This window comes from Ochrobactrum sp. WV_118_8, from assembly GCF_039631535.1.
In the GTDB taxonomy this organism is placed as follows: Bacteria; Pseudomonadota; Alphaproteobacteria; order Rhizobiales; family Rhizobiaceae; genus Brucella; species Brucella anthropi.
In genome coordinates, this window is sequence record NZ_JBDIUZ010000001.1 from 455,791 (window position 1) to 686,476 (window position 230,686).

Below are 230,686 nucleotides of genomic sequence, written 5' to 3' on the forward strand. Positions count from 1 at the left end.
ATTGCTGCGTCTCTTCACGCCGCCTTTCGACAGGACCATTCAGGAGCCGGGCTACATCAAGGGGTATCCACCGGGCGTTCGTGAGAATGGCGGCCAGTACACCCACGGTGCGACCTGGGCCATTCTGGCGCTTGCCCGCATGGGCAAGACGGCTGAAGCATGGCGTCTGTTCTCGCTCATCAGCCCGGTCAGCCATGGTCGCAACCCGGATATCTACCGCGTCGAGCCTTATGTGATTGCAGCCGACATCTATTCTGTCGAGCCGCGTCGCGGGCAGGGTGGCTGGACCTGGTACACCGGCTCCGCCGGCTGGTTCTACCGCGTTGCGACGGAGGGTATCCTTGGCGTCACAAAACGCGGCGACCGCCTGCATCTCGACCCGGCCTTGCCGCCGGAATGGGATGGCTATGAAGCCGAGCTCCGCTTTGGCGAAGCGCTCTACCGCGTGAAGGTCGTGGTAGGTGCCCCCAGTGCCAAGGACAAGGTGGTGAAGCTCAACGGTCGCAAGGTCGGCAAGCCGGAAGAGGGTGTGCCGATCAAGCCGGACGGAGAACACGAAATCGTCGTAGAGCTTCCCAAACAGAAGTGAACCGATTAAAAAGGCGGGTGAAAACCCGCCTTTTGCACGACTCGGCCAAGTAAAACCGGATGTTTGTGCTATCGGAAACATGCTTTTTCTGGAGGCCGTCATGGCCAAGACTGATATTGCGCGCCGCGTCTACAATCACGCATGGAAGCTCGATCCCATCGTCCGCAGCCTTCTGGATACGGACTTCTACAAGCTTCTGATGCTGCAGATGATATGGGGTCTTTACCCCAAGGTGGATGCAACCTTCTCGCTCATCAATCGCACGACTTCTGTGCGCCTTGCCGACGAAATCGATGAGGGCGAATTGCGTGCGCAGCTCGACCATGCCCGCACGCTGCGTTTCTCCAAGAAGGAAATGATCTGGCTGGCGGGTAACAGTTTCTATGGCCGCAAGCAGATTTTCCAGCCCGAGTTCCTGAACTGGCTGCACGATTTCCAGCTTCCGGAATATGATCTGCGCCGCAAGGACGGCCAGTACGAGCTGCATTTCCATGGACCGTGGTCGCACACGACCATGTGGGAAATTCCCGCACTTGCCATCATCAACGAGCTGCGTTCGCGCGCGGCGATGAAGAACCTCGGACCGTTTTCGCTCGACGTGCTTTATGCGCGCGCCAAGGCGAAGATGTGGAGCAAGGTTGAACGCCTGCGCCAGCTGCCGGGGCTGAAGATTTCCGACTTCGGCACGCGCCGCCGCCATTCCTTCCTGTGGCAGCGCTGGTGCGTCGAAGCGCTGAAGGAAGGCATTGGCGATGCCTTCACCGGCACCAGCAATGTGCTTCTGGCTATGGATACCGACGTGGAAGCGCTCGGCACCAATGCGCATGAATTGCCGATGGTGCTGGCAGCTCTTGCCAAGAATGACGAGGAACTGCGCTCAGCCCCCTATCGCGTGCTGCAGGACTGGAACCGCTACTATGGCGGCAATCTTCTGATCGTTCTGCCCGATGCTTTCGGCACGGCTGCCTTCCTGCGTAATGCGCCGGACTGGGTTGCCGACTGGACCGGCTTCCGCCCCGACAGTGCCCCGCCCATCGAAGGCGGCGAGCGCATCATCGAATGGTGGAAGTCACGCGGCAAGGACCCGCGCGAAAAGCTGCTGATCTTTTCCGATGCGCTCGATGTGGATACGATCGAGGAGACTTACCGTCACTTCGAAGGGCGTGTGCGTATGAGCTTCGGCTGGGGCACCAACCTCACCAATGATTTTGCAGGTTGCGCTCCGAAGGAAATCGAAGGGCTGAATGCCATCTCGCTGGTCTGCAAGGTGACGGATGCCAACGGCCATCCGGCGGTCAAGCTTTCCGACAATCCGCAAAAGGCGACCGGCGATCCCAAGGAAGTGGCTCGTTATCTCAAGTTCTTCGGAAATGAGGAGCGGGTGGAGCAGCTCGTCCGCGTGTGACGAGCTGCAACGAGCGATTAAAGCGCGTTTCGATCTGACTGGATCAGATCGGCGCCCTAATCTTTTGTTTTGACGCGCATCTTATCCGAAAACCGTTTCACACTTTTCGGGATGCGCTCTATTCCATCAACCGTGCGGTGCCGGAAACGCGGATAGAGCCGCCGCGCTCATTGCCGATCTGGGCGCGCAGATGTGACGGACTGCCCATATCCTCGCCCTGAAAGACTTCGATCTCGCCGCCATGCGGCCAGCCGCTATCACGCAGATAGGCGGCAAAGGCCGCCGTGGCCGCGCCAGTCGCCGGGTCTTCATAAACTCCGCCGGAGGCAAACGGGTTGCGGCTGTGGAAGCGCTTCGGCGTCTCGGAATAGATGAGCAGGATCGTCGTCCAGCCTTGCCGCTTCATCAGGATGCGCCCGCGCGTCATGTCGTAATGCATCGAAGCCAGCTTTTCGCGTGAACGAAGCGGAAGCACGATATGGTCCGCCCCGGCATGGATCAGGGCCGGTGCCAGACCGGGTGCCAGATCATCCTGTTCGAAACTGAACAGTGCCAGCGCCTGTTCCACTTCCGCATCGTTGGCGGCACGCTGGCGCGTCGGTGGCGATTGCAGGCTGGCCGCAAACAGCTCGCCTTCCTTGCGGCCTTCGACGCTGATATCGCCATTGTTGAGCTTGAGTGCGAAACGTCCATCGCCCATGCGCATGGCCAACGCAGCGCCGAGAGCAATGGTAGCGTGACCGCAGAACGGCACTTCCATTTCCGGCGCAAAATAGCGAACGCGCCAGCTATCGTCCTCCGGCGCAGCAAAGGCGGTTTCGGAAAAGCCCACATCCTTTGCGATTTTCTGCATATCTTGCGGGGAGGGGAGGCGATCGGCGATCAACACTCCAGCGGGATTGCCGCCCTGATTGCCTTGCGAAAAGGCAGCAATGCGCAACACGTCCATGGTTTCTCCTCGCCAGTCTGATTCGTGTCCCGCCCACCCCTATAAAAGGCGTGAAATGTGGCTGGTCAAGCAGTCTGTCGGCTAGCGGAAACTATCAACAGCATAGGTCGTTCCATCTCCTCCGACAGTGCTGGCCATGCCGCGATCTGCTCTGGCGACGGATGCCATTCCTCCAGCCGGTTGATGGCAAATCCGGCCTCAATCAGCGCATTAACGGTCGTGCTGAGGCGGCGGTGATATTTGATGACACCCTCTGCCAGCCAATCGGTCCGCCTCTCACCTTCCACTGCATAATGATAGACCGGCCAGCGCTTCTGGCCGTTGCCTTCCTCGATCCAGCCCGGCGTAAGCGGCGCCATGAAGATCGGATGCTCAATCGTGAAAACAAAGCGACCTTCTGGCCGCAAAGCTGCATGGATCGCTTTCAAAAGACGCGGGAAGTCGCGGATATAGTGAAAGGCCAAAGAACTGTAGACGAGATCGAAGCTTGCTTCTGGAAGTTCCAGCCTTTCCATGTCGGCCTGAATGTAGCGAATGGCGTCATCCTGTGTGTCACGGCGTGCGCGTTCGAGCATGTTTTCTGAAAGGTCGTAGCCGGTGAGGGAGGCAGCTCCCTGTTCGCGAGCAAAGCGGCAAAACCAGCCGAAACCGCAACCGAGATCGGCAACGTCACGGCCGGTCAGATCGGGCAAAAGTGAACGGACAAGTGGCCATTCAGGCGCGCCTTCCAGCCCATGCACGGAACGTGGCAACTGGCTGTAAGCGGCGAAGAAGTCGTCGCGATCATAAATATTCTGGGCCATGGTCTATCGTTCGGTCAGTGCGAGTTTTGCCCCGAGCGCGACGAAGGCGGCAGCAAAGCTGCGGCGCATCCATGCAAGCACAGCGGGGCGCGAGATGATCTGGTTACGGACGGCGGCTGCGAACACACCGTAGAACGCAAACACCACGAATGTCATCGCCATGAAGACGAGAGACAGTTCCACCATACGGGCAACCGTCCCGCCCTGCTGCGTATTTACGAACTGCGGCAGGAAGGCAAAGAAGAATATCGACAGTTTGGGGTTCAGCAGATTGACGAGGATCGCCGACCAGATGACCTCACGGTCCGAACGCGGCGCGTCGTTGGTTTCGATCTTCAGTGTGCCATGCTCCTTGAGCGTCATCCACGCCATATAGAGCAGATAGGCAACGCCTGCATATTTGATGACCTCGAAAGCAAGTGCGCTGGTATGGAGCAGAGCCGCCAGCCCTGTCACGGCAGCCAGCATATGCGGCACGATGCCGAGCGTGCAGCCGAGCGCGGCAATGACTGAGGCCCGTGCGCCACGGGACAGCCCTGCCGCAAGCGTTACCAGCACGCCAGTACCAGGCGATGCAACGATGATGAAGGATGTCAGCAGAAATTCGATGCTCATGATGTTCTGGACTCCTGTTCGGACCTTGTCGGAAAAGGTCGACGCAGGCCGGACGCATCATGTCACGGCTTTGCCTTGCGTCAATCCTTCATCTCATGCGCCCATGGCGGGTTTGCACCTGCACGCGAGACGGTGACGGCAGCAGCCCGGACCCCGAGCGCGACGGCGGAATGAATCTGGTCTTCAGTCAGTCCGGCAAGCGCGTCCTTGTCGAGAAGGCCCTGATTGTGAAGGCTGGCGAGAATGCCCGCATTGACCGTGTCGCCCGCGCCAACGGTGTCAATCACGTCCACTTTCACACCCGGCACGCGCACGGTTGCCTTGGTCGTATAGGCGTCAGCGCCATGCGCGCCCTTGGTGATGACCACCAGTTTCGGTCCGAGCTTCAGCCATTCGGCTGCGATTTCGTCGTGGCTGCCCTTTTCGCCAAACCAGGCGAGATCTTCATCGGAGAGCTTCACGATATCGGCGAGCGCGATCATGCGCTTCATGCGCGCCAGATGTTTTTCGCGGTCGGTGATGAAGCCAGCACGGATATTCGGGTCGAGGAACATGACCCGCCTTGGTGCCTCACGCGTCATCAGCGCTTCATAGACGCTGCCGCACGGTTCGGAAATCAGGCTGATGCAGCCGAACAGCATGGCGTCGATGGCATCATCGACATAGGGCATGTCGCTCTCGGCCAGCATGCGGCCAGCAGTATTTTCATCATAGAAGGCGTAACGCGCCTGCCCATCGACCAGACGCACGAAAGCCAGTGTCGTCGGGCGGTCCGAGATTGCGGCAAAAGAATAATCGACATTGGATCGCGCCAGATTATCGCGCAGCACCTCGCCGAAAAAATCGGAGGAAATGCCTGAAAAGAAACCGGTTGGGACCTCAAGGCGTCCAAGTGCGATGGCCGTGTTGAAGACGGAGCCACCCGCGAAAGGCTGGAATGCGGTCTCTCCCGCTGCGGTTTCGCGTGGCAGCATGTCGATCAGGGATTCACCGCAGCAAAGGATCATGAAGGCACAACTCTGTTGTTAAATCGATTGAAACAGACATAAGCACAAAAGCGCGAAGAATTTCAATCTCCGCGCTTTGTTAAGATGTCAGACGTGCTGGCCGCCATTGATATGAATTTCCGAACCCGTCACATAGGATGAGGCCTCGGAGCAGAGGAAGTAGATGGTTTCCGCCACTTCCGATGTCTTGCCGAGGCGGCGCATCGGAAGCTGTTCCACCAGCTTGTCGGTTCCCGGTGAAAGGATCGCCGTATCGATTTCTCCCGGTGCAATGGCATTGACGCGGATACCGTAAGGGCCGAAGTCGGAGGCCATTTCGCGGGTCAGGGCAGCAAGTGCGGCCTTCGATGTAGCATAGGCGGTTCCGGCAAATGGGTGCACGCGGCTACCCGCGATCGAGGTCACATTGACGACCGAGCCATGTGCAGCCTCGAGTTCCTTGAACAGGCCACGTGCCAGCATGATCGAGGCAAGGAAGTTGACCTGAAATACATCGCGCCAGACCGCCATGGGCGTTTCGATGGAATTCATGCGGCGTCCGCCCTCCGCCTTCGGCGAAATGCCTGCATTGTTGACTAGTGCATGAAGCTTGCTGCCATCGGCTTCGAGACGGCGGCGGATTTCGGCGATTGCCTTGCCGACATCTTCCTGATCGGCGAGGTCGACCTTGATGTGATCTTCCGGACCGGCAGGCCAGGGGCAATTGTCGGAAAAATCCTGTCGCGAGCAGGTGATGACGCGCCACCCGGCCCGCGAAAAACGCTTCACCGTCGCATGGCCGATGCCACGGCTGGCACCGGTCAGGACCAGAGTTTTACGTTCGGTATCCGCCTTGGGAGTATCGGAACCGGCAACGTCTGTTTTGGTGACTTGGGACATGGAAACCTCGCTCTCCAATCTTGAATAGACCAAGCCGCTCAAGATTTCGAGGGGAATTAAAGCGCATCACGAAAAGTGTGAAACGGTTTTCGGAAACTGTGCGTGTTAGCGGAAATAGTGAGAGCGTTGATCTGACTTAATCAGATCGAAACGCGCTCGAACAAGCTTGTATTGAAGCTGCTTCACTTGATCGCGAGTAAAGGCCGCCACTGGCGGCCTCTATTGATGTTACTGTGAATTACCCATGATGATATCGAGCAATGTCGTTGATTTTCCTGGCTGCTGCGGCTGCCCGCCGCCCACGTCGCCTGGCGGCATCGGGCGGTAATTGTCATTGGCATTGGCCGGGTAAGTCGCAGCGCCGGGCTGTTCGGCGAGTGGGCGGCCCGTCTCATTCGACTGCTGGATACCGCTGCGGGCAGCGGAATCCGGAGCAGGTGGCCAGTAGCCGTCATCACCATTAGCCGCCATCGGCTGATTGCCATAGGAATCCTGCGGCATCATGCCGGGATCGTAAGGCGCATTCGGATCGATGCCGTCGCTGCCACCGGGAACGACGTTCTGGATATCGTAATGGCCGGGAAGCTCGGCAATCGGCACGCCCTTATGTGCTTCCTTCATGAAGTTTTTCCAGGCGGCGACCGGTAGGGTCGAACCGAACACGCGCTTCATGCCCTTGCCGTCATCATTGCCGAACCATACACCGGTTGTGAGGTTGGCCGTATAGCCGACAAACCACGCATCGCGGAAATTCTGGCTGGTGCCGGTCTTGCCTGCTGCGGGCCAGCCGAAGGCGGCGCGCTTTGCCGTCCCGTCTTCCACCGTGCGCCGCAGCATGGCGTTCATCATGCCGACATTGCGTTCGTCGATGACACGCGGGCCAACGCCATCTTCCTTCTGATAAAGAACCTTGCCGTCGGAATCCGTCACCTTGGTGATGAAATAGACCGGCGCGCGATAGCCGCCATTGGCAAAGGGCACATAGGCATCGGTCAGTTCCAACAGGGTCACTTCCGACGTGCCGAGTGCCAGCGAGGCATTGGCTTCGAGTTTGGACTGAACGCCAAGCCGATGGGCCGTGTCGATCACGGTCTGCGGGCCGACTTCCATCACGAGCTGCGCCGCAACGGAGTTCAGTGAATGAGAAAGGGCGGTAGCCAGCGTCACCTGTCCCATATATTTGCCGTTATCGTTGCTCGGCGTCCATTTGCCGATACGAACCGGAGCATCGTTGCGTACCGAGTCCGGTGTCCGCCCCTGTTCGAGCGCTGTCAGATAGACGAAGGGCTTGAAGGATGATGCAGGTTGGCGGTGAGCATCGGTGACACGGTCGAACTGGCTTGTGGCATAATCGACGCCGCCGACCATGGCGCGAACTGCGCCGGTACTGTCAATGGAAACGAGCGCGCCCTGACTGGCGTTCATCTTTGTACCGCTCTGGGAAATCTGGTCCTTGATCGCCTCTTCGCCTGCGCGCTGCAGGTTCAGATCGATGGTGGTCTGGACGGTGATGTCTTCCTTCGCTTCACCGATCAGCTCGGGTAGTTCCGCCACAACCTTGTCAGCAACATAGTTTTCCGAGCCCTGCCAGTAGGATGGCGCACGCGTCATCGGTTCGCTTTCGGCGATGGCCATCTGGCTGTCGTCGATCATGCCTTCCTCGCGCATGGCACCCAGCACCAGCTTGGCACGTGCAGCGGCGGCTTCCGGATCACGGGCAGGTGACAGACGAGACGGTGCCTTCAGAAGACCGGCAAGGGTTGCCGCTTCCATCAGGTTCACATCCTTGGCGGGCTTGCTGAAATAACGCCGGGAGGCCGCATCAACACCGAAAGCACCGGAACCGAGATAGACCCGGTTCAGATACATCTCAAGAATCTGGTCCTTGGTGTATTTGTGCTCAAGCCAGAGCGCGAGCATGACTTCCTGCACTTTACGCTCAAGCGTGCGGTCGGGAGAAAGAAACAGGTTCTTGGCAAGCTGCTGGGTCAGCGTTGATCCGCCCTGAACGGCGCGGCCCGAAACAACGTTGGTTACTACCGCGCGGGCAAGGCCGATGGGGTCAATGCCGAAATGCGAATAGAAGCGGCGATCCTCGATAGCGATGACGGCCTTCGGGATAAAGGGCGACATTTCATGCAAGCCCACGGCCTCGCCGCCGGTAGTCCCGCGATTGGCGATCAGGTTTCCGTTGACGTCAACGATACGCACATTCGGTGGACGATCAGGAATGGCCCAATCCGTCGTCGGCGGCATCTTGGCTGCGAAATAGACCAGCATGCCTGCAAAGGCGATACCGCCCCAGAGGCCAAGTACGAGGCACCAGTAGATCGAGCGGCGCAGAAAGCCGAAAAAGCCACGCGGCTTCTTCTTGCCACGTCGTGAAGCGCGTGGTTCCGGTTCTTCTGATTGCCTGCGTCGGCGCTGCTGTGAGCGTGCCATGCGATCCTCCTCGTCGACGCGAAAAACCTCGTCATCTTTTTTCTCTTCGCCACCGAAGGAAGGTTCGATGCGCCGGTTTTTATCGTCACGCGATGTCATGTCAGCCTGGATCCGCCCACCCGTTTGCCGGTCCAATCGTGATGTGGACCGGTCATTCTGAATAATGTCTGCGTGCTTTACGGGATTTTGTGCCGCAAAAGCAAATAAGGGCCTAATCCGGTGCAGGGTAAATGCGGCAGTTTAAAGGGACGTAAATCGTTCACACACAAAAAAGGCTCCGCGGGGGCGGAGCCTTTTCTCAGTTATAAGCCCGATTATGTGCTTATCCCAGGGCGACGAAATGCTAACGCATCATGCCCTGAAAATGCTCAATCGCCGCACAGGCTTAACCAAAACGCGATGAGCCAAACTCATCGAGTTTGGTATTAGAACTTGTAAGCAACACCGAGGCGGATATCGTTGGTCTTGAACGAACCGCGTGTCGCGGTGTTGCCAAGGTCGAAATCCTTGTTGCCGAAATCGGTATAGCGATATTCGAGGCGCAGAAGGACATTGTCGGTCGCAGCGTAGTCAACGCCGGTACCAACAGTCCAGCCGGTCAGGGTCTTGTCGTTGTTATAGTCGCTGCCGCCGACATTGAGCGAGTTCTTCACGCCGCCGAAAGCAACGCCACCGGCGATGTAGGGCATGAAGCGGTCAACGGCATAACCAGCGCGTGCGCGAACAGCGCCCGACCACTGCAGCTTCGTTTCAGCTGAAGTCTGAACAGCGTTGCTGTTCGAAATATAGTCGTGCGACTTCTTCAGGTCGTTGTAGTCGAAGTTGCCGTCAACGCCGAGAATGACATTGTTGCCCATGTCGAAGTTATAGCCAGCATAGACGCCACCGATGAAGCCGTTCGGCTTGAACTCGTTGGACTGATCCGTGGACTTGTCGTCAAGCTTGGCGCGGCCCCAGCCCCAGCCAATTTCACCACCGATATAAGCGCCGCCCCATGAGAAGGCGGGAGCTGCCATTGGGGCAGGTTCCTGCGAAACGATTGCGTCGGCTGCATAAGCACCGGTGCTGGCGACGACTGCGAGCAGGGAAGCACCAAGTAGAATTCTGAACTTCATCGAAAACTCCTATAAAATATGTTCGATATGGATTTTTAAATAGTATTTCTACGTCATGATGTATGTAGCATTATGGCAACATAAATACAGTTTAGAGATAACTTAATATACAATTTGTTATTATTCAATTTTTGCTTTAATAAAAAGCAAACTCCGAATGTTTTTCGTTCTATGTATTTTAGTTATCAATAAATTTTATCCAAGTAAATTCAGGCCTATGCCAACGAAAAAAGGCCCCGCGATGCGGAGCCTTTTCAGATATGTTTTCAACCAGAATTAGAACTTGTATGCGACGCCGAGGCGAACTTCGTTCGTCTTGAAGTCCTGATTGACATTCAGGCCGCCAAACTCAATGTCCTTATCGCCATAGTCGGTGTAGCGATATTCGAGGCGAACGATCAGGTTGTCGGTTGCGGCATAGTCAACGCCGGCGCCTGCAGTCCAGCCGGTAAGCGTCTTGCTTTCGGAGAGGCTGCCGATACCGTCAATGCTGCCGCTGTTTTTGATGTTGCCGAATGCAACACCACCGGCGAGGTAGGGCATGAAGCGATCAACCGCATAACCGACACGTGCGCGAACGGCACCGGACCAGCGAAGCTTGGTTTCGAAATCGCCAACTGCGAGGTCGCCGCTGTAGACATCGATGTCCTTGGAAACATCATTGTAGGTCACGTCGCCGTCGATACCGAGAACGATGCTGTTGCCGAGATCGAAGTTGTAACCGGCATAGATGCCGCCGAGGAAGCCATCCGGCTTGACGTTGCCAAAGCTATAGACGTCGCCGCTGAAATCGGACTTGCCCCAGCCGTAGCCGATCTGGCCACCGATGTAAGCACCGCTCCAGGTAAAGGTTGGTGCAACCACAACCGGAACTGGTTCCTGCTCGATGACAGCGTCAGCAGCCTTTGCGCCTGTAGCGGCCACAAGGGCGACAGTCGATGCAAGAAGAAGGGCCTTGAGCTTCATGATAAACCTCCTGAAGGAAAGTCTCAGAACCAATATTTGTCCCTAATATAAGCGATTGCTGTCAAAAGTCTGTAGCAAACGAGACACATCAAGGGGAATGTCGCCAGAGCGGTACACGTTAGCGTGAGCACCCTGTGAGGAGTCTTGACGTCGTCAGGCGCAATATGGCGCAGGCACACCCAAGTTATACCGGATGTAATTCCGCCGTTGTCGCGTTATAGAAAGCGACAGAACTTGCGGGGGAAACGGAAATGCATGACACGAAGGGCATGAATGGGCGGGTCGACTGGGTCGATATTGCCAAGGGTATCTGCATCATCTTCGTGGTCATGATGCATTCGACGCTGGGCGTGGAGAAAGCAGCCGGCGCCCAGGGCTGGATGCACTATGTGGTCGCCTTTGCCAAACCCTTCCGTATGCCGGATTTCTTCATGATATCAGGCTTGTTTCTCAGTCTTGTGATCGACCGGCCATGGCGGCGTTATCTTGACCGCAAGGTCGTGCATTTTCTCTATTTCTATATTCTGTGGCTGACGATCCAGTTTGCGTTCAAGGCGCCGGGCATTGCCAGCGAAGCCGGAGTTTCCGGTGTGGTGAACGCCTATCTGATGGCTTTCATCGAACCGTTCGGAACGCTCTGGTTCATCTATATCCTGCCTGTTTTCTTCATCGCGACGCGGCTTTTGAAGCACGTGCCGGTAGGCGTGACCTTTACGGCGCTGGCATTTCTCGAAATCCTGCCGATCCATACGGGTTGGATTATGGTCGACGAATTCTGCTCCCGTTTCGTCTATTTCTATGCGGGCTATGCTTTTGCTCCCGCCATCTTCCGGGCTGCGGACTGGCTTCGACAGCGCCCGCTCATCGGTGTTGCCGGACTGCTGGTCTGGGGCTTGATCGAATACAAGCTCGTCTTCATGCCAGTGCCGGAAAGCCTTGCCGCGCTGATATCGCCCGCAAGCGACCTTCTGGATGGGCGGGGCGCAATCAGCGATCTGCCGGTCGTTTCACTTCTCCTGGGTCTGGTGGGTGCGCTGGCAATCATTTCCATATCTTCGCTCCTCAGCCTGCTGTCGGCCAGAAACTGGCTGCATCGAGGCTTGAGCTGGCTCGGTGCGCATTCGATTGTCGTCTATCTGGCTTTCTTCCTGCCGATGGCCATTGCCCGCACAGCGCTGCTGAAACTCGGCATTGGCGATATCGGTACAGTCTCGCTCCTGACGACAGCCAGCGGCGTCATAGGTCCGGTCATTCTTTATGGCTGTATCCAGTGGAGCGGTTACGGACAGTTTCTGTTCCGCCGTCCCGGCTGGGCCTATATCGATCAGGCGCCGCAAAAGAAAACGGCGGCTACCGCCGCCGTTTGATCTCATCACGAATGGGCGAAAATGTCGTCCTCGGGCCAGCCCATCAGATCGAGTTCCGAGCGCGTTGGCAGGAACTTGAAGCAGGCTTCGGCCTGTTTCGCACGGCCATCGCGTTCCAGCCGCTGTTCGAGCACGGCTTTCAGACGATGCAGATAGAGCACGTCGGAAGCCGCATATTCGAGCTGCGCAGCTGACAGTGTTTCCGCTGCCCAGTCCGATGATTGCTGCTGCTTGGAAATCGAAACGTCGAGAAGCTCGTTGCAAAGCTCTTTCAGGCCATGGCGGTCCGTATAGGTACGGCTCAGCTTCGATGCGATCTTGGTGCAGAACACAGGTTGCGGCATGGTGCCGAAAGCCTGCGCCAGCACGGCCAGATCGAAGCGGCCAAAATGAAAGATCTTGGTGATCGAGCGATCCTTCAGAAGCTTGACCAGATTGGGGGCCTTCTTCTGACCGGCTTCAATCTGAATCACGTCTGCCGTGCCGTCACCGGGCGAAATTTGCACCACGCAAAGCCGGTCGCGATGCGGGTTCAGGCCCAGCGTTTCGGTGTCGATGGCGACCGCATCGACCTGATAGTTGTCGAGGTTCGGCAGATCGTTCTTGTGAAAACGGATAGTCATTCAGTTATCCTTACTTCGCGGCGATAGCCGCCATAATACGTGCCCAAGAGCGTTGTCCCTTGTGGAAGGAGTTCAGCTCGTATTTTTCATTGGGCGAATGGATGCGGTCATCTTCGAGGCCAAAGCCCACGAGCAGCGATTCCATGCCGAGGAACTTGTCGAAGTCGCCGACAATCGGGATCGAGCCGCCCATGGCGATCAACACGGCTGGCTTCGGCCATTCGTCGGAAAGCGCATTCTTGGCCTTGGAAACCAGCGGTGAATCATAAGGTAGCTGGATGGCTGGCGAACCGCCATGCGGGTGGAACTCCACCGAACAATCGGCTGGCAGACGTTCCTTGACGAATGTGCGGAAGGCTTCGCGGATTTTGACCGGGTCCTGCTTGTGGACAAGACGGAACGAAACCTTGGCGGAAGCTTCTGCTGCAATGACAGTCTTGAAGCCTTCGCCGGTATAGCCGCCGGTGATGCCGTTGACTTCAGCGGTCGGGCGCGCCCATGTCAGTTCCAGAACGCTGCGGCCCTTTTCGCCGGATGGAATGGAAAGACCGATCGGACCGAGGAAGTTTTCAGCCGTGCGGCCAAGGCTTTCCCATGACTTCAGAATCTGCGTCGGTGTTTCTTCGACGCCCTCATAGAAATCGGGAACTGTCACGCGCCCGGTTTCGTCGTGCAGGTCGGCCAGAATTTTTGTCAGGATATGGATCGGGTTTGCCGCAGCACCGCCGAAGAAGCCGGAATGGAGATCGCGATCGGCTGCCTTGATGACGATCTCCTCGCCGACGAGGCCGCGCAAGCCCACGCTGATGGCAGGTGTTTCTGCGTCCCACATGGCCGTGTCGCAGACGAGTGCCACATCGGCCTTCAGCTCTTGCTTGTTGGCGTCGAGGAACGGCTTCAGTGATGGCGAGCCGGATTCCTCTTCACCTTCAAACAGGAGTGTCACCTTGACTGGCAGATTGCCATTGATCGCCTTGTAGGCGCGGCAGGCTTCCACAAAGGTCATGAGCTGGCCCTTGTCGTCGGACGTGCCGCGACCGGTCAGGATCTTGCGGCCATTACCCACGTCCTTGATAGCCGGATCGAAAGGATCGTTTTCCCAAAGATTTAGCGGATCGACCGGCTGCACGTCATAGTGACCATAGAACAGCACGTGCGGCGCATCCGGTGTCGCGCCTTCATGATGGGCAACCACCATCGGGTGGCCGGGCGTGTCGCGCACACTGGCATCGAAACCGATTGTCTTCAAATCTTCGACGAGCCATTCCGCAGCCTTGCGGCAATCGGCCTTGTAGGCCGGGTCGGTCGAAATCGACTTGATCCGCAAAAGATCGAACAGGCGATCGAGGCTCTGATCGAGATTGGCGTCGAGGTGGCTGAGTACTTTGTCGAGCGATTGCGCAGACGATTGCTGGGACATGGAAACTTCCTGACGAGTCGTAACGTAAACTGGCGGCACACTACAACCAGCGTCGTCAGGATGAAACCCGGTTTGGAAGAAAGAAGAGCCTCGATAAAATGAATTGGCCGTTACGGTGAGGGGGTACCGCAACGGCCATGTCACTACACTCAAAGCGGCAGCCCGGAGAGGGGAATGAGGCTACCGCTAGCATCCGGCATCCAACGGGGGACGGGTCAGAAAACCGGCGACCGACGAACTGTCGATGACTGAGATTTGGCCTTTCAACTGTGGCTATTCAAGGGCACGGAAGATTACAAATCTGTAACAAACGTGTTACCGCGACGTGATGGGTTTTCTTTCACGTGGACGGATGTTTCTCCTGACACGGGAGTGGTTTTCTTTAGGCGTCATTTCCTCTAATTCTAGCTTATGAAAAAAGGCGATCATCTCTTTCTCGTTGACGGCTCGGGCTACATTTTCCGCGCCTATCATGCCCTGCCACCGCTGACCCGCAAGACGGATGGTCTGCCGGTCGGCGCCGTCTCGGGTTTCTGCAACATGCTATGGAAGCTCTTGAAAGATGCGCGCAACACCGATGTGGGCGTGGTGCCGACCCATTTTGCGGTCATCTTCGATTATTCGTCGAAGACGTTCCGCAATGAAATCTATCCTGAATACAAGGCCAATCGCACCGCGCCGCCGGAAGATCTCATTCCCCAGTTCGGCCTCATCCGTCAGGCAACGCGCGCGTTCAATCTGCCCTGCATCGAGAAGGAAGGTTTCGAGGCTGACGACCTGATCGCGACCTATGCCCGTATTGCCGAGCAGGCTGGCGGCGATGTCACCATCGTTTCGTCCGACAAAGATCTCATGCAGCTCGTGACGCCAAGCGTATCGATGTATGACAGCATGAAGGACAAGCAGATTTCGATCCCGGAAGTGATCGAGAAATGGGGCGTTTCGCCGGAAAAGATGATCGACCTGCAATCGTTGACCGGCGACAGCACCGACAATGTTCCTGGCATTCCCGGCATCGGGCCGAAGACGGCGGCGCAATTGCTGGAAGAATTCGGCGATCTCGATACGCTTCTGGCCCGCGCTTCCGAAATCAAGCAGAACAAGCGTCGCGAGAACATTCTGGCGTTTGCCGACCAGACGAAGATTTCGCGCGAGCTGGTTACACTCAAGACCGACGTGCCGCTGGATGTCGATCTGGACAGTCTGGTGCTGGAGCCGCAGAACGGCCCGAAGCTGATCGGCTTCCTGAAAGCTATGGAATTCACTTCGCTCACTCGCCGGGTGGCCGAAGCGACTGACACCGACGCATCGGCTGTCGAGCCGTGCCATGTGGAGACAGACTGGGGCGCGGACGCCCATGGTCCCGATGTCGATGTTCCCGCCAAGGCTGATAATGCTGCGTCGCAACCGACATCCGCTGTCGCTGCCTCGGATCAGGGCTACACGCCGAACGCGCTCGCAGAAAAGCGGGCGACAGAAGCAGCCGCACAGACAATCGATACGAGCGCTTATACCTGCATTCGCGATATCGCCACGCTGAAACTCTGGCTCGCAGAGGCGGTTGAAACCGGTGTTTTGGCCTTCGATACGGAAACGACGTCGCTTGATCCGATGCAGGCGGAGCTGGTTGGTTTTTCTCTGGCCTTGGCGCCGGGCAGAGCCGCTTATATTCCGCTCCAACACAAGTCTGGCGCGGGTGATCTTCTCGGCGGCGGCATGGTCGAAGGACAAATTCCGCTGGATGAGGCGCTGGCCGCTTTGAAGATCGTGCTTGAGGATGCTTCCGTTCTCAAGATCGCGCAGAACATGAAATATGACTGGCTGGTCATGCGCCGCCATGGGATCAATACAGTCTCGTTCGACGATACGATGCTGATTTCCTATGTGCTGGATGCTGGCACGGGCAGCCATGGCATGGACCCGTTGTCCGAGCGCTGGCTCGGTCATACGCCAATTCCCTATAAGGATGTGGCGGGAAGCGGCAAGAGCGCTGTCAGCTTCGACTTGGTCGATCTCGACCGTGCTACGGCTTACGCGGCAGAAGACGCCGATGTGACCTTGCGCCTGTGGCAAGTTCTGAAACCGCGTCTTGCAGCTGAAGGGCTGATGTCGGTCTATGAACGTCTGGAACGTCCGCTGGTCGATGTTTTGGCGCGCATGGAAGAACGCGGCATTGCCGTTGACCGCCAGGTACTGTCGCGTCTTTCCGGCGATCTGGCACAGGCTGCCGCTGCCTATGAAGACGAGATTTACGAACTGGCAGGTGAAAGATTCAATATCGGTTCGCCCAAGCAGCTTGGCGACATTCTGTTTGGCAAGATGAGCTTGTCGGGCGCGTCGAAGACCAAGACCGGTCAATGGTCCACGTCTGCGCAGGTGCTGGAAGACCTTGCTGCCGAAGGTCATCCGCTGCCGCGCAAGATCGTCGACTGGCGTCAGCTCACCAAGCTCAAATCCACCTATACCGATGCGCTGCCGGGGTTCATCAACCCGGAGACAAAGCGCGTTCATACGTCCTATGCGATGGCGTCCACTTCGACCGGACGTCTTTCGTCATCCGACCCGAACCTGCAAAATATTCCGGTGCGCACCGCAGAAGGCCGCAAGATCAGGACGGCCTTCATTGCCGAGCCCGGTAACAAGCTGGTTTCTGCCGATTACAGCCAGATCGAACTGCGCGTGCTGGCCCATGTGGCCGATATCGCGCAACTGAAGCAGGCCTTTTCCGACGGCATAGACATTCACGCCATGACGGCATCCGAAATGTTCGGCGTGCCGGTGGAAGGTATGCCGTCGGAAGTGCGCCGCCGTGCCAAAGCGATCAATTTCGGCATCATCTACGGCATTTCTGCATTCGGCCTTGCCAACCAGTTGTCGATTCCGCGCGAAGAAGCAGGGCAATATATCCGCACCTATTTCGAGCGCTTCCCCGGCATCAAGGATTACATGGAGGCGACCAAAGCTTTCGCGCGCGAGAATGGCTATGTCGAAACGATTTTCGGGCGTCGTGCGCATTATCCCGATATCAGGGCATCCAACCCGCAGGTTCGTGCGTTCAATGAGCGCGCGGCCATCAATGCGCCGATACAGGGTTCCGCCGCCGACATTATCCGCCGCGCCATGATCCGCATGGAAGATGCGCTGGCGGAGCAAAACCTTGCCGCGCGCATGTTGTTGCAAGTGCACGATGAACTGATCTTCGAAGTGCCTGATAATGAAGTGGAAAAGACCATACCGGTCGTTCGTCACATTATGGAAAATGCGGCGATGCCTGCCGTCTCGCTTGCGGTGCCACTGCATGTCGATGCGCGCGCAGCGCATAACTGGGATGAGGCGCATTAGAGCGCATTCCGAAAAGTGTGAAACGGTTTTCGGGCCAAATGCGCGTCAAAATGGACCAGAGCGGCGGTACGATTCAATCGGATCGAGTTGTGCTCAGAGGTTTGGCCGGTTGACCTGAGCGGTCCAACCCTATAGGGAAGCATCAATTCTGTTGCTTCGGTGGTCGTCAGGGGAGTCGTGGACAAGTGGGTTCACGACCAATGGGTATACGGCTTGAGAAGCTTTTTTCGTGAAAGTGGTTCATGTCTTTGCCCGAAACCATCGCTCCGGCTCTGTCCGGAGCATTAGCCGCTCGCGGTTATAATACACTCACCGCCGTTCAAAACGCCGTTCTGGCGCCTGAAACGCTTGATGCCGATCTTCTCGTTTCCGCACAGACCGGATCAGGCAAGACGGTCGCTTTCGGCCTCGCAATGGCCAACACCATCCTCGAAGACGAGCTGCGTTTCAGCGATGCCGGTGCGCCGCTTGCCATGATCATCGCGCCGACGCGCGAACTGGCACTTCAGGTTCGCCGCGAGCTGGAATGGCTTTATGCCGATACCGGCGCGCGCATCGCATCCTGCGTTGGCGGCATGGATATCCGCACCGAGCGTCGCGCGCTGGAACGTGGCGCTCATATCGTTGTCGGTACGCCAGGACGTCTGCGCGATCATATTACCCGTGACGCTCTCGACATGTCGGAGCTGCGTGCTGTCGTTCTCGATGAAGCCGACGAAATGCTCGACATGGGCTTTCGCGAAGATCTCGAATTCATCCTCGGCGAAGCACCGGAAGACCGCCGCACGCTGATGTTCTCGGCAACCGTGCCGAAGCAGATTGCCCAGCTTGCCAAGCGCTTCCAGAACGATGCACTTCGCCTCACCGTCCAGAGCGAAACCAGCCAGCACGCCGATATCGACTATGTCGCCATGCCGGTGCCGCCGCATGAGCGCGACCACGCGATCATCAATACGCTGCTCTATTACGATTCACAGAACTCGATCATTTTCTGCTCGACCCGCGAAGCGGTGAAGCATATGGCAAGCCGGCTCTCCAATCGCGGCTTTGCCGTGGTTGCGCTGTCGGGCGAACTGAGCCAGGCCGAACGCAACAACGCCTTGCAGGCAATGCGCGACGGTCGTGCCCGCGTCTGCGTGGCAACCGACGTTGCCGCGCGCGGCATCGATCTGCCCAATCTCGACCTTGTCATTCATGCCGATCTTCCGAACAATCCCGAGACGATGCTGCATCGTTCGGGGCGTACGGGTCGTGCCGGTCGCAAGGGCACCTGTGTGCTGGTTGTACCGTTCTCGCGTCGCCGCACTGCAGAGCGCCTCCTGCATATGGCGAAGCTCGATGCGCAGACGGTTCCGGCACCAAGCATCGCTGCTGTTCAGGCCAAGACCAATGAGCGTATTTTGAATGCGGAAGTCTTCAACCAGCCGGTTGAAGAAGAATATCAGGATCTCCTGAAGGCGCTGACCGAGCGTTATACGCCGGAACAGATTGCCGCTGCTTTCCTCAACCGCGAAGTGGCTTCCTATCCGGCAGCGGAAGAAGTTTCCGATGCACCGGTGCATCCGGTTGGTGGCAAGAAACCCAGAGATCGTTTTGAAAAAGGCGAACGTTCTGACCGTGGCGACCGCTTCGAACGCGGCGAGCGTCGTGAGCGTGGCGAGCCGGGCGAACGTTTCGACCGCAATGCACACTTTGACGGCGTTTGGTTCTCGGTTTCTGCCGGTCGCAAGCATCGCGCTGATCCGAAGTGGCTGCTGCCGCTCATCTGCAAGGCGGGCGATGTTTCCAAGCGCGATGTCGGTTCGATCAAGATTTTCGACAATGAAACCCGCTTCGAAATCACGGCTTCGAAGGCCGATGAGTTCCGCCGTTCTGTCGAAGAACGCGGCACCGGTGAAAAGGGTCTTGTGATTCGCACTGCCGTTGCAGGTGCAGGCGGTGACGCTGCTCCGCGCGAAGGCAAGGGTGGTTTCAAACCACGCGGCGACAAGTCCAAGGAAGGCGGCTTCCGGGATGGCTACAAGAGCGACGGCTATAAAGGCGACCGCTCGAAAGGCGACAAGTGGGACAAGCCACGTGATTTCTCCCGTGGAGACGACTTCAAGAAAGATGGTTTCAAAAAGGGCGGTAAAAAGCCTGAAGGCGGCGGTTACAGCAAGAAGCGTCGCGGCGAGTAAATAACCACGATAAAAGAAAAGCCCGCTAAATAGCGGGCTTTTCTTTGGGTATTATAAAACCCCGAGAAGCTTTCCGGCTTTTCGGGGTTTGTGTTTTTTAAACGTCGAGATTGGCAACGCTCAGCGCGTTTTCCTGAATGAACTCGCGCCGCGGTTCCACGTCATCGCCCATCAAGCGCGAAAAGAGTGAATCAGCATCGGTCGCATCCGTCACCTTGACCTGCAGTAGCGAACGCACATTCGGATCGAGCGTGGTTTCCCAAAGCTGTTCGGCGTTCATTTCGCCCAAGCCTTTGTAGCGCTGCAGGGTCAGGCCCTTGCGGCCCGTCGCAAAGATTGCGTCGAGCAGGCCCATCGGGCCGGAAAGTGTCTCCACCTTGTCCTTGCGGCGCAGCACAGGTGGCTCGGCAAAGACCTCTGACAGACGCGAAGCCACGCGATCGATCTGACGGGCATCGGCAGAACCGAGCAGCGCCATGTCGAGAATGGCAATGTCCTTCACGCCGCGCACCATGCGCTCGAAGCGATAGCCGCCATCTTCCGTCACATGTGCTTCCCAACCACGTTCGGTTTCTTCCGAGATCATGTCGAGACGCTTTGCAACAGTATCGGCGGAACGCTGTGCGGTTGCATTGTCCCTTGATGCATCCGGATGCAGGAGCCCTGCGATGGCAGCCTGCTCCACCACGCGACGGTCATAGCGCGTGTGAAGACCCGCCAGAAGCTGACGCATGGTGCGTGCATCTTCCACCACCGAACGCAAGTCAGTCCCGGCGCGAACTTCGCCGCTTGCCATTTCCAGCGTGGCTTCTTCAAGACCCGTCTCAATGAGGAAGTCTTCGAAGGCGGCCTCGTTCTTGATGTATTGCGAGGACTTGCCACGCGAGACCTTATAGAGCGGCGGCTGGGCGATATAGATATGGCCGCGCTCGATCAGTTCCGGCATCTGCCGGAAGAAGAAGGTCAGCAGCAATGTACGAATATGCGCGCCGTCGACGTCAGCATCGGTCATGATGATGATCTTGTGATAGCGCAGCTTGTCCGGGTTGAAACCGTGCGTTTCATCCTTGCCGATTGATGTGCCGAGCGCAGTAATCAGCGTGCCAACCTGATCGGACGAGATCATGCGGTCGAAGCGGACGCGTTCCACATTGAGGATCTTTCCGCGCAGCGGCAGGATGGCCTGGTTCTGGCGCGAACGACCGCTCTTGGCGGAACCACCTGCCGAGTCACCCTCGACGATGAAGATTTCAGACTTGGCCGGATCGCGCTCCTGACAGTCGGCAAGCTTGCCGGGCAGGGACGTTACGCTCAGATTGCTCTTGCGGGTGATGTCGCGGGCCTTGCGGGCAGCTTCACGGGCAGCGGCTGCCTGAATGACCTTTTCAACCACGACCTTGCCACCAGCCGGATGTTCTTCCAGCCATGTCGAAAGCGCTTCGTTGACGAGGCTTTCCACAACCGGGCGAACTTCCGAGGAAACCAGCTTGTCCTTGGTCTGCGACGAGAACTTCGGATCAGGAACCTTGACCGAAAGAACGGCGGTCAGGCCTTCGCGGCAGTCATCGCCGGTCAGCGTCACCTTTTCCTTTTTGGTCATGCCCGAAGCATCGGCATAGCCCGTCACCTGACGGGTCAGCGCGCCGCGGAAACCGGCCAGATGCGTGCCGCCATCGCGCTGCGGGATGTTGTTGGTGAAGCACAGCACCTTCTCGTGGTAGGAATCGTTCCACCACATGGCGACTTCAACCGTCATGCCGTCTTTTTCACTGCGGATATAAATCGGCTCTTCCAGAAGTGATTTCTTGCTCTGGTCGATATATTTCACGAACTCCACAAGCCCGCCGTCATAGTGCAACTCATGCTCGACCACGTCCGCATGGCGGCGGTCGGTGAGCTTGATGCGAACGCCGGAATTGAGGAAGGCGAGTTCGCGCAGGCGGCGCTCCAGCGTATCGAAATCGAATTCGACCATGCTGAAGGTATCGGGCGAGGGCAGGAAGCTGACTTCCGTACCCGTCTCCGCACCGGCATCACCGGTTACCACGAGCGGGGCATCGGCCACGCCATGGGTAAAGCTCATCTCATGAATCTTGCCGGCACGACGGATCTTCAGCTTCAGCCAGATCGACAGCGCGTTCACAACCGAAACGCCAACTCCGTGCAGACCACCGGAAACCTTGTAGGAATTCTGGTCGAACTTACCACCGGCGTGAAGCTGGGTCATGATGACCTCGGCCGCTGAAACGCCTTCTTCCTTATGGATGTCGGTCGGAATGCCACGACCATTATCGGTCACGGTGCAGGAGCCGTCCGGGTTGAGGGCGACGGTGACAAGCGTGGCATGTCCTGCCAGCGCTTCGTCGATCGCATTGTCCACGACCTCGTAGACCATATGATGCAGGCCGGAGCCGTCATCCGTGTCACCGATATACATGCCGGGACGCTTGCGAACAGCATCCAGGCCTTTCAGAACACGAATGGAATCCGCGCCATACTCGGCGGGGGCTTCGGAATTCATCTCGGGCATCTCGCTCATGAAAATCTTTCGAAAAACGCGCTGCGAATGCAGCTTCAAAGATATGTCGAATCACGCGACAAACATGGCTTTAATATAGGTGCTAAAGGCTTTTTTTCCAAATTTTGGCGGTAAATTTGCCGGGGATTCCGGCAGTTGGTTCATATGAGAACAGTACCAGTGCCGCTTGGCTTCTGGAACCGCCACAATTGACGCTTATATCGGGTTTGACGGGGGCGTTCTCGACCTGTTTTATGACGAAAGGAACGCTTGATGGAAATTGCGAACGTCATGAGCGAAAGACCGGTTCCATTTGTGCCGCCCGCACCGCGCCCACGCGAAAAGCCGGTGGGGCGTTTCGAGATGATGCGGGTCGTCTACAAGAACCCGCTCGAGCTTTGGGGTGAGCCTTCCTATAACGAGCGGTGGATTTCCGTCAGCTGGTTCGGCATGAAAACCATCATCGCCAATGATCCGGGGCTGATCCGCCATGTGCTGGTCGACAATGCAGCCAATTATCCCATGTCCGCCATTCGTCAGCGCGTGCTGCGCCCCTTGTTGCGCGACGGCCTGCTGACGGCTGAAGGCCAGGTGTGGAAGCGGTCGCGAAAAGCCATGGCGCCGGTTTTCACGCCGCGTCATATCGGTGGTTTTGCCGAGGCCATGCGGGACCGGTCGCTGCAGTTCGTTGAGCGATACAAGACCCCCGGTACGATGACCGATGTCGCCCATGACATGACGCTCCTGACCTATGATATTCTGGCGGAGACGCTGTTTTCCGGTGAGATCGCAGGCGATCCAAACGATTTCGCACATCAGATCGACAAGCTGTTCGAGACCATGGGGCGGGTCGATCCGTTCGACCTTCTGGGGCTGCCCGACTGGCTGCCGCGCCTCACGCGGTTGCGCGGACAGCAATCGCTGGGTTTCTTCCGCGAGCTGGTCTCAAACACCATCGCGCTGCGTAAAACGCGCATGGACAGGCAAGAAGACGTGCCGAGCGACTTCCTTACCCTGCTGTTGCGGGCCGAAGGACCAGACGGCCTGAGCCGCTCCGAGATCGAGGACAACATCATCACCTTCATTGGCGCCGGTCACGAGACAACCGCCCGAGCGCTTGGCTGGACGCTTTATCTGCTCGCCAAGGCACCGCAAGAGCGCGAACTCATCGAATTGGAAATCGACGGCTTTTTTGCAAAAGGCGGACGTGATCTGCCGCCGCAGGAATGGCTGGCATCGCTGCCTTTCACGCGTGCGGCTTTTGAAGAGGCGATGCGGCTTTATCCGCCTGCGCCGTCGATCAATCGCGAGGCGGCGACCGACGATACTTATGACGATCTGAGAATCCCGAAGGGCGCGACCGTTCTGGTCATGCCATGGGTCATTCATCGTCATCGGCTCTACTGGAGCCAGCCGGACGCCTTCATGCCTGAACGCTTCTGGCCCGAAAACCGCGACAGGCTGGACCGTTTTCAATATCTGCCATTCGGTGCTGGCCCGCGCGTCTGTATCGGCGCAAGCTTTGCCTTGCAGGAGGCTGTGATTGCACTCGCCATCCTGCTCGACGGTCGTCGTTTCGAGGTGCTGGAAACGACGAAGCCATGGCCCGTGCAGAAGCTCACTACTCAGCCGCAAGGTGGTCTACCGATGAAAGTGATGAAGCGCTGATTAGCTCTTAAGGCGTTCAGCGTGCCATTTCAGATGATCATCCATGAAGGTCGAGATGAAGAAATATGAATGGTCATAGCCTTCACGCATATTGAGCGTGAGAGGAATGCCAGCCTTCTTGCAAGCCTCTTCCAGAAGCCACGGACGCAAGCCATCATCGAGAAAACCGTCTGCGGTACCCTGATCGACCAGAAATTCCGGGAACCGATAGCCGTCTTCGATGAGCAGCGTGGCGTCATAGGCGCGCCAAGCCCGTTCTTCCGGTCCGAGATATTTTTCCAGTGCCGGTCTGGACCAGCCTGCAGTAGAAGGTTGGACGATGGGTGCAAAGGCGGATGCTGACTTGAAGCGATCCGGGTTCTTGAGCGCAATGGTCAGCGCGCCATGTCCGCCCATGGAATGGCCGGTGATCGCCTGTCGCGACATATCGAGCGGGAACTCGCGTCCCACCAGATCGGTCAATTCCTTCGTGATATAGCTATACATCTGATAGTTTTTGGCAAATGGCTCCTGCGTGGCATCGACGTAGAAACCAGCACCTTTGCCGAACTGCCAGTTGTCCGGCTCATCCGGAATGTCATCGCCGCGCGGGCTTGTATCTGGGCAAATGACGGCAATTCCCAACTTTGCGGCCATTTGCCGATATTCGCCCTTGTCCATGACATTCTGATGCGTGCAGGTAAGGCCGGAAAGATACCAGAGTACAGGCACCGGACCGTCTTTTGCTTGCGGCGGCAGGAAGACGGCAAAGGTCATGTCGCACTGGTTCGTCTCGCTTTTGTGGCGATAGACGCCTTGCGTTCCATCAAAGCACTTTGCAGTCGAAATCGTTTCCATGAAAAAATCCCAGTTTTGTTCAGCTTCCGAGCGCCACCGCGACATTGACGGAAGCGGCAACCAGCACGGTGTTGAAGAAGAAGGAGACGATGCTGTGCAGCAGCGTGACCTTGCGCATGGCTGGCGTCGTAACACTTGTGTCGGACGTTTGTGCCGTCATGCCGATGACATAGGCGAAATAGGCAAAATCCCAACCGGAAGGTTCTGGTGTACCGGGGAATTCGAAGCCGCCGCGATAACGACTGGCATGGCTGGTGTCATCGCCAGCCGGTTCACCCGGTTGCCAATATACGTGCGCATAATGCAAGGCCGTCATCATATGAATGGTGAACCAGCCGAGTGGCACAGACGCAAGTGTCATTACGAGCGAGAACGTATCGGCCTTAGTTTCACTGTTGATGAGAATGAACAGCGAGACGATTGCGACGAGAACTGTTGCAAAGGTCACCAGAAAGATGATCCAGACAGGTTCGTCAGCGCTCGCAGCGTGCTTTTTCAGGAAGCTGGCAGTGAGCTTTGGCAAGGCGGATGCCGCCAGCCCCAGATAGAGCACGAAGAAGCAGTTTGCGCCGATGACCGGGGCAAGAGGGCTTTTGAGAAGCCAGGCGACGATAAATGCTGCGACGCCGCCAAGGGCGCCAAGATAGAACGACATATGGCGGCGCAGCAAAAACATCAGGCAACCGCTTCCCTTGGTTCCAACCTCATATCAACATGCGGAATGCCGTCTTCGAGATATTCGTCGGAAATTGCCACGAAGCCGAACGAGCCGTAGAATTTCCGTAGATGGCTCTGCCCGCCAAGTTCGACCGCCATGCCCGGAAAACGATTATGAGCGAATTCGACAGCCTCTTTCATCAGGCGCTGGCCGAGCTTGTAGCCGCGATAATCCGGCGCCACGACGACGCGCCCGATTTTCACCGGCTTGCCAGCCTGTTCAGGTGGCAGAACTCGCAGCGATGCTGCAAGTTCCTCGCCGTCGAGAATGCGCAGGTGAAACGCCTCGAAATCCTTGCCGTCGATTTCCGGGTAGGGGCATTTCTGCTCCACCACGAAAACGTCCACGCGCAGCTTCAGCATCGCATAAAGCGCGCGCGGGCTCAGATTGTCGAGTTCATCCCATTGGGAAACGAGAAGCTTTTCACTCATCAGTAGACAATCACCGAACGGATGGACTTGCCTTCATGCATCAGGTCGAAGGCCGTGTTGATTTCATCGAGCGGCATGGTGTGGGTGATCAGATCGTCGATGTTGATCTTGCCTTCCATGTACCAGTCAACGATCTTCGGCACGTCGGTGCGACCGCGTGCGCCGCCGAAGGCAGTGCCTTTCCAGACGCGGCCGGTGACCAGCTGGAACGGACGTGTGGCAATTTCCTTGCCCGCTTCCGCCACGCCGATGATGATCGATTCACCCCAGCCGCGATGGCAACATTCCAGCGCCTGACGCATGACGTCGGTATTGCCGGTAGCGTCGAACGAATAATCCGCGCCGCCGTCGGTCAGGTCCTGAATGGCCTGCACCACCTTGTCATTGCCGATTTCGCGCGGGTTGACGAAGTCGGTCATGCCGAATTTCTTTGCCATTTCCACCTTGGCCGGATTGATGTCGACCCCGATGATCTTGTCGGCGCCGACCATACGGGCACCCTGAATGACATTGAGGCCAATGCCGCCAAGACCGAACACTACGACATTGGAACCCGGACGAACCTTGGCGGTATAAATCACTGCACCGATACCCGTGGTCACGCCGCAGCCGATGTAGCAGATCTTATCGAACGGCGCGTCTTCACGCACCTTGGCAACCGCGATTTCCGGCAGAACGGTAAAGTTCGAGAAGGTCGAGCAGCCCATATAATGAAACACTTCGCCGCCATCGCAGGAAAAGCGCGTGGTCTTGTCCGGCATCAGGCCCTGGCCTTGCGTGGCGCGGATCGAGGTGCAGAGGTTCGAGCGCTGCGACAGGCAGGTTTTGCACTGGCGGCATTCCGGCGTGTAAAGCGGGATCACATGATCGCCCGGCTTGACCGAGGTCACGCCTGCGCCCACTTCGCGAACAATGCCCGCGCCTTCATGGCCAAGAATCGCCGGGAATTTGCCTTCGGAATCGAGACCCGAAAGGGTGTAGGCATCTGTATGGCAAACGCCTGTCGCCATGATTTCGACCAGCACTTCGCCAGCCCGTGGACCGCCAATCTCGACTGTTTCGATGGTGAGCGGCTTTTTCGCCTCCCACGCAACGGCTGCGCGTGATTTCATGACGATGTTTCTCCCTTTCAGTCTATCTTAGAGCAACGCACTCATTTGAGGTAGGTGCGTAGAATCCGCATGATTTCGTCGATTTGTGTATCGGGATCAGCTTTGGTTTTCTGCCCAAATGTCTCGCGAAAATGGCTTTCCAGCACTTCCGCCATCAACCCGTTGGCCGCACCGCGCAGTGCTGCAATCTGCTGCAACAAAGCGGCACATTCCGTGCCAGCCTCCACCGCACGCTCCAGCGCTTCGGCCTGTCCGCGAATGCGACGCAGGCGAGTCAAGGCACGCTTCTTGTCTTCCGGTGAATGCGGCATGGAAACTCCCGATTTCAGCGAAATCTATATACTCTAGGGGAGTATGTCAATTGTTGGTTGCCAGCCGCAGATGCAGGAGTGGATAGGGGCGTCCCTGGTCGTCTGTCTCCGAACGCCCGGTTTCGACAAACCCCATATGCCGGTAGAAGCCGACACCCTGCAGGTTTTGCTCGTTCGCATCGACTGTCAGCGGACTACCGAGCGTTTTTGCATGCGCTATCATCTGTTTGCCGATGCCTTTGCCGCGCTGATCAGGTGCGATGAACAGGCTGTCGATATGATGCTCGCTCATGCCCATGAAGCCGACCGGCTTACCAGCGTCTTCAATAAGCCAGACTTCGACGTTCGGCAGATATTGCCCGGCCACCAGCTTTTCGATTTCCAGAAAATCATCGCGGCTCAGGAAGTCATGCGTAGCGAGAACGCTGGCGCGCCAGATTTCAGTCAACGCGGGCGCATCGGCCTTGTTCGATTTTCGAATATGGATCATGTGCGTTCCCTGTGTGATAAGCACGAAAGCGGAAGCCTTATCTGACGGAAATTATTTTGACGAGCCTGCCTGATCTTCCTGTGACACGAATTCTGCCTCAGCTGGATGAGGCATTGGCGCATCATGCGAGCGCAGTCCTTGTCGCGCCGCCCGGTGCGGGCAAGACGACACTGGTGCCTATTCATATGCTGAACGCGGATTGGCGCAAGGATGGCATGATCGTGCTGCTTGAACCGCGTCGTCTGGCGGCACGTGCAGCTGCTCGCCGCATGGCGCAGCTCCTGGGCGAGGAACCGGGTGAAACGGTCGGCTACCGGATGCGCCTTGAAAGCAAGGTATCAGGGAAAACCAGGATCCTCGTCGTCACCGAGGGCGTCTTTGCGCGCATGATCCTGGACGATCCAGACCTCAAGGGTGTTGGCGCAGTCCTGTTTGATGAGTTCCATGAACGCAGTCTCGATGCGGATTTTGGACTGGCGCTGGCGCTGGATGTGCAGGCAGCCTTGCGTGACGATCTAAAAATTCTTGTCATGTCGGCAACGCTTGATGGCGCTCGCGTGGCTCAACTGTTGGGTGATGCGCCGGTGATCGAAAGTGAGGGGCGCGCTTATCCCGTCGATATTCGCTATCGCGATCGCAAGGCGGATGAACGGGTCGAGGACGCGATGGTGCGTACGATCCGTGATGCGCTTGCAGATGAAACCGGCAGCATCCTCGCCTTCCTGCCGGGGCAGGGCGAGATTGAGCGCACGGCAGGCATTCTGGAAAAATTACTGCCTGCCAATATCATTCTGGCACCGCTTTACGGTGCAATGGAAGGCCGTGATCAGGATGCGGCGATCAAGCCAACACCGGCAGGCCATCGCAAGGTGGTGCTGGCGACCTCGATTGCTGAAACCTCCATCACGATTGATGGCGTGCGCGTGGTGATTGATAGCGGGCTTGCACGTCAGCCGAAATATGAACCGGCCACCGGCCTCACCCGGCTTGAAACCGTGCGGACTTCGCGTGCGAGCGCCGATCAACGTGCCGGCCGTGCGGGTCGTACCGAGCCGGGCATTGCCATTCGCCTCTGGCATCAGGGGCAGACGGCGTCGCTCCCCGCTTTTTCACCACCGGAAATTCTCGAAGCTGATTTGTCGGGCTTTGTGCTGGATGCGGCTGCGTGGGGTGTGACCGATCCGGCAACATTATCGCTGCTCGACAAACCGCCGGTACCTGCGCTCAAAGAAGCCAAGGCGCTGCTTATGCGGCTCGGTGCGCTGGATAAAGCGGGACGCCTGACTGCAGATGGCGAGGCCATGCGTTCGCTGGCCCTTCCTGCACGTCTGGCACATATGGTGGCCGAAGCCGGCAAACGGGACGAGGCGCAGAAGGCGGCTGAACTCGCTGTGTTGCTGACCGAACGCGGTCTTGGCGGCAATGAGACCGACCTCGACACCCGCATGTCGCGGTTCCGCAATGACCGTTCGGATCGTGCGCAGCGTGCAAAAGGACTGGCGAGGCGGCTTGCAGCAAATGTCCCGAACAAGGGCGAAGCGGCAGGCTCAAGCGTAGGTCGGGTGCTCATTGATGCTTATCCGGACCGCATAGCCAAGGCTCGCGGGCAGATGGGGCAGTTTCTTCTGGCCAATGGACGTGGCGGCGAGGTCGATCCCGCTATCAGCCTCAGCAGGGCGCCATGGCTGGTGGTTGCAGATATGTCTGGAAGAGCGGGCCGTGCCCGCATTCTTTCTGCCGCGGAAGTTTCGGAAACCGAAATCCGCGCAGCCCTTGGTAACAGGATCGAAAGTGAACGACAGGTCGTCTATGACGCGGAAAAGAACGCCCTGCGGGCTCGTGAGGCTGTGCGCATCGGCGCGATTGCTCTCTCTGAAAAGCCGCTCGCTGCTCCTTCAGGCGCGATTGCCGATGAAGGTGTGATCGCTGCCGTGCGTGAGCATGGGCTTGATATTCTTCCTTGGGGCAAAGAGGCTGAAATCCTACGCCGTCGTTTGGGCTGGCTCAATCGCGGGCTTGGCGATCCATGGCCGTCGATGGATAGCGACCATCTCATCGAGAGGCTGGACGATTGGCTGCTGCCCTTCCTGACGGGCGAAGCGCAACTTGACCGCATTCCGGGGCACGTGTTGAAGAACGGTCTGATGAGCCTTGTACCCTTCGATCTGCAGCGTAGTGTCGACCAGCTTGCGCCGACGCATTTCGAAGTGCCGACCGGATCGAATATTCCGATCCGCTATGACGCCGAAGAGCCGGTGATCGCAGTTCGTGTACAGGAGCTTTTCGGTCTTGGGGTGCATCCGGCCATCGCCAATGGCAAGGTGCCGCTCTTGCTGGAACTTCTTTCTCCAGCTCATCGCCCGATCCAGATCACCCGTGATCTTCCCGGCTTCTGGAAGGGATCATGGGCGGATGTGCGCGCCGACATGCGCGGACGTTACCCGAAGCATGTCTGGCCAGAAGACCCGGCCAATGCGGAAGCGACGCGTCGCGCCAAGCCACGCGGAACCTGATTCCAACCTGCGACCGGATAACGCAGTTCCGCTTGCGTTGAGACCCGACCTTGTCTCATAAGGAGCGAGTAGAGGGACTCATGCACGCAGAATTCGAGAATCGCGCTTCCAATCTTTCGCGCCGCCCACGCCTGACCACGTTGATACGTGTGCGCTGGCTGGCCATCGCCGGGCAGACCGCCGCCGTCATGTTCGTGGCGCTCTATCTGCAATTTCCTTTTGCAGTCGGTATCTGTTTTGCTCTGATCGCCTGTTCTGCATGGCTCAACCTTTATCTGGCCTTCCGTTTTCCGACCAACCACCGGCTCAATCCGGCGGCGGCAAGCCTGGTTCTGGCGTTCGACGTTCTGCAACTGGCAGGGCTTCTTTATCTCACTGGCGGGCTGCAGAATCCTTTCATCATTTTGATGATCGTGCCCGTCATTATCTCGGCGACGTCGCTTTCGGCTCGTCATACGCTGGTACTCGCCTTGCTGGTGGTTGCCTGTACGTCGGTGCTTACCATCAGGCACGAACCGCTCCCCTGGTATCCGGGCGAAACGCTGGACCTGCCGTTTCTGTTCGTCATCGGCATCTGGTGCGCCATTATTTCGGCGCTCGGATTCACTGGCGTTTACGCCTATCGTATCGCCGAGGAAGCGCGTCAGCTGGGCGATGCATTGAGCGCTGCCGAACTTATTCTCCAGCGTGAACAGCATCTGTCGGCGCTGGATGGTTTGGCTGCCGCAGCCGCCCATGAATTGGGCACACCGCTGGCAACGATTGCACTGGTGGTAAAGGAAATGCAGCGCGCCCGCACCACCGATCCGGGCCTTGCCGAAGACATCGCCTTGCTCCATTCCCAGACCCAGCGTTGCCGTGAAATTCTTCAGCGGCTGACCAGTCTTTCCTCGGAGGGCGAGGAACACATGTCGCGCCTGCCGCTCTCCTCTCTCATCGAAGAGGTGATTGCGCCGCACCGCAACTTCGGTATCACGATTGACGTGCAGAAGACGGAAGGTCCGAAACCGGAACCCGTCACCCGGCGCAATCCCGGCCTTCTCTACGGTCTCGGCAATCTGGTGGAAAATGCCGTCGATTTTGCACGTGGTACGGTCAACGTGACCTGGGGCTGGACCGACGGTAATGTGAGCGTGACCATTCAGGATGATGGCGAGGGGTTCAAACCGGAAATCCTCGACCGTATCGGCGAGCCCTATATGACGAGTCGCGACAATACGCGGAACGGCGGCGGACTCGGCCTTGGTCTGTTCATCGCCAAGACTTTGCTGGAACGCTCAGGCGCGCATATCACCTTCCGCAATCGCAACAATCCCGGACAGGGCGCGGAAGTGAAGGTGGTGTGGCCGCGTTCAGCATTCACATCAGGCTGAAGAAGGATGCAGCATGACGATTCCGCTTGAAATCCAGAGGGCGACGGAGGAGTTCGACAAGTTTCTCCATACGGCTCGGGATGAGGCAGGGCTCGCTACACGCAATCAGGCCTATACGATGGTGGAAGCTGTGCTGCTCACCTTCCGCCACCGGTTAGAGGTCGATCAAGCGATTCGCTTTGCCACGATATTGCCACCCGTTCTTCGTGCTGTTTTTGTAGCAAACTGGGATATTGGTGAAGCGAAACAGCCATTTCTGAGCCGACAGGCATTGACCCATGAAGTGCAATCTCTGCGCAAAGATCATAATTTTGCACCGGATTCAGCTATTTACGATGTTGCCAAAGCGCTGCGTGCGCATATCGATCAAGTGGAGCTCGACAGCTTTCTGGCCGGGCTATCCGCCGAGGCCCGGCAATATTGGGCCATCTGAGCAAAGGACTGCGGCTTACGCACGATTTTGCTATCAATTCCTTGTGTCCGTTTTTAAAAATATTCTGAAAATACAATGGCTTGTATTGTTCCTGCGTATGGGCGAATGCTGAAATTGCTTCAACAATTCAATGGCTATTTGACTTTTTGACGCAGGGGTATCAATAAGGAAAGAAAAATACAGGCAGGAAGCACCCGATGGACGACTTGAAGCAGGAAGACACCGAAGCCATAGGCAACGATCCGACCCTCCTTCTGGTTGATGACGACAAACCCTTTTTGCAGCGCCTTGCCCGCGCCATGGAGAGCCGGGGTTTTCAGGTGACAACTGCGGAATCGGTTGAGGAAGGCATTGCTGCCGCCAAGGCCGCCGCCCCGGCCTATGCGGTCGTGGATATGCGGCTCGGGGATGGAAACGGCCTCGACATCATAGAAGCTATTCGCTCGCGCCGTGCCGATACGCGCGCCATCGTTCTCACCGGATACGGCAATATCGCAACTGCTGTGAACGCTGTTAAGCTCGGCGCAATCGACTATCTGTCGAAGCCTGCCGATGCGGATGAGGTCTTCGCAGCATTGACCCGCCGTCCCGGCGAAAAGGTTGCGCCGCCGGAGAATCCGATGTCTGCCGACCGGGTTCGGTGGGAACATATCCAGCGCGTCTATGAAATGTGCGAACGCAATGTCTCCGAGACCGCACGCCGTCTCAACATGCATCGCCGTACATTGCAGCGCATTCTGGCCAAACGCGCGCCTCGTTAACTTGGACAGCTAAATCAATCTATTTCTGTCTCGGGTACATCGAGACCCGCAAGTTCGGCGATTGTCAGGCGGGCGGCGCCCGCCCGCGCAAAGCGCAGCATCAACGCCTTTCGGGTTGCGCCGGGCAATTTATGTTCTGGCGCATCACGCATAATTTCCGCCCCATATCCATCAGAGAGAATGAAGCCGCATTCCTGCGGAAATATTTCGCGCGGCACCGCCGGATGAGTGGCGAAGAACAGCCGGTCGCAGTAAGCGCGATATTCGGGCCATTTGTGATCTGCCTTCCAATCCTCGATCGACGATTTGATCTCCACGATCCAGATTTCACCCTTGCGGTTGACCGCCATCAGGTCGGCGCGCCTGCCGGATGCCAGCGGCAGTTCAGGCAATGTTGCAAGCCCCATTTCCAGAAAAAGACGCTGCACGCCACGCCGCACCAGCATGGCGTTGTCCGACTGTCGGCCGTCGGAAAGAGGATGGGTCTGGTTGGGAATCACGATTGGCATGGGCGCATTTTGTGCGTGGATTCAGATCGAAACAATCGGAAAACTGGGACGAGCCGTACGAAAACCGCGCTACAAAGGCAAACATGGCCAAAAAATGTCTTATTCAAGGAATTTTCAATTTACGGTTAACGCCTGGTTAACAATACTACCGCATCTTCGACAAGAATGAGCGATTCGCTTCTATCTCCGGCCCATCGTGGTCCCATTGACGGAATGAACCAATCTGGGGGAATGCATGAATTCTCGCGTCCTTAAACTGACGACGGCTCTTTTTCTGGCAGGTGCATTGGCAGGCTGCTCGACCGTAGGCGGCACTTTCTATACTGCCTCCTATTCTTCGGTCACCGACGCTGGCTATGTCGTCCCGGCCATCCCGAGCGAAAAGATCCAGGCGCAATATCGCCGCCAGATCGTCAAATATCCAACGGACGAAGCCCCCGGCACGATCATCGTCGATACGCGGGAAAAGTTCCTCTATTTCATTATGCCGGAAGGCAAGGCCATGCGTTACGGCATTGGTGTCGGTCGTGAAGGATTTGAATGGTCCGGTACGGCGCGCGTCGCCATGAAGCGGGAATGGCCGACCTGGACGCCACCTTCCGCCATGATCAAGCGTCAACCGGAACTGGCAAAATATCGCAACGGCATGGACCCCGGCCTGCGCAACCCACTCGGTGCGCGCGCTCTATATCTCTACAACAAGGGCGGCGACACGGGCTATCGTCTGCACGGAACGCCGGAATGGTGGTCCATCGGCAAGGCAATGTCTTCTGGCTGCATCCGCCTCATGAATCAGGACATCATGGATCTTTACGACCGCACCGAACAGGGTGCCAAGGTCATCGTGAAGCAGTAGGTCCAGATGATGACAGATAAGAAAAAGGCCGCTTCAAGCGGCCTTTTTCTTTACAAGTCTCAGCAAGGTCAGATCTGTTCGACCTGCTGCACTTCCGGCACGAAATGGCGCAGGAGGTTCTGAATGCCGTGCTTCAGCGTTGCAGTCGACGACGGGCAACCAGAGCATGCACCCTTCATGTTCAGGAACACGGTGCCGTTCTCGAAACCGCGGAATGTGATGTCGCCACCATCCTGTGCAACTGCCGGACGAACGCGGGTCTCGATCAGTTCCTTGATGATCTCGACGGTTTCGGCATCGGCTTCATCGAAAAATTCTTCTTCGCCATGAGCGGCGACAGCGTCTGCATTGCTGTTGCCAGCCATTGCAGGTGCGCCCGACATGAAATGTTCCATGATCGTGCCAAGAATGGCGGGCTTCAGATGCTGCCACTCGCCGTCTTCCTTGGTGACGGTGATGAAGTCATAACCGAAGAAAACACCGGTCACGCCCGGAACCGAAAAAAGCTTGGCTGCGAGCGGCGATGTGTTGCCCGCGGTGGAGGCGTCGCGGAAATCGGCGGTACCTTCCGGCATCACGACCTTGCCGGGAAGAAACTTCAGGGTCGCCGGGTTGGGCGTGGTTTCAGTCTGGATGAACATGCCAGTTGTCCCGCTTTCAGATTTTGGAACGATTCTCGTAAGCGCAGATACTCATGGACGCAAGTGCTGTCCCGATGCTGCGTGTATCAGTTGTCATCAATATAGGGTGATTAGGTCACCGCATCAATGTCATCGTCGCTCATACCTGCCGGAATGACCGTAACCGGGATCGGGAACTGGGAGCGGCTGGCCAGCGATTGCACGAGAGGGCCGGGGCCTTCCTTGCCCGAACCGGCAGCCAGAACCAGAATGGCGATGTCCTGATCTTCTTCGATGAGGCTAATCAATTCCGAGGCGGTTTCGCCCTCACGGATGTTGATTTCCGGCTCGATGCCCTGGGCTGCACGCACAGTTGCGGCGAATTTTTCCAGCGCTGCGCGAGCACGTTCCTGCGCTTCGGAGCGCATGATTTCGCCGACGCCCAGAATTTGCTGGAAATCAGAGTCATCAATCACGAAAAGCAGGATGAGAGAGCCGCCCGTATTTTTTGCACGGCGCGCGGCATATGCAACGGCGCGCCCGCATTCGGGCGTCTCATCGATGACGGCAAGAAACTTGCGGCGGTGACCGGCTTCCCGGCTAAGTCGTTTTGATACCATGGCCGCAATTTGCCATCGGGATTGACCGTCTGCAAGCTGACATTTGGTAGGTACTTGAAGATCGGATGATGATTTTCAAGTGAAGAGCGGCGGCAGCAAAAATGTTGCCGCTCGCTTGATCATTGAGAAGTTTAGTTCTGCAGCCAGCCTACGATGTCGCGAACATGGCGCATGGTCTGTTCGGCAATCACGCCAGCCCGCTCACCACCGTCGCGCAGAACGCTGTCGATGTAAGCCGGATCAGCGACCAGACGGCGCATCTCATGAGTGATCGGCGAAAGCTTTGCCACCGCGAGATCGGCAAGTGATGCCTTGAATTCGGAGAACTGGCGTCCGCCGAATTCGTTGAGCACATCTTCCTTCGATTGAGAGGAAAGTGCTGCATAGATGCCAACCAGATTATCGGCTTCCGGACGACCGGCGAGACCGTCGAGTTCGGTGGGCAGGCCGTCCGAGTCGGTCTTTGCCTTGCGGATTTTCTTGGTGATGGTCTCTTCGTCGTCGATCAGGTTGATGCGCGACAGATCGGACGGATCGGACTTCGACATCTTCTTGGTGCCGTCGCGCAGCGACATGATGCGCATGGCAGGGCCGGAGATCATCGGTTCCGTCATCGGGAAGAAGCCGGAAACCTGCTCGTCACCAACCTGCATATCCACGCCCACGCCGAGCGAAGCGATGCGATCCGAATAATCGTTGTTGAATTTCTGCGCGATGTCGCGGGTCAATTCCAGATGCTGCTTCTGGTCCTCACCCACCGGCACTGCGGTTGCGCGATAAAGCAGGATGTCGGCGGCCATCAGACTTGGATATGCGAACAGGCCGAGCGAAGCGTTTTCGCGGTCCTTGCCTGCCTTGTCCTTGAACTGGGTCATGCGGCTCATCCAGCCGATGCGCGCGATGCAGTTAAATACCCATGCCAGCTCTGCGTGCTGCATGACGCGGCTCTGGTTGAAGACGATGCTTCTCTTCGGGTCGATACCGGCAGCAAGGAAAGCCGCGGTGACTTCACGGGTCGATTGCATCAGTTCAGCCGGATCTGGCGAAATGGTCAGCGCGTGCATGTCCACGACGCAATAGATGCATTCCTGCGTTTCCTGAACCTCGACCCACCGCTTGATCGCCCCAAGGTAATTGCCGAGGTGAAGATTTCCGGTCGGTTGGACGCCGGAGAAGACAAGCGGTTTGAACGTGCTCATGGCTTTATCCTAAAAAAGTTAGCCCCGCCGGTGGAGAGCGGGGATTTTGAATGCTGGTCTTTTCGCAGAGACGCAGCCGCCTTTCAAGCTTGAATTATTGCTCGCTTTCAGGGGCTTTCTTTGCCGCGCCGCGCTTGATGTTGCGACGGATCATTCCCGTATTGGCGCCACCCAGACCGAAGGCCAAACCGAAATAGACCACCATTGCCGCAACAACGATAGCGGTGACGGTTCCCGCCCGCAGAGCAAGCGGCGCTGCGGAGGAAAGCTCGTAGGCAAAATGGCCGATGGCATAGTGGATTCCGAACGCCATGATCGCGGCAGCGATGAGGAGACGCGGAATACGGGTGAGCAGCGGAATATCGCGTCCCCAATGGCCGCGCTTCACGAGCATGGCGAACAGCAGGATAGCGTTGACCCATCCGGCAACGATTTCAGCGGTGGCGATGCCGGTCGGACCGAAATGCGGGAAAAGCGTGATGGCGAGCGAGACGTTCACCGCCACCGAAATGGCAGCGAAGATCATCGGTGTGCGGGTGTCTTCGCGGGCAAAAAAACCGGGAATGAACGCCTTGATCAGCACGAACGCGGGCAGGCCGAGGCCGTAGATGGCCAGAATATTGGAAACGACGAGCGTGGAATCCGGGCTGAACTTGCCGCGTTCGAACAGAAGCCGGACGATAGGTTCCGACATGACCAGAAGAGCGGCAGCGGCTGGCAACGTCAGAAACAAGGTGAACTCAACCGAGCGGTTCTGAAGGTTCGACGCTTCTTTCATGTGCCCGCCACGCAGCGCGCGTGACAGTTCCGGGAGAAGCACGGTTGCGACGGCGATGCCGACGACGCCGAGCGGAAGCTGATAGATGCGGTCCGCATAGACGAGCGACGATACCGCGCCTTCCATGCCGGATGCGATATTGGTGTTGATGAGCAGGTTGATCTGCGTGATGCCGCCGGTGATCGCTGCGGGCAGTGCCAGCACGAGAAGCCGTTTGACGTTCGAGGTCAGACGTGGACGGCGGAAGCCGATCTTGATACCTGCATTGCGCACGGCGATCCACACAATGGCAAGCTGGACCAGACCTGCAGCCATCACGCCCCACGAAAGGCCATAGCCGACCGAAAGCGCGTCATAGCCACGCCACCACGCGAAAGCCAGAACCCCGATCAGGATGATGTTGAGGAATACCGGCGCAATGGCCGCTGCAAAATAGCGATGCAGCGAATTCAGCATCCCGCCCATCATCGCCGCCAGCGACATACAGGCGAGATAGGGGAACATGATAACGGCGAGACGCACCGTATTGTCGAACTTCACCGGATCGTCGGTGAAACCCGGTGCAATTATCGTCCGTACGATGAAGGGCATCGAAAGTTCCATCACGATGGTCAGGAACAGAAGCACCGTGAAGAGAACGCCGAACACTTCTTCGGAAAAACGGCGCGCGCCGTCCATGCCGTTCTTTTCGATTTCCTTGGCAAAAAGCGGCACGAAGGCTGAATTGAACGCGCCTTCGGCAAAGAGCCGGCGGAAGGTGTTCGGGAAACGGAAAGCGGCATTGAAGGCGTCGGCTACCGGACCGGTGCCGAGCGCTGCCGCCATGAACATCTCGCGCGTGAAGCCGAAAATGCGGCTCATCAGCGTTCCGGACGCGACCGTGGCGAACTTTTTGACCAAACTCATTTACTGAAAAACCTATGCTGCGGCCTGAGATGAGCGGCCGTTTGTCTTGCTGCCATTTTCGCCGCTGAGAACACCAAGCAGCTTGCGCCTGATAGTGCCCTGACGGGTGGCGTTTGAAATCTTGTGGCCCACAAGGTCAGTCACATAAAAACTGTCGATCACTTTCTCGCCGAAGGTGGTGATATGAGCCGATGCAATATCCAGCGAAAGGTCGGAAATAAGGCCAGTCAGTTCTGAAAGCAAACCGGGCCGGTCCAGACCTTCCACTTCAATGACGGTAAACTTGTTCGAAAGCGTGTTGTTGATCTCGACTCGCGGTTCCACCTTGAACGCCTTGGCGGCCCTCTTCGGCTTGGTGCGCTTGGCCAGCACGTCCGGCAGATGGGCCTTGCCGGACAAAACATCCTCAATGACCTTGCCGACGCGTTCGGCACGGCGGCGCTCGTCGTCATCAGTGTCGAACTCGCGGCTGATGAGAATGGTATCCAGTGCGCGCCCGTCGCCAGTGGTGAAAATCTGCGCGTCGACAATGTTGGCGCCAGCTGCTGCGCAGGCACCGGTGATGATCGACAACAGGCGCGGATGGTCAGGCGCCAGTACCGTGATTTCCGTAACCGCCTCGAAAGTATGCGGCTTGGCCATGGTGGCCAGCGCCCGCTCGTTGCGGTCGGCTTCGCGAATGAAATGGGCGTGCCGGACCTGATCCTCGAGGCTGACAGTCAGGAAATAGTTGGTGTAATGAAGCGCCAGGTATGCATCGCGCTTGTCCTTCGGCCAATCAGAGAGCCGGTCCGCCAGCGCCTCTCGCGCCTGATGGTCGCGGTCGGCACGGGACAATTCCGAAAAGCCACCGGTCAGGACCAGTTCGGTTTCGTAGAAGAGCGTACGCAGAAGCTGGCCCTTCCAGCCATTCCACACGCCGGGACCAACCGCCTTGATATCGCAGACGGTCAGGATCAGGAGGAGCTTCAACCGCTCCATGGTCTGCACGGTGTCGGCGAAGTCGATGATGGTCTTGCGATCGTTGAGATCACGTGACTGCGCGACCATGCTCATGGTCAGATGTTCGCGCACAAGCCATTCAACGGTTTCTGTTTCGGTAGGGGTAAGACCCAGCCGTGGTCCCAGCCTGCGGGCGATGCGTGCACCAGCAACGGAATGATCTTCCGGGCGCCCCTTGGCGATGTCGTGCAAGAGCAGCGCCACATAAAGCAGGTTGCGGTCGCGCTTGACTGTCGTGATGAGGTGGTTTGAAAGCGGATGTTCGTTTTCAAGCTCACCATGCTCGATTTCCGACAGCACGGCGATGCAGCGTAGCAGATGCTCGTCCACCGTATAATGGTGGTACATGTTGAACTGCATCATGGCGACAATCTTGCCGAAGTCAGGAATGAATTTTCCAAGCACGCCGGATTCGTTCATACGGCGCAGGATGAGTTCGGGGTTGCGCGGCGAGGTCAGGATTTCAAGGAAAAGCTTGTTCGCTTCGGGATTTTCACGCAGATCGGAATTGATGAGTTTCAGTGAGCGGGTGAGGCTCTGCATTGCTTCGGGGTGAAATTCCAGCCCGTGTTTGTCGGCCAGATGGAAGAGGCGGATGATATTGACCGGGTCTTCCTTGAAAACCTCTGGCCGTGCGATGTTGATGCGGTGATTTTCCGAAACGAAGTCGCCGTCGGCGGAAAGCTTGCGCTTGCGTCGCGAGAACGTAAGGAAAATGCGGTTGAAGCCCGGTACATGCTTGGCCTGCTGCTCCTCCAGCGCTGCGCTGATGATGCGGGTGAGATCGCCCACGTCCTTGGCCACGAGGAAGTAATGCTTCATGAAACGTTCGACATAGTTCTGGCCGGGATGCGCCGTATAGCCAAGGCGTTGGGCGATTTCCGGCTGGATGTCGAAGGAAAGGCGTTCTTCTGCCTTCAACGTCGCGAAATGCATGTGGCACCGCACCGCCCAAAGAAAATCTTCCGCCTTGTTGAACAGCTTCAGCTCGGCTCGTGACAGAACGCCGAGCTTGACCAGCTCTTCTTTCGTTTTGACACGGTAAAAATATTTGGTGATCCAGAACAGCGTATGCAGGTCGCGCTGGCCGCCCTTGCCTTCCTTGACGTTCGGCTCAACCAGATAGCGGGTTTCACCTGCCTTGCGGTGGCGCTGGTCGCGCTCGGCAAGCTTGGCCTGGATGAATTCCGGGCCGGTATCCTTGACGATTTCCTCGTCGAAGCGGGTAACAAGCGTTTTGAAGAGCTCGCGATTGCCGGTGAGAAACCGCGCATCGAGAATTGCCGTGCGGATCGTCATGTCTTCGCGCGAAAGCCGGATGCACTCATCGATGTTGCGCGTGGAATGGCCGACTTTCAGTCCCATGTCCCACAGCATGTAGAGCATGTATTCGACAACCTGCTCGCCCCAGGGGGTCTGCTTGTAGGGCAGCAGAAACAGAAGATCGATATCTGACCCCGGCGCCAGCCCGCCGCGCCCGTAACCGCCGACCGCGACGATAGCCATGTTCTCGGCCTTCGACGGGTTGATCATCGGATAGGCTTTGGTAGTGGCGAATTCGAACAGCGCCTCGATCAGCGTATCCATGAGAAAGGACAGACGTTTGGCGCAGAGCGTGCCGCCACCATCCTTCATCAGCATGCCTTCGGCATTGGCGCGACCGCGCACCAAAGCGTCCTTCAGAGCCTGAAGCACCACTTTTCGCACGGTAGGACTGGTGTAGTTTTCGTCCGTGGAATCCGCCAGTTCGTTGAGCTTGCGGCGTAGCGTCTCGGGATTGACGATCTCTTCCAGCTTAAGGTCGTGTGCGCTCATGCGGCATGTAGATCCGGTTTGCGGAGAAAAGGATAGTGGACGATGGCTATCCTATAGCCGCTTTTATGGATGATGAATATCCAAAAGCAAAGGCCGGGAAAACCCGGCCTTTGTATTACTCTTCGCTGATCTTTCAGTTCGTCGCGTTATAGGCGGTAATTGCCGCCATATTGACGATGTCGGAATCCTTCGCTCCGATGGTGACGATCTGCGCTGGCTTGTCGAGGCCGACGAGCAACGGGCCGATAATCGTTGCGCCACCCAGTTCCTGCAGCATGTCGGCGGCAATCGAGGCCGAATGATTGTCCGGTGTGACGATCACATTGGCCGGGCCCGACAGGCGGATGAACGGATATTGTTCCATCAGCTTCGGGTTCAGCGCCACATCGGCACTCATTTCGCCGTCGAATTCGAAATCGACATGACGCGTTGCGAGAATGCGGACGGCTTCCTGAATGCGCGCGGAGCGTTCACCGCCCATATGGCCGAAAGTCGAGAAGGCGGTCAGTGCAACACGTGGTACATAACCCATGCGGCGCGCCATGCCCGCAGCTTCAACCGCAATATCGGCAAGCTCCGCTGCGGTCGGCATTTCATGAACGGCGGTATCGGCGATGAACACCGTGCGTCCACGGCAAAGTGCGATGGAGACGCCAACCATGCGGTGGCCGGGCTTGGAATCGATCACGCGGCGCACGTCGTCCAGACCCGTCGCGTAATTGCGGGTCACGCCCGTTACCATACCGTCGGCATCGCCGAGCGCCACCATACAGGCCGCAAAATGATTGCGGTCATTGTTGATGAGGCGGTGGCAATCGCGCGTCAGATACCCCTTGCGCTGCAGTTTCTCGTAGAGATAGTCGGCATAGGCCGCATTGCGGCTCGAAAGGCGCGCATTGATGATTTCGATGCCGGGACGGTCGAGATCGAGACCAGCAGCTTTGGCTGTATCCCTCACCCGTTCCTCGCGGCCAACCAGAATAGCGGTACCGAGACCCTGATTGACGTAGGAAACGGCGGCACGCATCACCTGTTCTTCTTCACCTTCGGCAAAGACGATGCGCTTCGGCTGACGACGCACGCGCTCATAGATGCCGCGCAGCGTCGAGGCAATCGGATCGCGACGTGCCGACAGTTCGCGCTTGTAGCCTTCGATGTCGGCAATGGCACGCCCGGCAACGCCGGTTTCCATCGCTGCCTTGGCGACGGCAGCCGAGACGGATGCAAGCAGACGCGGATCAAACGGCACCGGAATGATGTAACTTGAGCCGAAGCGCGGACGGCTGCCCTGATAGGCGGCAACCACATCGTCCGGCACGTCCTCGCGGGCAAGTTCGGCCAATGCATTGACGGCTGCGATTTTCATCGCATCGTTGATGGTGGTTGCACGTACGTCGAGTGCGCCACGGAAGATGTAAGGAAAACCAAGGACATTGTTGACCTGGTTCGGATAATCCGAACGACCGGTGGCAACGATGGCATCGTCGCGGATGCGCGCCACTTCTTCGGGCGTTACTTCCGGGTCAGGATTGGCCATCGCGAAGATGATCGGGTTCGGCGCCATGGAACGGACCATGTCTTCCGTGAACGCGCCTTTGGCCGAAAGGCCGAACACGACATCCGCGCCGTTCATGGCATCTGCGAGGGACCGCTGGTCGGTCTTCACCGCATGGGCGGATTTCCACTGGTTCATGCCCTCTTCACGGCCCTGATAGACGACGCCCTTGGTGTCGCACAGGATGACGTTTTCCGAGGCAAAGCCCATCGCCTTGATAAGCTCGATACAGGCAATACCCGCCGAGCCCGCGCCATTGCAGACGAGCTTCGTCGTCTTCATGTCACGGCCGGTCAGATGCAGCGCATTGATGAGGCCGGCAGCGGCGATGATAGCCGTTCCATGCTGGTCGTCATGGAAAACCGGAATGTCCATCAGTTCGCGCAGGCGCTGCTCGATGATGAAGCAGTCGGGCGCCTTGATATCTTCCAGATTGATGCCGCCGAACGACGGTCCGAGATAGCGCACCGCATTGATGAAGGCATCGATATCGGTCGTATCGACCTCAAGATCGATGGAATCGACATCGGCGAAGCGCTTGAACAGCACAGCCTTGCCTTCCATCACCGGCTTGGATGCGAGCGCACCCAGATTGCCGAGCCCGAGAATGGCGGTGCCGTTCGAAATGACAGCGACGAGATTGCCCTTGGCCGTATAGTCATAGGCGCGGGCGGCGTCTTCAGCGATTGCCTTCACCGGCACGGCAACGCCCGGAGAATAGGCGAGCGACAGATCGCGCTGCGTGGTCATGGGCTTGGTGGGATTGATCTCCAGCTTGCCCGGGCGACCCTGCGCGTGAAAGTCTAGCGCTTCCTTCTCACTGGCTGTGGGTGCGCGTTCTGATGTGTTGCCCTTCGGCGTCGAGGCTGGCATGTTCCCTCCGGTTTCATCTGCGGGAGAACCTCGATAGCGCCAGTCACGCATCGTGTAAACAGTGCTTCGAGGAATAGATATTCATCCAAAAACGATGGAATACGAAATTTTATAACTTTAGCCTCGCCGGCTAAGCAATAAATGAAGGTTTTTAGATGGAAACGACGGCTAACGAACACGGCTCGGAAGCGGAAGAAAACACCGCCGAGGCAGCGCCCGTTCGCCTGACGCCCATGATGGAACAATATATTGAGATCAAGGCGGCGAATGTCGATTCGTTGCTCTTCTATCGCATGGGCGATTTTTACGAGCTGTTCTTCGATGATGCAGTGGAAGCCTCTGCGGCACTCGGCATCACGCTCACCAAGCGCGGCAAGCATCTGGGCGAGGATATTCCCATGTGCGGCGTGCCGGTCCATGCCGCCGACGATTATCTGCAGAAGCTGATCGCCAAGGGCTATCGCGTCGCGGTTTGCGAACAGGTGGAAGACCCGGCAGAGGCGAAGAAGCGCGGCTCCAAATCGGTGGTGAAGCGCGATGTGATCCGTCTCGTCACACCGGGCACGCTGACCGAAGAAAAGCTGCTGGATCCGTCCGAAGCCAATTTCCTGATGGCGATGGGGCGTACGCGCGGCGATGGTGCGCTGGCGCTCGCCTGGATCGACATTTCAACCGGAACTTTCCGTGTGGCGGAAACCACGCCGGACCGGCTTTTCGCCGATGTGATGCGGGTCGACCCGCGCGAACTGGTCGTGGCTGACAGCGCCTTCCATGATGAGGAGCTACGCCCGGTCTTCGATCTGGTCGGCAAGGCGGTAACGCCACAACCGGCGACCCTCTTTGACAGCGCGGCTGCGGAAGCGCGCATCCAACGCTATTTCAACGTCGCGACATTGGATGGTTTCGGCCAGTTCAGCCGTCCTGAACTTTCAGCTATTTCCGGGGCAATCGCCTATATCGAGAAGACGCAGATTTCCGAGCGCCCACCCTTGATGCGGCCCGAACGCGAACATGAGGGCGGCACGCTTTTTATCGACCCGGCCACACGCGCCAGTCTTGAACTTGCCCGCACCATGTCTGGCAATCGCGATGGCAGTTTGCTGAAGGCGGTTGATCGCACGGTGACGGGCGGCGGTGCACGACTCCTTGCCGAACGCCTGACTGCACCGCTGACCAATCCGAAGGAAATCGCGCTGCGGCTCGATTCCGTTTCCTGGTTCCTGAGCGAGCAGTCGCTCTGTGAAGCCATGCGTGCAGAACTGAGGGGCGTGCCGGATATGCCGCGCGGTCTTTCGCGCCTTGCCGTCGGGCGCGGTGGCCCGCGTGATCTGGGTAGCCTTGCCCGAGGCTTCGAGGCTGCGCATGTCATTGCGAGCCTGCTGGAAAGCGCTTTGCTGCCCGACGAACTGGCACATGCCCGCGATGCCGTCAGTGCCATGCCCGCCATCTTTACCGCCCATCTCGACCGGGCCTTGGCTGACGAATTGCCGCTTCTGAAACGCGATGGCGGTTTTGTGCGCGGAGGCTATAATTCCGAACTCGATGAAATGCGGGCTTTGCGTGATCAGTCACGCCGGGTGATCGCCGGTCTGCAGGCAAATTATATCGAAGAAACCGGTATCAAGTCGCTGAAGATCAAGCATAACAATGTGCTTGGCTATTTTATCGAGGTGACGGCCAACAATGCCGGGGCGATGACGGATACGGATGAAGCTAAGAGCCGTTTCATCCATCGCCAGACCATGGCCAATGCCATGCGCTTTACCACGACCGAACTGGCGGAACTGGAAAGCAAGATCGCCAATGCTGCCGACCGCGCATTGTCAATCGAGCTTGCCGTGTTCGAGGAATTGACGGCGGAAGCGGTCTCCCATGCTGATAGCATCCGTGCCGCCGCATCGGCGCTTGCTGTTTTCGACGTCTCGGCAGCGCTTGCTGTGCTGGCGGAAGAGCAGGGTTATTGCCGTCCGCAAGTCGATGACAGCCTGTCCTTCAACATTATCGCGGGTCGTCATCCGGTCGTAGAGCAGGCCCTCCGGCGTCAAGCGGCCAATCCGTTCGTCGCCAATGATTGCGATCTCTCGCCGCAAGCAGACGGCGGCAATGGCGCGATCTGGCTTCTGACCGGCCCGAACATGGGCGGTAAGTCAACCTTCCTGCGCCAGAATGCGCTGATTGCGATCATGGCACAGATGGGCTCCTTCGTGCCTGCGGGTTCTGCACAAATCGGTGTCGTGGACAGGCTGTTCAGTCGTGTCGGTGCTTCCGACGATCTGGCACGCGGGCGTTCAACCTTTATGGTTGAAATGGTGGAAACGGCTGCGATCCTCAATCAGGCAGGCGAACGCTCGCTGGTGATCCTCGATGAGATCGGGCGCGGTACAGCCACTTTCGACGGATTGTCCATTGCCTGGGCAGCGGTTGAATATCTGCATGAAAAGAACCGTTGCCGGGCTTTGTTTGCCACGCATTTCCATGAAATGACCGCACTTTCAGAAAAGCTTGAGCGGCTTTCCAACGTCACTATGCGGGTCAAGGAATGGGACAATGATGTCGTCTTCCTGCATGAGGTGGCGAAAGGGGCAGCTGACCGTTCCTATGGCGTGCAGGTGGCGCGTCTGGCGGGGCTGCCCGAAGCGGTCGTCAATCGCGCGCGCGATGTGCTGCACCAGCTTGAAGCGGGCGAAACCTCGGGCAAGGCGGACAAGCTGATCGATGATCTGCCGCTGTTCTCTGTCGTCTTGCAGCAGGAAAAGCCGAAGCAGCAGGTTCAGGGCAAAGATAGTGAACTGACCAAGGCTGTCTCTGCAATCAGTCCAGACGAACTGACTCCGCGAGAAGCGCTGGACCTGATCTACAAATTAAAGGAACTGGCAGGCAGGGCGTGAAACTAAAAAGGCGAAACAGATGTTTCGCCTTTTTGCTTAAACAAAACGGTTCGCTTCCGCGCCGTAATAGGTGATGTAGCGGCTGGAAATGCGCTCAATCGGCAGGATGATGAAGACATCGGTTGTGCCGAATGCCTCGTCGATCACTGCGCCGTCGCCGATCATTGCGCCGAGACGCAGATAACCCTTGACCAGTGGCGGCATTGAGAACAGCGCAACCTTGTTGTTGATCGCTTCCTTCGGCATCAGGTCCATGGCCTGATAGCGATTGGGCAGGGCACGAACGTCCCAGTCATCGGTGGCACGGCAGTTGTGATGGAGGAACGACAGGCCGAGCGCATGCGCTGCAGGCACAGCGCCGTGGAATGAAGCGCAGCCGAACATCACATCGATGGAATGGCGGCGGCAATAGGCCCAGGCACCTTGCCAAAGAAGCTCGACAGTGCGCTTGGAGCGGTATTCCGCCTTCACGCAGGAGCGTCCCAGTTCAAGCAGGCGGAGGTTCGGGCGTGAAAGGGCCAGACGCTGCACGTCATATTCATCGGCAGAATAAAAGCCGAGCGCCTGTTCCGCCTGATCGCTACGCATCAGACGATAGGTGCCTACAATCTGCTGATGCTCCGGCACGGGCAGGGCGGTGTCGTAAACGAGCAGATGATCGCAAATAGCGTCGAAACGGTCAGCGTCTCGAAGCTCCACGGCTTCGATGCTTTCCCTGCGTGCGCCCATTTCGTCGAAGAAGACGCGGAAACGCAATTCCTGCGCGGCTTCTACCGCCTCGCGTGAATTTGCAAGCCGTACTTCCAGCGATCCGATGCGTCCCAGAACGATGGGATCGCCGTTGGACGCGAACAGCGCCTGTTGTGCTTCTAAGCCTGACATGACCGTATCATCAATGATTTGCTGGTCCATTCCAAGCAGTACTGTCATGATGATGGCTCCTGATTTGTCTATTCACGTATTCCTGAACGGCTTTCCCACTGATATTTCAGCAAGAACAAACCACTCTTATCCTCGTTCGGTCTGATTACTTGGACAGGACGTCCAGTTCGACCGAAGCAGTACAGATTCAGTGCTACGCGACGATGACAGAAGCATGTCACCAATGTGTCAATTCGGATGGCTGGACCTTATCCTCTTCAAAAAGCTTTTAATTTTAAGAGATCAAATTATGCGAAAGGCAGAAACTGTTCAACCCGGCGGGTTAGCGGGCAGCCCGTTCGCGCCGCCAGCCGAGGAATTCCTCCAGAATTATGAGACCTGCACCGATTGTAATGAAGGTGTCGGCGAGGTTGAAAACTGCAAATGACCAGGTTGGCAGGTGAAACAGAATATAATCCACGACGTAACCGTGCATCACGCGGTCGATAAGATTGCCGATGGCGCCGCCGACGACAAGTGCAAAACCGTAACGTGCGAAGATGCGGTCCGGCGCGTTGGTCCACCACAGATAAAGTACGAACAAGATAACTGCTGCGGTGATTGCGACCAGTCCCCAATCATGCAGCCATGCCAGCATGGAAAAGGCGATGCCCTCATTGTGCGTACGAAACAAGGCAAGGAACGGTAGCAGGTCGATCTGCTGGCCGTAGCCCATCCGTGTTTCCACCAGGTGTTTGACGCCCTGATCGATCAGTATGGTGAGGACAACGACGAACAGTGAGGACCAGACTGCGTGTCGCTTCATCCGGAAACCCTTTCATCGAGCGTGAGTGCGTCGCGACGAATTTCGTAGAGCATGACGCCGGTGGCAATTGCAAGATTGAGGGAATCTGCACGGCCTGCCTGCGGAATGCGTGCGAGCTTGTCGCAAGTATCGGCCAGACTGTCCGGCAGGCCCTGCTGTTCGTTGCCCATCATCAGCACGACCGGCTTGTTGGCATAGGGAATGGTGCGATAGTCGACCGCACCTTTCAGATGGGTGCCGACGACAAGGCCGGAAATGCCCTTGCGCCAGTTGAGGAAGTCGGCTTCCGTCACTTTATAGAGCGGCATGGAAAAGACCGAGCCCATCGTGGCGCGCACGGTTTCCAGCGAATAGGGGTCGGTGGTGTCGCCGATCAAAATGATGCCCTTGGCGCCGACCGCATCGGCGGTACGGATGACAGTGCCCAGATTGCCGGGATCGCGCACGCGGTCGAGCGCGATATAAACATCGTTGTTCTTCGGCTTGAGGTTTGCGAGCGGGCGATATTGCTGTTCGAAAACACCAACCACCATTTGCGGGTTGTCGCGGCGGGTAATAGCAGCCATGATCTTTTCGGTCACTTCCAGCACCAAACCGCCCTTGGCGAAGGTGCGGGCGGCAACCTGCTCGACCATCTTGTTGCCCTTGCCGGACTTGGCGAAGACCAGCGTCTTGATGCGCCAGTCCTGTTCCAGCGCGTCGATGACAAGCTTCAGCCCTTCGGCCAGAAAAACGCCCTGCTGGTCGCGGAATTTTTTCAGCGCCAGCGAGCGGAGATCTTTCACGATAGGGTTGGTGAGGCTGGTGACTTCCTTCACCTGACCTACCTTGGAATATTCGGCACGAGAGCCGCCTTTGGAAAAATCGTCGTCACGGCTCATTTTGCTACCCAGCGGCTGAACATGGATGTGGAAAGCGCGCGTCCTCCCGACTGATCGGCGGAACGTTCGCGCAGAATAAGTTCGCCCGATTCGACCGTACCACCAAGACCGGTGAAACGGTCGCGCATCAGTTCGTGAATGGCGAAGAAGGATGCGCGGATCGAATAGGCAGTCAGGATGACGGCGAGCGGTTTTGGCGTCAGGATGGACCGGCATGTATCGACCATTGCGGGCAGATGCTCGAACAACTGCCAAACCTCGCCGCTCGGCCCGCGCCCATAGGCAGGCGGATCAAGCAGGATGATGTCATAGAAACTGCCGCGCCGTTCCTCACGCTGAACGAATTTCATCGCGTCTTCACAGATCCATCGGATTGGCTTGTCCGAAAGCCCGGCCATTTCCTGATTTTCACGCGCCCAGAGAATGGCCTTCTTGGAGGCATCCACATGGGTCACTTCCGCACCTGCACGTGCCGCTACCAGCGAGGCGACGCCCGTATAGCCGAAAAGATTGAGCACCTTAACGCTGCGTCCGGACTTTACCCCATCTCGGATAAGCCCATCCATATAGGACCAATGCGCGGCCTGCTCTGGGAACACGCCAACATGGCGGAACGAGGTGAAACGGCCATGAAAGGAAATGCCATCGTGCTGCATTGGCCATGTTTCGCCGAGCGGCACTTTCGGAAAGGCCCAGCGTCCCATGCCTTCCTCGTCGGTGTTGCCGGTGAAGACGGCATCGGCCTGGTCCCATTCCTTCTGCGGCAGGCTCGGCAACCAGATTGCCTGACCTTCCGGGCGGACGATCCGATAGGGACCATATTGCTCGAGCTTCAACCCGTTGCCGCTGTCGAGAAGCGCATAATCGGGCGAGGGTTCCGTTTCGAGGATGAGTGGCAGTTGTTCTCCCGGGCGTGCACCGGCATAAGGCTTGATTTCGCGAAGCGGAGTAGCGGGCTTGTCGTCTACGGGCTTGGGTGCGGCCTTGGCGAATTGGGGGCGCGGCTTTTTGAAAGACGAGCCTTTATTGTCAGACTTGCCATCAGATCGGCCTTCAAATTTGCTTTCTGAACGCGGCGCATCATGTCTTGCGCGCTCGAAACCACGGTCCTGTTTGCCGCCCGACGGCTTTTTGCCTTTTCCCTTTGGCGCTTTCACCCGAAACTCCAATCATCATGATTGGGGTCTAGGTAGGATAAACAGGGCCGGTGTGAAAGGGGAAAACGACGTTCAATCGCGCTTCGACCATGAAAACCCGGAAGTTTTGCCTCCGGGTTTGAGAATAGCAGGTGTTTCAGGAGTTCACGACCGGCATATTGCGCTTTTCGGCGGCGGTGCTCCGTTCAAGCAGGCGCGCAGCTTCCTGCTTGTACATGCGCTCCTTGCGGCGGTGCTTGCCTTGTGTGAGCCACGTCACCAGTGAGCCGATGACAACGCCGAGAAGAAGCGCGCCGAACAGCCACAGAAACAGAGGCGCATTATAGGACAGAGCGGGATTGCCCGGATTGAACGGATCGATCGTAAACTGCACCGATGCGCGATTGGCAACCGACAACGCAATCAGAGCCACTGCAAGCGGCACGAGAACGATGATGGCGATGATGCGTTTTGCCGCCATGATGTCTATCAGACTGCGCCGTTGAGACGGTCGCGCAGTTCCTTGCCGGTCTTGAAGAAGGGAACCCACTTTTCTTCCACGTCCACCGTTTCGCCGGTGCGCGGATTGCGACCGCTGCGAGCAGGGCGGTTCTTCACCGAAAAGGCGCCGAAGCCGCGCAGCTCAACACGATTGCCTTCGGCAAGGGCGTTTGTGATCTCGTCGAATACCGCGCCCACGATGTTTTCGACATCGCGCTGAAAGAGATGCGGATTACGGCTGGCGATAATCTGAACGAGTTCCGATTTGATCACGGCTTTAAACCCCTGTTCTTCTGTTTGTTTCATCCGGTATCTACCGGATATTGTGTAAGTTTACCTAGCTGGCGTCAATTCGCTTCAGGCGTACCGTCAACGTGCCAAACCGAGAGAAGTCCGTCAAGAAAGATGCGTTCCTTGGCGATCTGCTTCAACATGCCGTCTGCTTCCTGCGGCACGCCAAGAAGGCGTGCACCGGCATGAATGATAAGATCGCGCAGCGAGAAACCCGTTTCACTGCTGACCGGCTTCCATTCCAGACGCGGCAAATCTTTGGAAAGCCCCTTGCTCGCAAGCCAGGCGACCGCTTCCTCTTCACCGCCCAATCCGTCGATCAATTTTTTATCGAGTGCCTGTCGCCCTGTAAAAACTGCGCCATTGGCGAGGGCCAGCGCCTGTTCATGTGTGAACGAACGGCGTTTTTCGACAATGTCCACGAACCACGCATAGGAATCCATGATCATATTGCGGATCATGCCCTTGGCTTCTTCGCTGGCCGGGCTGAAATAATTGGGTTCCGCCTTGAGTGGCGAGGATTTGATGGTTTCGACCTTCACACCGATCGTATCGAGAAGCTTTGAAACATCTGGATACTGGAACAGGACACCAATCGAGCCGACGATGGATGTCTGTCGTGCCACGATGTGGTCCGAAGCGCTGGCAATCATGTAACCGGCGGAAGCTGCAAGGGTTCCTACCTGCGTGACGACCGGCTTTTTCTCGGCAATCTTGCGCACGGCTTCGAAAATCGCTTCGCCGCCCACCGTCGTTCCACCGGGCGAATCGAGAACCAGAATCACGCCTTTGACGGCGTCATCCTTGGCGATCTTGTCGAGACGCTTCAGCAATTCCTCATTCTCGAAGATGGTGCCTTCGATACGAACCTTGGCAATGTGCGGCTGGTTGAAGTTGGTGCCGCGCATGGACCATGAAGCGAAGACGGCAATCAAGGCGGCGATCAGAAGCAGGAAGGCCCCACGCCAGATCGTCAGCTTTCTGCGCAATTTCCGGCGTTCGATAATTGCTTCGGCGTCTTGAGCCATTCCCGTCCATCCGTTCGTTCAAATCGCGCGGCTTGCGCTCGACAGTTCACCTTGTGCCCCGAATGAGGGCACGCGGCAAGTATCTTCGAAAAATAGGTCTGGTTAGAGATAGTGCCTGAAATACATATTGTAATGAAGCTGTCCGAGATTCTTATGTTCGTTGCCGGATCAGCTCTGGCGGTTGCATTACGCACAGCTGTAATTTGACCGAGTTTTGTGGTATCAAAGAGTTGAATAGCATCCTGCTTAATTCGGTGGGGTGTCAATTGGGCTGAATTATCAAAGGCATAGGCCGTTCCTGCTTGCTGTTTGCGAGGCGGGTGCGGTGTTTTGCGCGGTATAAAGCTATTGAGCGACCGACTATTTCACCCCAAATAAACCTTATTGAAATGAAAAAGCGCGACACACACGCGCTGATTATCGAGTTTTACGAAAGCCGTTGAGGAATTGAACGCCACATGACCGCCGACACCACAGATAGCCATGCGCCGCAGAACGCGACTGCTCAAGGTCGCGGCACGGGTGGCATGCGTTTTGGTGCGTCGGAGAAGGCCGAGACGCTTTTTCATGCTGCACAGCGCCATTCGATCCGCGTTCGCGTTCTGAAGACAGCCCTTCCTGTCGCCGCAATCATCGTGGGAGCGGTATTCTCTTGGTATACGTTTCTTGCGACGCCGAACGCGCCCGTTAAGGTCGAAGTGAACAATGGCGGCGAAAGCGGAAAGCTTGTCATGACGAGCCCGCACCTGAATGGTTATACCAAGGATAACCGCCCCTATTCGATGACCGCTTCCAAGGCGACGCAGGATGCAAAGAACAGCGGTGCGATTTCGCTTGAAGGCATTTCCGCGGAGCTGCCGGTTGGTGACAAGGGCACGGCCAAGGTCGAGGCAACGTCCGGTGTTTACGACAATGCCAATGGGCGTTTGCAACTTGATAAGGACTTTACTGTTACGACAGACGACGGTTTACGTGCGGTGCTGCGCTCTGCGGACGTAAATCTCAAGAGCGGGCAGATCACCACTGATAAGCCCGTGGATATCCGCAGCGGCAGCACGCACATTCTGGCCGACAGCATGCAGGTCAAGGACAACGGCAAGGTTCTGATTTTCGAGAACAAGGTTCGAATGACTGTTGACGGCAGCGTTGTTTCGCCCAACAAGGCTCCCTGAAAAGGGAGCCTGATTTGAGGATAGGGGAAGCGTTCGGACCGATTCATATCTGTGCGACGCGGTTGAGTACATTCTGAAACCGGTCCTCGGATCGAAATGTGCTCGAAAACAGATTGTTAGAGCGTGATTCTGATGCAATCGGAATGGTACAGGCTCTAAGCCGCTTTTTTGATCGCATTTTGCGATGCTGAATGTTCCCATTTGGCCGCAAAGTGCTTAATGTTGCGTCTGACCGCATGTCGACCCAGGGATGGTCGAATGCTTCGGGGAGCTGAAATTATATGGAACGCGAGACGGGCAAGATGAACAAGGGTACGATGGCCCGCACTTTGCGGATGGGATTTGCAGTTCTGGCGCTCGGCATTGTCGCGGCTCCGACAGTTTCACTGGCGCAGGAAGGCGCAGCCGTGAACGGCCTGAAGCTTTCCAACAGCAAGGCGCCCGTCAAGATCGACGCTGACAAGCTGGAAATGCGCGACAAGGAAGGCATTGCCATATTCACCGGTAATGTTGCCGTTTCGCAGGGCGACGCCCTGCTGAAGGCAGGCCAGATGACAGTCTATTACAACAAGGCCAAGAAAGACGGCGAAGCACCGGCCCCGGAACCGACAAGTGCTGGCGTGGGCGGCCTCGATTCATCGAGCATCGATCACATCGACATTTCGGGGAAAGTCTATCTCAAGTCCGGGACGCAGGTCGCAACTGGTGATACCGGGCGTTATGATGCGAAAAACCAGGTTATGGTTCTTCAGGGGCAGAAAGTGGTTCTGACCGATGGCGACAATGTCGTGACCGGTTGCAAGCTGACGGCGCATCTCGATACGGGCCGCGCCAATGTCGAAAGCTGCAAGGGCCAGACCAAGGGTCGCGTATCGATTATCATGGCCCCGAAAGATCAACAGCAGGGCGGTGCTGCGCCCAAGCAGAACTGACCGGAGCAGGCGTGGGATTGTTCTGGAACAAGAAGGCCGACGGGCCGCAAGGCGCATCGCAAAATGTGAACGCACCATCCGATGTCGCGGGCGCTATGCCCGGCCAGCCGGGTAAGTCGACGCGTCTCAAAGGGACGCTGGTGGCACGCGGTCTCTGCAAGAGCTATCGCGGCCGGCAGGTCGTCAATGGCGTGTCGTTCGGTGTGCGTGCTGGCGAAGCTGTCGGTATTCTGGGGCCGAACGGCGCAGGCAAGACCACTTGCTTCTATATGGTGACAGGCCTCGTTCCGGCTGATGCCGGTTCCATCGAGATCGACGGTTTCGACGTCACGTCTATGCCGATGTATCGCCGTTCCCGTCTTGGCATCGGCTATCTGCCGCAGGAAGCATCCATTTTCCGTGGCCTTTCGGTGGAAAACAACATCAAGGCTGTGCTGGAAGTTGTGGAGAAAGATCGCTCCAAACGCGCTTCCGAGCTGGATGCGTTGTTGGAAGAATTTCACATCGCTCATCTGCGCAAAGCGCCTGCCATTTCGCTGTCCGGCGGCGAGCGCCGTCGTCTCGAAATTGCGCGTGCGCTGGCATCGCGCCCAAACTTCATGCTGCTCGATGAGCCTTTTGCTGGTGTCGATCCGATTGCCGTTTCGGATATCCAGCAACTCGTTCGTCATCTGACAAGCCGCGGCATCGGTGTTCTGATTACCGACCATAATGTGCGTGAGACGCTCGGGCTTATCGACCGCGCCTACATCATTCACGCCGGTCAGGTGCTGACACATGGTCGTCCTGCCGAAATCGTCGCCAATCCCGACGTACGCCGGCTTTATCTCGGCGACCAATTCACACTTTGATATTCGGCATTTTCATATCATCTCAGGCTCCTATGGAAATGCCTTCATTCTGATCAGCCATCGGTTTGAGCCTGTTATGTTCTGTACAAAGTTACAGAAAGTGCCGCTGAACCGCGACTATTTCCCCTTTTGTCCCCAAACCGCACATTCTGAATTGACAAGCAAGGTTCATACCAGTTTTCATTCAAATACGCTTTCAGCCTGAAACGGCTGCGAGCGCACGGCTTATTCCTCTGTATGGGCTCAGGTCCCATGTCGATGAGTGCCGTCTGAAGGCCAGATTGCTGTCAAGAATATCTCGCGCGTTGACCATGTGTTCCGCGGTTATTGACAGGGTTTAACGGGGGAGAATAACGCGTCGCATGGCTCTGTCGCCCAAGCTCGATTTCCGTCAATCGCAATCGCTGGTGATGACCCCCCAGCTGATGCAGTCGATCAAGCTGCTGCAGATGACGCATATGGAGCTGGAGCAATTTCTCGACATTGAAATCGAAAAAAATCCGCTGCTGGATCGAATTGAGGCAGCGAATGATGATTTTTCGGGCGCTGAATCAGCACGAGACGGCGCTGAAACCGGCGGAGAGGATGCGGCGTCGGATGACTTGTCGGATGGCGACTGGTTCAAAACAGGCGCTTCGGATAATGCCGAAAATCTCTCATCCACCTTTGACAGTTCACTTGAAAATATCTTTCCGGATGATCCGGGTCGCTTCGACGAGATCGGTCCCGATCTTGCCGCGCAATGGAAATCGTCCGTCGGTGACGGATATGTTTCAGGTGGCAGTTACGACATCGATCAGGTTACGGCCAGCCGGATTTCATTGAGCGAGCACGTGGCGGAACAGATCACGCTGACTTTTTCCAAAGCGGCAGACCGGTTCATTGCGACGGCGCTCGCCGATGCACTGGACGAGAGCGGCTATCTGCGTGTCGATATTGTCGGTCTGGCCCAGAATCTTGGCGTGGAAACCGTCGAGATCGAGCGCGTTCTTGGAATGATGCAAGGCTTTGATCCGGCAGGACTTTTTGCCCGTGATCTGCGGGAGTGTCTGGCGATACAGCTGCGTCTAAAGGATCGGTTCGATCCAGCTATGGAGGCGTTGATCGACAATCTCGATCTTCTTGCACGGCGGGATTTTGCGACGCTCAAGAAGCTGTGCGGTGTCGATCAGGCCGATATCCTCGATATGCTGACCGAAATCCGCATGCTCGATCCGAAGCCGGGTGCTTTGTTCGAAATCTCCGTGGCCGATGCCATCGTGCCGGACGCACTGGTTACACCGTCGCGTGACGGTGGCTGGACTATTGAACTCAACGCAGCCGCAATGCCACGTCTTATCGTCAACAATGAATATTATGCAGAGGTGAGCACCTCGGTCAAAGCCGAAGAAAAAGCATTTCTCTCGGATTGCATGCAGACCGCGAACTGGCTCGTACGCAGTCTCGACCAGCGCGCGCGCACCATTCTCAAGGTAACGCAGGAAATCGTCCGGCAGCAGGACGGCTTTCTGCGCCACGGCGTGACCCAATTGAAGCCGCTCAACCTGCGCACGGTTGCCGACGCGGTCGGTATGCATGAATCGACCATCAGCCGCGTGACGGCGAACAAATTCATGGCCACGCCGCGTGGCGTGTTTGAACTGCGCTATTTCTTTACGGCCTCCATTGCCTCATCCGAAGGCGGCGACGCTCATTCGTCGGAGAGCGTGCGCCATCGTATTCGGCAGATGATCGACGCCGAAAAGCCCGATGACGTGCTGTCCGATGATGCCATCGTGGATGCTCTGAAGAAGGACGGTGTGGATATCGCGCGAAGAACGGTCGCAAAATATCGGGAATCGATGAATATTGCTTCATCGGTTCAGCGCAGGCGTGAAAAGAAGGCAAGATTGTCAGCTTCCTGACTGCGTAGAGCATTTTGCATTCAGGTGGTATCACCTGACGTTGCATAAATGCGGTAATACAAACAGATGGAGCGGAAGCGCGAACGAATGTGAGCGCATTTCGCTCTAGCCAAAATGGTTCCACAGATTGCGCTGAGAAGGGACCGTTTTAAATTATCGATTGTACCTCTAGGGCCTTATTCCCGTATTCGAATAGGGGAGAATGCTTTAAAATTTTGGATCTGTAGCGCTGCTCTTTCAGAAAAATTCGATCTCGATTTGTGGAAAGATCAGCATTGCAAGAGGACCAACTGGCAGGAGGACCAATTGACAAGCGCCATTTCACCCAATAGAAGCCCGGCTCGCGTTGCGGCACGTGTCTGGACGCCCTCATTTCCAGGGCTTCCTGATAAGTCGTCAGCGTGAATTGGCGAGATGTCAGCAGAAGCACTTGTGTTTCTACGATCGAAAATACGCCAAATCAGAATTGAAGCATGTCTCCTCAAAGTAGAACCGGTTTGGGGATGAAGACATGGGTTGGACGTTTCCGCCGAATGCGTTTTGCAGACAACGTCCGATAATATCGCTGTAATTTCTGGAAGAAATTGCGGTTGTCCATATGTTTGAAGGAAGGGCAATGTGGCGTTCCGGGAAAATCGGGCCGGGAAAACCGGGCCGGAAAAATCCGGGCAACGGACCAGCTACTGGGGCGTTACTTAAAAGAGCAATGTGCGGCAACCATCCCGTAAAGGGGCTATTGATTGGAGCAGTCACGACTTCGACGGCTTTTCGGAAGGTGTTTCAACGCCTCATCGGAAAGCGCGCCTGGCAAGCGTGCATGCACCATGAATTTAGTTGGAAAACGCACAGGACGAAAAGCATCTTTGATGCTGGTTCGCTTTGCGCTTCGCTCGCCTTGTGATTAGACTGAGTCCTGTGGTGTAACGCAAATGAGGTGTGCCAAATGACTCTGCGTGTATCTGGAAAGCATATGGACGTCGGTGAAGCTTTCACAACCCGGATCATTGATCGGGTGAATGAAGCAGTCGGCAAATATTTCGATCATGGCTTTTCCGGACAGGTTACGGTCACCAAGTCCGGTTCGCGTTACAGTGCGGATTGCACCTTGCACCTCGATAGTGGTGCAACTCTGCAAAGCACTGGCGACGCGCAGGATCCGCAGCTGGCTTTTGAAGCGGCCGCGGACAAGATCGAAACCCGCCTTCGCCGCTATAAGCGTCGTCTGAAATCGCGCCCGGCTACGCAGCCAGATGCGATCTATGATGACGTTGCATATCGTGTTATGGCACCGCTGTCGGAGGAAGAGGAGGATCTTCCGGCGGATTACGCGCCGACAATTGTTGCGGAATCGTCCGTCGCCCTGCGCACCATGTCGGTGGCGTCGGCGGTCGTGGAACTGGATCTGATCGAGAACCCGGTTCTGGTATTCCGCAATGCCGGCAATGATGAAGTTAACATCGTCTACCGTCGCGCGGACGGCAATATCGGCTGGGTCGATCCATCGATGGTCACCCGCCAGGCCGCGCCACGCGCCTGACGGCAAACCTGAAGCGCACGCAGCAGATCGCGATTAGGCGGCCGCGTGCGCTTCCCAAAACCGGGCCGCAAAGGCCTGATTGAAGAAGGAACGGAGAGAATGGATCTTAGTGATCTGATTCAGCCTGGGGCGATTATCCCGGCGCTGAAAGCCAGCTCCAAAAAACAGCTTTTGCAGATTCTGTCTGAAAAGGCTGCGGAACTGACCGGTCTCCCTGAGCGTGAAGTTTTCGAAACAATTCTCCAGCGTGAGCGCCTCGGCTCTACCGGGGTGGGCAATGGCGTTGCCATTCCGCACGGCAAGCTGGCGAACATCAACAAAATAGCCGGAATCTTCGCTCGTCTGGAAACCCCGGTCGATTTCGAGGCGCTGGACGATCAACCCGTCGATCTTGTTTTTCTGCTTCTCGCGCCGGAGAACGCCGGCGCGGATCACCTGAAGGCACTCTCGCGTATCGCCCGTATGCTGCGCGATGCCGATACGGTTGCCAAATTGCGCGGCACACATGACGCGCAGGCGCTCTATTCATTCCTGACAGCTCAGCCTGCTTCCAACGCCGCCTGAGTTCAAATAGTTTCTCGTAGACAAAACCGCCGTTCGGCTTGAACGGCGGTTTTGTTTGTTTGCTCGCAGAAACGAATTGGCAGGGAAGGAAAAAACAGTCCGAGCAGAAGCATATTTCTTCTGCCTCAAGACGACTTGCGGCATTTGTATACGCCACGATCTTCCGTACTGATTTCATACGGAAGCGCGATACCGGCGATGGCCGGTATCGCGTCTATCCTTAGTGCAGCATTACCGTGCGCAGTTCATGGTCTTGCGCGCCTTGTAGCGCGGTGGCGCGGACATCGGAGAGCACGATTGGCTCGCCGCTGGCGCCAAAAAGCGCCCAGAGTTCAAGGCCCGGCTCTATCGGTGGGAGGGCAGGGAAGCTGCGGGCAAGGTCATCTGAACGGATCTTGCGCACATAGGCAACTTCACCTTCGCCGAGATGGGCGAATTCATTTTCGGTGAATATATGTCTGTTCATGGTCTTAGCCTCCATTTCGTCGGCATGTCATTTGCGACCATGCCGCATCAGAGCTTCACATTCTCAATATAGCGGTATTGTGCTGAACAAAAACTGAACAAGCTCAGTCTTTCACCGCTATGCTGATTCGTTTAACCAGCCGTTCGGGTTCGGGGCGGTCGAGATCGATGGCCAAAAGGCCGTTTTTCAGGTCGCAACCGAGAACCCGCATACCGTCTGCCAGGACGAAAACGCGCTGGAACTGTCGGGCAGCGATGCCACGATGCAGAAATTCCCGTTCGGTATCGTCGGTCTGGCGTCCGCGGATGACGAGCTGATTGTCTTCCGTCATGACTTCGAGGTCTTCGCTGGCAAAACCGGCCACCGCCAAAGTGATGCGCAGACGTTCGGAACCCGTCTCGCCGCGCAGGCGTTCAATATTGTAGGGCGGATAACCGTCGCCGGATTTTGCGATCCGTTCCAGCGTTTTTTCCATCGTGTCGAATCCGAGCAGCAAAGGGCTCGAAAACGGTGTCATTCTTGTCATTGCATCAGTCCTTGATGAGAAGCGACCGTTATGAAGAGAACCCTTACGGCGTGTCTCCTCGCTAACTGATATGGCTTGTGAAAAGCCTGACTTCAAGGGCCAATCCGGATTCCTTCGTTTCAACTTAAAACGAAGGAGAGGTTCAGGATACCCGGCAATATTAGGGTCAGGACCTATTAATCTGGTGAAAATGGTGTGAGGCCATCCATTCGGATACGAGGAGAAAAGGCGAAGGAAATGTGGTTCATTTTCGAGCTTTTTCGACAAAGTAGCCGGGTGGATGGACCACATCCTCTGGACACCGAAATGACTGGCGATCTGCTGCGTCGAACCGCTTGACCGGGGAAACCACCCCGTTCTTCGCGTCTCTCCTAGCAGCCCTTGTCATTTCAGGTGCCATTTCCATCAAATTAATAGGTCCTGACCCTAGGGTGTTGCTATCGTCGTGCTTCTGAAAGCGCTGCGCCGAAAGCTGTCGCAAAGCTTTCGCGATCATCCGGGGAGAGGAAGTTTCCGATCACGACACTCGCTTCACGGCTTTCGATGCTCATACCGGTAATTCCGATATCCGGCTTTCGGGCAACCTTGAATCGCGTCCAGAATGGATTGAAACGATGCGCAGTCATCTTACCGGACGCTGCATATTTGCGAATATGCAGGGCAGAGCGGGACACGGAGATTTCCTCACGCGCGCGAGCAGACCGGTAATTCCAGCGAAAAGCCAGATAGATCAGCAGTACATCGAGACCGAAAAATCCGAAGATCGGCCATGCGCCGATGGACCAGAAAAGAATACCGACGAACATCCAGCAGCTGATCAGAGCGCTCATCAATATGGTGAAGCCCGTACGTCCCAGTGAACGATAGGGGGTGAGGAGAGCTTCGAAAATGGGTTCGTCGAACCGGTCAGGTTCTGCGCCGTCTGGGTGATGCATAGCATTCAGGCCGTCTGGCAGATTGTCCCGGCCTATACTGGCCTGCGGCAAGCTGCTGATTGTTTTGTCGATCAAGAAACTATTATAGAGACGGAATGGAAAAGGCCAAAATCAAATCGCCTGTGAACGTTTCTGCCGCCACCCGCCCTCAACGTCGGGTGCGTGGTACGCTTTATACGGCCGATGAAATCCATGAGATATTTCGCCGTTTCTCCATTCAGAGACCGGAGCCGAAGGGCGAGCTTGAGCATGTGAATGCTTTTACGCTTCTTGTTGCTGTGGTTTTGTCGGCGCAGGCCACCGATGCCGGGGTCAACAAGGCGACGCGCGGGCTCTTCGCAATTGCCGATACGCCGCAGAAAATGCTGGCGCTGGGCGAAGAGAAAGTCGGCGACCACATTCGCACCATTGGTCTTTGGCGGAACAAGGCAAAGAACGTCATTCTCCTGTCCGAAGCCTTAATCCGCGATCATGGCGGAGAAGTGCCGGGGGACCGGGACGAACTGGTAAAGCTGCCGGGTGTTGGCCGCAAGACTGCCAATGTGGTGCTGAATATGGCTTTCGGCCAGCCGACAATGGCGGTGGACACGCATATCCTGCGTATCGGCAATCGGATTGGTCTTGCGCCGGGAAAAACGCCAGAGGCCGTGGAAGCCATCCTCGTTCGGGTCATCCCCGCAGAATATATGCTTCATGCGCATCACTGGCTGATCTTGCATGGGCGTTACGTGTGCAAGGCGCGCAAGCCGGAATGCGAGAAATGTGTGATTGCCGATATCTGCAAATATCCGGCGAAAACCTGCGACATTCCTGCGCCGCTTATCCCCTTGCCACCGCAGGCGTGAGCCGGGCTTCGCGTTGCGAGACAGCCTTGTGCAGATGGACCATCATCGTTGCCGCGAAAAGCGGTGTCAGCAGATTGACGATGGGGATAGCCATGAAGCCTGCAATCAGCAGCCCGGCCAGAAAGACGGTTACGCTATAATGCGACCGTAGCGCCTTGGCCTCGGCTTCGGAATGATAACGCATAGCGGCAAACTCGAAGAATTCCCGCCCGAGCAGATAGGCATTGATGACGAAGAAGGCGATCAGATTGACGCCGGGTATGAACAGCATGAACAGGGCGACGATGTTGCCGAGGATGACGATACCGAGGAATTTCAGCGAAACAACGATAGAGCGGCCGGTCGGCAAAGGCGTACCGGGTGGATCGTTCGGATAGTCTTCGCGTTCGACCACTTCGGCGACGTCATCGAGAAAGAGACCTGCCACAAGTGCAGTGACAGGTGCGATCATCAATGCGAGAACAAGCGCCAGACCAAGGCCTGCGACAATGGCTGCAACAATGCCGAGCCAGCCTGCCCATTCCGGCATGCCGGGCAGTATCTGCTCCATCCACGGCCAGGCAAAAGTAAAAAAGATTTGACGAACTGCCGCCCAAAGACCGATCAGCAGCAACAGCGTCAAACCGAGGGTCTTCCAGAAAACTGCACGCAATTCTGGCGTGGTCAGGCGTTTCAGAGCTTTCAATGCAGCATCTAAGATCATTTTCGACCCAATTCCGACTGTGGACGAAGATGGAAATAGGTATGCCTTCATCTTGGCGCAAGCTGCACTACCCACAATGCGGGAGGCTTGCAGGGTAGCCAAAGGTGTTTCAAACCGCTAAACCGGCACCCACATGACTGCCGCATATCCGGCCCAACGCATGTCGCGGAAAAATGCATAGCGACTTTTCCGATGACGATCTGTTTTGCCGGATAGGAGACTAATTAAAAGGGGAGCTTCTCGCGCTCATGGCCACATTCGACGTTCTTTGCATCGGCAATGCCATTGTCGATATTCTTTCGCGCACTGATGACTCTTTTCTGGAAACGAATGGAATCGTCAAAGGCGCGATGAACCTGATCGATGCAGAGCGTGCTGAATTGCTCTATGGCCGGATTGCGGGTCCGGCAACAGAAATGTCGGGTGGCAGTGCCGGAAATACCGCAGCAGGTGTGGCAAGCCTTGGCGGACGCTCAGCCTATTTCGGCAAGGTTGCGACCGATCACCTGGGCCGTGTTTTCGCGCATGATATCCGCGCGCAAGGCGTTGCATTCGACACCCGTCCGCTGGAAAAGGGATCGCCGACTGCTCGCTCCATGATTTTCGTGACGCCGGATGGCGAACGCTCGATGAACACCTATCTCGGTGCCTGCGTGGAACTCGGACCGGAAGATGTCGAAACCTCCAAGGTGTCCGATGCGAAGGTGACCTATTTCGAAGGCTATCTGTGGGACCCGCCGCGCGCGAAGGAAGCCATCGTCATGGCATCGAAGATCGCGCACGAAAAGAAGCGCCAGATGGCGATGACGCTTTCCGATCCGTTCTGTGTCGACCGGTATCGCGAAGAGTTTCTGGAACTCATGCGCTCGCGCACTGTCGATATCGTTTTCGCCAATGAGGATGAGGCCAAGTCGCTCTATAAGACGAAGTCGCTTGAAACGGCGATTGCCTCCATGCGCATGGACTGCGCGCTTTCGATCATCACCCGCTCGGAAAAAGGTGCGGTCGTCGTCACACCTGACCAGACCTTGACCGTCCCAGCCATTGAAATCGACGCGCTGGTCGATACGACCGGCGCAGGCGATCTCTACGCAGCTGGTTTCCTTTACGGTTATACGAACGAGCGTTCACTGGAAGATTGCGCCCGTCTTGGTTCATTGGCGGCGGGGCTTATTATCCAGCAGATGGGGCCGCGTCCGCAGCTCAGCCTGCAGGCTGCTGCAGGTCAGGCTGGCCTTGTTTAAGATTTATTCCGGCCTGATGATCCGGTCGCGCTGAAGCTCTTCTTCAGTGCGTCCGGGGCGGCTTTTATAGACGGGCAATGTCCAGCCGAAATAAAGTGCGCCGCCGCGAATGAGAAACGCGATCAGAGCCGCTGCAATCGCACATATAGCTGGCTCGACCTGCAACCAGGCAAGCAGGACATAGAGACACGCACCGGCGAGCGAAGCCGTGACATAGATTTCGCGACGCATTAGCACGGAAGGCTCGCCCGCCACCATATCGCGCAATATGCCGCCCAGAGTGGCTGTTGAAATGCCGGTCACAATGGCGACGGATGGTCCGAAACCGAGCGCCAGTCCCTTGGCTGCACCTATTACGGTATAGGCGGCCATACCAATGGCATCGAGCCAGAGCAGGACGCGATAGCGCGATTCGACCATGTGTGCGGTGAAATAGACAAAGATAGCCGCCAGCGTACCCGCCAGCAGATAAGTCGGCTCGACAACCCAGAAAACCGGTGCGCCGAGGACGAGATCGCGGAACGTTCCGCCGCCAATACCGGTGATATTGGCAAGGAACAGAAAACCGATGATGTCGAGCTGGCGTCGCGATGCTGCAAGAGCGCCGGTCGCAGCGAAAACGAAAACGCCTGCGAAGTTCAAAAACTCAGGAATCGTCACGCTGCAGGTCTCCTCCACACTTCCAGTGACAATTTTTCACCGGTTCGCGCCAATAGCAATATGCACCTTAGAGCATAATCCGACCGGAGTGAAACGAGGATCGATAAGATTATGATTAAAATAGAATAGGTTAGACCGCTGATCCGATCCAGTCAGATCGAAATGCGCTTTATCGCAAACTGGACTGCAGATATGAAAAGAGCGGCAGACAAAGCCGCCGCTCCAATACTCATCCGTTATTGCTGATATAATCAGCCATTGCCTTCGGAAGCGCCATTGTCGGCAGTCGCCTTCGGGCCGCCTTTGGACACACCGACCATGGCCGGGCGCAGAACACGGTCGCCGATGGCGTAACCATCTTGCACGACCTGCACGACGGTGTTGTTCGGCAAATCCGGATTAGGCACTTCGAACATGGCCTGATGGAAGTTCGGATCGAACTTCTCGCCTTCCGGTTCAAGTTTCTTGACGCCGTGACGCTCCAGAGCCTGCAGCATGGCGCGTTCGGTCATTTCGACGCCGTCTGCGAGCGACTTCAGGCTGGCATCGGTCGCCAGAGCATCAGCAGGAATAGCGTCGAGCGCGCGACGGAGATTGTCAGAGACCGACAGCATGTCGCGAGCGAAGTTGGTCACGGCATAGGTGCGCGCATCTTGCACATCGCGCTGGGTGCGCTTGCGAAGGTTTTCCATCTCGGCTGCAGCACGCAGGAGCTGATCCTTCAGCTCGCTGTTGTCAGCTTCGAGCATCGCGATCCGGTTTGCGGTTTCATCTACCGCCGCCTCAGCTTCATCCTCGGCAACTTCCGCACGAGCTTCAGCCTTGCGCGCTTTCAGAAAATCGTCGGCAGCTCGGTTCAGCGCCTCACGATCCCGGGGATTGTTGATGTCGCGCTGCTCAAGATCGGGGTTCTGGGATTTGTTTTTTTCGTCAGCCATAATGCTACTTCCGTCTTGAATATCTTCTGGGGCGGATATCGAGTTTCATGCCAGTAAAATCAAGGTCTATTTTCAGGGACTTGGTTTGTCCCGGCAAATCTCACAGTTACCGCAGGAGCCGGGAAACGATCTGAGCGGTGTAGTCCACCATGGGAACGATCCGCGCATAGTTGAGCCGTGTGGGCCCAATGACTCCCAGAGCACCAATAACCCTTTGCTCGCTGTCGCGATAGGGGGCGACCACCAGCGATGAGCCGGAAAGGGAGAAAAGCTTGTTCTCCGAACCAATGAAGATGCGGACACCCGAACCGGCTTCCGCGAGATCGAGAAGCTGGACCATGCCGTCCTTGGTTTCGAGATCATCGAACAGATGGCGCAGGCGCTCGATGTCTTCCTGCGCATGGATATTTTCCAGAAGATTGGCGCGTCCGCGAACAATCAGCCGTGCCGGTTGATCCGTTCCGGCACCGCTCCAGACCGCCAGCCCTTGGGCAACAAGTTCCTGCGATAGCTGATCGAGTTCCTGCCGTGTTTCTTCCGTCAGCTTTTTCAATTCGGCTTTGGCTTCGGAAAGCGTGTGGCCATGGATGTGTGCGTTGAGAAAGTTCGATGCCTCGACCAGCTGCGAATTGCTGATGCCGACGGGCAGATTGACGACGCGGTTTTCGACATCGCCGTTCTGCATGACAAGAACAGCCAGTGCCCGTGTCGGTTCGAGGCGAACGAATTCGATGTGTTTCAGCGCACCTTCCGCCTTGGTGGCAAGCACGAGGCCCGCGCCGCGCGACAGACCTGAAAGAACCTGACTTGCTTCGGTCAGAACGCTTTCGACAGAATTGTTCATACCGGCGGAACGAACCTGCGCCTCAATGGAGGAGCGTTCCTCCGGCGGCAGATCGCCCACTTCGAGAAACGCGTCGACAAAGAAGCGTAGCCCGATCTGGGTCGGCAGGCGCCCGGCTGAGACATGCGGTGCGTAGATGAGACCCAGATGCTCGAGATCGCTCATCACATTGCGGATCGTGGCAGGTGAAAGCGTGTGTGGCAGCAGTCGTGAGAGATTGCGCGAGCCAAGCGGATCGCCATCGTTCAGATAGGTTTCCACAATCAGCCGGAAAATATCGCGCGAACGCTGGTCGAGCGAGCTCAAAAGCTGGTGTTCCGGCGTTTTCATCATAATATGGTCGCGAACCCTAGTGTGGCTTTGAATCCGAAATTCGTTCACAGCGCTGTTCCCAGGTGATGCGAATTTCGGATTCGCCACACTAGAAATAGCATACGCCAAATATAAGGTCGCAAGTCAAAGCGTCAAAGCCTTTAGGCTATAGTGACAGGCCTCTCAACATCTCTGACGGTTTTTCGGGCAGAATGGCTTTCTATTTGCGACCGGGAAGCCTAAAAAGCCGCACCGGAAAAATGAATCGAGGAATTTTCTATGCGTCCATCCAAGCGTGCGGCTGACGAAATGCGTGCCGTTTCTTTCGAACGCGGCATCTCCAAACATGCCGAAGGTTCCTGCCTCGTCAAGTTTGGCGATACGCATGTGTTGTGCACCGCAAGCCTTGAGGAAAAGGTGCCGGGCTGGATGCGCAATACGGGCAAGGGCTGGGTCACGGCGGAATACGGCATGCTGCCGCGTTCGACCGGCGACCGCATGCGCCGCGAAGCCGCTGCCGGTAAGCAGGGCGGACGCACGCAGGAAATCCAGCGTCTGATCGGACGCTCCTTGCGCGCCGTCGTGGACATGCAGGCGCTTGGCGAAGTACAGATCACGGTAGATTGCGATGTCATTCAGGCCGATGGCGGCACGCGGACGGCAGCCATCACCGGCGGCTGGGTAGCGCTTCATGAATGCCTGCGCTGGATGGAAGCACGCCAGATGGTGCGCGTCGAGAAGGTTCTGAAGGATCATATCGCGGCAATTTCTTGCGGCATCTATGAGGGCGAGCCGGTGCTTGATCTCGACTATGCCGAAGACTCTGTCGCCGAGACCGACAGCAATTTCGTTATGACCGGCAAGGGCGGAATTGTTGAAATTCAGGGAACGGCGGAAGGTGCACCTTTCTCGGAAGAAGAGTTTGCCAATCTGATGAAGCTCGCTCGCGGCGGCATTGATCGCCTTGTGTCCTTGCAGAAGATGGCTGTCGCCTGATAGGAACGAGGTCTGCTCCATATATCGAGGAGACCTCTTCCATGCGCGCAGCACGCATCCTTGAAACCGCGCTCTATGTCCGCGATGTCGCGGAGGCTATAGAGTTCTATCACGGCATTATGGGTCTGGAGCCGGTTGGGAAAGTCAGCGAGCGCAACGCATTTTTCCGGTGCGGCGACGGCATATTGCTTCTCTTCAAGGCCGAAGAGACATTGAAGCCGCCATTGCCAGAGCACTTGCCCGTGCCGTCCCATGGCACAAGCGGTCCCGGCCATGTATGTTTTGCTGCAAGCCGCGAGGAGATGGAACGCTGGCGCAACCATCTGGCAAAACATGGCATAGCAATCGAGGCCGAGTTCGACTGGCCGAATGGTGCGCATTCGATCTACTTCCGTGATCCATCCGGCAATTCATTGGAGATTGCCGAACCCAAACTGTGGAACTGAAAATGAGAAAACTGGAACAGGGCAAGCTGATCGTCGCTTCGCACAATGCGGGCAAGCTGAAGGAGTTCGACGGTCTGATCGGTCCGTTCGGCTTCGAAGTCAGTTCGGTTGCCGCTCTTGGCCTGCCTGAGCCGGACGAGACCGGCACCACGTTTGAGGAAAACGCCTATATCAAGGCTCTTGCTGCGGCTGAGGCCACCGGATTGCCTGCATTGTCCGACGATTCCGGCATGATGGTCGATGCGCTCGATGGCGATCCGGGAGTCTACACGGCAAACTGGGCCGAGACTGAAGACGGCACACGCGATTTCGACATGGCGATGCAGAAGGTCGAGAACCTGCTGCAAGAAAAGGCTGCCGTTGCGCCACAGCAGCGCAAGGCGCGTTTCGTATCGGTCATCTGCCTTGCCTGGCCCGATGGGGAGGCTGAATATTTCCGTGGCGAAGTCGAGGGCGCGATTGTCTGGCCGCCACGTGGCACTACGGGTTTCGGTTTCGACCCGATTTTCCTGCCCGATGGCTATGAAAAGACTTTCGGCGAAATGACTGCCGATGAGAAGCACGGCTGGAAGCCAGGTGATGCTTCGGCCCTGTCGCACCGTGCCCGTGCTTTCAAGCTTTTCGCCGAAAAAGTGCTTAATGTGGAGCCAGCATCCGCAAAATGAACAAGCTGTTTCCCCCTTTGCAGGCAATAGATGCTGCTCGCGCAAATGCCGCCGGGTCGATCCCAATCGCGCGTGCAAATGGGGAAAATGCGTTTGGCGTTTACCTGCATTGGCCATTCTGTCTGGCCAAATGCCCTTATTGTGACTTCAACAGCCATGTTCGTCACAAGCCGGTCGATCAGGCGCGTTTTTCGGAAGCATTTCTTCGCGAGATGGAAACCTTGCGTGAGCGCACCGGCCCACGCACGATCACCAGCATATTCCTGGGCGGCGGCACGCCGTCGCTGATGCAGCCGGAAACCGTGGGTGCACTTCTCGATGGGATCGCGTCCCATTGGTCGGTAGCGCCCGATATTGAGGTGACGCTGGAGGCCAATCCGACCAGCGTGGAGGCAGACCGTTTTCGCGGCTATCGCGCGGCAGGCGTTAATCGCGTGTCGCTTGGCATTCAGGCACTCAACGATCCCGATTTGCGCCGTCTCGGACGCATGCATTCGGTCGAGGAAGCCAAGGCGGCCATTCGGTTGGCACGTGAGATTTTCCCGCGCCTGTCCTTCGATCTGATCTATGCACGCCCGAACCAGACAATCGAGGACTGGCGGGAGGAACTGAAAGAGGCCATCGGGCTTGCTGCCGATCATCTGTCGCTCTATCAGCTGACGATCGAGGAAGGCACACAGTTCTATAATCTCTGGAAGGCTGGCAAGCTGACGACGCCCGAGCCGGATCACGCCGCAGCGCTTTATGAGGAAACGCAAAGGGTCACGGCAGAGCACGGCCTTCCTGCCTATGAAATCTCCAACCATGCGGTGCCGGGGCGCGAGTCACAGCACAATCTCGTCTATTGGCGTTACGGGCAGTATGTCGGCATTGGTCCCGGCGCACATGGGCGTTTCGTGGAAAATGATATTCGTACCGTCACCATGACCGAAAAACATCCGGAAACCTGGCTGGATAAGGTCGAACGCAATGGCCACGGCATTATCGAAGAAGAATATCTCGATGGCGGACAGGAAGGCGACGAGTTCCTGATGATGGGCTTGCGTTTACGCGAAGGCATCGATCTTGCCCGCTATGAGCGACTTTCTGGCCATGCAGTTGATGAAAAGCGACTTGCGAAACTGATCGCGGAAGGCATGATCGAGCCGATGAGCGGCAGCATCATTCGCGCAACGCCAGATGGTGCGCTGGTGCTCGACGCGCTGGTTGCCGACTTGGCGGCATAAGGAACTTATAATGACGGACGAAGCAGGCGAGGGGCGACGGGAATATGTGGTTGGCGGCACGACAATGCGCGCCCGGCCACTGGAGCCTGCTCTTTATATCGTCTCGACCCCCATCGGAAATCTCGGCGATATGACGCTGCGCGGTATCGAAACGCTGGCGTCCGTCGATATTCTGGCTTGCGAAGATACGCGTGTAACCCGCGTTCTGCTCGACCGCTATGGTATAGCGCGCCGCCCCATCAGCTATCATGAGCACAATGCCGCCGAAGCCGGTGAAAAGCTGATAGCGGCGCTCTCAGCGGGCAAAAGCGTTGCGCTGGTGTCCGATGCCGGAACGCCGCTCGTCTCCGATCCCGGTTTCCGTCTGGTGGGCGAAGCGCGCGAGGCGGGCATTCGTGTCGTACCTATTCCGGGTGCTTCCGCCGTTCTGGCCGCACTTGCCGCTTCGGGCCTGCCGACCGACGCCTTCATGTTCTGCGGCTTCCTGCCCTCCAAGCATGGGCAAAAACAGTCGAAGCTTGAAAGCCTCAAGGGCATCGACGCAACGCTGGTGTTCTATGAATCGCCAAACCGGACAGCGGCAACGCTGGCGGAAATGGCCGAAGTGTTCGGGCCGGATCGTATGGGCGCGCTCTGTCGTGAACTGACCAAGGCCTACGAGACCATTCGCACTGCGCCGCTGGGCGAGCTTGCAGCCGAGTTTGACGGCGAAGATCGCATTCGCGGTGAAGTCGTTCTGCTAGTGGGGCCGCCAACGGGCAACGCCGTTCCGCAAAGCGAGGAAGACATCGACAAGATGCTGCTGTCGCTTGCCGCCGAACTGCCGCCATCCAAGGCCGCAGGCGAGGCAGCCCGCATGACCGGCGGACAGAAATCGGTTCTCTATCAGCGTCTCATGCAATTGAAATCGGATCAGCGATGACAGACCTCCGCGAGAAAAAGCGAACTGCTTTCTTTCGCGGACACAGCGCCGAACGTTTTGCTTCAGTGCTTCTTCTTCTGAAAGGTTTTCGGATCGTCGCCCGGCGCTATCGGACAAGGCTCGGCGAAATCGATCTGATCGCCCGGCGTGGCAATCTGATTTTGATTGTTGAGGTCAAGGCGCGGAGCAGTCTGGAAGCAGCACACCTCGCTGTCACGCCGCAGGCCATGCGCCGCATCGAAGCCGCAGCCGATCTCTGGCTGCAACGCCAGCCCGACCATGCCCGCCTGTCGCTGCGTTTCGATCTGATTGCCGTGCTGCCGCGACGGTGGCCCAAACATATTCCGGCATTCTTCACGAGCGGCAACTACTGATAAGTCTATGTAAATCCTATAAAAATTGTGGGGTATATTTCCGGCATTACGGGAAATTAAAATCCCGTATTCCTCTGTTTTGAGGAAAAGTGATGCTCGCCGTCATTTTCACGCGCAAGCCCATTTCTTATAAAATCACGTCGCTCAACGGATAATGGCGCCAACTTTTACAAGACGCATTTCCGCACGCGAAACTAGTATCCACTTTCGCTGGAAATGCTCCCAAGGATGGCGCCGTGTCTCTATCGCAAAAGCGTTTACTGGCTGATTTTCCTGCCTTCTTCCGGGTATCGGAAGAGGTGGTTGTCGTCGTTGGCGGCGGCGAGGAAGCTTTGAACAAGGCGCGCCTTGTGGCGCAGACTTCGGCGCGACTTCGCATCGTTGCCGAAGAAACAGAACATCATCTGGCCGAGTTCATCGCAGGCCACGGCGCGGAGCATGTGGCTGCACCTTTCGCGCCTGAGCATCTCGATGGCGCAAAGCTGGTTTTTGTCGCAACCGGCGATGAAGCGCAGGATCGCGCCATTGCTGCCGTGGTCAAGGCCGAGAAGGTTCCGGTCAATGTCGTTGACCGTCCAGCACTTTGCGATTTCCTGACGCCCGCCATCGTCAACCGTGCGCCGGTCACCATTGCTATCGGTTCGGAAGGCACGGCCCCGGTTCTGGCGCAGATGGTGCGCGCGCGGATTGATGCCGCGTTCTCGCCGCGTCTGGGCGAGCTTGCGCATTTTGCCGAAAGCTGGCGTCCGCTGGTCGAGCGCGCCTTGCCCAAGGGGCTGGCACGCCGCAGCTTCTGGCGCGGGTTCTTTTCGGGCCGTGTCGCCCATGCCATCGAGAATGGCGACCGGGAGGAAGCGCAGAAAGCCGCGAACGACCTGATCAAGCAGCGCGACAATGTCGCCGGTTATGTCTGGCTGGTCGGTGCCGGTCCGGGTGCCGAAGACCTGCTGACCCTGCGCGCCCATCGCGCCTTGATGGAAGCCGAAGTGATTGTGCATGATGCGCTGGTGCCGGAAGGTGTCATCGCCATGGGTCGCCGCGATGCGGAGCGTCTTGCCGTCGGCAAGCGCAAAGGCTGCCATTCCAAAAGTCAGGAAGAGATCAACCGCCTGCTGGTTGCGCTGGGCCGCGAAGGCAAGCGCGTTGTGCGGCTGAAATCGGGCGATCCGCTGGTGTTCGGACGTGCAGGTGAAGAAATGGCCGCACTGCGTGCCGCCGGTATCGGATTCGAAATCGTTCCCGGCATCACTTCTGCCTTTGCCGCCGCAGCCGACATGGAACTGCCGCTGACGCTGCGCGGTGTCGCCTCGTCGCTGGTGTTCACTACCGGTCATGACATGACCGGCGACGTGCTGCCGGGCTGGGCGAAGCTCGCCGTCTCCGGCGCAACCATTGCCGTCTATATGGGCTCGACCGTCGCGGCATCGGTTGCCGCGCGGCTGATGGGTGCGGGCCTGCACGAAGATACCGCCGTGGCGGTGGTGGAAAATGCGAGCCGGCAGGACAAGCGCCTGTTCCACGGTACGCTGAAGGATTTGCCGGATCTGGAAAGCCGCAAGGAGCTTTCCGGTCCGGTCATGGTGATCATTGGCGATGCGGTCGCCGGTGCCGCAATCGACAAAGCCGAAGCGCTGGCCCTCAAGCCGGTATCCGTCGCAGCCTAAACCTGCGGGATGCGCGGTTAACAAAAGTTTGGAGTTTGGAAATGGTTGTAAAAGTTCTCACTGCAAACCGGCTGATCGACGGACAGGCTGTTTGGCTCGGTGCTGACGGGTCGTGGCAGGAGACCATCGACGGCGCGCTGATCGCCCGCCATGCCGAAGCTGTCACGGCGCTTGAAGATGCGGGCAAGCTTGCAGCGAAGGCCAATCTGGTTGTCGATGTGAATGTGATCGATGTCGAGGAGCGCGAGGAGGGGCTTTACCCGATCCGCCTACGCGAACGCATCCGCCTTTCCGGCCCGACCATCGTGACCTTTGGCGATTTGCCCCTCGAAAAGCCTGAATTGAAGCGCGCCTCCTGATTGTGGATTTGGACCTAGCCTATGTATCGTTACGATGAATTCGACCGCGATTTTGTTGCGGCCCGCGTTGCCCAGTTCAAGGATCAGGTCGAGCGCCGTCTGGCCGGAGAGCTGACGGAAGACCAGTTCAAACCGCTGCGTCTGATGAACGGTCTCTATCTGCAACTGCACGCCTATATGCTGCGTGTGGCAATTCCCTATGGCACGCTGTCGAGCCGCCAGCTACGCAAGCTCGGTCACATTGCCCGCGTCTATGACCGCGGCTTTGGCCATTTCACCACGCGCCAGAATATCCAGTATAACTGGCCTGCGCTGAAGGATGTGCCGCGTATTCTGGAAGAGCTGGCGGAAGTCGAGATGCACGCCATCCAGACCTCCGGTAATTGCATTCGTAACGTGACTGCCGATCATTTCGCAGGCGCTGCCGCCGACGAAGTGGCCGATCCGCGTCCGTTTGCCGAAATTTTGCGCCAGTGGTCGTCGCTGCATCCGGAATTTTCCTATCTGCCGCGCAAGTTCAAGATTGCCATCGTCGGCTCGGACCATGACCGCGCCGCCATTCAGGTGCATGACATCGGCCTGCAGCTGAAGAAGAACGAGGCGGGCGATCTGGGGCTGGCTGTCTATATTGGCGGCGGTCAGGGCCGCACGCCGATGGTGGCGAAGAAGATTCGCGACTTCCTGCCCATCGAGGACATGCTGACCTATGTGACGGCCATCGTGCGCGTTTACAATCTGCATGGCCGTCGCGACAACAAATACAAGGCGCGCATCAAGATTCTCGTCCATGAAACGGGCGTCGAAGAGCTGACCCGCGAGATCGATGCCGAGTGGGACGAAATCCGCAATGGCGAATTGAAGCTGCCGCAGCGCGATATTGACGCCATCGAAAGTTATTTCCGCATGCCGAACCTGCCGCAACGGCCGGAAGGCTGGGAAGTGCTGGCCGTCACACAGAAGGCCGATGCGGAATTTGCAAGCTGGGTGGCGCGCAATGTCACGCCGCACAAGAACCCGGATTATGCCGTCATCACCATTTCGCTCAAGCCCATTGGTGGCATTCCGGGCGATGCGAGCGCCGAGCAGATGGAACTGGTGGCGGATATTGCCGAGACCTATTCCTTTGATGAAATCCGCGTCAGCCACGAGCAGAATCTGGTTCTGCCGCATGTGGCCAAGGCCGATCTCGCAGCCATCTACGATCTGCTGCAATCGGACGGTCTGGTGACGCCGAATGCCGGTCTCATCACCGATATCATCGCCTGCCCCGGTCTCGATTATTGCGCCCTTGCCAATGCACGCTCCATTCCGGTGGCGCAGCGCATTTCGGAGCGCTTCGGCGACCAGCAGCGCCAGCTTGAGATCGGCGATCTCAAGATCAAGATTTCCGGCTGTATCAATGCCTGCGGCCATCACCATGTCGGCCATATCGGCATTCTGGGCGTCGAGAAGAAGGGCGAAGAGCTTTATCAGATCACGCTTGGCGGTTCGGCGGACGAGCATTCGACCATCGGTGACATCACCGGTCGCGGCTTCTCGTCGGAAGAAGTGGTGGATGCCATCGAAACGGTCGTGGATACCTATCTGGGCTTGCGGGAAAGCCCGGAAGAAACCTTCCTTGCCGCCTATCGCCGCGTCGGCATGGAGCCGTTCAAACAAGCGCTTTATGGAGAAATAAGCCGTGCAGCTTGATGCGGAAGAAAGTGCTGCCGCCGAAGCCCGCCTTTTGGAGGCAAGCCACGGCGCGTCTTCCCCGCAGGATGTGATCGCGCTCATCACGCGTGAACTCTATGAGGGGCAGATCGCGGTCGTGTCTTCCTTTGGCGCGGAATCGGCTGTGCTTTTGCATATGATCTCGGAAATCGATCCGGCGACGCCGGTTCTGTTTCTCGATACGGGCAAGCATTTTCGGGCGACACTTGATTATCGTCATGATCTGGTGGACCGGCTGGGATTGACCGATGTGCAGGATATTCTGCCGCTGGAAGACAGTGTCAGGACGGAAGACCCGTTTGGCGCTTTGTCGATGACCGACAAGGATCGCTGCTGCTTCATCCGCAAGGTGGAGCCGATGGCGCGCGCCGTGGCCCCTTATCGGGCCTGGATGACGGGCCGCAAGCAGTTTCAGGCATCGACGCGCGAAAGCTTGGCCGTATTCGAATCGGTCGGTTCGCGCATTCGTATCAATCCGCTGGCGCGTTTGCAGGCAGCCGATCTCAAGGCCTATGCCGAAAAACACGACCTGCCGCCGCATCCGCTGATCGCGCAGGGCTATCGTTCCATCGGCTGCATGCCCTGCACACGGCCCGTGAGCGAGGGCGAGGATCAGCGAGCCGGACGCTGGGCCGGATCGGAAAAGACAGAATGCGGCATCCATCTGTCGGGTCTGTCCGATAGTTTGAAGAATTTGGGAGCAGGTGACCGGAAATGAGCGATATCAACGAAACCAAACTCTGGTCTGCCGAGGGCTTTCGCGAGGACGACTATGTCTTTGCCGACGATCTTGAAGCGGCGGGCGATGCCCCGGCAATCATCATTCCGCTGGCCGTCTGGCTCGGACTGGATGAGGAGCGCCGCCGCGCCTCCAATCGCCGGATCGGCGTCTCGGTTGCGCCGGGCGAAGCCATTGAACCGCTTCTGGATGATCTGGGCAGCGTGCCGCTGATCGCCTTGCAGTTTCCGGCCTTTAATGACGGGCGTTCCTATTCCAAGGCGGAGATTTTGCGCCGCGAAGGCTTTGCGGGTGAGTTGCGCGCCGTCGGCGACGTGCTGATCGATCAGGCCGCCCTGATGCTGCGGACCGGTTTCGACAGCCTTCAGGTGACCAACAAGGTGGCGCAGGGCCGTCTTGGCGAAAATCGTCTGGTCGATACGCCCGGCTATTACCAGCCGGGACGCGGTTCGGCGCCGGAAGAGGGCGGGTTTGCCTGGCGTCGGGTCAAGGCAAGTTAGGCACATCACTCAAATTTGCCATTTTTCTGCGGGCCTTGATGCGCTAGACACGCCTCACCAACTTCAGGGAGTCGCGGTGTGATCCGGCATATTGTTTTCTTCAGCGTCAAAGAAGGTCAGGATATAGAGACTGTCAAAAAGGGGCTGGAGCAACTCGGCACCATTCCTCATGCTGACCTTTTTGAAGTTCTGCCAAATTCCAGGGTCGATCCGATGTGCGACCGCATTGATCTCGTGGTCTATGCCGAGTTCAAAGATGAGGAAGCGCTTTTCGCTTTCAAAAAGCATCCGACCTATGACGCGACGACGCAACTGGTGCGTCCGATGCGCGAATTGCGCTTTTCAGCCGATATTGTGACAGACAAGCGCTAAAGCATTTCCAGCAAAAGTGCGAAGCGGTTTTGCGTTCGGAAATGCGTAAAAATAACTACCAGTCGGCCTGTGGTCTTTCCTGTAACGGCAGGCCGCCGAAAAGATCAGGCTCGCTGGACGTTCTCGCTCGTTCGATATTGAGGAGCTTGAGTTTTGTTGCCGTTCCGCCTGCTGCGGAAAAGCCGCCGACCTTGCCATTGGCACCGAGCACCCGGTGACAGGGCACAATGATTGGAAACGGGTTCTTGCCCAGTGCATAACCGACAGCCTGCGAGAGACTTACGTCACCGATCCGTCGGGCAATCGCACCATAGGTCGTTGTCTCGCCCGGTTTCAGCTCAAGGATAATTTCATAGACCTGCCGGTTGAGATCGGGCTGGGCATCCAGCGCCAGCGGTGTACCTGAAAAATCGACATCGGCGCCTGCCAGAAGCGCGCGCACACCTTGGGTTGCATTGCTGACGAAGGAGGGCTCGTTGATATCTTCGGCACCGGGGAACCGCTCGCCGAGCCGATAGCGGGTTTCCTTCTCGTCAGCATCCCCGATCTCGACGCCCACAATCTTCTGTCCGCGCCATGCAATGCCGCACGGTCCGATCTCTGTTTCGAAAATGGTGACGCCTGACGATTCCATGGAAGTCATATTAACATGGTTTTGAACGGGACAAATGCCGGTTATCGGGCAACGATAGGAACGTTCACGTGAAAAGTCGTAACAATTGCGAAAAATGGCGCAGCGAAATGGTTGAAGAACGACACGAATAATGATTGTGTGATGGCGACCGGCCAATGCCCTTAAATGGCCAAACGGATTGACGAGAGTTTCCGGCACCTGTCACGGCGGGGGCGGAACCAAGGAATTTAAATGGACGATTACGAGCGATATGCCACAGGGTTGATGATCGTTTTTGGCGCGCTGATTATCGGCGGCCTCATGGCGGCCAACCTGTACCACGGCGACAAGCCGGGCTTTTTATTCGCGCTGGGCGCTGCGGTTGTCAGCTGGTTCGCGGCTTTCGCCGTCCTGTTTGACAAGCCACGCGTTTATGGCGTGATGATTGCGGTTGCGATCGGTCTGGTTGCGGCTTCAATCGGTGCTTATGTCACCTGATTTTTGTACCGTATGATTAACAAAAAAGCCCCGGTTTTCCGGGGCTTTTTCGTTTTAGAGATATGGCGAGTAGCACTGGCGCCGTGGCCCATAATTGGGCTGGAACGTATTATCGTAGGCTCGGTAGGAACGATAACGGTTGTAGCACCACCGCACATGCGGGTTGCCGCCGCGATAGACCGGTGCCGGACGGTAGCGATAAGCAGGCGGCGGTCCCCAGTAACGGCGATCATAGCGATAGTATGGGCGGTAACGCGGACGATCATGCCGCCAGTGTCGACGATGCTCCCGCCAATAGCGGCGGTCCCCACGATAATCGTAATACTGAACGTTCTGAACATCCGGTGCTGGAGCCTGGGCGGACGGTGTCGCCATCAAAGACGGCTGCGCCGCATTCGCAGTTCCGGCAGCAGCGGATAGTCCCATGCCGAGTGACAAACATGCGGCAAACAGAGAATAAGCAAACCTTTTCATCGGTCTCTCCTCACAGCGCATACCGAAAAATGTGAAACGGTTTTCGGATAAGATGCGCGTAAAAATAAACAACGAATATCGTCCCTGCCGTTATTTTAGGCCGGACATTGTGGCGGAGCAGTGGCCCTGCGAAGTCACGATTTCTTCGTTGCGGCAACAGATGGGTGATGCTCTGATTTGGGGTAGGAATTAGTCTCCCCGAATTGACATAAAGATATGTTTATGTCATTAAGCGACTTCCGTGATGTGCGTATAAAGGGCGATTCAGGTTTATGTGTCCGAACAGACCTGCTGCCTGGTAACAGATTGAATATAGGCGGTGTTTTATGGCCTCTTCCCTCGATGGTCTTTTTGGTGCAACGGCTGCGCAGCCGGATGGCTCAGAAGTGCTCGCAGCTCTCACCAAGGCAGCGCGTGAGCGCATCCTGATCCTCGACGGCGCGATGGGAACCCAGATTCAGGGACTTGGTTTTCATGAAGAGCATTTCCGCGGCGAGCGCTTCGGCGCCTGCGACTGCCAGCTTCAGGGCAATAACGACCTTCTGACCCTGACGCAGCCCAAGGCTATCGAGGAAATCCATTATGCCTACGCCATTGCGGGCGCGGATATTCTCGAAACCAATACGTTTTCGTCCACGACAATTGCCCAGGCCGATTATGGCATGGAAGAGCAGGTCTATGAATTGAACCGCGACGGTGCGCGTCTGGCCCGTCGCGCCGCCTTGCGCGCCGAGCAGAAGGACGGTCGCCGCCGTTTCGTTGCGGGCGCTCTTGGACCGACAAACCGCACCGCTTCCCTGTCGCCGGATGTGAATTATCCTGGCTACCGCGCTGTTACCTTCGACGATCTGCGCATCGCCTATGCCGAGCAGATCCGGGGGCTGATCGACGGCGGTTCCGACATCATCCTGATTGAAACCATCTTCGATACGCTCAACGCCAAGGCTGCCGTCTTCGCCTCGGAACAAGTGTTCGAGGAAAAGGGCATCTTCCTGCCGGTAATGATTTCCGGCACGATCACCGATCTTTCCGGCCGCACCCTGTCCGGCCAGACGCCAACGGCATTCTGGCATTCGTTGCGTCACGCCAAACCATTTACCATCGGCCTCAATTGCGCGCTCGGCGCCAACGCTATGCGTGCGCATCTCGACGAATTGTCCACCATTGCCGACACCTTCATCTGCGCCTATCCGAATGCCGGTCTGCCGAACGAGTTTGGCCAGTATGACGAAACGCCGGAAGCGATGGCCGCCCAGATCGAAGGCTTTGCCCGTGACGGCATGGTCAATGTGGTCGGCGGCTGCTGCGGATCGACGCCCGAACACATCCGCGCCATTGCCGAGGCTGTTGCGAAACACCCGCCGCGCAAGCCTGCCAAGGTCGCGCCGCTGATGCGCCTTTCGGGCCTTGAGCCCTTCACGCTGACCGAGGATATTCCTTTCGTCAATGTCGGCGAACGCACCAACGTGACCGGCTCGGCACGCTTCCGCAAGCTGATCAAGGCTGGCGATTTTGCTGCTGCGCTCGACGTCGCGCGCGATCAGGTGGTCAATGGCGCCCAGATCATCGACATCAACATGGATGAAGGCCTGATCGATTCCGAAAAGGCCATGGTCGAATTCCTCAATCTGATTGCTGCCGAGCCGGATATTGCTCGCGTGCCGATCATGATTGACAGCTCCAAATGGGAAGTCATCGAGGCTGGCCTGAAATGCGTTCAGGGCAAGGCGGTGGTCAACTCCATCTCGATGAAGGAAGGCGAGGAGGCCTTTATTCATCATGCGAAGCTCGTCCGCGCCTATGGTGCGGCAGTTGTCGTGATGGCTTTCGATGAAACCGGGCAGGCCGATACCGAGGCGCGCAAGATCGAAATCTGTACCCGGGCCTACAAGATCCTGACCGAACAGGTCGGTTTCGCACCGGAAGACATCATCTTCGACCCGAACATTTTTGCGGTGGCGACCGGTATCGACGAGCACAATAATTACGGCGTCGATTTCATTGAAGCGACACGCAAGATCATGGCGACCTTGCCGCATGTCCATGTCTCGGGTGGCGTGTCGAACCTTTCCTTCTCCTTCCGCGGTAATGAGCCGGTGCGCGAGGCGATGCATGCCGTGTTTCTCTACCACGCCATTCAGGCGGGTATGGATATGGGCATCGTCAATGCCGGTCAGCTGGCGGTTTACGATGCCATCGATCCGGAACTGCGCGAGGCCTGCGAGGATGTGGTGTTGAACCGCCGCTCCGATGCGACCGAACGTTTGCTGGAAATCGCCGAACGTTTCCGCGACTCCGGCTCGAAAGAAGCCAAGGTGCAGGATCTGACCTGGCGCGAATGGCCGGTGGCAAAGCGCCTCGAACATGCGCTGGTCAACGGCATTACCGAATATATCGAAGCCGATACGGAAGAGGCGCGCCAGTCTGCCGAACGTCCGTTGCACGTCATCGAAGGCCCGCTGATGGCCGGTATGAACGTGGTTGGCGACCTGTTCGGTGCCGGCAAGATGTTCCTGCCACAGGTGGTCAAGTCGGCCCGTGTGATGAAGCAGGCCGTGGCCGTTCTCCTGCCATATATGGAAGAAGAAAAGCGCCTCAATGCTGAAAAAGGCATTGGCGGTGGTGAACGTCAGAGCGCCGGCAAGGTGCTGATGGCGACCGTGAAGGGCGACGTGCATGATATTGGCAAGAATATCGTTGGCGTTGTGCTGGCCTGCAACAATTACGAGATCATCGATCTCGGCGTCATGGTGCCATCGCAGAAGATTTTGCAGGTGGCGCGCGACGAAAAGGTGGATATCATTGGCCTTTCCGGCCTCATCACGCCTTCGCTGGATGAGATGGCGCATGTGGCAGCAGAAATGGAGCGCGAAGGTTTCGATATTCCGCTTCTGATCGGCGGCGCGACCACGAGCCGTGTCCATACGGCGGTGAAGATTCATCCGCGCTATGAACGCGGACAGGCAGTCTACGTCATCGATGCAAGCCGTGCCGTCGGTGTGGTTTCGAGCCTGCTGTCACCGGAAGGCAAGCAGGCCTATGTTGACGGTCTGCGCGGGGAATATGCCAAGGTGGCAGCCGCTCACGCGCGCAATGAAGCGGAAAAGCAGCGCCTGCCGATCGCTCGTGCCCGCGCCAATGCGCATAAGCTCGACTGGGATAATTTTGTTCCGGCAAAGCCGACATTCACCGGCACGAAGACCTTCGACGATTACGATCTGGCCGAAATCGCCCGCTATATCGACTGGACGCCGTTCTTCCAGACCTGGGAGTTGAAGGGCCGCTATCCGGCAATTCTTGAAGACGAGAAGCAGGGCGAAGCCGCCCGGCAACTCTGGGACGACGCTCAGGCGATGTTGAAAAAGATCATCGACGAAAAGTGGTTCACGCCGAAAGCTGTCGTCGGTTTCTGGCCCGCCAATGCGGTCGGCGACGATATTCGTCTTTTCACCGATGAAAGCCGGAACGAGGAACTTGCCACTTTCTTCACGCTGCGCCAGCAATTGAGCAAGCGCGATGGTCGTCCGAATGTGGCGATGTCCGACTTCGTCGCACCCGCCGAGAGCGGAAAGCAGGATTATGTCGGCGGCTTCGTCGTCACGGCAGGCATTGGCGAAGTGGCGATTGCCGAGCGTTTCGAGCGCGCCAATGACGACTATTCCGCTATTCTTGTGAAGGCGCTGGCCGACCGTTTTGCCGAAGCCTTTGCGGAACTGATGCATGAGCGCGTGCGCAAGGAATTCTGGGCCTATGCGGCGAATGAGACCTATTCGCCGGAAGAACTGATCGGTGAACCCTATCAGGGTATTCGTCCGGCTCCTGGCTATCCGGCACAGCCCGATCACACTGAAAAGACGACCCTTTTCCGCCTTCTGGACGCGACCGCGAATACGGGCGTGGAATTGACGGAAAGCTACGCCATGTGGCCGGGCTCGTCGGTTTCGGGTCTCTATATCGGCCATCCGGAAAGCTATTATTTCGGCGTGGCCAAAGTCGAACGGGATCAGGTCGAGGATTACGCGAGCCGCAAGGGAATGACGATAGAGGAAGTCGAGCGCTGGCTCGCACCGATCCTTAATTATACCCCAGGTGCAGCTCCCGAAGAGGCTGCGGCGTGACAAATGCCGCAACTCGATTAGCTTAATCTCATATACTCGTATTTCTGACAGATGTATTGGCCGCGTTTGACTGGTTTGTAGTTGCTTGTCGACTACAAACCAGCAGACGTAACTGCGTCGGCTCGGCATTCCATGTTCCAGAACCGTTGATTTATTTGGCGTTTTAGAGCTGGTCCTGCTTCATGTAATAATTAAGTATTTATTAAAGTAATTTATAATTTAGATCACTGTAATATTTAACCGGTGGAGATGTATGCATTTCTGATTAGTATATAGAGAAAAATACAGAGATGTGTTACTGATTTGTTGGCGTTTTATTTAAATGCTTCGAATTTCAATAATCATCAATAGTTATATTTTTCGTTGGGAAGTCTGCAATGAAATGGGAACAAATTTATGAATCCATGCAATCTGCTGACGATGCCGGACAGCTCCTTGAATATATAGGCACCTATGCCAGGCAGTGCGGATTTGCACATACGGCGTATGTCATGCGCGTTCCCTTGTTGAACGGCGTGGTCAAATGGCTCAGCTTTGGGTCGTTGCCGCAGGAATGGACCGATCACTATACAGCCCGAAAATATGCGGATGTTGACCCATTGGTTCGCAAGGCACTGAACAGCATAGAGCCATTGGTCTGGTCGTCGAAGCTCTTTGCGGAAGCACCACAGATATGGGCGGATGCACAGCGCTTCGGCCTCAAGGTTGGAATTTCCCAGCCGTGTTGGGCTGCTCAAGGCGTGTTCGGAATGCTGTCTTTCCTGAGAACTGGCCCGGCATTATCTTCCGGTGAGATTTCAATGTTGCGGCGCCAGATGCAGATCGCAGCCAATCTGCTGCATTTGTCCATGTACGAACATCTTGATGTTCCGACGATGAACTGCGTTTCTGAAGTGAACCTGACGATGCGCGAGCGGGAAATCCTGCGCTGGACGAGTGAGGGAAAGACTGCCGAGATCATCGGCACGATCCTCAATATTTCGACGCGCACGGTGAATTTCCATATCAGCAACGTGCTCACAAAGCTTGTTGCGGTGAATAAGGTTCAGGCCGTCGCCAAGGCCCGCACTTTCGGTCTTCTGTAAATATCTTCCAAGTCCCTCGGCGGTTTGATCCGAAGGGCATTTTTCAGCGGCTTTCCGGTTTGCGCTTTTTCTGAAACGGGCTACAAATTCATTATCTTTCCCGGAGGATCAATGAATGACTGCTCAGCCAAACTCTCTTGAAGCTCGCGATATCCGTTATCATCTCCATTCTTATACCGATGCTGTCCGCCTCGAAGCGGAAGGTCCGCTCGTCATCGAGCGTGGCGATGGCATTTACGTCGAAGATGTATCGGGCAAGCGCTATATCGAAGCGATGTCAGGACTGTGGAGTGTTGGCGTGGGCTTTTCCGAACCGCGTCTGGCCGAAGCAGCTGCACGACAGATGAAGAAGCTGCCTTTCTACCATACATTCTCCTACCGTTCGCATGGTCCTGTCATTGATCTGGCTGAAAAGCTTGTCTCAATGGCACCTGTTCCGATGAGCAAGGCCTACTTCACCAATTCAGGTTCCGAAGCCAACGATACGGTCGTCAAGCTGATCTGGTATCGCTCCAATGCGCTGGGTGAACCGGAGCGCAAGAAAATCATCTCACGCAAGCGCGGCTATCACGGTGTGACGATTGCCTCTGCCAGCTTGACCGGCTTGCCCAACAATCACCGTTCTTTCGATCTGCCGATCGATCGTATCCTGCATACGGGCTGCCCGCATTATTATCGCGAAGGACAGGCTGGCGAGACTGAAGAGCAGTTTGCAACGCGGCTCGCGGATGAGCTGGAACAGTTGATCATCGCTGAAGGGCCACACACCATTGCCGCTTTTATCGGAGAGCCGGTCATGGGTGCCGGTGGCGTGGTGGTGCCGCCCAAAACCTATTGGGAAAAAGTGCAGGCTGTTCTCAAGCGCTACGATATTCTGCTGATCGCTGACGAAGTTATTTGCGGCTTCGGACGGACAGGCAATCTGTTCGGCAGCCAGACTTTCGATATGAAACCGGACATTCTGGTGATGTCGAAGCAGCTTTCGTCATCCTATCTGCCGATTTCGGCCTTCCTCATCAACGAGCGTGTGTACGCGCCAATTGCCGAAGAAAGCCACAAGATCGGCACGCTTGGCACGGGCTTCACGGCATCCGGTCATCCGGTGGCGGCAGCGGTAGCGCTGGAAAACCTCGCCATTATTGAAGAGCGTGATCTGGTCGCCAATGCGCGCGACCGCGGCACCTATATGCAGAAGCGCCTGCGTGAGTTGCAGGATCATCCTCTGGTCGGCGAAGTGCGTGGCGTTGGTCTCATAGCCGGTGTCGAGCTTGTCACCGACAAGCAGGCCAAGACGGGCCTTGAACCAACCGGCGCTCTGGGCGCAAAGGCAAACGCCGTTCTTCAGGAGCGCGGCGTCATTTCCCGCGCAATGGGCGATACGCTTGCCTTCTGTCCGCCGCTCATCATCAACGATCAGCAGGTTGATACGATGGTGTCCGCGCTCGAGGCGACGCTGAACGATGTTCAGGCAAGCCTCACCAGGTAATAATTTGCTCTGGAGTTGTCCGAATAACGGGCAGCTCCAGAGCAAAACCCCGTTAAATATCACAAAAATTGTATGATTTTCCGTGGCTTGGCCAAAAAGCGGCTTTTCCCGGCGCGCGCAAGTTTGTTCCGGCCCCGCGTGCAAATACGGTAAGTTTTTCGCGCAAGCGAGTTGCAATACGCGATAGGTTTCTTTCACTTTTCCGCATCATTTCACGACAATGCGCGCACCGTGGCTTTTGCCACACCTGCGCCGGATGAAGGCATTCGCCATCCCTCCCGCCAGTATCGAGTCCCCATCCGGTTGCCGGGAGTAAGTAGTCGTGCATCATGCATCCCTGACCAAGAACCTGACGCATCTTCAGCGCCTTGAGGCGGAAGCTATCCATATTTTTCGCGAGGTTGCGGCAAGTTTTTCCAACCCGGTAATGCTTTATTCGGTCGGCAAGGATTCGTCGGTGATGCTGCATCTGGCGATGAAGGCATTCTATCCCGCTCCGCCGCCTTTTCCCTTTCTGCATGTTGATACGACATGGAAGTTTCGGGAGATGATTGAGTTTCGCGATGCCCAGGCGCGTGAAAAGGGTTTTGAGCTGCTCGTGCATATCAATGAGGATGGCGTGCGCGAGGGGGTTGGCCCCTTTAGCCATGGATCGAATGTCCACACTCATGTGATGAAGACGGTCGCTTTGCGGCAAGCGCTCGACAAGTACAAGTTCGATGCTGCTTTTGGTGGCGCCCGTCGCGACGAGGAGAAATCGCGCGCCAAGGAGCGCATCTTTTCCTTCCGTAACGCGCAGCATGGTTGGGACCCCAAGAACCAGCGTCCGGAAATGTGGAAGATCTACAATACGCGGGTTTCCGCAGGGGAATCGATCCGCGTCTTTCCGCTGTCGAACTGGACTGAACTCGATATCTGGCAATATATCCTGCAAGAGAATATCCCCATCGTCCCGCTTTATTTTGCAGCGCATCGTCCGGTGGTCGAACGCGACGACATGCTGATCATGCTCGACGACGACCGCATGAAGTTGCGTCCGGGCGAAACGGTGGAAAACCGGCTGGTGCGGTTCCGCACGCTTGGCTGCTATCCGTTGACCGGCGCTATTGAATCCAGTGCGGCTGACCTCTCCGATATTGTCGAAGAAATGCTGATTGCCCGTACATCCGAGCGGCAGGGCCGCGCCATCGATCGTGACGAAGCCGGATCGATGGAAAAAAAGAAGCGCGAGGGCTATTTCTGATGAATGCGATAATCAAGCCTGTTGCGACCAATGCTGCAGTCAGCGACTTCCTGGCCGATCAGGAGCGCAAGACACTCTTGCGCTTCCTTACTTGCGGATCGGTGGATGACGGCAAGTCAACGCTCATCGGACGCCTGCTCTATGACACGAAACTGATCTTCGAGGACCAGCTCGCATCGTTGAAGAACGACAGCCGCAAGTTCGGTACCACGGATGACGATTTTGATTTTGCATTGCTGGTTGACGGTCTGGAGGCCGAGAGGGAGCAGGGCATCACCATCGATGTCGCCTATCGGTTCTTTTCGACGCCACGTCGTAAATTCATTGTCGCTGATACACCCGGCCATGCGCAATATACGCGCAACATGGCGACTGGTGCCTCTACAGCCGATCTTGCTATCGTGCTCATCGATGCCCGTCAGGGTGTACTGACGCAGACACGACGCCATTCCTTCATTGCCGCGGCACTTGGTATTCGTCACATCGTTCTGGCCGTGAACAAGATTGATCTGGTTGATTTTTCGCAAGAGGCTTTCGAGGGCATCGTTGCCGATTATATGAGTTTCGCCAATGAATTAGGCTTTGCCAGCATCCAGCCGATCCCGCTTTCGGCGCGTTTCGGCGACAATGTCACCCTGCCGTCGCCACGCATGGACTGGTATGAAGGGCCGCATCTGCTCGAACATCTGGAGACCGTGCGCATCGACACGGAGGCAGCGGCCAAGCCGTTTCGTTTTCCGGTGCAATATGTGAACCGGCCGAATCTCGATTTTCGCGGCTTCTCCGGCACTGTGGCATCCGGTTCGATCAGTGCCGGTGATGCCGTGGTGGTTGCCAAATCAGGCAAAACCTCCCGCGTAAAACGCATCACCACCTATGACGGTGACCTGCCACGTGCTTCCGAAGGACAGGCTGTCACACTGGTGCTGGAGGACGAGATCGAGGTTTCGCGCGGCAATATGCTGGTCGGGACGGAGGCCCGGCCCGAAGTTGCTGATCGGTTTTCAGCCAATATAGTCTGGTTCGGCGAGGAGGCATTGCATCCCGGCCGTTCCTATATCCTGCGTACTGAGACTGATCAGACACCGGTAACGATCAATGAGATCGTATACAGAACCGATGTCGATAGCTTCACCCGTCAGGAAGCACCCCGCCTTGACCTCAACGAGATTGGACTTTGCCATCTCCAGACGGTGGATCAGATTGCGTTCGATCCTTACGCGGATAATCGCGTAACGGGCGCGTTCGTCTTGATCGACCGGCTTACCAACGCGACTGTGGGTGCTGGAATGATCGATAGCGCGCTTCGTCAGGCGACGAATGTGCATCTGCAGTCCTTCGACCTCGACAAACAGACACGCGCAGCGCAGAAATTCCAGAAACCGGCTGTGCTCTGGTTTACGGGTCTGTCCGGCTCCGGCAAATCCACCATTGCAAATCGGCTGGAACAGCGGCTCCACGCGCTTGGCAAGCACACCTACCTGCTGGACGGTGATAATGTCCGTCATGGCCTCAACAGCGATCTGGGCTTCTCCGATGAGGATAGGGCGGAGAACATCCGCCGTGTCGGCGAAGTCGCCCGGTTGATGACCGATGCGGGGCTGGTTGTGCTGGTCTCCTTCATCTCGCCATTTCAAGCTGAGCGTGATCGGATTCGCGCTCGCCTGCCTGAAGGCGAGTTTGTCGAGATTTTCGTGGATACACCGATAGAGGAATGCATCGCGCGTGACCCGAAGGGGCTCTATGCGCAGGCTTTGCGTGGCGAGATCAAGGCTTTCACCGGGATCGATTCTCCCTATGAGGCGCCAATATCACCGGAACTACGCCTGAGCACGACGGGTCGTGACGTTGACGAACTCGTCGCAGAAGTAGAAAAGTATCTTGCCGAACGTAGTATCATCGGCAGTTATGGCAGCGATTCCTGGTCAATCTGAGCAATGAAGATTTCAGCCTCCCCGAAAGCCGATCCGAACGACGAAGCAATGCTGGCCGTCCTGCAGGAAGCTGCACTCGAGGCGGGGCGCGTTATCATGAAGCACTATGCCAATGGTTGCGCGGTTCAGAGTAAGAAAGATTCTTCCCCGGTCACGGAAGCAGATCGTGACGCGGAAGCCATCATTCTTGCTGCACTCGCTTCCGTTGTTCCGGATATTCCGGTTGTGGCTGAAGAAGAAGTGGCAGCGGGACGTTTGCCTTCACATTTGGGGCGGCGATTTTTATTGGTCGACCCTCTCGACGGCACCCGTGAGTTTCTGTTGCGAAACGGCGATTTCACGGTGAATATCGGCCTGATCGAGGACGGCGCTCCGGTTCTCGGCATCGTTTATGCACCAGTTCGCAATCGCTTGTTTATTGGAAACAGCAATGGTGCTGAAGAAATAACGACGACCAAAGATCATGCAATCGGAACAAGGCGTGGGATAGCGGTGCGCGTCCATGGGCCAGAGCGGGTGGCCGTCTGCAGCCGGTCACACAAGAACCCGGAAACGGAAAAGTTCCTGAACGACAACAGGATCAACAGCTGTGTTTCCATCGGTTCGTCGCTGAAATTCTGCCTGATTGCCAGTGGAGAGGCCGATATTTATCCACGTTTCGGCCCGACGATGGAATGGGATACGGCGGCGGGCGATGCCGTGTTACGCGCCGCTGGTGGCCTCACCACGACTTTCGAGGGAACGCCGCTCTCTTATGGTCAACGCGCCAATGAAGGTGTTGCGGGTTTTGCAAATCCCAATTTCGTGGCTTTTGGCGGTGGTACGAAGCCTGTTTTTGCTATGCTTTAATAGATTTTGGAAGCAAATGGATAGCGCCGTCCTGCTCTCATATACAACTCGTCTGAAGCCATTTCCAACTTTTGGGGTTAGGCATTAAAAAAACGACAGGATGCTCTTGCAGCTTGAAATTGGGGGCGTTATAAGCCGCCTCAATGGTCAAGACCACGTGGTCACGGAGTGTAGCGCAGCCTGGTAGCGCACCTCGTTCGGGACGAGGGGGTCGGAGGTTCGAATCCTCTCACTCCGACCATTTTCCCGAAAGTTTCGACTTACTCTTGTCTCCCGAAAACCGACATGCGCATGAACTCCCCATCATATTGGGCGAGGGCGACCACGCGTTTGCGATCCAGTATCTCCACTCGGTTTGAGCGAAACAGGATCAGCCCTTCCTCGCGCAGGTCACGCAGCATCCGATTGAGATGTATCGGTGTCAGTCCAAGAGCGTCGGCAAGCTGATATTGCGTCAGCGGGCAGTAGAACGAATTCGGATCACCCATTCCGCACGATTTCACGCGGTCGGAAAGCTCCAGAAACAGATGCGCAGTTCGGACGAACGCCGCGCGGCATCCGATATTGGTGAGATGTTCGATCAACATCGACCGCTGCCGCGCCAGAAGTTCGATAAGGATCAGACTGAGACGTGGCGCGCGTTCGATAGAAGCTTCAAGTGAGGCAAGCGGAATCTCGAAAGCCGACATAGGCGTAATTGCCGCGATTGTGTTGTAGCTGTAGCCATCGGCGGTTCGGAGTCCGAGAAAATCGCTACGCATGGGAAAGTCGATGATCTGCCGCTCGCCGCTTGAAAGATCGCGATATACGCACCCCCAACCGGATCGCACGAGATGGATGCTTCTGACACGTGCCCCCTGTTCAATGAGGGTGGCATCGGCCGCATAATCGTTTTCGATAACAGTGAGAGAAGAAAGCGCATCTGTTTCCCGCGCTTCCAGCTTGGCAAGAATTGGAGGTGCCTCCAATAAACCAATAAGCGCTTCAATCGATGGGTCTGTGATCTGCTTGCCACTATGCATTTCTAACCCACTAGAGCGTATCCCGAAATTTGTGAAACAGCCTTTCGGAAAAGATGCGCGTCAACATGAACAGTTAGGGCGCTCGTTCGATTCAATCAAATCGATATGCAATTTAAAGCACTTCCACCATACCGCATGGCGGTTTTGCGCGGAAATCGAATAAACAACCAGTTGAACATTTCAGTTGGAAGTCTGAGTGCCCCTGAGCTTTGAAACGCGCAATTGCCCCCCTTTGCGCTGACGAATTCAGTAAAATCGAAAACCAACTAAACGAAAGATATAGAGGCTATATCCTACCTCTCTCCAAGTCGTTCTTATGGACGGTCATAAATTTTCTGCATTGCTAACATAAGTTAATGACACGATTATTTCCCGATAGCAATATTTACCCCAGTCAAGGCTACAGGTCTATCCAGACAAGCACCGGAAATCACTCGTCTCTGACGAAAGTAATAGTTGGATGCATAAACATAGAGCAACTTGAGTAGCGCCGGGAGTATCACATGTTGGAAACAAGAGGGGATAGCCTTTGGGCTGCTTCGGAAAGCATGGGCGACAGGGGAAACGCCGCAAGCATTGAGGCAGCACGTGGTCGGCGTTTGTTGCTCGTATGCAAGAGCAATCTTGAGCGGCAGTGCCTTTATAACGGGCTTGTGCTGAACGGACTCAAGCTTCCCGTGGAAACGCAAGCGGCGGTTGAACTCGCAGATCCAACGGACGATATTGCTGTTGTTCTGATCAATATCGGCTCAAAGCGTTTGGCCGATCCGTTTTTTCCGAAGAAGTTGCAGGCTGTGATCGAACTCTGGCGTCCGGTTCCGGTCGTTTTTCTCGCCGAACGCGAGGAGTGGTCCCAGGTTGTGCGCGCCATGGAAATCGGTGCTCGTGGCTACATTCCCACTTCAGTCGATATCAAAGTCTGTGTTGAAGCCATCCATCTTGCCACCGCTGGCGGTATGTATGTTCCGGCCTCCATGGTTTTCCAAACCGCGCCGACCGATATCGACGACGATGTTTTGGGTGAACTGCTCACGGCACGAGAGATCGAGGTCGTCCATGCCATCCGAATTGGCAAATCGAACAAGATCATCGCGTTCGAACTCGGTATGAGCGAAGGCACGGTAAAGGCACACGTGCATAACATCATGAAGAAGATCGGTGCCGCGAACCGCACGGAAGTAGCGTGCAAACTGCACAGAATGTACGGCGAGAAGTTCGATTTCGACTGACTATTTCGATTTTCGTTGATCTGGCTCAGCGCCTGTTGCCCACAAAATGTGGAGGGGCGAACTGGTGATCCGCTCCTCCATAATAAGGATGGATGTTCTTTTGTTGGGCTCTCAGTCCAGTCTCCCCTGAAATGCCAGCCTTCCAGAGCCTGATTACATACTCGATCTGCTACGCTATAACGCTACTCATTCCCCACATTCTTCGACCAAAGCTAAACAACATCATTAAACGGCTCGATGGTTTTGTTTTTTAGTTACATCGAACCGGGATAAATGCGCTATGCGAAGTTTTTACCATACCGGTAACTCTTGCTTTGCTTCAGTCTTTCATGTGCAAGAGATAACTGAAAGAATACAACTGTTCGATTTTCAGTGAATATAGATATTGGATTCTCTATTAGCGATTAGGTTTATGAGAGTTGCATCGGGCCGTTCGAAGGGGCGGTCGAGCTTTAGACATTGATCGGTGAAATATGCGTTTCGTTTGAAATGTAAACGAATGTTTATACTTGAATTTATGCTGCTTTTGTTGGCCATTGGGCGAAAGCGACAAATATCGAAAATTGCTGAAAAGCGAATGCTATTCGAAGCCATTCGAACTGAAATGGTTGCTTTCTATCGAAAAAACGCGAAATTACCCGAACGTAATCAGAATAATGCCAGATCCGGGATAAAAATGCAGCTCACTCCCCGTCACAATGCAATTCTTGAGCTCGCTCGCAAGCAAGGGCAGGTTCTGGTGGATGATCTGGCTGCGGCTTTCGAGGTAACGCCGCAGACGGTCCGCAAGGATTTGAATGATCTTTGCCGCGCCCGGATGTTGCGCCGCATCCATGGGGGTGCACTCTATCCATCCGGCGTCGAGAACATGGAGTATGAAGCACGACGCCGCATCGCCGCGCATGAAAAGGAATCGATCGGGCGCGCTGCCGCAGAAATCATTCCGGACGGTGCTTCCTTGTTCATCAATATCGGCACCACAACCGAAGCCGTCAGTCAAGCGCTGGTCGACCACAACAATCTGATGGTCATCACCAATAATATCAATGTTGCCAATACGTTGCGTGTTCACCCCTCTATAGAGGTGGTGGTGGCAGGTGGCGTCGTGCGCCCGTCTGATGGAGGGATTGTTGGCGAGGCCGCCGTTGATTTCATCCGCCAGTTCAAGGTCGATTACGCAATCATCGGCGCTTCGGCTATGGACGAAGACGGTGCTTTGCTCGATTTCGATTTCCGCGAAGTGAAGGTGGCGCAGGCCATTATCGCCAATGCCCGGCACGTAATCCTTGTGACTGACGCCACAAAGCTGGAGCGGACAGCTCCGGTGCGTATCGGCCACATATCGCAGATCAATACCTTCATTACCGACCATTGTCCGTCGAACCAGTTGCGGGAGCTGTGCCACGAAAGTGAGGTAGAGCTGATTGAAACCCTTGGAGAAAGCCGGGCGGCAGAAAAACAAGCATAGTTTCGTTTATTTTCGATTTGCTTTCGTATGAAATGATTTATATTCGCTTTGGTTTTCGGAGAGTGGTCTTCGGGGTTCGCCATGGCGCAAGAGAAACTATTTGATATTTTTGTAATCGGCGGTGGCATCAACGGCTGCGGTATCGCACGTGATGCGGTTGGTCGGGGATTTTCAGTTGGCCTTGCCGAGATGAACGATCTGGCAAGTGGCACCTCATCGCGGGCAACCAAACTCATTCATGGTGGTTTACGCTATCTGGAGCACTATGAATTTCGTCTGGTGCGCGAGGCGCTGATGGAGCGCGAGGTGTTGTGGGCCAATGCACCGCACATCATTCATCCGATGCGCTTTGTGCTGCCTTATCATAAGGGCGGAATGCGCCCTGCATGGCTGTTGAGGCTCGGGCTGTTTCTCTACGACCATCTGGGCGGGCGTAAAAAGCTCCCCGCCACGCGTACGCTTGATATGCGCTCCGACCCGGCTGCGCAGCCCTTGAAACCGCTTTTTACCAAGGCATTCGAATATTCGGACTGTTGGGTGGATGACGCGCGTTTCGTTGCCTTAACTGCCCGTGATGCAGCGGATCGCGGAGCGATAATCCAAACCCGAACCAAGGTCGTGGCGGCGCGCCGGGACAGGGAATACTGGACCATTACGCTCGAAGATACCGGTACACATGAGCGCGAGGAAGTTCGGGCTCGTCTGCTGGTCAATGCTGCTGGTCCCTGGGCCGACAAGGTTCTGCAGGGTGTCGAAGGAGATCGACAGCTTCACAATGTCCGGCTTGTTCAGGGCAGCCATATTGTGGTGCGCAAGAAGTTCTCCGATCCCCGTTCCTATTTCTTCCAGAACAATGACGGGCGTATCATATTCGCCATCCCCTACGAGGATGAGTTCACCCTGATTGGCACAACCGATCAGGACTATCAGGGTGACCCGGCCAAGGTTGCGATCACCGATGGTGAGACCGACTATCTCTGCGCGGCAGCCAGCGAATATTTCAAGGAGCCGGTCAGACGCGCGGATATCGTCTGGACCTATTCCGGTGTGCGCCCGCTTTATGATGACGGTGCAAGCAAGGCACAGGAAGCAACGCGCGATTATGTCCTGAAAGAAGATGCACCCGATGGGCTTGCACCTCTGATCAACGTTTTTGGCGGTAAGCTGACCACTGCGCGGCGACTTGCCGAACATATGCTGGAGAAGATCGAGCATAGGCTGGGGCAAAAAGGTGCGCCGTGGACCCATGCTGCTCCGTTACCCGGTGGTGATTTCGTGGATGTCGAGTTCGAGCGTGAGCTGCAGAAGGTGAAAGTTGCATATCCTTTCCTGACGCCTGCTCATGCGCGGCGCCTGTTCCGGCAATATGGAACGCGTATTCATGTTCTGCTTGGGGAAGCCACTTCACTTGCCGACCTTGGACAGCATTTCGGTGCCGATCTTTATGAAGCCGAAGTGCAGTATCTGCTTGAGAATGAATGGGCGGTGAGCGCCGAGGATATTTTGTGGCGGCGTACGAAACTTGGTCTTCGCCTGAATGCGGCGGATGTTTCCTCGCTTGAGGAATATCTGAAGCCTGCACGCGTCGCCTAAGCCCTCTCAATCTGTAGCCGCACTTGCCAGTTGTGTTTTGAGCGGTCATTATCCTCCCAGACAGCGGGTTCCAGCCTTCCTGGGAGGAAAAGATGGGCACACCGCAAGACCGAACACATGCCGATCTGATTCAATCCGCGATCATGACAGCGGGAGGGGCAGCGCGATCTGCTCTGGTCGCCTCATGGCGACGCTCGTCGGAACTGCACGGGCTTGATCCTGCCGAACTGGGGTCGGTGCGCACCCTTTCCGATGGTGAATTCAGAACCGCTCATCAACGTATCGAACGTCTTGTCAGCATAGCGCAAGCCAGTATGGATCGCCTTTATCTGGCCGTCGGTGGTGTGGGTTGTTGCGTGCTTCTGGCTGACAGTGAGGGCGTTCCCGTTGAACGTCGTGGTGCGCCGGGCGACGATGATACATTCTATCGCTGGGGGCTTTGGACCGGTGCTGTCTGGAGCGAACAGAGCGAAGGTACCAACGGTATCGGTACATGCATTGTTGAACAGCGCCCGCTGACAATTCATCGCGACCAGCATTTTCATACCCGTAATATCGGGCTTTCCTGTACGGTCGCCCCGATCCATGATCATCAAGGGCGTTTGATGGCAGCGCTTGATGTTTCCTCGTGCCGCGCCGATCTGACGGAGGCTTTTGCGCAGCTTATATCTGTCGCAGTGATCGATGCTGCACGGCGCATCGAGGCTGAAAATTTCCGTCAGGCTTTTCCCGAGGCTCGTATCATGCTGGCGCCAAGCCCCGACAGAACCGGCGGAGCACTGATCGCGGTCGACAAGGATGATCTGGTCATCGGCGCCACACGTGCGGCGCGTCTGGCAATGGGCCTTGACGATGCCGCTATTGCAGTTCCGTTGCCTGCAGCCGATCTTCTCGGCTGGCATGCTGACCCTCGTGAGGATATGGCCGAGTCAGAGCGCAGCGTTATTCTGCGCGCTCTTGCGCGCGCAGAAGGGAATATTTCGGCCGCAGCCGGCCTTTTGGGCATCAGTCGCGCCACGCTTCATCGCAAGCTCAACCGCCTGAAGATCATTCGTCCGCACTAATCGGCAATAAGCGGGCGCAACTGTCTCAATATTGCGACACATAACCTTGCGAGCTTGAATGCGCGGGATGACTCTTTCGTGCTGCCGCGCGATCCTCACTCATGAAACGCTGTAGGAGCAGCGTGGTTTTGGGAGGAATGTCATGAACAAGGTTGAATTCAGCCGGACCGTGAAGCCGGCTTTCGCAAAACGCTACGGAAACTTCATCGGGGGCAAATGGGTCGAGCCCAAGTCGGGCCGCTATTTCGAGAACACTTCACCGGTCAATGGTCAGGTGCTTTGCGAAGTAGCCCGCTCGGATGCCGCCGATGTTGAAGCGGCTCTCGACGCAGCGCATGCCGCCAAGGATGCCTGGGGCAAGACGAGCGCGGCGGAACGCGCGCTCATCCTCAATCGCATTGCTGACCGGATTGAGGAAAATCTGCCTGCGCTCGCTGCCGCCGAAACCTGGGACAACGGCAAGCCAATCCGCGAAACCACCGCTGCCGATCTTCCTCTGGCCATCGATCATTTCCGTTATTTCGCCGGTGTGATCCGCGCCCAGGAAGGCAGCATTTCCGAAATCGACCACGACACGGTCGCTTATCATTTCCATGAACCACTCGGCGTTGTCGGTCAGATCATTCCGTGGAATTTCCCGCTTCTCATGGCGACGTGGAAGCTTGCTCCGGCCCTTGCGGCGGGCAACTGCGTCGTACTGAAACCGGCTGAACAGACACCGGCATCGATCCTGGTGCTCATGGATCTGATCGGCGATCTTTTGCCCCCCGGTGTGATCAATGTCGTCAATGGTTTTGGTCTTGAGGCAGGCAAACCGCTCGCATCGAGCCCGCGTATCGCCAAGATCGCCTTCACCGGCGAAACGACGACGGGTCGATTGATCATGCAATATGCCAGCCAGAACCTCATCCCGGTTACGCTGGAACTCGGCGGCAAGTCGCCGAATATCTTCTTCAAGGATGTCGCAGCGGAAGACGACGATTTCCTCGACAAGGCCATCGAAGGCTTTGTGATGTTCGCACTCAATCAGGGCGAAGTCTGCACATGCCCAAGTCGCGCGCTCATCCATGAATCGATTTACGACAAGTTCATGGAAAAGGCGCTCAAGCGCGTGAATGCAATCGTGCAGGGCGATCCCCTCGATCCTGCCACGATGATCGGTGCACAGGCTTCCAGTGAGCAGCTGGAAAAAATCCTGAGCTATCTCGATATTGGCCGCCAAGAAGGTGCTGAAGTGCTGGCAGGTGGCGAGCGCAATATTCTGCCGGGCGATCTGGCTGGCGGTTATTACGTCAAGCCGACCGTATTCAAGGGCACTAACAAGATGCGCATTTTCCAGGAGGAAATCTTCGGACCGGTTGTGTCTGTTGCTACCTTCAAGGACGATGCGGAAGCGCTATCGATTGCCAACGATACGCTTTACGGTCTGGGTGCCGGTATATGGACGCGTGATGGCACGCGTGCCTATCGCTTCGGACGTGCCATTCAGGCCGGTCGTGTGTGGACCAATTGCTACCATGCCTATCCGGCACATGCGGCATTTGGCGGTTACAAGCAATCGGGTATCGGTCGCGAAAACCACCTCAAGATGCTGGATCACTATCAGAACACCAAGAATATGCTGGTGAGCTACAGCCCGAAGAAACTGGGTTTCTTCTAGCCGAAGCTGACCCCGGAACTGCAATACGGAGAAAACATCTTCGTATTGCGCTCAATCAAGGGATGGAACCGTTCCTCATGCCAGTATTGCGTCGAGCATAACGGTTTCCAATACCCCTCCCAAGGGGGCCTGGGCGGAAACGCCCGGGCGACCTTCTTCTAGTGCCTCCGGAAAGCATTCAGTTTTCGACATTCATTTCTTCCCTCCCCCAGGAAGCCAGCTCAGTTCGACAACGAAGGAGAAACTTCATGGCAAAGACAATGAAAGCCGCTGTGGTGCGCGCATTCGGAAAGCCACTGACAATCGACGAAGTGCCGATACCCGAGCCCGGACCGGGACAGATACAGGTTGCCATCCATGCGTCCGGCGTTTGCCATACCGATCTGCATGCAGCCGAAGGCGACTGGCCGGTAAAGCCCAACCCGCCATTCATTCCGGGGCATGAAGGCGTCGGTTATGTTTCGGCTGTCGGTAGCGGTGTCAAACACGTTAAGGAAGGCGACCGCGTCGGCGTTCCATGGCTTTATACCGCATGTGGCCACTGTCGTCATTGCCTGGGCGGCTGGGAAACACTCTGCGAAGAGCAACTTAATACAGGCTATTCGGTCAATGGTGGCTTTGCCGAATATGTCGTTGCCGATCCGAATTTTGTTGGTCACTTGCCGAAGAACATTGATTTCAACGAAATCGCGCCGGTTCTCTGTGCTGGCGTGACGGTCTACAAGGGTCTGAAGGTAACGGATACCAAACCCGGTGACTGGGTTGTGATCTCCGGTGTCGGTGGTCTCGGCCATATGGCGGTGCAATATGCCAAGGCAATGGGGCTTAACGTTGCCGCTGTCGACATCGACGACAGAAAGCTTGATCTCGCGCGGAAACTTGGCGCGACCGTTACCGTCAATGCCAAAACGCATAATGATCCGGCGGCCTATATCAAAAAAGAAACCGATGGCGGTGCGCAAGGCGTGCTGGTTACGGCTGTTTCGCCGATCGCATTCGAACAGGCCTTGGGCATGGTATCGCGTGGTGGGACTGTATCGCTGAACGGTTTGCCACCCGGTGACTTCCCGCTCTCAATATTCAACATGGTGCTGAACGGCGTCACCGTGCGCGGCTCAATCGTCGGTACGCGGCTCGATCTGCAGGAGTCGCTGGATTTTGCTGGCGACGGCAAGGTCCGCGCTACCATCCGCACGGAGAAGCTCGAAGATATCAACTCCATCTTCGATGATATGCGCCAAGGCAATATTGAAGGTCGCGTAGTCGTGGACCTGACTCAATAGGCAAGTTGGGCTAATATTAAGAGAGGGCGGTGAATTTCCGCCCTTTCGTATCATGGAGGAGGATATGGTTGAGGTAGCTCCCGGCGACGGCAAGGGTCAGGTTAGCGCCACGGCGGCAGCGCTTGACCTCATCCGTGAATTGCAGGCCGAATATGGGCCGATCATGTTCCACCAGTCGGGTGGTTGTTGTGACGGGTCATCACCGATGTGCTATCCGCAAGGAGAATTTATTGTCGGCGATACGGATGTAAAACTGGGCGAAATCGGTGACGCTCCGGTCTATATCAGCGGCCCGCAATATGAGGTCTGGAAGCATACCGAACTCATCATCGATGTCGTTCCGGGGCGCGGAGGCATGTTCTCCCTCGACAATGGGCGCGAAGTTCGGTTTCTGACGCGTTCGCGGGTCTGTTCGGTTCCCTGATTTCTCTTTTCGTTTTGTGGCGAAGCGGTTAGTTAGATCGGAGAGGGAGGGAGACGATCCAACATGGCCGCAGCAGGAAAACGAGCAACCATTCATGATGTGGCACGCCTTGCCGGTGTGTCGATCAAGACAGTTTCACGCGTCTACAATGACGAACCGAATGTGCGCGAAGCCATTCGCGAAAAAGTCAGGCAGGCGGGGAGTGAGCTCCGTTACCGTCCCAATGCTGCAGCGCGCAACCTTGTTGAACGGCGTTCTCACCTGATCGGACTTTTCTTCGAGAACCCCAGCGCCAGCTATGTCACCGAACTGCAGATGGGCGCACTGGAACGGCTGCGCGACACGCGATACCGGCTGCTGATCTTCCCCGTCGAAAATCGTGAAGACATCCGTGGTGCGCTGATCGAAACAGCCCACGCTTCCGGTCTCGACGGCATCATCGTGACGCCCCCCATGTCGGACGATCCTGAAATTCTGGCCGAACTGACGGCTTCCGCAATGCCATTTGCCCGTGTCGCAGGCGACGCGAACGTGCACCCGACCGATAGCGTCACGATCGATGACGAAGCGGCTGGCGTCGATCTGATGGAGTATCTTCTGAAACTCGGCCATCGCCGGATTGCGATCGTGATTGGCGATCCAACCCATCGCTCGGCAGAGCTGCGTCTCGCGGGCTATCGCCGCGCACTGGAAAAGGCAGGGATCAAGCGCAATCCCGATTATGAGGTGCAGGGTGGCTTCAGTTTTGCGAGCGGTCTCGCCGCCGGAAAGAAGCTGCTTTCGCTTGAGGAACCACCCACCGCTGTGTTTGCGTCAAACGACGATATGGCCGCCGCCGTCATGCAGGTCGCCTATGACCGCAACATTGCGATACCTGATCAGCTAACGGTGGTTGGCTTCGATGACAGCGCGATTGCCAGCATGGTTTCGCCGCAGATCACCACCGTCCGCCAGCCGATTTTCGAGATGACCCGCGATGCAGCGGACATGCTTCTCAACCAGATCGAAACCGGTCACCTGTCAGCCTCCCGGCGGATTGAGTATAAACTCATCATCCGCCAGTCATCGGGAAAAGCGCCGGTATAGGCCTGTCTAACTCTGTGCTGGACGCGAGGGGAAGAACCGCTCGCGGGCGAAATTGCTGCCGAAGATCATGTCATATTGCAGCATCTGATAGTCACGCAGGAGAGGAGGAAATGGCGGTCTCTGTTGCCAGCCTTCCTCGACTTTCTCCGAACGGTCGTAAACCGCATGATTGTCAACGACCTGGTAGCGCTCATGCAACTGACGCAGGAAGCCTGTGTAATAGGGATGCTGCATACCCGCCATATCCAGAATGTGCAGGGGCAGGAAGGCAGGGCTGATCGTACCGGTTCCCCGCTCGGCACCACGTTTATTCGACCAGAGAACAAGCGGCGTTTCGTGTTGCAGCATCATATCGGCGGCAGGCGCTGTGCGGCTCGCGACCCGGTTTGCCATGAACCCGGTCTCGACATAGACGGGGCCGAGTGGTGGCAGATGGTCACCGAAGAAGACGAGAATGGTTTCGCGGTCGCGCTTCGACGCCCACTCCATCAACCGTGCAAGGCTCGCATCGGCATCCATGGCGCCTTGCGAATAGGAACGGATCGACTGGCGCGTGTGCTCGCTGGCGTCAGTCTGCACCTCAAGTTTGGAATCCGGGTAACGATTGGCTTCGTAGGGGCCATGTCCCTGAAGTGAGACGGCAAAGAAGAAGAACGGCGCATCCATGGAATCTGCTTCGCGGATGATTTCGTCGGTCAAAGCAGCGTCGGAGGCCAATGAGCCGCGCTTTTCCAGCGGTGGCATGTTTTCTTCTGACATGAACTTGTCAAAGCCCATGCTTTCATAGACGGGGCCGCGGTTCCAGAACCATTGGCGATAGGGGTGGATGGCGCGCGTCGCATAACCCTGATCCTTGAAAAAGCTTGCAAGCGAGGGAAGCGGGCGACGGATATATTGCTGATAAGGGATACTGCCGGAGGGCAGGAAGGCTTTGGAAAAACCGGTCAGAGCCTCGAACTCGACATTGGCAGTCATGCCACCGAATTCTGGCGAGAAGACATGGCCGGATTGTTCCGCCCGGACTGTCGGGATCGGGTCGGCGCTGAAAGCCACGCCCGGAAGGCGGGTCGGATCCCAGAAGGATTCGCTCATCACCATAATGACGTCAGGCTTGCTGGTATCGAATGCAGCAGGGATCAACTGCGCCGGCGGTTCGATGGCGGCAATTGCTTCGGAAGAATAGCCTTCCGGAGCGAAGACGGTAGCCATTGGCACATTCAGGATGAAGGCCATGGTAAAGCCGTTATGGGCGTAGTTTTCCTTCTGGTCCCACATGATCGGCAGGATGCGCAGACGGTCGCGCGCCAGCGAAAAACTGGCATAGTCGGAAATCACTGCGAACCAGGCGAGCAAGGGCAGCGCGAAGGCAATACGCAGCATCCGACCCTTCCATGGGATTGGGTCAAAGCGCCGCCACCAGAACAGCGTCACGGTGATCATCACCGCTGCCGAAGCGATGAGAAGCAGGGCTATGCCGACCGCACTCCACGGGCGGTCACGCACCAGAAGCGGCAGAAGATCGACGATCTGACGGGCATAGAGAAAATCGCTCGGATAAAGCGGGTCACCGAGATAAAGGCTCTTTTCGCGTGCAGTTGTGGCCGCAATCAGTGCCAGCGGGGCGACAACAAAGAAGCCATAGTGAATGCGTCCGAAAATAGCGTCGCTTGCTGTCAGGACCACGACGAAGAGCGCAACGGTCGTCCATGCAGGCTTATGCGGTGTGCGGAAGAACTGCATCGTGTCGGTGAACGAGCCGCGCACGATCCATTCGACAGTGAAAACCAGCAGCGTTGAAAGTACAATGGAAGCGAGCGCAATTGCGGCGAGGCGCAGCGGCCAGGCAATACGGGCAGGCCCGAAAATCGCGGCATCGCTCCAGCGACGCGCTGCGGTATTTTCCATCACACCCGGCATGTTTTACTCACTAACTCCCGCACTTCTACAAAAAGCCTGTCACATTTCTGTCATGGAAATGTCAAGGCACGCTTGGGCCGCGAGTGATACGCACCGTGATCTGAATGGATGATGAATGGAGCATGTCTCCCGAAAGTGGGAACCGGTTTCGGGATAAAGACATGGGTAAAAACAAACAGATAGAGCATTTCGAATGTTTCAATCAAAACAGAGAATGCTCTAAAATGAAAACAGGGCCGGAACTATTCCGGCCCTGTCCATGGCATTATAGCGGATTGGATTACGAAAAGACGTCTTCCAGTCCCTTGGTCAGTTCCAGCGCCTGCCGCTCGAACAGGCGGCGATAGATGCCACCCGGCTTGCGGATAAGCGCATCATGATCGCCTTCTTCAAGGATCTTGCCCTTGTCGAAAACCAGCAACCGGTCAAGCGCACGAACCGTCGAAAGCCGGTGCGCAATGACAAGCGTCGTACGACCAACCATCAGTCGTTCCATTGCCTGCTGGATCAGCACTTCCGATTCTGAATCGAGGCTCGATGTGGCCTCATCCAGAATAAGGATTGGTGCATCTGCCAGAAACGCACGGGCAATCGCCACACGCTGACGCTCGCCACCCGAAAGCTTCACACCCCGTTCACCGACAAGCGTTGCATAGCCTTTCGGCAGGCGGCTGATGAAGTCATGTGCGCTTGCGAGGCGTGCAGCCTCTTCGATTTCCGCCTGTGTCGCACCGGGGCGGGCATAGGCGATGTTCTCGGCCAGCGTCCGGTGAAACAGGATTGGCTCCTGCTGCACGATGGCGATCTGCGATCTGAGCGATGCCTGTGTGACTTCGGCAATGTTCTGTCCGTCAATCTTGATGGCGCCGCCACTGACATCGTAGAGACGCTGGATCAGCTTGACGAACGTCGTCTTGCCCGAGCCCGAATGACCGACCAGACCAACCCGTTCGCCTGCCTCGATCTTGACTGAAAAGTCGCGATAGAGGGCTGCTTCGTGGTTGCCATAGTGGAAAGTGACGTGATCGAAGGTGATCTCGCCATTTCCAATCTTGATCGCCGGTGCACCTGGCTTGTCGGCAATGCCGTAAGGCTGTGCCTCGATGTCGACCAGTTCTTCCATGTCGTTGACCGAACGCTGCAGGTTGCGGATATGCATTCCTACGTCGCGCAGATAGCCTTGCAACATGAAGAAGGCTGTCAGAACGAAGGTGATATCACCCGCCGTTGCCTTGCCCTGGCTCCACAGATAGAGCGCAAAGGCGATGACCATGCCGCGCATCACCAGCAGGTTCGCGCCCTGAATGAATCCATTCAGCGTACCGATCAGCCATGTGCGGCGTGTGCGACCGCGCCACTTGGAAACGACCCTTGCAAGACGCGCATCTTCACGGCTTTCCGCGCCAAATGCCTTGACAACGGCGTTGCACGAAATGGCATCGGCCAAAGCGCCGCCCATGCGCGTGTCCCAGCTATTGGCAAGCGTTGCCGCAGGCGCAACAAAGCCAAGCGAAATCACGATCGTGCAGACGATGAACAGCACCGAACCGATTGCAACCAGCAACCCCATCAGCGGCCAGTACCACGATAGAAGTACCACCGAACCAACCAGCATCAGGATTGACGGCAACAGTGCCACGATCAGCGTATCGTTGAGCAGGTCGAGCGCCCACATGGCACGCGAGACCTTGCGCACGGTCGATCCGGCAAAGGCGTTGGCGTGCCAGTCTGTCGAAAACCGCTGCAGCTTACGGAACGAACTTGCTGCCATGTCGCTCATGATCTTCAAGGTGAAGTCCGTGATGACATAGAAGGTCAGCTGACGCGTAATCAACGCCAGCGCACCCAGCGCAAGCAGGATGATCAGGGCGTGGATGGCCGCATCCCATCCACTGTCGCCGCCAAGCGACAATGCGTCGACCAACCGACCGGAATAGAGTGGTGTCAGAACATCTGCGGCTGTTGCAAGCAGCATGCCGATTATCATCAGCGTCAGCCGCAAGGGCTGACTTCGCCAATGGCCGAAAGTGTAGCCGAGGACATTGCGGAAGGCAGGTCCCCGGAAATCTATGCGAAACCGAGTCATATCTATAATACCAGGCCGTGTTTAAACGGATTCTGGTTCCTTTAAAGAAGACAAAACAAGCAGCCGGTGAGGGCTGCGGCAAATTTGGAAGTTTTGGAATCTGCCCTTTTAGGGAGGGCGTTCAGGCCTCAGCCTGCAATGCGGGCCAAAGACTTAAAGCTTTGAAGCGCCCGCGCAAACACTGGGCACCATGGGGAATGGGTAATAGATACGCATCTCATACCTCTTGCCAGTGTTGCAGATAGATGCACAATAAATGAGCAAAAATTTTTGCCAAGGCGCAAAATGACGAATTTTCTATCCAATCATTTGACTGTGACAAATTTGCAAGCCTTGTTTTAAGTGCTGATCCAGCTTTCAGCCCTTTGCTGAACGGATATTTTCACTTTTTCCGTTACAGGACGGCTCCGGCCTTGCAATTCTGCCGCTCATGGGTGAAGGGTCGTTCTGAGATATATCAGAGCCGTGCGGCGCACAGGGAGAGTTCATGACAGTCCATCAAAATCTGATCGCGGGCGAATGGGTCGGCGGCGACGGGATCGCCAATATCAATCCTTCGGATACGAATGATGTCGTTGGGACCTATGCGCGGGCAACTGCCGAAGACACCAAGGCAGCCATTGCCGCCGCGAAAGCCGCTTTCCCGGCCTGGTCGCGTTCCGGCATTCTGGAACGCCACGCCATCCTGCGCAAAACTGCCGATGAAATTCTGGCGCGCAAGGACGAGCTTGGCCGTCTCCTGTCGCGCGAAGAAGGCAAGACGCTGGCTGAAGGCATCGGCGAAACCATTCGCGCCAGCCAGATTTTTGATTTCTTCGCGGGCGAAGCCCTGCGTTTGGCTGGCGAAGTTCTGCCTTCTGCACGTCCGGGTATCGGTGTGGAAATCACCCGTGAGCCGATCGGTGTCGTGGGCATCATTACCCCATGGAATTTCCCGATCGCTATTCCGGCCTGGAAGATTGCGCCGGCACTTTGCTACGGCAACACGATTGTGTTCAAACCGGCTGATCTCGTGCCGGGCTGCTCCTGGGCGATTGTCGATATCCTGCACCGTGCGGGATTGCCAAAGGGCGTTCTCAATCTCGTCATGGGCAAGGGTTCGGTTGTCGGCCAGACCATTCTGGACAGTGCGGACGTTCAGGCCGTCACCTTCACCGGCTCGACCGGTACGGGCAAGCGCGTTGCGGCGGCTTCCATCGAGCATAACCGCCGCTTCCAGCTCGAAATGGGCGGCAAGAACCCGGTTGTCGTCCTGGATGACGCCGATCTCGATGTCGCTGTCGAGTCCGTGGTCAATTCGTCCTTCTTCTCGACCGGCCAGCGCTGCACGGCATCGTCGCGTATCATCGTGACGGAAGGTATCCATGACAAGTTTGTCGCTGCTGCAATCGAAAAGCTGAAAAGCGTTGTGGTCGACAATGCCCTGAAGCAGGGCACGCATATCGGCCCGGTTGTTGATGAAAGCCAGCTTCAGCAGGACATGGATTATATCGAGATCGGTCGCAAGGAAGGCGCAAAGCTTGCTTTTGGCGGCGAACGTCTGAACCGCGAAACGCCGGGCTTCTACCTCCAACCTGCGCTTTTCACCGAAGCCACCAACCAGATGCGTATCAGCCGCGAGGAAATCTTTGGTCCGGTCGCTTCGGTCATCCGCGTCAAGAATTATGAAGAAGCGCTTGCTACCGCCAATGATACGAGCTTCGGCCTGTCGTCTGGCATCTGCACGACGAGCCTGAAATACGCCACGCATTTCAAGCGCAATTCGGAAGCGGGCATGGTGATGGTCAACCTGCCGACCGCCGGTGTCGATTTCCACGTGCCATTCGGCGGGCGCAAGGGTTCGAGCTACGGTCCGCGCGAGCAGGGCCGCTATGCCGCCGAGTTCTACACGACGGTCAAGACAGCCTATACGCTGGCCTGATAGCAATGTGAGTGGATGCAAAAACCGGCGGGAAACCGCCGGTTTTTTTATGCGGCTTTTTTAGGCCAGGCAGCAAGCTTGCGGGCGAAATGCGACACGGTGCCGTGCAGCAGCATGGTGAATGCCGCCAGCACGAACAGGCAGGCGAACATCAGATCCACCTTGGCGCGTCCATTGGCGAGCAGCATCAGATAGCCGAGACCTTTCGATGCGCCCACCCATTCGCCGACTACAGCGCCGATGGGCGCATAGACTGCGGCGAGGCTCAGACCCGACGCCAGCGAAGGAAAGGCGGATGGAATGCGGATGCGAAACAGGATCGCCATGCGTCCGGCACCGAGAATTTCCGCTGCGTCGATAAGGCTACTGTCGGTACGCCGCATGCCGTCGAAGAATGTCGAAACGACGGGAAAGAAGATCATCAGCACTGTGACTGCAATCTTCGATGCGGGACCGTAGCCAAGCCACAAAGTCAAAATGGGGGCGAGCGCGAAGATTGGGATCGCCTGACTGAACACCATGGCGGGCATGACGAGCCGCTGCGCCAGCGGTGACATCATCAGGCAGATGGCGGTGGCAATGCCGACCGCGCAGCCAAGCGCCAGACCGCCTAAAACTTCGCCGATAGTGGCGGCAGCGTTTTCGGCAATCAGCCCGGCATTGCCGATCAGTGACTGCACCACATCCAGCGGGCCGGGCAGAATGAAGCGCGGCATCTGGCCGATGCTCACCACCGCCTGCCAGATGGCAAGCGCTATGGCTGCCGACAGTAAACCGTCGGCAGCACGCTTTTTTCGACTTCGGTTCGGGAGTGCTTCGTCCACTATCCGGCCTTCAAGCCCATAGACCAGAAATCGGCTTCGAGCCTGCTTGCCGTCGCGAAAATCTGGCAGAGCCTTGGCCAGCGCGGGCTTTTCTCAAAGTCGTCGCCGATGCGGTCCTTTGCAGCCTGATCGAACAGCTTGCCGACCGTGTGGCACATGTCCTGATAGTCAGGCCCCGCATAGGTGTCGATCCATTCTTGATAAGGCGTACCGGGCAGGGCGGTCACGGCAAGGTTGAGGCCGATCTCGCCGTAGCCGTGTGCGCAGGGCACGAGCGCCGTCAGCAGGTCGAGGAAATCGCCCGCCTGTCCGCAGTCGAGCACATAGCGCGTATAAGCAAGGTTTTCCGGTTCTTCCTTCGTCGCGTAAAGCGCGTCTTCGCTGATCCCTTCACGAGCACAAATGCCGACATGGAGCGGCAGTTCCGTGACGGCCAGACCATGCATGATCTGGGCGCAGAGCCGTGTTTCCTGCAGTGTGTTGGCCTTGACGACACCCAGCGCGAAGGCGCGGGCATAGTGGTGCAGATAGACATAATCCTGACGGAGATAATGCAGGAAGGCCGCCTTGGGTAACGTGCCGTCACCCAATCCGCGCACGAATTCATGATCGATATAGGGCTTCCAGTCATCAAGCGTCGCGGCGCGCAGGCGCGTGAACAGTTCGGATGAATAATGCGGTTGGCTCATGACTTGCTCCCTTCCGCGTTGACGTCGATGGCGAATTTTTCGACCGGAAGGACTGAAGGCACGAGACCGTTTTCCTTAAGATAGGTTTCGTAGCGGCTCCAGCGTCCGTAATCGAGACTTGCAGGCGAGCGGGAGAAACGAGCGACCGTGTCTTTCCAGGCGCGCTGGTTCAGCTCGTCCTTGAGTTCGGAACTATAGGATGCGAAGACGTCGTAGCTCTTCTCCGGATGGTTGACGATATACTGCGCGGCCTTCTCGGTAGCCGAGAGGAAGCGTGCGATCTTGTCCTTTTCCGCCGCGTCCAATTTGTCGGAAGCTGCGACATAGACGAGCTCGTCATAAACCGGCACGCCTTCTTCCTCGACGAAGAAGCATTTTCCGGGCACGCCTTCGACAGCCATCTGGTTCAGTTCGACATTGCGATAGGCACCCATTACCGCATCGACCTGCTTCGACATCAGCGATGGCGCGAGTGAGAAATTCACATTGATGAGCTCGACATCCGAGAGTTTGACGCCGTGCTGGCCGAGAATGGTGCCGAGCAATGTTTCCTCGGTTCCGGCGACCGAATAGCCGATCTTCTTGCCCTTGAGATCGGCGATGGAATTCACCGATCCGTCGTCTCTGGTCATCAGGCAGTTGAGTGGCGAGTCGATCAACGTGCCGACGCGGATAAGCGGCAGGCCTTCATGCACCTGAAGATGCACCTGCTGCTGATAGGAAATGGCGAGATCCGCCTGCCCTGCCGCCACCATCTTGGTGGGCGTCGAGGCGTCAGCAGGTGCAACGATGTCCACATCCAGCCCGGCATCCTTGAAGTAGCCAAGCTTGTCGGCGACGATGATGGGACCGTGATCAGGGTTCACATACCAGTCGAGAATGAGCTTCAGCTTGTCGTCAGCCTGAGCCGAAGTGGCAGCCGTGAGGGCGAGGCCGAACAGGGCGGCGAAGGCGGTCTTTTTCATAGGGTCTGCTCCAGAGTATGGCCTGCATAAGCGCGCGTGGTTTCAATCCATTGGCGCAGGCGGCTTTCGGGGTCGGCATTGAGGGTGATGTCGGTGACGACGGAGACGATATCGGCGCCTGCTTCGAAAACACCGGGCGCGCGTTCAACGCTCATGCCACCGATGCCCACCAGCGGAATGTCGCCGATGCGCGCCTTCCATTGTCCAAGGCGCGGCAGGCCCTGCTCGTGCCATTTCATCTTTTTCAAAATGGTCGGATAGATGGGGCCGAGTGCGATATAGTCAGGCTTCACCGACAAAGCACGGTCCAGTTCGGCCTCGTCATGGCTTGAAACACCCAGTTTCAAGCCACCGCCGCGAATGGCACTGAGATCGGCATCGTCGAGGTCTTCCTGCCCGAGATGGATGAAGTCGCAGCCTTCCTCCAGCGCCAGCTTCCAGTAGTCGTTGACGATCAGCTGGCAGCCATTTGCAAGGCAGATTTCCCGTGCGACGCGGATTTCACTGCGCAGCTCCGGCTCGCTCTTATCCTTGACGCGCAGTTGCACCAGCTTGACGCCGAGCGGCACCATGCGCTCCAGCCATTTTGCGCTGTCGAAGATCGGGTAGAACGGATCGAGGGCCATCACAAAAATGCCTTTCCGAGAAGAGGGGTGGATGGCGCGGCCATGTCACGCGCCTCGATGGCGTCGGCTTCGAAAGCAAACCGCCCGGCTTCGACTGCAAGCGCGAAACCACGTGCCATGGCGACGGGATTGCCAGCCTTGGCGACGGCGGTGTTGATGAGTACGGCGTCGAAGCCCAGCTCCATCGCTGCTGCCGCATGGGACGGCACGCCGATGCCGGCATCGACAACAAGCGGAATATCGGGGAAATGCGCCCGCATGGTCTTCAGCGCATAAGGGTTGTTGAGGCCACGGCCTGAACCGATGGGCGCGCCCCAGGGCATCAGCACCTTGCAACCGGCTTCGATGAGCTTTTCCGCGACGACCAGATCGTCATTCATATAGGGAAAGACCTCGAAGCCGTCGTCGCAGAGTGCGCGCGCTGCCTCGACCAGTCCGAACGGGTCTGGCTGCAATGTGTCGGTATCACCGATCACTTCCAGTTTGATCCAGTTGGTGCCGAAGATTTCGCGCGCCATTTTTGCCGTGGTCACCGCTTCGCGCGGCGTGTGGCAGCCTGCCGTGTTGGGCAGAACGGCCACGCCCAGCTCCCGGATAAGCGCCCAGAAATCCTGTCCTGCGCGAGCCTCGCCACTTTCACGACGCAGCGACACCGTGACGATATCGCTTTGCGAAGCGCGCACCGCATCGGCTAATATGGCCGGCGATGGATATTGCGCCGTGCCGAGCAGCAGGCGGCTTTCAAATTTTTGTCCGTAGAATTCCAGCATCTCAGCCTCCCTGCATCGGGGCCAGAACTTCGATGCGGTCGCCAGCCGACAGAGTCGCGGCTGCGCGCTCGTGGCTGGCCACGAATTCGCCGTTCAGCGCGGTTGCAACAACCGCTTCATCCAGTTCGATTTCGGCGAGCAGCGCCGCCAGATTGGCGGCTGCCGTGGTGATGACCTCACCGTTCAGCACGATCGTCATGCATAGTCCTCCACAAATTCTGGTTTGGGCTCTAGCGCATCCTCCGGCATGGTCGCGCTCGCAACCGCCATGCGCGCTATCGCCGGCGAAAGCAGGAAGCCGTGGCGGTAAAGCCCGTTGACATAGACGGTTTTGCCCCGCCGTCTTACGCGGGGCAGATTGTCGGGAAAGGCCGGACGCGCATCGACGCCGGTTTCGAGGATTTCCGCCTCGCCGAAGGCCGGATGCAAGGCATAAGCGGCGCTCAAGAGTTCCAGCGTCGAGCGCACGCTGATGCCACCCCGCTCATCGCTTTCGATCATCGTTGCGCCGATCATGTGCACGCCGTCGCCGCGTGGCACGATGTAGAGCGGAATCCGCGGATGCAGGAGGCGTATGGGTCGCTTGAGATTAATATCGCGCGAGCGCACAACCAGCATCTCGCCCTTGACGCCGCGCAGGTCCTGCAACTGATCACGCGCTGCAAGACCGCGTGCATCGACGGTAATGTCGGCCGCGACTTTGACGTCTTTCGCATCCTGCCCCAGATGAAAGACGACGCCTTTCTTCTGCAGTTTTTCGGCGAGCTCGATCAGTGTCTGGCGCGGGTTGAGATGGCCTTCTGCCGCAAAGAAAAGTCCCTGCCGAAAACGGCCGGCAAGGTTTGGTTCCAGCGTATCGATCTGGTCTTGATCAATGGTGTCAAATGCTTCCGTCCGGCGGGCGAAGCGGCGCAGTTCGGTCGCATCGCGTGTGTGCGAGAGTACAAGCGTACCCTTGCGATGGACTGTCGAAACGTGCCGCTCCCACCAGCCGATCGCTTCCTGTCCCAAACGAACGACCGGCTCTTCCGCGCTCTCGCCTTCGCACCATGGTGCCAGCATTCCGCCTGCAAACCATGAGCAGCTGTCGGAACCGATCTCAGTGCTTTTGGCAATGACAGTGACTGCATGTCCCTGATCGTGAAATTCTGCCGCGCACACTAGACCGGCGACACCTGCTCCGATGATGGTGACGCGCATCACATTGCCTCCTCTGAGTGGACTTTCCAGAGATTATGGAAGTGATGAACAGGCCCATGGCCTTGTCCAATCTTCAACGCATCGGCGGCGCGGATTGCCCCTTGCAGATAGGCATGGGCTGCAATGACTGCTTTTTCGAGCGGCAGGTTCTTGGCAAGCTCTGCAGCAATGGCTGAGGAGAGCGTGCAGCCCGTGCCATGGGTGTTACCGGTCCGGATACGCGTCGCCTCGACACGCAATGTGGGCTGTTCGCGGCGAACCAGCAGGTCGACGCAGATTTCGCCTTCCGCATGGCCGCCCTTCATCAAAACAGCTTTCGCGCCGAGTTCGAGCAAGGCACGCCCCTGTTCTTCGGCGTCTACATCGTCGCGAGCCAGATCGCTGTCGAGCAGGCAGGCCGCTTCAGGCCGGTTGGGCGTCAGCAGCGTGGCCAGCGGAACCAGTTTCTGGCGCAAAAGCGCAATGGCGTTTTCGCTCAAAAGCCGGTCGCCGGATTTTGCAACCATCACCGGGTCGAGTACGACAGGGCCGGAAAAATGCGCAAGGCCCCGCGCAATGGCCTCGATGGTTTCGGGCACGGAAACCATGCCGATCTTCACCGCGGCTACATCGAGATCGCTGAAGACGGCATCGATCTGCCCTGCGACGATGGCGGGCGGGATGTCGTGCACCGCGCTCACCGTGCAGGTGTTCTGCACGGTCACAGCGGCAATGACGCTCGCACCATAGACGCCGAGCGCCGAGAATGTCTTGAGGTCGGCCTGAATGCCAGCTCCGCCACCACTATCGGAACCGGCAATAGTCACGCATATGGGCACGAATGCCGCACTGCCGGTTGATGTGGTTCGGGAGAAACTGTTTTTTTGGTCCATCATCACGTCTCTCATTCCGAACGGAAAAATGAGACGTCATGAACCTGTTTGGAGCTTGAACTCCGATGAGGGAAACCCTCGGCTGCGACGCGTCAAACTCCGTTCCCTACGCAGGTATTACCCGGATCAGGTTCAATGGGTTAACGCGATCAGCGTCTCTCAGCCTTTTGTGTCGCAATATCGGACGGAAAACCGCTTGGCACTTTTCCTGATATTGCTTCGAAGGCACCCCAACGAATTTTGCGTCTTTAGGCATAGGCTGGAAGTTGAAGCCGGTCAAGCGATGGAAAAATGCAGTTTTAAAGAAAATCCTTAAATCGACCCTCAATTTGTATATGGTTTATTAAAATTCTCGGCTTTAATCTATGTTCGGGGTGCATCTTCCGCGTGTTACTCATGGTGCCATGAAACTTGACGGTCCACTTGTAGGGTGGATCGAGATTATCCAGTAGGATCAGTTTGATGAGGGATTTACGATGAGGAAGCGGAGGGGCGCTTCAGCTTCGACGGAAGGCACGATGGCGCGCACGTCCGAGCAGGACTTCCGCATCCTTTTCACAACCCATCCGACACCGATGTGGGTTTATGACCCGGAGACGCTGCATTTCATCGTGATGAATGACGCTGCCTATCGGCTCTATGGATACACTGCTGATGAAATTCCGGGCATGACAGTGCTCGATATTCGACCCCAGACAGAACGGGATCGAATGCTGGCTGCCATTCGTGATCGCAGCGACCTTGAACGACCGGAGCGCTGGCAGCATCTGCGCGCGAATGGTGAAATCATTGACGTTCTGACTTACGGACGTCAGGTGCTGTTTGACGGCAAGGAAGCGATTCTCGCCATTGTTCAGGACAGGACAGAGTTGGCAGAAGCCAATCGTCAGGCAAACCACGCCCAAACCTTGCTGGACAGCCTCGTCAACAATCTGCCGCTTGGTGTCTTCGTCAAGGATATGCACGATGACGGTCGGTATGTGCTCTACAATCAGGCCGCATCGGCGGCAAGCGGACAGCCGGTAGAGGAAGCCATCGGTTCGACCGACCTCGATCTTTTCCCTGAACGCGAGGCAACCGTCATCATCCAGCAAGATCGCACGGCGATGCGGCGTCGGGGCGTGTTGAACGTCGAACGCAAGATCGAGCGCAAGGACGGAACGTCGCGAACGATGCGGATCATAAAATGTTCGATCCCACCGGTCGAAGGCAACGAGCCCCGCTATTTGATCGGGCTTGTTGAGGATATAACCGAACGGCGTGAGATTGAGGAACGCATGGCACATATTGCCATGCATGACAGTCTGACAGGCTTGCCGAACCGCGCCTATTTTGCTCACCATGTAGAGAGTTTGTTGAAAAAGGGCGGGGATTCCGAGCCTTTTGCCTTGTTCTACCTTGATATCGATCATTTCAAGAACATCAACGACAATATAGGGCATCAGGCTGGCGACCAGCTTTTGCAGGAAGTGGCGCGTCGACTGAAGCAGATCACGACTTCGGATGAATTCATTGCCCGGCTGGGAGGCGACGAATTTGCCATTGTCTACCGGAGCGGGACGCTGGCACAAATTGCAATGTTCGCTGACCGTATCCTTTCTGCTTTTCAGGATCCGTTCGAACTGGTGCGCAATTCAGAATTCGTCGCCTGCAGCATGGGCATCGCCCAGGCGCCATTGCATGGAGACAACCCCGATGTGCTGATGCGCAATGCCGATCTCGCGCTTTATGCTTCAAAATCAGGTGGACGACGCACATTCCGCTTTTATCAGCACTCCCTGCGCCTGGCGGCGGAGAAGCGTTATGTCATGACCGGCGAACTTCGTCAGGCTCTGCTGGATGAACAGTTTGAACTGCATTATCAACCGATTTTCAATCTTGAGAGCGGCAAGATTTCCGGCTTTGAAGCGCTGATCCGCTGGCGTCATCCTGATCGCGGTATGGTTTCACCGGCGGAATTCATTCCACTGGCAGAAGAAACTGGGCTCATCGGACCGATCGGCGACTGGGTTTTAAGGACTGCATGTCGGGAAGCTGTGCTCTGGCCGGAGGACATAAAAGTCTCGGTCAATCTTTCACCGGTCCAGTTCAGTCAGACCACGCTCTTGCATTCCGTCACGGATGCGTTGGAAGCAGCGCGTCTTTCACCCGACAGGCTTGAGCTTGAAATCACGGAGTCGGTCTTCCTGTCGAACAGCAAGAACAATATCGAGTTGCTGTTCGAACTTCGCCGATTGGGTGTTCGTATCGCGATGGATGATTTCGGAACCGGCTATTCTTCTTTGAGCTATTTGCGATCATTCCCATTTGATAAGATCAAGATTGATCGCAGTTTCGTTTCAGGGATCGAAGTCGATACGCGCGATCTGGCCATCATTCAGGCTGTGGCAACGCTCGGTGCGGGCTTCAATATTGTCACGACTGCCGAGGGCGTGGAAACCGCACAACAGTTGGAACGTTTGAAGACCGAGCGTTTTGGCGAAGTGCAGGGTTTCCTGACCGGGCGGCCAATGCCTGCCGGAGACGTGCATTCCTTTATCCAGAATCGCAGCAATGTCGGTCTGGAAATGCCTGCGGCACACAACAGATTGCCGATTTAGGGCATCGCCCACTTGTTATTGAGCGGCGCTCGAAAAGCCATAACACCAAACGAAAAGTCCGAATCGAACCTCGCCTTAAAAAGGGCTTGACCTTCCAACGGTGGGAAGGCCTATCTAAGGAGCAACTCTCGAATTATGCCCTTTCCGGGCGATGAAAGGGATTGCCATGAACAAGCCTGTTAATCACGAAACCATCAGTTTTCCAGTACCCGTCGAAGGGATGAGTTGCGCGTCTTGCGTGTCATCCGTTGAAAAAGCCGTGTCCAAAGTTCCGGGCGTCGACAAGGTTTCCGTCAATCTTGCAACGGAACGCGCCGACGTGACTTTCAAGGGCGAACCGGATTTGCCGTCGGTGATCGATGCCATTCGCAAGGCGGGTTATGATGTCCCGGCAGGGAGCATCGATCTCGCTATTGAAGGCATGACTTGCGCTTCCTGCGTCAGCAAGGTTGAGAAGGCGCTGAATGCTGTGCCGGGCGTAACACGCGCCAGTGTTAATCTCGCAACTGAACGTGCCCATGTGGAACTGGCCGGGCCGGTACAGTCATCCGAACTCATCAAGGCGGTTGAACAGGCAGGTTATGAGGCGCGTTCGCTGGATGACGCGCAGAGCGACGTCAAGCAGGAAACCCAGTCCGAGAAGCGGGATGCTGAAGCGGCAGAACTGAAGAAAAGCGTCATTCTCTCTGCCGTTTTGACCTTGCCTGTTTTCGTTATGGAAATGGGTTCGCATCTGATCCCTGCGGTTCATATGTTCGTCATGGACAGGATCGGTATGCAGAACAGCTGGTATCTGCAGCTTGTGCTCACCACGCTGGTACTGTTCGGTCCGGGATTGCGCTTTTTCAAGAAAGGCATTCCGGCGCTGTTGCGCGGCACGCCTGACATGAATTCGCTGGTTGTGGTTGGCACGCTTGCCGCATGGGGCTATTCGGTGGTCGCGACTTTCCTTCCCGGCGTGCTGCCGGAAGGCACGGTGAATGTTTATTTCGAGGCTGCCGCCGTCATCGTCACATTGATCCTGATCGGGCGTTATCTGGAGGCGCGTGCCAAGGGACGCACCAGTGCGGCTATCAGCCGGCTGGTTGGCCTGCAGGCGAAATCGGCGCGTGTGGTGCGTAATGGCGAGACGATCGATGTGCCGCTGGAAGATGTTCGCGCTGGTGACGTCGTGCAAGTCCGCCCCGGCGAGAAAGTGCCGGTCGACGGCGAGGTGATCGAAGGTTCGTCCTATGTGGATGAATCGATGATTACCGGCGAGCCTGTGCCTGTTGCCAAGGAAAAAGGCGCGGAAGTGGTTGGCGGTACGATCAACAAAACCGGTGCCTTCACCTTCCGTGCCACCAAGGTTGGCCGCGATATGGTGATCTCGCAGATCATCCGCATGGTTGAGGACGCTCAGGCTGACAAGCTGCCAATTCAGGCAAAGGTCGACAAGGTGACCGGCTGGTTCGTACCCGCTGTGATGGCGGCTGCCGCTTTGACCTTTGCATTGTGGCTTGTGATCGGTGGCACGGGCATGCTGGGTTACGCGCTGGTGAACGCCATTGCGGTTCTCATCATCGCCTGCCCGTGTGCCATGGGCTTGGCCACACCAACGTCCATTATGGTTGGCACTGGCCGCGCAGCCGAGTTCGGCGTCCTGTTTCGCCGCGGTGACGCATTGCAGACCTTGCGCGATGCTTCCGTTATCGCCGTCGACAAGACCGGTACGCTGACACAGGGAAAGCCCGCTTTGGCTCATTTCGCGACCGTCGAAGGCTTTGAGAAGGACGAACTTCTGGCGCTTGTCGCGGCTGTGGAGGCACGTTCCGAACACCCGATTGCCGACGCGATTGTGGAAGCAGCGAAAGAGAAGGGATTGAAGCTTGCGGATGTATCGGCTTTCGAAGCCGTACCCGGTTTTGGCCTGAAGGCTCATGTGTCCGGCCATGAGATTGCCATCGGCGCTGATCGTTACATGGCAAAGCTTGGTCATGACGTTGCTGTCTTTGCCAATGATGCGAAGCGTCTCGGCGATGAAGGGCAGTCTCCGCTCTATGCAGCTGTCGATGGTAAGCTGGCAGCAATCCTGACTGTTGCCGACCCGATGAAGGAAACTACGCCAGCGGCGATTGCTGCCCTGCACGAGCAGGGGCTGAAGGTCGCCATGATCACCGGCGATAACCGCCGCACGGCGGAAGCCATCGCAAAACGTCTCGGCATCGATGAAGTCGTTGCGGAAGTGCTGCCGGACGGCAAGGTTGAAGCGTTGAAGCGGCTTTCGGCAGGTGGCAAGCGGATTGCTTTTGTCGGGGACGGTATCAACGATGCGCCTGCACTGGCTGCTGCCGATGTTGGCATTGCGATTGGCACCGGCACGGATATTGCGATCGAAAGCGCAGATGTGGTGTTGATGTCGGGCGATCTTCGCGGCGTGGTCAATGCCATTGCCATATCGAAGGCGACGATCCGTAATATCAGCGAAAACCTGTTCTGGGCCTTTGCCTATAACGTCGCGCTGATCCCTGTCGCGGCGGGTGTCCTCTATCCGTTCACTGGCACGTTGTTGTCACCGGTTCTGGCGGCAGGCGCCATGGCTTTCTCCAGCATCTTCGTGCTGAGCAATGCCTTGCGGCTCAAGGCTTTTAAAAGCCCGATAGAGGCCTGAGCAAAAGAAAGGCGCGGTGTTGACCGCGCCTTTTTGTTTCAGAGCATTTCCAGCAAAAGTGCGAAGCGGTTTTGCGTAGGATAATGCGTACAAACAAAGACATAGAGCGGTTCCGTTTCAACCGGAACCGCTCTAATGAGTTCCGACAGCCTTGCCGTATGTTCGGACCACATTGCGGACGGCCTCCACCATCAAGGCGTGGGGCGTCGCTTCAATCTCACCCGAGGCGACTGCTGGATAAAGCGTGCCCAGATACTGACTGATCAGCGTTTCCGGTATCTTGCGCCCTTCCAGACGGTTCAAAAGCGCATCGACGGCAGCAGTTGCGACCGGATGCGGCCAGTAATAGCGAATGCGGTCGCTATAGGAGAAATGGCGTTGCAGGCGCAGTTCTTCCGCATCACCGTGATAGTATTTTTCCCAGTTCTTCGGCTCTGCGAGAAGTAGCGCTTCCATCTTACCGCGCAGGGTTTCTTCTTCCGGCAGTTTGTCGAGGAAAGCTGCAATCTGGTCGAGACCGTAAAGCGCCTCGCGCAGTGCAAAAGTCAGGCCGGGGCCGACTTTCAGAATGGTGAAACCGTCATCAACCAGATCGGAAAGCGCTTCCACCGGCTGATAGTCGGTGGAGTGGGCTTCAAAGACGAATTGCGCCATTTCGCTGAGAACACCGCTTAACGCCGTCGCCTTTTCACTGTTGTAGAAGACGACATTTTCGTTGCCGAACTCGACGCCCGGCTGCACCACGACGCCGATGGCGCGGGCGAATGCGTCTTCCAGTCCGAGTGCTGCGAAAGCCTTGCGGTGAATGGCGACGGTTTCAACTGCCGCGCCCGGCTTGGTCAGCTCCAGCTCTTCGATTTCTTCCATCGCCCCGCCGGGGATAGGGACTTCCGTGCCGATGATATAGACCGGCAGGTCGTATCCGGCTTCACGGGCCGCTGCTTCCGAAACCTTGGCCAGACGTGCCGCGCGCTCGGCGGTCACGGCATCGGGTAGCGCGACCGGCTCGCCAGCACAGCCCATCGAGGTGTCGAGATGGATCTTTGTGAAGCCAGCGCGCACGAAGGCGTCGATCATCACATCCGACTTCGCAAGGGCTTCTTCGGCAGGCAGGTGCTTCCACGGGTTCGGGCCGAGATGGTCGCCGCCCAGAATAAGCCGCTTGGTGTCGAAGCCGACACGGGCGGCGATGTCTTCCACAAAGCGGCGGAAGTCGGCAGGCGTCATGCCTGTATAGCCGCCGTCCTGATTGACCTGATTGCAGGTGGCCTCAATCAGCACGTCCGTGCTGGTCGCGATGCCTTCAAGAAGCGCGGCCTCGATCACCAGAGGATGCGCAGAGCAGATCGACGTGATGCCGCCACGAACCCCGCTGGCGTAACGTGCGGGAAGTGCGCTCAGAACTTGCGTACTGCTCATGCTGGAACTCCGTTTTTCTGAAGGAAGGCTTCGATTTCGGCCATGGTCGAGGTGCCTTCCATCGGCCCTTTGACACCAACGGCGCGCGCGCCGGTGGCGTTGGCGATGACGAGGGCTTCTTTCGGTGCCATGTCGCGCAGCCAGCAGGTGACGAATGCCGCGCCAAAACTATCGCCCGCTCCGGTCGGGTCGATCTCATCGACCTTGAAAGCAGGCGCGAAAACTTCGCCGGACTGGTCGAAATAGCTGGCGCCTTCCGCGCCGCGCTTGACCACAACGGCCTTGACGCCCCGCGCCAGCAGTTCTTCCACGGCTGCCTTTTCCTCGGTCGCCTTGGTGAAGAGGAAAATTTCCGGGCCGCTCGGCATGAACAGGTCGGTGTTTTCCAGCGCATGGGCCAGCGCTTGGCGCATGCCCGGCAATTCCAGCATTTCCTTGCGGATATTCGGGTCGAAGGACACGGTGCCACCCTTCGCCTTGATACGGATCGTCGCCTCGTGGATTGCAGAAACAATGCCTTCGGAGAACAGGGCGGAGCCCATGATATGCAGATGATTGGCGGTCTCGATCAGCCTTTCGGCTTCCGGCGTCAGGCCGATGGCACTGCATGCGCTGTGCTTGATGTTGAAGATGAAATCGCGATTGCCATCTGGACGATAACGCACGAAAGCGCTGCCGGTGGCGGCTGCCGGATGTACGCCGATGGCCGAAACATCCACGCCGTCCTTCTGCAAGCGCTCGATATTGAGCGCGCCGAAGTCATCATTGCCGACCGCGCTGACCATGCCGCAAGGCTGGCCCATCTTGGCGGCCTGATCGATGAAGATTGCGGGCGCGCCGGAGGCGAACGGCCCGATCAATGGGATGGCGGTCTTGAAACCGTTGCCGGTTTCCACAGCCATGATTTCGACGACGATCTCGCCGATGGTGATGATCTTTTTCATAAGGTGCACCGCGATTACGTACGCATGGATTTCGAGCGCACGTCCAGCCAGACGGCAACCAGAATGACCACGCCCTTGACGATGAGCTGATAGAAATAGGGCACCGACAGCATGTTCATGCCGTTGTTGATGACACCGATGATGAGCGCGCCCAGAATGGTGCCGACCATGGTACCGACGCCGCCGGCAAGCGAGGTGCCCCCAAGCACGACCGCCGCAATGGCGTCGAGTTCATAGCCCATGCCTGCATTGGTCTGTGCTGAGGACAGGCGCGAGGAGAGGAGAATGCCGCTGATGGCTGCCATGACGCCGGAGAGCATGAAGACGATGATCTTGATGCGGTCGACGCGGATGCCCGAATAGATCGCTGCTTCCTTGTTGCCGCCCGACAGATAGATGCGGCGACCGAAAACGGTCTTCGACAGCAGGATATAATTGAAGATGAACAGAACGCCGACGATCCAGATGATGATCGGCAGGCCGAGCCAGTTTTCCGAGCCGATGGCAAGCCAGGTATCGTTTTCGATGATTTCCGGTGCGCCATTGGTCGGCAGGCTGACCATGCCGCGATAGATGCCCATTGTCGCAACGGTCACGATGAAGGAGGGCAGCATCAGCTTTGCCGAAAGCACGCCGTTCAGGCCACCCATGATGGCGCCCGCCGCAAGGGTGAAAACGACGGTCGGCACGAAGCCGAAGCCCATGGCGAAGGCTTGCGCTGCCACCATGCCGGAAACTGCGATGATCGAGCCGATGGACAGGTCGATTTCGCCGAGCAGGATCACATAGGTCATGCCATAGGCAGCAACGGCGATCACCGCCACCTGCTGCATGATGTTCATGAAGTTGTTGAAGGCGAGAAAGCGCGGGTTCAGCACCGCGAAGACCACGCAGAGCACGGCCAGTGAGATGATGATGCCGCCATACTGGCGAACCAGCGGGGAGGAGAAAAGCGAACGGCGGACTTCCGCGTCCACGGCTTTCTTCTGAATATTTTGTGCGTTGCTCATAGGTGCATTCCTGCTGCGTAGCTCATGACGGTTTCTGGCGTGAGGCCATCGGCATCGACAATGGCGGCGACATGCTTGTTATGCATGACGGCCACGCGGTCGCTCAGGCCCAGCACTTCCGGCAGTTCGGAGGAAACCATCAGGATCGCCGCGCCATTGGCGGCAAGTTCACGGATGATGCGATAGATTTCGAATTTCGCGCCGACATCGACGCCGCGTGTCGGCTCATCGAGAATGAGGATGCGCGGCTTTGTCTGCAGCCACTTTGCCAGCACGATCTTCTGCTGGTTGCCGCCGCTGAGTGACCCGGCAACCGTGTCGATGGATGCGGTCTTGATGGCCAGACGCAGCACTTCCGCCTTGGCGGCGGAGCGCTCCGTTTTCGAGCGCATGAGGCCGAAAGGCCCTGCAAGCTGGCCGAGCGCCACCATGTTGATATTGCGCTCAACGCTGTGTGACAGAACGAGACCTTCTTCCTTGCGGTTCTCGGTCACGAAAGCAATGCCGTTGCGAATAGCATCGGTCGGTGAGGAGAGGGTGATGACCTCTCCGTCGAGCCTGATTTCACCCGTGGGCCGCAGCATACCGAACAATGCCTCCATCACGTCCGAACGGCCAGAACCGACCAACCCGAAAAGCCCCAGAACTTCGCCGGGTTTCACGTCGATGGAAACATCGTTGAATTTGCCCGCAACCGAGAGGTTCTTCGTTTCAAGTATGGGCGGCACGCTTGCCGATGGTCTCGGCGCTTCGCGCGGCGGATAGATGTCGTTCATCTCACGGCCGACCATCAGGGCGATCAGCCGCTCGATTGTGGTCTCGCTCTTTTCCGTGGTCGTTACATATTCGCCATCGCGAACGACCGTAATGTCGTCGGAAAGCCGCATGATTTCTTCCATGCGATGCGAAATATAAATAACGGCTGTGCCCCTGGCTTTCAGGCGCTCGATAATCGAAAACAGGATTTCCGCTTCGCTGTCGGAGAGCGATGAGGTCGGCTCATCCAGAATGACGACGTCAGCAGGCTGGCTCAGGCCCTTGGCGATTTCGACGAGCTGGCGCTGGGCAATCGACAGGTCGCCAACCTTTGCGCGTGCATCGACAGGCAGACCAAGCTCATCGATGAGCTTGTCGGCAGCGGCGTTCAGTTCGCGCTCCCGCACAAAACCGAAGCGGCTTGGCTCATGATTGGCGAAGATGTTCTCGGCCACGCTGAGATTGCGCGACAGGCTCAATTCTTGAAAGACGATGGCGATGCCATTTGCACGGGCATCGCGCGGGTCTTTCGGCGTATAGGTCGCGCCCTTGAGCAAAATGGTGCCGGAGGTTGGCTTGAAAACGCCAGCCAGAATCTTCATTAGGGTGGATTTTCCGGCGCCGTTTTCGCCAAGAAGCGTATGCACGCGGCCGCGACGCACGGTCAGGTTCATGCGCTTGAGCGCGATGACCGGGCCGAAGGATTTCGCCACATCGCGAATTTCAAGCACCGTATCCGGCAGGGCGTTTCGTTCGGATTTGGTGGCTGTCTCGGTATCTGTCACTTTGGGGGCCTCCACTCTCCGTTATTCAGTTTCGCAATGGATTTTAAGATTGATCCCGAGCGAAGTCTGCAATTCAAAAGGGTTGCGGCGGCGGCAAGGCGCGTGGTGTTCGCCGGGCCGCCGCACGCAGATAGGAAACAGCGACTGGGAGGAGTGTCGCTGTTTCACGCGGTGTTACTTGGTTTCGCCGTCCTTGGTGACGACGCCCGGAACGATTGGCTGCTTGGCTGGAACTTCCTCGCCCTTGATGACTTTGGCAGCGGTTTCAACTGCAACCTTGCCCATCTGGTCCGGGTACTGGGCGATAACGCCGACCATGACCGGGTCGTTTTTGACGGCATTGCGGGCTTCTTCCATGCCATCGAAGCCGATCACCTTGACCTGGTTTTCAAGCTTGGCCGACTTTACTGCCGAGGCAGCAGCCAGCGCAGCATCGTCACCGAAACCGAAGATGCCGACAATATCCGGATTGGCCTGAAGGATGTTCTGGGCAGCCGAAAGAGCTTCCGGACGGGTGATGCCCGGCTGGATCGCCACGATCTTGATGTCGGGATATTTGGCAATGCCCTTCTTGAAGCCTTCAATACGGTCCACAACCGACTGAACCGTCGGGTAATCGATCACAGCGACGTTGCCCTTCTCGCCGATGGACTTTGCCATCAGTTCGGCAGCCTTTTCGCCGCCTGCGAAGTTGTCCGTGCCCACAAAGGAGGTCACATCGACATTGTTGGCCGGTACGTCGACGGTAATGACCTTGATGCCAGCCTTTTCAGCCTTGTTGATGGCCGAGCGAACGCCCTTGCTGTCAACCGGCGAGATGATGATGACGTCAACGCCCTTGGTGATGAAATCTTCCACATCGGCGAGCTGCTTGCTCAGGTCCTGATTGGCGATGGAGACTTCCAGCGGTACATTTTCTGCCTGCGCTTCCTTTTTCATCGCATCTGCGAGCGCGATGTAGAACGGATGCTGCTGGGTCAGAAGCGATGCGCCGATGCCTTCGGCAGATGCAGCACCTGCCATCATGGCCAGAGCTACGCCGGAAAAGAGAATACGGCTGAGCGATTTGCGAAACATGATTTCCTCCGAATGACCGGCGCTCGCCGGGGCGTCCTTCTATGGGACATGAACAACGGTTTTCCTGCTGGTCCGTCAGTTGTCGCCAACTTCAAACCTCCCGAAGGGCAGGGCCTTCAGCCCATGATTGAGCTCCCCTAGACATGCTAGAGCTTGTTCAGTGTGTCAATATAAAATTTTTCACGTGTAAAAATTATAACGATTGAATTTGGGCAGGTTACATAGGCGTGAACTGCAGCAGGCACGTGAAGGCGTGGACTACTGATCACTGTTGTGTTGAAATTTGTTGCTTCTGGGCGGAAATAAATTTACGCATGAAAAGAAAAGTGGGTGGCGCCGAAAAATCGCTTCGATACCCCAATGGGAAAAGCAGGGCATGACCGAACAGAAGATCAGGACGATGGAAGAGTTCGCGGCGGCAAGCGGATTGTCTCGTCCTACGGTCTCGAAATATTTCGACAATCCTGAAAGCGTAAAGCCTTCCACGCGGGCTCGTATCGAAAAGGCGTTGAAAGACTATAATTATCAGCCCAACATTTTTGCAGTCAGCCTCAATCGCAAGAAGCCGAAGAACATCGGCGTTATCGTTCCGCATATATCCGATCCATTCTATGCGGAAATCATTCGCCAGATCGAGATGCGCTGTCTGGCGGAGGGCTACTGGACCATCGTGCTGTCATCTCATGGTGAGCGAAAACTCGAAGCGCGGGCGATGCGCACCTTGATGTCTCTCAAGATTGCGGGTGTTCTGATGGCTCCGCTCGGTTTCGATACGGATGAGAAGCTTCTTTCCAGTCTGTCGAACTCGACGCCTGCAGTTTTCCTGGACAGCCGTATCAGCGACGATCAGCCGTTCGTCGGCACGGATAATCGTCAGAGCATCGGGAATATCACCGAGTATCTCTATCGAACGGGGGAACACCCCTGTTTCCTCGAAATGCCGGCTGTAAACCAGAATGCGCTGGAACGGCGTTCGGCCTATATCGAAACCATGGAAAGGCTTGGCGTTGAACCAATCGTCCTTCCCATAGAAGCAAAGAACTGGAATTTCGAGGAACTGGGCTATCAGGAGGCAGGCCGGATTTTTGATCGCGGCGGGTTTCCGACGCGCACGGTTCTGTGTGCCAATGATCGTCTGGCTTTCGGCGTGATTTCCGCGGCATTCGAGCGTCGGCGCCATGTCGGGCGCGAGGAGGGCTGCGATCTCCGTGTCGCCGGTCATGACGACCATCCTCTCAGCCGCTTCACCTGTCCGCCGCTGACAACGGTTGCGCAGGATTATCGGCAAATCGCGCAACTGGGTCTCGATATGCTTTTCTCGCGGATCAATGCGCAGGAAAGCGGGGCAGCCGTCGAGAAGGAAATTCGCCGTCTCGATAGCCACCTCATCATGCGCGGCTCTGCGTGATGCCACCGAAAAGCCTCCTGAAAGCCGAAATATACACAGTTTTGCCATGCGTTCGCCGCAATTGATGGGCGAAAATACGCCTATTCGCGCAACGTTTCGCGTCTTCTGACGGCTCAAAGCTTCTTTTCGGCACTCTGCTTTAATTAAGGATGCCGTTTGGACTGAAACCAGTCCCTCCCGACCTTTCCGGCGAAAGAATTACTCTGCCGCTCCCTAGATTTTTTCCATGCTCGCCTATGTGGATATGTAGGCAGCAGGGAGTTGTGCGGCACACGGATTGCTGCAAGACTTGCAACCTATATCTGACCATATCTGGCCATATCTGGAATGCCTCGAAATTGGTGAGCGGTTAATCCGCCCGGCTTCCCTGCACATATGACGGGATGCCGGTTGTGCTAGAAGGGGGTAATGTCTTGCTTATCTGGTTAACTTCTATTGTTCTTTTCCTGATCGGGCTTGCGCTCGGCGCGGGAGGCATCTGGCTCGCCGCACTCGGCGGCAGCTGGTATTACATACTCGCAGCGATCGGCTTTCTGCTGACCGCCGTTTTGCTTTCCCGGCGCAGCGCCACAGCATTATGGGTCTATGCGCTTGTCATTCTTGGATCGCTCGGCTGGGCCGTTTATGAAGTCGGCTTCGATTGGTGGCAGCTTGGCGCACGCGGCGGCATCATCGTGCTGCTCGGCTTCTGGATGCTGACGCCCTGGATCAGGAAACCATTGAATAACGGAGCAGGCGATAGTGGTCTGCCGCTGGCAGCAGCCTCGGTGATCGCAGTCGTGGTCGCAGGCTATGCGATAACACAGGATACCTACAATATTGCCGGAGACCTGCCGACGGAGAAGGTTGCTGCAACGCCCGATCTTGGCGGCAACATGCCCGATGGTGAATGGCATCAATATGGTCGAACGCCTTACGGTCAGCGCTATTCGCCACTGGCACAGATAACGCCGGAGAATGTCTCCAAGCTTCAGGTTGCCTGGCAGTATCAGACCGGCGATGTGAAGCAGCCGCAGGATGTGGGCGAAACGACCTATCAGGTCACGCCGCTCAAGATCGGCGATTCCCTTTATCTCTGCACGCCGCATAACTGGGCTATTGCGCTGGATGCGGCGACCGGCAAGGAAAAGTGGAAATTCGATCCCAAGGTCGGTTTCAATACAGACCGCCAGCACCAGACCTGCCGTGGTGTGAGCTACTGGAAAGATGCGACCGCAACGGCTGGAGCGAAATGCGCCGAGCGTGTCTATCTGCCGACATCTGATGCGCGATTGATTGCACTGGATACGGCCACCGGAGAAATCTGCACGGATTTCGCCAATGGTGGAACTCTCGATCTCAGCCACGGCATGAAATACAATCCGGCAGGGTATTACTACTCCACTTCGCCCCCTGCGGTCGTCGGCGACAAGATCATCGTTGGCGGTGCCGTCAACGATAATTATTCGACGGAAGAACAGTCGGGCGTCATTCGCGCATTCGATATCCGTACCGGCCAACTGCTGTGGAACTGGGATTCAGGCAATCCGGATGTCACCACGCCGCTGCCGGAGGGGGAGCACTACACGACCAACTCACCCAATAGCTGGTCCGTTTCAAGCGTCGATGAGAAGCTTGGGCTGATATTTGTTCCGCTCGGCAACAAGGTGCCCGACCAGCTTGGTATGGACCGCAGCGAGAATGTGGAGAAGTTTTCCTCGTCCATCGTCGCTCTCGATGTGAACACTGGACAGCTTCGCTGGGTGCGTCAGACAGTTCACCATGATCTGTGGGATATGGACGTTCCAGCCCAGCCGGTCCTGCTGGAAATCAACGGGGTTCCGGCACTGGTCGGACCGACGAAGCAGGGCGACCTCTATGTTCTGGATCGACGCACTGGCGAGCCGATCATTCCAGTCAGGGAAATTCCAGCTCCGACAGGCGCGATACCCGAGGACCATACTGCGCCGACGCAGCCGATCTCCGATCTTACTTTCAGTCCGCCGCCCTTGCGCGAAAGCGACATGTGGGGTGTGACGATGTTCGATCAGCTCGCTTGTCGTATCAAGTTCCACGAGCTGTTCTATGAAGGCCGATATACCCCGCCTTCGCTGCGCGGAACGATTGTCTATCCGGGCAATTTCGGTGTGTTCAACTGGGGCAGCGTGGCCGTCGATCCGGTGCGGCAAGTCATGTTCGGTATGCCGACCTATCTCGCCTTCACCTCGCGCCTCGTTCCACGCGCGGACATTCCGCCGAAAGGACAGGATGAAAAGGGAAGCGAGCAGGGCTTGAACCGCAACGACGGCGCGCCTTATGGCGTCTTCATGGGGCCATTCCTGGGTCCGCTCGGTATTCCCTGCCAGACGCCGCCATGGGGTTATGTCGCAGGTGTTGACTTGCGAACCGGCAAGATTGCCTACAAACATCGGAATGGAACGATCCGCGATATGTCACCGGTTCCACTTCCGCTGAAGGTCGGCGTTCCGGGCATTGGCGGACCGATGATCACCGCAGGCGGCGTTGCCTTCCTTGGTGCAGCCGTGGATGATTATCTGCGCGCCTATGACCTGACTTCGGGCAAGCAGCTCTGGGAAGCACGGCTTCCTGCTGGCGGGCAGTCGACGCCAATGAGCTATACGGTCGGCGATCAGCAATTCGTTCTGATGGTTGCCGGCGGGCATGGTTCTGTTGGCACCAAGCCCGGCGATTATGTGATCGCCTATACTCTGCCGAAAGGCTGAGCTGGTGATGCGAAAGAAAAGCGCCGGGAGTGATCCCGGCGTTTTATTTGCAGACCTCAAATTTTACCGTGCAGTAACTCGCCTTTGCGTGGAGCCGGGCGTTTGCGGCTTTCCACGCTGTTTTCTGCAAGCTGGTGAATGATCGGGCAATCGGGGCGGTTGTCCCCGTGGCAGTTTTTCGCGAGGTAGCGCAGCGTATCAGCCATTTCCTGCAACTGACGCATCTTGGCTTCCAGCTCCTCGACATGGCCAAGCGCTACCTTCTTGACGTCAGCCGATGCGCGGTTGCGATCGCGCCAGAGCGTCAGCAGTTCCTTGATCTGTTCAACCTGAAAACCGAGGTCGCGGCTGCGGCGGATGAAGCGCAGCGTCTCAACGTCTTTCTGCGTATAGACGCGATAGCCCGAACCGGTTCTCTCGGCAGCTTCAATGAGTCCGATTGTTTCATAATGGCGGATCATCTTCGCCGATATGCCAGATGCTGCAGCTGCCTGCCCTATATTCATCCCGTTCCTCGCTGGCTGGTTATTTGCAAGGATATAGGAATGCAGAGACGTCTTTCAAAGAGGCTTATGCGTTCAGATGGCTCGTCCGGAACGTTTCATGAGGTAATGTTCAATTGCCTGAAGCCCATCAAAGATGAGTATGGCAAGTGCGGCCACGACGAGCCCTCCTTGCAAAACAAAAGCAAGATTGTTGGAAATGAGCCCGGCGATGATGACTTCTCCAAGTGTTCTGGCAGCGACAGTCGAGCCAATGGTAGCCGTTGCAAGGCCGATCACAACGGAAAGTCTGATACCTGCCAGAATAACCGGCATGGCAAGGGGAACCTCGACTTTCACGAGCCGTTGCGCGCTGGTCATCCCCATGCCGCGTGCAGCTTCGACAACCGGAGGCGGCAAAGTCGTTAGTCCCGTCAGCGTATTTTCAAAAATCGGAAGCAGACCATAGAGGAAGAGTGCAATCAGGGTCGGCTTGTCTCCGAAACCGAAGACGGGCACTGCAAGTGCCAGCACTGCAACGGGAGGAAAGGTCTGGCCGATATTCACAAGGCTGCGTGAGAGCGGCAGAAACTCCGCACCCTGCTTTCTGGTAACAAAGATTGCCATCGAGACGGCTACAATCGTGGATGCCAGTGCGGCCAGAGCGACCAGACCGAGATGCTGCAAAGTCAGTGTCACGAAATTTGCACGATCATAAATGACCGGGACGCCCTCATCGACAAGCGGTCGAAACAACGGCTCGAAAAGATGGGGCCGCCACAGAAATAGCAGCAGAACGCCCAGAAGCAGCGCACGCGGAACAAGGGACAGGAACAATTTCATGCCGGACGCTCTGCCTGATGCAGAAGCCTGTCGAGCGTGACTTGTCCAAGTGGCCTTCCATCATGGTCAAGAACGGGAAGGGCTTTGCGCCCTGACCACAGAAGCTCGGCAAGGGCATCGCGTTGCGACGCCGTTACCGGCATTGTTGCACCGCTCGCATCACCGGGCTGGAGCACGGTTTTAAGGTCCATGAGAGAGAGGAGGCGGAAAGGCCGTTCGCCCGTACCGACAAGACGTTCGACGAAATCGGTTGCCGGACGGGCAAGAATTTCTGCCGGTGGACCATATTGCAGCAATTTTCCGTCATCCATGACGGCGATACGATCACCCAGCGATATGGCTTCCTCCATGTCGTGCGTGACAAGGATTATGGTCGTGCCGAGCCGCTTCTGGATCGCCTTCAGATCTTCCTGCGCCTTGGCCCGGATTACCGGATCGAGTGCCCCGAATGGCTCGTCCATGAGAAGGATGTTCGGCCCGGCAGCGAGTGCGCGTGCCACACCGACGCGTTGCTGTTGCCCGCCGGAAAGTTCATGCGGGTAGCGGTCGCGATAGTCTGCCGGTTCAAGCTGGAAGAGGTCAAGCAGTTCATCCACGCGAGCATCGATGCGCTGTTTCTGCCATCCAAGCAGAAGGGGAACCGTCGCTATGTTTTCTGCGACAGTGCGATGCGGAAACAGTCCGTTCTGCTGGATGACGTAACCGATCCGCCGCCGCAGAACATGACCGGGTTCGTCCATGATGCTGCGGCCATCGATGCGGATTTCTCCGTCGGTCGGCTCGACCAGACGATTGACCATCCGCAGGAGGGTCGTCTTGCCGGAACCTGACGTCCCGACAATGGCAGCAATACTGTGGGGTTCGATGGTGAAGCTCACCGCGTCCACCGCTGCGCGTCCGTTATAGCGCTTCGTGATATGGTCGAATTCGATCATTGGGAGCTGCCTTTCCCGGTGATTTCTATCGCTGCATCGAGAATGACAGCAGCCGCAAAGGCGAGGAGAACGGTAGGCAAGGCACCCAGCAGAACAAGATCCATGGCCGTTTGCCCAATGCCCTGAAAGACGAATGTTCCGAAGCCGCCGCCACCAATCAATGCCGCGATGGTCGTCAGGCCGATATTCTGCACCATGACGATACGTATGCCGGTGAGAATAACGGGAAAAGCGAGCGGAAATTCCGTTTTGAAGAGGCGTTGCAGGCGCGTCATGCCCATGCCGCGGGCTGCGTCCGTTACCGGCTCCGGCACCTGTGCCAGCCCTGCGACGGTATTCGCCACGATAGGCAGCAGCGAATAGAGGAAAAGCGCAACGAATGCCGGTGCAGCGCCGATACCACGAATACCGATAGCACCCGCCCAGGGAAACTGCGTGGCGACCCAGCCGAGTGGCGCAATCAAAATACCGAACAGGGCCATTGACGGAATGGTCTGCACGATATTGAGGCTGTTAAGAACGAAAGCCCGCAACCCGGCCAAGCGATGGCAGACAAGCCCCAGCGGAATACCCACTGCGGTCGCCGCTGCAAGCGATCCCAATGCCAACGATATATGCCGCTCCGCTTCGTTCCAGAAGCTGTCCGCGCGGCTTTGATATTCCTTCATGAATGAGATGCTGTCCCAGAGGCCTGAGGAAAGCAGCGCGGCCAGGAGCAATCCTGCAATGACCAGCAGTCCGACCCGTAAAAACGGACCGGCACGCAGCCGGACCAGCCCATCCGCGACATAAAGTGCGCTCGCAAAAAACAACAGCCAAAAGCCGGAAGCCGGAGAAACGCGCGCATATCTGTTTCCTTCGGGCGACAGATATGACGCGGCCAGGCCGATTGCCAGCATGACGGATGCGAGGCAGAACAGAGCCGCGAACAGCCGCAACAAATTGTTGCTGCGGACAAAGCCGATCAGCAGTCCTGCCGCTATGACAGCGGCGAACAGCAGCGCCAATGAGGCCGGCAGGGCATCCAAAAGATAACGAGGCTCGCCTTGAACAATGCGGTTTGCCCGAAAGTTTGCGAATGGCAGAAGCAATCCCGATAAGGCGATTGCCGCAATGACCAGTCCGAGCTTGTCGATATATGCAAACAAGCCCCTCGTGCCATTTGCCTGGATCGTCTGGTGTGTTGCACTCATGCCCGGCAATTATCCGTTATCGCGCTCTCTAATTGAGAAATCCGTTGGCTTTAAGAAAATCCTCGGCAACCGCCTTTGCCGGTTCGCCACCCAGTTGCACGCGACCGTTGAGTTCCTGAAGGGTGGTCAGGTCGAGTTTCTCGAAGACGGGTTTCAGAAGTTCCTCGATCTTCGGATTTTTCTTCAAGACTTCCTCACGGATGATCGGGGCGGGCTGGTAGACCGGCTGCACATGCTTGTCGTCTTCGAGAACGACAAGTCCGGAAGGCGCGATGCCGCCATCGGTGCCGTAGACCATGGCCGCGTTGGCGCCGCTGGTCTGGTTGGCAGCGGCAGCAATGGTTGCAGCGGTGTCCCCGCCTGAAAGTGTGATGAGCTGGTCGGGTTTCAGGGTAAAGCTATAGGCGGTCTGGAAAGCGGGCAGGGCTGCTGCCGAGTTCACGAATTCCGAGGATGCGGCCAGAATGACCTTTCCGCCGCCTGAAATGTACTTTCCGAATTCGCTCAGGTTCGTAAGCTTGTTTTCGTCGGCGACATCCTTGCGCACCGCAATGCCCCAGGTGTTGTTTGCCGGTGATGGTGCCAGCCAGACGATCTTGTTGGCATCGTAATCGAGCTGCTTTGCAGTCTCATAAGCTTTGGCTGGGTCTTTCCAGAGCGGGTCGTCAGCCTTGTTGAAGAAGAAGGCGGCATTGCCCGTATATTCGGGATAGATGTCGATTTCGCCAGCGGTGATCGCCTTGCGAACGACCGGCGTGGCGCCGAGCTGGATGCGATCAGTGGTCTGGATACCATTTGCATTGAGAATGGCCAGAATGATGTTGCCAAGGACGCCGCCCTCAGTGTCGATCTTGGAAGACACGACCACCTGTGCCTGCGCGAGGCTGGGAAACTGAACTGCGCCTGCAAAGAGGGCAAGTGCGATGGCACTTCCCTTGAATAGGTTTCTGTACGACATGCTCATCATCCCATCGCGCTGGTTTTTCCTTGTGAAGGTAAACTATAGCGCCAACGGGAAAAGGAAACCGCCGTTCGACACCCCTCCTGACAGCAGGCTGGCAGGAGGGGTAATGTCAAAAGGCTGGATCAGGCAGCAAAATCGTTTTGCGTGCCGTGTGCTTCAATAGCCTGTGCAAGACGCTGCAGCGCATGGACATAAGCTGCCGAGCGAACCGTCACATTGTGCTGCTTGGCATGGTTCCAGATGGCGCGGCCTTCACGTTCCATGATGGTTTTCAAGCGCTCGTGGATTTCTTCAAGCGTCCAGTAATAGCCCTGACGGTTCTGCACCCATTCGAAATAGGAAACTGTCACGCCACCGGCATTGGCCAGAATATCCGGCAGAACGATGACGCCATTTTTCGCAAGGATTTCGTCTGCTTCCGGTGTCACTGGACCATTTGCAAGCTCGACAATAAGCTTTGCCTTGATGGAAGCTGCGTTGTCGGCATGGATCATGTTTTCCATGGCGCTTGGCACCAGAACATCGCAGTCGGCTGCAAGCAATTCATCGGGAGTGATGGCTTCATGGCCGTTCTTGCCAGCTGTCGAGACAACCGACTTGTTCTGTGCTTTCGCTTCCAGAAGAGCATCGAGATCAAGGCCGTTGGCGCAATAAACAGCACCTGACGAATCCGATACGGCAACGATCTTGTGACCATCGCTAGCCATCAGCTTGGCGATGAACTGACCGGCATTGCCGAAGCCCTGAACCGTGACGCGAAGCTGCGCAGCAAGGCCCAGATCGTGTGACAGATGGCGCACGAGATAAAAGCCGCCGCGCGCCGTGGCATCATTGCGTCCAAGCGAACCGCCAAGCGCCAGCGGCTTGCCGGTGATGACGGCAGGCGAGGACTGTCCGACGATCTGGGAATATTCGTCTGCCATCCAGCCCATGATCATGGAATTGGTGTAGACATCCGGTGCCGGAATGTCGCGATCCGGCCCGATAATACCGGAGAAAGCCTGGATATAGGCGCGCGAAAGACGCTCCAGCTCAGCCTTTGAGAGTTGACGTGGATCGACCTGAATTGCACCCTTTCCGCCGCCATAAGGCAGGTTCATGACTGCGCATTTGAAAGTCATCCAGAAGGCCAGCGTTTCAACCTCTTCCGCGGTCGATTCCGGATGATAGCGGATGCCGCCCTTCGTCGGTCCGCGCGTGTCGTCGTAGCGGCAGCGCCATGCAAGAAAGGATTTGCGAGAACCATCATCCATGCGGATCATCAGTCGCACTTTCATGGTCTCACGTGCATATTTCAGCTTCTCGATGACGTCCGCATCGATGTTGATGTGGCCTGCAGCCTCGTCCAGACGGACAAGTGCACTTTCGAGTAGATTCTCCTTAGTCACGGAATCACCTTTCTTGCGTTTCTTTTATTTTGGACGCGATTTTACGAAAGAATGCGTAGTCCTTTGCGCAATAAAAGAAAAGGGAAAAGGACAATAATGTTGTCCTATTTTACAGAGGCGATTTTTGAAACTGCTTTGCCGTCAGGTTGCAGACGCGGGCCCACTTGTATGAGGTGGGCGAGATGTCGCGAAATGGTGGGCATGTCGTATTTGTGGCGTCTTTTGACGCAAGCCTGCTGTCGGGTTTGAAACGGAAACAATAGAAATATCATCAAAGGCTTCGCTTGTGCCGACAGGGCGCTTGCGGTCGCGAAACTGGTGGTTGTCTATGTCCCGTTTTTCTGCAGCTTCTATTATTAAAAATGCGCTTTCCGGCAACAAGAACTGGAAGCCGCAATGGCCGAATGCCGAACCCAAGGCCGAATATGACGTGATCATCGTCGGCGCTGGCGGGCATGGTCTGGGTGCGGCCTATTATCTGGCCAAGGAACATGGCATCACCAATGTCGCGGTCATCGAAAAAGGCTGGCTTGGCGGCGGCAATACCGGGCGCAACACCACAATTATCCGCTCCAACTATCTCTATGATGAGAGCGCACATCTCTACGAACATGCGATGAAGCTGTGGGAAGGCTTGAGCCAGGACCTCAACTACAATGTCATGTTCTCGCAGCGCGGCGTGATGATGCTGGCGCATACGGTGCATGATGTGCAGAGCTTCAAGCGTCACATCCATGCCAACCGCCTCAACGGCATCGACAATGAGTGGCTGACCAAGGAGCAGGCGAAGGAATATTGCCCGCCGCTCGATATTTCAGCCAATGCGCGCTATCCGGTCGTCGGTGCCACCTTACAGCGGCGCGGCGGCGTGGCCCGTCACGATGCGGTTGCATGGGGCTATGCACGCGGCGCGACGGAGCGCGGCGTTGATATCATCCAGAATTGCCCGGTCACGGCCATTCGTCGCGATGCGTCGGGTCGCGTGACCGGCGTGGATACGCCACGCGGTTTCATCAAGGCGAAGAAAGTGGCGGTTTCCGCTGCTGGCAGCACATCGATTGTCATGGATACGGCAGGCGTGCGTATGCCGCTTGAAAGCTTTCCGCTACAGGCGCTCGTGTCCGAGCCGGTCAAGCCGATCTTCCCATGTGTGGTCATGTCCAACACGGTTCATGCCTATATCAGTCAGTCCGACAAGGGCGAGCTGGTGATCGGTTCCGGCACGGACCAATATGTGTCCTACAGCCAGCGCGGCGGCCTGCCGCTGATCGAGCATACGCTTGCGGCCATCTGCGAAGTCTTCCCAATCTTCACCCGTATGCGAATGCTGCGCAAATGGGGCGGTATTGTTGACGTCACGCCGGATCGTTCGCCGATTATCGGCAAGACGCCGGTTCCGGGCCTGTTTGTCAATTGCGGCTGGGGTACCGGCGGCTTCAAGGCGACGCCAGGTTCGGCGCATGTCTTTGCCCATACGATCGCACGCGACGAACCACACTGGATCAACGCACCGTTCACGCTTGAACGCTTCACCACCGGTCGCCTGATCGATGAAGCGGCTGCTGCCGCCGTCGCGCACTAAGGGAGGTATGATATGCTTTTAATCCGTTGCCCTTATTGCGAGATGGAACGTCCTGAGCTGGAATTCGCCTATGCGGGCGAAGCGCATATTGCGCGTCCAGCCGACCCATCGACACTGACCGATGATGAATGGCGCGACTTCCTGTTCACGCGCTCCAATCCGCGCGGCACCCATTATGAACGCTGGCGGCATATCAATGGCTGCGGCCGCTTTTTCAATGCGGTGCGCGATACGGTGAGCGACAAGTTTGTCACCACCTACAAGGCCGGTGAGCCCCGTCCTGCTTTGGCAGAAACTCCGGCTGCGGAGACGAAATGATGACCGATATGCGCATTCATAACAAAGGCCGTGTCAACAAGACCAAGTCCGTGCGATTCAGCTTCAACGGCAAGACCTATTCCGGTTTTGAAGGTGACACACTGGCATCCGCGCTGCTTGCCAATGGCGAACATCTGGCCGGTCGTTCGTTCAAATATCACCGCCCGCGCGGCATTCTTTCTGCCGGTTCCGAAGAGCCGAATGCACTGATGGGCGTCTCGCGTGGACCAGGTCGGTTTGAGCCGAACACCCGCGCAACGGTGCTGGAACTCTATGATGGTCTCAAGGCCGAAACCCAGAACCATTGGCCGTCGCTGAAGCACGATGTCGGCGCGATCAATGATGCGTTCTACATGTTCTTCTCGGCAGGCTTTTACTACAAGACCTTCATGTGGCCGAAAAGCTTCTGGAACAAGGTTTATGAGCCTTTCATCCGTGGCGCTGCCGGTCTTGGCAAATCGCCGTCCGAGCCCGATCCGGACACCTATGCCAGCCGCTATGCTTTCTGCGATGTGCTGGTTGCCGGTGGTGGACCTGCCGGTCTGGCCGCCGCCCTTGAAGCCGCAAAGAGTGGCGCGAAGGTCATCCTCGTCGACGAGCAGGCCGAATTTGGCGGCTCGCTTCTGTCGGAACCGGAGCCGGTCATCAATGGCCGCGCAAGCTGGGACTGGCTGAACGAAACCATAGCGGCCCTTAAAGCCAATCCGAATGTCACGCTTTTGCCGCGCACGACGGCCATCGGCTATTACCATCAGAACATGGTTGGTCTTTGCGAACGCCTGACCGATCATCAGGCCAAGCCTGCCTCCAATGCGCCGCGTGAGCGTATGTGGCGCGTGCGCGCAAAACAGGTGGTGCTGGCGCAGGGCGCGATTGAAAAGCCGCTGGTCTTTGCAGGCAATGATCGCCCCGGCGTGATGCTGGCTTCTGCCGCACGCACCTATCTCAATCGCTATGGCGTCAAGGTCGGCAATCAGGCTGTCGTCGTCACCTCGCATGACAGCGCATGGCTTGCGGCTTTCGATCTCGCGGTCGCAGGCGTCAAGGTTCCGGCCATCATCGATGTGCGTTCAAGCGTTGCCGACAGCCTCGTCAATCGCGCAAAAATGCTTGGCATTGAAACACTGACCGGCTGGACTGTGACGGATACCGGCGGACGCCATCGCGTGTCGTCGGTCCGCGCTAATCCGGTTTCTAACGGCTCGGTCGGTGCTGCGCGCACGATTGCCTGCGATGTGCTGCTGATGTCCGGCGGCTGGAATCCGAGCGTGCATCTGTTCTCGCACACGAAAGGCTCTCTCGTCTGGGATGAGGCACGCCAGATTTATCTGCCAGGCGAACGCACCGAGGAAAGCCGCTGCGCCGGTGCAGGCAATGGCAATTTCGACCTGCAGGCTGCATTGCGTGAGGGTGCGGAAGCGGGTGCCGCTGCTGCCAATGATTCCGGACACAAAGCCAAGGTATCGGAATATGCGGTCGCCGGTGATTTTGTCTGCGATGGCGTAAGCTGTCGCGAACTGCCAACCGATCGCGATCCGGGCAAGGCCAAGGCTTTCATCGATTTCCAGAACGATGTGACTGCCAAGGATATTCGTCTGGCCGTGCGCGAGGGTTTCCATTCCATCGAGCACGTCAAGCGCTATACCACCAACGGCATGGCGACCGATCAAGGCAAGACCTCGAACATCAACGGTCTGGCCGTTGCAGCCGATGCGCTCAAGCGCCCAACGCCGCAGGTGGGTCTCACTACCTTCCGCCCGCCCTATACGCCGACGACCTTTGGCGCTTTCTGCGGTTACAATCGCGGCAAGCTGTTCGATGTCACGCGCAAGACACCAATCGATAGCTGGGCCGAACAGCATGGCGCAGCTTTTGAGCCGGTCTCACTGTGGCGTCGCGCATGGTACTTCCCGAAAACCGGCGAAGACATGCATCAGGCCGTGGCGCGCGAGTGCAAGGCGACCCGCCAGTCGCTCGGCATGTTCGACGCCTCAACGCTTGGCAAGATCGAAGTGGTCGGCCCGGATGCCGCGGAATTCATGAACCGCATGTACACCAATCCATGGACGAAGCTTGGTGTCGGGCGCTGCCGTTATGGTCTGCTGCTTGGCGAAGATGGTTTCATCCGCGATGACGGTGTTGTCGGTCGTCTGACGCAGGACCGCTTCCACGTGACGACCACGACCGGCGGCGCCGCGCGTGTTCTCAACATGATGGAAGACTATCTCCAGACCGAATGGCCTGACCTGAAAGTCTCATTGACCTCGACCACCGAACAGTGGGCAGTGGTGGCAATCAACGGCCCGAATGCGCGCAAGCTCATTGAGCCAATGGTTGAAGGTCTGGATATTTCCGATGAAGCCTTCCCGCATATGTCGGTTGCGGAATGCACATTCCTTGGCGTGCCAGCGCGTCTGTTCCGCATGAGCTTTACCGGCGAGCTGGGCTATGAAATCAACGTGCCTGCCCGTTACGGCCTGTCACTCTGGAAGGCGCTCTATAAGGCCGGTCAGCAATATGACATCACGCCTTATGGCACCGAAGCCATGCACGTTCTGCGCGCTGAAAAGGGCTATATCATTGTCGGTCAGGACACTGACGGCACGATTACGCCGGATGATGCAAGCCTTGGCTGGGCTGTCGGCAAGCAGAAGCCGGATTTCGTCGGCAAGCGTTCGCTGGCGCGTCCGGATATGCTGAAAGCGGATCGCAAGCATCTCGTGGGTCTGTTGACCAACGATCCGAAGCTGGTGCTGGAAGAAGGTGCGCAGATTGTTGCCGATCCAAAGCAGGCGCTGCCGATGACCATGCTTGGTCATGTCACCTCGTCCTATTGGAGCGAGGCGCTTGGTCGTTCCATCGCCATGGCAGTGGTCTCCGGTGGCAAGGATCGTATGGGTGAAACGCTTTATATGCCGATGCCTGATGGCACAGTGCATGAGGCTGTGGTTTCGGGAATGGTCTTCTATGACCCCGAAGGAAAGAAACTGAACGGATAACACTACAGCTGCATTCTTCGTGATGCCGGGCTGCAAAGAGCAATTTGTCTGCGTTCCGGTGCTCACGTACCTTTAAGTACGCTCCGCTCCGGTACTCGAAAATCACTCTTTTCGCCACGGCCTGACGAATTTGCAACTGTAGTGATAAGGATTGAACCATGCTTGTTGAGACAAAACCTTATTCGAACCGCAAGGTCGTCATTCCCGGTCGTCTGGAAATCCATGCAGCCGATGATGCCGCCCGTTTCATCCTGCGCATTGCCCCGGCAAAACTGGCCTTGGCCGAAAAGGCACTGGGTGCAAAAATCCCGGCAAAGATCGGCGGTTTGATCCGCACGGACGATATTGCCGTTGCCTGCATCGGACCGGATGAATGGTATATCTGGGCTGATGAAGCCAAGGGTGCTGCGATCACGCAGGCTTTCGCCACGCTTTATGAAACAGAGCCGCACAGCCTGACGGAAGTAAGCCATCGGGAAACCGGCATCGATATTTCCGGTTCGCAGGCCGAATGGCTGTTGAATGCCGCTTCCCCACTTGAGCTTTCGCAGATGAGCTTTCCGGGTGCTGCGCGCACAATCTTTGATCACGCCCAGATCATTCTGTTGAAGTGGGATGCCGATCACTACCGGATCGAAGTGTGGAACTCGTTTGCCGATCACGTCTGGACCTTGCTGGAACTGGCCAGCAACGAGGTTTAACACGCAATCCAATTCATCAAATCGAGACTGAAAACGCCGCCCAACCGGGCGGCGTTTTTGCATTCAAAGCCCAAATTCGGTCTTGCCTTCCATAAATCCATATGTGAAGACTGTATTCACATAAGAAATTCATGAGGAGGGAATTTCCCGATGTCGGAAAGCGAACTGCCGCTGAGCGGGCTTGTCGTTGTCGATATGAGCCAGTTTCTGTCGGGGCCTTATTGCTCGTTGCGTCTGATGGATCTGGGCGCACGCGTCATCAAGATTGAACGGCCCGATGGTGGCGATCTCTCGCGCAGGCTTTATCTGAGCGACACGGAGATCGGCGGCGATTCCACGATTTTTCATGCGATCAATCGCGGCAAGGACAGTCTTGCGATCGACCTCAAAAATCCTGACGATTTGGCTGCTTTGAAAAAGCTTCTCACACAGGCGGATGTGCTGATCCAGAACTTCCGTCCCGGTGTCATCAAGCGTCTTGGCCTTGACTACGACGCCGCTAAAGAAATCAATCCGCGTCTCGTCTATGCATCGATCAGCGGCTATGGCGAAGAGGGGCCATGGGTCGGGCGTCCGGGGCAGGATCTGCTGGCGCAGGCGCGCTCGGGCCTGATGTGGCTCAATGGCGATGAAGGGCAGGGGCCGGTGCCATTTGGTCTGGCGGTTGCCGATATGCTGGCGGGTGCAGCCGCAGCGCAGGGCATTCTTGCAGCACTGGTTCGGCGCGGCATCACCAATAAAGGCTCGCATGTCGAAACCAGCCTTCTCGAAGCGCTGGTTGATTTCCAGTTTGAAGTGCTGACCACCCACCTTAACGATGGTCGTCGTCTGCCAAAACGTTCCGATTTCCGCAGCGCCCATGCCTATCTTGCTGCTCCCTATGGCGTCTATCCGGCAGCGGACGGCTATCTTGCCATCGCCATGATGCCGATTGCGAAACTGGCAGCATTGCTTGAAACAGATGCGCTTTCGCCTTTTATCGACGATCCGAAAGTGGCTTTCGCCAAGCGCGATGAGATCAAGCGTCTGATTGCCGAATGTATTGCCAAGAAAACTGTCGATGAATGGCTCGCCATTCTGGAACCTGCCGATATCTGGTGCGCCCGCGTTCTCAACTGGGAAGAACTGCTCGCAAGCGAAGGGTTTTCGACCCTCGACATGCTCCAGACGGTAACGCGTGAGGATGATGTTTCCATTACCACGACACGTTCGCCGCTGCGCATCAACGGACAACGCCCAAAGGTGGCACGTGCTGCACCGCGTATTGGCGAAAACAGCAAAGAAATTCGTGAGGAGTTCGGTCTATGAGTACGATCAAGCTGAAAGGCATGACCTGGAGCCACCCGCGCGGCTATGATCCGATGGTTGCGGGTGCCGCACAATGGCTCGCGGACAAAGGCGTCGAGATCGAGTGGGAAAAGCGGTCGCTACAGGATTTCGAAACCTTTCCGGTTGAGGAACTGGCGCGCAATTTTGATATGATCGTGATCGACCATCCGCATGTGGGGCAGATCACCAAGGAAGGCTGTCTGCTGCCGCTTGATGTGCCGGGCCGCGAAACGGAACTGAAAGCGCTGGCCGACGGTTCGGTCGGTCAATCCTTCCCAAGCTATAACTGGCAGGGGCGGCAATGGGCGTTTCCGCTCGATGCAGCAACACAGGTTCAGGCATGGCGTCCGGACCTGATGGATAAACCAGCCACTTCATGGGGCGAGGTGCTGCGTCTTGCCCGCGCCGGGAAAGTTCTGCTTCCACTGCGCTCGCCGCATTCGCTGATGTGTTTTTATACTCTCGTTGCCAATGCTGGAACGCCGTGCTCTGTGGAAGGCGAGCTGATCTCTGTTGAGGATGGTGTCAAAGCTTTCGAGCAACTGCGCGAGATCGCTTCGCTAGTAAAGCCGAAATGCTTCGGCATGGACCCGATTGCCGTGTTTGAGGAAATGGCAAAGCCAGATTCGGATATTGCCTGCTCACCGCTGATCTACGGCTATGTGAATTATGCCATGCCGGGCTTCCGCGATCGCCTGATCCGTTTTGCCGATATTCCAGCGGGTGCGGCGGGTGTTGCTGGTTCTGCTCTGGGTGGCACAGGCATTGCAGTTTCTGCCTTCAGCAAGCATCCTGAAGCGGCAATCGACTTTGCTTATTGGATTGCCAGTGGTGACGTGCAAAAGGGGCTTTATGCGGCGTCCAACGGCCAGCCCGGACATGCAGATGCATGGGAAGACGATACCGTAAACAATGCAACTTCAGGCTTTTATCGCGACACGCGCGCGACGTTGGAAGGCGCATGGGTGCGTCCGCGTCACGATGGCTATATGCCGTTTCAGGAAGCGGCGTCGGAACGCATCAACAAAGGCTTGCGGGAGAATGAGAAGGCGGAGGTCGTCATCGCCGATCTCAACCGGCTTTTCCGCGAAAGCTTCTGATTTATATGGAAAGGCTGGCGGCGTGCCGCCAGCCTGATTGGTTTTATAGTTTCCAGAGGCGCGTTGCATTCTCAGAGAGAAGCAGCGCTTTTTCGTCTTCGCTGCATCCTTCAAGAAGCGCATGGGTTGTGGCCACCCATGTCGAAAGTCCGGCATCGACATTGCTTGCCAGTGTGCAGACAGGCCAGTCGCTGCCCCACACAATCCGCTCCCAGCCGAAGGCCTCAATGACATGCTCCACATAGGGACGTACCGTGTCGACGGTCCAGCTTGTCTGCTCGGCATAGGCCACTACGCCGGAAATCTTTGCCGTCACATTGTCGCGCTGCGCAATCTCGGTAATGCCCTTTTTCCAGCCGTCCAGCGCACCTGACTTGATGTCCGGAACGCCGCAGTGATCGAGCACGAATTGCACGTCCGGGGCAAGATCGGCCAGCGCAAGTACCTTGTCGATCTGATGTGGGAGTGTGCAGAGATCGAAGGTCAGGCCAGTGCCTTCCAGCCGCTTGATATTCTCGCGGAAAAGAACACCCTCGGAAACGTCATCAGGTACGACATGCAGCACACGACGAAAGCCTTTGACGAAAGGATTGCCAAGCTGCAATTCGAGATACTCGGGAAAGCCCGGTTCTTCCGGGCGGCAGGAGGCAATTGCACCTTTTATGAAGCCATCATTCGCGATTGAAATATCCTGAACATGGTGCGTCTCGGCTTGAATGCTATCAGCCGCAACATCCACTTCCATATGCAGTGCTGCCTTGATGCCGCAGCGCTCAGCCTGCTTCCGATAGGTCTCAAACAGAAAATCGCGGTCGAGCGCCGGTACATCCCCCAGCCATGGGTAAGTCAGCGCGCTTTTGTCTATCAGATGCAGATGGGTATCGATAATCATGAAAACTCTCCTCCGATGACATACTTTCAAAAAAGAAGAGAGTTTTCAAATAAGAATTATCGGCATTGCTTAGTCGGTTGCCCCGATATCGGAGCCAACCAGTTTCGACAGGTCTTTGACGGTCTTTTGAAGCAGGCTGATGGTCTGCGTAATGTCGGGTGCTGAAGCCGAATTGACGAGTGTCACATAGGGACAGGTCAGTGATGCAATGCAAGTACCATCCGGGCCGAGAATCGGGGCCGAGAGATTGTAGACGCCTGCCACCTGAGCGCTGGGCATCATTTCATAGCCACGTTCGCGAATCTGGTCGAGGCGCTCGTAGAAACTCTCATCGAGCTTCACGCTTTCACCGTCTTTTGCATATTCGGCAATCATCATCTTGCGTTCTTCCGGTGACCGGAAGGCGAGAAGCACATGGCCGGAACCGGTATCGAACAGACTGATATGCGAACCGACGCGGATTGAGATGCCCCAGTAATCCGGAGCCTCCTGCTGTGCAATGACAACGACAGATCCCCGGTCAAACACGGCAAGCTGGTTGGCCTGCTTTGAGCGGTCGGCAAGTTCACGCATGAAAGGCGTGGCAAAGGAAGCAAGTCTGCGCACCGGTGCATGAAGGTGTGCAAGACCGAACAGCTTGAGCGTCAGTGAGTAGCGGTCGCCCTCGAGCTTGGTCACGTAACCGCGCTTCACCAGGCGATCCAGCATCCGGTAAAACTCGTTGGGGCTGCGGTCGAGGTGTTTGGCGATTTCTGCCTGTGTCAGCCCACCATCCACGCTCGCAAGCAGTTCCAGAATATCCAGTCCTTTGTCCAGCGCGGGCGCGCGGTAGCGATCGTCTGTTTCCAAGTTGGCTCCCCTCATGAATATCCCTCTTCATATACGAACAACCAGGAATGCGAAAGTCGCAAATGTGCGGAAACTCGCCTTGACCGGTTTTGAATAATATGTTTGCATATAAATACCAAATTCACAATTGGGGGCGGACCGGGGAAAAGTCCGTCGTGAGGAGGAGAAGCATGATGAGTTTCAAAACGTCCTGCCTGGCGGGAACGGCTCTACTGGCGTTGGCAATGGGTTCCGCTGGTGCGGCCGATTTGCCGGGTAAATTTGAAGGCGTGACGGTAAACGCCAAGCTGATCGGCGGTCAGCAATATGAAGCGCTGTATTCGCGCATTGCCGAATGGGAAAAAGCGACCGGTGCCAAGGTCAACATCCTGTCCAAGAAGAACCACTTCGAACTGGACAAGGAAATCAAGTCGGACATCGCTTCTGGTTCGATCAACTGGTGCGTCGGCTCCAACCATTCGTCCTTTGCGCCGCAATATCCTGATCTCTATGCCGACCTGAATGGTTTGCTTCCATCGGGCGAAATCGAAGGTTTCGTGCCATCGGTGATTAAGGCTTCGACGCTTAACGACAAGCTGGTCATGCTGCCGCGCGCGCAGTTCGACGTCTCGGCGCTCTACTATCAGAAGAGCCTTTACGAAGACGACGCCAAGAAGACCGCGTTCAAGGAAAAATACGGCTACGATCTGGCACCGCCAAAGACCTGGAAAGAAGTTTCCGATCAGGCTGTGTTCTTTGCCGATCCACCGAATTTCTACGGCACGCAGTTTGCGGGCAAGGAAGAGGCGATCAATGGCCGCTTCTATGAAATGCTGGTCGCAGAAGGCGGCGAATATCTCAAGGACGGCAAGCCTGCTTTCAATTCTGAAGCCGGTGTCCGTGCGCTCGACTGGTTCGTCAATCTCTACAAGGCCAAGGCCGTTCCTGCAGGCACCACCAACTATCTGTGGGATGAGCTCGGCGCTGGCTTTGCATCCGGCACCATTGCAATCAACCTGGATTGGCCGGGCTGGGCGACCTATTTCAACGATCCAAAGTCGTCGAAGGTCGCAGGCAATGTCGGTATCGTTCCGCCTCCGACAGGTTCTTCCGGCAAGCGCACCGGCTGGTCGGGTCATCATGGCTTCTCGGTCACCGAATCCTGCGGCACCAAGGAAGCGGCTGCTTCGCTCGTCTGGTTCCTGACCAACGAGGATTCGCAGAAGCAGGAATCGGCTGCTGGCACGTTGCCAACCCGCACCGCTGTCTGGGATTATGTCATCGAACAGGCTGCTTCCGATCCATACAAGAAGGAAGTGCTCTCCGTGTTCCAGGAAACGGCAAAGACCGCTTTCCCGGTTCCGCAGACCCCATCCTGGATCGAGATTTCCAACGCTGTTTATCCTGAACTTCAGGCAGCTATTCTTGGCGACAAGACCTCGCAGCAGGCGCTTGACGATGCAGCCAAGAAGGCAACGCAGATCCTTGAGGATGCTGGCGAACTCTAAGCACGCCGTTTGATTTAAACTATGACTTCATGGCCCGCTTTGAACGGGGCGGGCCATTCCAAGCACATCCCAAAAAGTGCGTAGCGGTTTTTGGATAAGATACGCGTATGCCTTGATGCTGCTTATCAACGCACCGCTTCGGAAGAACAATGTTTAAACGAATTTCCCCGCCGGTTCTGCTTTTGCTTCCGGCCATTATCATCCTCGCAGCGGTGGTTCTGTTTCCCCTCGCGCTTTCGCTTTATTCAAGCTTCACGCCGTTCCGGCTGACGCGCCCTGACAGCCTGTTCAACTTCATCGGCTTGCGCAACTATCAGCGCATCATGAGTGATTGGGTGTTCTGGGCTGCATTCATCCGCACGGTGATTTTCCTCACCATCGCGCTCAATCTGGAAATGCTGCTCGGCCTTGGCTTGGCACTGCTCATCAATAAGGCCACCCACGGTCAGCGTGTTTTGCGCACGCTGATGATGTTCCCGATGATGTTTTCGCCGGTTCTCGTCGGCTTCCAGTTCAAGTTCATGTTCAACGACAATATCGGTCTCGTGAACAATGCGCTGCAATCTCTGGGCATCACCAGTCAGGCTATTCCATGGCTGATCGACGGCAATCTGGCGCTGTTTGCGATTTTGCTGGCAGAAGTCTGGATGTCGACCTCGGTGTTCGCGATCCTTATTCTGGGCGGTCTTCTGTCCATGCCGCAGGACCCGGTTGAAGCCGCGCGCGTCGATGGCTGCACGCCATGGCAGACATTCCGCTATGTCATCTGGCCTTATCTGATGCCCTTTGCTTTCATCGCAATGACCATTCGTTCGCTCGATGTGGCCCGCGCTTATGACATCGTGAAGATCATGACCGATGGTGGCCCGGCACGCCGAACCGAGCTGATCTGGACGCTGGTCGGGCGCACCGCCTATTCGGATGCGCAGATGGGCTTGGCCAATGCCATGGCCTATGTCGCGATCCTGCTCTCGATCCTCTTCACCGTAATGTTCTTCCGCAAGCTTGCAGCCGCACGCGCGCAAATTGGAGCGGAGTGGTAATCATGGCATCAACAACGCTCTCCAATAACCAGCATCGCCTGCTGCGCCGCGTCAAGAAAGTCGCCTATCTTATCGGCCTGTTTCTCGCGATGGCGATCATTTGTCTGCCCGGTCTGTGGATCGTGCTGTCCTCGCTGCGTCCGCCGGTCGAAATTATGGCAAAGCCGCCGGTCTGGATTCCGCAGGAAATCACGCTTGATGCTTATTATGCGATGTTCTCAGGCGCAGGCGGCGGCGGTATTCCTGTCTGGGATTATTTCCGCAACTCGCTGATTATCTCGGTCACATCCACCATCATCGCGCTGATTGTCGGCGTTTCGGGTGGCTATGCCTTTGCGCGCTTTCGCTTCTGGGGCAAGTCGACGACATTCCTCGGTCTTATGCTGACGCGCTCGGTGCCGGGCATTGCGCTTTCACTGCCGCTCTTCATGCTCTATTCGCGCATCGGCATTATCGACACGCATTTTGGTCTCATCGTCACCTATGTGGCGCTCAATGTGCCGTTTACGATTTGGCTGATCGACGGCTTCTTCCGTCAGGTACCGAAGGATCTGGCAGAGGCTGCCCAGATTGACGGTTGCACGCGCTGGCAGGCCTTCTGGCAGGTGGAATTTCCGCTGGCCGGTCCCGGCATTGCGACTGCTGGCATCTTCGCCTTCCTCACCTCATGGAACGAGTATGCGCTGGCTTCCCAGCTTACTCGCTCGGTCAATTCCAAGACCCTTCCAGTCGGTCTTCTCGATTACACCGCTGAATTCACCATCGACTGGCGTGGCATGTGCGCGCTGGCGGTCGTGATGATTATTCCGGCGCTGACCCTCACATTCATCGTTCAGAAGCACCTTGTTGCTGGTCTGACGTTCGGCGCGGTTAAAGGTTGATATAAAATGGCTCAGCTTTCCATTAAAAATCTCGTCAAGCGCTACGGCAATGTCGGCGTGGTGCATGGCATCAATCTCGAAATCGCCGACAAGGAGTTCGTGGCGCTGGTCGGTCCATCCGGCTGTGGCAAGTCCACGACGCTGCGCATGATTGCAGGTCTTGAGAGCATCTCCGACGGCGCGCTCGAAATCGGCGGCAAGGTGGTCAACGATCTGCCGCCGCGTGATCGCAACATCTCCATGGTGTTCCAGTCCTATGCGCTTTATCCGCATATGTCGGTGCGCGAGAACATGGGCTTCTCGCTCAAAATCGCCAAGCAGCCGCAGGCGGAAATCGACCGTCGCGTCAATGAGGCCTCCGCCATTCTTGGCCTCGAAGCGCTGATGGAACGCCGTCCAGCACAGCTTTCGGGCGGCCAGCGCCAGCGCGTTGCCATGGGCCGCGCCATCGTGCGCAATCCGGAAGTGTTTCTGTTCGATGAACCGCTTTCCAACCTCGACGCGAAGCTGCGCACGCAAATGCGCACGGAGATCAAGAAGCTTCACGCCAAGGTGCAGTCTACAGTCGTTTACGTGACGCATGATCAGGTTGAGGCCATGACATTGGCCGACCGCATCGTCATCATGCGCGACGGCCATATCGAACAGGTCGGAACTCCGGATGAAGTGTTCAAGCGCCCGGCGACGCAGTTTGTTGCGGGCTTTATCGGCTCGCCGCCCATGAATATGGCCGAGGCAACCGTGCAGGGTTCGGAACTGGTTTTTGCCAGTGGTGACCGTCTGCCAGTGCCTGCACAGTTCAAGGCCAAGGTCACAGATGGCGCCAAGGTCACGTTCGGTCTGCGCCCGGACGATCTGTTTCCGAAAGGCCATGGGCTTTCATCGGGAGACGCCGTTCATGAGGGCGAATTGCGCGTTTCGATCACCGAGCCGCTTGGCAATGAAACGCTGGTCTTTGTCGAATTTGCCGGCAAGGAATGGGTGGCGCGTATGCTGAACCCGCGTCACCTCAATTCCGGTGAAGCGATCTCCATGCATTTCGATCTGTCGCAGGCGCATCTGTTTGATGCGGCAAGCGGCAAGAGTCTGGCGGTATAGTTATGGCGCGTATTGAAAAAGTCGAACTGCGCATGGTCGACCTTCCACCGAAGGTCAAGCGCACCGATGCGATCCAGAGCTTTGTCAGTCAGGAAACGCCGATTGTTACCATCACCGACAGTGATGGTGCGGTCGGTACGGGCTATAGCTACACCATCGGCACTGGCGGCTCGTCCGTCATGCGGTTGTTGAGCGATCATCTTGTGCCGCTGATTATCAATGAAGATGCGGATTGCATCGAGGCGATCTGGCGCAAGCTGGAATTTGCAACCCACGCCACAACTATCGGTCCGATTACCGCTTTGGCGCTCGCGGCCATTGATACGGCACTTTGGGATTTGCGTGCGAAGAAACAGAACCTGCCGCTGTGGAAGCTTGCTGGCGGTGCCAAGGATCGTTGTCCGCTGTACACGACCGAAGGTGGTTGGCTGCATATCGAGAAAGAAGCGCTGGTCGAGGATGCGTTGCAGGCCAAGGCCAAGGGCTTCTCCGGTTCCAAGGTGAAGATCGGCAAGCCGCATGGCTCAGAGGACTATGCGCGTCTTTCGGCTGTGCGTGCAGCCGTGGGCGATGGCTTTGAGATCATGACCGACTGCAATCAGGGTTTTACGGTAGACGAATCCATTCGCCGTGCCGAACGCCTGAAAGAACTCGATCTCGCTTGGATTGAAGAACCACTTCCGGCGGATGATCTTGATGGCCATATCCGCCTGACCCGTTCCACCCCGACACCGATTGCGGTGGGTGAATCCATCTATTCGATCCGCCATTTCCGCGAATATATGCAGAAGGGCGCTTGCTCCATCGTGCAAGTGGATGTGGCGCGCATCGGCGGCATCACGCCTTGGCTGAAAGTGGCACACGCCGCAGAAGCTTTTGATATTCCGGTCTGCCCGCACTTCCTGATGGAACTGCATGTCAGCCTCACCTGTGCCGTGCAGAACGGGCGTTACGTCGAATATATCCCACAGCTTGATGATCTGACCACCAAGGGCATGGAAATCCGTGATGGTCATGCCATTGCGCCATCTGAGTCGGGCATTGGTATTTCGTGGGATTGGGATGCCGTGCGTAGTCGTTCTGTTTCCGAATTCACCCGCGAGATCGTGAGATCATAATGGCGCAAAGAATGGGCATGGTGATCGGGCTTCAGCCTGAAAAGATCGCAGAGTATAAAAAGCTGCATGCGAGCGTGTGGCCCGAAATTCTCGCGCTCATTTCCGAATGCAACATCACCAATTACACGATCTTTCTCAAAGAGCCTGAGAACCTGCTGTTCGGCACATGGGACTATGTCGGCACCGACTTTGAAGCCGACATGAAGAAGATGGCCGATAACCCGAAAAATCAGGAATGGTGGGCCGTTTGCATGCCATGCCAGAAGCCGCTTGAAACCCGCAAAGACGGCGAGTGGTGGGCAATGATGGAGGAGGTTTTCCATCATGACTGAGACTTTTGATCCCAAGAGCCTGCGCCAATGGTGGGCCAGGCCGTCGAAGCCGAAGCCCATCGTGATCTTCGGCGCGGGCAGCATTGTCGGCGACGCGCACCTGCCCGCCTACAAGAAGGGCGACTTTCCGGTTGCGGGCATTTTCGATCCTAATTTTGATAAGGCCAAAGAACTCGCCGACAAATGGAATGTGAAGACTTTTGCCAGCCTTGAAGAAGCGATTGCGGTTGAAGACGCGATCTTCGATCTGGCAACGCCGCCTTCTGCTCATGCTTCGATCCTCGCGCAATTGCCGGAAGGTGCGGCTGTTCTGATCCAGAAGCCGATGGGCAGCGATCTTGTTGCAGCCACGGAAATTCTGAAAGTTTGCCGTGCGCGCAATCTCAAAGCTGCGGTCAATTTCCAGCTACGCTTTGCGCCGATGATGTTGGCACTTTACGATGCTGCCGATAAGGGCTTGCTTGGTGAAGTGGTGGATTTCGACGCGTGGCTGGCGCTTGCGACCCCTTGGGGTCTGTGGCCGTTCCTCAAAGGTCTACCACGCATCGAGATTGCCATGCATTCGATCCATTATCTGGATTTCGTGCGTGGTTTGCTCGGCAATCCGCTCGGCGTTCACGCCAAGACCATCGGTCATCCGAACCACGAAGTTGCCCAGACGCGCACAGCTGCGATTCTTGATTATGGCAACCGCGTGCGTTGTGCGCTGTCGATCAATCATGACCATGATTTTGGCCGCAAATTTCAGGCTTGCGAGTTTCGCATCTGCGGCACCGAAGGTGCTGCCTATGTGAAACTGGGCGTCAATCTCGACTATCCTCGTGGTGAGCCGGACGAGCTGTGGATCAAGCCAAAGGGCGACGACGACTGGGTGCAGGTCGCACTTCAAGGCGCGTGGTTCCCGGACGCATTCTTGAACCGCATGGCGCAGTTGCAGCGCTTCGCGATTGGCGAAGACGCTGAACTTGTCGGCTCGGTCGAAGATGCCTGGCACACCATGGCGCTGGTCGAGGCCGCCTATCAGTCGAGCGCTGCGCCCGCCACGCCGCTTGCCGCAAAACCGGAGGTCTGATTATGGCCGAACAGAAAATCTACTACGAAGATTATGAAATGAACCATGTGCGCTTCACCACGGGCCGCACCATCACCGAAACGGATTTCGTGGTTCACGCCGGGCATACGGGCGATTTCTTTCCGCATCATATGGATGCGGAATTCGCCAAGACCCTGCCGGGTGGTCAGCGCATTGCCCACGGCACAATGATCTTTGCAATTGGTGTCGGATTGACCGCAACGCTGATCAATCCGGTTGCATTTTCCTATGGTTATGATCGTCTGCGCTTTATTCGTCCGGTTCATATCGGAGATACGATCCGCACGCGCGTGACAATCAGCGCCAAGGAAGATGACCCGAAGAGGGCCAATATGGGCCGCGTTACCGAGCGGTGCGAAGTGCTTAATCAGCGGGATGAAGTGGTGCTGGCTTGCGACCACATCCTGCTTGTCGAACGGAAGGCTTGAAAATGACGATACGATTTGATGGAAAAACCGCACTGGTGACAGCCGCCGCTCAGGGCATTGGCCGTGCAAGTGCGCTGGCTTTTGCGGAAGCTGGCGCCAAGGTCTATGCGACCGACATCAACGAGGCCGCACTCAAGGAAATCGAAGGCGTTTCGGGCATTATCACCCGCAGGCTCAACGTGCTTGACGAGACGGAAGTGAAGGCAGCGGTCGCCGAGATCGGTCAGGTCGATATCCTGTTCAACTGCGCGGGCGTCGTCCATGGCGGCTCAATCCTTGAGATGAAGGACGAAGACCTCGACTTTGCCGTCAATCTCAACGTCAAGGCCATGATCCGCACCATTCGCGCCGTGCTGCCGGGAATGCTGGAACGCAAGGACGGTTCTATCGTCAACATGGCGTCGGTCGCTTCGAGCGTGAAGGGCGTGCCGAACCGCTTTGCTTATGGCGTCACCAAGGCGGCGGTCATAGGCCTCACCAAGGCTGTCGCTGCCGACTACGTTGCCAAGGGCATCCGCTGCAACGCCATCTGCCCCGGTACGGTTGAAAGCCCGTCGCTTCAGGACCGTCTGCGTGCGCAGGGCGATTATGAAGAACAGCGCGCAGCCTTCATCGCGCGTCAGCCAATTGGCCGTATCGGCCAGCCGGAAGAAATCGCCGATCTCGCGGTCTATCTCGCAGGTGCCACGTACACCACCGGTCAGGCGTATAACATCGATGGTGGCTGGACGATCTAGAGCTATCGCTATTCAGGCTCTGGCGGCCTGCAAACGGTATTCTTCTGCGCTTCCGGTGCTCATGTACCTTTAAGTACATTCCGCTCCGGTTCTCGAAAACACCATTTTCGGCACGCCATAACCTGAATTTCGACAGCTCTAGGCATTTCCACCGCCCCCAATTTTATCCCCTCAAGGAGTAAACTCATGAAATTTCTTCGCTATGGCGAAACCGGTCAGGAAAAGCCGGGCCTTCTCGATGCAGACGGCAATATCCGTGATCTTTCCGCCCATGTAGGCGATCTTTCCGGCGCGGCTCTGGCCCCGGATGCACTGGCCAAGCTCGGTGCGATCGATATCAATTCGTTGCCGAAGGTCGAAGGCAACCCGCGCCTCGGTCCATGCGTTGCAGGCACCGGCAAGTTCATCTGCATCGGCCTCAACTATGCCGATCACGCTGCAGAATCCGGCATGGCCGTTCCGCCAGAACCAGTTATCTTCATGAAGGCCACCTCGGCCATCGTTGGCCCGAACGACGATCTGCTCATCCCGCGCGGTTCGGAAAAGACCGACTGGGAAGTCGAACTCGGCATCGTTATCGGCAAGACCGCGAAATATGTTTCGGAAGATGATGCGCTTGATTATGTCGCGGGCTACTGCACGCTGCACGACGTCTCGGAACGCGCTTTCCAGATCGAGCGCGCCGGTCAGTGGACCAAGGGCAAATCCTGCGACACGTTCGGCCCGACCGGCCCATGGCTGGTGACGAAGGACGAGGTTGCCGATCCGCAGAACCTTGGCATGTGGCTCAAGGTCAATGGCGAAACCATGCAGGACGGCTCGACCAAGACCATGGTCTATGGCGTACGCCACCTCGTTTCCTATCTCTCGCAGTTCATGTCTTTGCAGCCGGGCGATATCATCTCCACCGGTACGCCTCCTGGCGTTGGCATGGGCATGAAGCCACCGCGCTATCTCAAGGCTGGCGATGTTGTCGAACTCGGCATCGAAGGTCTCGGCACGCAGAAGCAGAACGTGCGCGCTGACGTTTAACTTTTTTGAGCATGCTCTGATCACGGATAAATCATGACGAAAATCACTGATCTGCGCGTCTTCGATCTCCGCTTCCCGACTTCGCAAAGTCTGGACGGCTCTGACGCGATGAACCCGGACCCGGACTATTCGGCAGCCTATGTCATCCTCGATACGGATGACGGGCCGCTGAAGGGCCATGGCCTGACCTTCACCATTGGACGCGGCAACGACATTTGCTGTCAGGCGATTCTCGCCATGCGTCATCTGGTCGTGGGTGCCTCGATGGATGATTTCCTCGCGGCCCCCGGCAAGTTCTGGCGCTACCTAACCGGTGACAGCCAGCTGCGCTGGATCGGTCCGGACAAGGGCGCGATGCATCTTGCCACCGGCGCTGTCGTCAACGCCTTCTGGGATTTGGCTGCAAAGCAGGCTGGCAAGCCGGTATGGCGGCTTGTGGCCGACATGTCGCCGGAAGAGATCGCCGATATCGTCGATTATCGCTACCTCACCGATGCACTGACCCGCGACGAAGCTGTCGAAATTCTGCGTAAAGCGGAAGCCGGCAAGGCTGAGCGTATCGCGAAGCTCGAAGCCAAGGGTTATCCTTGCTACACGACGTCTGCTGGCTGGCTCGGCTATGACGATGACAAGCTGCGTCGTCTTTGCCAGGAAGCGATTGATGAAGGCTTTAATCATGTGAAGATGAAGGTTGGTCGCGATCTGGAAGACGATATTCGTCGTCTCACCATCGCACGTGAAGTGATCGGCCCGGATCGTTATCTGATGATCGACGCCAATCAGGTCTGGGAAGTCGATCAGGCAATCGAGTGGGTCAACAAGCTTGCCTTCTCCAAGCCCTTCTTCATCGAAGAACCGACCAGCCCGGATGATGTTGCAGGCCATCGCAAGATCCGCGAAGCCATTGGCGATGTGAAGGTTGCGACTGGTGAAATGTGCCAGAACCGCATCATGTTCAAGCAGTTCATCGCAGAAGGCGCTATCGACATCGTTCAGATCGATTCATGCCGCATGGGTGGCCTGAATGAAGTTCTGGCCGTGCTGCTGATTGCTGCGAAGTATAACAAGCCGGTTTGGCCACATGCAGGCGGCGTTGGCCTGTGTGAATATGTGCAGCACCTTTCCATGATCGACTATGTGGCCGTTTCCGGCACCATGGACGGTCGTGTGATCGAATATGTCGATCACCTGCACGAACACTTCATCGAGCCATGCATCATCAAGGATGCGGCCTATATGCCGCCATCGCTGCCGGGCTTCTCGATTGAAATGAAGCCGCAGTCGATTGCGGAATATACGTTCAAGGGTTGAGAGCCAGTTTTCGGCTTATCGTAAAATAAAAAGCCGCGCTGAAAAGCGCGGCTTTGCTTTTAGAGAAAGCGGATCATCAGTGCGCCGGAAAGCAACAGCACCGCACCGGCAATGCGCCCGGCGGTGATTTCACGCACCGCAACGCCCATGAAGCCGATGCGGTCAGCAGCCAGTCCGGCCATCAATTGTCCAGCAACAGCAAGCCCCATCACGGCAGCAGCCCCGATGCGCGGCGTCAGCAACACCGATGCGGTCACATAGATACAGCCAAGCGCACCGCCAGCCACGAACAGCCAGCCCGCAGGCACGTTGAACGCTGGCATCGCACCCGTCGCGCGCGCGGTAATTCCGGCGATAACGGCAAGGATGACGGCACCGGAAAGAAACGAGATCGCAGCAGCTGTTACCGGCGATCCCAATCCACGAGCCAAGGCTGCATTGATTGGCGCCTGAATAGCAATACAGGCACCGGAAAGGATGCCGAACAACGTCCAGAGCATGGAGATTTCCTCGCTTGGTGAAGAACCTGGAAGGAACAAATGGAATGATTAGTCCTTGCAGAGGATAATCGTCAGGTCAATATTTCGAGCATGATCACGCCGAATACAGAGGCCTGATTGAACAAGTATTTTTGCTACGACTATTGAAGGGCTTAAAGTGGTGCCCGGAGGCGGATTCGAACCACCGACACGCGGATTTTCAATCCGCTGCTCTACCAACTGAGCTATCCGGGCATCCGTAACAAGCAGTTAGCTCGTTCGAGGCGGTGTTGGTTCCCGCCGGAAGTGGGTGGGTTATAGCATTAAATTTCGCGCTGTCCAGCACCGTATCGCAATTTTTATCAGCTTTTCTCACATCTTTGATAAATAACTGATTTTATTGGAGGAAGCCACTTTGAGAGAGGCTTAGTTTCCTTCTTCTTCCTCTTCGTCAATCGGCTTTCCCGGCAGGACATAGCTGCCGGATAGCCAGCGATTGAGGTCGATGCTTTTACAGCGTGGCGAACAGAACGGATAGGATTCGCGCGATGAAGGCTTTCCGCATTCCGGGCAGGGGCGCGTCGGACGCAATGGCGTCACTCGTGCACCTGCTGCGGTTGATATGTCCTTCTTGTCGCTCATACCTGCTCTCAGACTTTCCCGCTGTTCCAGTTAGCGTAAACCGGGTAGTCGACGTCGTTCAGCAGGCTGATAGTTTCCTGCAGCGGCAATCCCACGACGTTTGTATAGGAGCCAACCAGCTTCACAACGAAACTACCGGCCAGCCCCTGGATTGCATAGCCGCCGGCTTTCCCTCGCCATTCACCAGACGAGAGATAGGCATCCATCTGCTGGCGGGATAACCGTTCAAAACGCAATCGTGTTTCAACCAGTGTCTGGCGCAAATTCCCGTTCGGCAAGACAAGGCTCACTCCTGTGAACACCTTGTGCGTACGCCCGGAAAGCAGCCGCAGGCATTCTCTTGCCTCGTCGGCAATCTCCGTTTTGGGGAGAATGCGCCGGCCCACGGCTACAACAGTATCAGCAGCAAGAATGAAGGCACCGGCGAAATTCGCATCGTCCTTCAGTTGCTCTTGTGCCTTGCGCGCCTTCTCCCGCGACAGACGTCGCGCCAGCGAGCGCGGGTGTTCCGCGCGCTGCGGCGTTTCATCTATATCAGCCGGATGAATGTGGTCCGGTTCGATGCCTGTCTGCCCCAGAAGCTCGATCCTGCGTGGAGAACCGGAGGCAAGAACCAGCTTGTGTTGCGCGCTCATCGAATAGACATTTCCTGGAACGGGAACGGATTGCTTACTTGAAGCGGTAGGTGATGCGGCCCTTGGTCAGATCGTAAGGGGTCATCTCAACCAGAACCTTGTCGCCGGCCAGAACGCGGATGCGATTCTTGCGCATACGGCCTGCCGTATGGGCGATGATTTCATGTTCGTTCTCGAGCTTCACGCGGAACATAGCATTCGGCAGCAGTTCCGTAACAACACCCGGAAATTCTAGGACTTCTTCTTTCGCCATGCGATACCTGTGTCTTTCTTTGATAAAATGCCGCTCTCGAGCGGTCTTTAGGTCGGAATTTGCGCGGAACCTATATGATTAGGCGGCATTTGTGAACAACGGAATTCCGTGAACTTGATGCTGGAACATTTCCAGCAAAAGTGCGAAGCCGTTTTGCGTCGGATAATGCGACAAAACAAACAGTTAGAGCGGTTCCGCCGATTCCGTATTAGCCGGAACCGTTCTTGTCAAAACGCTGCATGATTTGCCGCTTCAGGCGGTCCCGCACATCGCGATAAGCCGCCATGATCTGGCTTCGGCTGCCGGTTACCAAGGTCGGGTCCGGCGTCGGCCAATATTCGACATCAACCGAGAACCCCCGCATTCGCTCCAGCACAGTATGGTGGGCAAGTGGTGTCAGCGTTACAATCAGGTCGAAATATCCATCAGCAAGTTCTTCGAGGCCACGCGGTTGCCGGTTATCAAGCGACAAGCCTTCCTCTTGAAGTACAGCATCGACAAACGGATCACGTTCACCCCGCTTCACACCTGCAGAAGCTACATAAATATTGGGTGGCAGGGCCTGTCTTGCAAGTAACTCCGCCATGGGTGAACGAATTGCATTCTTGCCGCAGACAAAAAGCAGGGACTTGGGCAGGCTCGATTTATGATCTTCGTCGCCGTCGGCGCTGAAATTCACGGGAGGGGCATCGGTGATGACCATCAATGATCAGCCTCTCCAGTGCAGGACGCAGACAAGTGTGAAAAGCCGCCGTGCCGTGTTGAAATCAACCTCGATCTTGCCCTGCAGCCTGTTCTGGAGCGTCTGCGATCCTTCATTGTGCAGGCCGCGCCGTCCCATGTCGATTGCTTCGATCTTGCTTGGTGTGGCCGACCGGATCGCCTGATAATAGCTTTCACAAATCATGAAATAATCCCGCACGACGCGCCGTAAGGGCGTGAGCGAGAGAATATGAGTTGCGACGTCTTCACCGGCCTCCCGGGTGATGGCGAAGATCAGTCGCGATTCCATCAGCGAAAGCTTGAGACGGTACGGCCCTCCCGTGTCGTCTCCGATCGGGTGGAAGGAATTTTCTTCGATGAGGTCAAAAATGGCCACCGCACGTTCATGCTCGACGTCAGGCGTCGAGCGCCCGATGGATTCATCGAGCTCGACGTCAACAAGGCGTGCATTTGGAACAGCGGCGGTCATGTCACCTCATAGATTCAGCCGGATAGCGACAGACTGCGCGTGTGCGTCAAGGCCTTCGGCGCGGGCAATCTCGATTGCCGCAGGTCCGAGCACGCGCAGTTGATCAGGGCCGAGTTTGAGAAGCGACGTGCGTTTCATGTAGTCGAGAACCGACAAGCCGGACGAAAAGCGCGCCGAGCGCGCCGTCGGCAGAACGTGGTTACAGCCGCCGACATAATCGCCGATCACTTCCGGCGTATAACCGCCGATGAAGATCGATCCCGCATTGCGGATTTTTGGCAGCAGGGCTTCCGGATCGGCTGTGGCGATTTCCAGATGCTCGGCTGCAATGCGATTGGCAAGCGGGATGGCTGCCTCGAAATCCTCGACCAGAATAACCGCGCCGAAATCACGCCAGCTCGCGGCGGCAGTTTGCGCGCGCGGGAGATTGCGGAGCTGTCGTTCGACAGCTTCTTCGACAGCCAGAGCAAGAGCCTCATCATTAGTCATAAGGATCGATTGCGCAGCGGTATCGTGCTCCGCTTGAGCAAGGAGGTCAGCGGCGATCCAGTCGGGATTGTTGTCCTTGTCAGCGATGACCAGCACTTCTGATGGCCCGGCGATCATGTCGATGCCAACCGTGCCGAAGACGATACGTTTGGCCGCCGCAACATAGGCGTTGCCGGGGCCGACGATCTTGGCAACCGGACTAATTGTTTCGGTGCCATAGGCGAGGGCTGCGATAGCCTGCGCGCCGCCGACACGATAAATCTCGGAAACGCCAGCCAGACGTGCTGCCACCAGAACCAATGGATTGAGAATGCCGTCAGGTGCTGGAACCACCATGACAATGCGCTCTACACCTGCCACCTTGGCTGGAACAGCGTTCATCAATACGGAACTTGGGTAGCTTGCCGTGCCGCCCGGAACATAGAGCCCCACAGCTTCGATAGCGGTCCAGCGCGAACCGAGCTCAACGCCAAGCGCATCCGTATAACGATCATCTTTCGGCAACTGCCGCGCGTGGTGTTTCTCGATGCGCTCGTGAGCAAGCTTCAGCGCTTCGATCGTCGATGCCGGGGCTATGTCGAATGCGGCATCGATTTCAGCTTCAGTGACCGCAATTCCGGTTTTTTCGAGATCGATCCGGTCAAAGCGCCGGGAATAGTCGATGAGCGCACTGTCACCTTCACGACGCACCCGTTCAACGATCTCGCGGGCCGCACGATCGACATCCTCGGACGCCTCGCGTTTGCTGGCCAGAAATGTCGCGAAATTATTCTCGAAATCGGGATCGGTTTGTCTGAGCGTCTTGACCACGCTTCTGTTCCTTCAAATATGCTTTGCCAGACTGGCGTCTGGCTGACGAAAGACGGTTTTGTATAACCCTCTCTTATGCCAGGGCGCTAAGATGCTGACGCTATCCAAGCCCTGAAAATGCTCAATCGCCACACGGGCTTTCCAAATCTCGATGATTCAGCTCATCAAGGTTTGGTATTAGACGTTATGGCGAGGAAGTGATTCTGTTTCCCATGCCGCGCCAAGGTCCGTCATTTGCGCTTCGATACATTCCACTTCAAGACGGATAGCCGCATTTGCCGAGAAAGTCAGTTCTATTGTTCCGGCAGGTGTTTCACCGGCCGTGAACTGAATGGCCATCAGGGAAAGCACTTCATCCGGTTTCTGGCGGTCAATGCCGACTGCCTTGGCTGCGATCACACGGTTGAAGTGCAGAGCGGTGCGCCTGCGCTGGTATTGCGGCTTGCGCAGGAACTTCGGTTTGCTTTCTTCCCAGACAAAACGGTTTGCCGTGAGAACGAAGCGCTTCTCGTTCCCGAGATACTGAAGGTCGGATACTTTCAAAACTGCGTCCTGAAGATGAGCGGACAGGACCTGCAAATCCTCCTCATCCAGCGCCACAAGCTTCAACATCTCCATACTCCAGCACCACTTTCCGTTGTCGGTTAATAACTGCTCCCAACAGGCAGAAAATCAATCACCCGCTCGGCCGATTATCAACTTGGCATGTCAAAACAAAAAAATCGACAGGCTTTTCAAGCCTGTCGCCCTTCGATGGGAATCTTTAGCGTTGCGCAAGAAAAAGCCGGAGCGATGAATGTCACTCCGGCTTGGTCAGATCAGCCACTGATACGTTCTACTGTCGCGCCGCAGCGTGACAATTTTTCTTCCAGGCGCTCAAAGCCGCGATCCAGATGATACACGCGGTTGACCATGGTTTCGCCCTCAGCAGCAAGGCCAGCGATCACAAGCGAAACCGAAGCCCGAAGATCCGTTGCCATCACCTGCGCGCCTTTGAGGCGTTCTACGCCTTCGACGGTTGCAGTCTGGCCGGACAGAGAAATCTTTGCGCCAAGACGTGCCAGCTCCTGCACGTGCATAAAGCGATTTTCAAAAATGGTTTCCGTGATGCGCGACGTTCCCTTGGCCTTGGTCATCAGGCCCATGAACTGCGCCTGCAAGTCGGTCGGGAAACCGGGGAAAGGATCCGTGGTAACGTCGACGGGATGGATACCATGACCGTTACGGACAACGCGGAGGCCGCTATTGGTCTCGGTGATTTCAGCTCCGGCCTGTCGCAGCGTTTCGAGAGCGGCAGAAAGCTGGCTTTCCTGAGCACCTTCCAGAAGCACATCGCCGCCGGTCATGGCGACGGCCATGGCATAGGTGCCGGCTTCGATACGGTCTGGAATAACACGAACGCGCGCACCCGACAGGTTGGTGACCCCATCGATATGGATAGTGCTGGTTCCGGCGCCGGTGATCTTGGCGCCCATTGCATTAAGGCAGTCGGCAAGATTGACGACTTCCGGCTCGCGGGCGGCATTTTCGATGACGGTTTCGCCCTTGGCGAGGGCCGCTGCCATCAGCATGACATGGGTCGCGCCGACGGAGACCTTCGGGAACTTATAGCGTGCGCCGACGAGACCGTTTCTGGCTTTCGCCTTGGCGTAGCCGTTTTCGATTTCGATGTCGGCTCCAAGAGCTAATAAGGCTTCGAGGAGAAGGTCGACCGGGCGTGTCCCGATAGCGCAGCCGCCCGGCAGGGAAACATTTGCTTCGCCCATGCGGGCGAGAAGCGGCGCAATAACCCAGAAACTCGCACGCATCTTGGATACGAGTTCATAGGGTGCAGTGGTGGTGACGATATTACGGGCAGTAAAATGGATCGTACGTGAATAGGCTCCATCCTGATGCTCGCGACGTCCGTTAACCGAATAATCCACGCCGTGATTGCTGAGGATGCGGATCAACTGTTCGACGTCAGCCAGATGCGGCACATTTTCGAGCGTCAGCGTATCGTCGGTCAGAAGCGAGGCGATCATCAACGGCAGAGCGGCGTTTTTTGCGCCGGAGATTGGAATGATGCCGTTGAGCTTGTTGCCACCAACGATTTTGATGCGATCCATGCTGTGTCACCTTCTGGGCCGATACCTTGCCCGATAAATTTTCACCAAATCCGGCAGCCCTTACGGCGCGGTGGCGTTGCGTCATGAAATTACGAGTCTTGCGGCCAAATTACGTCAAATACGAATCACAATAGGACGACATCGCTGCGAAGAACAGAAATGAGCTTTTACCGCAGAGCCCCCCTATCTTCAAGGAAGGCTTTGATGGTGCGATGCTCAGTCTGTGTCGTCGCTGGCAGCGGTGATGCCGTCGTTTCGTTCATCCGCTTCGCCCGCGCGACGCGATCTGGATTGTGCTTTGCGGCGCATCAGATTCGCGCGCAACTCTTCGGCCCGGCGCTTTTTGCGCTGGTCCGATTGGGTTTGTTTCTCTTTGTTGGTCGTATTTTCGCTCATGGCGGTCTTCTACTACGGGAAAAAGAGCCGGAAAAGCTGCTTTCAAATGCGCGTCCGGCAGATTTCCACATTATGTGAAAAGAAATGCAATTGCTTGCTTGCGATTTGCGTAATGATGTGGCAGAAGTCCGCCGCACTCAAGAGATTGCTGCGGTAGCTCAGTGGTAGAGCACTCCCTTGGTAAGGGAGAGGTCGAGAGTTCAATCCTCTCTCGCAGCACCATTATTTTCCAATAAAATCCAGAAACTGGCTTTGCCGTGCTTTCGTTAAAGCACGTTTCGATCTGACCGGATCAGATCGGCGCTCTAATCATTTGTTGTTACGCGCATCTTTTCCGAAAACCGTTTCACACTTTTCGGGATGCGCTCTAATGGAAAGTGCGTGTGGTTGCTGATTTGAGATCAGTTCACGCGGGGTTCAATCTCATTGAGCCGCTTTTCTTTCGCCACCAGTCTTTTCGATGTATACTGTTCGCCAGACCGTCAGGCGTAGCCCGACGAATTGGTGTCACGAAATCGGATTTATCCGGTGACCGGTTGAAAGCCAGAAATTGCGTGCAGGCCATGTCCTGACCGTTTCCTTGCCGTCAGGACTGCTTAATCCGCAGGAGGAGCGTCATGGCACAGTTTCATGTTGTTGCAGGTCGAGACCAATCAGCCTTTTATCCCGAAGTTAAGCGCATTCGCATGGCAGATGTATTTGATGCCCTGCGTCTGGGCTTCGACGACTTCTGGGCAAAGCCATCGCATTACGTTTTCCTTTGCCTCATATACCCGCTGGCGGGGTTGTTCATCACTTACTGGAGCACGAACGCAAACGCGTTACCGCTCTTGTTTCCCCTGATGTCCGGCTTTGCCTTGATCGGGCCAATTGCTGCGCTGCCGCTTTATGAGATGAGCCGCCGCCGTGAAGAAGGGTTGGATACATCCTGGAAACGTGCGCTCGATGTGAGCCATTCCCCGGCATTGCCGTCCATCGTGGCTGTCGGTGCTTTTCTGTTCGCAATCTTTATTGCCTGGCTGCTGGTGGCGCAAAATCTCTATGTTCACTATTTCGGGCCGATGCCGCCCGAGAGCTTCTCAATGTTGATGAATCAGGTGTCGTCAACGGAAGAGGGACGCAGTCTGATTTTTGCCGGTTGTGGCATTGGTTTGCTTTTTGCAATCGTTGTCCTGTGCTCGACGATTGTGACTTTCCCGATGCTGCTTGATCAGGATTGCGGTGCTGCGGCGGCGGTTGCGACATCGTTGCGTGTTGTCATACGCAACCCCATGGAATCGCTGCTCTGGGCTGCAATCGTAACTGCGATGCTGATCGTCGGTTTTGCCACGATGTTTGCCGGGTTGGCGGTAGTGATACCCATCCTTGGGCATGCGACCTGGCATCTCTATCGAAAGACGGTCACGCACCCGGCGGCAATGCGTATTTGACCGAGGAACTGATCGATAAATCCCATCCGAAACATTGCTTCGGGTGGGATTGCCGTGGCTTTTGATGAAACATTTTCAAGCTTTCCAATATGTGGCGGCGTCCTGCCGCACCCCCACCCCCCTTTATTCTGCGGTCAGTTCTGCTTTAGAAGAGCAAGACGAGATTCGCGCAGATGATAATAAATAACAATAAGTTAGCGGAGCTCTCCTCGCAGCGCGTCAACGGGCTGGGTGGGCTTTCGATACATTTCAAGGACGGGCGTTCGCGCATTTCCAGGCTTTACCAGGAAGGCGCAGCCAAGATCCGCATGCCGCAGGTCGGAGGCGATCCGCTGGAAGCAATCCTGATCAACACATCAGGAGGGCTGACAGGCGGTGACCGACTGCAATGGGATGTGGAGCTTGGCGAAAACGCTTCGGCTGTCATTACCACGCAGGCCTGTGAGCGTATCTATCGCTCAGGGGGCGGCGAGGCACGCATTGCCACGCGTTTGAAGGCTGCAAAAGGCACGCGTCTTGCTTGGCTTCCGCAGGAAACCATTCTGTTCAATCAATCCGTGTTGTCACGAACGCTGGATGTCGAGCTGGAGGAAGGGGCGGAAATCCTGGTGGTGGAGGCGACTATATTCGGGCGCCTTGCCATGGGTGAGCGGGTTGATGAAGCGATGTTCAGTGACCGTTGGCGTGTGCGGTTGAGTGGGCGGCCCGATGGGAGGCTTGTGCATGCCGAAGCGTTTCGGCTGGGACCAGATGTTGGGGCCGAATTGCAAGCGCGTCCAGTGACCGATGGGGCGTTTGCCGTGGCCACCGTGCTTCTGATTTCAGGGGAGGCCGGGAAACATCTGGAAGCTGCCCGGCAGATCATTGGAGAGGAGGGCGGTGCCAGCCTCTGGCAGGTTGGTCCTGCAACCAAACTGATGATGCGACTTCACGCGCCGGATAGTTACACCTTGCGCAAACGTCTGGGGCCATTGCTTGCCTTGCTTAACGGTAAGGCAGGACTGCCCAAAGTTTGGACATTTTGAGTTCGCGGCAATCCCGCCGCTTTTAACGCCAGCGGAATGCATACCGCTTTGAAAGTATGAAGTTTGGAACGAAGTCATGAATTTGACGCCCAGGGAAAAAGACAAGCTTTTGATCGCCATGGCCGCCATGGTTGCCCGCCGCCGTCTGGAGCGCGGGGTAAAACTCAATCATCCGGAAACGATCGCACTGATCAGCGATTTTGTCGTTGAAGGTGCCCGCGATGGGCGCACGGTTGCCGATCTTATGGAGGCAGGCGCGCACGTCATCACCCGTGAACAGGTGATGGATGGTGTGCCCGAAATGATCCACGACATTCAGGTCGAAGCCACATTTCCCGATGGCACAAAGCTCGTCACCGTTCACGAGCCGATCCGCTGATTTTCAGGTTTCGCCGAGGCAAACCTGTTTTTTGAAAGGTACGATAATGAAGAAGACTACGGTCCTTGCCGCGGTGGCAATGGCACTCAACGCAAGCCCTGCCTTTGCCCATCTCAATCCGGCCGAACATGGCTCGTTTGCGGCGGGCTTCACGCATCCGCTCTCCGGCGCGGACCATATCCTGGCGATGGTTGCGGTAGGACTTTGGGCCGCCATGCTCGGTGGACGGGCACTCTTCGTCGTGCCAGCGGCATTTGTCGGCGTGATGCTGCTTGGTTTTGTGGCGGCACTTCTGGGCATGCCGCTGCCCTTCGTTGAGCCGGTCATTCTGGCTTCGGTGGTCGTGCTTGGTCTTATGGTGGCGCTTGCCTTCCCTGTCACTCCGGTTGTTGGCGCACTTATTGCCGGCTTCTTCGCCTTCTTTCACGGTCATGCACACGGCGGGGAAATCGGAGGCGCGACATTCCTCTCCTATGCGGCTGGATTTGCGCTTGCGACCGCACTGCTACACGCCGCTGGCATGGGTGTCGGCCTTGCCGCAGGACGGCTTATGGCGGGCAAGAATGGCAAAATGGCTTTGCGTCTGGCCGGTGGCGCTACCGCACTTGGCGGCCTGATGCTGATGGCTGGGTGAGGTGTGACATGATCCCCGGCGAAATTATTACGCAGGACGGCGATATAGAACTCAATCAGGGGCAATCCACCATCACGATCAAGGTCGCCAATACCGGCGACCGCCCCATACAGGTCGGTAGTCATTTTCATTTTTACGAAGTGAATGCGGCCCTTTCTTTCGAACGCGACAAGGCGCTCGGACAGCGGCTGGATATTGCAGCCGGAACTGCCGTGCGCTTCGAGCCCGGTCAGGAACGCGACGTGACATTGGTTCCCGTGAGCGGCAAGCGCGAGATCTACGGATTTCGCCAGATGGTCATGGGAAAGCTTTAGAACAGGTGACGGAGACATTTCATGCCAGCCAGAATTAGTCGCGCCACCTATGCGCAAATGTTCGGCCCTACTGTTGGCGATAAGGTGCGTCTCGCCGATACGGAACTGTTTATCGAAGTCGAACGGGACCTCACCACCTATGGCGAAGAGGTGAAGTTTGGCGGAGGGAAGGTTATCCGCGACGGTATGGGACAAAGCCAGATGTCGCGCGCCGACGGTGCGATGGATACAGTCATTACCAATGCTCTGATCCTCGATCATACCGGTATTTATAAAGCCGATGTGGGGCTTCGCGACGGGCGTATCGCGGTGATCGGAAAGGCCGGAAATCCGGATACGCAGCCCGGCGTTTCGATCATCATCGGCCCCGGTACGGAGATTATCGCGGGTGAAAGCAAGATCCTCACGGCGGGCGGTATCGACACGCATATCCATTTCATCTCACCGCAACAGGTGGATGAAGCACTTAATGCAGGCATCACCTGCATGGTGGGTGGCGGCACCGGACCTGCCCATGGCACGCTTGCAACCACATGCACGCCGGGGCCGTGGCATATAGCCCGGCTGATCCAGTCGTTCGACGGCCTGCCGATGAATATCGGTGTGTTCGGCAAAGGAAACGCTTCACTGCCCGGTGCATTGGAAGAAATGATCCGCGCCGGCGCCTGCGGTTTGAAGCTGCATGAGGACTGGGGCTCGACACCGGCTGCGATCGATAATTGCCTTTCGGTCGCAGACCGGTTCGATATTCAGGTTGCGATCCATACCGATACGCTGAACGAAGGTGGCTTCGTCGAAGATACGCTCAACGCCTTCAAGGGGCGCACGATCCATTCCTTCCATACGGAGGGCGCTGGTGGCGGACACGCTCCGGATATTATTCGCGTGTGTCAGTATCCGAACGTGTTGCCGGCTTCGACAAATCCGACCCGGCCCTACACGGTCAATACGATTGCAGAGCATCTCGACATGCTGATGGTGTGCCATCATCTGTCCCCGGCAATTCCTGAAGATATTGCCTTTGCAGAAAGCCGTATCCGCAAGGAAACCATCGCTGCAGAAGACATCCTCCACGATATGGGAGCGTTCTCCATCATTTCCTCCGACAGTCAGGCGATGGGCCGTGTCGGCGAAATGATCATTCGCTGCTGGCAGACTGCAGACAAGATGAAGAAGCAGCGCGGCAGTCTTCCCGACGACAAGCCCGGAAATGACAATTATCGGGCGCGTCGCTACATCGCGAAATACACCATCAACCCTGCTATCGCCCATGGCATGGCGCATGAAATCGGTTCGGTGGAAGTGGGCAAACGGGCCGATCTCGTTTTGTGGAATCCTGCTTTCTTCGGAATCAAGCCGGAGATGGTTCTGCTTGGTGGCTGGATCGCAACCGCGCCGATGGGGGACCCGAATGGCTCAATTCCAACGCCGCAACCGATGCATTATCGTCCGATGTTCGGCTCATTCGGGAAAGCCCGCACCAATACGTCCATTACCTTCGTTTCGCAGGCCGCAATGGATGAAGGGCTTCGAGAGAAGATTGGGGTGGACAAGCAGATGATTGCCGTGGCCAATACCAGAGGCGGTATCGGCAAACATTCCATGATCCTCAACAATGCGATGCCGCAAATGGAAGTTGACCCGGAAACCTATGAGGTGCGCGCAGATGGCGAACTTCTGACCTGCGAGCCCGTCGACGTCGTGCCAATGGCGCAACGCTACTTCATGTTCTGATCTTGAAAGGCAAAAAAATGTTTCGTGCCACTGCCATTATTCGTGCGGATAAGGTGATCGATGCCGTGCCTGCGGGCCATGCCGTTCTCGAACGTGATGAACGTCATTTGCGGCGCAAAGCCATTGTTCTGGAAGGCGGCGAGAAGGTACTCGTCGATTTCGCAGAGCCGGTGGTGCTGGAACACGGTGACCGGCTTGTCCTCGATGACGGACGCGAGATTGAAATCCGCGCCGCAAGCGAGGAACTTTACGAAATCCGCGGGCGTGATCCGCTGCATATTGCCGAACTCACTTGGCATATCGGCAACCGTCACCTCGCGGCTCAGATCGAGAGTGATCGCATCTTCATTCTTCGCGACCATGTCATAAAGGCTATGCTTGAGGGGCTTGGTGCAACAGTTACGGATGTAACAGAAATTTTCAGTCCGCTGCGCGGTGCTTATTCTGGCGGCCATTCGCATGATGACCATGATCATCATCATGGTCATCACGAACACGATCATGAACATCATCACCACCACCACGACTGATACCACCACCGCGTTGCTGCGGCTGATGGCCTGGCTGTCGCCCGTCTTTCCGGTCGGGTCGTTCAGCTATAGTCATGGGCTGGAGCGGGCCGTCCATGATGGCTATGTCGCAGACACCGCCACAACGAGCGATTGGCTGCGCTGGCTTGTAACACGTGGCTCCGGCTGGAATGATGCCGTGCTTTGCGCGGAAAGCTGGCGGCGTGCGATTGCCGCAGGCGATCTTGTCGAGGTTGCAGAATTGGCCGAAGCACTGGCCGGTTCGCGCGAACGCCATATGGAAACGATGCTGCAGGGCGAAGCATTTCTGGCTGCAGCCCGAAGCTGGCCCAGTTCTGTATTCGACCGCCTGCCAGCCGATTGTCCCTATCCGGTGGCAGTCGGTGCTGTGGCGGGCGCTAACAAAGTATCGCTTGGATTGACACTCGCCGCCTTTCTGCAAGCCTTCTGTATCAATCTTTTGCAGGCATCGATCCGTCTTTCGGTCATGGGGCAGAACGGCGTGACTGCGACAATGTCGGATTTGGAGCCGGTTCTCGCCGAAACAGCGGCGCGAATAGAAAAAACTTCATTGAGTGACCTTGGTTCCGCGACTTACATTAGCGACATCATGGCCATGAAACACGAAACCCAACATTCGAGGCTTTTTCGCACATGACACAGAAAAACGGACCCTTGCGTATCGGCATCGGCGGCCCGGTGGGATCGGGAAAGACGACGCTGACCGAAAAGCTTTGCAAAGCGCTGCGTGATAAATACTCGGTCGCCGTGATTACCAACGATATCTACACGCAGGAAGACGCCCTCATTCTGGCACGTTCTCAGGCTTTGTCCGAAGATCGGATCATGGGCGTCGAAACGGGCGGATGCCCGCATACGGCAATCCGCGAGGATGCCTCCATCAATCTGCAGGCAATTGCCGAAATGAACCGGCGATTTCCCGATCTGGAGATCGTCCTCATCGAATCCGGTGGTGACAATCTCGCTGCTACCTTCTCACCGGATCTGGCGGACCTGACGCTTTATGTCATCTCTGTTTGTCAGGGTGAGGAAATTCCGCGCAAAGGCGGTCCGGGTATCACACGGTCAGATTTTCTTGTGATCAACAAGAGCGATCTTGCTCCTCATGTGCACGTCGATCTCGATATTATGCAAGGCGATGCAGCTCGCATGCGCGGCAAGCGTCCATTCGGTTTCACCGACCTCCATCGAGGCAAGGGCGTGCCGGAAATCATCGACTTTATCGTTGAGAATGGCGGACTGGAAGCGCGTTGATTACGGCTGGCTGTTGAGCCGTTTGCGGGCCTCCCGTTGTGAGGCCTGCAAATCAATGATTGGTTTGGGATAGGTACTGCCCAACGCAATTCCAGCGCTGGTCAGCACATCCTTGGGGGCCTCAAACGGCTTGTGCAGCCATTTGTTGGACAGGCCTGATAGTTCTGGCACCCAATGCCGGACATATTGTCCTTCGGCATCGAATTTTTCACCCTGCAAGATCGGATTGAACACCCGGAAATAGGGCGCAGCGTCCATGCCGCAGCCTGCCACCCACTGCCAGCTTCCCGGATTGCTGGCGATATCGCCGTCCACGAGCGTATCCCAGAACCATTCTTCACCCTTTCGCCAGCCGATGAGCAGATTCTTGGTGAGAAAAGATGCCACAAGCATTCGCACGCGATTGTGCATCCATCCGGTGGCCCAAAGCTGACGCATACCGGCATCGATGATGGGAAAGCCCGTCTGTCCGCGACGCCACGCTTCGAATGCAGCTGGATCATCGCGCCATGCGATGCCGGACAGTGTGTCACGCATATCGTGTCGACTGATGTCGCGGCGGTGATAGAGCTGGTGATAATTAAAATCGCGCCAGATCAGCTCTGACAGAAACTTTTCACCGCCAGCGCGTGCAGAGTGATGCTCGTCCATAAACGCCAGTGTGGCATACCACGCCTGACGCGCGCTGATTTCACCGAACCGCAAATGAGGTGAAAGTCTTGAAGTTCCGTCGATGCCGGGAACGTCGCGATCCTCGGTATAGGTCGAAAGCGTGCTCTCCAGAAAACGTGTCAGGCAGTCGCGCGCTGCGTCTTCTCCAATATTCCAAAGCCCATCGAACTTTTCCGCCCAGGCAGGAACGTTGGGCGCGTAGTGGGCTTCCTGTGTTGGTTTAACGTTCCATTGCCTGCGCGAAAGCGGGCGGGGAACATTGTGGAGGCGCAACGCTTTGGCGAAAGGGGTGAAGACCTGATACGGCGTATCGCTGGCCGTCTTGAGCTCCCAGGGCTCAAGAAGAAGATTGCCAGGAAATGAGGTTACACCGGTTCCACTCTCCTTGAGTTGTGACTTCAGTTTTGCATCGAATTCACGTTCCGCCGGTGCGTAGCGACGGTTCCAGAACAGTTCGGTGACGGCCAGTTTCGCGATCAACTGAGGGAGGATATCCCTCGGATCACCGGTCTCGATGAGAAGTTCGATACCACGATCAGCCAGCTGTTTTCTTATCGCTTCAAGGCTCTGATCGAGCCACCACCGCGCCGCGCCGCCGGGCGCCCGAATCTCGGCAACGGTCTCATGAACGTAAACTGCTGTTATATGGCCGCCTGTTTCGGCGGCTGCATCCAGTGCGGGATTGTCGTTGATTCGAAGATCGTTACGCAGCCAGACGAGCGCGTGATGCTTCATGAGAAAAATTCCACTGCAGAAATGTGATGCCGATATGTCGAGCCACATATAGCGGGGCGAGCAAAAACGTCACGAGGTCGGGGGCAGTCATTTTGGGAAATATGCAAAGCAATGCATAAACCGGTTCGTCACGCGCCGAAAAAAATCACTGATTGTTTTGAGAAAAATGGCGCACCCGAAATGCGACAATCATAACATACTAAACAATGAAAACAACAACTTAGATGTAAGTTCAGGTCTGCTTTTGTAGCATATTTTGTGGCATGTTATCGAGAATTGGGAGAAGTAGTTATTTCTCTGAGGGGGATTGCTACTTTGCCCGGCTCAAATACAGCGCAGCAAAAAGCGAACTGACATCACGACAGAAATGCCATAGAGATAATTTCTTGGGCGACTTGGGGTGAAATATGAAAAATTGGATTTTGGGTGTAGCTTTCGCAACGATATGGTTTCCGCATGATTTTGCCTATGCAAATGAACAGGATGCGCCAGTGTTAGATCGTAAGGCGATGATTGAAAGCTGCGAAAGCGAAATTAGAAATAAGTTTGAATACAGAGAGAAGGATGTCTATGGAGAAGAAGAAATAAGCGCAATATTGGCTATGGTTACACCTGATGTTTTGTTGAGAATTCCGTATAAGTATAATAATCACTTATATTATTCATCCACTGTTCAGTTAATCAGGAAAGATAAAACATATAAGACACCAAAACCAATGGGTCTTTCAATTGATTGTATATATAATATAGATGGTTCATTGCTCAATATTGAGTTAGTAAGTGTGAAATGATATTATATTCGGTCAATTTCGCATAGAAAACAACATTTTCAAGTGAGTTTAATGCCATATACTGCGATGGGGTGTTTATATTAAGCGTGTGTCCAAAATAGCAGAACTGAGCTTTACACCCCACGCCATTATTTTAACGGCATATTCGATTCCACGGCCAATCTTTGCGGCGGCGCTTATTAGGGCCGATAAATTCAAGCGGATTGATTTTTTGCCTGATAGTAATCCGTTAACCTATGTAAAACAGGTATTGGACAGATTGCCGGAGGGGGTACCGTGTTTCGGCAAGACTACTGGTTTCGTGATTAATTACACGCCAGACAAAGCCATCCAGTTCAATATATATGGAAAGCCAATAAAAATATCATGTAAATATTTTGCCGTTGGTGATGTATCAATCCGTATCTGAATTTTACCAATAGATCAGGGTCTATTGAGTAAATATATTTAATATGTTATTTGTCTCATAAGAGTTTAATTTTTATTTTGATAAAGTTTTATCATTGCATCTATAAATCGTATAGGAGTAATATTTGTTAGTTGGATATGCGAGAACTTCCACAACTGAACAGTTGGCCGGATTTGAAGCTCAGGTTAGGGACTTGAAGAAGATCGGTTGTGAAAAGATATTCTCCGAGCAAGTCAGCAGCGTTAATTCCAGTAGACCAGAATTAGAGCGGTCTTTGGAATTTGTTCGTGAAGGCGATATCCTGATTGTCACCCGATTGGATCGTCTGGCACGTTCTATTTCTCATTTGACGAAAATTGTTGCCGACCTTGAAGTTAAACAGGTTGGCTTGAGAGTTCTGGATATGAATATCGATACGTCTACGCCTACTGGACGGCTTATGCTAAATCTTATTGGTTCAATCGCTCAGTTTGAGCGGGAGATCATGATCGCCCGTCAACGAGAAGGGATTTTAAAAGCCAAGGAGAAAGGCTTGTTTAAAGGCAGAGCGCCAACCGCACGTAAGAAGACAAACAATATAATAGAAATGTCTTTATCTGGAGCCACAGCGGCGGCAATAGCAGCCGAATTGGGGATAGGTAGATCGTCGGTCTATAGGATTTTGTCGACACAGAAGCAGGGAAGAGGCGAGCTAGCTCATCATCTATAATCTTTGAATTTTTCGTAACATTTATTTACCATAGATGATAACTTAGAATAATCTATCATGCGTGGATCAATAATGAATGTGTCATTATTAACAGATATGTATATCTTATCCTTGTTCTTTATTGAGTTAGTTATAATATTCTTATTTTCTATTAATAGAAAATCTGTAACGTGTGCGTAGTATCCTCCATCATAGCGAATTCTCCAATTATTTAGTTCTTCGGATTTTCCTTCAATAGTCAATTCGGCTTTTGGATACGAGCTATTTTCGAATGATTTTGCAATTGATTTGTCATCCAATTCGAAGAAAGAAAAGGATAGAGGCCCGTTTTCACAGCCGAAATCCATTACGACGCATTCGTCTACTTCCGGTGTACCTTCACAACTTGTGTGAACGAACCCAATATTCAGCGTGTCGTTATACGAGTGAGCAGCTAAAGTTTGTGCTTGACTTTGAGTTGTTGAGAAAATTGCCAGAAATGCTGCCAATGCAGTTAATCTCATAGAAATGCCCCCTGCAAAATTCGTATTCCTTGCTACCTTTTGGAGCAAAAATGTGCAATCACAATTTATGAGTAACTAAGGGGGGGCGGAAGTGAAATTCGTAAAAGCGATCAAGATGATAGGTGTGATGGTTCCGCTTACGATGATCGTCTCACCATTTCCGGCGAAAGCGGGCGAACCAGATGCGATACTCATGCACACTGGAAAATGTCAAATGCTGTTTGCAGCAAAGCGAGATATGAGTGAGTTTTGCGGCGACAATGTGCTGCAATCTATTTACGGCGATGGCAGAGTAGGTTTCACGGTAATAGTCGGAGATAAGGGATCGGCTATAACCTTCAGCGGCATTAGAAAAGAAGAAGATGGCTCTGAAAACGTTGAGGAGCAAAGCTTGGACGCCTTTATCTTGAATCTGAATATTGATGGTGTGCCGCCAACGCAGACTGTACTTGAAGGCAGTTGCAGTTATTCAAATCCTTATAAAGAACCGTTCGCTATTTCATGTCGTGCAACCGATGAAGCTAATGAAGCATATCAACTGCGTTTTAAGGCCGATGAAAATGGGCCTGAAAACGTTCCACTCACTGACAAAGCAAAATTGCTCCCTTATGGGTCACGTGCGGGAATGAATGTTACAATGACTTCTGCAAGTGGGATCGGTACAGCCAAGGCAAGAATTGGAATCGTTCATACCCGGCAAAACGCCAAAGCGTTCTGTTTGGATTATAGCCACGATATTTCGCCACAGTGTGTGAATGAGACATTATCGGAAAACGAGTTCCCGAAGGCTATCACGGCCAATTGCCGTACTGGTACTTTTACAGCGGCCAATGGAATGGCATATCAATTCCGAGGTCGAAATAAGAAGCCTTCATTGGATGTTCCTGAATACCGAATTTCTGAATTGAAGAGTAAAAAGCTTCTGCCTGACATCGGTGCTTCAAGCTATGATGTCGCTGTTTCATCGCTCGAAAGGCTTTGCCCGAATTTACTCTGATTATCAAAGCCAGAGCAATGTATCATAAAAGGCCAAAAACCGATAAAAAAGAATAATAATATCAATGCCTAAAAATCTTCTGAACCAAATCTGATATAGAAGCATCTTTTGATACTTTTGTCCAAAAAAATCCCCTGACACAAGAGTTTTGTGAAAGGGGAAAATTGACATCAAAGGGACATACAAAATTGGACATGTACATCAGAATTGAATGGTGATTTTTCTCAATAGCCACGACAGTTAGTGTAAAATCCTGTAGAAACACACCTTACCTGATTGCCTCCGGGGTAATTTAATGGGCTTGGGCCTCTATATACATTGTTAGAGCGTACGTTATTCAATGTGTTTTGTGTATGCGCTGCCATTGCATTATTCTGCGCATCGATTTGCGCACTCAGTTGGGCAGAATAAGCTGCATTTTGCTGAGCAGCTATCATTTGATTTGTTTGATACATATACAAATCCTGTGAACTAAGTGCTCGTCTAGGTTCAGATGATCTGCCCTTGCCATCCATGCACATAACCAAGTCACGTTTGTACTGACGCATACTCTTACAGTACTGATCGCCCGCCATATAATATCGCCCATTAAAATAAGTGGGCTGAGCATACGTTTGACAACCGGCAAGGAACATCATACCGATAGATAACCATAAATATTTCACGAAAACCCCCGTTTAATATGAAGGCTTTCCGCTACACTAATTTTCTATAGCAGTCATTTGAATTATTCGATTCATCAACTTGATATTTTATCTTGATATATTCGTAGTTAATTATTCATCGCTGAATCATCTATTTTAGATGTCAGCTACCGCTTTGGTATGCCAATCACATTGGATTCAGTAGGTGGTGATCCGACTTAGCCGGGCATTTTATGATTTGTCCAAAAAAAAGCCCCTAACACAAGACTCTTGTGAAAGGGGCGAATTGCCATCAGGTGATGATGATTGTTCTGATAGTTATCTGACACTTGAATTATGAGAGATTTCGTCACTGAAGACGCCACGTAAAAACGAAGCTTTATGTTTTTTCTTCTCTTCATCTGATTTGGCTGATCCGTAGCTCTGATCTGCCTTTTCATATTCGTTCATAACCAGCGTATGATGCTCTGGTGAAAATAAGCAGCTCTCCCGATCCAAAATGCGCTCTGCAATATCCGTCGTTAATTGCCGGTATTTCTGTTTCGCAGCTTCTGTTGATTGCCTTTTATAATCATCGTTCGGATAGCAATAATGTCCAAACAGATGCGGAGTTTCGAACTGGATTTGTTTCTCAAATTTCCTTGAATAATCAATATAGCTTAATAATGATCTATCTTTTGTTTCGTATTCTGCTATTTTGATGTCATCAATGTATTGATTAATTATTGTGTTGCACAAGATAGATGATTTGATATTATCAATTGCCTTACTTAATTCGACATTAAATGCAACTTTTGCATTTAATATTACTAATGCGTGTATGTGAGGGACAGAAAGAGATTTATGATCGATATTTCTTCCTCGTGTGCCAGCAAAATCATAAGAAGCAAATAATCCATTTTTATTTGAAATATCTCCCTTCGTATAATTTCTGAAGGCAGAGTTGAGTGAATTATAAATATTCCATATAAAATTATCAGATACATTATTGTATCCGTCACTCAGATGAATTGTTATCCATAAAGCTCTTTTATCAATTTCAGTTGGATTTATCATGTGAGCACATATACGTGATAGAATATTGATTGAGTAAGTTAAGTTTTTATAACTTCCATTCATTTCCTTTCCTTGTTTAATTAATAATAGATATTTTCTATAGGCGTGTTAAATCATAGGCCTCTGAAAAGATCCTTAAATTTTGTGCAATTATGTGAAACCCATTATTTAGGTGATAATGAAATCGTATCGTCTATGAGCAATTACCCTTTGTTTCAGATACGATTAATAAGAATTTTCTATTTGGCTTTTCAAAATTACTATATTGTAGCGGAAGCCGATTTGACTTCGGATATTTTATGCTCCGCCAGAAACTGGCGGAGGTGTTTTTCTGCGTAACTCAGTGCATCTATCTCCTCAATCAAAGGATCGAGTGATATTTCATCAAGGAATTGATACATTCCTAATTCATATTCCACGTGGGCAAGGCATGAAATTGCAGCACTGATGCTAAAATCTCTGCCCTTATGTTTTTGGTAAGCAAGCCAACCTTTGTGTTTCTGGCAGAAGTCTCTGCTGAAATTAGATTGATTGTTGGTGAGGTCAGCTGCTCTCAATTTTTCAAATATGTCTATAAGTATATTATGCTCTCCTAATATTATTACGATTAAGTGTATTTAGCATTTGTATGCAAATTTTATAATTTATAAATTTAGCCTACCAAGGCTTAGCTTTCCTTGAGGTTTGATTTTTTATTTTATTGTAAATGTCTACAATATAATTATACTCTTCTATGCATCCTAATTCAAATGCAATATCGCCGATAGCGGCTAAATCAGATAGGTATTGTTCATCTGTAATCATTATTTCTCCTTTTTATTTTATCTACATGGCTAACCTTCCTTTCTGAAGAAATGCCATTCTCGTATTCGGTATCGCAGCCATAGCTGCGATATGGTTATTGAAAATCTTTAGCTAATTCGAGCATGACTTCGTAATATTGATCTAATTCATAGCCGTTGCCGTATTTGTCGCCAATTTTGGAGCTTTTATGCCCCATCAAAAAATCCTGCATTCCTTCAGGCACTTTATGACGACGAAGCCTATCCTTGAAGCAATGACGGAGGCTGTAAACCGACTGGCCATCTAAATCGAACAAGCCATGACTATTGAGGAACTTGTTCAGCGCTGCTGATGCATTTGTAGGCCCAAGTGGCCCTCTGTAGTGAGGAAAGCCGTCAGGGCAGTTCCTGAAGGCATTTAGAGCCAAACCAGCCAAAGGGATATGCCGTTCTCTGAAGGTCGTTTTCAGTTGACGATGGTCGTTTGCTCGCACAACAATATGTGGGATTTCGTCATTGAGCTTAATATCTGTCTTTGGATCAAGGCCGCATAGTTCCTTAAAACCACACCCAGTATCGATCATCGCCCAAAGCAAATTGTGCAGTGGATCGCTAAGGCCATCAAAAACAGAATTGTTCAGCCACTTCGATTTGATATGGTCGACAGTGAGAGGAACTCGCTTGCCGGAATCGCCTTCGAGCCTCATTCCTCTGAATGGATTGATGTCTGGATTGATCCCGTTTTCGTCATAGTAGGTATTCAACAATTTACGCAAATTGATGAAGTGCTTATTTGCCGTATTCGGCACGATTTCATCGTCGAGTACCAATGATTTCAAGTGGTTTCTGAAGTCTCGTGCATGTTGTCTATTGAGTTCTGATACTGAAATATCATCGACGCCGAGAAATTCTGTAAATTTTTGCACTGTATTTTTGATAGGGTTGAGCTTCTTATTTTTCTCAACGTAATTCAGTTCTTTAAAACGATATGCATTCACTGAAAAATGCAAATCTATCAATTCACAAAGGCTTTTATCGTCCTTCTTGATGTTGACGAAGCTCTTGAACAATTTGAGATTGACCTTCCCCTTTTTCTTATGTTGAAGCACCTCTTTCGCCAATTGGCGAAACTGATGCTGATCCTCAAGAATTTCGGACAGGCACTTTAGTTCACGTCCTTGACTTGCCGCATAATCCGAAGACTCTTTAAAGCCGATCTGAGCCGTATAGGTTCCGGCCTTCAGGGAAAAAATGACCGCTTCAGCGCCACGCCGGGCCTGAGCCAGCTTTTCTAACGCTATCGTTTCATCTTTAGTTTTGAGTGATGTGAAAATCTCTCGCTTACCGGCAAGCGCATGAAACTCATGCGGAATCGCCTTCCGATAATAATATGTACCTTTCCTCATATACAGGCCGTTTAAATCACACTGCGTTCTCTTCAAATAATTCTCCTTTTTTAAAAATAAAAAAGCCCTCACGCTTATCGGTGGGAACCTTTGCGTAAGATCATGAAAGCAATAAAATGAATATAGAATCTATTCGTCTAAAATTATCAATCCATATAAGTAACTCTGGCTTTTTAATTTAAAAAATTACACTAATTCCATTTCACTGATCCCAGCTCATACTTTGAACTTAGATCAATAAGAGAATAAAGTCAACGATTTTCTTCGATTGGCCTTGACTTTACTTATTTAAAAATATAAGGGCAATAATCTGTTTGTAGCAGATTATGTAGCAATAGCGGCATCGTATACGATACCGCTAATAATTTCAGATACTTAGGAAGGAGAATGGCGCACCCGAAAGGATTCGAACCTCTGACCCCCAGATTCGTAGTCTGGTGCTCTATCCAGCTGAGCTACGGGTGCTTGCCTGTGTGCCGCTCGCTGCGGCGATGGGCGGTTGATAATCGGACGGATCGCTAAATGCAAGCGTCTTCTTAGAAAAAAATGTGGTTCTGTGAAGATTTCTTGTCAGGCCCCACATTTCCGGGCTTTTCGTTCAAAGTTGGCACAACGGTAGATTGCCTAAACACTTTCCTCTGCCCGTTGGAGGCTCCGGTCTCCGCGTTGCATCGGCAAATCGGGGATGCGAATCTCGAAATGTGCCCCAACTGGGCGGTCTTCTCGAAGCTCGATTGTCCCACCATGCGCGCGGATCAGTTCTTGCGCGATGGCAAGCCCAAGACCAGTGCCGTCACTGCGTGTCGATCCCTTGAAAGCCGTGAAAAGATTGTCGCGTGCTTTTTGTGGCAAACCGGGGCCGGTGTCCTCGACACCGATGATTGCCATCGTCCCGATTCTTCCGGCAGAAATCGTGAGTCGCTTGACGGTCGCGTCATCAATGCTCTGATCACGCTCCATGGCTTGCACAGAATTCCGGCAAAGATTGCTCAGCACGCGGAACAACTGCTCTGAATCGACATTGAGTTCGAAATCCTCCGGGACAAGATTCTCGAACTCAACGCTGCTTTCTGACCTGGGGCTCAGGGTTTCCTGAACGTCAGCGATAATTGTGTGCAGCAGAACGCGACGCGGGCGCGGTGGTGCTTCTTGCGAGCGACCATAGGCCATGACGCTTTCGGAATAGCTGATCGCGCGGCTGAGAGTGCGGATAAGTTTGGGTGCAAACCGCTGCACCATTGGGTCTTCGGTATCGGCAAGCCGGTCAGACATCAACTGCGCTGAGGCCAGAATATTGCGCATGTCGTGGTTGATTTTGGAGACGGCGAGGCCAAGATCGGCGAGATGTTTCTGTTCTTTGAGCGTTCTCTGAAGGTCGCTCTGAATATGCGATATCTGACGCTGGGCCACGCCGAATTCGTCCTTGCGGTTTTCTGGCACAAGGATCAGCGCGGGATTGTCAGGGGATGAGGCGAAATCGATCATGTTGCGATGCATGATACGCACCGGCCGCAACAGCATTTCGTGAATGATCAGGTAAATCAGGCTCGCCGCTATGACTGAAATGATGAGCGAGATAAAAGTCACGTTGCGCGCATAGACGAGCATAGCGTGTCGGAGGGGTGCATCCGAGGTCACGATTTCAATAATACGTCCCGGAGAACTGGATGGCGAAACCGAACCATAGATTCGTAGCGTTCTGTCTCCGCCGTTGAACAAGGTTCCGAATGCGTCCCATATGGCAGCTGCTTCGCTGATATTGTTGAGATCAATGACCTGATCAATCTTGCCGGGTACTTCCGACATGGCGAGCAGACGCGAAGCACCGGCTTCACGCATGGCTATGGCTTTCGTACCGGTTGCCAGAAGTACCTTGTCCTGAATGTCACGCGGCACATCCATATCGCCGCCTGCGGCGAGAACCTCGCTGACCGCGCCCACCGTATCAAGTCTCGAACTCATCCAGCGCACGCGCATATTGGCAACAGACGGGACGAAGATCAGAACTTCGGTGATCAACACGGCAAGTGCGGTCAAGAGCAATAGCTTGCTCGAAAGCCGGTTTCGCCAGGGTAAACGTGTGAACTGGGTTGACGAGTGCCGTTCCGTGGTCGCAGTTTGGGAGGCCGCTTCAGGGGAAGGCGTGCCCGTATCTGTGGTCTTTTCAACAACCGCCATAGCCTGTGCTTCCAACGCGAGGTGAACCGGCCTAATCGCCGCAGTGCCTCAACCTGTGTGCCATCGAAACGCAATACATAAAGGTAGCCTCCTATATATGGAGCCGATCGATAAATCCAACAGCCTTTGTTCAATCGGTTAAGAACGCACCCGCTCCCGGGATCTCTGCGAGCAGTATTACCGAAATTTAACTCGACGCCTTGAGATCGTGCGTGCAAAGTCTTGGTTGGAAAAATCCATGCATCCTGATGGGTTGCATGATTTGCGCAATGTGAAGGCAATCATCATTCTGATACTATTTGCTGGCATTTTCCGCGCCCGACAAATTGGTTTCGAAAACGAGGGCCGTCAGGTGACGGTAGGCCTTGCCGGAGAGCTGAATGAAATCCTGGAAGCAGATTGCCTTGTGCTTGCTCATAGCTGCGGCTGCCGTTGGCGGCTGGTATGCCTATAAGAACAAGAATGATGTGGTGAAGACCGCAGCAACGGGCGAGGAAGCGCCGAAAGGCGAAGGCGGGCGATCCGCACCACTCGTTGTTGTCGAGGCCGCCGGCGAAGAGACCATCAACAACCGTTTGACGGCTATCGGTTCGGCACGGGCTCTCAGCACCGTGTCGATAACCCCGTACTCCAGCGGTTACATGACGAAGCTTTACGTCAAGGCGGGCGATAGCGTGAAGGAAGGCGACTCGATTGCCGAACTTGACGCCGAGACGGAAAAGATCGCTGTCGCTAAGGCCGAGACGGCGTTGAAGGATGCGCAGACGACACGCCAGCGCATTGCAAAATTGCGAGCGACGAACACCGCAACTGAAGTTCAGGTGGTTGAGACTGAGCTGGCGGTCGCCAATGCGCAGCTTGCTTTGCAGGACGCGCAGCTCGCCTTGAGCCGTCGCACGGTTCGTGCGCCAATCTCCGGTATTGTTGGTATTCTTCCTGTCAATGTGGGTAACTACATTACCGCACAGACTTCCATCGGTCGTATCGATGACCGGTCGAAAGTGCTGATCGATATATGGGTGCCAGAACGCTTCGCACCGCAAATCAAGGTTGGCCAGCCGTTGACAGCGGAATCGACCGCTTTCCCGGGTGAGACCTATAGCGGCGAGATCAACGCGGTTGACAATATGCTGGATGAAGCCAGCCGTACGCTGCATGTTCGCGCAGAAGTGCCGAACACGCAGGATCGTCTGCGCGCGGGCATGTCGTTCTCCGTCACGGTTCTCTTTCCGGGTGATCGCTATCCTTCGGTCGACCCGCTGGCCATTCAATGGGGGGCTGACGGTTCCTATGTGTGGCGTGTTGAGGACGGTGTCGCCAAGAGAATTGTCGCGCGTATCGTTCAGCGCAATTCAACCAACATTCTCATCGATGGTCCGGTGAAGCAGGGCGACATGATCGTTACGCAAGGTGTTCAAACCGTGCGCGATGATGCGCCGGTACGTGTAAAGGACGAACAGGGTACGGCACTGGCTGATCCTGTTTCGATAACACGTACTGCAGGATGAGGGTAAACGCGTGACCGGTCACAATTCCTCATCCAGTAGCGGCGGATCGACGGCGCTTTTCATCCGTCGTCCAGTTTTTGCTTTCGTTATCAACGTTCTGATTGTCGTCGCGGGTCTTGCTGCTTTCACAGGCGTCGATATTCGCGAACTGCCGGACGTTGACCGGCCTGTGGTGACAATCAGCACGGATTTCAGTGGTGCATCCGCTGAAACTATTGACCGTCAGTTGACACAGGTTCTCGAAAACGCTGTCGCGCGCGTTTCGGGCGTAAAATCTATTTCTTCAACATCGTCGTTTGAACGCAGCCGCGTCACGGTGGAGTTCAACGATGGTGTAGACCTCAACGTTGCCGCCGCCGACATGCGCGATGCGATTTCCCGTGTCGCCAATGACGTGCCGGAAGAAGCGGACCCGTCGCGCATCATCAAGGCCGATTCCAACGCTGATCCCGTGATGCGTCTGGCGGTTACGTCCGACACCATGTCTGTCGATGACATGACGGTGCTGGTCGAAGACCAGATACAGGATATCCTCTCCGCGGTTCCGGGCGTGGCTGACGTCCAGATCAACGGTGACCGCGACAAGATATTCCGCATCGATATCAATCAGGCGCGCCTTGCGAGCTATGGTCTGACCATTGCGGATATTTCTACGGCGCTTTCTTCCATGGGGCTGGACGCCCCTGCCGGTTCTTTGCGTAGCGCCGATCAGTCCATCGTTGTCCGTGCCACGGCCAATCTGGAAAAGCCTGAGGATTTCGAGAACGTCTACATCAACGGACGCACGCAGATCCGCGATGTTGCTACCGTCACGCTTGGGCCGGATATCGAAAGCTCGGCGGTCCGGTCCAACGGCAAGACGGCAATTGGTCTCGGCATCGTCCGTCAGGCACAGTCGAATACGCTCGATATCTCGGAGGGCATTCGGGCAGCGGTCGCCAATTTGCAGAAAACCTTGCCCGCGGGCGTGAATATCGCCGTTACCAGTGACGATGCGAATTTCATCAATGGCGCTATCCACGAGGTGGAAATCGCACTGATCGCGTCAGTGATCATCGTTGTGGCGATTATCTTCGTGTTCCTCTGGGATATACGCGCAACGCTCATCCCGGCCTTGTCCATGCCTGTCGCTTTGATCGGCACGATCGCCGCCATCTATCTGGCAGGATTCTCGGTCAATATTCTTACCCTTCTGGCTTTGGTGCTCGCCACAGGTCTCGTGGTCGATGACGCCATTGTTGTGTTGGAAAACGTTGTCCGGCGACGCAATCAGGGCATGGGGCCGCGTGCTGCGGCAGTCCTCGGCACGCAGGAAGTCTTCTTCGCCGTTATTGCCACGACGCTGACTTTGGCGGCAGTCTTCGTTCCAATTTCGTTTCTGCCGGGGCAGGCGGGTGGTCTGTTCCGTGAATTCGGCTTCGTGCTGGCAATTGCTGTTCTTCTGTCATCTGTTGTTGCGTTGACGCTTTGCCCCATGCTTGCCTCTCGCTTCCTCAAGGAAGGGAATGGCGAAGACGGCGGCCACGGTCCGCTTTTCCTGCGTCGTATTGGCGGCGGGCTTGCGACCTTCTATAAAAAGACGCTGCACATCTGTCTGTCGGCGCCATTCGTTGTTGTGCTGGTGGCAATGCTTTTCGCAGGCGCATCCTTTGTCGGCTACGGTCTGATCCGTCAGGAACTGACGCCCTCGGAAGATCGTGCCGTTGCACTGCTGCGTATCAATGGGCCGCAGGGCATCAGTGTGGAGTTCCTCCAGTCTCAGCTCGACAAGATTGAGGAGGCCGTCCAGCCTCTGCGCGATAGCGGTGAAATCATTACTACTTATGCCATCGCAGGTTCCGGCGGGTCGTCCAATAACGGCTTTGTTGTCCTGACGCTGGCACCGTGGAAGGAACGCGCGCGCAGCCAGCAGGAAATCATGGCTGACATTACCCAGCGCATCAAAGGCATAACGGCGGTGCGTATTTTTACCACCCAACCGAACAGCCTTGGTATTCGTGGTGCGGGCAACGGTTTGCAGTTTGCCATAGTCGGTAGCGATTATGCCAAGCTACAGCCTGCCGCGCAGGCGGTCGTTGCCGCCCTGGAAAAGGATCCACGGTTCGTGCAGCCGCGACTGTCCGTCGAGCCGACCCAGCCGCAGCTTTCCGTCGAGATCAATCGCGAACGAGCATCCGATCTTGGTATCGACATCACAGGGCTTGCGAATGCTGTGCAGTCGGTACTCGACGGTCGCAAGATCGGATCGGTTTATGTCGGAGATCGCAGTTTCGATGTGAAACTCGTTGCCACCACCAACCCGATCAACGATCCGACCGATCTTGAAAACATATTCATGAAGACGACGGACGGTCGTTATGTGCCGATGTCGTCTATTGCTACGGTCGTTGAGAAAGCGGTTCCGCCGCAGCTTGATCGCGAGACGCGCCAGCGCTCGGTGTCCATAACGACAAATCTGCGCGACGATTTCGCGTTGGGCGATGCCTATAAGGTCGCACAGGAAATCGCGGCACCTTTGCTGCCTCCGGGAAGCCATATCATTCCGCTGGCGGAAGCTTCGACGCTCAGCGAAACATCAAGCGGCCTGGCAATGGTGTTCGGTTTTGCCATCATCATCATTCTTCTGGTGCTGGCAGCGCAGTTTGAAAGCTTTGTCAGTGCGCTGATCGTGATGGCGACGGTTCCTCTCGGGCTTGGTTGTGCGGTTTTTGCGATGCTGCTCACAGGTACGAGCCTGAACGTCTACAGCCAGATCGGTCTCGTGCTTCTGGTCGGCATCATGGCCAAGAATGGTATCCTGATTGTCGAATTCGCAGATCAATTGCGTGACAGGGGCTTGAGCGTTCGAGAAGCAATCGAGGAAGCATCCAACATTCGTCTTCGCCCGGTCTGCATGACGATGATCTGCGCCGTGCTTGGCGGTGTGCCGCTGGTTTTGGCAAGTGGCGCTGGCGCAGAAGCCCGTGTGGCTCTGGGCTGGGTCATTGTGGGTGGTCTTGGATTAGCAACGATTGCTACGCTTTATGTAACGCCGGTCGCCTATCTGCTGCTGGGACGCTTTACGCAGCCCAAAGCCGAAGAGGAAGCACGGCTCGAAAGAGAGCTGAACTACGCCCTTAAAGGGAAGTCACAAAAGGGTGGCACCGCTGAACCGGCGGAATAAACAAAAAGAAACCGGCCTTTTGGGGCCGGTTTTTTGCTGTTTTGAACGGGATCACTTCTTCATGGCGTCGGTTATCTTGGCTGTCCACGCGCCTTCCGGTTTCTTGGTGATGACGGGGTCGGAGCCACCGCCCAGAAGCGTTTCCACGGTGCGGTCGGCAGCCGCCACATCAAGGGTGCCATCGGAGCCGTCAACCAGCTTGCCGATTTCCTTGACCATACGTTCCTGAACTTCCTTGGTCTGAGCACCGGAAGCATCGTTGTCGAGTATGATATCAGCTGCTTCTCCAGGGTTCTCGGATGCGTATTTCCAGCCCTTCATTGAGGCACGGACAAAACGGGCGAGCTTGTCGACCATTGCCGGATCATCTAGGCTCTTTTCCAGCACATAGAGACCGTCTTCCAGCGTGGCGACGCCTTGCTCTTCATATGGGAAGACCACAAGCTGATCGGCTGGAATGCCTGCATCAATCACCTGCCAATATTCATTATAGGTCATTGTAGAAATGCAGTCGGCCTGCTTCTGGATCAGCGGGTCGACGTTGAAGCCCTGCTTGAGCACGGTCACGCCATCCTTGCCGCCTTCGGTCGGAATTTTCAGATGGCTCATCCATGACAGGAACGGGTATTCATTGCCGCCGAACCAGACACCGAGCGTGCGACCCTTGAAGTCTTCCGGCTTGGTGATGTTAGTATCCTTGCGGCAGGTCAGCATCATGCCGGACTTCTTGAAGGGCTGGGCGATGTTGACGAGCGGGACGCCTTTTTCACGGGTCGCGAGCGCCGACGGCATCCAGTCAACCACAACATCCGCGCCACCACCGGCAATCACCTGCGGCGGAGCGACGTCCGGTCCGCCCGGCTTGATATCGACATCGAGATTTTCTTCCTCATAGAAGCCTTTGTCCTTGGCTACATAGTAACCGGCAAATTGCCCCTGCGTCACCCATTTGAGCTGCAAGGTCAGCTTGTCGGCTGCCATTGCCGAACTGCTCATAAGCGCGAGCGCCAGTCCGGCTGTTCCAAGGCATAAAGAAATTGCCTTTTTCATTTCAGTTCTCCTCTGGTTCTTTTTATTGCCGCGCATTTTGCCCGAAAACCGGTTCCCACTTTTCGGAATGCACTTTGGTCTGCCTTATTTTTGCAGATGCCAATTATTCAGGCTTATGCCCTCCTGTATGAAGGGTGCCAGAATGTCATTCTGCGCTCGATCAGCGCGATCAGCCCATAAGAGAGCGATCCCGCAAGAGCAGCTACAAAGATTTCAGCCCAAACCATATCCACATTCATGCGCCCGATTTCCGCAGAGATGCGGAACCCCATGCCGACAATCGGCGTGCCGAAAAACTCCGCCACGATCGCTCCGATAAGTGCGAGGGTGGAATTGATCTTGAGAGCGTTGAATATGAACGGCATGGCCGCTGGAAGACGCAGCTTGAACAATGTCTGCCAGTAGCTTGAGCCGTAGGTTTCCATCATGTCCCGTTCCATTGCCCCGGTACTGGCAAGGCCCGCAACCGTGTTCACCAGCATAGGGAAGAAGGTCATGATGATGACGACCGCTGCTTTCGATTGCCAGTCGAAGCCAAACCACATCACCATGATCGGTGCGACGCCCACGATTGGAAGTGCTGCAGCCAGATTGCCGAGCGGTAACAGCCCTTTACGCAGGAATGGAATCCGGTCGGCGATGATGGCGGTTATGAAACCGAGACCGCATCCCGCCACATAGCCGATGATGACGGCCTTCAGAAAGGTCTGTCGGAAATCCGCCCAGAGAATTGGTACGGACGCCGTTATGCGTGCCCAGATTGCTGATGGTGCTGGAAGGAGAACCTGAGGAATAGCGAAAAGCCGGACGGTTACTTCCCAGAGCAATAACATTGCGATGCCAAAGAGCGCTGGCACTGCGATATCCAGAAGCTTTTGGCCCAAAGGGTTACGGGTCTTGAGACTTGCGACCCAGCCCACAACCAGCCATGAAACAGCTATTAGCGCTATGACGGATAGGATGCCTGTCATCATGTGGCTGCCCTTTCCGGCTTTACACCCATGCGTCGGTTCACGAGCTGTGCCGCGACGCCAATCAGCGCAACCAGCACCGCAGCCATCAGAGCAGCGGCAACGAGTGCTGCCCATATCTGCACGGTCTGGCCATAGTACGAGCCTGCAAGCAGCCGGGCACCAAGACCGGCGACTGCACCGGTTGGCAATTCACCGACAATCGCGCCAACGAGGCTGATCGCGACGGCGATCTGCATCGATGTGAACAGGAATGGCATGGCCGCAGGCCAGCGCAGTTTCCAGAACACCTGCGATCTTGATGCATTATAGGTGCGCATGAGGTCGAGATGCATCACATCAGGCGATCTCAGCCCCTTCACCATTCCCACCGCCACGGGAAAGAAAGAGAGATAGGTGGAGATGATAGCTTTGGGCAGCAAGCCCGATATGCCAATGGCATTCAGGACCACGATAATCATCGGCGCGATGGCGAGGATCGGGATCGTTTGTGAGGTGATGATCCATGGCATCAGGCTCTTGTCGAGTGTGCGGGAATGAACAATTCCCACAGCGAGAAGAACGCCCAGCGCCGACCCAAGCACAAAACCGAGCAGGGTGGACGATAGTGTGACCCATCCGTGATAGATCAGGCTGCGCTTGGAACTCGGTTTGACACCGAAGACGGTTTTCCAGATTTCTTCAGCTACCTGATGCGGTGCGGGCAGGACCGGTCGGTCCTGATGCATCGTATTGGCAACAAGCGTCGAGAAGGTGATTTCTGTCCCTGCGCGTGTCGCCTGATCACGCTCAAACGGGGCGTTGAGTACCGCCGCCAGGCCGTACCAAAGCGCAATAATGACGGCGAGTATAGTCGCCACGGGGATGAATCTGTCGTGCAGGAAGCCTTTCATGGACGATCTCCAGCACGATGCCGTTGAAAAGTGCCCTTATTCATGGATGTGTCCCAAACGCAAACCCTCACGGACGCGGTGGGCAATTTTCAGGAACGCTTCGGACTCCCTGATTTCAAGTGGTCTGTCCGGGCCAAGATCGCAATCGATGATTTCATGAATGCGGCCTGGGCGCGGGCTCATGACAACGATCTTGGTTGAGAGAAACACCGCTTCCGGGATCGAGTGTGTGACGAAAATCACTGTTTTGCGGGTTGCTGCCCAAAGCTTGAGAAGCTGTTCGTTGAGATGATCGCGCACGATTTCGTCCAGAGCGCCGAAGGGCTCGTCCATCAGCAGCATATCAGGATCGAATGATAATGCGCGGGCTATCGATGCGCGCTGTTGCATGCCGCCGGAAAGCTGCCAGGGATATTTTTTGTCAAAGCCTGAGAGATTGACGAGCGCGAGGTTCTTTTCGATCCGCTCGCGCCTTTCTGCCTTGGAGAACCCCATAATCTCCAGCGGCAGGCTGATATTGTCTTCGATGGTGCGCCACGGAAACAGAGCGGCCGCCTGAAATACATAACCATAGGACCGGTCGAGGCGGGCTTGCTCCGGTGTTTTGCCGTTGACCGTGACAGAACCTGATGTCGGTTGCTCCAGATCGGCCACGACGCGCATCAAGGTAGTCTTGCCGCATCCCGAAGGTCCGATGAAGGAAACGAACTCGCCGCGCTTGACGGCAAGATCAATATTGGACAGCGCATGGACAGGTCCGTCATTCGTCTCGAAGACGAGCGACAAGTCTTTGATGTTGATCACTGTCTGCGCATTTGCCTCGCCCCTCTCCGGGGCCATGCTGTCATTCAAGTTCATGCGCGGTTCCCGAAGCTGGACGATGGCCATGTCTCAGACCCCTATCGGCATATGTTCGGCGCTGCGTTCCACCTTGCGCGGCGCAACGATTTCTTTCCACTGCGACAGGGCCCGGTTGACCGCACCATTTGGCTCGCGTTCAACGAAACGACCGTCACCCGGTTGTGCAGTCACGTGCCCCTTGTCAAAGGCGAGACGGCCGCGCGAGAATGTCTTGATCGGCAGACCTTTCAGCTCAAAACCCTCAAAGACATTGTAATCAATGGCAGAATGCTGCGTCTTGGCGGAGACCTTTTTGGTGGCCTCCGGGTCCCAGATGATAATATCGGCATCAGCACCCGGCAGGATCGCACCCTTTTGTGGATAGATATTGAGGATCTTCGCAATATTGGTGGAGGTGACAGCCACAAATTCATTGGGTGTCAGACGACCGGTGCGAACGCCGCGTGTCCAGAGCACTGGAAGTCGCTCTTCAAGCCCGCCAGTGCCGTTCGGAATCTTGGTGAAATTGCCAATGCCATTGCGCTTCTGCTCGGTGGTAAAGGCGCAGTGATCAGTCGCCACAACTTGCAGACTACCGGATGCCAGACCCGCCCAAAGACTATCCTGATTGACCTTATCGCGGAATGGCGGCGACATCACGCGGCGTGCGGCATAATCCCAGTCGCGGTTGTGATATTCGCTTTCATCCAACGTCAGATGCTGGATCAGCGGCTCGCCATAAACCCGCATGCCTTTCTGGCGGGCGCGGCGGATCGCTTCATGGCTCTGTTCGCAGGAAACATGCACGACATAGAGCGGAACGCCTGCCTGATCGGCAATCATGATCGCGCGATTGGTTGCTTCACCCTCCACTTCCGGCGGACGTGAATAGGCATGGGCTTCTGGTCCGTCATTACCTTCGGCCATCAGTTTAGCCTGCAGCTGCGCAACGATATCGCCGTTTTCAGCATGGACGAGCGGCATGGCGCCCAGTTCAGCACAACGCTGGAACGACGCGAACATCTCGTCATCATTCACCATCAACGCGCCCTTATAGGCCATGAAGTGTTTGAAGGTGTTGATGCCGCGCTTCACCACCTCGGCCATTTCGTTGAACGTGCGCTCGTTCCAGCCGGTAATCGCCATGTGGAACGAATAATCGGTGCGCGCCTTGCCAGCCTTCTGGAACCACTCCTGAAGCGCGTCGAGCAGGTTACCTTCGGAATCCGGCAGCACGAAATCGACCACCATCGTCGTGCCGCCGGAAAGGGCGGCCGCAGTTCCGGTATCGAAATCGTCGGAAGAATAGGTCCCCATGAAGGGCATTTGCAGATGGGTGTGCGGGTCGATGCCACCCGGCATGATATAACAGCCGGATGCATCTATGACTTCATCGCCGGAGAGATTGTCGCCGACAGCAACAATCTTTTCGCCTTCGATGAGAACATCGGCTTTAAAGGTGCGGTCAGCCGTGATGACGGTTCCGCCTTTGATGACCTTTGCCATTGTTCGTCGTTCCCCTTTTTGGTTTTGTTGCGAACAGTAGCAGTAGTGGATGGTTGTGAAATCAGCTTACAATTTCAGCAGTCTCCAATACCGCATGCAGAAGCACGTCGGTTCCCGCCGACGCCCATTCCTTCGAAATATCCTCGTCTTCATTGTGGCTGAGCCCGTCCACGCATGGGCACATGACCATGGCCGTTGGTGCGACGCGATTGACCCAGCAGGCATCGTGGCCTGCGCCGGAAACGATGTTGCGATGGCTGTAGCCAAGTCGCTCTGCCGCATTGCGGATCGCCACCACACAACCATCATCAAAGGTCACCGGGTCGAAATGTCCGGCCACCTCAATCTCGATGCCGATGTCCAGTTCTGCGGCAATCTTCGGCGCTTCCTTTTCAAACCGCGTTTTCATGTCATCCAGCACATCCTGGTTGGGCGAACGGAAATCCACAGTGAAAACGATCTGGCCCGGAAGCACATTGCGTGAATTGGGTGAAACGTCGATATGGCCGACACCGCCAACCGCATCCGGCTGGTGGGACATGGCGATTTCGTTGACGAGTTGCAGCATCTTGCCGAGGCCAAGGCTCGCATTCTTGCGCATCTTCATAGGCGTAGAGCCGGTATGCGCCTCCTTGCCGGTCAAGGTCACCTGCAGCCACCACAGCCCCTGACCGTGCGTGACAACACCGATATCCTTGTGCTCAACTTCAAGGATTGGTCCCTGTTCGATATGAAGCTCGAACATCGCATGGATTTTGCGCTGCCCGACCGGTTCATCGCCTTTCCAGCCGATGCGCTCCAGTTCGTCTCCGAATTTCTTGCCTTTGGCGTCGGTGCGCTGATAGGCCCAGTCCTGCTCGTGGACACCGGCAAAAACACCGGATGAGAGCATCGCTGGGGCAAATCGCGTGCCTTCCTCATTCGTCCAGTTGACGACGACGATTGGCCGCTTTGTCTTGATATTCATATCGTTGAGCGTGCGCATGACTTCGAGGCCGCCGAGCACGCCCAGCACGCCATCGAATTTACCACCCGTCGGCTGCGTGTCGAGATGGCTGCCCATATAGACCGGATCGGCGTCGGCATCTTCGCCGGGGCGGAGGAAGAACATGTTCCCCATCGTGTCCACGCCCATGGAAAGTCCGGATTTTTCGCACCAGCTCTGAAACAGTTTGCGGCCTTCGCCGTCCTCATCGGTCAAGGTCTGGCGGTTATTGCCACCGCGCACACCGGGGCCGATCTGGGCCATGTCCATCAGACTGTCCCAAAGACGATCGCCATTGACTCTAAGATTGCTGGTGAGCACCATGCGCTCTGCCTCCGCATTATGTATGTGCGTTTAAATTCGGGCCATTATACTTCTAGCCCGTATCCACCCGCCAATATATGTTCCCACGACCCGGCTCTTTGGCCACAATATTCTTGCCTTGCGGGCAAAAACTTGACTAGTTGGTCAAATTGCAGGCTAGAAGAGCGTTTGAATATGGTCAAGCGCTTTTGAAAAATTCTACACTGCTGAAAGGTGTCAAATGGCCACAGCTCCTTCAGACTCACGGACCGACACGGTTGAAAACGAGAAGATGTCGAACGACAAGTCGGAAGGCGCGACGCGCATTCAGGGTATAAATCGCAGGCTTATCCTCGATGCAGCGCTGGAGGTTTTTTCCGCTTATGGCTTTCGAGGTTCGACGGTCGACCAGATCGCCGAGAAGGCAGGCATGTCGAAGCCAAACCTGCTTTATTACTTCCCGCGCAAGCAGAATATTTATGTGACCGTGCTGGAAGATACGCTTGCCACCTGGCTGGAGCCTTTCGAACACATTAATCCGGACGGTGATCCGCTGGAAGAATTGCGGCGCTACATTGCTGTGAAGCTTGAAATGTCGGCGAAGAAACCGGAGGCTTCGCGCCTTTTCGCCAATGAGATACTGCATGGCGCTCCGGCGATTTCTGACTTTCTCAAAGGGCACCTGAAGCAGTTGGTCGATGAAAAAGCGGCAGTCATTCATCGATGGATTGCTGAAAAACGCTTGGCTCCGGTCGATCCTTATCATCTGATTTTCACCATATGGGCGGTAACGCAGCACTATTCGGATTTTTCCGTGCAGGTCGGGGCCGTTCTCGGCAGGCGGTCGGAGGAGGCCGGTTTTTATGATGAGACGGCCAAAGCGGTGAGTGCCATTATTCTTGACGGCATCCGCCCACGAAACGAAAATTCGGCATCATGAAAACGATTCTTATTGCAGCAGCCATTGTCCGTGATGAAGCGGGCCGTTTCCTCCTCGTGCGCAAGCGCGGCAGCGAATTTTTTTTTCAGCCTGGCGGCAAGATCGATGCAGGCGAGCAGCCTGAAACAGCCCTTATCCGCGAAATCGAGGAAGAGCTTGGCATTCGCATTGACGAGGACCAGTTAAGCTATGCTGCGAAAATGTCAGCGCCTGCAGCCAATGAACTTGATTCCACAGTTGAAGCCGAGCTGTTTCACCTCACGCTGAAGGAAGGGCAGGTGCCTGCCGCTTCCAGCGAGATTGAAGAGCTGATCTGGCTCAAAGCTGGCGATCAAAGCCGCCCTGTTGCCCTGCTTTCACAGAGCATTCAGGCGCGGTTTTTGGATGCAGTTTAAGCGCTCTCGACGCGATTTCCTTCGCCATCGAAAAGATGCAGGTGCTGTGCCGGGAAGCTCACCTGAATGGAGCCCTGCGCATGAAGCGCATCGCGATCCAGTGTGAAAATCTTGAACGGCAACCCGTGCAGGCTGAGATGCAGAATAATGCCGAAGCCGGTCGGCTCGACCAAATCGACATCAGCCGTCAGGCCTGCTGAATTCTCGATATGCACATGCTCTGGACGAATGCCAAGCGTGGCGTTCGCGCCATCCTTGAGTTTTACGGGCTGCGGCAATGCGATGAGCGTGCCGTCTTTGAGTTTCAGACGCGGGCCACCATCCTGTTCAAGATAGGTCACATCGAGGAAGTTCATGGCGGGTGAGCCGATGAAACCTGCCACGAAGAGATTGGCCGGGTGGTCATAAAGCTCAAGTGGAGAGCCGACCTGCTGCACCACACCACCATGCATGGCGACGATACGGTCGGCCAGAGTCATGGCTTCGATCTGGTCATGTGTCACATAAATGGATGTGGCTTTCAGCTCACCATGCAGTTGCTTGATTTCGGCACGCATCTGCTCGCGCAGGCGCGCATCGAGGTTGGAAAGCGGCTCGTCAAAGAGGAAGGCCTTTGGCTGACGCACAATGGCGCGACCCATTGCAACGCGCTGGCGTTGGCCACCGGAAAGCGCCTTCGGTCGACGTTCCAGCAAAGGCTCAAGGCCAAGTTTGGCGGCGGTCGATTTGATGGCGCTTGCGATCTTTTCTTTCGGCGTTTTGCGCAGCCGCATACTGTAGCTCATATTGTCGGCGACACTCATATGCGGGTAGAGCGCATAGGACTGAAACACCATCGCAATATCGCGATCTTTGGGTGCCAGCTCATTGACGCGCTTGCCACTGATCTGCACCTGACCGGCAGTGATGTCTTCAAGGCCTGCAATCATGCGCAGCAATGTGGATTTGCCACAGCCTGACGGGCCGACCAGCACGATGAATTCGCCATCTTTGATCTCAAGGTCAACGCCGTGCAGAACAGCATGTTCGCCATAGCTTTTGCGGACTGACTGAATATCGATGGAAGCCATAGGGAAAAATCCTTTCAGCCTTTGACCGCGCCAGCCGTGAGGCCCTGCACGAGATATCGTTGAATGAGGAAGAAGAAGAGACAGGCCGGGATCAGCGCGAGCACGCCCGCTGCCATCATCTGTCCGAAATCGACCGAGAACTTTGAGACGAAGCTCAAAAGCCCGACCGGGAACGTGGCTGAATCATTGCCGGAAATCAGCATCAGCGCGAACAGAAGCTCGCTCCACGCTGCGGTGAAAACAAAGCCGAGCGTTGCAGCAATACCGGGCAGGGTCAGCGGCAGAATGATCTGGCGGAAAGCCATGAACTGCGTTGCGCCGTCGATCTTGGCGGCTTCTTCGAGATCCTTCGGAATGCCGTCGAAGAACGATTGCATCAGGAAGGTTGCAAAAGGCACATTGAATGCCGAATAGACGATGATGAGGCCGATCAGGCTGTTGGTGAGACCGAGCGGTGCCATGATCTTGTAGATCGGCGCGATCAGCATCACGAGCGGGAACATCTGCGTCAGCAGCATCAGCGCCACAATCCAGTATTTTGCACGGAAATTGAAACGTGACAGCGCATAGCCGGAGAGCGATGCCAGTAGCGTAACGATGATGGCGGTTGAGCCGGATACGATCAGGCTGTTGCGGAAGAACAGCGGAAATGAGCTGTTATTCAAAACATGGCTGAAGTGATCGAACGTCATGCGCGATGGCCAGAGCCGTACGCCTTCGCTGTAAAGCAGATCATTGGGCGTGACGGAAACCTTCACCAGCCAGAAGATCGGAAACAGCGCGAACAGGACGAACAGCAGAATGGCAATGCAATGCGCGCCGACAAGGAGGAGTTTACGGTTTGTCATGGCCTCAATCCTTGTTCAGCAGCGTCTGGCGCAACAGCACGATGAGCATTGAATAGACCATCAGCAGGACAAGCAGGACCATCGCAATTGCCGAGGCATAGCCGAAATCGAGCCGTTTGAAGGCCTGCGTGAAGATGTAGCTGGCGACGATCTGTGTCCGGTCGGCAGGGCCGCCACCGGTCATCACGACAATCAGATCGGCACTGTTGGCAATCCAGACGGTGCGCAGCAAAATGGTGATAGCCATGGTTGGCGCGAGATATGGAAGCGTGATCGAGAGAAAACGCTGCACGGGGCCAGCGCCATCAATCGCTGCTGCTTCATAAAGATCGCGGGGGATGGCCTGCAAAGCGGCCAGCATGGTGATGGCAAAGAACGGAATACCCCACCATACACCGGCGGTAATGATGCCCCACATGGCCAGATTGGGGTCGGACAGGATGTTGTCTGGTGCGCTCAGAATGCCGATTGCATGTAGCCAGTGCGGCAGCGGACCGATCACCGGATTGAACAGCCACGCCCAGTTAAGGCCGGTGAGGAATGTCGGTACAGCCCATGGTAGAAAGATCAATGCCTGCGCAATGCCGCGTCCGGCGAATGGCTTGTCGAGCAGCAGGGCAAGAATAAGCCCGAACACGAATTGCAGCAGCACCGAACAGCCGGTCCACCAGAGTGTGTTCTTCAAAGAACGATAGAAAGCCTGATCCGTCGCAAGTTCGCGGAAATGATCAAGCCCTACATAGCCACCCGAAAACGGGTTAAGTAACTGAATGTCGCGAAAGGCATAGGAGACGCCGAGGACCAGCGGAACCAGCATGATGGCGCCGATGAGGATCAGTGCGGGGGCGCTGTAGAGATAAGGTTCGGAGGCGTGCGCAAGTCGCTGCAGAAAACTGCGGCGATCCTGTCTTGGCACGTCGTTGTGCACCGGGGCCTTTATGGAAGCGGTGTCGTTCATCATTTTTCCCTTCGCGGGGCTGCATCATTCGCTTTGCAGGCGCGGTCTTCCACGCCTGCAAGCTGTTCATGGTGCTATTGCTTTGAAAGGTGCTTCTGCTGTGCCTTGGTCAGATATTCTGCCCATTGGTCGGCCAGCTGATCTGGCGTGATGTCGCCGAGAAGCGCTTCCTGCGAGGTCTTGATGACGAGCGAATCCTTGAAGAAGGCAAATTCTTCCAGATAGGTCGGCATGACGGTTGGAACGACGTTCTTGTCAGCCAGTTCATCGAACCAGCCCTTGAACTGCTCGCCGCTATAGAACGGATCGTTCTGAGCAGATTTAAGAACCGGCAATGCACCGGTGCGCTTGTTCCATTCGATATTGCCTTCCGGACCTTCAAGCATCGAGATCAGCTTCCAGGAGAGGTCCTTGTTCTGGCTACCGCTCATCATCGACCAGCCGGCAAAACCGATGGTCGGGAAGGTTTTGCCATCCGGGCCCTTTGGCATGATGGTGACGCCGAAATCTTCCGGCTTCATGCGTTCGGCAATGGCGATCAGCGCATCTGGATCTTGGTTGAGGAAGGCGCAGGTGCCGCTATAGAAACCGGCGACGGTTTCGTTGAAGCCCCAGTTGACGCTGTCCTTCGGTGCAAGGCCGTTCTTGTAGAGATCGACCATCCAGGTGATGCCCTTTTTCCAGCCTTCGCTGTTCATGGTCGAGGTGCCGTCTTCGTTGAAGAACTTATTGTCACCGGCCATGGATGCAGCAAAAATCACCCAGCCATTGAGACCACCGGGGCCACCACGCATACAGAAGCCGGACTTGCCGGGAAGGGCTGCGATCTTTTTGGAGGCTTCGACAAATTCGTCCATCGTCTTTGGCGGCTCGGACACACCAGCCTCAGACAGCAGCTTCTTGTTGTAGAACATGGCGTTCAGATAGAAGCCGTAAGGCAGCGTATAGGCTGTGTTGTTGACACTGCGGCCAAGCTCAAGTGCGCGCTCGGTCAGGTCTGGCGTGGTTTCCCACTTTTCGAGATATGGCTCGAGGTTTTCCAGCATTCCATTGTTGGCATAGAGCGAAACCCAGGTGTCCGGCATTTCCATGACATCGGGAATTTCACCAGCCGAAACCATGGTTGCGAATTTCTGGAAGGATTCGCCCCATGGCAGCGAGATGATTTCGACCTTGGTACCCGGATTGGCTGCCTCAAACTTGGCAACGATGGATTCAAGCGTCTTGGTGCGTTCCGGGCTGGTGATGACTTCAACAAGCTTCAGAGTGGTATCGGCAAGCGCCGTACCGCTCAAAAGCATGGTTGCGAATGCGGCTGCTATTAGTTTTTTCATTGCAGTTCCCCTTATTGCTCCTCACTGGATTTTCGTTATTCGGTCGATGCTGCGAGCGCTCCTTCAATATCCCGCCACAGCGCTTCCGTTCCTTCCAGTCCGACATGCAGGCGCACGGAGCGCGGGTCGATGCCGAACGTATGTGCCGAATTTGGCTGTGCTTTCTGCTGCAGCACGACTTCGCCCGGCACGATCAGGCTTTCATGACCGCCCCAGCTCACGCCGAGCTTGAACAGATCGAGATGATTGCAGAATTCGCGAATGTTCACGCCTTCCCGAAAGATGACCGAGAACAGACCGGACGTGCCCTTGAGACCCGCAGGCAGACGATTGGCAAGTGCCGGGTGGCAGACGGTTTCAACCACATCCAGTGCCTGAAGACGCTTTGCAATTTCCAGTGCCGAAGCCTCGTGCGCCTTCATGCGCGTCGGCAAAGTGCGCATGCCACGCACCAGAAGCCACGCATCAAACGGTGAAAGCTTGCCGCCGAGATATGGATAGGTTTCTGCGCGGATTGTATTGATCAGGGCTTTCGATCCGGTCACGACACCGGCCACGACATCGCTATGGCCACCGAGATATTTCGATGCCGAATGCACGACGAGATCAACGCCAAGCGACAGTGGGCGCTGGAAGATCGGGCTGGCCCAGCTGTTGTCGATGATGCTCAGCACGCCATGCTGCCTGGCAATCGCTGCCAGGGCACCGACATCATGGGCTTCCATGACCCAGCTCGTCGGGCTTTCCATGTAGAAGAGCTTTGCACCGGGCAGGGCTTTTGCAACCGCTTCCTCGTCGCGGCCATCGACGTAGTCTACCTGCACCTGCATACGCTTCATAATGGTGCCAAACAGGCGGAATGCATCCGGGTAGACATGACGTACCGCAACGATGCGATCACCGGGATTGACGAAGGCCAGCACACTTGAAGAGATGGCAGCCATGCCGCTGGCAAAGCCCAGCGCGTCTTCGCCGCCTTCAAGTTTTGCCAGCATTTCTTCAAATGCCCGCACGGTCGGGTTGAGGCCGCGTGTGTAGATCGGGCGAACCTTTTCGCCGCGATAAGAGGCGACCATGTCGTCATAGCTGGGGAAGGTGAAAAGCGAGGTCTGCACGATGGGTGGAACCACGGCGTCGTAGGCATTGCTTTCATCATGAGCAACCGTAAGCGCTGCGAAATCCAGCGGATCCATCCCGTCGGTCATTTGGACATTTCCTTGATGTCTTCCTCGACAATGTCGAGGATCTTGAGTGTTTCCTGCCGTGCGGCTTCAGGGTCCTGAGCCACGATGGCGTTAAAGAGCGTGCGGTGGAACGGAAAGGTCCGCCGCGCGAAGTCGATCCGCTCAAACGGATGATCCCAGAAGTGCAAGAAGGCTTCGCGCATCTGTTCGAGCAATTGTCTGAAAAGCGGATTATGGGTCGCGTCGTAAATGGCGAGATGAAACGCCAGATCTTCCGGGCCTGACGTGCCTTCCGCGATATGAACGCGCTCCATCTCATTGAGATTGCGTTCGATGATGACGAGGTCTTCCGCCGTGCGTTTGCGGGCGGCGACCATGCTGGCCTCGGCTTCGATGCCACGGCGCACTTCAAGCGATTGCAGCAATGCATCGCGCAATTGCGCGGGGTCGAATGAAAGCGGCATATGAATGGTTGCCGCCGAAATCGGCTTGAGCAGATAGGTGCCGCTACCTTTGCGGGCTTCGATCACACCCAGCGCCTGAAAGTGCCGGATTGCTTCGCGAATGGTGGAGCGCCCCACGGCCAGCGCGGTCATCAATTCACGTTCGGCGGGAAGGCGATCTCCGGCCTGAAGCTGCGCTGTCGCGATGTAATTGGCGAGCGCATCTGTTACCTGCCGGGCGCGATCCATCGGCGGTAACGGTGCTATCTGCAGCAGCCTGCGATCTTTCATTCTGCCTCCATTTCACAGATTGACCCAGAGATCAGCCCAGAGTCTCAACGCGCAATCAGGTCAGAGCCGGTTCCCTTATTGGTTCTTAAATTGGTCTGACATCATAGTAATATCGACAGGAATTCGAGACTGTCAAGCGCGGTTTATTTGCGAGTGAATAGACTGTTTGCATGCGCATGCTTTTCCGATTGCGCTTCGGCAAGCTTGCTCCTATCAATCGCTGGAAGAGGCGGCGCGTCCCAAAAAGTGTGAAGCGGTTTTTGGATAAGACGCGCTGAAAAAGGAGTGCGGCATGCTGCATGCCGCGATCGAGGAGATACCCATGCAATTGAAGGCATCCGAAAAGCGGACGCTTGGCCGAACTGGTTTGACTGTAACCGCGCTTGGTCTGGGAACCGCGCCTTTGGGCGGACTGTATGCGCCGGTTTCGCGTGCTGATGCGGACGCTTTGCTGGAAGCTGGTTGGGGCAGCGGTATCCGTTATTTCGACAGTGCGCCGATGTATGGCTATGGCCGATGCGAGCACCTTCTTGGCGATATGCTGCGTGAAAAACCCGAGCGCGCCGTCATTTCCACCAAAGTCGGGCGTCTGATGACCAATGAGCGTGCTGGTCGCACGCTGCCACCATCGCCGCCAAAGAATCCGCTCGATTCGGGCTGGCATAATGGCCTCAATTTCCGTGAGGTTTTCGATTACAGCTATGATGGCGTCATGCGCAGCTTCGATGACAGCCAACAGCGCCTCGGCTTTCCTGAAATCGATCTGCTTTATGTCCACGATATTGGCCGTGTGACCCATGGCGACAGACACGAGCTTCACTGGAATGCGCTGACCAAGGGGGGCGGCTTCCGTGCGCTGACCGAGTTGCGCGCGGCAGGTAATATCAAGGGCTTTGGTCTTGGTGTGAACGAATGGCAGATCATTCGCGATGCGCTGGAAGAAGCTGATCTTGATTGCTCGCTTCTGGCTGGGCGCTATTCGCTGCTCGATCAGGTTTCTGAAAAAGAATTCCTGCCGCTGGCACAAAAGCGCGGCATGGCACTGGTAATCGCCGGTGTGTTCAATTCAGGAATTCTCGCGGCACCGCGCGGCGGCGAACAGAAGTTCGACTATGCCGATGCACCTGCCGACATCATTGCGCGCACCAATCGCCTGCATGATATTTGCGATGAGTATCATGTGCCGCTTGCCGCTGCTGCCATGCAGTTTCCGTTGAGGCATGAGGCCGTCAGCTCCATTCTGATTGGCGTCCGTTCACCTGAACAGATCAGGCAAAATGTGGTCTGGTTCGAGCAGTCGATTCCGGATGAATTCTGGAACATGCTTCGCTCGGAAGGCCTCATTTCCTGATCATGACTTCCAAAATTCTCTGTGTCGGTGCCCTCACAATGGACACCATTTTCCGCCTCGACACGCTTCCCGAACAGGCAGGCAAATATCTGCCGCGCGAAGCGGTCGAGATTGCAGCTGGCATGGCCTCGAGCGCCGCTGCCGCGATTGCCCGGCTTGGCGGCGACGTGGCGCTCTGGGCTTCTGCGGGGACTGATCCGGTGGGCGATCGCGCCGTCGCCGAACTGGAAGCCGAAGGCATTGATTGTTCCTATATCCGGCGGCTGGAAGGCGCACGCACGGCCTTCTCTTCAATCCTTGTCGATGCAAATGGCGAACGCATCATTGTGCCCTTTTATGATCGCAAGCTTGCAAGCCCGTCTGATCTGGTGCCGCCGATTGTGGCGGGAGCCTATGCGGCTGTTATGACCGATGTGCGCTGGCCGTGGGCTGCGGAAACGGCGCTGCGTGCGGCTCGCGATGCCGGTATTCCGGCGATTCTGGATGCCGATACCGCGCCTGTCGAATTGCTGGAAACGCTGCTACCGCTTGCAACCCATATTGTTGCGTCGGAACCCGCTGCAATCAGCGTCACGGGCACGACGGATCTGCACGAATGCGTCCGTATTCTTAGCAACCGCTATGATGTTTTCACATCCGTCACGGCTGGCGCAGATGGCTGCTATTGGACTGAGGGTGCTGGCAAGCCTGTTTCCCATGTGGCGGGCTTCAAGGTTAATGCAGTCGATACGCTGGCCGCGGGCGACGTCTTCCATGGCGCTTTCGCGCATGGTCTGGTGGAAGGGAAGCCGATGACCGACATCATCCGCTTTGCCAATGCTTCCGCCGCCATCAAATGCGCGCGCTTCGGCGGACGTGCCGGTTCGCCAAGCAAAACAGAAGTTCTTTCTTTCATCGAAACCGGCGTTGTTCCAGTCCGATAAATTGAACGTCTCCTGTCGTCCCCTCCCTCATCCTGAGCCGGTGCGAAGCACCGTGTCGAAGGACGAGGGGAGGCATTTGGTTCATTTTCCCTCGTCCTTCGAGACGCTGTTTTCAACAGCTCCTCAGGATGAGGGAAGGAGAGGTCAGCGCTCGAATTCTACTTTCTCCCAGGTTCTTCCAAAATCATGAGATTGCACACTGAACCCGAATTGACTCTTTACTAACATGTTAGTATGTGCAAGCTTAAAGTTCAAATTTGGGAGGAGCCAGTTTTGGCGCATAATCATTCAGGGCAGGAGCGCTTTGGGCTCTCTGCAGCGCTTACGACGCCATTCGATGCAGATGGCAAAATCGATGTCGGCCGTGCACTGAAGCACGCTCTCGCACGCCTCGACAGCGGCTGCTCAAGCGTAACCTTATTTGGCACCACTGGCGAAGGGGCATCGATTGCCGATGCTGAGCGCGCAGCACTTCTCGACGCCTTCATTGCGCAGGGTTTCCCGGCTTCGAACATTGTTGTCGGCGTCATGGAAAATTCGATTGCCGATGCGGTCCTGCAGGCAGGTGATGCCCTGCGTCGCGGCTGCAAGGCTATTCTTCTGGCGCCGCCTTCCTATTTCAAGAATCTCTCCGACGAAGGTCTGTTCAACTGGTTTTCAGCGGTGTTCAAAGGTCTGGGCAGTAATGCCCGCAGCATCATTCTCTACAATATTCCGTCGGTGACGGCTGTTGAACTGTCGGTCGATCTCATCGGTCGCCTGCGCGCAACTTTCGGTGACATCATCATCGGCGTGAAGGATTCGTCCGGTAACTGGGCCTATACGGAAAAGTTGCTTGCCGCCCACAAGGACATTGCGATCCTGATCGGCGATGAGCGTGATCTTGCAGCCGGTGTGCGTCTCGGTGGGCAGGGTGCGATTTCCGGCATGGCCAATCTGTTCCCAGATCGCCTTCTGCGCATGATCAACGACGGTCAGGACGATGCCGAACTGGTCGGCGCAGTACAGCAATTGCTGAACTATCCGGTAACGCCTGCGGTCAAGGCCATGGTGGCGCGTCATACGGGTGACAAGGAGTGGCGTCGCGTACGTGCACCGCTGATTTTACTGAATGATGCGGATTTCGATGCAATCGGCAGTGTATTCGACCGTTTGCATATGGCAAAAGCAGCTTAAGGGCGGCATAAGCAAACGGGACTAAGAGGGGACTGGCTTTGGCAGACGATCACAACGAACCAGTAAAATTGCGGGATAAGGCTTATCAGAGCTTCACCCAGCATTTGCTGGCGCGTGATTTTCATCCGGGCCAGTTCGTTTCGCAGCGCCAGCTCGTCACCATGACGGGTTTGCCACTGGGTGCGATCCGCGAACTGATCCCGCGCCTTGAGGCGGAAGGTCTTATCAAGACCGTGCCGCAGCGCGGGCTTCAGATCGCTCATATCGACCTCAATCTGATCCGCGAAGCGTTTCAGTTCCGCCTTTTCATCGAAAAGGAGTCGATTGCGATTTTCTGTCAATCGGCTTCCGACGAGCTGTTGCGTTCGCTGCGTGCCGAGCATGAAGAGACGCTCAATCGCGCAATGAATGAGGGCGAAACACCAGAGCTCGAAGAGCGGGCGCAGAATATCGACTGGAGCCTGCACGACACAATTGTCGGCTCGCTCGATAATGAGATCATCTGGCGTGCTTACCAGACCAATACGATCAAGATGCGCCTGATCAATCAGGAGCGCTTCCGTATCACCGGGCGTGTTATCCCGGTCATGCAGGAGCATCTCGCTGTGCTTGCTGCAATCGAAACACGCGATCCGCAGACAGCCATGGATGCCATCGCCGTTCACATCAACAATGCACGGAAGCTGGCTTTGCAGATTTAACAACCAGGGCCGCGCAAGAGGAGTTGCCGGGCCGGAAGAATGATAGGGCCAAGAAGCCATAGGGGAGGAGCATGTAATGAATCTATTACGTCCAACACGTCGTCAGTTTCTGGCGGGAACAGCGGCCATCGCCGCCTCGGGTGTCACGGGCATCAGCCCATCTTTCGCGCAGTCGACCGTTGACTGGAAGAAATATGCTGGCACCACGCTTGAAGTAAATCTTATCAAGAGCCCGCGCGGCGAAATCCTTCAGAAATATCAGAAGGAATTCGAAGAGCTCACCGGCATCAAGGTCAATTCCGAGCAGATGCCGGAACAGCAGCAGCGCCAGAAAGCGGTGATCGAGCTGACGTCCGGTCGTCCAAGCTTCGACGTTATTCACATCAGCTATCACGTTCAGAAGCGTCAATTTGAAAAGGGTGGCTGGCTTGCCGACCTCAACCCGTTTCTGAAAGACCCGACGCTGACCGATGCATCACTCACAGAAGATGATTTTGCAAGCGCCGGTCTGACCTTCGCCAAGGATGCCAATGGCCGCTTCGGCGCGCTGCCGTTCTCGGTTGATTACTGGATCATCTACTGGAACAAGGACCTCTTCGCGGAGAAGGGTCTTGAATTCCCTAAGACGTTTGAAGAACTGGTCACAACCGCCGAAGCGCTGACTGATCCATCAACCAGAACCTATGGTTTTGTTGCACGCGGCATGAAGAATGCCAATGCGCCGGTCTATACCAGCCTCCTGCTCGGTTATGGCAAGCAGTCGGTGGATGCCGATGGCAATGTCCAGACGGATTCAGCCGAAGGCGTTGAAGCAGCTAAGCTCTATCAGCGCCTGATGACCAAATCGGCACCTCCCGGTGTTGCCGGCTTCAACTGGGCTGAATGCCAGTCGAACTTCCTGCAGGGCCGTGTCGGCATGTGGCTCGACGGTATCGGCTTTGCGCCACCGCTCGAAGACCCGAACAAGTCGCGCGTTGTCGGTAAGGTTGGCTATGGCGTCATGCCAGCAGGCCCGAATGCACAGGCCGCACCGACCACCGGCGACGGTATCGGCGTGACCGAAGCTTCAAAGAACAAGGAAGCCGCTTATCTTTACTGCCAGTGGGCCATTTCCAAGGAAATGGGCGCTCGCCTGTTGCAGTCGGGATCGGGTGTTCCGTTCCGCAAGTCGGTCATCGATGATGAAGCCGTGCGCAAGGGTGTCACCATGCCGGAAGGCTGGGTGGAAGCTCTCTCGAAGTCTGCCCCGATCAGCCAGCTCTGCCTGCCAGTCATCGTGCCTGTCACGGAATTCCGCGACATTATCGGTGTCGGCCTCACCAATCTGTTGAATGGTGCTGACGCAGAAACTGAAATGAAACGCGCGACGGAAGAATTCCGTCCGGTCCTCGCACGGAGCGAAGGAAAATGACATCTGCCGCCCCGATAGGTGCAAAAACGGAAGCTGCTGCCAATGCAGCTTCCTCAACCAAGACTGGCAAGAGCCGCTTGCGGCCCAGTTACTGGCCGTTCGTTCTTCCAGCCTTGATTACCGTCGGGGCGGTGATCGTTTTCCCATGGGTGTTTACACTCTGGATGAGTGCAAACCAGTGGCAGCTCGGCGGTGAGCAGAGCTTTGTCGGCTTCGACAACTATCTGCGTCTTGCCGCCGACATGCGCTTCTGGGAATCCATGTGGCATACGCTTGTTTATACGGTTCTCTCGGTCGTGGCACCGATGATATTGGGCACGATTGCAGCGCTGGTCTTTGACAGCAAGCTGCCAATGCGCGGACTGTTGCGCGGTATTTTCGTCATGCCGATGATGGCAACGCCGGTTGCCGTCGCCCTTGTCTGGACGATGATGTATCACCCGCAGCTCGGTGTGCTGAACTATCTTCTCTCGCTGATCGGCATTGGCCCGCAGGAGTGGATATTTAATCAGAGCACGGTTATCCCGTCGCTGGTGCTGGTTGAAACCTGGCAGTGGACGCCGCTGGTCATGCTGATTGTGCTGGGTGGCCTTGCCTCCATGCCGCGCGATCCGTTTGAAAGTGCGGAAATCGATGGTGCCAATGGCTGGCAGAAATTCCGCTATATCACGCTTCCGATGATCCTGCCCTTTATCATGGTGGCCGTCATCATCCGCTCGATCGATGCGCTGAAAAGCTTCGACATCATCTATGCGATGACGCAGGGCGGTCCCGGAACGGCATCGGAAACCATCAATATCTATCTCTATAACGTGGCGTTTTCCTATTACGACATTGGCTATGGTTCGGCGATTGCCGTGGTGTTCTTCATTGTCATTATCGCCATGTCGATGATCCTTCTGGCCCTGCGCCAGCGAACCAAATGGAACTCGTGAGGACCGACCATGGCACGCAAGTCAATTCTTTCAAAGCTTGGCACGGCACTCATGGTTTTCATCATCGTGTCGCCCGCAATCTTCTTCTTCGTCTGGATGCTGTCGCTTTCCTTGAAATATGAAATCGACAACGGCGCCTATCCGCCCATCCTGATCCCCGACCGCTTCGCCTGGTCGAACTATACCGGGATTTTCGAGACCAACGATTTCCTGCTCTATTTCTGGAACAGTATTCTCGTGACCGGAACAGCGACTTTGTTGGCACTGCTGGTTGGTGTTCCGGCGGGCTACGGCATCGCACGTCTGCGCGCCAACAAGTCGGCAATCGTCATTATGATTGCGCGTATGACGCCGGGCCTGTCCTATCTGATCCCGCTGTTTCTGCTGTTCCAGACGCTCGGCCTTCTCGGCACGCTCTGGCCGCAGATCATCATCCATCTGGTTGTGACTGTTCCCATCGTGATCTGGATCATGATCGGCTATTTCGAGACGACCCCGATGGAGCTTGAAGAAGCAGCCATTATCGATGGTGCATCCTCATTGCAGGTGTTCATGAAGGTAGCGCTTCCGATTGCCAAGCCCGGCGTTGTGGTGTCGCTCATCCTTGCGGTGATCTTCTCGTGGAACAATTTCGTTTTCGGCATCGTGCTTGCAAGCCGCGAGACACGCACCCTGCCGGTCGCAGTTTACAACATGCTGTCCTTTGAACAGGTCAGCTGGGGTCCGCTTGCCGCCGCAGCCCTCGTGGTCACATTGCCGGTCCTGTTGCTAACCGTTTTCGCACAGCGCCAGATCGTTGCAGGTCTGACAGCAGGCGCCGTCAAATAAGAGTTGAGGTTCAAGATGGCATCTGTATCCATCCGAAATGCAATCAAGAAATATGGCAATGTCGGCGTATTGCACGGCGTGTCCGTGGATATTCAGGACGGCGAATTTGTCGTGCTGGTCGGCCCGTCAGGCTGCGGCAAGTCAACGCTTCTGCGCATGATCGCAGGGCTTGAGGAAATCAGCGACGGCGAAATCGCCATTGGTCCGCGCGTGGTCAATGACCTGCGTGCTAAAGAGCGCGATATTGCCATGGTGTTCCAGAATTATGCGCTCTACCCGCATATGACGGTGGCCGACAATATGGGCTTCGCGCTCATGCTGAAAAATGCACCGAAGGAAGAACGCGACAGCCGCGTTAATCGTGCAGCAGAAATCCTCGGCCTCAACAAGCTGCTCGACCGCTTTCCACGCCAGCTTTCCGGCGGTCAGCGCCAGCGTGTGGCCATGGGCCGTGCGATTGTTCGCGATCCGCAGGTGTTTCTGTTTGACGAACCACTCTCCAATCTCGACGCTAAATTGCGCGTGCAGATGCGCGGTGAGATCAAGGGACTGCATCAGCGCCTAAAGACCACCACGATTTACGTGACCCACGATCAAATCGAAGCCATGACCATGGCTGATAAGATCGTCGTCATGCGCGATGGCCTCGTGGAACAGATCGGCGCGCCGCTCGATCTTTATGACCGTCCGGCCAACATGTTTGTGGCTGGCTTCATCGGTTCACCATCGATGAACTTCGTCAATGGCAAGATCGAAGAAGGTTCGTTTGTGGCCGACGGCGGCTTCCGTATGCCGCTTCCGGAAGGCGATTATGCAAGTCTTTCGGGCAAGGCTGTTTATGGTGTGCGCCCTGAGCATATGAAGATCGCAGAGCAGGGCGTTCCGGTCACGGTCGAAATCGTCGAGCCGACCGGTTCGGAAATCATGGTCATGGGCAAGCTCGGCGATCAGCCGATTACCTGTCTGTTCCGCGAGCGCCTGACCGTGCGTCCGGGCGATGTGCTGACAATCGCGATTGATCAGGCAACAAGCCATGTGTTCGAGCCGGAAAAAGGCAAACGCGTCAGCCGTTAAAAACAAATACAGCAAAAGAAAACGCCGGTTTTTGCCCGGCGTTTCTGTTTTATTCGGCGGCCTCTTTCACGGCCATCGGATTGTTCGGATGGGTCGTCCAGTTGGCATATTGTGCCGGGATTGGTGCCTTGGTGCGTGGATCGAAATCTCCGATCTGCTCCATGGTGATGCAATCCTCGACCGGGCAGACATTGACGCAAAGATTGCAGCCAACGCATTCCTCATCGATCACCTCAAAGTGCCGCGCACCGTTCACGAGACTGGTAATCGCCTGATGCGAAGTATCTTCGCAGGCAATATGGCAACGGCCGCACTTGATGCAGGAATCCTGATCGATCCGTGCCTTGGTGACATAATTGAGGTTGAGATACTGCCAGTCGCTGACATGCCCCACAGCCATGCCGCGGAAATCGTCCAGCGTCTGATAGCCTTTACTATCCATCCAGTCGGAAAGACCGTCGATCATTTCTTCAACGACCTTGAAGCCATAGGTCATAGCAGCGGTACAGACCTGAACCGTGCCGCAGCCGAGCGCGATAAATTCCGCAGCATCGCGCCATGTGGTAATCCCGCCAATGCCTGAAATCGGCAGGCCATAGGTTTCAGGATCGCGCGCAATTTCCGCCACCATGTTGAGCGCAATCGGCTTGACCGCTGGTCCGCAATAGCCGCCATGGCTGCCGCGACCGTCAATGGATGGCACCGGCGACATGCTGTCCAAATCAACCGAAACAATCGAATTGATCGTGTTGATCAGCGATACCGCATCGGTGCCGTTTTCTTTCGCGCCACGCGCTGGCTTGCGAATATCGGTGATGTTCGGCGTCAGCTTGGTGATCACCGGCATACGGCTATATTGCTTGCACCATTTCACGACCATCCCGACATATTCCGGCACCTGACCGACAGCCGCACCCATGCCGCGTTCGCTCATGCCGTGCGGACAGCCAAAGTTCAGCTCGATGCCGTCGGCACCGGTTTCTTCCACCAGGGGCAGGATTGCTTTCCACGCTTCTTCTTCGCATGGCACCATGATCGAAGCGATCAATGCGCGGTCGGGCCAGCGCATTTTCACTTCTTTCATTTCACGCAGGTTCACTTCCAGCGGCCGGTCGGTGATCAGCTCGATATTGTTGAGACCCAGCAGGCGCCGGTCGGCACCATGGATCGCGCCATAGCGCGGACCATTGACGTTGACGACGGGCGGCCCTTCAGCCCCCAGCGTTTTCCAGACCACGCCACCCCAGCCAGCCTTGAAAGCCCGTTCGACATTGTAAGCTTTGTCGGTCGGTGGAGCCGAAGCCAGCCAGAACGGGTTCGGAGATTTAATGCCGAGGAAGTTTGTTGAAAGATCAGCCATATTTACTCTCCTCAGCCCTGTTCCTGGCCCAATGGCACACTGCGGTCGCGCGAAGCAGACGGGGAGGGCGCATGAAGTGCGCCGCCCGACAATACCGCATCGGCAAAGCCTTCAATCGCTTCGGGACGTTTTGTCAGCGTCGCATGGATGGATTCTGCTGCAACCTTGCCGTCTTCCACCGATGCAACGGTCAGATCCTGACCACCTGCAACGCAGTCGCCTCCTGCCCATATGCCCTCAACGGATGTGCGACGATCTTCATCGACGCTGATGCGCCCTTTGGAAAGTCCGATGCCAGACCCGGCAATTGGCTCGGGTTCAAACTTCTGGCCGATAGCCTTGAACACCTGATCGGCTTCAAGAAGGAGATACTCGCCGGTGCCGGAAAGCTTGCCGTGCTCGGCAGCGGTATATTCAAAGACCACGGCATTGACCGTGCCATCCTCATTCCGCTCAAGGGCATGCGGCTGCAACCAATGACGGATCACCACGCCATGAATCTGTGCCAGTTCCTGCTCATAGGCACTGGCATTCATGTTTTCCTGACCGCGACGATAAACGATTGTCACGTTTTCAGCGCCAAGCTTCTTGGTCTGAATGGCGACGTCTACCGCCGTCATGCCGCCGCCGATAACGACAACATTGCGGCCAACGGGGAGTGACGAGAGGTCTTTTGCCTGACGCAGATTGGCGATGTAATCGACAGCATCGATCACGTTGGGCGCATCTTCGCCTGCAAGCGCCAGATCGTTGACGCCTGGCATGCCCATGCCGAGGAAAATTGCATCATAGCCAGATTTCAAGGCTTCAATCGTGATGTCCTGACCGAGCGTCTGATTGTATTCAATATTGATCGCGCCGATTTTCAGCACGAATTCCAGTTCGCGCTGGGCGAAATTATTGACCGTCTTATAGGCGGCGATACCATATTCGTTGAGCCCGCCGCCCTTGGGCCGCGCTTCAAAAATCGTCACCTGATGACCGTGCATCGCAAGACGATGCGCCGCAGAAAGACCAGCCGGACCGGCACCAACGATTGCGATGTGCTTGCCGGTTTCAGGCGCGCGCTTGAATGGGTGATTGCCGGTTTCCATCAGAACATCGGTGGCATAGCGCTGCAATTCGCCAATCTTGACCGGCTTGCCTTCGGACGTTTCGCGCACACACACTTCTTCGCAAAGCGTTTCTGTCGGGCAAACGCGGGCGCACATGCCACCCAGAATGTTCTCTGAAAGAATGGTCTTTGCCGCACCGATTGCATTGCCAGTGTTAATCTGGCGGATGAAACGCGGAATATCGATGCTGGTCGGGCATGCATTCATGCAAGGCGCATCATAGCAATAATAGCAGCGGTCAGATTCAACGAGGGCTTCATGCTTGTTCAGCGGCGGATGCAGATCATCGAAAACATGCGCGTAGTCAGCCTTTTCCAGCCGCGAGCCATGAATGTCAGGCCCGTTCGCATGTCCCGGATTATCAATTGCATCAATAGGCGAATTGTCTGCTGATCTCATCGATCGCATCTCCCATTTTTGCTTGTTCAGGCGCGGGTTCCCTTTGCGCACCTTGAACGTTGTTCCGGGCTGCGATCTTTGCCGTCGTTTGATGCCCGTTAATGACAGGATGACAGATTTTTACGGAAGGTCAAATTTTTTATCATCTGGTCAATTTATGAGAGTTAGGCACTAGAAATAGAGAAAGGCCCGGCTTTGGAAGCGCGGGCCTTTGACAGCTGTTCAGAGTGTTAAATCAAAGCGGATCGGACTTGAGGCCGTCCGGTGTCGCTTCCGAGGCAGGGAAAGTTTGGGATTCTTTGGGTAGTGCCGGGCGCGAGCTTAGCACCAGAGCACAGCCACTGATAATGACAGCAGCGCCGACAAACTGGATCAAGGAAAGCTGTTCTTTGAGGAACACCGCACCGACGAGAACCGCGATGACCGTTACCACGAATTCAACACTGATGGCTTTTGTCGGCCCGACATTTCCAACCAGTTTGAAATAAAGCACATAGGTAAGCGCACTCATCACGCATGCCGAAATCAGCAGATACACAAAATCAATCGTCCCCGGCATGGCTGGCACAGGAACGGCCAAGATCAGTGGCAAACTCAATATGCCGCCAAACACGAATGCGCCGATGGTGGTTTCCCATGAGCCGGTGGTAGAAAGACGACGGCTTGCATAGTTGCTGCCGAAAGCTGCCGAGAAGCAGGAGAAAAGCACAGCAATACAGCCCATGATAAATTCAGGCGTAACCGCAACAGCCGGGAAGCCGACCAGAAGCACAATGCCGGTCACGCCGAGGAGCAGGCCGATGAGGCCGCGCGAGGTGATGCGTTCGAGACCCCAGAGCTGGCTGATAACCATCGAGAAAAGCGGAATGGATGCGACGCAGATCGCGGCCATAGCGGTGCCGATCAGCGGCGTCCCGTAGGAAAGGCCAATAAGCTGGCCCGCAACGGTGGTTGCACCAACCACGGCGAAGGGTTTCCAGCCCGCCTGAAAATCAAGATTGCGTCCGGAGAGTTTCGCGATTGCAAAAAGTGTTCCGGCGGCAATGAAGGAGCGGAAGGCAACCGCACCGGCCCAGCCAAAGGCTTCGACCACGCGCAACACCACGAGGAACGAATGTCCCCATGCTGCGGCAAGGAAAATATAGGTCGCGACGTCTCTGGGTTTCATGCCAGCGGGCTTTCAAGAAGTATTGCGAATTATCGAATACCGGATTGTTAAGGAACACCGTTGCAGCTTTATAAGAGTGAAGCTGTATCAGGTCGTTTTTGCGGCGGCGTTCGACGCCGCTTCTGCGATATTGGCAAAGAAGCGGTCTGCGATTTTTCGTGCGACTGAGCCGAGCAATTTCGTGCCGATCTGTGCCACCTTGCCACCGGCATCGCCACGTATGGCGTAGGATAAAATCGTGTCGTCACCATCTTCGTCCAGGCGCACATCGGTCGCACCGTGCGCAAACCCTGCTATAGAGCCTTCCCCATGGCCGGAGATCGTATAGGAGACAGGCGGTTTCATATTCGACAATTCCAGAATGCCGTGGAAGCGGACTTTCAGGATTCCGAAACTCACTTTGAGGGCGGCACGTATCTCTGTTTCCGAAATGCGCTCTATATCTTCGCAACCGGGAATGCAGGATTTCAGCGTTTCAATGTCGTTCAACGCATCCCAGACTGCTTGGCGTGGTGCCGCAATCCGCTCTTCTCCGGTCAGGTCCATGCTTCACTCCGAGGTGGATCACCCTAAATTGATCAATATGGTGTATATGACACTCTGTCCAAATTGGAAGTTCGGTAATTTATTTGCCGCAAATCCTCTCTAAAACGCTTAATGTCCGCAATTAAATCGATTTGATTCGGGAGTAGCATCATGGCAAGAGACGCGACGAAGCTTGAAGCAACGGTCGCAAAGCTTAAAAAGCACTGGGCAGATTCGGCCCCGCACGATATGCGCGCGGCGTTCAAATCAGACCCGGGCCGGTTCGAGCGGTATTCGCTATCCCTGGATGACCTTCTGTTCGACTGGTCAAAATGCCGGGTCAATGACGAGACGATCGGGCTCCTCAAGGAACTGGCCGTTGCTGCCGATGTCGAAGGTCGTCGTGCGGCGATGTTTGCGGGTGAGCACATCAACAATACGGAAGACCGTGCCGTTCTCCATGTCGCGCTGCGCGACACTTCCTCGAAGGAAGTGCTTGTTGACGGACACAATGTTTTACCGGACGTGAAGGAAGTGCTCGACCGTATGGCGGCATTTGCGGATGGCATTCGGTCGGGCACGATCAAGGGAGCGACGGGAAAGAAGATCACCGATATCGTCAATATTGGCATTGGCGGGTCCGACCTCGGACCGGTCATGGCAACTCTGGCTCTTTCCCCATATCATGATGGCCCGCGTGCGCATTTCGTCTCCAATATCGACGGCGCTCATATTGCGGATACGCTTGGCATTCTCGATCCTGCGACAACGCTTGTCATCATCGCTTCCAAGACGTTCACGACCATCGAAACAATGACCAACGCGCAGACCGCGCGTAAATGGGTAGCAGATGCACTTGGAGAAGCGGCTGTGGGCGCTCATTTCGCTGCTGTCTCAACCGCATTGGACAAGGTTGCCGCCTTCGGCATTGCTGAAGACCGGGTCTTTGGTTTCTGGGACTGGGTCGGTGGACGTTATTCCGTATGGTCGGCCATCGGCCTGCCAGTGATGATTGCGATTGGACCGGAGGATTTCCGCAAGTTTCTGGCAGGTGCGCATTCAATGGATGTGCATTTCCGAGATGCGCCGCTGGAAAAGAACTTAGCCGTCTGGCTGGGTCTCATCGGTTACTGGCATCGTGCGATCTGTGGTTATGGCAGCCGTGCGATCATTCCATACGACCAGCGTCTCGCCCGTCTCCCAGCCTATCTGCAGCAGTTGGACATGGAGTCGAATGGCAAGAGCGTCACGGTCGATGGCAAGCCGGTTTCCGGTCCGACAGGCCCGGTTGTTTGGGGTGAACCTGGCACGAACGGCCAGCACGCTTTCTTCCAGCTTCTGCATCAGGGCACCGACACCATTCCGCTCGAATTCATCGTTGCGGCAAAGGGCCATGAAAAGCACCTCGACCATCAGCATGAAATGTTGCTGGCGAATTGCCTTGCACAGTCCGAGGCCTTGATGAAGGGGCGTACCCTTGATGAAGCGCGGGCACAGTTGAAGGCGAAGAACCTGCCGGAGAGCGAAGTTGAACGCATTGCTCCGCATCGCGTTTTCTCGGGCAATCGCCCTTCGTTGACGCTGGTTCATGACAAGCTTGATCCGTTTGCTCTGGGACGTCTGGTAGCGCTTTATGAACACCGCGTGTTCGTCGAAGCACAGATTTTCGGCATCAATGCTTTCGATCAATGGGGCGTGGAGCTTGGCAAGGAACTTGCCACCGAACTTCTGCCGGTGGTTTCGGGTGAGGAGAGCAGCGACGGTCGCGACGCTTCCACACAAGGGCTTGTCGCGCATCTGCATGCGCGAAGGAAAGCTTGACGGCATTCTCTGCACAGCTAGAAATAAAGGAGAGCCGGGTTTGTAACCCGGCTCTCTTCATGAGAAATAAATGGGAAATGAAATGAAAACCGAGATCGTAAAATTTGCCGGCGATGTCCCGGGAAATGCCATCGAGTTGCGCGTGCTGCGCTTTGCAGGCAAGGACAGCGATGCGCCTTCCGCCTATTTGCAATCTTCGCTTCACGGTGCCGAACTTCCGGGGCAGGCGGCTCTTCATTTCCTGGTTCCGATGTTGAAGAAAGCGGCTGAGGAAGGGCGCATTCTTGGCAATATCACCATTGTTCCGCAAGCCAATCCGATCGGCTCCAATCAGTGGCAGGCACATCAGCATCTCGGCCGTTTCGAGACGTTTTCGCTGACCAATTTCAATCGCGCTTTCCCACTACTGCCGGATTTCGACACGTCTGAACTGCCGGAGCCGGATGCGCCGATCTCACTGGCTCAGCGCCTGAAGGCGACGCTTTTGAAGCTGGCTCTGACGAACGATATCGTGCTCGACCTGCATTGCGACGACGAGAGCGAAAATTACGTTTATATCGCGGAGGAATTCGCCGAAGACATGAAGGATTTGGCCATCGCGCTCAATTCGACGGCAATCCTCGCATGGGACACGACAGCCGACGCAGCTTTTGAAGAAGCCTGTGCACATCCGGTTCTGCAATTGCCGGCGGACCAGCGCAACATGAAGCGCCGGGCTGTTACAACGGTTGAATTCCGTGGCTTGAGCGATGTTTATGCCGATATGGGCAAAGGCGATGCCGAAGGACTGTACAAATTTCTCGTCCATCGCGGTGTTGTCCGCGACGATAATGTGAAGCTAGAGACGGAATATAAGGGTCTTGTCACGCCGCTCTCACATGTTGAGATGTTGCGCGCGCCGGAAGGCGGTATGGTGCTCTTTCATGTAGCGCCGGGCGATGAAGTAAAGGCGGGAACGAAGCTGGTTACAGTGGTTACGAAGCCGGGTGAACCGGAGTGCGACATCACGCTGACAGCACCGCAGGACGGGCGCATCCTGACCCGTCGTTCGCTGCGTTATGTGCGTCGTGGGGATGATCTTCTCAAGCTGCTTGGGGCACAGCCATCAACCGTCAAGAAGCGTGCCGGCGCGCTGGAAGCATGAGCGACAAGCTTTCCGCAGAGCGTATGAAATCAATCCGTGCCGTCCTGTTCGACAAGGACGGCACCCTGATCGATTTCGACCGCACCTGGTTTTCAATCTCGTGGCAACTGGCGCAGCGTGCAGCAAAAGGCGACGAGGTGCGGGCTCGCGCGTTGCTCGATGCGGGAGGTTATGACTGGCTCACCGAGCGTTTCCGGGCCAATTCGGTCATCGCTGCCGGTACAGTCGAAGATATCGTTTCGCTTTGGCATCCAGACGTCGCATCAGAGCAGGTGCGCAAACTGGTCGAAGAATATGACGCTTACTGCGTCACCGAAGGTGCGCGTTCGGCGGTTGCGATCGAAGCCGTTCGCGAAACGCTGGAAACACTGCGGGAGATGGGGCTTCGCCTTGGTATCGCCACCAACGATTCCGAGGCTGGTGCCCACGCTACCGCCAAAGCTCTGGGTATCCACGGGCTCTTCGAAGTCGTGATTGGCTACAACACGGCGGCGCGCCCAAAACCTTATCCCGACCCGCTGCTCTATTTTGCAGAAAAGCTGGGATTGGCACCCCACGAGATCGCCATGGTCGGCGACAATCTGCATGATTTGGAAACAGCCCATGCTGCCGGGGCAGGGCTTGCGGTCGGTGTTCTATCGGGCAACTCTCCTCGTGAGGCGCTGGAGCCTCATGCCGATGTGGTGCTGGATAGCGTTGCTGGATTGCCTGAATTATTGAAGTGATGAGTGCTGGCTTCCATTCAATTCGTTGAATGGATGCATCATGACAATTCATCCTCAATGCTCTTGCGGTGTGATCGGTGTGGAGTAGCATGACGGAACGTTCAACGTTCCCGAGCTATGTCCATGATCCTGATCGGCCAGTATGATTCCCCTTTTGTGCGGCGTGTCGCTATCGCCATGCGGCTTTACGGCCTGCCATTCGAGCATGAACCGTGGTCGACATTCGGTGACCGTGACAGGATTGCGGAGTTCAATCCGCTGAGCCGCGTGCCGACGCTTGTCCTCGACGATGGCGACGTCGTGATCGAAAGCGCGGCGATACTCGATTATCTCGATGAGATCGCAGTCGGCAAGCCTCCGTTGGTGGCGCAAAAAGGTATCGAGCGCCGTCAGGCCTTGAAGATATGTGCGCTTTCTACCGGTCTTGCCGATAAGGCCGTGAGCCTTCTCTATGAAGGTTTGCTGCGAAGCGAAAAATCAAGCGTTTGGGTGGAACGCTGCGAGACACAGATCGCGCGGGTGCTGGATGTTCTGGAAAGTGATCTTGCGGAACGGAAATCATCATACTGGTTTGGAGATGATATCGGACATGCCGATATCGCGGCGGCTTGTGCGCTTCGCTTTCTGCGCGAGGCGCATCCAAGCCTCTTTAATGAGCAGAAACATCCGGCATTGGCTGGTCTGGCAGCTCGATGCGAAGCGCTGGCACCTTTCCAGGAGATCGTTCAGCCTCTGGTGCCGCCCTCTGCATGATACAGTCTGAAACAAATACGGCCGGATGAAATGTCCGGCCGTATTTGTTTGTAAACTTCAACGTTCTCAGTCGCGAAGTTCGCGACGCAAAATCTTGCCAACATTGCTCTTTGGCAGGCTTTCGCGGAACTCGACTTCGCGCGGACGCTTGTAGTTGGTGAGACGTTCGGCACAATAGGCTTTGACTTCGTCTTCGGTCAGGTTGAGGTCGCTACGGACAACGAACAATTTGACGACTTCGCCCGAATGTTCGTTCGGTATGCCAACGGCAGCCGTTTCCACGATGCCGGGGTGACCGGCGGCAACTTCTTCAATTTCGTTTGGATAGACATTGAAGCCGGAAACCAGGATCATGTCCTTCTTGCGGTCGACGATCTTGGTGTAACCGCGTTCGTCCATGAAGCCCATGTCGCCCGTGCGGAAGAAACCATCCGGCATGATCGCGCGTTTGGTTTCATCGGGACGTTCCCAATAGCCCGACATCACCTGTGGTCCGCGCACGCAGATTTCCCCGACCTCTCCGAGTGCCAGGTCATTTCCGTCATCGTCACGGATTGCCACATCAGTCGATGGCATGGGCAGGCCGATAGTGCCGGAGAACTCGGTCGCATCAAGCGCGTTGGCGCATGCGACGGGCGAGGTCTCCGAGAGACCATACCCTTCAGTGACGTGGCAACCAGTCATTTTCTGCCAGCGTTCGGCAACAGGACGTTGCACAGCCATTCCGCCGCCGAGAGTGAGAATAAGAGGTTTGAAATCCAGTGTCTGGAAATCAGGGTTGTTCATGAGGCCGTTGAACAAGGTGTTGAGGCCCGGGAAGATATGGAACGGGTATTTCTTCAGCTCTTTGACAAAGCCGGAAATATCGCGTGGATTGGGAATGAGAATATTTCGTGCACCAAGCTTGATGCCGATCATCGCATTCACGGTGAGCGCGAAAATATGGTAAAGCGGCAGGGCGCATACGAAATTCAGGGCCTTGGGCTTGCCTTTGTTGCGGAAAGCAACCTCCATCCAGACATGCATCTGCTCCACATTCGCAAGAATATTGCTATGGGTGAGCATGGCGCCTTTCGAGGCGCCCGTCGTACCGCCTGTATATTGCAGGAAAGCAAGGTCAGAACCTTGAACCGGAATGGGGTTGAAGGATTGGGCACGGCCTTGAGCCAATGCATCCTTGAAACGGATATGCCCCGGGATGTTCCACACAGGCACCATTTTCTTCACGCGGCGCACGACGAAATTGATGATGTGGCCCTTGAAGCCATGCATGTCGCCCATTGAAGCGACAATGATATTGGGAACATTGACGGAGTTAAGGGTCTTCTCCACCGTCGATGCGAAGTTCTCCAGAACAATCAATGCTTTGGCGCCGGAGTCGTTCAGCTGGTGTTCCAGTTCGCGCGGCGTATAAAGCGGATTGACGTTCACCACCACGAAACCGGCGCGGAGAATAGCCGTAAACGCAATTGGATAATGCAGGATGTTTGGCATCATCACTGCGACGCGATCACCTTTGACGAGGCCACGCGATTGGAGAAATGCTGCGAGGGCGCGAGAGTATTCGTCCAGCTTCTTGAAAGAGAGATCCTTACCCATGCAGGTAAAGGCGGGATTGTCGGGGAACTGCCGACAGGACGCCAGAATCATATCGCCAATAGACGAGGTATTGCTCAGATCGATCTCGTGCGGAACGCCGACCGGATACGATTTGAGCCAGATTTTTTCCTGCGTCAACGCGCCTTTCTTGGCTGTATCTGCCGCGACGGATTCAACTACGGATGCACTTTGCCCAGTCGTTTTTTTCGCCATGTCTTCTCCCCGGATTGCTCCGTCCTAAGTTGGGCAGCCTGTGCGCCCGCCGTCTCCCAAGCTGCCCGCCCGGACAGCCTCCTCGCCATAAATGTGGTCGAGTTTTACTCTCTTCGCAAGAGTTACATTGACGTAAGCGTAAATTATAAAGGAGTCGAGCGTCTTCCCCAATTTTTAAGTTCAGCAATCACAATAGGTTGAAAGATAGCACGGGAGAAAATAGCAGGTCCGATGGGCGGGTCATATCGCAATTATGTGTAATCTTGCGTCTGATGAGCTTCGAATTCCTGATTTCGCAGAGATCGAATGAGTATCGAGATTGCCTTGCCGCCATAGGTAACGAGATCGTAGTTCCTGTCGCCGCGCAACCATTCATTGAGGAGCCCGCTCAACATGGAAAGCAGGATCAGTGCTGCCGTATCAGCAGTCCATTCCTTTGAAAGCTCCCCGCGTCTTGCCGCCACGTCGAGCAATCCTGCGAGCAATGAGAGGACATTAGATCGCGCTTCCCTGAGCCTGTTTTCAAGTGGTGCCATCTCGCCGACGAATTCGCATCGCTGATTGATGATAATGAAAATGTTCTGCTGGCGTACATCGTTCGAAAAAAGATGCAGCGCCTGGATAATCGATTGTTCCAGAACATGCATTGGATTGGGGTGATTAACGGCTGCTGCCTGCAACATGATTTCTTCTTGCGGGAAGCGGACATTACCTATGATTGTGCGCGCGATTTCAAGCTTGTCGCGGAAGTGGAAATAAATCGCACCACGCGTTACTCCGGCATGACATGCGATTTCCATCAGTGTAGATTGGTTGACACCACGTTCGAGGAAAACCTGCTCGGCGGCCACCAGAATGGCTTCCCGGGTCTCGGCTGCCTCGGCTTTCGTTCTTCGCATGACTTCTCTCAGGTAGATGCAGGCTAGTGGCCCAGTTTGCCACTGAATCTGGATAACTCATTCGTGATCTGTAATATTAGGTGATTGACTATAACACGGTAGTCCGTATTTACAAACACTCGTGTATGTTAAATTGGCAGCACCGCGCGACAGCAAGGGCACTCCCATCATGACTTTGAACCGTTCCATTCGGCTTTTTGCGGCAGGGGCCGCATTTCTTGTCTTTGCGGGGCAACCCGTTCTGGCGCAGGCACCCGGGGGGGCTACACCGCCTCCGCCACAGGTATCCGTTACAGTGGTCAAGCCGCATGATGTACCTGTTACCTATGAATATGCGGCGCGTATCAGCGCCTATCGCGATGTTCAGGTCCGAGCGCGCGTGGGCGGAATATTGCTTCACCGCAATTTCATCGAAGGTACGGAAGTCAAAGCGGGCGACGTGTTGTTCGAAATAGACCCTGCACCGTATGAGGCCGAGCTTGAAAAGGCTCAGGCTCAGGTAGCGCAGGCCGAAGCGCAGTATCAGCAATCCATCCGCGATGCCGAGCGCGCAGAACAACTCGTCCAGCAGAAGGTGCAGAGCACGGCAGTTCGTGATTCCGCTTTTGCGACGCGCGACCTGAACAAGGCGGCGGTTGCTGCAGCCAAGGCACAGCTTCGCACCGCAGAACTCAATCTGAGCTATACCAAGGTCACCGCGCCCATCAGCGGCATTACCAGCCAGGAACAGGTCAATGAGGGCAGCCTCATCGGTACTGATGCATCCTCCAGTCTTCTGACTTCGATTACCCAGCTCGATCCGGTGTATGTGAATTTCTCCTTCACCGATACGGAAGCTGCCGAAATCGACCGTTTGCGCGCAGAACGCGGTGCAACGGGTGAAGATGCCGATCGCCTCAAGATCAAGGTCCTGTTTGGTGACGGACAGGCTTATGATCATGAAGGTACGATCGACTTCACCTCATCGTCGCTCGATACGGAAACAGGCACTCTTGGCGCCCGTGCAGTCGTTGAGAACCCTAATCGCCGCCTGATCCCTGGCCAGTTCGTCCGTGCCGTGATCCTCGGTATTCAGGTCAAGGATGCAATCACGATCCCGAAGGCCGCGTTGCTCCAGGGTCCGCAAACGCAGTTTGTGTACGTGGTCAACAAGGACAATGTTGTCGAAGTGCGACCGATCACGGTGTCGCGTGAACTGAGTGACGCGTGGCTTGTTTCCGAAGGTCTCAATGCAGGCGAACGGGTTATAAGCGAAGGTCTCGTCAAGGCAGCCCCGGGTAAGCCCGTGAATCCGGTCGACGCAGCTACTGAAGCAAGCAATCAGACATCGCCTGACAAGGCGGGTGCTGAAGCTGGCAAAGAACAGGCGGCAGACAAGCAATGAATAGATTTTTCGTCGACCGCCCCGTTTTCGCGGCGGTCATCTCCATTGTGCTCGTGCTGGCTGGCCTGATCTGCATCCGGATCCTGCCGATTGCGCAGTACCCTGAACTGACGCCGCCACAGGTGGTCGTCAGTGCAACCTATCCCGGCGCAAGTGCCGAAACGGTGGCGCAGACTGTTGCTGCGCCATTGGAACAGCAGATCAATGGCGTCGAGAACATGCTCTATATGCAGTCCTCGAGCCTTGGTAGCGGTACGATGCAGTTGACCGTGACCTTCGCTCTGGGCACCGACCCCGATCAGGCCACCATCAACGTCAACAACCGCGTACAGCGTGCAACCTCGTCGCTTCCGCAGGAGGTTCAGCGTCTCGGCGTCACGGTGGACAAGCGTTCCACCACGATTCTGGGCATGGTCGCCATGTTCTCCGACAGCGATCGTTATGACCGCACCTACGTCGGTAACTACGCGCTGCTGAACGTGGTCGACGACCTTAAGCGTCTGCAGGGCGTTGGCGATGTGCAGCTGCTCGGCAATATTGATTATTCGATGCGTATCTGGCTGCGTCCAGACAAGCTGGCGCAGTATAATCTGACCCCTAGCGATGTCTCGACGGCTATCCAGGAACAGAACGCACAGTTCGCAGCCGGTCGTTTCGGCGATCAGCCCGATCCGCAGGCCGGGCCGTTCACCTATACGGCGACCACGCAGGGGCGTCTGCCGGATGCCGCTGCATTCGAGAACATTATCCTTCGGTCCAGCTCTAACGCCGCAACGCTGCGTCTGAAGGACGTTGCACGTGTCGAGCTAGGCACGGAAAGTTATCTCGTCGACAGTAATCTTAATGGTACGTCCGCGGTTCCGATTGCAATCTATCTGCAGCCGGGCGCGAATGCGCTCAACACGATGGAACTCATTCAGAACCGTATGAACGAGCTGAAGGCGAGCTTCCCGGCGGGTATCGATTACTCGATCCCGTTCGATACGACGAAGTTCATCAAGGTCTCCATCGAGGAAGTGATACACACCTTCATCGAAGCGATCATTCTCGTCGTGCTGGTGGTGTTCATCTTCCTGCAGAACTGGCGCGCGACGCTCATTCCAATCATCGCAGTGCCGATCTCGATCATTGGCACTTTTGCGGGCATGTATGTGCTCGGCTTCTCCATCAACCTCCTGACGCTGTTCGGTCTGGTGCTGGCAATCGGTATCGTGGTCGACGACGCTATCGTGGTTCTGGAAAACGTCGAACGTATCATGTCGACCGAGAAACTGTCGCCGCGCAAGGCCGCCATCAAGGCCATGGGTGAAGTGACGGGGCCGGTTGTTGCGATTGTTCTCGTGCTTTGCGCCGTGTTCATTCCGGTGGCCTTCATGGGCGGTCTTGTCGGTGAAATGTACAAGCAGTTCGCCGTCACTATCGCGATTTCGGTGACGTTGTCTGGTCTTGTGGCATTGACACTGACACCGGCGCTCTGCGCGTTGATCCTCAAGCCGGGCCATCATGAGCCGATGCTGCCGTTCCGCATTTTCAACCGCTTCTTCGAGCGGGTGACGGACGGTTATTCTCGTGGCGTTCGCTTCTTTTTGAAGCGCGCTGCAATCGGTCTGATCATTTTTGCAGGCCTTCTTGGTGCTACATACTATCTTTTTGAACGGGTTCCGGGATCGCTGTTACCTGACGAAGATCAGGGCTACCTGTTCAGCGTTGCTGTCCTGCCTCCTGCGGCCTCGTTGGAGCGCACAACGACGGTTCTTGATCAGGCGAGCGCGAATATCCGGAAAAGCCCGGCTGTGGAAAGCGTCTTCGCGGTATCCGGCTTCGATCTTCTGTCGGGCGGCCTGAAAACCAGTGCGGGCACGATGTTCATCATGCTCAAGGACTGGAAGGAACGCACGACACCTGAAACCGATGCCCGCAATCTTCCCGGTGCCATCATGGCCATGAATTCGGGCATCAAGGACGGGCTTGTGCTGGCATTCAATCCGCCTCCGATCATGGGCCTCAGCACGACTGGTGGCTTTGAACTCTATGTTCAGGATCGTACCGGCGGTGGTGTCGAATCGCTGACGCGTGCAACCAAACTCATCACCGAGGCTGCGGCCAAGCGACCGGAACTGCAGGGCGTGCGCACGACGTTCGATCCGAATGTTCCGCAATATGACATTCAGCTTGATCGCGAAAAGGCGAAGGCTATGGGTGTGCCGATCAACTCTGTATTCACTGCAATGCAGGCAACGTTCGGTAGTCTCTATGTCAACGACTTTACGCTGTTTGGCCGCAACTATCAGGTCAACCTGCAGTCGGAGGCTGAGTTCCGTCGTGATCCAAGCGATCTCAAGCATGTCTTCGTGCGGGCCAATTCCGGCAGCATGATCCCGCTTGATGCTCTTGTGACTGTCAAACGTATTGTTGGCCCGGATCAGCTTGAACGCTTCAACGCCTTCAATGCAGCGAAGATCACCGGTAATCCGGCACCAGGTTTCACCTCTGGCGATTCCATCAAGGCAATGCAGGAAGTGGCTGCGGAGGTTCTTCCGCAGGGCTACCAGATTGCATGGACGGGCTCGGCCTATCAGGAAGTAACCACAAGCGGCACAGGCACGCAGGCGATGATCTTCGGTCTCGTCATGGTGTTCCTGATCCTTGCGGCGCAATACGAGCGCTGGAGCCTGCCGCTCGCCGTCATTACCGCAGTGCCGTTTGCTATCTTCGGTGCGCTGTTGGCGACCGATCTGCGCGGGTTGACCAATGACGTGTATTTCCAGATTGGTCTGGTGACACTCATAGGTCTGGCGGCGAAGAACGCAATTCTGATCGTGGAATTCGCGGTACTCGAGCGAGAGACAGGCAAGTCCGCGATAGAGGCGGCAGCGTCGGCGGCCCGCTTGCGCTTCCGCCCGATTGTGATGACCTCGCTGGCCTTCATTCTCGGTGTTGTGCCGCTTGCGATCAGTACGGGTGCCGGTTCGGCAAGCCGTCACTCGATCGGTACGGGCGTTATCGGCGGTATGTTGGCTGCAACGTTCATCGCAACGTTCTTCATTCCGATGTTCTATAGTCTGATAGCGCGCAAGCCGCCGAAGCGGCCAGAGGATGAAGATGTGAATGAAACGACTGGCCCGAATGGGCAGACAGATATCTAGTCCGTTTCGAACTTCAAACAAAAGCCCCGCCGATAGGCGGGGCTTTTTTACATCAGTTAATGCTCATGCTTATCAGGCTGTACTCGCATTTCGTTGCGACATATCCCTCGAACCAAAGGGTGTGCGTGTTCTAAAACAGCGATGCGATACTCTGAACGATTGCCCAGCCCAGAAAAGTCGCTGGTACGCTAAGCGCTGCAAGCATGATACCGAGAAACACATAGGCGGCCTCATTGGGCGAGCGCTTTGTTTGTTCCGGAGTCTTGTGCCATTGGGCAGGAACGCCATCGAACATTGTATAAATCCTCCTTCTCCCTCAACTTGATTATTGATGAGAGGGTGATTTGTTCAAGTCAAAATAAATGCATGTATTAATTGATCTTATTCTGCTATAAGCGGCGCAATTCGCGGTGCAAGTTGTATAGTTATCACGCTTCTGACGCGATTTTGTTGAGCTATATATTTGATATGAAATATTTTTACTTTTTTACTGTAAGTATCGTTATATCGGAAATTTCAAGAATATCTGAAAATTCGTTTAGTGACGGCCCTTCTCTGCGTCAAAATGGCACGCAAAGGGCATCTCAGTTTTATCGATTCCATCCGTCTTGAGTTAGGCTCAATAAAAGCTGTTGGGGAAATAGCGCAGATAAAGCTCCGTTAGCGTGCCTTTCTGCTGCAAGGCCTGAAGAGCATTGTTGAAGGCACTGGCAAGGGGAGCGTTCTTCTGTGCGACCGCAATGCTGAGACCGGAGCCAAGATATTGCGGTGCGAGGTAAGCGCCGGCTGTAAAGCTGCAGCAAGTATGGCCTTCAGGACTATTCAACCACATTGAAAGTGACATGCCGTCGTGGAACACAGTGCTGACCTTGCCACTCTTGAGATCAGCGAGCATGAGAGATGCATCAGGGTAAGATTTGGCGATCGCCTGAGGAAAATAGCTTTTTAGCAGTTGCTCGTGGGCCGATCCCGCAATAACGCCAACGCTTTTACCTTTTGTGGCCGTAATTGCATCGTCATTAAATGCGCCTGCGTTGGTCGTCGCAAATCGCGCAGGCAATCGCATATAGGACCGCGAGAAAGCAAATTGACCACGATTCTCATCGGTTGGTTTCCATCCGGCTATGATGGCTTCTGCTTGTCCGCTAAGCAGTCGCTCCTCAAGCTCATTCCACGGCACAGCTTCAATCTGACAGACGTCGTCAACACCCAATTGACGACAAAGGGCTTTGGCTAGGTCGACATTGTAGCCGGAAAGCTGTCCCTGATCTCCAAGCATGTTGAACGGGGGGAAATCAACAGTTGTGAGGAACCTTAACCGATTGAGTGCCTGCAAGGACGGTAACGGCAGGCGTTCTTTCTGGTTGATGAAAGATGGAGCCTCTGGCTGTGCGTCTGAGGCCCAGGCACCATGGGCGCCACACGTGAATGCCAACGCGACGAGCAGTCTTGGAAGGTAGCGTTTCATGACCCGCTTTTGCCTTTTTCTCTATAATTTCGCGTTAACTGAGTTATCGAGTGACGAGCAATATTCAACGAAGGTTCAATAAAAATAAAGGTTGCAATTCCTTTTCAGTATATTACCTTCCGATTGCAAATTTTACCAGAATAAATACCTAATGAAGTAAATGGTAAAATAGTAAAGAATTGAATTATTAAAGCATAAAATAAGTAAATATAGGTATTCAGTAGTGCGGGGGTGCTATGAGTAATGGATCGATTGCGTTCGATCTGGAGATATGCAGTGCCATATCAGCCAGATTGGAACAATGTGGCGTGTCTAGAGATGCGTTGTTGGGGGCGTATAGTACGGCTACTCACCATGGAACATCTTTTTGTGTGGAATTGATTCAGCGAGGAGATGTTGCGGAATCGGCCATTTATGCAGCTATCGCTGATCTTCTGGGATTGGAATTCACAAACGAGGCTTTACCGTCGCGCATTTTCGTATCGGGTGAGGAAAAGCCATCGGCTTTCATCGATGTCGGACAGGTTATGGTGCTCGGCGCAGACGGAAATAGTTATCTCTACATTGCTCCGTCCGAAAATCGTATCCGAAAACTTCGAGATCATATTCTTGCGACACCGCAATTGAAGAGCCGAATTCGGATCTGTACGCCGACACTTTTGAAACAGATCATGCGGCAACGACATCAGAAGGATCTGATTGCGCGGGCTCATGAAATGACGCCGCAGTCGTTTTCAGCAGCGCGCGTTCTGGATACGCCACAGGCATTTATCATTGCCATGGCAATCTATGCGTTCTTTGCCTGCGTGTTTAACTGGCCGACGATGACGCTTCTGGTGCTTCATGTGGCGTTGTCGGTATTCTTCTTCGGATGCGTGATGATCCGTTTGTTCGCGGCTGTTTCGGGACGCCGGTTGAAGTTTCTCGAAATCAGGAAATGCAATCCGCGTGACTTACCGAACTATTCAGTCCTGGTCCCGTTATATCGGGAGCAGGAAGTGATCGGTCAGCTCATTACGAGCTTGAAACGGCTGAATTGGCCCGCCAGCAAACTCGATATCAAGCTTGTTTGCGAGAAGGATGATTTCGATACAGTATCGGCGATACGCCGTGAACGGCTGCCGTTGAATTTCGAATTGGTTCTCGTGCCGTCTGGCGGACCCAAGACGAAGCCGAAGGCACTGAATTATGCATTGCAATTTGCGCGAGGCGAGATTGTAGCGGTCTTCGATGCTGAAGACCGTCCACACCCTGACCAGCTGCTGGAAGCATGGCAGACTTTTCAGGCTGAAGGCGACAAGCTGGCCTGTGTGCAGGCACCGCTGATTATCGGGAACTTCCGCCACAACCTGCTGACACGAATGTTTGCATTTGAATATGCAGCGCTTTTCCGCGGTTTGTTGCCTTGGCTCGCTTCGCGGGGGCTTGTCATTCCTCTCGGCGGTACTTCCAATCATTTTCGGCGATCTTGTCTGGAAGAAGTTGGCGGCTGGGATGCCTACAATGTCACGGAGGATGCCGATCTCGGGGTGAGGCTCGCCCGGTTCGGTTATCACATCGGCGTCATCACGCGCGGAACGATTGAGGACGCACCCGTAAACTATGATATCTGGCGTAAACAGCGAACACGCTGGCTCAAAGGCTGGATGCAGACATGGCTCGTTCATGGACGCCAGCCGCACAACACATGGCGTGAACTTGGCTGGTTCCGGTTTTCTGTCAATCAGATCTACACGCTAGGTATAATCAGTTCAGCGCTTCTGCATCCGCTCATGTTGGCCATGTTCGCGATCTTGCTGATCAGCATGTTATTCGGGCCTTTGACAACCCATGGCGTCTGGCTGTTGGGGATTGATGTAACGAATATTCTGCTGGCCTATCTTAGCTTCTATCTTCTGGGTGCAAGAACAATGGAGCCAACGGAGCTGGGAGGATATGCTTATCTGTTCTCAATCCCGGTATACTGGGTGTTGATTTCAATCTCCGCGTGGCGCGCCTTATGGCAGCTGATGCGTGTGCCTCATCTGTGGGAAAAGACGCCGCACCAGCCAAGCTTGTTCTACATTTCCGCAGAAGACGAGGTGAGGAATGTAGAGCCGCGTCCGATGATCGATTGATCCTCGGCTCCAATTGCCTGAAGGTCTCTTCCTTCATAGGGCAGCGTCAAAAGGATGCGCCGGATTGCAGCTAATCTGGCGCGTCGCTTGTCATTCGACCGAATGATCGTCCAGGGTGCGTAACCTGTATCGGTCCGTTCAAGCATGGTGTGTAGTGCGTCGGTGTAATCATTCCAGCGGGAGATTCCCGCCACATCCATCGGCGAGAACTTCCAGTTCTTGAGCGGACTATGGCGACGTTCATGAAAGCGCTTGAGCTGCATTTCCTGACCGATATCCAGCCAGAATTTGAAGAGATGAATACCGTCCGTAACGATCATGCGCTCGAAATCGGGTGTTTCAGTCAGGAAGGTTTCAAGCTGCGCCGGGGTACAAAAACCCATCACCCGTTCCACACCAGCCCGGTTGTACCATGATCGGTCAAACGTAACGAACTCGCCGGCAGTTGGAAAATGCGCGACATAACGCTGGAAATACCATTGACCCTGTTCGGTTTCGGTGGGCTTCGGCAAAGCAACGTTCCGCGCGGTTCTGGGGTTCATGAACTCACGGATAGTAAAGATTGTCCCGCCTTTACCAGCCGCGTCGCGGCCTTCGAAAACGCTGATGACGCGGCCTCCAGTATCCTGAAGCCAATATTGAAGTTTGACGAGTTCGATCTGAAGCCGCTCCAGCGTTTCTTCATATTCGTCCGACTTCATCTTGGATGGGTAGGGATATCCACCTGACTGCAGCGCATTATCGTCGATCCATTTCGGCAGTTTCGGATCATTTATGTCAAACGAACGCGCTACACCGTCAATTTTCAGCTTGATTGGCTTGTCGATCGGCTTCGCTTCGTCTTTTTTGTCTTTCTTTTTGTTAGCTGTCTTCGAACTGTCACCCACGGCAATTCCCTTTCGTTTATATCAAAGCATGATATGGGCTGTTTGGAAGCCGCGTAAAGGACGTTCGAGCATTTCCGGATAAGTCTATGCCCCAACCGCAGAAGGAAGCAGCATGAGCGAGGCAGCCAACCGCACCGATCCAGAACCACAGGCGGAGAAGTCGATTTTCGAACCGCTTCTCCGGGTCAAGGGTGTCTTGATTGCCAGCATGGTTCTCGCGGTTTGCGTGCTGGCTCTTGATCTCCCCTTCTGGTTTCGAGCTGGCCTCCTGGCCGTTGTTGTACTCGGCGCTGTGTGGCTCGCAAGCGAAGTTGCGAGCAGCGAGCCAGACGAAGAGCCGGTGAAGACAGCGGCACCCAACGAAATGGCGGGAGTGTCCGGCGAGCGTCTGGCCGATCTTCTGACCGATCCGATGGTCGTCTTCGATCATAGCGGAACTGTTCTATTCAACAATTCTGCGGCTCTGGAGGCGTTCCAGTCGCTGGAAACCGGCACAGCGCTCTACTTGCGGTTTCGAGCGCCGGAAATGCATGCTCTCATTCAGGGCGTGATTGCAGACGGCGAAGCGCGTAGTATTGAATATTTTGAGCGCGTCCCGATTGATCGCTGGTTCAAGGCGATGGTCAAGGCCTTGCCGGGTAAGGATGGCAGGCCTGAACTTTTCGTCCTGCTGTTCCGCGATCAGAGCGAAACGCGTCGCATTGATCGTATGCGTTCAGACTTCATTGCGAATGCAAGTCACGAACTGCGCACGCCGCTCGCCTCGCTTCGCGGGTTCATCGAGACGTTGCAGGGACCAGCTCGAAACGACGCAGCTGCGCGCGACCGCTTTCTGGATATCATGCAGAAACAGGCCGAACGCATGTCGCGGCTGATCGACGATCTTTTGTCCTTGTCTCGTCTTGAAATGCGGGCACATCTGGCGGTCAATGAATGTGTGGACATTACATCCATCCTCAATCATGTTGCCGACACACTGACGCCCTTGGCAGCCGGTCTCGATATCAGTATCGAGCGTCAACTGCCGGATCATCCCGTTACAGTCACTGGCGCGCGTGACGAGCTTATCCAGGTATTTCAGAACCTCGTCGAAAATGCCTGCAAATACGGGCAGGCAGGCAAGCGCGTCATCGTAAAACTGGACGAAGACAATAGCGGCAGTTCTGCTGAGGTGGTGGCATCAGTTCAGGATTTTGGTCCGGGCATTGCAGCGGAGCATTTGCCGCGCCTGACGGAACGTTTCTATCGGATTGACGTCGAAACGAGCCGGGCTCAAAAGGGTACGGGCCTTGGGCTTGCCATCGTCAAACATATCCTTGCACGCCATCGCGGTCGTCTGGTTGTTCGCTCGCAATTGGGCGAAGGATCAACTTTCACGGTGCGGATGCCGAAACGTACTGTGTAGAACTTTCTAACCAAACTTGCGCAACACTTGCCATTTCAATGGGCGTAGCTTTTTGTAAAGCAAGGTTGAACGTATCCATTCCAGTGAACGGGCAAGAATGAGGGAGGTGCGTCCCCGAAAAGTGGCGGGGCGAATATAGTCGCGCAGGGGTATTGTCCGGTCGCACAAGCCGATTTTCCATGCTTCGTCGCCAAAGCCAAGATCGAAACTGGTGTAGCCATCTGCTTTTAGCCTGTGCAAAAGGCGCAGAATTATCACTTTGCCGGGTGAAAATTTGCTCCATGTGCCGGCTTCGAAGGTTGTGATCATCGCACAGTAATGGTCATTCCGAACGACGCTCCACATGGTGGCCAATATTGTTTCTCCAACGGCAAGCGCTGAAAGATGCAGGCCATTGTGTTGGGCTAGTTGCTCGGTTGCCTCTTCGAAGAAGCGGCGCTTTTCAGGATGCGCATCGAAGCCAGGGACTTTTGTTTCTTCAAAGCGGCGCTGTTTCTGGCGTAGCATGACCTCCAGAACAGATCGTCGTTCCGCTTGGGTTTGCGCTATAAAGAACCGACATCCTTCCATCTTCTGAAGCGTGCGATCACGCTTCTTGATATTGCCGATACTCTGTATGGATCGCTCTATCTCATCCATCGGGCGCATCAGAGAAATCGCATGTGTCGATGCGTTAGAAAGCTTGTTTGCCAGTTGCCACAGTGGATTTGCGAAGCCTTCCACTCGCTCCGGCATTTTGCAGAATGCAATCACATCATGCGAGGGAACCGCTGCGACAACAGCTTCGAGAATGCGTGCGGTAGTGTCAGGGGAAAGTTTCGCTGCAGCTGGAAACACGATAGGCACGTTGTAATCGCTCACACCGTCATCGATGAATCCCAGCACACGGGATCCGTAAATACGTGTGATTGAGAGCGGCAGAAAAAGAAGCGGGGTGCCGTCGTGCTGGCGAACCTCGGTCAAACATAGCTGTGTGCCGGGTCTGCGCCCGTAAGTTGCGTCCCATGCTCTTACGAAAGATTTGGTCTGGAACACAAAAAATGCGCTGCCGGTTTTGTCATCGGCATCTGGCCAGTCGCTGGATAGCTGTTCCGCGCTGCTATAGACCCGAATGTCAAAATCTTTGGTCAGCATAAATGTCTTTCAGGATTTCCTAAATTAGGAAACCTCAATTATTTGAGTACGCCGAATCTCATTTTATAGTTGAAGTGTTTAGTGGATTTGAAACCAAAGGAAACTATGAAATGCTGGCTTGATTGGTTCTGCCAATAGATTGCTAGGCGCGTGCTTTCTCCCAAATAGGTCAACGATGTCTGTTTCGATTATCATCAAAACTTTGAACGAAGAAAAGCGCATCGCCGAGGCTGTAGAGAGCGCTCTGAAGGCTTTGCCTGGCGGAAAAGTGGAAGTAATCGTAGCAGATAGCGGGTCCACGGATCGCACAATAGAGATAGCACAGTCTTATCCGATCAAGATTGTGCAGATCGAGCCTCCCGCGCGGGCCAGCTGCGGTCTCGGTCCACAACTGGGCTTTCAGTATTCGACGCAGCCCTATATCTGCCTGATCGATGGCGACATGATAATCGAGCCAGATTTTCTGCCGGCAGCGCTCGATTATCTCGACAAACATCCAGATGTTGGTGGCGTGACCGGCCATGTCGTGGACCAGATTCTGGAAAGCCTGGAGTTCCAGCGTCGGGCGAAGCGGCATTCGCCGGAAGCGCGAACAGGTGACATCGACCGCATGAATGGCGGTGGACTTTACAGGCGCAGCGCGATCGAGCAGGCGGGATATTTTTCCGATCGCAATCTTCATGGTCATGAAGAGTTTGATGCGGGTGTTCGGCTGCGCAGCAAAGGCTGGAAACTCCATCGTCTGGATCGCCCTTTTGTGCAGCATTTTGGCTATACGATGAACGCCTATAAGCTTCTGGTACGCCGCTGGAAAAGCAAATATCTGCGTGGAACCGGCGAGGTTTTGCGTGCTGCAATGGGGCAGGCGCACCAGAAGAATCTGTTCCGTGAACTGCCGGAGTTACGGCTTTGGGGCGCGGTTTATCTTTGGTGGCTGGTGATCTTGGCGGCTCTCGCTTTCGTGCCGGGATGGCCGCTGGCAATTCTGGCGGCAGTCGTGATTGTGGTGATCCCGTTCGCGGCAATGTCCATTCGTTCGCGTAGTATCGAGCTTGGCGTCTACGCGGTGGTAGCATGGATATTTCATGCAGCTGCACTACCGCTTGGCTTTTTTCAGCCGCGCCGCAAACCAACTGACTGGATCGAAAGTAAGGTTATAAGGGAGCCTTGATGAAAATCCTGCGACTGGCCATATCCGTTTCACTTATAGGCCTCGCGATGTCCAACGCTGGTGCTGAGGAATGGCTTCCGGTCACAGAAAACAATCTCGAAATTTCCGATGGAAGCCCGCTCGATTTTTCGGGGTTTCTGACAAACATCCCCATTGAAGAGAAAAATCGTTTGATCGCAAATGCCGCCGGGCGTTTCGCAAAAGCCGACGAGCCTGACCAAACGATGCGGCTGCAGTGTGCCGCGATTGCCTGGGGGCCACCCTCATCTGGCGTGGTAGATCATGCCTTCATTGATCGATATGTGCGACAGCTTCGCCTGCACGGCTACAATATAGCTCGACTTCATTTTGTTGATGCCGACTTGATGCTCGGACAGGAGCGCGATTTCGATTTTCGTCCGGAAGCTCTCGACCGGATGCGTTACCTGATGGCGGCGCTCAAACGCGAAGGCATTTACTGGATCATTGACGGACTTACCTCCGAAAGCGGCGCTTTGGGCGGGAAGGACACTGATCGTTGGGGACTTGAAGGCAATCTGAAACGCCGAACCTATGTGGACGATGCAGCATTTGATCACTGGCTGCGCTTCCAGAAAGAAGTCTACGCCACGATTAATCCTTATACAGGCCTCACACCTCTAGAAGACCCCGCACTCGCCCTGATCATTCCGTTCAATGAAAATGGTATCGAATTCACAAGCTTTGTGCACGAGCATGACGACGGGACCACATTTTGGCCCGGCTATCGTCCCGCGTTCAGTGCATTTCTGAAAAAGCGCTATGCGAATACCGCTGCCTTGTCACGAGCATGGGGTGGTTTGGCTCCCAACGAAAATCTGGAGCAACAAACCATCCAATTGCCTGAAAGCCGTAGCGGCGGCGGGAGACGGCTTCGGGATTTTCAGGCTTTCCTCGTTGAAAGTGAACGTTTACTGGCACAACGGATGGAACAGGGCCTACGCGGTCTTGGCTATCGCGGTCTTGTCGCCCCCTATAACAACTGGTTCACCGTCCAGACGGCTCTTTCAAGACAGAGCCAGA

General features: G+C 55.7%; 207 protein-coding genes, 4 tRNA genes and 1 riboswitch (2 of these 212 running past the window's edge). Of the genes, 105 read left to right on the forward strand and 106 right to left on the reverse strand.

The genetic code is table 11. The features are described from left to right. Together ABDF71_RS02165 and pncB are read left to right on the forward strand one after the other, a co-directional pair. Window positions 1-589, forward strand: partial view of a glycoside hydrolase family 94 protein gene (locus ABDF71_RS02165; protein WP_258123419.1) — the end only. It extends 8,075 nt beyond the left edge of the window; the window shows 589 of its 8,664 coding nt (coding positions 8,076-8,664); its start codon lies beyond the left edge, outside the window; the stop codon is at window positions 587-589. Between the two features lie 100 nt (window positions 590-689). Further along, window positions 690-1,994 carry a nicotinate phosphoribosyltransferase gene (gene pncB, locus ABDF71_RS02170; protein WP_094514677.1) on the forward strand — a complete coding sequence of 435 codons (1,305 nt, stop codon included), beginning with the start codon at window positions 690-692 and terminating at the stop codon, window positions 1,992-1,994. Between the two features lie 118 nt (window positions 1,995-2,112). Here the strand turns inward: pncB and ABDF71_RS02175 are convergent, their stop codons facing one another. From ABDF71_RS02175 to ABDF71_RS02210, 8 genes are all read right to left on the reverse strand, one after another. Continuing rightward, window positions 2,113-2,943, reverse strand: coding sequence for a PhzF family phenazine biosynthesis protein (locus ABDF71_RS02175; RefSeq protein WP_258123418.1), 831 nt, complete (start codon window positions 2,941-2,943; stop codon window positions 2,113-2,115). Between the two features lie 65 nt (window positions 2,944-3,008). Next, window positions 3,009-3,746 (reverse strand): class I SAM-dependent methyltransferase, encoded by a 738-nt coding sequence (locus tag ABDF71_RS02180; protein ID WP_258123417.1) that lies wholly within the window; start codon window positions 3,744-3,746, stop codon window positions 3,009-3,011. Between the two features lie 3 nt (window positions 3,747-3,749). Further along, window positions 3,750-4,361, reverse strand: a complete 612-nt coding sequence (locus tag ABDF71_RS02185) for a LysE family translocator (protein ID WP_010657964.1) — start codon at window positions 4,359-4,361, stop codon at window positions 3,750-3,752. A gap of 80 nt (window positions 4,362-4,441) precedes the next feature. After that, on the reverse strand, window positions 4,442-5,368 hold the full coding sequence (locus tag ABDF71_RS02190) for a carbohydrate kinase family protein (protein ID WP_010657965.1): 927 nt from the start codon (window positions 5,366-5,368) through the stop codon (window positions 4,442-4,444). Between the two features lie 87 nt (window positions 5,369-5,455). Then, window positions 5,456-6,247, reverse strand: coding sequence for an SDR family NAD(P)-dependent oxidoreductase (locus ABDF71_RS02195; RefSeq protein WP_010657966.1), 792 nt, complete (start codon window positions 6,245-6,247; stop codon window positions 5,456-5,458). A 228-nt stretch (window positions 6,248-6,475) separates the two neighbouring features. Next, window positions 6,476-8,788 carry a transglycosylase domain-containing protein gene (locus tag ABDF71_RS02200; protein WP_010657967.1) on the reverse strand — a complete coding sequence of 771 codons (2,313 nt, stop codon included), beginning with the start codon at window positions 8,786-8,788 and terminating at the stop codon, window positions 6,476-6,478. A 326-nt stretch (window positions 8,789-9,114) separates the two neighbouring features. Further along, window positions 9,115-9,804: an outer membrane protein gene (locus tag ABDF71_RS02205; RefSeq protein ID WP_011982346.1), complete on the reverse strand. Its 690-nt coding sequence runs from the start codon at window positions 9,802-9,804 to the stop codon at window positions 9,115-9,117. Window positions 9,805-10,080: 276 nt separating this feature from the next. Beyond that, entirely contained in the window at window positions 10,081-10,770 is a 690-nt protein-coding gene (locus ABDF71_RS02210; RefSeq protein ID WP_259030249.1) for an outer membrane protein, read from the reverse strand. A gap of 251 nt (window positions 10,771-11,021) precedes the next feature. Between ABDF71_RS02210 and ABDF71_RS02215 the strand changes: the two genes are divergently transcribed. Further along, window positions 11,022-12,137, forward strand: a complete 1,116-nt coding sequence (locus ABDF71_RS02215; protein ID WP_010657970.1) for an acyltransferase family protein — start codon at window positions 11,022-11,024, stop codon at window positions 12,135-12,137. Between the two features lie 5 nt (window positions 12,138-12,142). On the opposite strand, the gene ABDF71_RS02220 is transcribed toward ABDF71_RS02215, so the two are convergent. Continuing rightward, the gene (locus ABDF71_RS02220; protein WP_500060929.1) at window positions 12,143-12,760 is read right to left on the reverse strand and encodes a ribonuclease D; all 618 of its coding nucleotides are present in this window, start codon (window positions 12,758-12,760) and stop codon (window positions 12,143-12,145) included. A 10-nt stretch (window positions 12,761-12,770) separates the two neighbouring features. Further along, window positions 12,771-14,180 carry a dipeptidase gene (locus ABDF71_RS02225; protein ID WP_010657972.1) on the reverse strand — a complete coding sequence of 470 codons (1,410 nt, stop codon included), beginning with the start codon at window positions 14,178-14,180 and terminating at the stop codon, window positions 12,771-12,773. 411 nt (window positions 14,181-14,591) lie between these two features. On the opposite strand from ABDF71_RS02225, the gene polA reads away from it, so the two are divergent. Together polA and ABDF71_RS02235 are read left to right on the forward strand one after the other, a co-directional pair. After that, on the forward strand, window positions 14,592-17,522 hold the full coding sequence (gene polA / locus ABDF71_RS02230; RefSeq protein WP_500060931.1) for a DNA polymerase I: 2,931 nt from the start codon (window positions 14,592-14,594) through the stop codon (window positions 17,520-17,522). A 242-nt stretch (window positions 17,523-17,764) separates the two neighbouring features. Next, the gene (locus ABDF71_RS02235; RefSeq protein ID WP_010657974.1) at window positions 17,765-19,699 is read left to right on the forward strand and encodes a DEAD/DEAH box helicase; all 1,935 of its coding nucleotides are present in this window, start codon (window positions 17,765-17,767) and stop codon (window positions 19,697-19,699) included. A gap of 97 nt (window positions 19,700-19,796) precedes the next feature. Here the strand turns inward: ABDF71_RS02235 and gyrB are convergent, their stop codons facing one another. Then, window positions 19,797-22,238: a DNA topoisomerase (ATP-hydrolyzing) subunit B gene (gene gyrB / locus ABDF71_RS02240; protein ID WP_500060933.1), complete on the reverse strand. Its 2,442-nt coding sequence runs from the start codon at window positions 22,236-22,238 to the stop codon at window positions 19,797-19,799. Between the two features lie 252 nt (window positions 22,239-22,490). Here gyrB and ABDF71_RS02245 point away from each other — a divergent pair, with 252 nt between their 5' ends. Next, window positions 22,491-23,885: a cytochrome P450 gene (locus tag ABDF71_RS02245; RefSeq protein WP_500060935.1), complete on the forward strand. Its 1,395-nt coding sequence runs from the start codon at window positions 22,491-22,493 to the stop codon at window positions 23,883-23,885. On the opposite strand, the gene fghA is transcribed toward ABDF71_RS02245, so the two are convergent. From fghA to ABDF71_RS02275, 6 genes are read right to left on the reverse strand one after another with little or no spacing between them, the layout of a single operon-like run. Continuing rightward, window positions 23,886-24,722, reverse strand: a complete 837-nt coding sequence (gene fghA / locus ABDF71_RS02250) for an S-formylglutathione hydrolase (protein WP_151691166.1) — start codon at window positions 24,720-24,722, stop codon at window positions 23,886-23,888. A 19-nt stretch (window positions 24,723-24,741) separates the two neighbouring features. Continuing rightward, a complete protein-coding gene (locus ABDF71_RS02255) occupies window positions 24,742-25,398 on the reverse strand; it encodes a DUF1345 domain-containing protein (RefSeq protein WP_500060937.1) in 657 nt (218 codons plus the stop codon). Further along, entirely contained in the window at window positions 25,398-25,871 is a 474-nt protein-coding gene (locus ABDF71_RS02260) for a GNAT family N-acetyltransferase (RefSeq protein ID WP_029925946.1), read from the reverse strand. Before ABDF71_RS02260 ends, ABDF71_RS02255 begins: the two co-directional genes overlap by 1 nt. Next, window positions 25,871-26,983: an S-(hydroxymethyl)glutathione dehydrogenase/class III alcohol dehydrogenase gene (locus ABDF71_RS02265; RefSeq protein ID WP_151662912.1), complete on the reverse strand. Its 1,113-nt coding sequence runs from the start codon at window positions 26,981-26,983 to the stop codon at window positions 25,871-25,873. The genes ABDF71_RS02260 and ABDF71_RS02265 overlap by 1 nt, the downstream gene beginning before the upstream one ends. Before the next feature lie 41 nt (window positions 26,984-27,024). Continuing rightward, a complete protein-coding gene (locus tag ABDF71_RS02270; protein WP_258123409.1) occupies window positions 27,025-27,294 on the reverse strand; it encodes a metal/formaldehyde-sensitive transcriptional repressor in 270 nt (89 codons plus the stop codon). A gap of 46 nt (window positions 27,295-27,340) precedes the next feature. Continuing rightward, entirely contained in the window at window positions 27,341-27,784 is a 444-nt protein-coding gene (locus tag ABDF71_RS02275) for an acetyltransferase (protein ID WP_258123407.1), read from the reverse strand. 56 nt (window positions 27,785-27,840) lie between these two features. Here ABDF71_RS02275 and hrpB point away from each other — a divergent pair, with 56 nt between their 5' ends. The 4 genes from hrpB to regA all read left to right on the forward strand — a co-directional run bounded on the left by hrpB (window position 27,841) and on the right by regA (window position 32,864). Continuing rightward, window positions 27,841-30,297: an ATP-dependent helicase HrpB gene (gene hrpB / locus ABDF71_RS02280; protein ID WP_500060940.1), complete on the forward strand. Its 2,457-nt coding sequence runs from the start codon at window positions 27,841-27,843 to the stop codon at window positions 30,295-30,297. A gap of 80 nt (window positions 30,298-30,377) precedes the next feature. After that, a complete protein-coding gene (locus tag ABDF71_RS02285) occupies window positions 30,378-31,670 on the forward strand; it encodes an ActS/PrrB/RegB family redox-sensitive histidine kinase (protein WP_010657984.1) in 1,293 nt (430 codons plus the stop codon). Between the two features lie 13 nt (window positions 31,671-31,683). Continuing rightward, window positions 31,684-32,103, forward strand: coding sequence for a DUF2267 domain-containing protein (locus ABDF71_RS02290; RefSeq protein WP_463683574.1), 420 nt, complete (start codon window positions 31,684-31,686; stop codon window positions 32,101-32,103). 197 nt (window positions 32,104-32,300) lie between these two features. Next, entirely contained in the window at window positions 32,301-32,864 is a 564-nt protein-coding gene (gene regA, locus ABDF71_RS02295) for a global response regulator transcription factor RegA (RefSeq protein WP_006465866.1), read from the forward strand. Between the two features lie 14 nt (window positions 32,865-32,878). On the opposite strand, the gene ABDF71_RS02300 is transcribed toward regA, so the two are convergent. Next, window positions 32,879-33,373: an MmcB family DNA repair protein gene (locus ABDF71_RS02300; protein ID WP_010657986.1), complete on the reverse strand. Its 495-nt coding sequence runs from the start codon at window positions 33,371-33,373 to the stop codon at window positions 32,879-32,881. 235 nt (window positions 33,374-33,608) lie between these two features. Between ABDF71_RS02300 and ABDF71_RS02305 the strand changes: the two genes are divergently transcribed. Continuing rightward, window positions 33,609-34,229 (forward strand): L,D-transpeptidase, encoded by a 621-nt coding sequence (locus tag ABDF71_RS02305; RefSeq protein ID WP_500060944.1) that lies wholly within the window; start codon window positions 33,609-33,611, stop codon window positions 34,227-34,229. Between the two features lie 68 nt (window positions 34,230-34,297). Here the strand turns inward: ABDF71_RS02305 and ABDF71_RS02310 are convergent, their stop codons facing one another. The 6 genes from ABDF71_RS02310 to ABDF71_RS02335 all read right to left on the reverse strand — a co-directional run bounded on the left by ABDF71_RS02310 (window position 34,298) and on the right by ABDF71_RS02335 (window position 43,597). After that, window positions 34,298-34,870 carry a NifU family protein gene (locus ABDF71_RS02310; RefSeq protein WP_500060946.1) on the reverse strand — a complete coding sequence of 191 codons (573 nt, stop codon included), beginning with the start codon at window positions 34,868-34,870 and terminating at the stop codon, window positions 34,298-34,300. Window positions 34,871-34,980: 110 nt separating this feature from the next. Further along, window positions 34,981-35,469: a universal stress protein gene (locus tag ABDF71_RS02315; RefSeq protein WP_010657989.1), complete on the reverse strand. Its 489-nt coding sequence runs from the start codon at window positions 35,467-35,469 to the stop codon at window positions 34,981-34,983. 131 nt (window positions 35,470-35,600) lie between these two features. Continuing rightward, window positions 35,601-36,668 (reverse strand): tryptophan--tRNA ligase, encoded by a 1,068-nt coding sequence (trpS, locus tag ABDF71_RS02320; protein WP_010657990.1) that lies wholly within the window; start codon window positions 36,666-36,668, stop codon window positions 35,601-35,603. A gap of 94 nt (window positions 36,669-36,762) precedes the next feature. After that, entirely contained in the window at window positions 36,763-38,352 is a 1,590-nt protein-coding gene (gene murJ, locus ABDF71_RS02325; protein WP_010657991.1) for a murein biosynthesis integral membrane protein MurJ, read from the reverse strand. A 12-nt stretch (window positions 38,353-38,364) separates the two neighbouring features. After that, a complete protein-coding gene (locus ABDF71_RS02330) occupies window positions 38,365-41,169 on the reverse strand; it encodes a [protein-PII] uridylyltransferase (protein WP_500060949.1) in 2,805 nt (934 codons plus the stop codon). A 133-nt stretch (window positions 41,170-41,302) separates the two neighbouring features. Continuing rightward, on the reverse strand, window positions 41,303-43,597 hold the full coding sequence (locus ABDF71_RS02335; RefSeq protein ID WP_500060951.1) for an NADP-dependent malic enzyme: 2,295 nt from the start codon (window positions 43,595-43,597) through the stop codon (window positions 41,303-41,305). Window positions 43,598-43,752: 155 nt separating this feature from the next. Between ABDF71_RS02335 and mutS the strand changes: the two genes are divergently transcribed. Next, window positions 43,753-46,485: a DNA mismatch repair protein MutS gene (mutS, locus tag ABDF71_RS02340; RefSeq protein WP_437259619.1), complete on the forward strand. Its 2,733-nt coding sequence runs from the start codon at window positions 43,753-43,755 to the stop codon at window positions 46,483-46,485. A 36-nt stretch (window positions 46,486-46,521) separates the two neighbouring features. Here mutS and olsB read toward each other — a convergent pair whose 3' ends face one another. The 7 genes from olsB to sppA all read right to left on the reverse strand — a co-directional run bounded on the left by olsB (window position 46,522) and on the right by sppA (window position 52,009). Then, a complete protein-coding gene (olsB, locus tag ABDF71_RS02345; RefSeq protein ID WP_029375852.1) occupies window positions 46,522-47,415 on the reverse strand; it encodes a l-ornithine N(alpha)-acyltransferase in 894 nt (297 codons plus the stop codon). Between the two features lie 274 nt (window positions 47,416-47,689). Further along, entirely contained in the window at window positions 47,690-48,172 is a 483-nt protein-coding gene (gene lspA / locus ABDF71_RS02350) for a signal peptidase II (protein WP_010657996.1), read from the reverse strand. Next, complete coding sequence (locus ABDF71_RS02355; protein WP_094514682.1) at window positions 48,169-49,053, reverse strand: TrmH family RNA methyltransferase; 885 nt, start codon at window positions 49,051-49,053, stop codon at window positions 48,169-48,171. Before ABDF71_RS02355 ends, lspA begins: the two co-directional genes overlap by 4 nt. Beyond that, window positions 49,050-50,210, reverse strand: coding sequence for an RsmD family RNA methyltransferase (locus tag ABDF71_RS02360; RefSeq protein WP_029925929.1), 1,161 nt, complete (start codon window positions 50,208-50,210; stop codon window positions 49,050-49,052). The genes ABDF71_RS02355 and ABDF71_RS02360 overlap by 4 nt, the downstream gene beginning before the upstream one ends. Before the next feature lie 136 nt (window positions 50,211-50,346). Further along, a complete protein-coding gene (locus ABDF71_RS02365; RefSeq protein WP_010657999.1) occupies window positions 50,347-50,670 on the reverse strand; it encodes a lipopolysaccharide assembly protein LapA domain-containing protein in 324 nt (107 codons plus the stop codon). Window positions 50,671-50,678: 8 nt separating this feature from the next. Beyond that, window positions 50,679-50,963, reverse strand: coding sequence for an integration host factor subunit beta (locus ABDF71_RS02370; RefSeq protein WP_004687882.1), 285 nt, complete (start codon window positions 50,961-50,963; stop codon window positions 50,679-50,681). Between the two features lie 74 nt (window positions 50,964-51,037). Beyond that, window positions 51,038-52,009: a signal peptide peptidase SppA gene (gene sppA / locus ABDF71_RS02375; protein ID WP_010658000.1), complete on the reverse strand. Its 972-nt coding sequence runs from the start codon at window positions 52,007-52,009 to the stop codon at window positions 51,038-51,040. Between the two features lie 458 nt (window positions 52,010-52,467). On the opposite strand from sppA, the gene lptC reads away from it, so the two are divergent. From lptC to ptsN, 6 genes are all read left to right on the forward strand, one after another. Continuing rightward, window positions 52,468-53,181, forward strand: coding sequence for an LPS export ABC transporter periplasmic protein LptC (lptC, locus tag ABDF71_RS02380; RefSeq protein WP_011982369.1), 714 nt, complete (start codon window positions 52,468-52,470; stop codon window positions 53,179-53,181). Window positions 53,182-53,462: 281 nt separating this feature from the next. Next, window positions 53,463-54,113, forward strand: a complete 651-nt coding sequence (locus tag ABDF71_RS02385) for an LptA/OstA family protein (protein ID WP_011982370.1) — start codon at window positions 53,463-53,465, stop codon at window positions 54,111-54,113. Between the two features lie 11 nt (window positions 54,114-54,124). Beyond that, complete coding sequence (gene lptB / locus ABDF71_RS02390) at window positions 54,125-54,964, forward strand: LPS export ABC transporter ATP-binding protein (protein ID WP_151614925.1); 840 nt, start codon at window positions 54,125-54,127, stop codon at window positions 54,962-54,964. Between the two features lie 362 nt (window positions 54,965-55,326). Further along, window positions 55,327-56,868 (forward strand): RNA polymerase factor sigma-54, encoded by a 1,542-nt coding sequence (gene rpoN / locus ABDF71_RS02395; protein WP_500060957.1) that lies wholly within the window; start codon window positions 55,327-55,329, stop codon window positions 56,866-56,868. A gap of 943 nt (window positions 56,869-57,811) precedes the next feature. Further along, window positions 57,812-58,405: a ribosome hibernation-promoting factor, HPF/YfiA family gene (hpf, locus tag ABDF71_RS02400; RefSeq protein ID WP_010658005.1), complete on the forward strand. Its 594-nt coding sequence runs from the start codon at window positions 57,812-57,814 to the stop codon at window positions 58,403-58,405. Window positions 58,406-58,504: 99 nt separating this feature from the next. After that, the gene (gene ptsN, locus ABDF71_RS02405; protein WP_006465889.1) at window positions 58,505-58,969 is read left to right on the forward strand and encodes a PTS IIA-like nitrogen regulatory protein PtsN; all 465 of its coding nucleotides are present in this window, start codon (window positions 58,505-58,507) and stop codon (window positions 58,967-58,969) included. Between the two features lie 220 nt (window positions 58,970-59,189). On the opposite strand, the gene ABDF71_RS02410 is transcribed toward ptsN, so the two are convergent. The 3 genes from ABDF71_RS02410 to ABDF71_RS02420 form a co-directional block, all read right to left on the reverse strand. After that, complete coding sequence (locus ABDF71_RS02410; protein WP_010658006.1) at window positions 59,190-59,435, reverse strand: BQ00720 family protein; 246 nt, start codon at window positions 59,433-59,435, stop codon at window positions 59,190-59,192. Between the two features lie 103 nt (window positions 59,436-59,538). Continuing rightward, complete coding sequence (locus tag ABDF71_RS02415; protein ID WP_010658007.1) at window positions 59,539-59,961, reverse strand: Hsp20 family protein; 423 nt, start codon at window positions 59,959-59,961, stop codon at window positions 59,539-59,541. Window positions 59,962-60,398: 437 nt separating this feature from the next. Further along, window positions 60,399-60,896 (reverse strand): DUF2244 domain-containing protein, encoded by a 498-nt coding sequence (locus tag ABDF71_RS02420; protein ID WP_151615033.1) that lies wholly within the window; start codon window positions 60,894-60,896, stop codon window positions 60,399-60,401. A gap of 95 nt (window positions 60,897-60,991) precedes the next feature. On the opposite strand from ABDF71_RS02420, the gene nth reads away from it, so the two are divergent. Continuing rightward, window positions 60,992-61,741 (forward strand): endonuclease III, encoded by a 750-nt coding sequence (gene nth / locus ABDF71_RS02425; protein WP_010658009.1) that lies wholly within the window; start codon window positions 60,992-60,994, stop codon window positions 61,739-61,741. Here nth and ABDF71_RS02430 read toward each other — a convergent pair. Then, window positions 61,716-62,444 carry a sulfate transporter family protein gene (locus ABDF71_RS02430; RefSeq protein ID WP_010658010.1) on the reverse strand — a complete coding sequence of 243 codons (729 nt, stop codon included), beginning with the start codon at window positions 62,442-62,444 and terminating at the stop codon, window positions 61,716-61,718. The genes nth and ABDF71_RS02430 overlap by 26 nt on opposite strands. Window positions 62,445-62,692: 248 nt before the next feature. Here ABDF71_RS02430 and ABDF71_RS02435 point away from each other — a divergent pair, with 248 nt between their 5' ends. Next, window positions 62,693-63,688: an adenosine kinase gene (locus tag ABDF71_RS02435; protein WP_010658011.1), complete on the forward strand. Its 996-nt coding sequence runs from the start codon at window positions 62,693-62,695 to the stop codon at window positions 63,686-63,688. Between the two features lie 3 nt (window positions 63,689-63,691). On the opposite strand, the gene ABDF71_RS02440 is transcribed toward ABDF71_RS02435, so the two are convergent. The 3 genes from ABDF71_RS02440 to hrcA form a co-directional block, all read right to left on the reverse strand. Then, window positions 63,692-64,348 carry a trimeric intracellular cation channel family protein gene (locus ABDF71_RS02440; protein ID WP_151614927.1) on the reverse strand — a complete coding sequence of 219 codons (657 nt, stop codon included), beginning with the start codon at window positions 64,346-64,348 and terminating at the stop codon, window positions 63,692-63,694. A 251-nt stretch (window positions 64,349-64,599) separates the two neighbouring features. Beyond that, window positions 64,600-65,286: a nucleotide exchange factor GrpE gene (grpE, locus tag ABDF71_RS02445; protein ID WP_151614928.1), complete on the reverse strand. Its 687-nt coding sequence runs from the start codon at window positions 65,284-65,286 to the stop codon at window positions 64,600-64,602. Between the two features lie 106 nt (window positions 65,287-65,392). Then, complete coding sequence (gene hrcA, locus ABDF71_RS02450; protein WP_010658014.1) at window positions 65,393-66,463, reverse strand: heat-inducible transcriptional repressor HrcA; 1,071 nt, start codon at window positions 66,461-66,463, stop codon at window positions 65,393-65,395. A 258-nt stretch (window positions 66,464-66,721) separates the two neighbouring features. Here hrcA and rph point away from each other — a divergent pair, with 258 nt between their 5' ends. The 12 genes from rph to ABDF71_RS02510 all read left to right on the forward strand — a co-directional run bounded on the left by rph (window position 66,722) and on the right by ABDF71_RS02510 (window position 76,418). Beyond that, window positions 66,722-67,438, forward strand: coding sequence for a ribonuclease PH (gene rph, locus ABDF71_RS02455; protein ID WP_010658015.1), 717 nt, complete (start codon window positions 66,722-66,724; stop codon window positions 67,436-67,438). Between the two features lie 41 nt (window positions 67,439-67,479). Continuing rightward, window positions 67,480-67,884 (forward strand): VOC family protein, encoded by a 405-nt coding sequence (locus tag ABDF71_RS02460; protein ID WP_010658016.1) that lies wholly within the window; start codon window positions 67,480-67,482, stop codon window positions 67,882-67,884. 2 nt (window positions 67,885-67,886) lie between these two features. Beyond that, window positions 67,887-68,549 (forward strand): RdgB/HAM1 family non-canonical purine NTP pyrophosphatase, encoded by a 663-nt coding sequence (gene rdgB / locus ABDF71_RS02465; protein WP_010658017.1) that lies wholly within the window; start codon window positions 67,887-67,889, stop codon window positions 68,547-68,549. Then, window positions 68,546-69,775, forward strand: a complete 1,230-nt coding sequence (gene hemW, locus ABDF71_RS02470) for a radical SAM family heme chaperone HemW (protein ID WP_151614929.1) — start codon at window positions 68,546-68,548, stop codon at window positions 69,773-69,775. The genes rdgB and hemW overlap by 4 nt, the downstream gene beginning before the upstream one ends. A gap of 10 nt (window positions 69,776-69,785) precedes the next feature. After that, window positions 69,786-70,697, forward strand: coding sequence for a 16S rRNA (cytidine(1402)-2'-O)-methyltransferase (gene rsmI / locus ABDF71_RS02475; protein WP_040129000.1), 912 nt, complete (start codon window positions 69,786-69,788; stop codon window positions 70,695-70,697). Next, on the forward strand, window positions 70,694-71,071 hold the full coding sequence (locus tag ABDF71_RS02480) for a YraN family protein (RefSeq protein ID WP_010658020.1): 378 nt from the start codon (window positions 70,694-70,696) through the stop codon (window positions 71,069-71,071). Before rsmI ends, ABDF71_RS02480 begins: the two co-directional genes overlap by 4 nt. Before the next feature lie 236 nt (window positions 71,072-71,307). After that, entirely contained in the window at window positions 71,308-72,735 is a 1,428-nt protein-coding gene (cysG, locus tag ABDF71_RS02485) for a siroheme synthase CysG (RefSeq protein ID WP_500060965.1), read from the forward strand. A gap of 41 nt (window positions 72,736-72,776) precedes the next feature. Beyond that, entirely contained in the window at window positions 72,777-73,094 is a 318-nt protein-coding gene (locus tag ABDF71_RS02490) for a DUF2849 domain-containing protein (RefSeq protein ID WP_010658022.1), read from the forward strand. 21 nt (window positions 73,095-73,115) lie between these two features. Further along, window positions 73,116-74,786, forward strand: coding sequence for a nitrite/sulfite reductase (locus tag ABDF71_RS02495; protein WP_151614930.1), 1,671 nt, complete (start codon window positions 73,116-73,118; stop codon window positions 74,784-74,786). Next, window positions 74,776-75,525 (forward strand): phosphoadenylyl-sulfate reductase, encoded by a 750-nt coding sequence (locus ABDF71_RS02500; protein ID WP_151614931.1) that lies wholly within the window; start codon window positions 74,776-74,778, stop codon window positions 75,523-75,525. Before ABDF71_RS02495 ends, ABDF71_RS02500 begins: the two co-directional genes overlap by 11 nt. Continuing rightward, window positions 75,522-76,046 carry a DUF934 domain-containing protein gene (locus tag ABDF71_RS02505; protein WP_151614932.1) on the forward strand — a complete coding sequence of 175 codons (525 nt, stop codon included), beginning with the start codon at window positions 75,522-75,524 and terminating at the stop codon, window positions 76,044-76,046. The genes ABDF71_RS02500 and ABDF71_RS02505 overlap by 4 nt, the downstream gene beginning before the upstream one ends. A gap of 78 nt (window positions 76,047-76,124) precedes the next feature. Further along, a complete protein-coding gene (locus tag ABDF71_RS02510; RefSeq protein WP_151614933.1) occupies window positions 76,125-76,418 on the forward strand; it encodes a Dabb family protein in 294 nt (97 codons plus the stop codon). Window positions 76,419-76,473: 55 nt separating this feature from the next. Here ABDF71_RS02510 and ABDF71_RS02515 read toward each other — a convergent pair whose 3' ends face one another. Continuing rightward, a complete protein-coding gene (locus ABDF71_RS02515) occupies window positions 76,474-77,052 on the reverse strand; it encodes a methylated-DNA--[protein]-cysteine S-methyltransferase (protein ID WP_151615034.1) in 579 nt (192 codons plus the stop codon). A gap of 231 nt (window positions 77,053-77,283) precedes the next feature. Between ABDF71_RS02515 and ABDF71_RS02520 the strand changes: the two genes are divergently transcribed. After that, window positions 77,284-77,529, forward strand: coding sequence for a hypothetical protein (locus ABDF71_RS02520; RefSeq protein ID WP_010658028.1), 246 nt, complete (start codon window positions 77,284-77,286; stop codon window positions 77,527-77,529). A 54-nt stretch (window positions 77,530-77,583) separates the two neighbouring features. Here ABDF71_RS02520 and ABDF71_RS02525 read toward each other — a convergent pair whose 3' ends face one another. Then, on the reverse strand, window positions 77,584-78,003 hold the full coding sequence (locus tag ABDF71_RS02525; RefSeq protein WP_151614934.1) for a BA14K family protein: 420 nt from the start codon (window positions 78,001-78,003) through the stop codon (window positions 77,584-77,586). A 326-nt stretch (window positions 78,004-78,329) separates the two neighbouring features. Here ABDF71_RS02525 and metH point away from each other — a divergent pair, with 326 nt between their 5' ends. The 7 genes from metH to ABDF71_RS02560 all read left to right on the forward strand — a co-directional run bounded on the left by metH (window position 78,330) and on the right by ABDF71_RS02560 (window position 88,959). After that, window positions 78,330-82,121 (forward strand): methionine synthase, encoded by a 3,792-nt coding sequence (gene metH, locus ABDF71_RS02530; protein WP_500060969.1) that lies wholly within the window; start codon window positions 78,330-78,332, stop codon window positions 82,119-82,121. 377 nt (window positions 82,122-82,498) lie between these two features. Then, on the forward strand, window positions 82,499-83,206 hold the full coding sequence (locus tag ABDF71_RS02535; protein ID WP_010658031.1) for a LuxR family transcriptional regulator: 708 nt from the start codon (window positions 82,499-82,501) through the stop codon (window positions 83,204-83,206). A 115-nt stretch (window positions 83,207-83,321) separates the two neighbouring features. Continuing rightward, on the forward strand, window positions 83,322-84,692 hold the full coding sequence (locus tag ABDF71_RS02540) for an aspartate aminotransferase family protein (RefSeq protein WP_029925894.1): 1,371 nt from the start codon (window positions 83,322-83,324) through the stop codon (window positions 84,690-84,692). 322 nt (window positions 84,693-85,014) lie between these two features. Beyond that, window positions 85,015-85,935: a sulfate adenylyltransferase subunit CysD gene (gene cysD, locus ABDF71_RS02545; RefSeq protein ID WP_010658033.1), complete on the forward strand. Its 921-nt coding sequence runs from the start codon at window positions 85,015-85,017 to the stop codon at window positions 85,933-85,935. Continuing rightward, window positions 85,935-87,869, forward strand: a complete 1,935-nt coding sequence (cysN, locus tag ABDF71_RS02550) for a sulfate adenylyltransferase subunit CysN (protein WP_151614936.1) — start codon at window positions 85,935-85,937, stop codon at window positions 87,867-87,869. Before cysD ends, cysN begins: the two co-directional genes overlap by 1 nt. Before the next feature lie 3 nt (window positions 87,870-87,872). Further along, complete coding sequence (cysQ, locus tag ABDF71_RS02555) at window positions 87,873-88,718, forward strand: 3'(2'),5'-bisphosphate nucleotidase CysQ (protein WP_010658035.1); 846 nt, start codon at window positions 87,873-87,875, stop codon at window positions 88,716-88,718. 164 nt (window positions 88,719-88,882) lie between these two features. After that, window positions 88,883-88,959, forward strand: a tRNA-Pro gene (locus ABDF71_RS02560). 19 nt (window positions 88,960-88,978) lie between these two features. On the opposite strand, the gene ABDF71_RS02565 is transcribed toward ABDF71_RS02560, so the two are convergent. Further along, the gene (locus ABDF71_RS02565) at window positions 88,979-89,740 is read right to left on the reverse strand and encodes a Crp/Fnr family transcriptional regulator (protein ID WP_029925890.1); all 762 of its coding nucleotides are present in this window, start codon (window positions 89,738-89,740) and stop codon (window positions 88,979-88,981) included. A gap of 503 nt (window positions 89,741-90,243) precedes the next feature. Here ABDF71_RS02565 and ABDF71_RS02570 point away from each other — a divergent pair. The 8 genes from ABDF71_RS02570 to ABDF71_RS02605 all read left to right on the forward strand — a co-directional run bounded on the left by ABDF71_RS02570 (window position 90,244) and on the right by ABDF71_RS02605 (window position 99,547). Beyond that, a complete protein-coding gene (locus ABDF71_RS02570; protein ID WP_500060973.1) occupies window positions 90,244-90,969 on the forward strand; it encodes a LuxR C-terminal-related transcriptional regulator in 726 nt (241 codons plus the stop codon). Window positions 90,970-91,645: 676 nt separating this feature from the next. After that, entirely contained in the window at window positions 91,646-92,437 is a 792-nt protein-coding gene (locus ABDF71_RS02575) for a DeoR/GlpR family DNA-binding transcription regulator (RefSeq protein ID WP_010658039.1), read from the forward strand. An 81-nt stretch (window positions 92,438-92,518) separates the two neighbouring features. After that, window positions 92,519-94,030 (forward strand): glycerol-3-phosphate dehydrogenase, encoded by a 1,512-nt coding sequence (glpD, locus tag ABDF71_RS02580; protein WP_029925888.1) that lies wholly within the window; start codon window positions 92,519-92,521, stop codon window positions 94,028-94,030. A gap of 92 nt (window positions 94,031-94,122) precedes the next feature. Then, on the forward strand, window positions 94,123-95,094 hold the full coding sequence (locus ABDF71_RS02585) for a GAF domain-containing protein (protein WP_010658041.1): 972 nt from the start codon (window positions 94,123-94,125) through the stop codon (window positions 95,092-95,094). Window positions 95,095-95,236: 142 nt separating this feature from the next. Next, on the forward strand, window positions 95,237-96,754 hold the full coding sequence (adh, locus tag ABDF71_RS02590) for an aldehyde dehydrogenase (protein WP_011982458.1): 1,518 nt from the start codon (window positions 95,237-95,239) through the stop codon (window positions 96,752-96,754). Window positions 96,755-97,002: 248 nt separating this feature from the next. Next, window positions 97,003-98,037 (forward strand): alcohol dehydrogenase AdhP, encoded by a 1,035-nt coding sequence (gene adhP, locus ABDF71_RS02595; RefSeq protein ID WP_010658043.1) that lies wholly within the window; start codon window positions 97,003-97,005, stop codon window positions 98,035-98,037. 64 nt (window positions 98,038-98,101) lie between these two features. Then, window positions 98,102-98,461 (forward strand): DUF779 domain-containing protein, encoded by a 360-nt coding sequence (locus ABDF71_RS02600; RefSeq protein WP_010658044.1) that lies wholly within the window; start codon window positions 98,102-98,104, stop codon window positions 98,459-98,461. A 63-nt stretch (window positions 98,462-98,524) separates the two neighbouring features. Next, on the forward strand, window positions 98,525-99,547 hold the full coding sequence (locus tag ABDF71_RS02605) for a LacI family DNA-binding transcriptional regulator (protein ID WP_040128975.1): 1,023 nt from the start codon (window positions 98,525-98,527) through the stop codon (window positions 99,545-99,547). A gap of 6 nt (window positions 99,548-99,553) precedes the next feature. Here ABDF71_RS02605 and ABDF71_RS02610 read toward each other — a convergent pair whose 3' ends face one another. After that, complete coding sequence (locus ABDF71_RS02610) at window positions 99,554-101,464, reverse strand: LTA synthase family protein (protein WP_500060977.1); 1,911 nt, start codon at window positions 101,462-101,464, stop codon at window positions 99,554-99,556. 280 nt (window positions 101,465-101,744) lie between these two features. Beyond that, window positions 101,745-103,550, reverse strand: coding sequence for an ABC transporter ATP-binding protein (locus ABDF71_RS02615; protein ID WP_151662926.1), 1,806 nt, complete (start codon window positions 103,548-103,550; stop codon window positions 101,745-101,747). Window positions 103,551-104,037: 487 nt separating this feature from the next. Here ABDF71_RS02615 and ABDF71_RS02620 point away from each other — a divergent pair, with 487 nt between their 5' ends. Beyond that, window positions 104,038-105,471, forward strand: coding sequence for an aldehyde dehydrogenase family protein (locus ABDF71_RS02620; RefSeq protein WP_010658048.1), 1,434 nt, complete (start codon window positions 104,038-104,040; stop codon window positions 105,469-105,471). Window positions 105,472-105,518: 47 nt separating this feature from the next. On the opposite strand, the gene ABDF71_RS02625 is transcribed toward ABDF71_RS02620, so the two are convergent. From ABDF71_RS02625 to thiD, 8 genes are read right to left on the reverse strand one after another with little or no spacing between them, the layout of a single operon-like run. Then, the gene (locus ABDF71_RS02625) at window positions 105,519-106,295 is read right to left on the reverse strand and encodes an ABC transporter permease (RefSeq protein ID WP_151662927.1); all 777 of its coding nucleotides are present in this window, start codon (window positions 106,293-106,295) and stop codon (window positions 105,519-105,521) included. Further along, entirely contained in the window at window positions 106,295-106,984 is a 690-nt protein-coding gene (tenA, locus tag ABDF71_RS02630; protein WP_151662928.1) for a thiaminase II, read from the reverse strand. Before tenA ends, ABDF71_RS02625 begins: the two co-directional genes overlap by 1 nt. Next, on the reverse strand, window positions 106,981-107,949 hold the full coding sequence (locus ABDF71_RS02635; protein ID WP_151662929.1) for an ABC transporter substrate-binding protein: 969 nt from the start codon (window positions 107,947-107,949) through the stop codon (window positions 106,981-106,983). Before ABDF71_RS02635 ends, tenA begins: the two co-directional genes overlap by 4 nt. Further along, window positions 107,946-108,578, reverse strand: coding sequence for a thiamine phosphate synthase (locus ABDF71_RS02640; RefSeq protein ID WP_500060981.1), 633 nt, complete (start codon window positions 108,576-108,578; stop codon window positions 107,946-107,948). Before ABDF71_RS02640 ends, ABDF71_RS02635 begins: the two co-directional genes overlap by 4 nt. Beyond that, window positions 108,575-109,345 (reverse strand): thiazole synthase, encoded by a 771-nt coding sequence (locus ABDF71_RS02645; RefSeq protein ID WP_259030262.1) that lies wholly within the window; start codon window positions 109,343-109,345, stop codon window positions 108,575-108,577. Before ABDF71_RS02645 ends, ABDF71_RS02640 begins: the two co-directional genes overlap by 4 nt. A gap of 1 nt (window position 109,346) precedes the next feature. After that, window positions 109,347-109,544 carry a sulfur carrier protein ThiS gene (gene thiS, locus ABDF71_RS02650; protein ID WP_151662932.1) on the reverse strand — a complete coding sequence of 66 codons (198 nt, stop codon included), beginning with the start codon at window positions 109,542-109,544 and terminating at the stop codon, window positions 109,347-109,349. Next, the gene (gene thiO / locus ABDF71_RS02655) at window positions 109,541-110,545 is read right to left on the reverse strand and encodes a glycine oxidase ThiO (protein ID WP_151662933.1); all 1,005 of its coding nucleotides are present in this window, start codon (window positions 110,543-110,545) and stop codon (window positions 109,541-109,543) included. The genes thiS and thiO overlap by 4 nt, the downstream gene beginning before the upstream one ends. Next, entirely contained in the window at window positions 110,545-111,417 is an 873-nt protein-coding gene (gene thiD, locus ABDF71_RS02660; RefSeq protein WP_151662970.1) for a bifunctional hydroxymethylpyrimidine kinase/phosphomethylpyrimidine kinase, read from the reverse strand. The genes thiO and thiD overlap by 1 nt, the downstream gene beginning before the upstream one ends. Before the next feature lie 86 nt (window positions 111,418-111,503). Then, window positions 111,504-111,660: riboswitch (TPP riboswitch) on the reverse strand. A gap of 233 nt (window positions 111,661-111,893) precedes the next feature. On the opposite strand from thiD, the gene ABDF71_RS02665 reads away from it, so the two are divergent. Both ABDF71_RS02665 and ABDF71_RS02670 read left to right on the forward strand, forming a co-directional pair. Continuing rightward, window positions 111,894-114,017: a putative bifunctional diguanylate cyclase/phosphodiesterase gene (locus tag ABDF71_RS02665; RefSeq protein ID WP_094514722.1), complete on the forward strand. Its 2,124-nt coding sequence runs from the start codon at window positions 111,894-111,896 to the stop codon at window positions 114,015-114,017. Window positions 114,018-114,183: 166 nt separating this feature from the next. After that, entirely contained in the window at window positions 114,184-116,667 is a 2,484-nt protein-coding gene (locus ABDF71_RS02670; protein WP_151662934.1) for a heavy metal translocating P-type ATPase, read from the forward strand. 132 nt (window positions 116,668-116,799) lie between these two features. On the opposite strand, the gene ABDF71_RS02675 is transcribed toward ABDF71_RS02670, so the two are convergent. From ABDF71_RS02675 to ABDF71_RS02695, 5 genes are all read right to left on the reverse strand, one after another. Continuing rightward, a complete protein-coding gene (locus ABDF71_RS02675) occupies window positions 116,800-118,086 on the reverse strand; it encodes a D-tagatose-bisphosphate aldolase, class II, non-catalytic subunit (protein ID WP_151662935.1) in 1,287 nt (428 codons plus the stop codon). Beyond that, window positions 118,083-119,030: a tagatose kinase gene (locus ABDF71_RS02680; protein WP_151662936.1), complete on the reverse strand. Its 948-nt coding sequence runs from the start codon at window positions 119,028-119,030 to the stop codon at window positions 118,083-118,085. The genes ABDF71_RS02675 and ABDF71_RS02680 overlap by 4 nt, the downstream gene beginning before the upstream one ends. A gap of 14 nt (window positions 119,031-119,044) precedes the next feature. Continuing rightward, a complete protein-coding gene (locus ABDF71_RS02685) occupies window positions 119,045-120,040 on the reverse strand; it encodes an ABC transporter permease (protein ID WP_235918607.1) in 996 nt (331 codons plus the stop codon). Further along, the gene (locus tag ABDF71_RS02690; RefSeq protein ID WP_151662937.1) at window positions 120,037-121,581 is read right to left on the reverse strand and encodes a sugar ABC transporter ATP-binding protein; all 1,545 of its coding nucleotides are present in this window, start codon (window positions 121,579-121,581) and stop codon (window positions 120,037-120,039) included. Before ABDF71_RS02690 ends, ABDF71_RS02685 begins: the two co-directional genes overlap by 4 nt. A gap of 174 nt (window positions 121,582-121,755) precedes the next feature. Then, complete coding sequence (locus ABDF71_RS02695; protein WP_071631883.1) at window positions 121,756-122,658, reverse strand: substrate-binding domain-containing protein; 903 nt, start codon at window positions 122,656-122,658, stop codon at window positions 121,756-121,758. Window positions 122,659-123,034: 376 nt separating this feature from the next. Here ABDF71_RS02695 and ABDF71_RS02700 point away from each other — a divergent pair, with 376 nt between their 5' ends. Beyond that, window positions 123,035-124,066: a LacI family DNA-binding transcriptional regulator gene (locus tag ABDF71_RS02700; protein WP_040128952.1), complete on the forward strand. Its 1,032-nt coding sequence runs from the start codon at window positions 123,035-123,037 to the stop codon at window positions 124,064-124,066. A gap of 413 nt (window positions 124,067-124,479) precedes the next feature. After that, complete coding sequence (locus tag ABDF71_RS02705; protein ID WP_151614940.1) at window positions 124,480-126,789, forward strand: glucose/quinate/shikimate family membrane-bound PQQ-dependent dehydrogenase; 2,310 nt, start codon at window positions 124,480-124,482, stop codon at window positions 126,787-126,789. Between the two features lie 56 nt (window positions 126,790-126,845). On the opposite strand, the gene cueR is transcribed toward ABDF71_RS02705, so the two are convergent. The 6 genes from cueR to ABDF71_RS02735 form a co-directional block, all read right to left on the reverse strand. Further along, on the reverse strand, window positions 126,846-127,295 hold the full coding sequence (gene cueR / locus ABDF71_RS02710; protein ID WP_010658066.1) for a Cu(I)-responsive transcriptional regulator: 450 nt from the start codon (window positions 127,293-127,295) through the stop codon (window positions 126,846-126,848). Between the two features lie 72 nt (window positions 127,296-127,367). Beyond that, window positions 127,368-128,114, reverse strand: a complete 747-nt coding sequence (locus tag ABDF71_RS02715) for an ABC transporter permease (protein WP_500060988.1) — start codon at window positions 128,112-128,114, stop codon at window positions 127,368-127,370. Next, window positions 128,111-129,049, reverse strand: a complete 939-nt coding sequence (locus ABDF71_RS02720) for an ABC transporter ATP-binding protein (protein WP_094514728.1) — start codon at window positions 129,047-129,049, stop codon at window positions 128,111-128,113. The genes ABDF71_RS02715 and ABDF71_RS02720 overlap by 4 nt, the downstream gene beginning before the upstream one ends. Continuing rightward, window positions 129,046-130,251: an ABC transporter permease gene (locus ABDF71_RS02725; protein ID WP_439709642.1), complete on the reverse strand. Its 1,206-nt coding sequence runs from the start codon at window positions 130,249-130,251 to the stop codon at window positions 129,046-129,048. The genes ABDF71_RS02720 and ABDF71_RS02725 overlap by 4 nt, the downstream gene beginning before the upstream one ends. A 19-nt stretch (window positions 130,252-130,270) precedes the next feature. Next, on the reverse strand, window positions 130,271-131,200 hold the full coding sequence (gene osmF, locus ABDF71_RS02730) for a glycine betaine ABC transporter substrate-binding protein OsmF (RefSeq protein WP_500060991.1): 930 nt from the start codon (window positions 131,198-131,200) through the stop codon (window positions 130,271-130,273). Between the two features lie 128 nt (window positions 131,201-131,328). Then, complete coding sequence (locus tag ABDF71_RS02735; protein ID WP_010658071.1) at window positions 131,329-132,594, reverse strand: Glu/Leu/Phe/Val family dehydrogenase; 1,266 nt, start codon at window positions 132,592-132,594, stop codon at window positions 131,329-131,331. Between the two features lie 328 nt (window positions 132,595-132,922). On the opposite strand from ABDF71_RS02735, the gene ABDF71_RS02740 reads away from it, so the two are divergent. From ABDF71_RS02740 to ABDF71_RS02765, 6 genes are all read left to right on the forward strand, one after another. Further along, window positions 132,923-134,176: a sarcosine oxidase subunit beta family protein gene (locus ABDF71_RS02740; RefSeq protein WP_010658072.1), complete on the forward strand. Its 1,254-nt coding sequence runs from the start codon at window positions 132,923-132,925 to the stop codon at window positions 134,174-134,176. A 12-nt stretch (window positions 134,177-134,188) separates the two neighbouring features. Beyond that, on the forward strand, window positions 134,189-134,494 hold the full coding sequence (locus tag ABDF71_RS02745; protein WP_010658073.1) for a sarcosine oxidase subunit delta: 306 nt from the start codon (window positions 134,189-134,191) through the stop codon (window positions 134,492-134,494). Beyond that, window positions 134,494-137,493 carry a sarcosine oxidase subunit alpha gene (locus tag ABDF71_RS02750; protein ID WP_151662972.1) on the forward strand — a complete coding sequence of 1,000 codons (3,000 nt, stop codon included), beginning with the start codon at window positions 134,494-134,496 and terminating at the stop codon, window positions 137,491-137,493. Before ABDF71_RS02745 ends, ABDF71_RS02750 begins: the two co-directional genes overlap by 1 nt. A gap of 158 nt (window positions 137,494-137,651) precedes the next feature. Further along, window positions 137,652-138,194 carry a sarcosine oxidase subunit gamma gene (locus tag ABDF71_RS02755; RefSeq protein ID WP_010658075.1) on the forward strand — a complete coding sequence of 181 codons (543 nt, stop codon included), beginning with the start codon at window positions 137,652-137,654 and terminating at the stop codon, window positions 138,192-138,194. 150 nt (window positions 138,195-138,344) lie between these two features. Next, the gene (locus ABDF71_RS02760; RefSeq protein ID WP_010658076.1) at window positions 138,345-139,502 is read left to right on the forward strand and encodes a CaiB/BaiF CoA transferase family protein; all 1,158 of its coding nucleotides are present in this window, start codon (window positions 138,345-138,347) and stop codon (window positions 139,500-139,502) included. Beyond that, window positions 139,499-140,623, forward strand: coding sequence for an extracellular solute-binding protein (locus ABDF71_RS02765; protein ID WP_151662941.1), 1,125 nt, complete (start codon window positions 139,499-139,501; stop codon window positions 140,621-140,623). Before ABDF71_RS02760 ends, ABDF71_RS02765 begins: the two co-directional genes overlap by 4 nt. A gap of 43 nt (window positions 140,624-140,666) precedes the next feature. Here ABDF71_RS02765 and ABDF71_RS02770 read toward each other — a convergent pair whose 3' ends face one another. Beyond that, entirely contained in the window at window positions 140,667-141,515 is an 849-nt protein-coding gene (locus ABDF71_RS02770; RefSeq protein ID WP_010658078.1) for an amidohydrolase family protein, read from the reverse strand. Window positions 141,516-141,584: 69 nt separating this feature from the next. Then, window positions 141,585-142,379 carry an IclR family transcriptional regulator gene (locus tag ABDF71_RS02775; protein WP_010658079.1) on the reverse strand — a complete coding sequence of 265 codons (795 nt, stop codon included), beginning with the start codon at window positions 142,377-142,379 and terminating at the stop codon, window positions 141,585-141,587. 155 nt (window positions 142,380-142,534) lie between these two features. Here ABDF71_RS02775 and ABDF71_RS02780 point away from each other — a divergent pair, with 155 nt between their 5' ends. The 11 genes from ABDF71_RS02780 to ABDF71_RS02830 all read left to right on the forward strand — a co-directional run bounded on the left by ABDF71_RS02780 (window position 142,535) and on the right by ABDF71_RS02830 (window position 152,924). Further along, window positions 142,535-143,851, forward strand: a complete 1,317-nt coding sequence (locus tag ABDF71_RS02780; protein WP_029925839.1) for an ABC transporter substrate-binding protein — start codon at window positions 142,535-142,537, stop codon at window positions 143,849-143,851. 149 nt (window positions 143,852-144,000) lie between these two features. Next, complete coding sequence (locus tag ABDF71_RS02785) at window positions 144,001-144,894, forward strand: carbohydrate ABC transporter permease (RefSeq protein ID WP_010658081.1); 894 nt, start codon at window positions 144,001-144,003, stop codon at window positions 144,892-144,894. A 2-nt stretch (window positions 144,895-144,896) separates the two neighbouring features. Beyond that, window positions 144,897-145,775: a carbohydrate ABC transporter permease gene (locus ABDF71_RS02790; RefSeq protein WP_011982491.1), complete on the forward strand. Its 879-nt coding sequence runs from the start codon at window positions 144,897-144,899 to the stop codon at window positions 145,773-145,775. A 6-nt stretch (window positions 145,776-145,781) separates the two neighbouring features. Further along, window positions 145,782-146,873, forward strand: a complete 1,092-nt coding sequence (locus tag ABDF71_RS02795; protein ID WP_043062392.1) for an ABC transporter ATP-binding protein — start codon at window positions 145,782-145,784, stop codon at window positions 146,871-146,873. 2 nt (window positions 146,874-146,875) lie between these two features. Further along, on the forward strand, window positions 146,876-147,991 hold the full coding sequence (locus ABDF71_RS02800) for a mandelate racemase/muconate lactonizing enzyme family protein (RefSeq protein WP_029925834.1): 1,116 nt from the start codon (window positions 146,876-146,878) through the stop codon (window positions 147,989-147,991). Beyond that, window positions 147,991-148,323, forward strand: coding sequence for an L-rhamnose mutarotase (locus ABDF71_RS02805; protein ID WP_029925831.1), 333 nt, complete (start codon window positions 147,991-147,993; stop codon window positions 148,321-148,323). The genes ABDF71_RS02800 and ABDF71_RS02805 overlap by 1 nt, the downstream gene beginning before the upstream one ends. Beyond that, the gene (locus ABDF71_RS02810; protein ID WP_029925829.1) at window positions 148,316-149,395 is read left to right on the forward strand and encodes a Gfo/Idh/MocA family protein; all 1,080 of its coding nucleotides are present in this window, start codon (window positions 148,316-148,318) and stop codon (window positions 149,393-149,395) included. The genes ABDF71_RS02805 and ABDF71_RS02810 overlap by 8 nt, the downstream gene beginning before the upstream one ends. A 2-nt stretch (window positions 149,396-149,397) precedes the next feature. Further along, window positions 149,398-149,844, forward strand: coding sequence for a MaoC/PaaZ C-terminal domain-containing protein (locus tag ABDF71_RS02815; protein ID WP_500060998.1), 447 nt, complete (start codon window positions 149,398-149,400; stop codon window positions 149,842-149,844). Window positions 149,845-149,846: 2 nt separating this feature from the next. Continuing rightward, complete coding sequence (locus ABDF71_RS02820; protein WP_029925827.1) at window positions 149,847-150,581, forward strand: SDR family oxidoreductase; 735 nt, start codon at window positions 149,847-149,849, stop codon at window positions 150,579-150,581. A gap of 186 nt (window positions 150,582-150,767) precedes the next feature. After that, window positions 150,768-151,613, forward strand: coding sequence for a fumarylacetoacetate hydrolase family protein (locus tag ABDF71_RS02825; protein ID WP_029925824.1), 846 nt, complete (start codon window positions 150,768-150,770; stop codon window positions 151,611-151,613). Window positions 151,614-151,646: 33 nt separating this feature from the next. After that, window positions 151,647-152,924: an L-fuconate dehydratase gene (locus ABDF71_RS02830; protein ID WP_151614944.1), complete on the forward strand. Its 1,278-nt coding sequence runs from the start codon at window positions 151,647-151,649 to the stop codon at window positions 152,922-152,924. A gap of 59 nt (window positions 152,925-152,983) precedes the next feature. Here ABDF71_RS02830 and ABDF71_RS02835 read toward each other — a convergent pair whose 3' ends face one another. The 11 genes from ABDF71_RS02835 to ABDF71_RS02885 all read right to left on the reverse strand — a co-directional run bounded on the left by ABDF71_RS02835 (window position 152,984) and on the right by ABDF71_RS02885 (window position 159,928). Continuing rightward, complete coding sequence (locus tag ABDF71_RS02835; protein WP_029925820.1) at window positions 152,984-153,424, reverse strand: DMT family transporter; 441 nt, start codon at window positions 153,422-153,424, stop codon at window positions 152,984-152,986. 158 nt (window positions 153,425-153,582) lie between these two features. Further along, window positions 153,583-153,658, reverse strand: a tRNA-Phe gene (locus ABDF71_RS02840). A gap of 171 nt (window positions 153,659-153,829) precedes the next feature. Further along, a complete protein-coding gene (gene yacG / locus ABDF71_RS02845) occupies window positions 153,830-154,045 on the reverse strand; it encodes a DNA gyrase inhibitor YacG (RefSeq protein WP_010658092.1) in 216 nt (71 codons plus the stop codon). Window positions 154,046-154,053: 8 nt separating this feature from the next. Next, on the reverse strand, window positions 154,054-154,680 hold the full coding sequence (locus ABDF71_RS02850) for a Maf-like protein (RefSeq protein WP_010658093.1): 627 nt from the start codon (window positions 154,678-154,680) through the stop codon (window positions 154,054-154,056). Window positions 154,681-154,714: 34 nt separating this feature from the next. Further along, complete coding sequence (gene infA / locus ABDF71_RS02855) at window positions 154,715-154,933, reverse strand: translation initiation factor IF-1 (protein ID WP_002965531.1); 219 nt, start codon at window positions 154,931-154,933, stop codon at window positions 154,715-154,717. Between the two features lie 208 nt (window positions 154,934-155,141). After that, a complete protein-coding gene (locus tag ABDF71_RS02860; RefSeq protein ID WP_043062393.1) occupies window positions 155,142-155,636 on the reverse strand; it encodes an arsenate-mycothiol transferase ArsC in 495 nt (164 codons plus the stop codon). Window positions 155,637-155,642: 6 nt separating this feature from the next. Continuing rightward, the gene (locus ABDF71_RS02865; RefSeq protein WP_010658095.1) at window positions 155,643-156,125 is read right to left on the reverse strand and encodes a UPF0262 family protein; all 483 of its coding nucleotides are present in this window, start codon (window positions 156,123-156,125) and stop codon (window positions 155,643-155,645) included. Window positions 156,126-156,131: 6 nt separating this feature from the next. Then, window positions 156,132-157,424, reverse strand: coding sequence for a histidinol dehydrogenase (hisD, locus tag ABDF71_RS02870; protein WP_011982501.1), 1,293 nt, complete (start codon window positions 157,422-157,424; stop codon window positions 156,132-156,134). A gap of 177 nt (window positions 157,425-157,601) precedes the next feature. After that, complete coding sequence (locus ABDF71_RS02875; RefSeq protein WP_010658097.1) at window positions 157,602-158,042, reverse strand: DUF2948 family protein; 441 nt, start codon at window positions 158,040-158,042, stop codon at window positions 157,602-157,604. A 200-nt stretch (window positions 158,043-158,242) separates the two neighbouring features. Next, window positions 158,243-159,532, reverse strand: a complete 1,290-nt coding sequence (murA, locus tag ABDF71_RS02880; RefSeq protein ID WP_010658098.1) for a UDP-N-acetylglucosamine 1-carboxyvinyltransferase — start codon at window positions 159,530-159,532, stop codon at window positions 158,243-158,245. A 216-nt stretch (window positions 159,533-159,748) separates the two neighbouring features. Beyond that, window positions 159,749-159,928, reverse strand: coding sequence for a hypothetical protein (locus ABDF71_RS02885; RefSeq protein WP_010658099.1), 180 nt, complete (start codon window positions 159,926-159,928; stop codon window positions 159,749-159,751). 147 nt (window positions 159,929-160,075) lie between these two features. Here ABDF71_RS02885 and ABDF71_RS02890 point away from each other — a divergent pair. The 10 genes from ABDF71_RS02890 (at window position 160,076) to ureG (ending at window position 167,249) form a co-directional block, all read left to right on the forward strand. After that, a tRNA-Thr gene (locus tag ABDF71_RS02890) sits at window positions 160,076-160,150 on the forward strand. A gap of 395 nt (window positions 160,151-160,545) precedes the next feature. After that, window positions 160,546-161,358: a DUF2189 domain-containing protein gene (locus tag ABDF71_RS02895; protein WP_151662943.1), complete on the forward strand. Its 813-nt coding sequence runs from the start codon at window positions 160,546-160,548 to the stop codon at window positions 161,356-161,358. A gap of 173 nt (window positions 161,359-161,531) precedes the next feature. Continuing rightward, entirely contained in the window at window positions 161,532-162,383 is an 852-nt protein-coding gene (locus ABDF71_RS02900) for an urease accessory protein UreD (RefSeq protein ID WP_151662944.1), read from the forward strand. A 76-nt stretch (window positions 162,384-162,459) separates the two neighbouring features. Continuing rightward, entirely contained in the window at window positions 162,460-162,762 is a 303-nt protein-coding gene (locus tag ABDF71_RS02905; RefSeq protein WP_010658102.1) for an urease subunit gamma, read from the forward strand. Between the two features lie 46 nt (window positions 162,763-162,808). Next, window positions 162,809-163,396 (forward strand): HupE/UreJ family protein, encoded by a 588-nt coding sequence (locus tag ABDF71_RS02910; RefSeq protein ID WP_151662945.1) that lies wholly within the window; start codon window positions 162,809-162,811, stop codon window positions 163,394-163,396. Between the two features lie 8 nt (window positions 163,397-163,404). Next, window positions 163,405-163,710, forward strand: a complete 306-nt coding sequence (locus ABDF71_RS02915) for an urease subunit beta (protein ID WP_011982504.1) — start codon at window positions 163,405-163,407, stop codon at window positions 163,708-163,710. A 21-nt stretch (window positions 163,711-163,731) separates the two neighbouring features. After that, entirely contained in the window at window positions 163,732-165,444 is a 1,713-nt protein-coding gene (ureC, locus tag ABDF71_RS02920; protein WP_151662946.1) for an urease subunit alpha, read from the forward strand. A 17-nt stretch (window positions 165,445-165,461) separates the two neighbouring features. Beyond that, the gene (gene ureE, locus ABDF71_RS02925; protein ID WP_151662947.1) at window positions 165,462-165,974 is read left to right on the forward strand and encodes an urease accessory protein UreE; all 513 of its coding nucleotides are present in this window, start codon (window positions 165,462-165,464) and stop codon (window positions 165,972-165,974) included. Further along, window positions 165,946-166,632: an urease accessory protein UreF gene (locus ABDF71_RS02930; RefSeq protein ID WP_151662973.1), complete on the forward strand. Its 687-nt coding sequence runs from the start codon at window positions 165,946-165,948 to the stop codon at window positions 166,630-166,632. The genes ureE and ABDF71_RS02930 overlap by 29 nt, the downstream gene beginning before the upstream one ends. Then, window positions 166,629-167,249, forward strand: a complete 621-nt coding sequence (ureG, locus tag ABDF71_RS02935; protein ID WP_151662948.1) for an urease accessory protein UreG — start codon at window positions 166,629-166,631, stop codon at window positions 167,247-167,249. Before ABDF71_RS02930 ends, ureG begins: the two co-directional genes overlap by 4 nt. On the opposite strand, the gene ABDF71_RS02940 is transcribed toward ureG, so the two are convergent. Continuing rightward, window positions 167,250-168,656 (reverse strand): cryptochrome/photolyase family protein, encoded by a 1,407-nt coding sequence (locus ABDF71_RS02940; RefSeq protein WP_151662949.1) that lies wholly within the window; start codon window positions 168,654-168,656, stop codon window positions 167,250-167,252. Window positions 168,657-169,063: 407 nt separating this feature from the next. Between ABDF71_RS02940 and ABDF71_RS02945 the strand changes: the two genes are divergently transcribed. Both ABDF71_RS02945 and ABDF71_RS02950 read left to right on the forward strand, forming a co-directional pair. After that, a complete protein-coding gene (locus ABDF71_RS02945) occupies window positions 169,064-169,447 on the forward strand; it encodes a hypothetical protein (RefSeq protein WP_132226927.1) in 384 nt (127 codons plus the stop codon). Window positions 169,448-169,980: 533 nt separating this feature from the next. After that, window positions 169,981-170,565 carry a recombinase family protein gene (locus ABDF71_RS02950; protein WP_500061009.1) on the forward strand — a complete coding sequence of 195 codons (585 nt, stop codon included), beginning with the start codon at window positions 169,981-169,983 and terminating at the stop codon, window positions 170,563-170,565. Here ABDF71_RS02950 and ABDF71_RS02955 read toward each other — a convergent pair. Beyond that, window positions 170,556-171,068, reverse strand: coding sequence for a hypothetical protein (locus tag ABDF71_RS02955; RefSeq protein ID WP_500061011.1), 513 nt, complete (start codon window positions 171,066-171,068; stop codon window positions 170,556-170,558). The genes ABDF71_RS02950 and ABDF71_RS02955 overlap by 10 nt on opposite strands. Before the next feature lie 91 nt (window positions 171,069-171,159). Between ABDF71_RS02955 and ABDF71_RS02960 the strand changes: the two genes are divergently transcribed. Further along, window positions 171,160-172,065: a hypothetical protein gene (locus ABDF71_RS02960; protein WP_500061013.1), complete on the forward strand. Its 906-nt coding sequence runs from the start codon at window positions 171,160-171,162 to the stop codon at window positions 172,063-172,065. Between the two features lie 224 nt (window positions 172,066-172,289). On the opposite strand, the gene ABDF71_RS02965 is transcribed toward ABDF71_RS02960, so the two are convergent. From ABDF71_RS02965 to ABDF71_RS02995, 7 genes are all read right to left on the reverse strand, one after another. After that, a complete protein-coding gene (locus tag ABDF71_RS02965; protein WP_500061015.1) occupies window positions 172,290-172,730 on the reverse strand; it encodes a hypothetical protein in 441 nt (146 codons plus the stop codon). A 297-nt stretch (window positions 172,731-173,027) separates the two neighbouring features. Next, on the reverse strand, window positions 173,028-173,828 hold the full coding sequence (locus ABDF71_RS02970; RefSeq protein WP_500061017.1) for a hypothetical protein: 801 nt from the start codon (window positions 173,826-173,828) through the stop codon (window positions 173,028-173,030). Window positions 173,829-174,025: 197 nt separating this feature from the next. Beyond that, window positions 174,026-174,382 (reverse strand): DUF6626 family protein, encoded by a 357-nt coding sequence (locus ABDF71_RS02975; protein ID WP_500061650.1) that lies wholly within the window; start codon window positions 174,380-174,382, stop codon window positions 174,026-174,028. Between the two features lie 40 nt (window positions 174,383-174,422). Then, entirely contained in the window at window positions 174,423-174,569 is a 147-nt protein-coding gene (locus ABDF71_RS02980; RefSeq protein WP_192800218.1) for a hypothetical protein, read from the reverse strand. A 94-nt stretch (window positions 174,570-174,663) separates the two neighbouring features. Beyond that, a complete protein-coding gene (locus ABDF71_RS02985) occupies window positions 174,664-175,989 on the reverse strand; it encodes a DUF6538 domain-containing protein (protein ID WP_151662958.1) in 1,326 nt (441 codons plus the stop codon). 352 nt (window positions 175,990-176,341) lie between these two features. Continuing rightward, a tRNA-Arg gene (locus tag ABDF71_RS02990) sits at window positions 176,342-176,418 on the reverse strand. A gap of 159 nt (window positions 176,419-176,577) precedes the next feature. Continuing rightward, window positions 176,578-178,131 carry a sensor histidine kinase gene (locus ABDF71_RS02995; protein ID WP_151662700.1) on the reverse strand — a complete coding sequence of 518 codons (1,554 nt, stop codon included), beginning with the start codon at window positions 178,129-178,131 and terminating at the stop codon, window positions 176,578-176,580. Between the two features lie 380 nt (window positions 178,132-178,511). Between ABDF71_RS02995 and ABDF71_RS03000 the strand changes: the two genes are divergently transcribed. Both ABDF71_RS03000 and ABDF71_RS03005 read left to right on the forward strand, forming a co-directional pair. Beyond that, window positions 178,512-179,639, forward strand: coding sequence for an efflux RND transporter periplasmic adaptor subunit (locus tag ABDF71_RS03000; protein ID WP_010658164.1), 1,128 nt, complete (start codon window positions 178,512-178,514; stop codon window positions 179,637-179,639). Between the two features lie 10 nt (window positions 179,640-179,649). Further along, window positions 179,650-182,802: an efflux RND transporter permease subunit gene (locus ABDF71_RS03005; protein WP_011982510.1), complete on the forward strand. Its 3,153-nt coding sequence runs from the start codon at window positions 179,650-179,652 to the stop codon at window positions 182,800-182,802. A 51-nt stretch (window positions 182,803-182,853) separates the two neighbouring features. Here the strand turns inward: ABDF71_RS03005 and ABDF71_RS03010 are convergent, their stop codons facing one another. The 6 genes from ABDF71_RS03010 to ABDF71_RS03035 all read right to left on the reverse strand — a co-directional run bounded on the left by ABDF71_RS03010 (window position 182,854) and on the right by ABDF71_RS03035 (window position 189,371). Next, window positions 182,854-183,852: an ABC transporter substrate-binding protein gene (locus tag ABDF71_RS03010; protein WP_010658166.1), complete on the reverse strand. Its 999-nt coding sequence runs from the start codon at window positions 183,850-183,852 to the stop codon at window positions 182,854-182,856. Window positions 183,853-183,965: 113 nt separating this feature from the next. Beyond that, the gene (locus ABDF71_RS03015; RefSeq protein WP_010658167.1) at window positions 183,966-184,826 is read right to left on the reverse strand and encodes an ABC transporter permease; all 861 of its coding nucleotides are present in this window, start codon (window positions 184,824-184,826) and stop codon (window positions 183,966-183,968) included. Then, a complete protein-coding gene (locus ABDF71_RS03020) occupies window positions 184,823-185,716 on the reverse strand; it encodes an ABC transporter permease (RefSeq protein WP_010658168.1) in 894 nt (297 codons plus the stop codon). The genes ABDF71_RS03015 and ABDF71_RS03020 overlap by 4 nt, the downstream gene beginning before the upstream one ends. Before the next feature lie 36 nt (window positions 185,717-185,752). Then, a complete protein-coding gene (locus ABDF71_RS03025; RefSeq protein ID WP_439710616.1) occupies window positions 185,753-186,556 on the reverse strand; it encodes an ABC transporter ATP-binding protein in 804 nt (267 codons plus the stop codon). 51 nt (window positions 186,557-186,607) lie between these two features. Then, window positions 186,608-188,062, reverse strand: coding sequence for a dihydropyrimidinase (gene hydA, locus ABDF71_RS03030; RefSeq protein ID WP_151662702.1), 1,455 nt, complete (start codon window positions 188,060-188,062; stop codon window positions 186,608-186,610). Between the two features lie 61 nt (window positions 188,063-188,123). Next, a complete protein-coding gene (locus ABDF71_RS03035; protein WP_010658171.1) occupies window positions 188,124-189,371 on the reverse strand; it encodes a Zn-dependent hydrolase in 1,248 nt (415 codons plus the stop codon). A gap of 220 nt (window positions 189,372-189,591) precedes the next feature. On the opposite strand from ABDF71_RS03035, the gene rutR reads away from it, so the two are divergent. Then, entirely contained in the window at window positions 189,592-190,290 is a 699-nt protein-coding gene (rutR, locus tag ABDF71_RS03040) for an HTH-type transcriptional regulator RutR (protein ID WP_029375875.1), read from the forward strand. Next, window positions 190,287-190,685 (forward strand): NUDIX hydrolase, encoded by a 399-nt coding sequence (locus ABDF71_RS03045; protein ID WP_040129961.1) that lies wholly within the window; start codon window positions 190,287-190,289, stop codon window positions 190,683-190,685. Before rutR ends, ABDF71_RS03045 begins: the two co-directional genes overlap by 4 nt. Here ABDF71_RS03045 and ABDF71_RS03050 read toward each other — a convergent pair. The 6 genes from ABDF71_RS03050 to ABDF71_RS03075 all read right to left on the reverse strand — a co-directional run bounded on the left by ABDF71_RS03050 (window position 190,682) and on the right by ABDF71_RS03075 (window position 196,813). Then, complete coding sequence (locus ABDF71_RS03050) at window positions 190,682-191,755, reverse strand: ABC transporter ATP-binding protein (protein WP_151662703.1); 1,074 nt, start codon at window positions 191,753-191,755, stop codon at window positions 190,682-190,684. The two genes, ABDF71_RS03045 and ABDF71_RS03050, sit on opposite strands and share 4 nt — an antisense overlap. A 14-nt stretch (window positions 191,756-191,769) precedes the next feature. Further along, complete coding sequence (locus ABDF71_RS03055; protein ID WP_151662704.1) at window positions 191,770-192,603, reverse strand: carbohydrate ABC transporter permease; 834 nt, start codon at window positions 192,601-192,603, stop codon at window positions 191,770-191,772. A gap of 4 nt (window positions 192,604-192,607) precedes the next feature. After that, window positions 192,608-193,561: a carbohydrate ABC transporter permease gene (locus ABDF71_RS03060; protein WP_012090682.1), complete on the reverse strand. Its 954-nt coding sequence runs from the start codon at window positions 193,559-193,561 to the stop codon at window positions 192,608-192,610. 74 nt (window positions 193,562-193,635) lie between these two features. After that, window positions 193,636-194,895: an ABC transporter substrate-binding protein gene (locus ABDF71_RS03065; protein WP_010658177.1), complete on the reverse strand. Its 1,260-nt coding sequence runs from the start codon at window positions 194,893-194,895 to the stop codon at window positions 193,636-193,638. Between the two features lie 35 nt (window positions 194,896-194,930). Continuing rightward, complete coding sequence (locus tag ABDF71_RS03070) at window positions 194,931-196,100, reverse strand: PLP-dependent transferase (protein ID WP_010658178.1); 1,170 nt, start codon at window positions 196,098-196,100, stop codon at window positions 194,931-194,933. Continuing rightward, window positions 196,097-196,813, reverse strand: coding sequence for a FadR/GntR family transcriptional regulator (locus tag ABDF71_RS03075; RefSeq protein ID WP_012090683.1), 717 nt, complete (start codon window positions 196,811-196,813; stop codon window positions 196,097-196,099). The genes ABDF71_RS03070 and ABDF71_RS03075 overlap by 4 nt, the downstream gene beginning before the upstream one ends. Window positions 196,814-197,135: 322 nt before the next feature. Here ABDF71_RS03075 and ABDF71_RS03080 point away from each other — a divergent pair, with 322 nt between their 5' ends. The 8 genes from ABDF71_RS03080 to ABDF71_RS03115 all read left to right on the forward strand — a co-directional run bounded on the left by ABDF71_RS03080 (window position 197,136) and on the right by ABDF71_RS03115 (window position 205,212). Further along, the gene (locus ABDF71_RS03080) at window positions 197,136-198,164 is read left to right on the forward strand and encodes an aldo/keto reductase (RefSeq protein WP_029925777.1); all 1,029 of its coding nucleotides are present in this window, start codon (window positions 197,136-197,138) and stop codon (window positions 198,162-198,164) included. 2 nt (window positions 198,165-198,166) lie between these two features. Then, window positions 198,167-199,087 (forward strand): PfkB family carbohydrate kinase, encoded by a 921-nt coding sequence (locus ABDF71_RS03085; RefSeq protein WP_010658181.1) that lies wholly within the window; start codon window positions 198,167-198,169, stop codon window positions 199,085-199,087. 273 nt (window positions 199,088-199,360) lie between these two features. Next, window positions 199,361-200,263 carry a dihydrodipicolinate synthase family protein gene (locus ABDF71_RS03090; RefSeq protein ID WP_151662706.1) on the forward strand — a complete coding sequence of 301 codons (903 nt, stop codon included), beginning with the start codon at window positions 199,361-199,363 and terminating at the stop codon, window positions 200,261-200,263. 38 nt (window positions 200,264-200,301) lie between these two features. Further along, window positions 200,302-200,964, forward strand: a complete 663-nt coding sequence (locus ABDF71_RS03095; RefSeq protein ID WP_029925772.1) for a GntR family transcriptional regulator — start codon at window positions 200,302-200,304, stop codon at window positions 200,962-200,964. Window positions 200,965-201,040: 76 nt separating this feature from the next. Further along, window positions 201,041-202,375 carry an ABC transporter substrate-binding protein gene (locus ABDF71_RS03100; protein WP_151662707.1) on the forward strand — a complete coding sequence of 445 codons (1,335 nt, stop codon included), beginning with the start codon at window positions 201,041-201,043 and terminating at the stop codon, window positions 202,373-202,375. Then, window positions 202,372-203,310 (forward strand): carbohydrate ABC transporter permease, encoded by a 939-nt coding sequence (locus tag ABDF71_RS03105; RefSeq protein ID WP_040129954.1) that lies wholly within the window; start codon window positions 202,372-202,374, stop codon window positions 203,308-203,310. The genes ABDF71_RS03100 and ABDF71_RS03105 overlap by 4 nt, the downstream gene beginning before the upstream one ends. A gap of 9 nt (window positions 203,311-203,319) precedes the next feature. Further along, window positions 203,320-204,138: a carbohydrate ABC transporter permease gene (locus tag ABDF71_RS03110; RefSeq protein ID WP_040129952.1), complete on the forward strand. Its 819-nt coding sequence runs from the start codon at window positions 203,320-203,322 to the stop codon at window positions 204,136-204,138. 15 nt (window positions 204,139-204,153) lie between these two features. Further along, the gene (locus ABDF71_RS03115; protein WP_043062417.1) at window positions 204,154-205,212 is read left to right on the forward strand and encodes an ABC transporter ATP-binding protein; all 1,059 of its coding nucleotides are present in this window, start codon (window positions 204,154-204,156) and stop codon (window positions 205,210-205,212) included. 49 nt (window positions 205,213-205,261) lie between these two features. On the opposite strand, the gene preA is transcribed toward ABDF71_RS03115, so the two are convergent. The 4 genes from preA to ABDF71_RS03135 form a co-directional block, all read right to left on the reverse strand. Beyond that, entirely contained in the window at window positions 205,262-206,572 is a 1,311-nt protein-coding gene (gene preA / locus ABDF71_RS03120) for an NAD-dependent dihydropyrimidine dehydrogenase subunit PreA (RefSeq protein ID WP_010658188.1), read from the reverse strand. Window positions 206,573-206,583: 11 nt separating this feature from the next. Then, window positions 206,584-208,095, reverse strand: coding sequence for an NAD(P)-dependent oxidoreductase (locus tag ABDF71_RS03125; RefSeq protein WP_192800205.1), 1,512 nt, complete (start codon window positions 208,093-208,095; stop codon window positions 206,584-206,586). A 226-nt stretch (window positions 208,096-208,321) separates the two neighbouring features. Beyond that, window positions 208,322-209,254: a DMT family transporter gene (locus ABDF71_RS03130; RefSeq protein ID WP_151614989.1), complete on the reverse strand. Its 933-nt coding sequence runs from the start codon at window positions 209,252-209,254 to the stop codon at window positions 208,322-208,324. Window positions 209,255-209,341: 87 nt separating this feature from the next. Continuing rightward, window positions 209,342-209,800 (reverse strand): SRPBCC family protein, encoded by a 459-nt coding sequence (locus ABDF71_RS03135; protein ID WP_071631937.1) that lies wholly within the window; start codon window positions 209,798-209,800, stop codon window positions 209,342-209,344. A gap of 150 nt (window positions 209,801-209,950) precedes the next feature. Between ABDF71_RS03135 and pgi the strand changes: the two genes are divergently transcribed. The 4 genes from pgi (at window position 209,951) to ABDF71_RS03155 (ending at window position 214,222) form a co-directional block, all read left to right on the forward strand. Continuing rightward, complete coding sequence (gene pgi, locus ABDF71_RS03140) at window positions 209,951-211,600, forward strand: glucose-6-phosphate isomerase (RefSeq protein ID WP_151662709.1); 1,650 nt, start codon at window positions 209,951-209,953, stop codon at window positions 211,598-211,600. Window positions 211,601-211,682: 82 nt separating this feature from the next. Next, complete coding sequence (locus ABDF71_RS03145; RefSeq protein ID WP_040130248.1) at window positions 211,683-212,744, forward strand: succinylglutamate desuccinylase/aspartoacylase family protein; 1,062 nt, start codon at window positions 211,683-211,685, stop codon at window positions 212,742-212,744. Further along, window positions 212,741-213,469 carry an HAD family hydrolase gene (locus ABDF71_RS03150; protein ID WP_010658194.1) on the forward strand — a complete coding sequence of 243 codons (729 nt, stop codon included), beginning with the start codon at window positions 212,741-212,743 and terminating at the stop codon, window positions 213,467-213,469. Before ABDF71_RS03145 ends, ABDF71_RS03150 begins: the two co-directional genes overlap by 4 nt. Before the next feature lie 123 nt (window positions 213,470-213,592). Further along, the gene (locus tag ABDF71_RS03155) at window positions 213,593-214,222 is read left to right on the forward strand and encodes a glutathione S-transferase family protein (protein ID WP_040130246.1); all 630 of its coding nucleotides are present in this window, start codon (window positions 213,593-213,595) and stop codon (window positions 214,220-214,222) included. Between the two features lie 66 nt (window positions 214,223-214,288). Here the strand turns inward: ABDF71_RS03155 and ABDF71_RS03160 are convergent, their stop codons facing one another. Both ABDF71_RS03160 and ABDF71_RS03165 read right to left on the reverse strand, forming a co-directional pair. Next, on the reverse strand, window positions 214,289-216,034 hold the full coding sequence (locus ABDF71_RS03160; RefSeq protein ID WP_151662711.1) for a long-chain fatty acid--CoA ligase: 1,746 nt from the start codon (window positions 216,032-216,034) through the stop codon (window positions 214,289-214,291). A gap of 251 nt (window positions 216,035-216,285) precedes the next feature. Next, entirely contained in the window at window positions 216,286-216,933 is a 648-nt protein-coding gene (locus ABDF71_RS03165) for a TetR family transcriptional regulator (protein ID WP_040129940.1), read from the reverse strand. Window positions 216,934-217,102: 169 nt separating this feature from the next. On the opposite strand from ABDF71_RS03165, the gene ABDF71_RS03170 reads away from it, so the two are divergent. Then, window positions 217,103-218,317, forward strand: coding sequence for an efflux RND transporter periplasmic adaptor subunit (locus ABDF71_RS03170; RefSeq protein ID WP_010658198.1), 1,215 nt, complete (start codon window positions 217,103-217,105; stop codon window positions 218,315-218,317). Next, a complete protein-coding gene (gene bepE, locus ABDF71_RS03175; protein WP_040129937.1) occupies window positions 218,314-221,463 on the forward strand; it encodes a multidrug efflux RND transporter permease subunit BepE in 3,150 nt (1,049 codons plus the stop codon). Before ABDF71_RS03170 ends, bepE begins: the two co-directional genes overlap by 4 nt. Window positions 221,464-221,593: 130 nt before the next feature. Here the strand turns inward: bepE and ABDF71_RS03180 are convergent, their stop codons facing one another. Continuing rightward, the gene (locus ABDF71_RS03180) at window positions 221,594-221,758 is read right to left on the reverse strand and encodes a hypothetical protein (RefSeq protein WP_006466025.1); all 165 of its coding nucleotides are present in this window, start codon (window positions 221,756-221,758) and stop codon (window positions 221,594-221,596) included. Window positions 221,759-222,082: 324 nt separating this feature from the next. Beyond that, on the reverse strand, window positions 222,083-222,931 hold the full coding sequence (locus tag ABDF71_RS03185; protein ID WP_094514773.1) for a transporter substrate-binding domain-containing protein: 849 nt from the start codon (window positions 222,929-222,931) through the stop codon (window positions 222,083-222,085). Window positions 222,932-223,167: 236 nt separating this feature from the next. Between ABDF71_RS03185 and ABDF71_RS03190 the strand changes: the two genes are divergently transcribed. Next, window positions 223,168-225,048 carry a glycosyltransferase gene (locus ABDF71_RS03190; RefSeq protein WP_192799829.1) on the forward strand — a complete coding sequence of 627 codons (1,881 nt, stop codon included), beginning with the start codon at window positions 223,168-223,170 and terminating at the stop codon, window positions 225,046-225,048. On the opposite strand, the gene ppk2 is transcribed toward ABDF71_RS03190, so the two are convergent. Further along, window positions 224,991-225,935 (reverse strand): polyphosphate kinase 2, encoded by a 945-nt coding sequence (gene ppk2, locus ABDF71_RS03195; protein ID WP_151662713.1) that lies wholly within the window; start codon window positions 225,933-225,935, stop codon window positions 224,991-224,993. The genes ABDF71_RS03190 and ppk2 overlap by 58 nt on opposite strands. Before the next feature lie 112 nt (window positions 225,936-226,047). Between ppk2 and ABDF71_RS03200 the strand changes: the two genes are divergently transcribed. Beyond that, window positions 226,048-227,340 (forward strand): ATP-binding protein, encoded by a 1,293-nt coding sequence (locus ABDF71_RS03200; protein WP_151662714.1) that lies wholly within the window; start codon window positions 226,048-226,050, stop codon window positions 227,338-227,340. Window positions 227,341-227,346: 6 nt separating this feature from the next. Here ABDF71_RS03200 and ABDF71_RS03205 read toward each other — a convergent pair whose 3' ends face one another. After that, the gene (locus tag ABDF71_RS03205; protein ID WP_151662715.1) at window positions 227,347-228,474 is read right to left on the reverse strand and encodes a GNAT family N-acetyltransferase; all 1,128 of its coding nucleotides are present in this window, start codon (window positions 228,472-228,474) and stop codon (window positions 227,347-227,349) included. Between the two features lie 175 nt (window positions 228,475-228,649). Between ABDF71_RS03205 and ABDF71_RS03210 the strand changes: the two genes are divergently transcribed. Both ABDF71_RS03210 and ABDF71_RS03215 read left to right on the forward strand, forming a co-directional pair. After that, the gene (locus ABDF71_RS03210) at window positions 228,650-229,645 is read left to right on the forward strand and encodes a glycosyltransferase family 2 protein (protein ID WP_151614999.1); all 996 of its coding nucleotides are present in this window, start codon (window positions 228,650-228,652) and stop codon (window positions 229,643-229,645) included. Next, window positions 229,645-230,686, forward strand: partial view of a glycoside hydrolase gene (locus ABDF71_RS03215; protein WP_151662716.1) — the beginning only. It continues 1,151 nt past the right edge of the window; 1,042 of the gene's 2,193 nt are visible here — the first part of the coding sequence; its start codon is at window positions 229,645-229,647; its stop codon lies off the right edge, out of view. The genes ABDF71_RS03210 and ABDF71_RS03215 overlap by 1 nt, the downstream gene beginning before the upstream one ends.

Excerpts from the sequence above, each read along its gene's own strand:
- ABDF71_RS02865 (WP_010658095.1), bottom strand. The coding sequence starts at position 156,125 with ATGACCGCCGCTGTTCCAAATGCACGCCTTGTTGACGTCGAGCTCGAT.
- ureG (WP_151662948.1), top strand. The coding sequence starts at position 166,629 with ATGACACAGAAAAACGGACCCTTGCGTATCGGCATCGGCGGCCCGGTG.
- ABDF71_RS03145 (WP_040130248.1), top strand. The coding sequence starts at position 211,683 with ATGAAAACCGAGATCGTAAAATTTGCCGGCGATGTCCCGGGAAATGCC.
- infA (WP_002965531.1), bottom strand. The coding sequence starts at position 154,933 with ATGGCGAAAGAAGAAGTCCTAGAATTTCCGGGTGTTGTTACGGAACTG.
- ABDF71_RS02225 (WP_010657972.1), bottom strand. The coding sequence starts at position 14,180 with ATGTCCCAGCAATCGTCTGCGCAATCGCTCGACAAAGTACTCAGCCAC.
- ABDF71_RS03160 (WP_151662711.1), bottom strand. The coding sequence starts at position 216,034 with ATGGCGAAAAAAACGACTGGGCAAAGTGCATCCGTAGTTGAATCCGTC.
- ABDF71_RS02815 (WP_500060998.1), top strand. The coding sequence starts at position 149,398 with ATGGCCGAACAGAAAATCTACTACGAAGATTATGAAATGAACCATGTG.
- ABDF71_RS02850 (WP_010658093.1), bottom strand. The coding sequence starts at position 154,680 with ATGAGCGCGCAACACAAGCTGGTTCTTGCCTCCGGTTCTCCACGCAGG.
- yacG (WP_010658092.1), bottom strand. The coding sequence starts at position 154,045 with ATGAGCGACAAGAAGGACATATCAACCGCAGCAGGTGCACGAGTGACG.
- adhP (WP_010658043.1), top strand. The coding sequence starts at position 97,003 with ATGGCAAAGACAATGAAAGCCGCTGTGGTGCGCGCATTCGGAAAGCCA.
- ABDF71_RS02310 (WP_500060946.1), bottom strand. The coding sequence starts at position 34,870 with ATGTTCATCCAGACTGAAACCACGCCCAACCCGGCGACCCTGAAGTTT.
- ABDF71_RS02330 (WP_500060949.1), bottom strand. The coding sequence starts at position 41,169 with ATGAGCGCACACGACCTTAAGCTGGAAGAGATCGTCAATCCCGAGACG.
- ABDF71_RS02900 (WP_151662944.1), top strand. The coding sequence starts at position 161,532 with ATGATAATAAATAACAATAAGTTAGCGGAGCTCTCCTCGCAGCGCGTC.
- ABDF71_RS02275 (WP_258123407.1), bottom strand. The coding sequence starts at position 27,784 with ATGATCCATATTCGAAAATCGAACAAGGCCGATGCGCCCGCGTTGACT.
- ABDF71_RS02830 (WP_151614944.1), top strand. The coding sequence starts at position 151,647 with ATGACGAAAATCACTGATCTGCGCGTCTTCGATCTCCGCTTCCCGACT.
- ABDF71_RS02245 (WP_500060935.1), top strand. The coding sequence starts at position 22,491 with ATGGAAATTGCGAACGTCATGAGCGAAAGACCGGTTCCATTTGTGCCG.
- ABDF71_RS02410 (WP_010658006.1), bottom strand. The coding sequence starts at position 59,435 with ATGAACAGACATATATTCACCGAAAATGAATTCGCCCATCTCGGCGAA.
- ABDF71_RS03100 (WP_151662707.1), top strand. The coding sequence starts at position 201,041 with ATGAATCTATTACGTCCAACACGTCGTCAGTTTCTGGCGGGAACAGCG.
- ABDF71_RS02460 (WP_010658016.1), top strand. The coding sequence starts at position 67,480 with ATGCGCGCAGCACGCATCCTTGAAACCGCGCTCTATGTCCGCGATGTC.
- ureC (WP_151662946.1), top strand. The coding sequence starts at position 163,732 with ATGCCAGCCAGAATTAGTCGCGCCACCTATGCGCAAATGTTCGGCCCT.
- ABDF71_RS02720 (WP_094514728.1), bottom strand. The coding sequence starts at position 129,049 with ATGATCGAATTCGACCATATCACGAAGCGCTATAACGGACGCGCAGCG.
- ABDF71_RS02315 (WP_010657989.1), bottom strand. The coding sequence starts at position 35,469 with ATGGTATCAAAACGACTTAGCCGGGAAGCCGGTCACCGCCGCAAGTTT.
- ABDF71_RS02385 (WP_011982370.1), top strand. The coding sequence starts at position 53,463 with ATGGAACGCGAGACGGGCAAGATGAACAAGGGTACGATGGCCCGCACT.
- ABDF71_RS02570 (WP_500060973.1), top strand. The coding sequence starts at position 90,244 with ATGTTGGAAACAAGAGGGGATAGCCTTTGGGCTGCTTCGGAAAGCATG.
- ABDF71_RS02430 (WP_010658010.1), bottom strand. The coding sequence starts at position 62,444 with ATGATCTTAGATGCTGCATTGAAAGCTCTGAAACGCCTGACCACGCCA.
- ABDF71_RS02205 (WP_011982346.1), bottom strand. The coding sequence starts at position 9,804 with ATGAAGTTCAGAATTCTACTTGGTGCTTCCCTGCTCGCAGTCGTCGCC.
- cueR (WP_010658066.1), bottom strand. The coding sequence starts at position 127,295 with ATGAATATAGGGCAGGCAGCTGCAGCATCTGGCATATCGGCGAAGATG.
- rsmI (WP_040129000.1), top strand. The coding sequence starts at position 69,786 with ATGACGGACGAAGCAGGCGAGGGGCGACGGGAATATGTGGTTGGCGGC.
- ABDF71_RS02760 (WP_010658076.1), top strand. The coding sequence starts at position 138,345 with ATGTCGGAAAGCGAACTGCCGCTGAGCGGGCTTGTCGTTGTCGATATG.
- ABDF71_RS02895 (WP_151662943.1), top strand. The coding sequence starts at position 160,546 with ATGGCACAGTTTCATGTTGTTGCAGGTCGAGACCAATCAGCCTTTTAT.
- ABDF71_RS02435 (WP_010658011.1), top strand. The coding sequence starts at position 62,693 with ATGGCCACATTCGACGTTCTTTGCATCGGCAATGCCATTGTCGATATT.
- ABDF71_RS02680 (WP_151662936.1), bottom strand. The coding sequence starts at position 119,030 with ATGAAAAAGATCATCACCATCGGCGAGATCGTCGTCGAAATCATGGCT.
- ABDF71_RS02210 (WP_259030249.1), bottom strand. The coding sequence starts at position 10,770 with ATGAAGCTCAAGGCCCTTCTTCTTGCATCGACTGTCGCCCTTGTGGCC.
- bepE (WP_040129937.1), top strand. The coding sequence starts at position 218,314 with ATGAATAGATTTTTCGTCGACCGCCCCGTTTTCGCGGCGGTCATCTCC.
- ABDF71_RS02980 (WP_192800218.1), bottom strand. The coding sequence starts at position 174,569 with ATGATTACAGATGAACAATACCTATCTGATTTAGCCGCTATCGGCGAT.
- ABDF71_RS02195 (WP_010657966.1), bottom strand. The coding sequence starts at position 6,247 with ATGTCCCAAGTCACCAAAACAGACGTTGCCGGTTCCGATACTCCCAAG.
- ABDF71_RS02635 (WP_151662929.1), bottom strand. The coding sequence starts at position 107,949 with ATGAAAAAGACCGCCTTCGCCGCCCTGTTCGGCCTCGCCCTCACGGCT.
- murA (WP_010658098.1), bottom strand. The coding sequence starts at position 159,532 with ATGGATCGCATCAAAATCGTTGGTGGCAACAAGCTCAACGGCATCATT.
- ABDF71_RS03130 (WP_151614989.1), bottom strand. The coding sequence starts at position 209,254 with ATGAAACCCAGAGACGTCGCGACCTATATTTTCCTTGCCGCAGCATGG.
- ABDF71_RS02955 (WP_500061011.1), bottom strand. The coding sequence starts at position 171,068 with ATGAGATTAACTGCATTGGCAGCATTTCTGGCAATTTTCTCAACAACT.
- ABDF71_RS02600 (WP_010658044.1), top strand. The coding sequence starts at position 98,102 with ATGGTTGAGGTAGCTCCCGGCGACGGCAAGGGTCAGGTTAGCGCCACG.
- ABDF71_RS03180 (WP_006466025.1), bottom strand. The coding sequence starts at position 221,758 with ATGTTCGATGGCGTTCCTGCCCAATGGCACAAGACTCCGGAACAAACA.
- ABDF71_RS03080 (WP_029925777.1), top strand. The coding sequence starts at position 197,136 with ATGCAATTGAAGGCATCCGAAAAGCGGACGCTTGGCCGAACTGGTTTG.
- ABDF71_RS03110 (WP_040129952.1), top strand. The coding sequence starts at position 203,320 with ATGGCACGCAAGTCAATTCTTTCAAAGCTTGGCACGGCACTCATGGTT.
- ABDF71_RS02190 (WP_010657965.1), bottom strand. The coding sequence starts at position 5,368 with ATGATCCTTTGCTGCGGTGAATCCCTGATCGACATGCTGCCACGCGAA.
- ABDF71_RS03155 (WP_040130246.1), top strand. The coding sequence starts at position 213,593 with ATGATCCTGATCGGCCAGTATGATTCCCCTTTTGTGCGGCGTGTCGCT.
- ABDF71_RS02355 (WP_094514682.1), bottom strand. The coding sequence starts at position 49,053 with ATGAGCCGTGACGACGATTTTTCCAAAGGCGGCTCTCGTGCCGAATAT.
- ABDF71_RS02740 (WP_010658072.1), top strand. The coding sequence starts at position 132,923 with ATGTCCCGTTTTTCTGCAGCTTCTATTATTAAAAATGCGCTTTCCGGC.
- ABDF71_RS02860 (WP_043062393.1), bottom strand. The coding sequence starts at position 155,636 with ATGGTCATCACCGATGCCCCTCCCGTGAATTTCAGCGCCGACGGCGAC.
- olsB (WP_029375852.1), bottom strand. The coding sequence starts at position 47,415 with ATGACAGTACTGCTTGGAATGGACCAGCAAATCATTGATGATACGGTC.
- ABDF71_RS03085 (WP_010658181.1), top strand. The coding sequence starts at position 198,167 with ATGACTTCCAAAATTCTCTGTGTCGGTGCCCTCACAATGGACACCATT.
- pgi (WP_151662709.1), top strand. The coding sequence starts at position 209,951 with ATGGCAAGAGACGCGACGAAGCTTGAAGCAACGGTCGCAAAGCTTAAA.
- ABDF71_RS03070 (WP_010658178.1), bottom strand. The coding sequence starts at position 196,100 with ATGACCGACGGGATGGATCCGCTGGATTTCGCAGCGCTTACGGTTGCT.
- ABDF71_RS02995 (WP_151662700.1), bottom strand. The coding sequence starts at position 178,131 with ATGGCGGTTGTTGAAAAGACCACAGATACGGGCACGCCTTCCCCTGAA.
- ABDF71_RS02715 (WP_500060988.1), bottom strand. The coding sequence starts at position 128,114 with ATGAAATTGTTCCTGTCCCTTGTTCCGCGTGCGCTGCTTCTGGGCGTT.
- ABDF71_RS02795 (WP_043062392.1), top strand. The coding sequence starts at position 145,782 with ATGGCTCAGCTTTCCATTAAAAATCTCGTCAAGCGCTACGGCAATGTC.
- ABDF71_RS02505 (WP_151614932.1), top strand. The coding sequence starts at position 75,522 with ATGAGCGATATCAACGAAACCAAACTCTGGTCTGCCGAGGGCTTTCGC.
- ABDF71_RS02495 (WP_151614930.1), top strand. The coding sequence starts at position 73,116 with ATGTATCGTTACGATGAATTCGACCGCGATTTTGTTGCGGCCCGCGTT.
- ABDF71_RS02260 (WP_029925946.1), bottom strand. The coding sequence starts at position 25,871 with ATGAGTGAAAAGCTTCTCGTTTCCCAATGGGATGAACTCGACAATCTG.
- hemW (WP_151614929.1), top strand. The coding sequence starts at position 68,546 with ATGAACAAGCTGTTTCCCCCTTTGCAGGCAATAGATGCTGCTCGCGCA.
- ABDF71_RS02700 (WP_040128952.1), top strand. The coding sequence starts at position 123,035 with ATGACCGAACAGAAGATCAGGACGATGGAAGAGTTCGCGGCGGCAAGC.
- ABDF71_RS02615 (WP_151662926.1), bottom strand. The coding sequence starts at position 103,550 with ATGACTCGGTTTCGCATAGATTTCCGGGGACCTGCCTTCCGCAATGTC.
- ABDF71_RS02490 (WP_010658022.1), top strand. The coding sequence starts at position 72,777 with ATGGTTGTAAAAGTTCTCACTGCAAACCGGCTGATCGACGGACAGGCT.
- glpD (WP_029925888.1), top strand. The coding sequence starts at position 92,519 with ATGGCGCAAGAGAAACTATTTGATATTTTTGTAATCGGCGGTGGCATC.
- ABDF71_RS02520 (WP_010658028.1), top strand. The coding sequence starts at position 77,284 with ATGGACGATTACGAGCGATATGCCACAGGGTTGATGATCGTTTTTGGC.
- ABDF71_RS02285 (WP_010657984.1), top strand. The coding sequence starts at position 30,378 with ATGCACGCAGAATTCGAGAATCGCGCTTCCAATCTTTCGCGCCGCCCA.
- nth (WP_010658009.1), top strand. The coding sequence starts at position 60,992 with ATGGAAAAGGCCAAAATCAAATCGCCTGTGAACGTTTCTGCCGCCACC.
- ABDF71_RS02940 (WP_151662949.1), bottom strand. The coding sequence starts at position 168,656 with ATGAAGCATCACGCGCTCGTCTGGCTGCGTAACGATCTTCGAATCAAC.
- ABDF71_RS02575 (WP_010658039.1), top strand. The coding sequence starts at position 91,646 with ATGCAGCTCACTCCCCGTCACAATGCAATTCTTGAGCTCGCTCGCAAG.
- regA (WP_006465866.1), top strand. The coding sequence starts at position 32,301 with ATGGACGACTTGAAGCAGGAAGACACCGAAGCCATAGGCAACGATCCG.
- ABDF71_RS02300 (WP_010657986.1), bottom strand. The coding sequence starts at position 33,373 with ATGCCAATCGTGATTCCCAACCAGACCCATCCTCTTTCCGACGGCCGA.
- ABDF71_RS02820 (WP_029925827.1), top strand. The coding sequence starts at position 149,847 with ATGACGATACGATTTGATGGAAAAACCGCACTGGTGACAGCCGCCGCT.
- polA (WP_500060931.1), top strand. The coding sequence starts at position 14,592 with ATGAAAAAAGGCGATCATCTCTTTCTCGTTGACGGCTCGGGCTACATT.
- ABDF71_RS02265 (WP_151662912.1), bottom strand. The coding sequence starts at position 26,983 with ATGAAATCACGCGCAGCCGTTGCGTGGGAGGCGAAAAAGCCGCTCACC.
- ABDF71_RS03050 (WP_151662703.1), bottom strand. The coding sequence starts at position 191,755 with ATGGCTTCCATCGATATTCAGTCAGTCCGCAAAAGCTATGGCGAACAT.
- grpE (WP_151614928.1), bottom strand. The coding sequence starts at position 65,286 with ATGGCTGACGAAAAAAACAAATCCCAGAACCCCGATCTTGAGCAGCGC.
- ABDF71_RS03035 (WP_010658171.1), bottom strand. The coding sequence starts at position 189,371 with ATGGTGCTCACCAGCAATCTTAGAGTCAATGGCGATCGTCTTTGGGAC.
- ABDF71_RS02885 (WP_010658099.1), bottom strand. The coding sequence starts at position 159,928 with ATGAGCGAAAATACGACCAACAAAGAGAAACAAACCCAATCGGACCAG.
- murJ (WP_010657991.1), bottom strand. The coding sequence starts at position 38,352 with ATGAGTTTGGTCAAAAAGTTCGCCACGGTCGCGTCCGGAACGCTGATG.
- ABDF71_RS02835 (WP_029925820.1), bottom strand. The coding sequence starts at position 153,424 with ATGCTCTGGACGTTGTTCGGCATCCTTTCCGGTGCCTGTATTGCTATT.
- rdgB (WP_010658017.1), top strand. The coding sequence starts at position 67,887 with ATGAGAAAACTGGAACAGGGCAAGCTGATCGTCGCTTCGCACAATGCG.
- ABDF71_RS02875 (WP_010658097.1), bottom strand. The coding sequence starts at position 158,042 with ATGGAGATGTTGAAGCTTGTGGCGCTGGATGAGGAGGATTTGCAGGTC.
- ABDF71_RS02665 (WP_094514722.1), top strand. The coding sequence starts at position 111,894 with ATGAGGAAGCGGAGGGGCGCTTCAGCTTCGACGGAAGGCACGATGGCG.
- ABDF71_RS02905 (WP_010658102.1), top strand. The coding sequence starts at position 162,460 with ATGAATTTGACGCCCAGGGAAAAAGACAAGCTTTTGATCGCCATGGCC.
- ABDF71_RS03015 (WP_010658167.1), bottom strand. The coding sequence starts at position 184,826 with ATGATGACAGGCATCCTATCCGTCATAGCGCTAATAGCTGTTTCATGG.
- ABDF71_RS02930 (WP_151662973.1), top strand. The coding sequence starts at position 165,946 with ATGAACATCATCACCACCACCACGACTGATACCACCACCGCGTTGCTG.
- ABDF71_RS02200 (WP_010657967.1), bottom strand. The coding sequence starts at position 8,788 with ATGACATCGCGTGACGATAAAAACCGGCGCATCGAACCTTCCTTCGGT.
- thiD (WP_151662970.1), bottom strand. The coding sequence starts at position 111,417 with ATGGACCAAAAAAACAGTTTCTCCCGAACCACATCAACCGGCAGTGCG.
- ABDF71_RS03055 (WP_151662704.1), bottom strand. The coding sequence starts at position 192,603 with ATGACAAACCGTAAACTCCTCCTTGTCGGCGCGCATTGCATTGCCATT.
- ABDF71_RS02255 (WP_500060937.1), bottom strand. The coding sequence starts at position 25,398 with ATGTTTTTGCTGCGCCGCCATATGTCGTTCTATCTTGGCGCCCTTGGC.
- adh (WP_011982458.1), top strand. The coding sequence starts at position 95,237 with ATGAACAAGGTTGAATTCAGCCGGACCGTGAAGCCGGCTTTCGCAAAA.
- lptC (WP_011982369.1), top strand. The coding sequence starts at position 52,468 with ATGACCGCCGACACCACAGATAGCCATGCGCCGCAGAACGCGACTGCT.
- ABDF71_RS03165 (WP_040129940.1), bottom strand. The coding sequence starts at position 216,933 with ATGCGAAGAACGAAAGCCGAGGCAGCCGAGACCCGGGAAGCCATTCTG.
- ABDF71_RS02185 (WP_010657964.1), bottom strand. The coding sequence starts at position 4,361 with ATGAGCATCGAATTTCTGCTGACATCCTTCATCATCGTTGCATCGCCT.
- ABDF71_RS02945 (WP_132226927.1), top strand. The coding sequence starts at position 169,064 with ATGAAAAATTGGATTTTGGGTGTAGCTTTCGCAACGATATGGTTTCCG.
- ABDF71_RS02805 (WP_029925831.1), top strand. The coding sequence starts at position 147,991 with ATGGCGCAAAGAATGGGCATGGTGATCGGGCTTCAGCCTGAAAAGATC.
- ABDF71_RS02535 (WP_010658031.1), top strand. The coding sequence starts at position 82,499 with ATGAAATGGGAACAAATTTATGAATCCATGCAATCTGCTGACGATGCC.
- ABDF71_RS02915 (WP_011982504.1), top strand. The coding sequence starts at position 163,405 with ATGATCCCCGGCGAAATTATTACGCAGGACGGCGATATAGAACTCAAT.
- tenA (WP_151662928.1), bottom strand. The coding sequence starts at position 106,984 with ATGAGCCAACCGCATTATTCATCCGAACTGTTCACGCGCCTGCGCGCC.
- ABDF71_RS02610 (WP_500060977.1), bottom strand. The coding sequence starts at position 101,464 with ATGCCGGGTGTGATGGAAAATACCGCAGCGCGTCGCTGGAGCGATGCC.
- thiS (WP_151662932.1), bottom strand. The coding sequence starts at position 109,544 with ATGACGATCGTGCTGAACGGTGAGGTCATCACCACGGCAGCCGCCAAT.
- ABDF71_RS02785 (WP_010658081.1), top strand. The coding sequence starts at position 144,001 with ATGTTTAAACGAATTTCCCCGCCGGTTCTGCTTTTGCTTCCGGCCATT.
- ABDF71_RS02420 (WP_151615033.1), bottom strand. The coding sequence starts at position 60,896 with ATGCATCACCCAGACGGCGCAGAACCTGACCGGTTCGACGAACCCATT.
- mutS (WP_437259619.1), top strand. The coding sequence starts at position 43,753 with ATGGAAACGACGGCTAACGAACACGGCTCGGAAGCGGAAGAAAACACC.
- rpoN (WP_500060957.1), top strand. The coding sequence starts at position 55,327 with ATGGCTCTGTCGCCCAAGCTCGATTTCCGTCAATCGCAATCGCTGGTG.
- ABDF71_RS02825 (WP_029925824.1), top strand. The coding sequence starts at position 150,768 with ATGAAATTTCTTCGCTATGGCGAAACCGGTCAGGAAAAGCCGGGCCTT.
- gyrB (WP_500060933.1), bottom strand. The coding sequence starts at position 22,238 with ATGAGCGAGATGCCCGAGATGAATTCCGAAGCCCCCGCCGAGTATGGC.
- ABDF71_RS03045 (WP_040129961.1), top strand. The coding sequence starts at position 190,287 with ATGAAAACGATTCTTATTGCAGCAGCCATTGTCCGTGATGAAGCGGGC.
- ABDF71_RS02755 (WP_010658075.1), top strand. The coding sequence starts at position 137,652 with ATGCTTGTTGAGACAAAACCTTATTCGAACCGCAAGGTCGTCATTCCC.
- ABDF71_RS02620 (WP_010658048.1), top strand. The coding sequence starts at position 104,038 with ATGACAGTCCATCAAAATCTGATCGCGGGCGAATGGGTCGGCGGCGAC.
- ABDF71_RS02765 (WP_151662941.1), top strand. The coding sequence starts at position 139,499 with ATGAGTACGATCAAGCTGAAAGGCATGACCTGGAGCCACCCGCGCGGC.
- ABDF71_RS03060 (WP_012090682.1), bottom strand. The coding sequence starts at position 193,561 with ATGAACGACACCGCTTCCATAAAGGCCCCGGTGCACAACGACGTGCCA.
- cysQ (WP_010658035.1), top strand. The coding sequence starts at position 87,873 with ATGAAGATTTCAGCCTCCCCGAAAGCCGATCCGAACGACGAAGCAATG.
- ABDF71_RS02910 (WP_151662945.1), top strand. The coding sequence starts at position 162,809 with ATGAAGAAGACTACGGTCCTTGCCGCGGTGGCAATGGCACTCAACGCA.
- ABDF71_RS02515 (WP_151615034.1), bottom strand. The coding sequence starts at position 77,052 with ATGGAATCGTCAGGCGTCACCATTTTCGAAACAGAGATCGGACCGTGC.
- ABDF71_RS03105 (WP_040129954.1), top strand. The coding sequence starts at position 202,372 with ATGACATCTGCCGCCCCGATAGGTGCAAAAACGGAAGCTGCTGCCAAT.
- ABDF71_RS02480 (WP_010658020.1), top strand. The coding sequence starts at position 70,694 with ATGACAGACCTCCGCGAGAAAAAGCGAACTGCTTTCTTTCGCGGACAC.
- ABDF71_RS02695 (WP_071631883.1), bottom strand. The coding sequence starts at position 122,658 with ATGTTTCGCAAATCGCTCAGCCGTATTCTCTTTTCCGGCGTAGCTCTG.
- ureE (WP_151662947.1), top strand. The coding sequence starts at position 165,462 with ATGTTTCGTGCCACTGCCATTATTCGTGCGGATAAGGTGATCGATGCC.
- ABDF71_RS03010 (WP_010658166.1), bottom strand. The coding sequence starts at position 183,852 with ATGAAAAAGGCAATTTCTTTATGCCTTGGAACAGCCGGACTGGCGCTC.
- ABDF71_RS02670 (WP_151662934.1), top strand. The coding sequence starts at position 114,184 with ATGAACAAGCCTGTTAATCACGAAACCATCAGTTTTCCAGTACCCGTC.
- ABDF71_RS02585 (WP_010658041.1), top strand. The coding sequence starts at position 94,123 with ATGGGCACACCGCAAGACCGAACACATGCCGATCTGATTCAATCCGCG.
- ABDF71_RS02180 (WP_258123417.1), bottom strand. The coding sequence starts at position 3,746 with ATGGCCCAGAATATTTATGATCGCGACGACTTCTTCGCCGCTTACAGC.
- pncB (WP_094514677.1), top strand. The coding sequence starts at position 690 with ATGGCCAAGACTGATATTGCGCGCCGCGTCTACAATCACGCATGGAAG.
- hrcA (WP_010658014.1), bottom strand. The coding sequence starts at position 66,463 with ATGATGAAAACGCCGGAACACCAGCTTTTGAGCTCGCTCGACCAGCGT.
- thiO (WP_151662933.1), bottom strand. The coding sequence starts at position 110,545 with ATGCGCGTCACCATCATCGGAGCAGGTGTCGCCGGTCTAGTGTGCGCG.
- ABDF71_RS02540 (WP_029925894.1), top strand. The coding sequence starts at position 83,322 with ATGACTGCTCAGCCAAACTCTCTTGAAGCTCGCGATATCCGTTATCAT.
- ABDF71_RS03210 (WP_151614999.1), top strand. The coding sequence starts at position 228,650 with ATGTCTGTTTCGATTATCATCAAAACTTTGAACGAAGAAAAGCGCATC.
- metH (WP_500060969.1), top strand. The coding sequence starts at position 78,330 with ATGGCCTCTTCCCTCGATGGTCTTTTTGGTGCAACGGCTGCGCAGCCG.
- ABDF71_RS02290 (WP_463683574.1), top strand. The coding sequence starts at position 31,684 with ATGACGATTCCGCTTGAAATCCAGAGGGCGACGGAGGAGTTCGACAAG.
- ABDF71_RS03115 (WP_043062417.1), top strand. The coding sequence starts at position 204,154 with ATGGCATCTGTATCCATCCGAAATGCAATCAAGAAATATGGCAATGTC.
- ABDF71_RS03025 (WP_439710616.1), bottom strand. The coding sequence starts at position 186,556 with ATGGCCCCGGAGAGGGGCGAGGCAAATGCGCAGACAGTGATCAACATC.
- ABDF71_RS03135 (WP_071631937.1), bottom strand. The coding sequence starts at position 209,800 with ATGGACCTGACCGGAGAAGAGCGGATTGCGGCACCACGCCAAGCAGTC.
- ABDF71_RS03150 (WP_010658194.1), top strand. The coding sequence starts at position 212,741 with ATGAGCGACAAGCTTTCCGCAGAGCGTATGAAATCAATCCGTGCCGTC.
- ABDF71_RS02750 (WP_151662972.1), top strand. The coding sequence starts at position 134,494 with ATGACCGATATGCGCATTCATAACAAAGGCCGTGTCAACAAGACCAAG.
- ABDF71_RS02645 (WP_259030262.1), bottom strand. The coding sequence starts at position 109,345 with ATGCTGGAATTCTACGGACAAAAATTTGAAAGCCGCCTGCTGCTCGGC.
- ABDF71_RS03185 (WP_094514773.1), bottom strand. The coding sequence starts at position 222,931 with ATGAAACGCTACCTTCCAAGACTGCTCGTCGCGTTGGCATTCACGTGT.
- hydA (WP_151662702.1), bottom strand. The coding sequence starts at position 188,062 with ATGGCAAAGGTCATCAAAGGCGGAACCGTCATCACGGCTGACCGCACC.
- ABDF71_RS02780 (WP_029925839.1), top strand. The coding sequence starts at position 142,535 with ATGATGAGTTTCAAAACGTCCTGCCTGGCGGGAACGGCTCTACTGGCG.
- ABDF71_RS02675 (WP_151662935.1), bottom strand. The coding sequence starts at position 118,086 with ATGAGCAGTACGCAAGTTCTGAGCGCACTTCCCGCACGTTACGCCAGC.
- lspA (WP_010657996.1), bottom strand. The coding sequence starts at position 48,172 with ATGAAGCGACACGCAGTCTGGTCCTCACTGTTCGTCGTTGTCCTCACC.
- ABDF71_RS02215 (WP_010657970.1), top strand. The coding sequence starts at position 11,022 with ATGCATGACACGAAGGGCATGAATGGGCGGGTCGACTGGGTCGATATT.
- ABDF71_RS02810 (WP_029925829.1), top strand. The coding sequence starts at position 148,316 with ATGACTGAGACTTTTGATCCCAAGAGCCTGCGCCAATGGTGGGCCAGG.
- ABDF71_RS03000 (WP_010658164.1), top strand. The coding sequence starts at position 178,512 with ATGAAATCCTGGAAGCAGATTGCCTTGTGCTTGCTCATAGCTGCGGCT.
- rutR (WP_029375875.1), top strand. The coding sequence starts at position 189,592 with ATGGCCACAGCTCCTTCAGACTCACGGACCGACACGGTTGAAAACGAG.
- hpf (WP_010658005.1), top strand. The coding sequence starts at position 57,812 with ATGACTCTGCGTGTATCTGGAAAGCATATGGACGTCGGTGAAGCTTTC.
- ABDF71_RS02775 (WP_010658079.1), bottom strand. The coding sequence starts at position 142,379 with ATGAGGGGAGCCAACTTGGAAACAGACGATCGCTACCGCGCGCCCGCG.
- ABDF71_RS02235 (WP_010657974.1), top strand. The coding sequence starts at position 17,765 with ATGTCTTTGCCCGAAACCATCGCTCCGGCTCTGTCCGGAGCATTAGCC.
- ABDF71_RS02335 (WP_500060951.1), bottom strand. The coding sequence starts at position 43,597 with ATGCCAGCCTCGACGCCGAAGGGCAACACATCAGAACGCGCACCCACA.
- ABDF71_RS02365 (WP_010657999.1), bottom strand. The coding sequence starts at position 50,670 with ATGGCGGCAAAACGCATCATCGCCATCATCGTTCTCGTGCCGCTTGCA.
- ABDF71_RS03125 (WP_192800205.1), bottom strand. The coding sequence starts at position 208,095 with ATGCGATCGATGAGATCAGCAGACAATTCGCCTATTGATGCAATTGAT.
- ABDF71_RS03200 (WP_151662714.1), top strand. The coding sequence starts at position 226,048 with ATGAGCGAGGCAGCCAACCGCACCGATCCAGAACCACAGGCGGAGAAG.
- ABDF71_RS02745 (WP_010658073.1), top strand. The coding sequence starts at position 134,189 with ATGCTTTTAATCCGTTGCCCTTATTGCGAGATGGAACGTCCTGAGCTG.
- ABDF71_RS02220 (WP_500060929.1), bottom strand. The coding sequence starts at position 12,760 with ATGACTATCCGTTTTCACAAGAACGATCTGCCGAACCTCGACAACTAT.
- ABDF71_RS02685 (WP_235918607.1), bottom strand. The coding sequence starts at position 120,040 with ATGAGCAACGCACAAAATATTCAGAAGAAAGCCGTGGACGCGGAAGTC.
- ABDF71_RS03020 (WP_010658168.1), bottom strand. The coding sequence starts at position 185,716 with ATGAAAGGCTTCCTGCACGACAGATTCATCCCCGTGGCGACTATACTC.
- ABDF71_RS03065 (WP_010658177.1), bottom strand. The coding sequence starts at position 194,895 with ATGAAAAAACTAATAGCAGCCGCATTCGCAACCATGCTTTTGAGCGGT.
- ABDF71_RS02175 (WP_258123418.1), bottom strand. The coding sequence starts at position 2,943 with ATGGACGTGTTGCGCATTGCTGCCTTTTCGCAAGGCAATCAGGGCGGC.
- ABDF71_RS02770 (WP_010658078.1), bottom strand. The coding sequence starts at position 141,515 with ATGATTATCGATACCCATCTGCATCTGATAGACAAAAGCGCGCTGACT.
- ABDF71_RS02970 (WP_500061017.1), bottom strand. The coding sequence starts at position 173,828 with ATGAATGGAAGTTATAAAAACTTAACTTACTCAATCAATATTCTATCA.
- trpS (WP_010657990.1), bottom strand. The coding sequence starts at position 36,668 with ATGAGCACGTTCAAACCGCTTGTCTTCTCCGGCGTCCAACCGACCGGA.
- fghA (WP_151691166.1), bottom strand. The coding sequence starts at position 24,722 with ATGGAAACGATTTCGACTGCAAAGTGCTTTGATGGAACGCAAGGCGTC.
- ABDF71_RS03075 (WP_012090683.1), bottom strand. The coding sequence starts at position 196,813 with ATGAAAGATCGCAGGCTGCTGCAGATAGCACCGTTACCGCCGATGGAT.
- cysN (WP_151614936.1), top strand. The coding sequence starts at position 85,935 with ATGAATGCGATAATCAAGCCTGTTGCGACCAATGCTGCAGTCAGCGAC.
- ABDF71_RS02525 (WP_151614934.1), bottom strand. The coding sequence starts at position 78,003 with ATGAAAAGGTTTGCTTATTCTCTGTTTGCCGCATGTTTGTCACTCGGC.
- rph (WP_010658015.1), top strand. The coding sequence starts at position 66,722 with ATGCGTCCATCCAAGCGTGCGGCTGACGAAATGCGTGCCGTTTCTTTC.
- ptsN (WP_006465889.1), top strand. The coding sequence starts at position 58,505 with ATGGATCTTAGTGATCTGATTCAGCCTGGGGCGATTATCCCGGCGCTG.
- osmF (WP_500060991.1), bottom strand. The coding sequence starts at position 131,200 with ATGTCGTACAGAAACCTATTCAAGGGAAGTGCCATCGCACTTGCCCTC.
- ABDF71_RS02270 (WP_258123409.1), bottom strand. The coding sequence starts at position 27,294 with ATGCCGCATTCACCGGAAGACAAGAAGCGTGCCTTGACTCGCCTGCGT.
- sppA (WP_010658000.1), bottom strand. The coding sequence starts at position 52,009 with ATGGCTCAAGACGCCGAAGCAATTATCGAACGCCGGAAATTGCGCAGA.
- preA (WP_010658188.1), bottom strand. The coding sequence starts at position 206,572 with ATGGCTGATCTTTCAACAAACTTCCTCGGCATTAAATCTCCGAACCCG.
- ABDF71_RS03190 (WP_192799829.1), top strand. The coding sequence starts at position 223,168 with ATGAGTAATGGATCGATTGCGTTCGATCTGGAGATATGCAGTGCCATA.
- ABDF71_RS02305 (WP_500060944.1), top strand. The coding sequence starts at position 33,609 with ATGAATTCTCGCGTCCTTAAACTGACGACGGCTCTTTTTCTGGCAGGT.
- ABDF71_RS02415 (WP_010658007.1), bottom strand. The coding sequence starts at position 59,961 with ATGACAAGAATGACACCGTTTTCGAGCCCTTTGCTGCTCGGATTCGAC.
- ABDF71_RS02790 (WP_011982491.1), top strand. The coding sequence starts at position 144,897 with ATGGCATCAACAACGCTCTCCAATAACCAGCATCGCCTGCTGCGCCGC.
- ABDF71_RS02605 (WP_040128975.1), top strand. The coding sequence starts at position 98,525 with ATGGCCGCAGCAGGAAAACGAGCAACCATTCATGATGTGGCACGCCTT.
- ABDF71_RS02800 (WP_029925834.1), top strand. The coding sequence starts at position 146,876 with ATGGCGCGTATTGAAAAAGTCGAACTGCGCATGGTCGACCTTCCACCG.
- ABDF71_RS03205 (WP_151662715.1), bottom strand. The coding sequence starts at position 228,474 with ATGCTGACCAAAGATTTTGACATTCGGGTCTATAGCAGCGCGGAACAG.
- ABDF71_RS02565 (WP_029925890.1), bottom strand. The coding sequence starts at position 89,740 with ATGCATAGTGGCAAGCAGATCACAGACCCATCGATTGAAGCGCTTATT.
- ABDF71_RS03170 (WP_010658198.1), top strand. The coding sequence starts at position 217,103 with ATGACTTTGAACCGTTCCATTCGGCTTTTTGCGGCAGGGGCCGCATTT.